The organism is Maribacter sp. HTCC2170, assembly GCF_000153165.2.
GTDB lineage: Bacteria > Bacteroidota > Bacteroidia > Flavobacteriales > Flavobacteriaceae > Maribacter_A.
The window spans coordinates 2,290,001-2,520,686 of the sequence record NC_014472.1 but is presented as its reverse complement, the minus strand read 5'-3'; the positions used below and the strand labels follow the sequence as shown (position 1 = coordinate 2,520,686).

At 36.9% G+C, this 230,686-nt stretch carries 195 protein-coding genes and 1 other RNA gene (2 of these 196 cut by a window edge); 114 read left to right on the top strand and 82 right to left on the bottom strand.

Annotated elements, in window-relative coordinates:
• Together FB2170_RS11065 and FB2170_RS11060 are read left to right on the top strand one after the other, a co-directional pair.
• Positions 1-210, top strand: partial view of an ATP-grasp fold amidoligase family protein gene (locus FB2170_RS11065; RefSeq protein ID WP_013306643.1) — the final stretch only. It extends 753 nt beyond the left edge of the window; 210 of the gene's 963 nt are visible here — the last part of the coding sequence; the start codon falls outside the window, past its left edge; the stop codon is at positions 208-210.
• 3 nt (positions 211-213) lie between these two features.
• Complete coding sequence (locus tag FB2170_RS11060; RefSeq protein ID WP_013306642.1) at positions 214-1,317, top strand: glycosyltransferase family 4 protein; 1,104 nt, start codon at positions 214-216, stop codon at positions 1,315-1,317.
• Here the strand turns inward: FB2170_RS11060 and FB2170_RS11055 are convergent.
• Positions 1,314-2,402 carry a sugar-transfer associated ATP-grasp domain-containing protein gene (locus FB2170_RS11055; RefSeq protein WP_013306641.1) on the bottom strand — a complete coding sequence of 363 codons (1,089 nt, stop codon included), beginning with the start codon at positions 2,400-2,402 and terminating at the stop codon, positions 1,314-1,316. The genes FB2170_RS11060 and FB2170_RS11055 overlap by 4 nt on opposite strands.
• Positions 2,403-2,588: 186 nt before the next feature.
• Here FB2170_RS11055 and FB2170_RS17575 point away from each other — a divergent pair, with 186 nt between their 5' ends.
• The 10 genes from FB2170_RS17575 to FB2170_RS11005 all read left to right on the top strand — a co-directional run bounded on the left by FB2170_RS17575 (position 2,589) and on the right by FB2170_RS11005 (position 12,901).
• Entirely contained in the window at positions 2,589-3,179 is a 591-nt protein-coding gene (locus FB2170_RS17575; protein WP_013306640.1) for an acyltransferase, read from the top strand.
• Positions 3,180-3,703: 524 nt separating this feature from the next.
• On the top strand, positions 3,704-4,633 hold the full coding sequence (locus FB2170_RS11045; RefSeq protein ID WP_013306639.1) for an ATP-grasp fold amidoligase family protein: 930 nt from the start codon (positions 3,704-3,706) through the stop codon (positions 4,631-4,633).
• A gap of 330 nt (positions 4,634-4,963) precedes the next feature.
• Positions 4,964-5,818, top strand: coding sequence for an O-antigen ligase family protein (locus tag FB2170_RS11040; protein ID WP_158306092.1), 855 nt, complete (start codon positions 4,964-4,966; stop codon positions 5,816-5,818).
• A gap of 42 nt (positions 5,819-5,860) precedes the next feature.
• Positions 5,861-6,799, top strand: coding sequence for an ATP-grasp fold amidoligase family protein (locus FB2170_RS11035; RefSeq protein WP_013306637.1), 939 nt, complete (start codon positions 5,861-5,863; stop codon positions 6,797-6,799).
• Positions 6,800-6,801: 2 nt separating this feature from the next.
• Entirely contained in the window at positions 6,802-7,878 is a 1,077-nt protein-coding gene (locus tag FB2170_RS11030; RefSeq protein ID WP_013306636.1) for a glycosyltransferase, read from the top strand.
• A complete protein-coding gene (locus FB2170_RS11025; protein ID WP_013306635.1) occupies positions 7,871-9,040 on the top strand; it encodes a glycosyltransferase in 1,170 nt (389 codons plus the stop codon). Before FB2170_RS11030 ends, FB2170_RS11025 begins: the two co-directional genes overlap by 8 nt.
• A 35-nt stretch (positions 9,041-9,075) precedes the next feature.
• Positions 9,076-9,849, top strand: coding sequence for a formyl transferase (locus FB2170_RS11020; RefSeq protein ID WP_013306634.1), 774 nt, complete (start codon positions 9,076-9,078; stop codon positions 9,847-9,849).
• On the top strand, positions 9,846-10,820 hold the full coding sequence (locus FB2170_RS11015; protein WP_013306633.1) for a polysaccharide deacetylase family protein: 975 nt from the start codon (positions 9,846-9,848) through the stop codon (positions 10,818-10,820). Before FB2170_RS11020 ends, FB2170_RS11015 begins: the two co-directional genes overlap by 4 nt.
• Before the next feature lie 171 nt (positions 10,821-10,991).
• Entirely contained in the window at positions 10,992-12,140 is a 1,149-nt protein-coding gene (locus FB2170_RS11010) for a glycosyltransferase family 4 protein (RefSeq protein ID WP_041633180.1), read from the top strand.
• 155 nt (positions 12,141-12,295) lie between these two features.
• Positions 12,296-12,901, top strand: a complete 606-nt coding sequence (locus tag FB2170_RS11005) for a sugar transferase (RefSeq protein ID WP_013306631.1) — start codon at positions 12,296-12,298, stop codon at positions 12,899-12,901.
• 426 nt (positions 12,902-13,327) lie between these two features.
• On the opposite strand, the gene FB2170_RS11000 is transcribed toward FB2170_RS11005, so the two are convergent.
• The 9 genes from FB2170_RS11000 to FB2170_RS10960 form a co-directional block, all read right to left on the bottom strand.
• Positions 13,328-14,509, bottom strand: a complete 1,182-nt coding sequence (locus FB2170_RS11000; protein WP_013306630.1) for an OmpA family protein — start codon at positions 14,507-14,509, stop codon at positions 13,328-13,330.
• Positions 14,510-14,632: 123 nt separating this feature from the next.
• On the bottom strand, positions 14,633-15,091 hold the full coding sequence (locus FB2170_RS10995; RefSeq protein WP_013306629.1) for a hypothetical protein: 459 nt from the start codon (positions 15,089-15,091) through the stop codon (positions 14,633-14,635).
• A 1-nt stretch (position 15,092) separates the two neighbouring features.
• Complete coding sequence (gene bshA / locus FB2170_RS10990; protein ID WP_013306628.1) at positions 15,093-16,238, bottom strand: N-acetyl-alpha-D-glucosaminyl L-malate synthase BshA; 1,146 nt, start codon at positions 16,236-16,238, stop codon at positions 15,093-15,095.
• A 17-nt stretch (positions 16,239-16,255) separates the two neighbouring features.
• Positions 16,256-19,168 (bottom strand): glycoside hydrolase family 3 N-terminal domain-containing protein, encoded by a 2,913-nt coding sequence (locus tag FB2170_RS10985; RefSeq protein WP_013306627.1) that lies wholly within the window; start codon positions 19,166-19,168, stop codon positions 16,256-16,258.
• Between the two features lie 108 nt (positions 19,169-19,276).
• Positions 19,277-19,759: a hypothetical protein gene (locus tag FB2170_RS10980; protein WP_013306626.1), complete on the bottom strand. Its 483-nt coding sequence runs from the start codon at positions 19,757-19,759 to the stop codon at positions 19,277-19,279.
• A 29-nt stretch (positions 19,760-19,788) separates the two neighbouring features.
• Entirely contained in the window at positions 19,789-20,580 is a 792-nt protein-coding gene (locus FB2170_RS10975) for a (Fe-S)-binding protein (RefSeq protein ID WP_013306625.1), read from the bottom strand.
• A gap of 18 nt (positions 20,581-20,598) precedes the next feature.
• Positions 20,599-21,924, bottom strand: coding sequence for a (Fe-S)-binding protein (locus FB2170_RS10970; RefSeq protein ID WP_013306624.1), 1,326 nt, complete (start codon positions 21,922-21,924; stop codon positions 20,599-20,601).
• Entirely contained in the window at positions 21,925-22,893 is a 969-nt protein-coding gene (locus tag FB2170_RS10965; protein WP_013306623.1) for an MlaD family protein, read from the bottom strand.
• 55 nt (positions 22,894-22,948) lie between these two features.
• On the bottom strand, positions 22,949-24,280 hold the full coding sequence (locus tag FB2170_RS10960; RefSeq protein ID WP_410503859.1) for an N-acetylmuramoyl-L-alanine amidase family protein: 1,332 nt from the start codon (positions 24,278-24,280) through the stop codon (positions 22,949-22,951).
• A gap of 167 nt (positions 24,281-24,447) precedes the next feature.
• Here FB2170_RS10960 and FB2170_RS10955 point away from each other — a divergent pair, with 167 nt between their 5' ends.
• Positions 24,448-27,126, top strand: coding sequence for a putative LPS assembly protein LptD (locus FB2170_RS10955; protein ID WP_013306622.1), 2,679 nt, complete (start codon positions 24,448-24,450; stop codon positions 27,124-27,126).
• Between the two features lie 17 nt (positions 27,127-27,143).
• A complete protein-coding gene (locus FB2170_RS10950; protein ID WP_041632814.1) occupies positions 27,144-27,524 on the top strand; it encodes a RidA family protein in 381 nt (126 codons plus the stop codon).
• 3 nt (positions 27,525-27,527) lie between these two features.
• Here FB2170_RS10950 and FB2170_RS10945 read toward each other — a convergent pair whose 3' ends face one another.
• From FB2170_RS10945 to FB2170_RS10930, 4 genes are all read right to left on the bottom strand, one after another.
• Complete coding sequence (locus FB2170_RS10945; RefSeq protein WP_013306621.1) at positions 27,528-28,379, bottom strand: hypothetical protein; 852 nt, start codon at positions 28,377-28,379, stop codon at positions 27,528-27,530.
• Positions 28,380-28,465: 86 nt separating this feature from the next.
• Complete coding sequence (gene gap, locus FB2170_RS10940) at positions 28,466-29,467, bottom strand: type I glyceraldehyde-3-phosphate dehydrogenase (protein ID WP_013306620.1); 1,002 nt, start codon at positions 29,465-29,467, stop codon at positions 28,466-28,468.
• A 22-nt stretch (positions 29,468-29,489) separates the two neighbouring features.
• Positions 29,490-30,476, bottom strand: coding sequence for a 6-phosphofructokinase (gene pfkA, locus FB2170_RS10935; RefSeq protein WP_013306619.1), 987 nt, complete (start codon positions 30,474-30,476; stop codon positions 29,490-29,492).
• Between the two features lie 161 nt (positions 30,477-30,637).
• Positions 30,638-35,020, bottom strand: coding sequence for a translocation/assembly module TamB domain-containing protein (locus FB2170_RS10930; protein ID WP_013306618.1), 4,383 nt, complete (start codon positions 35,018-35,020; stop codon positions 30,638-30,640).
• Between the two features lie 90 nt (positions 35,021-35,110).
• Between FB2170_RS10930 and tsaD the strand changes: the two genes are divergently transcribed.
• The 7 genes from tsaD (at position 35,111) to FB2170_RS10895 (ending at position 40,542) form a co-directional block, all read left to right on the top strand.
• The gene (gene tsaD, locus FB2170_RS10925) at positions 35,111-36,172 is read left to right on the top strand and encodes a tRNA (adenosine(37)-N6)-threonylcarbamoyltransferase complex transferase subunit TsaD (RefSeq protein ID WP_013306617.1); all 1,062 of its coding nucleotides are present in this window, start codon (positions 35,111-35,113) and stop codon (positions 36,170-36,172) included.
• A gap of 11 nt (positions 36,173-36,183) precedes the next feature.
• Positions 36,184-36,528, top strand: a complete 345-nt coding sequence (locus FB2170_RS10920) for a TfoX/Sxy family protein (protein ID WP_013306616.1) — start codon at positions 36,184-36,186, stop codon at positions 36,526-36,528.
• Between the two features lie 19 nt (positions 36,529-36,547).
• Positions 36,548-37,255 carry a 16S rRNA (uracil(1498)-N(3))-methyltransferase gene (locus FB2170_RS10915; protein ID WP_013306615.1) on the top strand — a complete coding sequence of 236 codons (708 nt, stop codon included), beginning with the start codon at positions 36,548-36,550 and terminating at the stop codon, positions 37,253-37,255.
• 20 nt (positions 37,256-37,275) lie between these two features.
• Positions 37,276-37,923: a DUF4159 domain-containing protein gene (locus FB2170_RS10910; RefSeq protein WP_013306614.1), complete on the top strand. Its 648-nt coding sequence runs from the start codon at positions 37,276-37,278 to the stop codon at positions 37,921-37,923.
• Between the two features lie 3 nt (positions 37,924-37,926).
• Positions 37,927-39,015, top strand: a complete 1,089-nt coding sequence (locus FB2170_RS10905) for an AI-2E family transporter (protein WP_013306613.1) — start codon at positions 37,927-37,929, stop codon at positions 39,013-39,015.
• A 73-nt stretch (positions 39,016-39,088) separates the two neighbouring features.
• Positions 39,089-40,213: a THUMP-like domain-containing protein gene (locus FB2170_RS10900; protein WP_013306612.1), complete on the top strand. Its 1,125-nt coding sequence runs from the start codon at positions 39,089-39,091 to the stop codon at positions 40,211-40,213.
• An 86-nt stretch (positions 40,214-40,299) separates the two neighbouring features.
• Entirely contained in the window at positions 40,300-40,542 is a 243-nt protein-coding gene (locus tag FB2170_RS10895) for a hypothetical protein (RefSeq protein WP_013306611.1), read from the top strand.
• A gap of 31 nt (positions 40,543-40,573) precedes the next feature.
• Here the strand turns inward: FB2170_RS10895 and FB2170_RS10890 are convergent, their stop codons facing one another.
• From FB2170_RS10890 to FB2170_RS10875, 4 genes are all read right to left on the bottom strand, one after another.
• Complete coding sequence (locus tag FB2170_RS10890; RefSeq protein WP_013306610.1) at positions 40,574-42,082, bottom strand: sulfatase; 1,509 nt, start codon at positions 42,080-42,082, stop codon at positions 40,574-40,576.
• A 6-nt stretch (positions 42,083-42,088) separates the two neighbouring features.
• Complete coding sequence (locus FB2170_RS10885; protein ID WP_013306609.1) at positions 42,089-43,819, bottom strand: glycoside hydrolase family 9 protein; 1,731 nt, start codon at positions 43,817-43,819, stop codon at positions 42,089-42,091.
• Positions 43,820-43,924: 105 nt separating this feature from the next.
• On the bottom strand, positions 43,925-44,554 hold the full coding sequence (locus FB2170_RS10880) for a prolyl oligopeptidase family serine peptidase (RefSeq protein WP_237701129.1): 630 nt from the start codon (positions 44,552-44,554) through the stop codon (positions 43,925-43,927).
• A 181-nt stretch (positions 44,555-44,735) separates the two neighbouring features.
• Positions 44,736-53,252 carry a T9SS type B sorting domain-containing protein gene (locus FB2170_RS10875; protein WP_013306607.1) on the bottom strand — a complete coding sequence of 2,839 codons (8,517 nt, stop codon included), beginning with the start codon at positions 53,250-53,252 and terminating at the stop codon, positions 44,736-44,738.
• 139 nt (positions 53,253-53,391) lie between these two features.
• On the opposite strand from FB2170_RS10875, the gene FB2170_RS10870 reads away from it, so the two are divergent.
• Positions 53,392-54,513, top strand: a complete 1,122-nt coding sequence (locus tag FB2170_RS10870; RefSeq protein ID WP_013306606.1) for a PQQ-dependent sugar dehydrogenase — start codon at positions 53,392-53,394, stop codon at positions 54,511-54,513.
• A gap of 10 nt (positions 54,514-54,523) precedes the next feature.
• Positions 54,524-54,925, top strand: coding sequence for a c-type cytochrome (locus tag FB2170_RS10865; protein WP_148232094.1), 402 nt, complete (start codon positions 54,524-54,526; stop codon positions 54,923-54,925).
• Positions 54,926-54,930: 5 nt separating this feature from the next.
• Here the strand turns inward: FB2170_RS10865 and murQ are convergent, their stop codons facing one another.
• Both murQ and FB2170_RS10855 read right to left on the bottom strand, forming a co-directional pair.
• Positions 54,931-55,743 carry an N-acetylmuramic acid 6-phosphate etherase gene (murQ, locus tag FB2170_RS10860; protein WP_013306604.1) on the bottom strand — a complete coding sequence of 271 codons (813 nt, stop codon included), beginning with the start codon at positions 55,741-55,743 and terminating at the stop codon, positions 54,931-54,933.
• A gap of 4 nt (positions 55,744-55,747) precedes the next feature.
• A complete protein-coding gene (locus FB2170_RS10855; RefSeq protein ID WP_013306603.1) occupies positions 55,748-56,497 on the bottom strand; it encodes a DeoR/GlpR family DNA-binding transcription regulator in 750 nt (249 codons plus the stop codon).
• A 202-nt stretch (positions 56,498-56,699) separates the two neighbouring features.
• On the opposite strand from FB2170_RS10855, the gene nagB reads away from it, so the two are divergent.
• The 4 genes from nagB (at position 56,700) to FB2170_RS10835 (ending at position 63,044) form a co-directional block, all read left to right on the top strand.
• Positions 56,700-58,628 (top strand): glucosamine-6-phosphate deaminase, encoded by a 1,929-nt coding sequence (gene nagB, locus FB2170_RS10850; protein WP_013306602.1) that lies wholly within the window; start codon positions 56,700-56,702, stop codon positions 58,626-58,628.
• Positions 58,629-58,689: 61 nt separating this feature from the next.
• Positions 58,690-60,213, top strand: a complete 1,524-nt coding sequence (locus tag FB2170_RS10845; protein WP_013306601.1) for a glycoside hydrolase family 10 protein — start codon at positions 58,690-58,692, stop codon at positions 60,211-60,213.
• Complete coding sequence (locus tag FB2170_RS10840) at positions 60,197-61,471, top strand: MFS transporter (protein WP_041632809.1); 1,275 nt, start codon at positions 60,197-60,199, stop codon at positions 61,469-61,471. Before FB2170_RS10845 ends, FB2170_RS10840 begins: the two co-directional genes overlap by 17 nt.
• Positions 61,464-63,044: a glycoside hydrolase family 3 protein gene (locus tag FB2170_RS10835; protein ID WP_013306600.1), complete on the top strand. Its 1,581-nt coding sequence runs from the start codon at positions 61,464-61,466 to the stop codon at positions 63,042-63,044. Before FB2170_RS10840 ends, FB2170_RS10835 begins: the two co-directional genes overlap by 8 nt.
• Before the next feature lie 70 nt (positions 63,045-63,114).
• Here the strand turns inward: FB2170_RS10835 and FB2170_RS10830 are convergent, their stop codons facing one another.
• Together FB2170_RS10830 and FB2170_RS10825 are read right to left on the bottom strand one after the other, a co-directional pair.
• Positions 63,115-63,915 (bottom strand): DUF1080 domain-containing protein, encoded by an 801-nt coding sequence (locus FB2170_RS10830; protein ID WP_041632808.1) that lies wholly within the window; start codon positions 63,913-63,915, stop codon positions 63,115-63,117.
• A 94-nt stretch (positions 63,916-64,009) separates the two neighbouring features.
• On the bottom strand, positions 64,010-65,521 hold the full coding sequence (locus FB2170_RS10825; protein WP_013306599.1) for a Gfo/Idh/MocA family oxidoreductase: 1,512 nt from the start codon (positions 65,519-65,521) through the stop codon (positions 64,010-64,012).
• Between the two features lie 297 nt (positions 65,522-65,818).
• Between FB2170_RS10825 and FB2170_RS10820 the strand changes: the two genes are divergently transcribed.
• Positions 65,819-66,889, top strand: a complete 1,071-nt coding sequence (locus tag FB2170_RS10820) for an anhydro-N-acetylmuramic acid kinase (protein WP_013306598.1) — start codon at positions 65,819-65,821, stop codon at positions 66,887-66,889.
• 7 nt (positions 66,890-66,896) lie between these two features.
• Here FB2170_RS10820 and FB2170_RS10815 read toward each other — a convergent pair whose 3' ends face one another.
• Together FB2170_RS10815 and FB2170_RS10810 are read right to left on the bottom strand one after the other, a co-directional pair.
• A complete protein-coding gene (locus FB2170_RS10815) occupies positions 66,897-67,565 on the bottom strand; it encodes a PolC-type DNA polymerase III (protein WP_013306597.1) in 669 nt (222 codons plus the stop codon).
• Positions 67,566-69,476, bottom strand: a complete 1,911-nt coding sequence (locus FB2170_RS10810) for a DUF294 nucleotidyltransferase-like domain-containing protein (protein ID WP_013306596.1) — start codon at positions 69,474-69,476, stop codon at positions 67,566-67,568.
• Between the two features lie 201 nt (positions 69,477-69,677).
• On the opposite strand from FB2170_RS10810, the gene FB2170_RS10805 reads away from it, so the two are divergent.
• The 3 genes from FB2170_RS10805 to acs are packed head-to-tail and all read left to right on the top strand — an operon-like array spanning position 69,678 to position 73,641.
• On the top strand, positions 69,678-69,938 hold the full coding sequence (locus FB2170_RS10805; protein WP_013306595.1) for a DUF4212 domain-containing protein: 261 nt from the start codon (positions 69,678-69,680) through the stop codon (positions 69,936-69,938).
• A gap of 23 nt (positions 69,939-69,961) precedes the next feature.
• On the top strand, positions 69,962-71,674 hold the full coding sequence (locus FB2170_RS10800; protein ID WP_013306594.1) for a sodium:solute symporter family protein: 1,713 nt from the start codon (positions 69,962-69,964) through the stop codon (positions 71,672-71,674).
• Positions 71,675-71,733: 59 nt separating this feature from the next.
• Entirely contained in the window at positions 71,734-73,641 is a 1,908-nt protein-coding gene (gene acs, locus FB2170_RS10795; protein WP_013306593.1) for an acetate--CoA ligase, read from the top strand.
• A gap of 54 nt (positions 73,642-73,695) precedes the next feature.
• Here acs and FB2170_RS10790 read toward each other — a convergent pair whose 3' ends face one another.
• The 4 genes from FB2170_RS10790 to FB2170_RS10775 all read right to left on the bottom strand — a co-directional run bounded on the left by FB2170_RS10790 (position 73,696) and on the right by FB2170_RS10775 (position 78,536).
• Positions 73,696-74,937: a multidrug effflux MFS transporter gene (locus tag FB2170_RS10790; protein WP_013306592.1), complete on the bottom strand. Its 1,242-nt coding sequence runs from the start codon at positions 74,935-74,937 to the stop codon at positions 73,696-73,698.
• Positions 74,938-75,055: 118 nt separating this feature from the next.
• The gene (locus FB2170_RS10785) at positions 75,056-76,597 is read right to left on the bottom strand and encodes an acyl-CoA carboxylase subunit beta (protein WP_013306591.1); all 1,542 of its coding nucleotides are present in this window, start codon (positions 76,595-76,597) and stop codon (positions 75,056-75,058) included.
• A 3-nt stretch (positions 76,598-76,600) separates the two neighbouring features.
• Complete coding sequence (accC, locus tag FB2170_RS10780; RefSeq protein WP_013306590.1) at positions 76,601-78,043, bottom strand: acetyl-CoA carboxylase biotin carboxylase subunit; 1,443 nt, start codon at positions 78,041-78,043, stop codon at positions 76,601-76,603.
• 7 nt (positions 78,044-78,050) lie between these two features.
• Positions 78,051-78,536 (bottom strand): acetyl-CoA carboxylase biotin carboxyl carrier protein subunit, encoded by a 486-nt coding sequence (locus tag FB2170_RS10775; protein ID WP_013306589.1) that lies wholly within the window; start codon positions 78,534-78,536, stop codon positions 78,051-78,053.
• Positions 78,537-78,901: 365 nt separating this feature from the next.
• Between FB2170_RS10775 and meaB the strand changes: the two genes are divergently transcribed.
• Positions 78,902-79,906 (top strand): methylmalonyl Co-A mutase-associated GTPase MeaB, encoded by a 1,005-nt coding sequence (gene meaB / locus FB2170_RS10770; protein ID WP_013306587.1) that lies wholly within the window; start codon positions 78,902-78,904, stop codon positions 79,904-79,906.
• A 13-nt stretch (positions 79,907-79,919) separates the two neighbouring features.
• The gene (locus FB2170_RS10765; protein WP_041632806.1) at positions 79,920-81,014 is read left to right on the top strand and encodes a glycoside hydrolase family 76 protein; all 1,095 of its coding nucleotides are present in this window, start codon (positions 79,920-79,922) and stop codon (positions 81,012-81,014) included.
• A 69-nt stretch (positions 81,015-81,083) separates the two neighbouring features.
• Here FB2170_RS10765 and scpA read toward each other — a convergent pair whose 3' ends face one another.
• The 8 genes from scpA to mce all read right to left on the bottom strand — a co-directional run bounded on the left by scpA (position 81,084) and on the right by mce (position 90,647).
• Positions 81,084-83,216, bottom strand: a complete 2,133-nt coding sequence (gene scpA / locus FB2170_RS10760) for a methylmalonyl-CoA mutase (protein ID WP_013306585.1) — start codon at positions 83,214-83,216, stop codon at positions 81,084-81,086.
• Entirely contained in the window at positions 83,213-85,030 is a 1,818-nt protein-coding gene (locus tag FB2170_RS10755; RefSeq protein ID WP_013306584.1) for a methylmalonyl-CoA mutase family protein, read from the bottom strand. The genes scpA and FB2170_RS10755 overlap by 4 nt, the downstream gene beginning before the upstream one ends.
• Positions 85,031-85,088: 58 nt before the next feature.
• Positions 85,089-86,378: an acetyl-CoA hydrolase/transferase family protein gene (locus tag FB2170_RS10750; RefSeq protein WP_013306583.1), complete on the bottom strand. Its 1,290-nt coding sequence runs from the start codon at positions 86,376-86,378 to the stop codon at positions 85,089-85,091.
• Positions 86,379-86,415: 37 nt separating this feature from the next.
• Entirely contained in the window at positions 86,416-87,735 is a 1,320-nt protein-coding gene (locus FB2170_RS10745) for a sodium ion-translocating decarboxylase subunit beta (RefSeq protein ID WP_013306582.1), read from the bottom strand.
• A gap of 68 nt (positions 87,736-87,803) precedes the next feature.
• Positions 87,804-88,223: an acetyl-CoA carboxylase biotin carboxyl carrier protein subunit gene (locus tag FB2170_RS10740; protein ID WP_013306581.1), complete on the bottom strand. Its 420-nt coding sequence runs from the start codon at positions 88,221-88,223 to the stop codon at positions 87,804-87,806.
• Between the two features lie 45 nt (positions 88,224-88,268).
• On the bottom strand, positions 88,269-88,637 hold the full coding sequence (locus tag FB2170_RS10735) for an OadG family protein (RefSeq protein ID WP_013306580.1): 369 nt from the start codon (positions 88,635-88,637) through the stop codon (positions 88,269-88,271).
• On the bottom strand, positions 88,634-90,193 hold the full coding sequence (locus FB2170_RS10730) for an acyl-CoA carboxylase subunit beta (protein ID WP_013306579.1): 1,560 nt from the start codon (positions 90,191-90,193) through the stop codon (positions 88,634-88,636). Before FB2170_RS10730 ends, FB2170_RS10735 begins: the two co-directional genes overlap by 4 nt.
• Positions 90,194-90,239: 46 nt before the next feature.
• Positions 90,240-90,647 carry a methylmalonyl-CoA epimerase gene (gene mce, locus FB2170_RS10725; protein WP_013306578.1) on the bottom strand — a complete coding sequence of 136 codons (408 nt, stop codon included), beginning with the start codon at positions 90,645-90,647 and terminating at the stop codon, positions 90,240-90,242.
• A 421-nt stretch (positions 90,648-91,068) separates the two neighbouring features.
• On the opposite strand from mce, the gene udk reads away from it, so the two are divergent.
• From udk to FB2170_RS17570, 10 genes are all read left to right on the top strand, one after another.
• On the top strand, positions 91,069-91,677 hold the full coding sequence (gene udk / locus FB2170_RS10720; protein ID WP_013306577.1) for a uridine kinase: 609 nt from the start codon (positions 91,069-91,071) through the stop codon (positions 91,675-91,677).
• A gap of 6 nt (positions 91,678-91,683) precedes the next feature.
• The gene (locus tag FB2170_RS10715; RefSeq protein ID WP_013306576.1) at positions 91,684-92,019 is read left to right on the top strand and encodes an FtsB family cell division protein; all 336 of its coding nucleotides are present in this window, start codon (positions 91,684-91,686) and stop codon (positions 92,017-92,019) included.
• A complete protein-coding gene (locus tag FB2170_RS10710; RefSeq protein ID WP_013306575.1) occupies positions 92,009-93,397 on the top strand; it encodes a methylmalonyl-CoA mutase subunit beta in 1,389 nt (462 codons plus the stop codon). Before FB2170_RS10715 ends, FB2170_RS10710 begins: the two co-directional genes overlap by 11 nt.
• A 155-nt stretch (positions 93,398-93,552) precedes the next feature.
• Positions 93,553-94,326, top strand: a complete 774-nt coding sequence (locus FB2170_RS10705) for a ParA family protein (RefSeq protein WP_013306574.1) — start codon at positions 93,553-93,555, stop codon at positions 94,324-94,326.
• On the top strand, positions 94,327-95,229 hold the full coding sequence (locus FB2170_RS10700) for a ParB/RepB/Spo0J family partition protein (RefSeq protein WP_013306573.1): 903 nt from the start codon (positions 94,327-94,329) through the stop codon (positions 95,227-95,229).
• 34 nt (positions 95,230-95,263) lie between these two features.
• On the top strand, positions 95,264-95,869 hold the full coding sequence (locus tag FB2170_RS10695) for a DUF5683 domain-containing protein (RefSeq protein WP_013306572.1): 606 nt from the start codon (positions 95,264-95,266) through the stop codon (positions 95,867-95,869).
• 4 nt (positions 95,870-95,873) lie between these two features.
• Entirely contained in the window at positions 95,874-96,575 is a 702-nt protein-coding gene (dapB, locus tag FB2170_RS10690) for a 4-hydroxy-tetrahydrodipicolinate reductase (RefSeq protein ID WP_013306571.1), read from the top strand.
• A 98-nt stretch (positions 96,576-96,673) separates the two neighbouring features.
• On the top strand, positions 96,674-98,377 hold the full coding sequence (gene lepB / locus FB2170_RS10685; protein WP_013306570.1) for a signal peptidase I: 1,704 nt from the start codon (positions 96,674-96,676) through the stop codon (positions 98,375-98,377).
• 16 nt (positions 98,378-98,393) lie between these two features.
• On the top strand, positions 98,394-99,029 hold the full coding sequence (locus FB2170_RS10680) for a WbqC family protein (RefSeq protein ID WP_041633176.1): 636 nt from the start codon (positions 98,394-98,396) through the stop codon (positions 99,027-99,029).
• Positions 99,022-99,345 (top strand): DUF6122 family protein, encoded by a 324-nt coding sequence (locus tag FB2170_RS17570; protein ID WP_013306568.1) that lies wholly within the window; start codon positions 99,022-99,024, stop codon positions 99,343-99,345. Before FB2170_RS10680 ends, FB2170_RS17570 begins: the two co-directional genes overlap by 8 nt.
• Here the strand turns inward: FB2170_RS17570 and FB2170_RS10670 are convergent.
• The 7 genes from FB2170_RS10670 to FB2170_RS10640 all read right to left on the bottom strand — a co-directional run bounded on the left by FB2170_RS10670 (position 99,325) and on the right by FB2170_RS10640 (position 105,494).
• Positions 99,325-100,347 (bottom strand): endonuclease/exonuclease/phosphatase family protein, encoded by a 1,023-nt coding sequence (locus FB2170_RS10670; RefSeq protein WP_041633175.1) that lies wholly within the window; start codon positions 100,345-100,347, stop codon positions 99,325-99,327. The genes FB2170_RS17570 and FB2170_RS10670 overlap by 21 nt on opposite strands.
• A gap of 4 nt (positions 100,348-100,351) precedes the next feature.
• Entirely contained in the window at positions 100,352-101,227 is an 876-nt protein-coding gene (locus FB2170_RS10665; RefSeq protein ID WP_013306566.1) for a rhomboid family intramembrane serine protease, read from the bottom strand.
• 2 nt (positions 101,228-101,229) lie between these two features.
• The gene (locus FB2170_RS10660; protein WP_013306565.1) at positions 101,230-101,973 is read right to left on the bottom strand and encodes a rhomboid family intramembrane serine protease; all 744 of its coding nucleotides are present in this window, start codon (positions 101,971-101,973) and stop codon (positions 101,230-101,232) included.
• Positions 101,974-103,824, bottom strand: coding sequence for a DNA mismatch repair endonuclease MutL (gene mutL, locus FB2170_RS10655; protein WP_013306564.1), 1,851 nt, complete (start codon positions 103,822-103,824; stop codon positions 101,974-101,976).
• The gene (locus FB2170_RS10650) at positions 103,824-104,123 is read right to left on the bottom strand and encodes a hypothetical protein (RefSeq protein WP_013306563.1); all 300 of its coding nucleotides are present in this window, start codon (positions 104,121-104,123) and stop codon (positions 103,824-103,826) included. Before FB2170_RS10650 ends, mutL begins: the two co-directional genes overlap by 1 nt.
• Before the next feature lie 121 nt (positions 104,124-104,244).
• The gene (gene ribH / locus FB2170_RS10645) at positions 104,245-104,727 is read right to left on the bottom strand and encodes a 6,7-dimethyl-8-ribityllumazine synthase (RefSeq protein ID WP_013306562.1); all 483 of its coding nucleotides are present in this window, start codon (positions 104,725-104,727) and stop codon (positions 104,245-104,247) included.
• Complete coding sequence (locus FB2170_RS10640) at positions 104,727-105,494, bottom strand: tetratricopeptide repeat protein (protein WP_013306561.1); 768 nt, start codon at positions 105,492-105,494, stop codon at positions 104,727-104,729. The genes ribH and FB2170_RS10640 overlap by 1 nt, the downstream gene beginning before the upstream one ends.
• 124 nt (positions 105,495-105,618) lie before the next feature.
• Between FB2170_RS10640 and recF the strand changes: the two genes are divergently transcribed.
• From recF to FB2170_RS10625, 3 genes are read left to right on the top strand one after another with little or no spacing between them, the layout of a single operon-like run.
• On the top strand, positions 105,619-106,698 hold the full coding sequence (gene recF, locus FB2170_RS10635; RefSeq protein WP_013306560.1) for a DNA replication/repair protein RecF: 1,080 nt from the start codon (positions 105,619-105,621) through the stop codon (positions 106,696-106,698).
• A 1-nt stretch (position 106,699) separates the two neighbouring features.
• On the top strand, positions 106,700-107,119 hold the full coding sequence (locus FB2170_RS10630) for a hypothetical protein (protein ID WP_013306559.1): 420 nt from the start codon (positions 106,700-106,702) through the stop codon (positions 107,117-107,119).
• A complete protein-coding gene (locus tag FB2170_RS10625) occupies positions 107,119-107,415 on the top strand; it encodes a DUF721 domain-containing protein (protein ID WP_013306558.1) in 297 nt (98 codons plus the stop codon). Before FB2170_RS10630 ends, FB2170_RS10625 begins: the two co-directional genes overlap by 1 nt.
• Before the next feature lie 48 nt (positions 107,416-107,463).
• Here FB2170_RS10625 and FB2170_RS10620 read toward each other — a convergent pair whose 3' ends face one another.
• Positions 107,464-107,883 (bottom strand): nucleoside-diphosphate kinase, encoded by a 420-nt coding sequence (locus FB2170_RS10620; RefSeq protein WP_041633174.1) that lies wholly within the window; start codon positions 107,881-107,883, stop codon positions 107,464-107,466.
• A 147-nt stretch (positions 107,884-108,030) separates the two neighbouring features.
• Here FB2170_RS10620 and FB2170_RS10615 point away from each other — a divergent pair, with 147 nt between their 5' ends.
• The 3 genes from FB2170_RS10615 to FB2170_RS10605 are packed head-to-tail and all read left to right on the top strand — an operon-like array spanning position 108,031 to position 110,763.
• Positions 108,031-109,047, top strand: a complete 1,017-nt coding sequence (locus FB2170_RS10615; protein ID WP_013306556.1) for a DHH family phosphoesterase — start codon at positions 108,031-108,033, stop codon at positions 109,045-109,047.
• The gene (gldI, locus tag FB2170_RS10610) at positions 109,044-109,592 is read left to right on the top strand and encodes a gliding motility-associated peptidyl-prolyl isomerase GldI (protein WP_013306555.1); all 549 of its coding nucleotides are present in this window, start codon (positions 109,044-109,046) and stop codon (positions 109,590-109,592) included. Before FB2170_RS10615 ends, gldI begins: the two co-directional genes overlap by 4 nt.
• 10 nt (positions 109,593-109,602) lie before the next feature.
• Positions 109,603-110,763, top strand: a complete 1,161-nt coding sequence (locus FB2170_RS10605) for a peptidylprolyl isomerase (RefSeq protein WP_013306554.1) — start codon at positions 109,603-109,605, stop codon at positions 110,761-110,763.
• A 70-nt stretch (positions 110,764-110,833) separates the two neighbouring features.
• On the opposite strand, the gene FB2170_RS10600 is transcribed toward FB2170_RS10605, so the two are convergent.
• Complete coding sequence (locus tag FB2170_RS10600) at positions 110,834-111,301, bottom strand: CBS domain-containing protein (RefSeq protein ID WP_013306553.1); 468 nt, start codon at positions 111,299-111,301, stop codon at positions 110,834-110,836.
• Positions 111,302-111,397: 96 nt separating this feature from the next.
• Positions 111,398-112,858, bottom strand: a complete 1,461-nt coding sequence (locus FB2170_RS10595; RefSeq protein ID WP_013306552.1) for an aminoacyl-histidine dipeptidase — start codon at positions 112,856-112,858, stop codon at positions 111,398-111,400.
• Positions 112,859-112,930: 72 nt separating this feature from the next.
• On the opposite strand from FB2170_RS10595, the gene FB2170_RS10590 reads away from it, so the two are divergent.
• The 5 genes from FB2170_RS10590 to FB2170_RS10570 all read left to right on the top strand — a co-directional run bounded on the left by FB2170_RS10590 (position 112,931) and on the right by FB2170_RS10570 (position 120,762).
• Complete coding sequence (locus tag FB2170_RS10590; RefSeq protein ID WP_013306551.1) at positions 112,931-114,001, top strand: DUF3810 domain-containing protein; 1,071 nt, start codon at positions 112,931-112,933, stop codon at positions 113,999-114,001.
• Positions 114,002-114,168: 167 nt separating this feature from the next.
• Positions 114,169-117,114 carry an amidohydrolase family protein gene (locus FB2170_RS10585; protein ID WP_013306550.1) on the top strand — a complete coding sequence of 982 codons (2,946 nt, stop codon included), beginning with the start codon at positions 114,169-114,171 and terminating at the stop codon, positions 117,112-117,114.
• An 11-nt stretch (positions 117,115-117,125) separates the two neighbouring features.
• A complete protein-coding gene (locus tag FB2170_RS10580; RefSeq protein ID WP_013306549.1) occupies positions 117,126-118,421 on the top strand; it encodes an amidohydrolase family protein in 1,296 nt (431 codons plus the stop codon).
• Positions 118,422-118,672: 251 nt separating this feature from the next.
• On the top strand, positions 118,673-119,800 hold the full coding sequence (locus FB2170_RS10575; protein WP_148232093.1) for an alpha/beta hydrolase-fold protein: 1,128 nt from the start codon (positions 118,673-118,675) through the stop codon (positions 119,798-119,800).
• 95 nt (positions 119,801-119,895) lie between these two features.
• Complete coding sequence (locus FB2170_RS10570) at positions 119,896-120,762, top strand: DUF2911 domain-containing protein (protein ID WP_013306547.1); 867 nt, start codon at positions 119,896-119,898, stop codon at positions 120,760-120,762.
• Between the two features lie 134 nt (positions 120,763-120,896).
• Here FB2170_RS10570 and FB2170_RS17375 read toward each other — a convergent pair whose 3' ends face one another.
• The gene (locus tag FB2170_RS17375; protein ID WP_158306090.1) at positions 120,897-121,067 is read right to left on the bottom strand and encodes a hypothetical protein; all 171 of its coding nucleotides are present in this window, start codon (positions 121,065-121,067) and stop codon (positions 120,897-120,899) included.
• A 93-nt stretch (positions 121,068-121,160) separates the two neighbouring features.
• Here FB2170_RS17375 and FB2170_RS10565 point away from each other — a divergent pair, with 93 nt between their 5' ends.
• From FB2170_RS10565 to FB2170_RS10505, 13 genes are all read left to right on the top strand, one after another.
• The gene (locus tag FB2170_RS10565; protein ID WP_013306546.1) at positions 121,161-121,742 is read left to right on the top strand and encodes a pyridoxal 5'-phosphate synthase; all 582 of its coding nucleotides are present in this window, start codon (positions 121,161-121,163) and stop codon (positions 121,740-121,742) included.
• Between the two features lie 225 nt (positions 121,743-121,967).
• Positions 121,968-122,435: a nuclear transport factor 2 family protein gene (locus FB2170_RS10560; protein ID WP_041632803.1), complete on the top strand. Its 468-nt coding sequence runs from the start codon at positions 121,968-121,970 to the stop codon at positions 122,433-122,435.
• Positions 122,436-122,846: 411 nt separating this feature from the next.
• A complete protein-coding gene (locus FB2170_RS10555) occupies positions 122,847-123,866 on the top strand; it encodes a serine hydrolase domain-containing protein (RefSeq protein ID WP_013306543.1) in 1,020 nt (339 codons plus the stop codon).
• 85 nt (positions 123,867-123,951) lie between these two features.
• On the top strand, positions 123,952-124,926 hold the full coding sequence (locus tag FB2170_RS10550) for a serine/threonine dehydratase (protein ID WP_013306542.1): 975 nt from the start codon (positions 123,952-123,954) through the stop codon (positions 124,924-124,926).
• 59 nt (positions 124,927-124,985) lie between these two features.
• The gene (locus tag FB2170_RS10545; RefSeq protein WP_202795949.1) at positions 124,986-125,285 is read left to right on the top strand and encodes a DUF1905 domain-containing protein; all 300 of its coding nucleotides are present in this window, start codon (positions 124,986-124,988) and stop codon (positions 125,283-125,285) included.
• Between the two features lie 208 nt (positions 125,286-125,493).
• The gene (locus tag FB2170_RS10540) at positions 125,494-126,228 is read left to right on the top strand and encodes a sulfite exporter TauE/SafE family protein (protein WP_202795948.1); all 735 of its coding nucleotides are present in this window, start codon (positions 125,494-125,496) and stop codon (positions 126,226-126,228) included.
• 137 nt (positions 126,229-126,365) lie between these two features.
• The gene (locus tag FB2170_RS10535; RefSeq protein WP_013306539.1) at positions 126,366-127,787 is read left to right on the top strand and encodes a sulfatase; all 1,422 of its coding nucleotides are present in this window, start codon (positions 126,366-126,368) and stop codon (positions 127,785-127,787) included.
• Between the two features lie 85 nt (positions 127,788-127,872).
• Complete coding sequence (rsgA, locus tag FB2170_RS10530) at positions 127,873-128,937, top strand: ribosome small subunit-dependent GTPase A (protein ID WP_013306538.1); 1,065 nt, start codon at positions 127,873-127,875, stop codon at positions 128,935-128,937.
• A 90-nt stretch (positions 128,938-129,027) separates the two neighbouring features.
• On the top strand, positions 129,028-129,708 hold the full coding sequence (locus FB2170_RS10525) for a DUF6624 domain-containing protein (RefSeq protein ID WP_041632801.1): 681 nt from the start codon (positions 129,028-129,030) through the stop codon (positions 129,706-129,708).
• Positions 129,709-129,901: 193 nt separating this feature from the next.
• Positions 129,902-130,600, top strand: coding sequence for a DUF1080 domain-containing protein (locus FB2170_RS10520; protein WP_013306536.1), 699 nt, complete (start codon positions 129,902-129,904; stop codon positions 130,598-130,600).
• Positions 130,601-130,698: 98 nt separating this feature from the next.
• The gene (locus FB2170_RS10515; protein WP_013306535.1) at positions 130,699-131,751 is read left to right on the top strand and encodes an SMP-30/gluconolactonase/LRE family protein; all 1,053 of its coding nucleotides are present in this window, start codon (positions 130,699-130,701) and stop codon (positions 131,749-131,751) included.
• A 76-nt stretch (positions 131,752-131,827) separates the two neighbouring features.
• The gene (locus tag FB2170_RS10510; RefSeq protein ID WP_013306534.1) at positions 131,828-133,555 is read left to right on the top strand and encodes an amidohydrolase; all 1,728 of its coding nucleotides are present in this window, start codon (positions 131,828-131,830) and stop codon (positions 133,553-133,555) included.
• Between the two features lie 106 nt (positions 133,556-133,661).
• The gene (locus FB2170_RS10505) at positions 133,662-134,927 is read left to right on the top strand and encodes an MFS transporter (protein WP_013306533.1); all 1,266 of its coding nucleotides are present in this window, start codon (positions 133,662-133,664) and stop codon (positions 134,925-134,927) included.
• Positions 134,928-134,933: 6 nt separating this feature from the next.
• Here FB2170_RS10505 and FB2170_RS10500 read toward each other — a convergent pair whose 3' ends face one another.
• Together FB2170_RS10500 and FB2170_RS17040 are read right to left on the bottom strand one after the other, a co-directional pair.
• Positions 134,934-135,827 carry an endonuclease/exonuclease/phosphatase family protein gene (locus FB2170_RS10500; protein ID WP_013306532.1) on the bottom strand — a complete coding sequence of 298 codons (894 nt, stop codon included), beginning with the start codon at positions 135,825-135,827 and terminating at the stop codon, positions 134,934-134,936.
• Positions 135,828-135,838: 11 nt separating this feature from the next.
• Positions 135,839-137,476, bottom strand: a complete 1,638-nt coding sequence (locus tag FB2170_RS17040) for an endonuclease/exonuclease/phosphatase family protein (protein ID WP_013306531.1) — start codon at positions 137,474-137,476, stop codon at positions 135,839-135,841.
• A gap of 129 nt (positions 137,477-137,605) precedes the next feature.
• Here FB2170_RS17040 and FB2170_RS10490 point away from each other — a divergent pair, with 129 nt between their 5' ends.
• From FB2170_RS10490 to FB2170_RS10475, 4 genes are read left to right on the top strand one after another with little or no spacing between them, the layout of a single operon-like run.
• Complete coding sequence (locus FB2170_RS10490) at positions 137,606-137,995, top strand: DUF1801 domain-containing protein (RefSeq protein WP_013306530.1); 390 nt, start codon at positions 137,606-137,608, stop codon at positions 137,993-137,995.
• Positions 137,996-138,048: 53 nt separating this feature from the next.
• On the top strand, positions 138,049-138,873 hold the full coding sequence (locus FB2170_RS10485; protein WP_013306529.1) for a class I SAM-dependent methyltransferase: 825 nt from the start codon (positions 138,049-138,051) through the stop codon (positions 138,871-138,873).
• Positions 138,870-139,298, top strand: a complete 429-nt coding sequence (locus FB2170_RS10480; protein WP_013306528.1) for a PH domain-containing protein — start codon at positions 138,870-138,872, stop codon at positions 139,296-139,298. The genes FB2170_RS10485 and FB2170_RS10480 overlap by 4 nt, the downstream gene beginning before the upstream one ends.
• Before the next feature lie 53 nt (positions 139,299-139,351).
• The gene (locus FB2170_RS10475) at positions 139,352-140,224 is read left to right on the top strand and encodes a DUF1080 domain-containing protein (RefSeq protein ID WP_013306527.1); all 873 of its coding nucleotides are present in this window, start codon (positions 139,352-139,354) and stop codon (positions 140,222-140,224) included.
• Here FB2170_RS10475 and FB2170_RS10470 read toward each other — a convergent pair.
• Entirely contained in the window at positions 140,221-141,420 is a 1,200-nt protein-coding gene (locus FB2170_RS10470; protein WP_041632799.1) for a molybdopterin molybdotransferase MoeA, read from the bottom strand. The two genes, FB2170_RS10475 and FB2170_RS10470, sit on opposite strands and share 4 nt — an antisense overlap.
• 152 nt (positions 141,421-141,572) lie before the next feature.
• On the opposite strand from FB2170_RS10470, the gene trpB reads away from it, so the two are divergent.
• Positions 141,573-142,775 carry a tryptophan synthase subunit beta gene (trpB, locus tag FB2170_RS10465; protein ID WP_013306525.1) on the top strand — a complete coding sequence of 401 codons (1,203 nt, stop codon included), beginning with the start codon at positions 141,573-141,575 and terminating at the stop codon, positions 142,773-142,775.
• A 13-nt stretch (positions 142,776-142,788) separates the two neighbouring features.
• Here trpB and FB2170_RS10460 read toward each other — a convergent pair whose 3' ends face one another.
• From FB2170_RS10460 to FB2170_RS10420, 9 genes are read right to left on the bottom strand one after another with little or no spacing between them, the layout of a single operon-like run.
• Positions 142,789-143,562 carry a sulfite exporter TauE/SafE family protein gene (locus tag FB2170_RS10460; RefSeq protein WP_013306524.1) on the bottom strand — a complete coding sequence of 258 codons (774 nt, stop codon included), beginning with the start codon at positions 143,560-143,562 and terminating at the stop codon, positions 142,789-142,791.
• The gene (gene moeB, locus FB2170_RS10455) at positions 143,546-144,619 is read right to left on the bottom strand and encodes a HesA/MoeB/ThiF family protein (protein WP_013306523.1); all 1,074 of its coding nucleotides are present in this window, start codon (positions 144,617-144,619) and stop codon (positions 143,546-143,548) included. The genes FB2170_RS10460 and moeB overlap by 17 nt, the downstream gene beginning before the upstream one ends.
• Positions 144,616-145,212: a molybdenum cofactor guanylyltransferase gene (locus FB2170_RS10450; protein WP_013306522.1), complete on the bottom strand. Its 597-nt coding sequence runs from the start codon at positions 145,210-145,212 to the stop codon at positions 144,616-144,618. The genes moeB and FB2170_RS10450 overlap by 4 nt, the downstream gene beginning before the upstream one ends.
• Complete coding sequence (gene moaC / locus FB2170_RS10445; RefSeq protein ID WP_013306521.1) at positions 145,196-145,669, bottom strand: cyclic pyranopterin monophosphate synthase MoaC; 474 nt, start codon at positions 145,667-145,669, stop codon at positions 145,196-145,198. The genes FB2170_RS10450 and moaC overlap by 17 nt, the downstream gene beginning before the upstream one ends.
• A complete protein-coding gene (gene moaA, locus FB2170_RS10440) occupies positions 145,670-146,653 on the bottom strand; it encodes a GTP 3',8-cyclase MoaA (RefSeq protein ID WP_083802960.1) in 984 nt (327 codons plus the stop codon).
• Positions 146,654-146,656: 3 nt separating this feature from the next.
• Entirely contained in the window at positions 146,657-147,076 is a 420-nt protein-coding gene (locus tag FB2170_RS10435) for a molybdenum cofactor biosynthesis protein MoaE (protein ID WP_013306519.1), read from the bottom strand.
• Positions 147,076-147,318, bottom strand: coding sequence for a MoaD/ThiS family protein (locus FB2170_RS10430; protein ID WP_013306518.1), 243 nt, complete (start codon positions 147,316-147,318; stop codon positions 147,076-147,078). The genes FB2170_RS10435 and FB2170_RS10430 overlap by 1 nt, the downstream gene beginning before the upstream one ends.
• A 4-nt stretch (positions 147,319-147,322) precedes the next feature.
• Complete coding sequence (locus FB2170_RS10425) at positions 147,323-149,599, bottom strand: xanthine dehydrogenase family protein molybdopterin-binding subunit (protein ID WP_013306517.1); 2,277 nt, start codon at positions 149,597-149,599, stop codon at positions 147,323-147,325.
• 20 nt (positions 149,600-149,619) lie between these two features.
• Positions 149,620-150,081: a (2Fe-2S)-binding protein gene (locus tag FB2170_RS10420; protein ID WP_013306516.1), complete on the bottom strand. Its 462-nt coding sequence runs from the start codon at positions 150,079-150,081 to the stop codon at positions 149,620-149,622.
• A 205-nt stretch (positions 150,082-150,286) separates the two neighbouring features.
• Here FB2170_RS10420 and FB2170_RS10415 point away from each other — a divergent pair, with 205 nt between their 5' ends.
• The 11 genes from FB2170_RS10415 to FB2170_RS10365 all read left to right on the top strand — a co-directional run bounded on the left by FB2170_RS10415 (position 150,287) and on the right by FB2170_RS10365 (position 164,121).
• Positions 150,287-151,093, top strand: a complete 807-nt coding sequence (locus FB2170_RS10415; RefSeq protein ID WP_013306515.1) for a TrmH family RNA methyltransferase — start codon at positions 150,287-150,289, stop codon at positions 151,091-151,093.
• 38 nt (positions 151,094-151,131) lie between these two features.
• Positions 151,132-152,364 carry a M48 family metallopeptidase gene (locus FB2170_RS10410; protein ID WP_013306514.1) on the top strand — a complete coding sequence of 411 codons (1,233 nt, stop codon included), beginning with the start codon at positions 151,132-151,134 and terminating at the stop codon, positions 152,362-152,364.
• A gap of 44 nt (positions 152,365-152,408) precedes the next feature.
• Entirely contained in the window at positions 152,409-154,613 is a 2,205-nt protein-coding gene (locus FB2170_RS10405) for a RelA/SpoT family protein (protein ID WP_013306513.1), read from the top strand.
• 54 nt (positions 154,614-154,667) lie between these two features.
• Entirely contained in the window at positions 154,668-155,123 is a 456-nt protein-coding gene (locus FB2170_RS10400; RefSeq protein WP_013306512.1) for a Fur family transcriptional regulator, read from the top strand.
• A gap of 12 nt (positions 155,124-155,135) precedes the next feature.
• The gene (locus FB2170_RS10395; protein ID WP_013306511.1) at positions 155,136-156,407 is read left to right on the top strand and encodes an adenylosuccinate synthase; all 1,272 of its coding nucleotides are present in this window, start codon (positions 155,136-155,138) and stop codon (positions 156,405-156,407) included.
• Between the two features lie 153 nt (positions 156,408-156,560).
• Positions 156,561-157,643, top strand: a complete 1,083-nt coding sequence (locus FB2170_RS10390; RefSeq protein ID WP_013306510.1) for an amidohydrolase family protein — start codon at positions 156,561-156,563, stop codon at positions 157,641-157,643.
• Between the two features lie 141 nt (positions 157,644-157,784).
• Positions 157,785-159,776, top strand: a complete 1,992-nt coding sequence (locus tag FB2170_RS10385) for a glycoside hydrolase family 97 protein (protein ID WP_013306509.1) — start codon at positions 157,785-157,787, stop codon at positions 159,774-159,776.
• A 3-nt stretch (positions 159,777-159,779) separates the two neighbouring features.
• Positions 159,780-161,177: a Gfo/Idh/MocA family protein gene (locus tag FB2170_RS10380; RefSeq protein ID WP_013306508.1), complete on the top strand. Its 1,398-nt coding sequence runs from the start codon at positions 159,780-159,782 to the stop codon at positions 161,175-161,177.
• Positions 161,178-161,192: 15 nt separating this feature from the next.
• Positions 161,193-161,984, top strand: a complete 792-nt coding sequence (locus FB2170_RS10375) for a DUF1080 domain-containing protein (protein WP_013306507.1) — start codon at positions 161,193-161,195, stop codon at positions 161,982-161,984.
• Positions 161,984-162,652 carry a DUF1080 domain-containing protein gene (locus FB2170_RS10370; protein ID WP_041632798.1) on the top strand — a complete coding sequence of 223 codons (669 nt, stop codon included), beginning with the start codon at positions 161,984-161,986 and terminating at the stop codon, positions 162,650-162,652. The genes FB2170_RS10375 and FB2170_RS10370 overlap by 1 nt, the downstream gene beginning before the upstream one ends.
• Positions 162,653-162,681: 29 nt before the next feature.
• Positions 162,682-164,121, top strand: a complete 1,440-nt coding sequence (locus FB2170_RS10365) for a Gfo/Idh/MocA family protein (protein WP_013306506.1) — start codon at positions 162,682-162,684, stop codon at positions 164,119-164,121.
• A gap of 44 nt (positions 164,122-164,165) precedes the next feature.
• Here the strand turns inward: FB2170_RS10365 and FB2170_RS10360 are convergent, their stop codons facing one another.
• Complete coding sequence (locus tag FB2170_RS10360) at positions 164,166-164,618, bottom strand: SRPBCC domain-containing protein (protein WP_013306505.1); 453 nt, start codon at positions 164,616-164,618, stop codon at positions 164,166-164,168.
• A gap of 152 nt (positions 164,619-164,770) precedes the next feature.
• Here FB2170_RS10360 and FB2170_RS10355 point away from each other — a divergent pair, with 152 nt between their 5' ends.
• The 8 genes from FB2170_RS10355 (at position 164,771) to FB2170_RS10320 (ending at position 174,852) form a co-directional block, all read left to right on the top strand.
• A complete protein-coding gene (locus FB2170_RS10355) occupies positions 164,771-165,403 on the top strand; it encodes a MarC family protein (protein WP_041632797.1) in 633 nt (210 codons plus the stop codon).
• Positions 165,404-165,475: 72 nt separating this feature from the next.
• Complete coding sequence (locus FB2170_RS10350; RefSeq protein ID WP_013306504.1) at positions 165,476-167,176, top strand: OstA-like protein; 1,701 nt, start codon at positions 165,476-165,478, stop codon at positions 167,174-167,176.
• 8 nt (positions 167,177-167,184) lie between these two features.
• Positions 167,185-168,363 (top strand): aspartate aminotransferase family protein, encoded by a 1,179-nt coding sequence (locus FB2170_RS10345; RefSeq protein ID WP_013306503.1) that lies wholly within the window; start codon positions 167,185-167,187, stop codon positions 168,361-168,363.
• A gap of 100 nt (positions 168,364-168,463) precedes the next feature.
• A complete protein-coding gene (locus tag FB2170_RS10340; protein WP_013306502.1) occupies positions 168,464-169,864 on the top strand; it encodes a tetratricopeptide repeat protein in 1,401 nt (466 codons plus the stop codon).
• Between the two features lie 25 nt (positions 169,865-169,889).
• On the top strand, positions 169,890-170,804 hold the full coding sequence (locus tag FB2170_RS10335) for a DUF368 domain-containing protein (RefSeq protein ID WP_013306501.1): 915 nt from the start codon (positions 169,890-169,892) through the stop codon (positions 170,802-170,804).
• A 12-nt stretch (positions 170,805-170,816) separates the two neighbouring features.
• On the top strand, positions 170,817-171,830 hold the full coding sequence (locus tag FB2170_RS10330; RefSeq protein WP_013306500.1) for a DUF368 domain-containing protein: 1,014 nt from the start codon (positions 170,817-170,819) through the stop codon (positions 171,828-171,830).
• On the top strand, positions 171,808-172,554 hold the full coding sequence (locus FB2170_RS10325) for a shikimate dehydrogenase family protein (protein WP_013306499.1): 747 nt from the start codon (positions 171,808-171,810) through the stop codon (positions 172,552-172,554). Before FB2170_RS10330 ends, FB2170_RS10325 begins: the two co-directional genes overlap by 23 nt.
• A gap of 96 nt (positions 172,555-172,650) precedes the next feature.
• Entirely contained in the window at positions 172,651-174,852 is a 2,202-nt protein-coding gene (locus tag FB2170_RS10320; protein ID WP_013306498.1) for a DUF349 domain-containing protein, read from the top strand.
• Positions 174,853-174,889: 37 nt separating this feature from the next.
• On the opposite strand, the gene FB2170_RS10315 is transcribed toward FB2170_RS10320, so the two are convergent.
• A complete protein-coding gene (locus FB2170_RS10315; protein WP_013306497.1) occupies positions 174,890-175,315 on the bottom strand; it encodes a CBS domain-containing protein in 426 nt (141 codons plus the stop codon).
• Positions 175,316-175,580: 265 nt separating this feature from the next.
• Between FB2170_RS10315 and FB2170_RS10310 the strand changes: the two genes are divergently transcribed.
• The 8 genes from FB2170_RS10310 (at position 175,581) to FB2170_RS10275 (ending at position 193,647) form a co-directional block, all read left to right on the top strand.
• A complete protein-coding gene (locus FB2170_RS10310; RefSeq protein WP_013306496.1) occupies positions 175,581-178,391 on the top strand; it encodes a triple tyrosine motif-containing protein in 2,811 nt (936 codons plus the stop codon).
• Positions 178,392-178,627: 236 nt separating this feature from the next.
• Positions 178,628-181,609, top strand: a complete 2,982-nt coding sequence (locus FB2170_RS10305) for a SusC/RagA family TonB-linked outer membrane protein (RefSeq protein WP_013306495.1) — start codon at positions 178,628-178,630, stop codon at positions 181,607-181,609.
• Between the two features lie 11 nt (positions 181,610-181,620).
• Positions 181,621-183,237 carry a RagB/SusD family nutrient uptake outer membrane protein gene (locus FB2170_RS10300; protein ID WP_013306494.1) on the top strand — a complete coding sequence of 539 codons (1,617 nt, stop codon included), beginning with the start codon at positions 181,621-181,623 and terminating at the stop codon, positions 183,235-183,237.
• Positions 183,238-183,270: 33 nt separating this feature from the next.
• Entirely contained in the window at positions 183,271-185,805 is a 2,535-nt protein-coding gene (locus FB2170_RS10295) for a carbohydrate binding domain-containing protein (protein ID WP_041632796.1), read from the top strand.
• A 179-nt stretch (positions 185,806-185,984) separates the two neighbouring features.
• On the top strand, positions 185,985-187,094 hold the full coding sequence (locus tag FB2170_RS10290; protein WP_013306493.1) for a family 16 glycosylhydrolase: 1,110 nt from the start codon (positions 185,985-185,987) through the stop codon (positions 187,092-187,094).
• 137 nt (positions 187,095-187,231) lie between these two features.
• A complete protein-coding gene (locus tag FB2170_RS10285; protein WP_013306492.1) occupies positions 187,232-188,773 on the top strand; it encodes a sugar porter family MFS transporter in 1,542 nt (513 codons plus the stop codon).
• A gap of 7 nt (positions 188,774-188,780) precedes the next feature.
• Positions 188,781-190,100, top strand: a complete 1,320-nt coding sequence (locus FB2170_RS10280) for a glycoside hydrolase family 2 TIM barrel-domain containing protein (protein WP_041632794.1) — start codon at positions 188,781-188,783, stop codon at positions 190,098-190,100.
• A gap of 82 nt (positions 190,101-190,182) precedes the next feature.
• Positions 190,183-193,647, top strand: a complete 3,465-nt coding sequence (locus FB2170_RS10275) for a hypothetical protein (protein ID WP_013306491.1) — start codon at positions 190,183-190,185, stop codon at positions 193,645-193,647.
• A gap of 71 nt (positions 193,648-193,718) precedes the next feature.
• Here FB2170_RS10275 and rny read toward each other — a convergent pair whose 3' ends face one another.
• From rny to FB2170_RS10260, 4 genes are all read right to left on the bottom strand, one after another.
• Positions 193,719-195,287 carry a ribonuclease Y gene (gene rny, locus FB2170_RS10270; RefSeq protein ID WP_041633165.1) on the bottom strand — a complete coding sequence of 523 codons (1,569 nt, stop codon included), beginning with the start codon at positions 195,285-195,287 and terminating at the stop codon, positions 193,719-193,721.
• A 49-nt stretch (positions 195,288-195,336) separates the two neighbouring features.
• Positions 195,337-195,445: non-coding RNA, 6S RNA (gene ssrS, locus FB2170_RS17250), on the bottom strand.
• A 53-nt stretch (positions 195,446-195,498) separates the two neighbouring features.
• The gene (locus tag FB2170_RS10265; RefSeq protein ID WP_013306489.1) at positions 195,499-195,795 is read right to left on the bottom strand and encodes a cell division protein ZapA; all 297 of its coding nucleotides are present in this window, start codon (positions 195,793-195,795) and stop codon (positions 195,499-195,501) included.
• Between the two features lie 13 nt (positions 195,796-195,808).
• A complete protein-coding gene (locus tag FB2170_RS10260) occupies positions 195,809-196,099 on the bottom strand; it encodes a hypothetical protein (protein WP_013306488.1) in 291 nt (96 codons plus the stop codon).
• 275 nt (positions 196,100-196,374) lie between these two features.
• Between FB2170_RS10260 and FB2170_RS10255 the strand changes: the two genes are divergently transcribed.
• The 3 genes from FB2170_RS10255 (at position 196,375) to FB2170_RS10245 (ending at position 201,225) form a co-directional block, all read left to right on the top strand.
• Positions 196,375-198,066 (top strand): M23 family metallopeptidase, encoded by a 1,692-nt coding sequence (locus FB2170_RS10255; protein ID WP_013306487.1) that lies wholly within the window; start codon positions 196,375-196,377, stop codon positions 198,064-198,066.
• Positions 198,067-198,129: 63 nt separating this feature from the next.
• Positions 198,130-200,541: a TonB-dependent receptor gene (locus FB2170_RS10250; protein ID WP_013306486.1), complete on the top strand. Its 2,412-nt coding sequence runs from the start codon at positions 198,130-198,132 to the stop codon at positions 200,539-200,541.
• Positions 200,542-200,571: 30 nt separating this feature from the next.
• Positions 200,572-201,225 (top strand): hypothetical protein, encoded by a 654-nt coding sequence (locus FB2170_RS10245; RefSeq protein ID WP_041632792.1) that lies wholly within the window; start codon positions 200,572-200,574, stop codon positions 201,223-201,225.
• A gap of 2 nt (positions 201,226-201,227) precedes the next feature.
• Here FB2170_RS10245 and FB2170_RS10240 read toward each other — a convergent pair whose 3' ends face one another.
• Entirely contained in the window at positions 201,228-202,376 is a 1,149-nt protein-coding gene (locus tag FB2170_RS10240; protein WP_013306484.1) for a cysteine desulfurase family protein, read from the bottom strand.
• Positions 202,377-202,478: 102 nt separating this feature from the next.
• Here FB2170_RS10240 and FB2170_RS10235 point away from each other — a divergent pair, with 102 nt between their 5' ends.
• On the top strand, positions 202,479-202,985 hold the full coding sequence (locus FB2170_RS10235; RefSeq protein ID WP_013306483.1) for a hypothetical protein: 507 nt from the start codon (positions 202,479-202,481) through the stop codon (positions 202,983-202,985).
• On the opposite strand, the gene FB2170_RS10230 is transcribed toward FB2170_RS10235, so the two are convergent.
• Positions 202,982-203,533, bottom strand: coding sequence for a Smr/MutS family protein (locus FB2170_RS10230; RefSeq protein WP_013306482.1), 552 nt, complete (start codon positions 203,531-203,533; stop codon positions 202,982-202,984). The genes FB2170_RS10235 and FB2170_RS10230 overlap by 4 nt on opposite strands.
• Before the next feature lie 63 nt (positions 203,534-203,596).
• Here FB2170_RS10230 and FB2170_RS10225 point away from each other — a divergent pair, with 63 nt between their 5' ends.
• The 3 genes from FB2170_RS10225 to FB2170_RS10215 are packed head-to-tail and all read left to right on the top strand — an operon-like array spanning position 203,597 to position 204,574.
• Positions 203,597-203,896, top strand: coding sequence for a DUF2752 domain-containing protein (locus FB2170_RS10225; protein WP_013306481.1), 300 nt, complete (start codon positions 203,597-203,599; stop codon positions 203,894-203,896).
• 16 nt (positions 203,897-203,912) lie between these two features.
• A complete protein-coding gene (locus FB2170_RS10220) occupies positions 203,913-204,239 on the top strand; it encodes a CCC motif membrane protein (protein WP_013306480.1) in 327 nt (108 codons plus the stop codon).
• A 20-nt stretch (positions 204,240-204,259) separates the two neighbouring features.
• A complete protein-coding gene (locus FB2170_RS10215) occupies positions 204,260-204,574 on the top strand; it encodes a CCC motif membrane protein (RefSeq protein WP_013306479.1) in 315 nt (104 codons plus the stop codon).
• 50 nt (positions 204,575-204,624) lie between these two features.
• Here FB2170_RS10215 and rocD read toward each other — a convergent pair whose 3' ends face one another.
• The 3 genes from rocD to FB2170_RS10200 all read right to left on the bottom strand — a co-directional run bounded on the left by rocD (position 204,625) and on the right by FB2170_RS10200 (position 206,951).
• On the bottom strand, positions 204,625-205,866 hold the full coding sequence (rocD, locus tag FB2170_RS10210; protein ID WP_013306478.1) for an ornithine--oxo-acid transaminase: 1,242 nt from the start codon (positions 205,864-205,866) through the stop codon (positions 204,625-204,627).
• A 162-nt stretch (positions 205,867-206,028) separates the two neighbouring features.
• Positions 206,029-206,415, bottom strand: coding sequence for a DUF6768 family protein (locus FB2170_RS10205; protein ID WP_013306477.1), 387 nt, complete (start codon positions 206,413-206,415; stop codon positions 206,029-206,031).
• On the bottom strand, positions 206,412-206,951 hold the full coding sequence (locus FB2170_RS10200; protein WP_013306476.1) for an RNA polymerase sigma factor: 540 nt from the start codon (positions 206,949-206,951) through the stop codon (positions 206,412-206,414). Before FB2170_RS10200 ends, FB2170_RS10205 begins: the two co-directional genes overlap by 4 nt.
• Positions 206,952-207,076: 125 nt before the next feature.
• Between FB2170_RS10200 and rlmD the strand changes: the two genes are divergently transcribed.
• Genes rlmD through FB2170_RS10185 form a run of 3 tightly spaced genes read left to right on the top strand, consistent with a single transcriptional unit; the run spans position 207,077 to position 209,733 of the window.
• Positions 207,077-208,486 carry a 23S rRNA (uracil(1939)-C(5))-methyltransferase RlmD gene (gene rlmD / locus FB2170_RS10195; protein ID WP_013306475.1) on the top strand — a complete coding sequence of 470 codons (1,410 nt, stop codon included), beginning with the start codon at positions 207,077-207,079 and terminating at the stop codon, positions 208,484-208,486.
• 4 nt (positions 208,487-208,490) lie between these two features.
• Positions 208,491-208,994, top strand: a complete 504-nt coding sequence (locus FB2170_RS10190) for a DUF6452 family protein (protein WP_013306474.1) — start codon at positions 208,491-208,493, stop codon at positions 208,992-208,994.
• A complete protein-coding gene (locus FB2170_RS10185; RefSeq protein WP_013306473.1) occupies positions 208,975-209,733 on the top strand; it encodes a DUF6048 family protein in 759 nt (252 codons plus the stop codon). The genes FB2170_RS10190 and FB2170_RS10185 overlap by 20 nt, the downstream gene beginning before the upstream one ends.
• Here FB2170_RS10185 and FB2170_RS10180 read toward each other — a convergent pair whose 3' ends face one another.
• Both FB2170_RS10180 and FB2170_RS10175 read right to left on the bottom strand, forming a co-directional pair.
• Positions 209,734-209,964, bottom strand: coding sequence for a hypothetical protein (locus FB2170_RS10180; protein WP_013306472.1), 231 nt, complete (start codon positions 209,962-209,964; stop codon positions 209,734-209,736). It abuts the gene before it with no gap.
• Between the two features lie 3 nt (positions 209,965-209,967).
• Complete coding sequence (locus FB2170_RS10175) at positions 209,968-211,131, bottom strand: class I SAM-dependent RNA methyltransferase (RefSeq protein ID WP_013306471.1); 1,164 nt, start codon at positions 211,129-211,131, stop codon at positions 209,968-209,970.
• A gap of 91 nt (positions 211,132-211,222) precedes the next feature.
• On the opposite strand from FB2170_RS10175, the gene FB2170_RS10170 reads away from it, so the two are divergent.
• Positions 211,223-211,894 carry a ZIP family metal transporter gene (locus FB2170_RS10170; protein WP_013306470.1) on the top strand — a complete coding sequence of 224 codons (672 nt, stop codon included), beginning with the start codon at positions 211,223-211,225 and terminating at the stop codon, positions 211,892-211,894.
• Entirely contained in the window at positions 211,895-212,323 is a 429-nt protein-coding gene (locus FB2170_RS10165; protein WP_013306469.1) for a DUF4268 domain-containing protein, read from the top strand.
• Between the two features lie 12 nt (positions 212,324-212,335).
• Here the strand turns inward: FB2170_RS10165 and FB2170_RS10160 are convergent, their stop codons facing one another.
• The 9 genes from FB2170_RS10160 to FB2170_RS10120 form a co-directional block, all read right to left on the bottom strand.
• Positions 212,336-213,646 carry a TRAP transporter large permease gene (locus FB2170_RS10160; protein WP_013306468.1) on the bottom strand — a complete coding sequence of 437 codons (1,311 nt, stop codon included), beginning with the start codon at positions 213,644-213,646 and terminating at the stop codon, positions 212,336-212,338.
• Positions 213,643-214,125 (bottom strand): TRAP transporter small permease, encoded by a 483-nt coding sequence (locus tag FB2170_RS10155; protein ID WP_013306467.1) that lies wholly within the window; start codon positions 214,123-214,125, stop codon positions 213,643-213,645. The genes FB2170_RS10160 and FB2170_RS10155 overlap by 4 nt, the downstream gene beginning before the upstream one ends.
• The gene (locus FB2170_RS10150) at positions 214,125-215,150 is read right to left on the bottom strand and encodes a TRAP transporter substrate-binding protein (RefSeq protein WP_013306466.1); all 1,026 of its coding nucleotides are present in this window, start codon (positions 215,148-215,150) and stop codon (positions 214,125-214,127) included. The genes FB2170_RS10155 and FB2170_RS10150 overlap by 1 nt, the downstream gene beginning before the upstream one ends.
• Positions 215,151-215,179: 29 nt before the next feature.
• A complete protein-coding gene (locus FB2170_RS10145) occupies positions 215,180-215,998 on the bottom strand; it encodes an SDR family oxidoreductase (protein WP_013306465.1) in 819 nt (272 codons plus the stop codon).
• A gap of 8 nt (positions 215,999-216,006) precedes the next feature.
• On the bottom strand, positions 216,007-217,392 hold the full coding sequence (locus FB2170_RS10140; protein ID WP_013306464.1) for a putative oxidoreductase C-terminal domain-containing protein: 1,386 nt from the start codon (positions 217,390-217,392) through the stop codon (positions 216,007-216,009).
• Positions 217,393-217,470: 78 nt separating this feature from the next.
• Complete coding sequence (locus FB2170_RS10135; protein WP_013306463.1) at positions 217,471-218,847, bottom strand: Gfo/Idh/MocA family protein; 1,377 nt, start codon at positions 218,845-218,847, stop codon at positions 217,471-217,473.
• A gap of 21 nt (positions 218,848-218,868) precedes the next feature.
• Positions 218,869-220,083 carry a PmoA family protein gene (locus tag FB2170_RS10130; protein WP_013306462.1) on the bottom strand — a complete coding sequence of 405 codons (1,215 nt, stop codon included), beginning with the start codon at positions 220,081-220,083 and terminating at the stop codon, positions 218,869-218,871.
• 72 nt (positions 220,084-220,155) lie between these two features.
• Positions 220,156-222,009, bottom strand: a complete 1,854-nt coding sequence (locus tag FB2170_RS10125; RefSeq protein WP_013306461.1) for a RagB/SusD family nutrient uptake outer membrane protein — start codon at positions 222,007-222,009, stop codon at positions 220,156-220,158.
• Positions 222,010-222,025: 16 nt separating this feature from the next.
• On the bottom strand, positions 222,026-225,136 hold the full coding sequence (locus FB2170_RS10120) for a SusC/RagA family TonB-linked outer membrane protein (protein ID WP_013306460.1): 3,111 nt from the start codon (positions 225,134-225,136) through the stop codon (positions 222,026-222,028).
• A gap of 412 nt (positions 225,137-225,548) precedes the next feature.
• Between FB2170_RS10120 and FB2170_RS10115 the strand changes: the two genes are divergently transcribed.
• The 3 genes from FB2170_RS10115 (at position 225,549) to FB2170_RS10105 (ending at position 229,822) form a co-directional block, all read left to right on the top strand.
• Positions 225,549-226,562 (top strand): LacI family DNA-binding transcriptional regulator, encoded by a 1,014-nt coding sequence (locus tag FB2170_RS10115; protein WP_013306459.1) that lies wholly within the window; start codon positions 225,549-225,551, stop codon positions 226,560-226,562.
• Positions 226,563-226,578: 16 nt separating this feature from the next.
• Complete coding sequence (locus tag FB2170_RS10110) at positions 226,579-227,505, top strand: ThuA domain-containing protein (RefSeq protein WP_013306458.1); 927 nt, start codon at positions 226,579-226,581, stop codon at positions 227,503-227,505.
• A gap of 109 nt (positions 227,506-227,614) precedes the next feature.
• Entirely contained in the window at positions 227,615-229,822 is a 2,208-nt protein-coding gene (locus FB2170_RS10105) for an Ig-like domain-containing protein (protein ID WP_013306457.1), read from the top strand.
• Positions 229,823-229,996: 174 nt separating this feature from the next.
• Here FB2170_RS10105 and FB2170_RS10100 read toward each other — a convergent pair whose 3' ends face one another.
• Positions 229,997-230,686 carry the end of a c-type cytochrome gene (locus tag FB2170_RS10100; protein ID WP_013306456.1) on the bottom strand. The gene runs 1,533 nt beyond the window's last position, so only the last 690 of its 2,223 coding nucleotides appear in the window; its start codon lies beyond the right edge, outside the window; the stop codon is at positions 229,997-229,999.

Here is a 230,686-nt window from a genome sequence, read left to right as displayed (position 1 = left end):
CCAGAAAATCTTGATAAAATCAAGGAATTGTCTGAATTTCTTTCTTCTGGGTTCCCGTTATTGAGGGTTGATTGGTATATAAATGAAGGAAGATTATATTTTGGAGAACTCACCTTTCACCATAATGGCGGTTTTAGACCTATTGTTCCCACTATTTGGGATAATAATTTGGGCAGCGAACTCAAATTATTTAATATAAAAAATCCTTGATTCTTGGTTAAGTCGAAAATAGCTTTTGTTATACCATCTTTATATTCTGGTGGAGCAGAAAGAGTAGTAAGTACATTAAGTAATGAATTGGTAGGTAAATATGAAATTACAATCATCACCTTTACCGAAATTTTACCGTTTTATGAATTAGATTCACGTATACAAGTAATTCCCTGTTTAAAAACAATTTCCCCTAGTACTAATAGATGGCAAGGACTCAAAAACAATTACCTACTCTATAGAAGAATTATGCAAATTGTTAAAAAAAATAACATAAAGTTATTGATAGGGTTTATGACAAGTACAAATATTTTGACAGTCATAGCTGGTAAAACTTTAGGTATACCCACGATTATAAGTGAACGAATCGACCCAACGAAATCGCAAACTAAAACCATTCGGAAAAAGCTCAGAAAAATTGTTTATCCCAAAGCAAATATTCTAGTAGTACAAACCCAACCTATACTTGAGTTTTTTTTGAGATGGATTCCGAAGCAAAAACTGATTATTCTACCCAATCCACTTTCTGATTCTTTAACGGAGGCAAAAAAAAGATATTCCGAACCAAAAAAGGAAAATATAGTCCTGAATGTTGGCCGTTTAACCAAGCAAAAAGGGCAAGAAATGCTGATCCGCACTTTTGCGAAAATAAACCCTAACAATTGGAAATTACAATTGGTAGGTGAAGGTTCCGAAAAAGCGTTTTATAAGCAGCTTATCATTGACCTTGATATGGAAAATAAAATTGAGCTATTGGGACTTCGTAAAGATGTTGCGGAGTTATATCAAAAGGCCAAAATATTTGCTTTTCCATCCCTTTTTGAAGGTTTTCCCAATGCCTTGACAGAAGCCATGCACCTCGGTCTTGCATGTATATCCACAGACTGCCCTACAGGACCTTCTGAGTTAATTCAGGACGGTATAAATGGTTATTTAGTACCATTAAGCGACCAAAATGCCTTTGAAGAAAAACTGGCTAGTCTAATTAATAATCAAACCCTAATTAAAGAGTTTTCAAATAAAGCACCCACTGCTGTTAGTCACCTAGAATCTCACAATGTTGCAAAAAAATGGGATGAATTAATCAATAAGGTAATTTTACGCTAATCTGATTCTGATAGTCTTAACCATAAAGGCAACAATTTGCCCAATACCGGGCCATTATTAAGTTGATGAAAGTTTATATCCTGACCCCAAACATTAATTTCAATTAAAACTATATCCGATTTATCATCAATGGCTAAATCCCAAGAAATCATTCTAAAAAAAGGAATTTTTTGGTGTAAATTAATAACAGTACTTTTTATTTTATCCATAAAAGGTAATTGTACACTCTCAAATATTAATCCATTATCGGCCTGATGAAATTCCTCCCCAGATAACTGGAATCCAATTGGGTTTAAATTGCCTTCGGAATCTACACCACACGAAATACCCCCTGTTGAGGAATTGTCGGTGAGGGTACCATTACGTCCCATGCGGATAATAGTAGACAACAAATGAACTTCTGAATTATCTAGTATAGTACATACACGAAATGTATTTAAAGAAGTTGTATTAAACTGAGCCATCAGAGGATGTTGAGTTACACGTTCTTGAATTATAAAATCTTTCTTATAACCGTCAAATAGTTGCTGAATCCATATGCCATCATCGATTCCAACATTAGAACCTGTAAAAGCTCGAACGTTTTTGCCCCCACCAGAATCTACAGAAGGTTTAATGATCATTTCATCTACATTGTTACACAACTCCATTGCTTTATGAATACTTATGATTTTATCATCTGACTGAAACAAGCCGTTTATATTCTTAACGACTGTAATAGGCTGCTTTACATCCTCAAACAATAAATCGAGTAGGTTTTTATCGGACAAAGCAGGTATATAAGTCTTATTATTTAGGCAGGGTTCAATTTCTGTATAAAACAGGGACTCTGGAATATAATCTGCCCCAAAATGGTGATTGCAAGAAGTATAAAATCTATGCCATTGAACACTTATCTTTTTTTTACAATATTTTTGGTAAACAGAATTTATCCTCCTAATCTGTTCACTTTCGAGCACCCTAGACCGCCGCTCATTGTTTAACTTTTTAATCTTCTTGTAAAGGATTCTATTATAGAAAAACTTGCTTAATGGAGCAATTATTCTATGTTCTACTTTTCTCTTAAATCTTAACAAATATTTCATCTAGGATTGTAAATTAAAGTGATTTTGTTTTTATAGCCTAAAATACACTATTATCCCACTTTTTATCAATTTCATCCTATATAATTCACTTAGTAAATCAATTCATTTAATTTTACTATATATGAAATTTCATATGAGTTTACCTTTTTCCATTAGTTAGCGGCAATTAGAACAAGACTTGAAAAAATGAAAATAACACCTAAAAAATTATTCTACTTCTTAAAGAGTAAATTACTTCATTATCATTTGAAAAGCGCTAATATAAAATTGAGGGGGAAAGTTGTTTTTGAAAAAAAACCTTTATTAGATATTCATGAAAATGCAACTTTGATAATAGGTGATAACGTATTAATAAACTCTCAAAACAAAGGGTATCATGTAAATATGTTTAATCCTTGTAAATTGATTGCAGATAGACCTAATGCAATTATTGAGATTGGCGACAATACACGTTTTCACGGGAGTTGTATCCATGCTTACAAAAAAATCAGTATTGGAAAAAACTGTTTAATTGCTGCAAATTGTCAGATAATTGATGGGAATGGACACGACATTTCATTTCCAAATACATCGAACAGAATAAATACGAGAGGAAGCAGTAAAGAGGTTATTATTGAAGATAATGTTTGGTTAGCAACAGGTGTAATTGTTTTACCAGGTGTGACTATTGGAAAAGGAAGCATAATTACGGCCAATAGTGTTGTTCATAAGAATATTCCTTCAATGGTAATTGCTGGTGGAAATCCTATAACCGTTATAAAGAAATACGATAAATGACAACAAATTGCAACGTATAAAAACAATAGCCAAAATAGTATTAATTTCGCGGAATGTATTCTGCTTCAACTTTTTAATAAACTAGTAATGCACATTTTATTATAATACTACTTACTGAACTGAGCAATTATACTTGCTCTATTTTACTTTTAATTCTTAACAAGTATTTCATCTGGATAAGTAAATTAAAGTGCTATAGTTTTATCTGACCTAAATTTCACTATTATCCCACTTTTAATCAATTTCATCTTATATAATTTACTTAGTCAATTAATTCAATTAATTTTACCACGATAAATAATCTATGAAAATAACCCAACATTGATTATTAGAGCATTTTTCTTTTACAACACTTTATAAAAAGATTATTATTTCTTAAAAATCTAAATGTTTAAGAATGATTGTTTTTCAATTTAGATTATGAATTGCTTGTTTTTTCCATTAATTATACATCCTATTAAAAAATGTTGGACTCTTGAAGGTATTGTTCAACATATTTATTATTATACTAATCTACCCATACTATGCTTAAATTTATAAATTACATATATCATAAGACTTTGTTTGGGTATATTTTAAGATACGTTTACTATACCTTAAGATATTGGCTAGTTCCTGATAAAACACATCAACAGATTCGTTTTAAAAAGAAACATGGGTATAGACTTAATCTAAAAGACCCAAAAACACTTAATGAAAAAATAGTGTGGTTAAAACTGAACCATAAGACTCCCTTACACACCCAATGCGCGGATAAATACGAAGTAAGAAAATATGTTGCTGAAAAAATAGATGAAGCATATTTGGTTCCTCTTTATTATGATACTTTTAATCCTGAAGATATTGTGCCAGAAAATTTACCCGACACTCCATGCATAATCAAGGCCAATCATGACAGCAGTGGCGGTATTTTTGTTTATGATAAAAATAATGTGCCCTGGGAAAAGGTTCAAAAGAACTTAAAAAAAAGGATGGCCAGAAACTATTATTGGAATTCAAAAGAATGGCAATATAAGAACATTAAACCGCGAATTATTGTCGAAAAATTATTGTTGGATAAAAAGGGTCAAATACCTTTCGATTATAAGTTACATTGTTTTAATGGTAAAGTACGAATGATCCAAGTTGATATGGGAAGGGGAACTGAGGAACATTGTCGAAATTGGTACAATACAAATTGGGAAAGGGAACCCTATAAGTGGTCCGCAAATAAAGGAAATGGTGTCTTTACAGACCCTACTGATCAAGAAATTCGAAAGCCAGAAACTCTACAAAAAATGATAGAACTTTCACAGGTTTTGGCAACTCCATTTCCCTATGTGCGTGTAGATTGGTATGATGTGGATGGGCAATTGTACTTTGGTGAATTAACCTTTCATCATGATGGTGGTATGCAACCCATTTTACCAAAAACTTGGGATGCAAAACTTGGTGCAGAAGTCATCTTAACCTAAGGAGTGTCCAAGGCATTAAATAATTGATTGTAATAATTATTACAGCAAGGGTAAATTAAAATGATTCTAGGTTTATTAAGATATTTAATACTTTTCCTTATAATTGGCAATATGCCGGCTTATATGCTTGTCTACTTTGGCCCTAGTTATGGGTCGGCAGCTAGCTATTTGACATCTTTTTTACTTATAGTCTATTTTGTGTTTGTGAAATCATGGTCTAGACCCTTATTTCCTTTTTTATTATTAGGTATTCTATATTTTACGCTCGGGGGGGTTAACTACGTGAAGTATGATCCAAGCAATTATTTTTTAAAGGAATTTCTTAGATTCATGATTTTAGTTGTTTGTGCCCCTGAGGTATTGAAACGTACCAAACATAGAGATATTTTTTATCTAGCTCTTGTTGGGGCTTTTAGCGTTGTGGTCAATGCTATGGTCTTCCCTGAAAGTAATATGATTCATGGGTTGGTTATAGGTCGATATAGTGGTTTTTATTTAAATCCTAATTCGGCCGGTACAGTATGTCTAATAGGTTTTGCACTTTCATATTCCATAAAATCTATAAAATGGAGGTATATGGGACAATTTGCTTTTACCCTCGCCGGACTTTTAACTTTATCAAGAACCTTTATAGTAGTATGGCTACTCATAAATATCTTTGCCATTTATCGTCAAAAAAGAAATGTTTGGGTCCCCTTTATTGGAGCTGCTGTTTTGGTTCTAGTATTGACTTTTACAGATCGTACAATATTCGCTGCGGATCGTTTTGAAGCACTTAGTAGTTTTTTTGATGAGGGTCCGGTAAAAACCAAAACAATAAAACATGATAGTAGGACAGCAACTTGGGCACAGTATTATCCACTAATTTCAGAAAAACCGCTTTTAGGTCATGGTTTTGGATCCTTTCAAACAAAGGAAAATAATCTACCAGGGGCCCACAATGGTTTTTTATTGGTTATTGGGGAAGCAGGTATAATCCCTTTCTTTCTCTTTTTAGGGGTTTATATCTATTTACTGGTATGCAGCCTCAAAATTTTTAAGCAATACCCAGAAATTCTTTATATGTGTTTGGTACTAATTCTGGCCCTAATGGCAAGCCATACTTATTTTACTAGTTACTTCATTGTATTCATGTCAATGTACTTATACATAAAACTACGTCATTACCGTGTTCCCCATACTTAAAGATATTATTTGACGTTTGAAGATTACGGATTATTAAATACAATGTTTTCAATATCAAAATACTCAAAATTGAACATTACAGACTTTTTGGAAAAACTAAGGGTGCTTAAACCACTAAAACATCTATTTTTTATTACTATTCCCGACAAGCAATTTGTTAAAATAAAGTTCAGATGGCACATGGGTTATTCTTTAAATTTAAAAAACCCCAAATCCTTAAATGAAAAAATCAATTGGTTAAAGCTTTATGACCGCACACCATTACATACGCAATGCACTGATAAATATAAAGTTCGAGAATACATAGCCAGTAAAATTGGTGATAATTATTTGGTTCCACTATATTTTAAGACATTTAACCCAAAAGAAATATTACCTGAAAATCTCTCAAAAACTCCCTTCATCATAAAAACAAATCATGATAGTGGTGGTGGAATATTTGTTAAGAACAAAAATGAAATAAATTGGGAGCAAGTTCAAAACATTTTTGAAAATCGACTGAAAACCAATTATTATCTACGTTCTAAAGAATGGCAATACAAGAACATTCAACCTAGGATTATTGTTGAAAAATTGTTAGAAGATAAAAATGGTAACATACCTTTTGACTACAAAGTGCATTGTTTTAATGGCAAGGTTCGAATGATTAGTGTTGATATGGGGCGTGGCACCAGTGAACATCATAGAAATTGGTATTCGGCCGACTGGAAAAGAGAACCCTATAAATGGTCTTCTCCAAAGGAGAATGGGAAATTTACTGACCCAAGTGAAATAGATGTTGAAAAACCCAGGTCACTTGATGAAATGATTAAGCTTTCTGAAATACTGGCCGAAGACTTCGTTTATGTAAGAGTGGACTGGTATGACGTAGACGATAAGCTCTTCTTTGGAGAATTGACATTCCACCATGATGGTGGGTTTAGGCCTATTTTACCTAAAATTTGGGATGAAAAACTGGGCAATGAATTAAAATTAAAATAGTAATGCCGAAAAAAATCAAAGTTTTATTTATTATACCTAACCTTATGGCCGGTGGTGCGGAAAGAGTCATTAGCTTCCTGGCCAGGAATCTAAACTCTGAATTTTTTGAAAGCAAACTTATTGTAATCGGGTCAAAAAACAATATAGCCTATGATATTTCTGAGATAAACACCACATTCCTTCAAAAGGAACGTGTTTTATACTCTATACCCGCATTAATTAAAACTATAAGAAAAGAAAAACCTCAAATTGTTTTAGGCACGGTATTACACCTTAATGCAATTCTGAGTTATATTTCCTATTTATTTAGAGGTGTTGTATTTGTTGGGAGACAAGCAGGAATTTCCAAAGTAAGTTTTCACCAAAATCATGAATATAAAAAATCATTGTTTTCTGTCCCTTTAGAAAAGGTTTTAAAGAGATTAGATTATGTCATTTGCCAATCGCAAGATATGGCCCATGATTGTATCGAAGAATTTAATGTCGAAAAAAGTCGAATTAAAGTCATTCAGAATCCGATTACAGATAATTTCAAGATAAAGCAAGTACTTAACTCTACTGAAAACAAAGTATATAAATTTGTTACAGTAGGAAGGTTGGCAAGGATTAAAGGGCATCAAAGAATTATCAAAATCTTATCAAAAATCAAGGTGCCGTTTGTTTATACAATTATTGGTGATGGCCCTTTGAAAGATGAGATTTTTAATGAGGCAGAAAGATTGGGACTTACTGATAACATAAAGCATATTCCGTTTACCAATGAAGTAGCCGTTCACCTTAGCGAAAATGATTATTTTCTACAAGGGTCTCTATCTGAAGGTTTTCCCAATTCCTTACTGGAGAGCTGTGCTGTCGGAACGCCAGTATTGGCATTTGACGTTCCTGGGGGCACCAAGGAAATAGTTGAAAATGGAATTAACGGTTATTTGGTAAATAGCGAGGAAGAGTTTTTGGAACGACTAAACAATCTACCTTCTTTTGATCCTACATCAGTTTCAGAATCAGTATTTAAAAAGTTTGCAAAAGAAATAATCCTAAATGAATACGAGTCCTTTTTCCTAAATATAATTGATGAGTGATAAAGCAAAAAAAAATAAATTAGCCATTTTCATATATTCCTTTTCAAACGGTGGTGCGGAACGGGTAATGTCCTACTTGCTCCCTTATTTAAAAAAAAAGGGTCGAGAGGTAGTACTTGTGCTAATGAATGATAAATTGGGCTACGTAATTCCAGAAGATGTTCCTGTTTATTATATAGAGAAATCCAAAGGAGATGAACCAGGAATATTTAAATTTTTAAAACTGCCGTGGTTAGCATGGAAGTATGCTCGTTTATTGAAGCGGCTTCATATCACACACTCTTTTAGTCTCTTAACAAGATCTTGCTATATTAATATTATGGCACGTTGGTTTACTAAGCATTCATTCAAACTAATGGTTAGTGAGCGTAATTACCCTAGTTTACAATATGGCTATGGAGATATGCAAGGTAAAGTCAATACCTTTTTGGTAAAAAAGTTGTATCCAAGAGCAGATCTGGTCATAAGTAATGCTAAAGCTAGTGAAGAAGATTTAGTTCAAAATTTTAATGTTGACCCTACCAAAACAAAAGTCATTTATAACCCAATAGATCTGAAAAAAATAAATGCTATCTCCCCTATTGACAATTTTTTCGATCCTAGTTTTTTTAACACTATTAGTGTAGGTAGATTAGAAAAGGTAAAGAATCAAAAATTGTTAATACATGCCGTAAAATCATTAGATAATGTAAGGCTTTATATTTTAGGAGATGGAGAATTAAGACAAGAACTAGAAAAAGAGATAACCTTAAATGGTTTGGAAGAACGAGTTTTCTTAATGGGATTTGAAACCAATCCTTATAAATACCTAAAAGGTGCCGATCTCTTTATTTTTGGATCTAACCATGAAGGCTTTCCAAATGTCCTATTGGAAGCTATGTCCTGTGGCCTCCCTATTTTAACAACTAATTGCAAATCTGGTCCTGATGAAATAATGGAACTTAATGATCAACAAGACAATGAAATTATGGTTACGCCATATGGCATTCTTGCACCGGTGGAAAATTCACATCTTCTACAAAAAGGATTACATCATTTTATGCAAAATCACGATTATTTACGTTCTTGTAAAGAAAATGTATTAAACCGTGTAAAGGTTTTTGACAAGGAAACTATTCTAAATGCCTATGAAATGACTCTGCTAGTTGAGAATACAAAATGATAAGCATAGTTTAATTATTAATGTAAAATTCAAGTATGAAAGACACCAAAATAGTGCTTTTAACTTCAAATGGTGAATGGGGAAATATCATGTATACTTATTTACAAAAAAATTATACCTTGATAGGAGTTGTTTTGGATTCCGCTCCTCGTGGTTGGGCAATGAAAATGATAAAGAGAAGAATTAAGAAACTAGGAATTCTCAAAGTTTTTTTACAAATCATCTTCCAAAAGGGGTTTGTTCCTCTTCTAAATTTGGAAGCTAAAACAAGAAAAAATGAAATTTTGTCTGAATTGAAGATAAAATCTCTATCAAACTACAATGATCTATACCTTCCAAGCTCCATAAACGATTCTTTGGTTATTGATCACGTCAATAACTTACAGCCCGATGTTATAATGGTTTGCGGCACTGGAATAATAAAGAAGCATATAATTGATGGCTTAAAAGCACCAATGATAAACATCCATGCGGGAATTACCCCTAAATATCGTGGTGTACATGGTGGTTATTGGGCTTTAGCTAACAATGATGCGAAAAATTGTGGAGTAACGGTACATTTAATAGACCCTGGAATAGACACTGGTGGAGTTATAAGTCAGAGGACAATAATACCCAATAAAAATGATAATTTTTGTACTTATCCTTTCCTACAATTACTTGAGGGGTTACATTGTGTCAATGAAGCAATATTAGCAATAGAAACAAATAATCTGAAAATTAAACCGCGCGTTTCAGAAAGCAAATTGTACTATCACCCTACAATAACTACATATTTATACCATCGAATTTTTAATAAAATTAAATGAACGGAAAACTTGTCATATCTCTCGATTTTGAACTCCATTGGGGTGTATTTGATATACTTTCAGTCAACGACTATTATGAGAATCTTAGAAATACCAAGGAGGCTATCTATAAAATGATAAAATTGAGTAATGACCATAATGTCAGGTTAACCTTCTCTGCTGTAGGCTTTTTGTTTGCTAAAGACAAAGAGCACTTACGAGACTATATTCCAGAACTACAACCTAGTTATGATAATAAAAAATTAAATCCATATATTTTTTTGGAAACTATATCCAAAGACCTGGAGACTTATAATTTTTACTTTGCGAGTGATATATTAAACAAAATTTCGTCCGATAAGCGACATGAAATAGGTACACATACCTTTTCGCATTATTACTGCAATGAAAATGGTCAAACAGAAGAACAATTTGATGCAGACTTAGAAGCTGCAAAAAAAATCGCAAAAGCAAAAGGTATTCAAATAAAAAGTATAGTATTTCCTAGAAACCAAGTAAAGCTTTCCTATCTAAATACTTGCATAAAACACGGTATCACTTCATATAGAGGAAGGGAAGTTGGGATGGCATATAATCCAAATAAATTTTTGCCGACAATCATAATAAGAGGCTTACGGTTGTTGGATAGCTACTTGAATATTTTTGGAAGTAGTACATACCCTGTTGAACAGTTGAGGCGAGATCAAGGAAAATGTCTTAATTTACCTTCGTCCAGATTTTTGCGACCTTATAACCCCAGGCTATCTTTCATAGAAACACTTAAAATAAGAAGAATTAAAAACGCTATGACCCATGCTGCGAAAAATGACCATCTTTATCATCTTTGGTGGCACCCACACAATTTTGGAAAGAATTTAGATAAAAATATGAAAATATTGAAAATTATTTTCATGCACTACAAGAAGCTTAATAAAGAGTATAATTTTGAAAGCGAAACAATGACATCGTTAACAAGTAAACTTCCTATCTGATTTTATAAAATGGTCAATTAATTACTGTTCGGCTTATTCAATTAATAAAAGAGAGCCTAAACATCTTGCATCTTGCGGATATAAAGTGTGCAAACGTGCTCAAGATTTCAAACGCGAACATATTCTTGAGATTTCTACGATAGAACTCCAGACATGAAACACAAAACAGTCATGAAAAAAAAACTAATACGCACAGCTGCCATTCCAGAATCATTGATGGGATTACTTACTGGTCAACTAAGGTTTCTTAATCAGTATTATGAAGTAGTAGGTGTGGCATCAAATGGCAAGGCATTACAACATGTAGAGGAAAAAGAGGGCATCCGTACGGTGGCGGTCAATATTGAACGGGATATCAATCCATTTAAAGACATGGTTTCACTTTACAAACTGTATAGACTGTTTAAAAAGGAAAAGCCTTTTATGGTGCATTCAATTACGCCTAAAGCTGGTCTTTTATCTATGGTTGCAGCCTATTATGCTAAGGTGCCTCGGCGCATACATACTTTTACCGGTTTGATATTTCCGACGCGTAGTGGTTTTATGAAGTGGCTGTTGTTGTTGTTTGATAAACTAATTTGTTTTCATTCTACCCATATTTTCCCTGAGGGTAACGGAGTCAAAAATGATCTTTTAAATTTCAAGGTCACAAAAAAACCTTTGAAAGTCATAGGACATGGTAATATTAAAGGTGTGGATTTAAAATATTTTGACCCCAGTATTTTTGACCAAGAAAAGATTCAAGGTATGAGAAGAAACAATCGGGTTTCTACTACTGATTTTGTTTTCGTTTTTATCGGGCGATTGGTCAATGATAAAGGCATCAACGAACTGGTGAATTCCTTCGAAAATTTAGCGGAATCTCAAACCAATGTTAAATTGCTGTTGGTAGGCCCCCTAAAAGGGGAATCAGATGTAATACCCGATAACATATTGCATAAAATAGAAAATCACAAGGACATTATACATGTGGGACCGCAAAAAGATGTAAGGCCATTTTTAGCCATGTCTGATGCTTTAGTCTTTCCTAGTTATCGAGAAGGCTTCCCTAATGTGGTTTTGGAGGCTGGTGCAATGGGATTACCCTCTATTGTAACTGATATCAACGGTTGCAATGAAATAATTACTGAAGGCCAAAACGGTGTAATTATACCTTCAAGGGATGAAGCTGCCTTACATAAAAATATGAAGACTTTTGTAACAGACCGTAACTTAGTCAACACATTGGCTGCAAATGCTAGGCAGATGATTGCATCAAGATTCGAAAGAAACTTTGTTTGGAAAGCAGTTTTAGAAGAATATAAGCTGATTGTATCATAATTGTGCTGGTATAAGTTCAATTAGCTTCTCAATACTTTGATATAATGGGAATTTATTAATGCTATATAGAGTCTTCAACTTTAGTACTACATATTGATTCTTTCACAATTTATCCTGATTATATATGTATTTTTATGAATAAACTATCTTAGTTAATGTACAAATCAATTATTAAAAGATTAATAGATTTTATAGCCTCTTTTCTTGGTTTACTTGTTCTATCGCCAATTATCCTAATTATTACTGTAATTCTTTCTTTTAGTAATAAGGGTAAACCTTTTTTTTACCAAAGACGTCCTGGGAAAAATGAAAAGATTTTTACGATAATCAAGTTTAAAACCATGAACGACAAAACGGATGCCAAAGGAAAACTTTTACCAGATAAGGATAGAATAACGAGAACTGGTGATTTTATTCGAAGAACTTCTCTTGATGAAATACCACAGTTGTTTTCCGTTCTAAAAGGTGATATGAGCCTTATTGGTCCTAGACCTTTGCTTGTTCAATATTTAAAGCATTATAATCATGAACAGAAGCAAAGACATTTAATTCGTCCCGGCATAACCGGTTGGGCCCAAGTAAATGGTCGAAATACCATTACTTGGAAGCAAAAATTTGAATATGACATATGGTATGTTCAAAACATTTCTTTTCTATTGGATTGTAAAATTTTGTGGCTTACATTTTTAAAGGTTATAAAATCTGATGATATTCTCACTCCAGGACAGGCCGGGACAGAGGCGTTTGAAGGAAATGATTAAAAGCTTGATATATAACAGAATTAATGTTCTCCGACCAAGTTAACACTATAGGATTTTGCTCAAATATTGTTTCTTTTTAAAAAGATTTTATACCTCTAAAAAGTTCAAAGAATACTAAGTCACAGATTATTTTAAAATTAAAATAGTTAGGGACTGTATTTCGCTTAATCAACATCGGCGGAATCATTTGTACAATTGGAAGAGAAAACCATTTATACGTTGAAAAAAAGGTCTAATACTCGCATAGTTATAACATCTGATTATATTGTGCAAACAGCCTATCAGAATCCAATTATTAATAAAATACTAATGATTGAATCTCAAAATCAATTGTTAAATGAATCAGCATTTCAAATATAAAAAAACATAAACCCAGAACATTGCTCTGGGTTTATTTAATAATAGTTTATCTATGGGGTTTTTTATCTAATACTCTGTCACTTCAAACTCCGACCTCCTATTTTTCCTATGTTTTTCAGCAGAACACCTTACGCCATCACCACATTCATTCGTCAACTGTTCTTCTCCAAATGCTTCAGCAACAAGTCTATTCTCACTTATTCCGATAGACATCAAATAATTCTTAGTCCTTTCAACCCTTCTTTCAGAAAGCCATTTATTATAATCAGATGCGCCCCTGGAATCGGTATGTGAAGTGATTTTAAGATGTACACTAGGTTTTTCTTTTAATAGATTAGCCAATAAGCCAAGAACCGACTTGGAATTTTTATTCAAGTAGGATGAATTAAATCCAAAGTACACTAATCCCAATTCTTTAATTGAATTTTCTAATTGTTGTTTTCTTTGATTTTCAGCATCAATTCTTGCTTTTTCAATTGCCGCCAAACGGGCTTTTTCTTTTTCCTTAGCTAAGCGTTGCGCTAGGGTAGCTTCTTCCTTTATTCTTAACTCATTTGCTAAAGAATCTTGAACACGTTGTTGCTCCTTTTCCATTTCCTGAATCAAAGCCAACTTTTTCTCTCCTTTTCTTGTTAGCCCCTTTTTAACATTAAAACGATATAACCCACTTACTGCGTGTTGTATATGGTTGGAAGCCTTTTCGGTATTCATAGCCCATTTTCCCGTGGAATTGAAATCCAACCCAAAACGATCTGAAAACCAAGTTTTAACACCAATTATACCATTCATTGTACTTCTACCATGATTATTGGCATCTGTATACCCAATACCTGCACCCATATAAGGATCAAACCACTTGGATCCACCCCAAATCTTATTCAATGCATAAGTTACCCTTGTATCAATCGCATAATAATCAATATCTTCCGATAATACTATATTATCTACGACCTTTCCTGATTTATACTTATTGTAACTAGCTATTGCCTCAACCGACATACCATTCGAAAAGTTCCTACCAATATTTAAGCGAGATGGAAATGGAACAATATTCCACTCATCTGAAACATCCAAAAGTTGATTTAACATATCACCTGAATCATCGACGGCATTGAATCCAATTCCGATTACCCAAGAACTTTTAACGATGCTATCTTTTGAAGTTAATTGTAAATCCTCCTCTTGAGAAAAGATTTTTGGTGTGGCAAGAAATATCATTACCATCACAAATATTGTATGATTTTTCATAAGTAATAGATTTTGGGTCTAAATGAATTGTAAAATTAAAACCAATTGTATGATTCTACAAGAAAGTAGTTCAAAACAACCATTTATTCGGTAGAATGAGTTATTTAACAACTACTTAGAGCTCTACTTAAATGATTTAACTATTATTTTCTTCTTTATAAGAGGCAATTTATATACTCCAAAAGGATTGATAAAAGTATTTGAATCAACGTCTAATTTTTTGATTTCGATTTCTAATACTAATTGGTCTATTGTTTCATCCTTAAAAGTAAGCTCCATTTTCTTATTTGATGTCATCTTACCACTAGAATATACCAAAATCATTTCCTGTGTAAAATCAATTTCAGGTACAGGAAGCCCTGGCTTTCGGGTCCTGTTTATTTTAGAATAAAAACTTTTTAATGACTTGGCATCCTTGATAATGATACTTTCAGGAATATCTGATCCACTGTAATTGTCCTGAACCAATAAGGTAATCCTATCGTCGTTTTCTCCGACCGATTTTTCCTTATTCGTTGTTACTTCCTTCTGTCCTTTACAAGAGTTGAGTATTAACAAGATGAATATGAACAAATACCTCATATCAGCGAATTTTCTTTTCTAATTGACTCTCGTAGGCTTTTAAATATATTGTTTCGTACAGTGGGAGTACATTAAGTATATCAAATGTTAGAGCAACCTTAGCAGCATTCTCCTTAAACTCATTAAGAACTGTGTCATTCTTCAGTATTTTCAAGGCATTATTGGCCATATCTTCAACATCACCTACAGCACTTAAAAAACCAGTTATGCCCTGTTTGTTAACCTCTGGAATACCGCCTGCATTTGTTGAGATAACGGGGACTCTGTTTATCATTGCCTCCAATGCAGCTAAACCAAAACTCTCAGATTTAGACGGTAACAAGAATAAATCGGAAAAACAAAGAATTCTGTCAATTTCATTACTGTTTCCAAGAAAATGTACCTTATCCATGATTCCCAGTTGCTCACACAGAAATTCAGCATTTTCTTTTTCGGGCCCTTCACCCACCATTACCAATTTAGCGGGTATCTCCTGTTGTATTTTATTAAAAATGTGTATCACATCGGGAATATGCTTAACAGCCCTAAAATTACTTATATGAGTGATTATTCTTTCATTGTCCTCTGCCATCAAAGACCTTTGGCAATCTGTGAACGATGTGCTGTATTTCTTTTTATCTATAAAATTAGGTACAACCTCAATTTCTTTCTTAATATCAAAAAACTCTAGCGTACGCTGTTTTAAATTCTCTGAAACAGAAGTTACAACGTCTGATTGATTAATACTGAAGTTTACTGCCGTCTTATAAAATGGGTGTTTCCCTACCAAAGTAATGTCAGTACCGTGAAGTGTCGTAATCATTGGTAAATTAATTCCTTCTTCCTCAAGCATCTTCTTTGCCATATAGCCGGCGTAGGCATGTGGAATAGCATAGTGCACATGAAGTAGGTCTATTCCAAACAATTTAACTGTATCGACCAACTTACTCGACAAAGCCAGTTCATAGGGTTGATAATGGAATAAGGGATATTCAGGAACATGAACTTCGTGAAAATGTACTCTATGGCTCAAAAGGTCTAACCGAACGGGTTGACGATAGGTTACGAAATGGACCTCATGACCTCTGTCTGCCAGTGCAATCCCTAATTCTGTGGCCACTACACCACTACCTCCAAAAGTTGGGTAACAAACTATTGCTATCTTCATTAATACAAAACTACTTTTTAATTTATTATAGCGTCGTAAATAGCCTGTTGAATTCTTGTTCTTAACGCAGATTTAACTAATAAGGTATTTGAAGCGGTTGGGTAAGTTCTGTTGGACAAAAACACATAAACAAGCTCCTCATCTGGATCGGCCCAAGTATAAGTACCGGTAAATCCACTATGTCCAAAACTTTTTCGAGAAACACAACCGCATGTAGGCCCTTTATCCCTTAACTGGGGTTTATCAAAACCAACTCCTCGTCTAACATTCTTATCACAGAAATAACAGGTGTTGAATTTTTTGATAGTTCTTGAGTCTAAAAATTGAGTTCCACCGTAATCCCCCCCTTGAAGATACATTTGCATAATTTTTGCAACATCATTGGCATTGCTAAAAAGACCTGCATGACCCCCTACTCCACCTTGCATGGCTGCGCCCATGTCATGAACATAGCCCTGCACCTTTTGGTATCGGTAATATTTATCTTCTTCCGAAGGTATTATTTTGTTCTTTGGGAATTTTTCCAATGGATTATAGCTTGTTTGAAAAGCACCTATGGGCTTGTACAAAAAATCAGTGGCCAATTTATCGAGTGGTTCATTATAGGTCTTTTCGATATATTTTTTCATTACATAGTAAGCGACATCACTGTACCTATAACGATTTGATTTTAGCTCCTGTCGGCCTATTCTATTGTATATTGAATCTCTATAAGCATCAGTTAAGAAAAGATTGTCTGTAACTTTGATTGAAAAACCATCAATCGGGGCATTTCTATAAAATTCAGAGGATGGTTTCCTTTTTTTATCTAAAGTGCTGACATAAAATGCTATCCATGCTGGTAATCTCCCATAATGAGATAAAGCCTTCAATACAGTAACATTCTTCAATTCTGTATCGGAATATTCCGGTATTAATTCCTCAAAAGTATCATTCAGGGCAATTTGGCCGTTCTCTTCCATTTTCATGATAACTGGAAGCGTAGCCAAAATTTTGGTGATTGACGCTAAATCATAAATATGCTTTGGGGTGACCTTTTCCTCTGATTTATAGGTAGGTTTTCCAAATCCCTTATTGTAAACAACCTTCCCCTTTCGCGCTATCAAAACCTGTGCTCCAGGAAACATCAATGAATCCAACCCATTATTTACCAATTTATCAACCTCTGCCAATTTACCGGAACTGAGTCCAACACGCTCTGGAATGCTATAACCAAGCCGTTTCAAAGAACTTATCTGCATACTTGTTTTTACTGGAAAATCAGGATGTGCAGAAACTGGTAGCACTCCTTTAGCGCCTATTGCCCCAAATATCAATTGAGCCGTTTTTTGTTGGGCGATCTCACTATTTTGGTACGCAACTACTACGCCGTCAATGTTCTTGAAAGAATCAACATCTATCAAAGTATAAGGCTTGGCAAAAACCGATAGGATAACGTTTGACGTTCTTTCCTTAGCAATTTCTTCCAACCAAATAAGTTCTTTTTTTGAAAATTTATATGGTTTCCATGGACTATCATTGCTTTTATGATGGCCAATAATTACAAGGTTAAAGTCTCTTAACTTATCTTTAATAGTGGTAATGTCTTTACCATTGACCTGAGTTACCTTGGCATATTTATTCAATTCATTTATGAAAGGTTGGCTATCATCATCTCCAAACTTAACGTAAGCGATTTTCTTGTTCTCCAACTTTTTTATACCCATAAGGTAAAAGTTGTTCTTTACCACGGTAATTGCATTCTCAATTGCCTCTTCATAGACCAGATCACTCTCCAGAGCATTCAGGTCTTCATATAAATTATTGATATCAATAGGCTTATACTTGTTTAAACCCACCTTGTATTTGGCTAAAAGTATTTTTTTGACTGAATTTGACAACCGCTCTTCCGAAATTCTACCACGCTTAATTGCCTTGAGCAGCTTTTCCTTTGCTTTGGCAACCTCAGTAGGCATCAAAAGAATATCATTACCTGCCATAAATGCTGCAAGTTCCACATCTCCATCCTTTCCATGGTTAGTAACTCCTTTCATGTTCAATGCATCGGTAAAAACCAATCCATCAAAACCCATTCTTTCTTTTAAAATGCCCGAAATTATCTGCTCGGACAAAGATGATGGCAGTTCTTTTTTTATTTCTAAACTTGGAACGTTTAAATGAGCTACCATCACACTACTCAATCCTGCTTTTATCAATTTTTTATAAGGGTATAGCTCAAGGCTATCCAATCGTTTCTTGGAAAAATCTATCAATGGCAGGGCATAATGCGAATCTGTTGCTGTATCCCCATGACCTGGAAAATGTTTTCCACTAGAAAGTACACCTGCGCTTTCCATGCCTTTCATAAACGCAACCCCTTTATCAGCAACATTATCCCTATCTTCTCCAAAAGAACGGTTTCCTATAATTGGATTTAGAGGATTGGTATTGATATCTATATCTGGAGCAAAATTTATATGAACCCCCAATCGTTTTGCATGTACTCCAATTTGATGTCCTACCTTTTCTACTATTGAATTATCTTTTATCGCACCTAAGGTCATATTCCAAGGAAAGGCGTAAGTAGAATCCAATCGCATGGCGAGTCCCCATTCAGCATCCATCCCTACCATTAAAGGTAATTTTGAAGCAGATTGATAGGTGTTTGTAAGCTTCGCTTGTCTTACGGGGCCGCCCGTGGAAAAAATAATACCTCCTATATGATGTTCTTGAATTAAGGCTTTGACTTTATCAGTACTCGATTTATCCTGATTCGAAGCAACACTAACCATAAACAACTGCCCCAACCTTTCATCCAGGCTCATTTCATCATATCTGGCATCGACCCAAGTTTTCTGCGCCAAACTATCACTCGCCACCAATGGATTGCGTTGCGCATTTACACAAAGAGCAAGTAATAAAAACAATGGAATAATGCTATATGAGCGCATATTGGAATAGTCTAAGGAGATAACTTAAAGGCAAAAAAAATATTGCATTTCATAAAATTCCCACAAGTTTAGAACAAAGATTATTCAAATACAATACCAAAAAGGTTTTTACATAAATCTACTATGCCAGCTTTCTGAAGCAGGAACCTCCCAATGCTCCATATATTCACCCTTGTTCGTAACTAAATTATTAAAGACAATTGTTTTTGGGGAAACAGCCTTTTGCTTTGCCATTTTTTTAAAGTCAACCAATGGTTTATAAGCGATGTATTCACCCTGTTTATACGACACGTTCATTTTGTCTAACAACTTTACGTCATATTTCTTTTCCAATTGTTGTATAAAATGTACCGAGGCATCTATTGAACACCCTGAAGCTGAAGTCTCGCTTTGATCAAGTGCCAATATGATAAAACGATTGTATCTAATTTCATAACCAGCTTTTAAATCACTTCCATGCGTTGTCCATTCTTGTATGAATGAACCCAGCTCCTGACCCAATTCTTGAAGTTCTTCAGTTGAAAAACTACGATTAGCTTGATATATCCAAACTCTTGACGATTCTGGTAATGTATTGAATTCTACTAACATATAATTTATTATAGATAATCGTTAAGGAGTTATAGGTCTTCTGCTGTGGCAATTAATTCAGCAATATCCCTAACCAAGATACTCCCTTCTTTCTCTTTATTCTTCACACCGTCAGTCATCATCGTATTACAAAATGGGCATGCAGCCGCGATAATCTCAGGTTGGGTACCCAATGCCTGTTCGGTTCGTTCAATATTAATATCCTTATCACCTTTTTCAGGTTCTTTGAACATTTGAGAACCCCCTGCACCACAACATAAACCACGGGTTTTACAGCTTTTCATTTCAACCAACTCCGCATCCAACTTTTTTATTAAATCCCGTGGGGCCTCAAAAACATTATTGGCCCTGCCTAAATAGCATGGATCATGAAATGTTATTCGCTTGCCCTTGAATGTTCCACCCTCCATTGTAATTCTACCTTCATCCAATAAGCCCTTTAAGAATTGCGTATGATGAACAACTTCATAATTGCCTCCTAACCCTGGATACTCATTTTTAAGGGTATTGAAACAATGTGGACAAGCCGTCACCACTTTCTTTACACCATAGGCGTTCATTACTTCAATATTAGTAACCGCCTGCATCTGAAACAAGAATTCATTTCCCGCCCTTTTAGCTGGGTCTCCTGTGCAACTTTCTTCGGTTCCCAAAACAGCGAAAGACACATTGGCCTTATTTAGAATCTTCACAAATGCCTTAGTGATTTTTTTCGCCCTATCATCAAAACTGCCAGCGCAGCCCACCCAGAATAAAACCTCTGGTTGTTGTCCTGCGGCAAAAAGTTCTGCCATTGTTGGTACTTTCAATTCGCTTCCCATTATAGAGGATTAATATTATTAAGATTCATCTTTCCAGTTCAATCTATCCATTTGATTAAATGGCCAAGGTGCCCCATTATTTTCAATATTCCCCATCATATTGTTCAAATCTGACGGAGCTGCAGATTGTTCCATAACCAAAAACTGCCTCATATCCATAATAATCGATAAAGGATCTATACTAACAGGACATGCTTCTGTACAAGCATTACATGACGTACAGGCCCAAAGCTCTTCGTTGGTAATATAGTCTCCCAACAATTGTTTACCATCATCAATAAAATCACCTTTATTGGCATCAATGTTTTTACCCACTTCTTCCAATCTATCCCGAGTATCCATCATTATTTTACGGGGAGAAAGTTTCTTTCCAGTTAAATTCGCAGGACATTCACTGGTGCATCGTCCACACTCTGTACATGTATAAGCATTTAATAACTGCACCCAATTTAGATCTTTAACATCTGACGCCCCAAACTTTTCAGGTGCTGCCGCATCTTCGGTAGGAGCGGCATATGGATCAGCACTTGGATCCATCATCAACATTACCTCTTTAGTAACAGAATCCAGATTCTTGATTTTTCCTTTGGCACCCAGTTTCCCAAAATAAGTGTTCGGAAACGCCAATAGAATATGCAAGTGCTTAGAATAATATAAATAATTTAGAAAGAAGAGAATACCTACAATATGTAACCACCACGTACTTCTTTCAATTATAATAAGAGTTTCAATTGACAAACCGTCAAATAAAGGAATTAAAAACTGACTAATGGGGAACGAACCGGCTTGGGTATAATGTTCGGTGTTGAATTGTTGTAATTGAAAATCGGCCGCATTCATGCTTAGGAACAAACACATTAAGACCAACTCAATATAAAGGATCATGTTACCATCATTCTTTGGCCACCCCTTCATTTCAGGCTTAATAAACCTTTGAAGTCTAATTACATTTCTTCGAATCCAGAAAATAATGACCGATAATATGACCAAAAATGCCAATATCTCAAAAGAGGCGATTAAAAAGTTATATAAGCCACCAAGCCCTGCAAAAACCCTATGTGTTCCCAAAAGGCCGTCTATAACTATCTCAAGTACCTCTAGATTTATTATGATAAAGCCAACATAAACTAAAATATGCAGTATTCCTGGAATAGGCCTAACCACCATTTTGGTCTGACCTAAGGCGATTTTTGTCATGTTCTTCCATCTTTGGGGTTTGTTATCACTAACATCCACATCTTTACCCAATTTTATGTTTCTAATAAGTTTTTTTACATTATTGGCAAAAAAACCAATACCAACTATTAGGACTATGGCAAATAAAATATTAGGAAGATACTCCATTTATGGTTGCTCTATTTTTTCGGCAGGATCATTATCAGGAAGGGTATAGTCTTTCTGTTTTTTACCAAAAACCGAAACATTGACATATCTTTTTGGATTTAGACGGAAATCTTGAAGTAATAAATCCAATTCTTTAGAGGCATTGTTTAGGTTATTATACAATTGCTCATCCTTCATTAATTTACCAAGAGAGCCATCTCCTTTCTCAACCTGACCTAGAATTTTGTCCAAATTCGAAACAGTGGATTCCAAACTGGTCAATGTACGCCCCAAACCAGCATTATTCAGAGAATCCGAAAGTTTTGCGAAATTTGAAGAAAGTTGATTGAAATTGGTTAAGGAACTATCTAATTTATCCTGATTGTTCTTTAGAAGGCTATTCATGACATCTGCACTCCCCTTTAAACTTTTCATTAATTCATTAAGACCAGAAATAGACTCGCGCAATTCGTTTTTGGTTTTAGCGTCCAAAACCTCATTCACATTCATCAACAAGGAATCGGCATTTGTAAAGGCTCCTTCAATCTTCTGCTGTAAAGGAGTCAACTTCTGTTGAACCAACTCTGTTAGTCCAGGTTTTGTCTCCGTTATTAATGTATCGCCCGACTGAGCTGGGGCGGCTCCATCAAATATTGGCTTAATCTGAATTCCTTTCCCCCCAATTATTCCCGTATCGTATAACTCTGCCTTACTGTTCTTTGAGAAAGTAAATTCATTATTTACAGAAAAAGTAACCAACAGATCTCCAGAAGTATCCTTAAAACGAATATCATTTACTTTACCTACGTTATAACCATTTATGGTTACTTGAGTACCAGGTTGAAGCCCTCCCACATGATGGTAAACAGCATAAAGCGTTTTACTATTATCAAATAATGGTGTAGATTTTAAATAGCTAAATCCCAAAATGAAAAGCAGAATCCCACCAATTACAATTATTCCAGTTTTAATTTCTCTAGATAGTTTCAAATGAATTGATTTATCGTTACTAACAAAATTAGAAATAAAATTGACACTGCTATTATTATTCAGAAACGTATTTTAGGGCTTCATTGATCGGGATTCTAACACCCTCTTTGTAAGCTACAATATATGAGCTTGAATATCCTTTTAAGTCAGCATTTGATTTCAAAGTTTCCGCTTCTTTATATGAATTGGTAATACCATACATATAGCGATAAAGATTTTTAAAAGGCTCTTGGGAAATTCTACTCAACCCATTGAAGTTGCGTGGTTTTAATTCCAAATCTTTAGCGCTTGCCATAATTTGTACTTTGAATATGACTTTTGGCCCTTCTACCTTCGGCTTAGATTTTGCAATTGATGAGTTGGTACTTTTTTGCTCTGTACTTTTCTTAAGGGGTGCGTCAAGAACGGGTGCATCCGTTTCTTTCTTTACCTCGGTTTTTACAATATCCAAAGGTTTCTCCACATCTTCTTTTACTTCAATCTTGTTAGAAGCTGAACTATCATCTATTGGTTTATCAACTTCTTTTGTAATTATTTCTTCCTTTATTGGTTCTACCGTTTTCGCCACTTCCTTTGCTATCGGCTGTGTTTCAGTAGCGGATGTGTTTACCTGAACACCTCTTTTATATTCTAAAATTGCCTCTGCAATTGCTTTACCCATTTGAGACTGGCCAGCCTTGGAGTTTAAAAATGCCCCTTCGGATTTGTTTGTAAGAAAACCAGTTTCAATTAAAACACTGGGCATAAAAGTTTGATGCAATACTATAAAACCTGCTTGTTTTACCTTGCGGTTGATACGTTTTAATTTGCCCGAAAAGTTATCCTGAATCATCTTGGCCAAGGCAATACTCTGATCTAAAAACTCTTCCTGCATTATGGTCAGTCCAATTATTGACTCAGGTGAATTAATATCATAATCAGCATATCTGTCTTCATAATTATCCTCTAGATAAATCACCGAGTTCTCCTTTTTTGCAATCTCAAAGTTTTGTTTATTGGCATGTAAACCCAATACAAAGGTACCAGCGCCATGGGCATCGGAGGAATGGGAATCACAATGTACAGAAACAAATAGGTCGGCATTGGCCTTATTTGCGATTTCACCGCGCACAAATAAGTCAATAAAGGTATCATCCTTTCTTGTGTAAATTACTTCTATATCCGGGTTGGCCTCTAGTATTTTTCCAATGTTCAGCACAATATTCAAAGCAATATTCTTTTCTAAATAGCCATTACCTAAATTTCCTGGGTCATGCCCGCCATGACCTGCATCCAACACAACTACGAATTTGCCATCATTTCTTTGTGAAGGATTATTATTTGTAAAAGAAGTCAGCAAAAAGGCCAACAAGAATAAGGTAGAAAGAAAAAAGCGGTTCATATTCATATTAACAAGGTGATTCGAGGTCCCTTAAATGGTTAAAATTATTGTAATACCCTATTAAGGGAACAAAAAATATATGTAAGTTTGACCTCCAAAAGTCAAGCCAAACCTTTACAAAAATAGGATATATAGCCTTGCAATCAAATAAACATTATTTACTTTTCCTATTAATGCTAATAATTGGTGGCATTATGGGGCATGCCCAAGAAGATAAAATCGTACCCTTACCCATTAAGGCAGAACCCGATACAATTGTAGCACCAATTCTTACCGAAACTGAATTTAAACAAGTTATCGTAAAAGACACTGCACAAGTAGATACGGTAAAAACCAAGTCACCCCTTCTATTAGATATAATACAATACAAGGCCAAGGACTATGTTAAAATGAGCCAACGGGATAAAAAAATATACTTGTACAATGAAGCGGAGATCAAGTACCAAGATACTGAGTTAAAAGCTGGCGTCATTGTTATGGACTATGTTAAAAATGAGGTTTATGCTGGTCGAATAAAAGATTCTTTGGGTAATTACTCGCAGCTGCCTTATTTCAAACAAGGTGAAAACGAAGTAATACCGGATTCCATTCGTTTTAATTTTGATACTCAGAAGGCTATTATTTGGAATTCAAGAACCGAACAGCAAGCGGGGCTTGACCAATTGGGTAGTGAAGCCATGAAAGTATACGCCGACATCACTAAAAAAGAAAATGACTCTGTATATTTTTTAAGTGAGGGAAGGTTGACAACCTCTGCCGATACCATAAACCCTGATTATTACATACGAGTTCGTAAGGCCAAATTCGTCCCCTCTAAAAAAGTTATTGCCGGGTACAGTAATTTATACATTGCAGATGTACCAACTCCCATCGCCTTGCCCTTTGCTTACTTTCCTTTGACGGTTGGAAGAGCGGCCGGCGTTATGATGCCTTCCTTTGGGAATGATCCAGATCGAGGTTATTTTCTTCAGGATATGGGCTATTATGTTCCAATTGGAGAATATGCGGATGTGTTGTTATCCGGGGACTTTTACACCAACGGAAGTTGGGGTTTTAAGACCCAGTCAATGTATACAAAACGATACAAATTTAGTGGCAATGTTAATTTCAGGTATGAAAATTTGGTTACCAGTCAAAAAGGATTCAGTGACTATTCCAATTCAAGGAACTGGAATATTCAAATGTCACATTCGCAAGACACAAAAGCCAGTCCCAATTCACGTTTTTCTGCTTCAGTAAACATGGGAAGTAGTGAATATTACCGTAACTCCTTGCAACAACGTAATCTTCCCAGCACGCAGAATAACACACTTTCATCCTCAATTTCATATTCAAAAACGTTCCCCGCATATCCGTCTGTAAATATGAGTCTGACCGCCACTCATAGCCAGAACACAAATACAAAGAAAATTGAGATGAGTCTTCCAAATCTACAGGCTAGTATGGAGCGTATTTTTCCTTTTGCCAAAAGAGATGGGATTAAAAAAGGGATTATTCAGAATATCAATTTTCAATATGATGTAAATGCCCAGAATAGAATTTCGACTACCGACGAGGACTTTTTTAAGAAAGAAATGTTCGATGGCGCCAAATTTGGGGCAAAACACCGCATTCCAATTAGCACCAATTTTAAGGTAGCCAAATTTTTCAGTGTAAGTGTAGGCGGTAATTACGAAGATGTTTGGACATTGGAAACCTACAATAAAAGCTATGATATTGCCGAGGATAAAGTAGTTATCGACACTGTCAGTGGTTTCGACCGTTTTAACAAATACAACTTTAACGCGAGTATTGGTACTACGTTGTATGGAACATTTAGTTTTGGTGAAGACAAAAAAATCCAAGCGATTAGACATGTTATGCGCCCTTCATTAAGCTATGGCTACGCTCCTTCCTTTGAGCATTTTTATGATGAATATGATATTGATGCCAATCCTATTACAGATAACTCGGTTCAATACACCAGGTTTCAAGGCACACTCAATGGAGCTCCTAGTTTAAGCAAATCAAACAGCCTTAGCTTTTCTTTAGCAAATACCTTGGAAGCCAAAGTTCGTGATAAAGACTCAACGGTCACAGAACCTAGAAAAGTGCCAATTCTAAGTAATTTTAATATTTCAACAGGTTATAATTTTGAATCCGACTCTCTTAAATTAAGTCCTTTAAGCATCAATGGAGGAACAAATATCCTGGATAATAAAATGTCCATAAACTTCTCAGCGGGCCTTGACCCATACGCCATTGACAATAATGGAAGAAGGATAAACACCCTTAATGCCAAAAATGGCGGAAGTCTCTTCAGGTTAACCCGTGCCAATGCAAACATAGGGTACTCCTTAAGTAACGAAACATTTAAAAAAGATGAAGACAAAGAAGAGGATGAGGAAGATGTGGATAGATTCGATTATGTTGCACAAAGTGGTGGAAGAACGGATGATCTTTTTGGAAAGGCCGACAGCTTTCAAGATAGGCCTATGGACAGGGAAAAAGCAACTGATGAAGTTGAAAACCCCATATATGGAACAACCATTCCTTGGAATCTTCGTTTAGCTTATTCAGCTTCTTATTCCAATTCGGCAAGGCAAAATGAATTTAGCAGCCATTCCTTGATGTTTTCAGGTGATGTAGAGCTTTCCCCAAGATGGAAGGTAGGAGGGTCTTCTGGTTACGATTTTAAAAACCAAGGCTTTACTTTGACTCAACTACGTTTTGAACGGGATTTAAAAAGTTTTGTAATGCGCTTTAACTGGACACCTTTTGGGCGCTACAAAAGATGGTATTTTTTTATAGGAATAAAGAGCTCTATCCTAAAGGACCTAAAATGGGAAAATAGAAGTCAAAGGTCCAGATAACAACAAATAAAATCAAAATGAAAAAAATAATCGCTACCAAAAATGCTCCTGCACCTATCGGACCATACAATCAGGCAGTTCTTAGTGGAGAAACTTTGTATATTTCAGGTCAAATTCCCATAGATCCGGTTACCGGTAATCTCGTACAAGGGGATATTGCCAAGGAGACCAAGCAATCTATGGAAAATTTAAAGGCCATTCTTACCGAAGCGGAAATGACCTTTGAAAATGTTGTTAAGTCCTCAATTTTTATTAGCGACATGAATCAGTTCTCTAAAATAAATGCTGTGTATGCTACTTATTTTAATACTGAAACTGCGCCTGCTCGAGAAACTGTAGAAGTCGCTAATCTACCTAAATTCGTAAATGTTGAAATTTCGATGATCGCAGTCAAGTGATCTTTAAATGGTGTCTCTATGAAATTCCATTAAGCCTTCAATAGGTCTTTGACGTATAACACCTACTATTAAATCATTTCGCTTAAGCACTTCAACCAACTCATCTTTAAGATAGTGGGCGATACTACCCACAAAATTAATAGGCACCTTGGTTGCAAGTTCAAATTGCATAATGTAGTTATTCACGAATTGCTGAAAACCTTTGTCTATAACACCTTTACAATAAGGGTGATCTTTGTTTTCAATCAGAAATCTGGCAAAAGTTGCTAAATATGTATTTGGATTAGGTTGCTTATAAAGGTTTTCTTTGATTACGTCTGCCTCAAGATCATATTCCTTGGCGAACTTCATACCAAGAGCCTGAGGCATCTTGTGAAAGTAATAATCGCGTATCAACTTTCTTCCAAAAAAGTTCCCACTACCATCGTCCATTGGAATGTAACCAAGAGAAGTAACTTTTTGAAAAAGTTGATTACCATCATAATAACTGCAGTTAGAACCAGTACCCAAAATACATACGATTCCTTGACGACCAATCTTCGTTGTTGAATATATTGCAGCGTAAGTATCCTCTTTTACAATTGTTTTTGCATTAGGGAAAAAATCATTGAATATCTCCTTAAGGAAAATCTTCATGCGGTCAGTTCCGCAACCAGCTCCGTAGAAATATAGATTGGTAACCTTGCCCTGGTTTTTTGAAAGCTCAAAGTTATTGGCTAACCTATCTTCAATGACAGGTCGAGTCAACACTTCCGGGCTTAATCCCAGAGTCTGCGTCATAAACAGTTGCTTTCCTTTGCTATCCAGTGCTATCCAGTCAGATTTTGTAGCACCACTATCAACAATTAATATCATAATCAATATTTAAAAAAACAATCCTGAAAACTAGGTAGCTTTAGACCAATAATTTTCAGGATTGCTTAAAATAATTAAGCTTAGTTTTATAGGCTATTCACATAAAGAGCCAAATCTATCAATTTGTTAGAGTAACCAGCCTCATTGTCATACCAAGATACAACTTTGAAGAATTTAGAATTCAATTCAATACCCGCACCGGCATCAAAAATACTTGTTCTGGCATCACCTATAAAATCCTGTGACACAACAGCCTCATCAGTATAACCCAAAATACCACTTAATTCATTGTCTGCAGCAGATTTAAAGGCTTTCTTGATATCGTCATATGAAGTTTCTTTTTCTAATCGAACCGTAAGGTCAACTACAGACACATCAGCGGTTGGAACCCTAAAGGCCATACCTGTTAGTTTACCTTCTAAAGACGGGATTACTTTAGTCACTGCCTTAGCAGCTCCTGTTGAAGCTGGAATAATATTCAACATAGCACTTCTACCACCTCTCCAATCTTTTCTAGAAGGACCATCAACTGTCATTTGTGTTGCCGTTGTAGCATGGACCGTTGTCATTAAAGCCTCTTCGATTCCGAAATTGTCATTTAAGACTTTGGCCATTGGAGCTAAACAGTTTGTAGTACAAGAAGCGTTTGAAACAATTGTGTCAGATGCTTTAGCTTCTTTATGGTTAACGCCCATAACAAACATAGGTGCATCTTTAGAAGGTGCAGAGATAACCACTTTTTTGGCTCCTCCGTCAATGTGATATTGTGCAGTTTCCAAAGTTGTGAAAATACCTGTACACTCCGCAACGATTTCCGCTCCAACAGCATCCCATTTAATATCTTTTGGATCTCTTTCTGCCGTAATTCTTACAGTATCGCCATTTACCACCAAGTGCCCATCTTTTACTTCAACAGTTCCGTCAAACTTGCCGTGTACTGAATCGTACTCCAACAAATAAGCCAAATGTTCAACATCCAACAAATCGTTGATAGCTACAACCTCAACGTTTTCATTTTTGGCCGCAATACGGAAAACTAATCTACCAATTCGTCCAAATCCGTTAATTCCTATTTTTAATTTTGACATTTTTTCCTTTTTTATGATTAAATTAAATTGTCATTATATCTGAAACTCTAATAAGTTCTTTATCAATTTTTGTATGCCCTTTAATAGCTTTGTTAATAGCTGTCAGTGTAAGCTTATTATCTTGTACACCTACCATTAAATTGGTCTTTCCTTCGAGCAATGCCTCAACCGCCTTTACACCCATTCTGCTTGCCAACACCCTATCATAGCAAGAAGGTGCTCCTCCTCTTTGCATATGTCCAAGAACGGAAACGCGAACATCATATACTGGAAAGTGCTCTTCAACATAATCCTTGAGTTCAAAAATATTTTTACCTGTTTTATCTCCTTCAGCGACTATTACAATACTGGAAGATTTGCCAGATTCTTTACTTCTTTTCAATGATTCAATCAAACGTTCCAGCCCAAGGTTTTCTTCAGGAATCAATATTTCCTCTGCTCCTGCACCAACTCCAGCGTTGAGTGCAATATGACCCACATCACGGCCCATAACCTCAACAAAGAACAATCTATTATGGGAACTTGCTGTGTCCCTGATTTTATCAATAGCTTCAACTACTGTATTCAAGGCGGTATCAAAGCCTAAAGTAAATGTTGTTCCAAAAATATCATTGTCAATTGTACCAGGAATACCAATAACAGGAAAGTTGAATTCTTGATTAAAAATCATTGCCCCGGTAAAACTTCCATCTCCACCAATCACAACAAAAGCATCAATTCCTTCAGCACATAATTGTTCATAAGCCCTTTGCCTGCCCTCTTTCGTTCTAAATTCTTGACATCTTGCAGATTTAAGGATGGTACCGCCCTTATTGATGATATTATTTACACTTCTAGCATCCATTGGCTTAAAATCGCCATCTATCATTCCTTGATACCCTCTATAAATACCAACACAGTCAATATTCAAGTAAGCACATGTTCGTACAACTGAACGAATAGCGGCATTCATTCCTGGAGAGTCGCCCCCCGATGTAAACACACCAATCTTTTTTATCTTGCTATTCATGTAAAAATTTAAGCAAGCAAAATTAACAAACTTATTTCAATAAAAGAACTCCTAAAGTCCTTAATTTCATTGGTCAAAGCCGACTAAAACGTTTTCGTTGATAAATAAATCAGATGTAGTTTTAAATAGCACAATTAGAACATCGAATGTGCTAAAAAAGATTAAAGTCCTTTCGATTTTTGATGAAAGATCAACAAGCTATCTTTTCCCATTACCTCGTTGGAAAATGATTTATCTTTTTTTTGTTTGTTCTTTCGCTTTTTATTGCCAAACATTTTCCGCATCAACTCCCTAAAACTATTGAAATCGACTTCGTAAGACAATCCCGCCCCTTGGGTATACCCCTGTCGGCCTAATAAAAACTCTTGAATCTCACTTTCCCGATTAAAGAATTTAGCGCTTAATGTACCCTCTTCATTGAGCAGTACTTGTAACTCAAAGTCACCCGCAACAACAGTTTCTGTAGCTCCGCCTACAGGAACACCAACCTTGCCGTTCAAAAGAATCCTATCACTTATTTGAGTAGATACCGTTACACCAATCCTATTCTCAGTTTCAATACTTGTATTCCTATCTTGTATCCCTTGTTCATACGAAAGGCCCAAATTAAACTTATCATTGCCACCACTTAGAACTTGATTTAAGAGTCCAGATGCGGATTGAATCAGATTCCCAGTAACCGCTTGAGAATTAATTCCGCTATCATTATTAACAAATGAACCTTGAGCCAATAGAAAAAAGGCATTCTTTTCCTCTACTTGAGGATCTTGCAGACTATATTCCAGTTCTGATTGGATAATGGAGCTTGTCCCAGGGAATTCTATACTGAAATCAATCTCAGGGCTTTGCAATTCATCAGTTAATTGAATAACCACATCAGTAGGAATTCTACGGGTATAGCCAGGATTATCAAGCAAAGGTGCTGGATTTGCATTCAAGGAGTAGACCGCTTCCATATTCAACTCAGCCTCCAAAGGTCCCCCATCCCATACAAGGTTACCTCCGGGTTCAACTTTGAACGTCTTGTTTATTACTCCACCAAATCTGTAATTATACTCCCCGGTAACTACCACAAATTCGCCATACATCTCAAACCTGTCTTTCGTATTAATTCTCATTAACAATGTACCTTCCCCTGTGCCTTTTAAAGAGCTTCCTGTTTTTTGGTCGGTCACGATTTCCACTTCTGCATCTGGAGTAATATCTAAATCAAACTCCATTTCCAAGCCTTCTATATCGTCTAGAACACGTTGTAACCTTTCCTCCTCTGTTTCGTCTTTTTCTATAAATTTAATAAAGGAATAATCTCCAACTGTCGCTACATCGCTAAGCGGAATTTTTAGTGAAGTGCCACGAGCTGTGGAGCCGTCAACTTTAATGGTCAATGCTTTTGTTGGTCCAAAAATCCTTCCAGTTCCATTCAAAAATCCCGTCCCATAATATAAAACCTCTTCCTCGAATGGTGTATCCAAAATCAAAAGACGGTTGTCATTGGTATCAACATTTAAATCAAGAACCCAATCCTTAAAAAAACTGTGGGTGATGGTACCGTCCAAAGTTGCCCTTGTGTTTTCGCTAATATCCGTTATTCCGATTCGCTCAAAATTAAAAGACTGGTCTAACAATCTCACCCTTGAATTTTGTGCAAAACCATAATCCACATTGAGATATGGAATGGCTATACCAGCATTATTCAATCTCAACAAACCGCTAAAATTAGGGTTATTGATATCTCCTTCAAAACGTGCGGTACCACTTAAACCGCCACGAATATTCGTAATCACTCCTTCACCCAAAGGATTAAATGGCTCTAATCTAAACTCATTAAAATTAACAGATAGGTCCGCTTGAGGCAACTCTGTTTTGTTTGTGATATTTCCGAAAATACCCAGTCTATCAACCCCATTGTCAGTGATTTGAGAATTGACGCTGAATTCTGTAAGATCACTATTTCCCCATATACCAATGGCCAAATCACCTAGACGCATTCCGTTAACCGAAAAATCGGTTATTCCCAAGTTTGACGAAGGTAAATACACTTCATCTCTTTGTAATATATTGAGTGTACCGTTAACCTCCCCTTCGAGTTTTAAACTATCAATTGCGGGTGTAATTTTGTCCAATGAAACTATCTTGAACTGAAGCTCAAGGTCTTTATAAGTTGAATCTGCCAATTGTCCACGCAAACGAATCTGCTCATGTTGACTATTGTTCATAACAATCTCCTCAATCAATATACTATCAAGGGTTTTATTGATGATTACTTTGTTCTTTCGGTTACCTTCCCTATTTAAAATCCAAATATTATCCTTAAAACTAATATCAGATTTTTTTAGGCCGATTACCGACTTGTTCTGCTTGTTGAAAGTGTGATAAAAATTGAGGTTGTAACTATCATCATATTCACTTCCTCCCTTAAACTCTGCCCGAAAGAACAATGTATCTTTCAAGGTTGTGTTTATGAGGTTAAAATCCTTTACATCATAATAATTGGTTGAAAGATCCCCAACCGATACGTACGTATTGTAAAGAGGGTTTTTATTGTCAATCTTAACATCAATATTATCCGCCTCGTTACCATAGGCTTCAATACTAGGTGACTTAAAGGTTAATTTAAAATCTCCGCTATCGGCAATAATATTCCCCCTTATAAAGGTATTAGGGTCAAATCTAACTTCGGGAAAAAAGACATCTACAATCTTATTATAAATTTTAAAATTAAATGCAAGTGTCTGCCCACCAGATATCTCAAAAGGTTTATAGTTGGTATAAATACTACCCAAAGAATTCTGAACAAGTTTCCCCAGCTCTTTAACCCTAAAATCACCCTTCATATAACCAGTAATAATATCGGGTGAATTTATCTCTATACTTCTGATAGTATCATTGTCAAAAGACGAGGAAATCTTAAAATCTTCAAAATAATAAGTGTCGTTCTTATTTTGGAAATTGGTTTTGGTAAAGTTTACCTCCCCGATAATGTTGTCCAAAGAATTTCCTGAGATATCAATATTAACGTTACCCTTAAATATAGAAACACTGTCATTAATGAAATTCAATTTCTTTAAATCGGCATAATCTACCTTGGCAATGAAATTGAAGTTATTTTGGTCTTCCCCAAAATCTGCCAATCCCTTGAAATTGAATTTTATATTTTCATCATTACTGAAGATTGAACCATCGAATAATTGTTCCTTGAGAATACCAGAAACCTTTAGGTTTTTGTAATTGTAATTATTGAAGTTTACTGAATATACCTCACCTATTACCTCTGTATTAAGGTTTTCTTTCACAAACCCCTTCCCTTCTACATTAAAATCCAAGGTCGTCTTGCCCAAACTTTTCTCGTCCACAAAACTACCAAGGTCAAAATCTATCAACGAAACGAAACCATTATACTCGGCATCGTCTATATTATTAAAATTTGTAAGCTCCAAATCTGCGTAGCTACTACCAACTGCAGTATTCAAATTCATTTTAGTATTAACTGAACTTTCCGTGACGGTCGATGTGCCCCTGATTGTAAACTGCCCTAATTTTCTAAATGACGATGGCAATGAGTTACCCAAAATATTGGGCATTAAGGACCGCAACTCATAATAGCTACTTGTTACATTCTTCATATTAGCCTCCATCACAAAGGGAGCTCCCTTTGAGAATAGATTCTTAAAATTAAAATCACCTCTTATACCCGTATTATCAGACAATAAAAAGAGGTCCTCAGTGTTTAGGTCATTTAGAACTCCCGTAACTTTTGTCGAAAATTCCACCTTTTTTCCGCTTCCGAATTGATCATAGAGCAGGTTAACCTCATCCAAGGCAACAGATGACTCTGTAAAATCAGCCGTTATTTGAACTTTATCTAAAAACTGTTTAAAATCCTTACGGTCATAATCAAAGACAAGATTTCCTTTCAAATTGGATTGAGGGGTTTTAATACTCAAAGTATCAAAACGCATTTGTTGCTTTGTATATTTAAACTGTGCTATAAGCTCTGTGACCTCAATATTACGCTTATCCTTAAATGACATCGCTTTAATGGCTGTAGAAACCTCAGGCCCCAATATCAGGAAATCCTTAGCACTTATTCTTAAATCCTTAAAATTAAGTGTCTCCACATTTTCTTTATTTTCATCAATCAACTTGAAATCACTTTTAGCGATTTCAACATCAGAAGAAGAAAAAAAGAAAGGTAGTGTTCCTGGTTTTCGGGGTTTGCCATCATCTAGCTTATCTATAAAAACCTCAAGATTTGTAGTTGTTGTGTCTTTATAGGTTTTTAGTTTAAAGTTGAGTTTGTCAATATCTATATGCCCAAACTCAAGCTTGCCTTTGGTCAAATTTCTAACACTTTGTATCGAGGTACTTAACTCATCAATATAGAACAAAGTATCTTTCCGATAATCCTCTACGTATACACCCTTTAGAGCAGTGTCCCACGTAATCAATGAAACTCGTATTCCATCAATATTTATATTGGTTCCAAATTCTTCATTAATCGAATTGGTCGCATATTTTGCAAAGCGTGTTTGCACAAAGGGCATTGAGAGGACAATAGTACCTAGAACGCAAATAAGCAGCACTACCAAAAGTATTCTAACCAGTATTTTTCTTAGTTTTCTGATAGGGCTTTTATGTTTTACCTTTGTACTCCAATTTTTATTCCAAACCTAGTGGAAAAAGAAACAATTTATATTCTTGCGATCGAATCATCATGTGATGATACTTCTGCTGCCGTTTTGCACAATGACAAAGTCATTAGTAATGTGGTTGCAACTCAAAAAATTCATGAGGAATATGGGGGAGTTGTACCCGAACTTGCCTCGAGGGCGCATCAGCAAAATATTGTACCTGTCGTGCACCAAGCTTTATTGAAAGCAAATATCGACAAAAAACAGTTATCAGCCATAGCTTTTACAAGAGGACCTGGACTCATGGGTTCGCTGTTGGTAGGTACCTCGTTCGCCAAATCTTTGGCATTAGGTCTGCACATACCCCTAATTGAGGTTAACCATATGCAAGCCCATATTCTTGCGCACTATATCGATGAGGAAACTAGCAACAAACCGGAGTTCCCTTTTTTAGCAATGACCATTAGTGGAGGTCACACGCAAATTGTTAAAGTCAATGATTATTTTGATATGGAAATCCTTGGTGAAACTTTGGACGATGCAGTTGGTGAGGCTTTTGACAAAAGTGCCAAAATTCTTGGACTTCCATATCCCGGTGGTCCTTTAGTAGATAAACATGCTAAACTTGGGGACCCAAAAAGGTTTCCTTTTCCTAAACCAAAGGTTGGTGAACTGGATTTTAGTTTCAGCGGATTGAAAACCAGTATTCTCTATTTTATCCAAAGAGAGACAAAGAAGAATCCAAAGTTCGTTGAAGAGAACCTTGATGATATTTGCGCATCAATTCAATACACAATCACCAATATTTTGATGGATAAACTTAAAAAAGCAGTGAAAGAAACTGGAATTAATCGCATTGCCATCGGGGGCGGGGTTTCGGCAAATTCAGGAATAAGAAATGTTTTGAAAAACGCAGAAAAGAATTACGGCTGGTCTACTTATATTCCTAAATTTGAGTATTGTACAGACAATGCTGCTATGATTGGCATTGTCGGCTATTATAAATTCAAAAAGAAAATGTTCGCTACCCAGGAGATTACTGCAAAAGCCAGGTACGTAATTTAAAAAAATAGATTATGGCGTATGATGAAGATTTAGAAAAACGTTTGGATGCCGCGTTGAATGTTTTCCAAAAAAGCATTTCTAATTATCTATCCAAAAAGAAAATGTTTGGCGGACTCGCCATTATGTATAAAGGAAAAATGACCGTTGGAATTGTGAAGAACGATTTAATGGTACGTGTAGTTGAAGGTAAGATGAAAGATATTTTGAAAATGGATTCAGTAAGACCAATGGATTTCACTAATCGACCTTTGAAAGAATTTATATACGTTTCTTCAGATGGGTTTAAGACCGAAGAAGAACTTCAAAACTGGATTGAATTAGGAATTGAACACGCCCAAAATAAATTAAAACAGTAAACCACAGTAATACTCGTTTATGCAATTATTCTATAACCCAAGATTGGACAATAGTGCCTCTCAATTTGTTTTTAGTCCAGAGGAGAGCAATCACATTATTAAAGTTTTACGAAAAAAAGAAGATGACATATTATTGATCACCAATGGCAAAGGGTATATGTTTGAAGCTAAAATAATTTTAGCCAACGCTAAGAAATGTAAGGCCCAAATTACATCAACAACAAAGAAACACAGAAAAATGTACTGGTTTCACTTAGTGGTTGCCCCTACTAAAAGCAATGACCGTTTTGAATGGTTTTTGGAAAAAGCAACTGAGATTGGTGTAGACGAGATTACTCCAATAATCTGCGATAATTCTGAACGCAAGATTATAAAGCCAGAGCGCATGGAAAAAGTGTTACAATCAGCCATGAAGCAATCTCTACAGGCTTACCTACCTAAACTAAACCCAGCGGTGAGTTATAAAGAATTCATGGGTAACTCCAGAGAGGGGCTGCTTTTCATTGCACATTGCGATGAAGAAGAAAAGCTAGAACTCAAAAGAAGGGTCGCTCCAGACAAAGATGTGACGGTTTTGATTGGTCCTGAAGGGGATTTTTCAAGAAAAGAAATAGAAAGCGCATATGAGAATGGATATTTGCCAGTTTCTTTAGGACGAAATAGATTACGAACTGAAACAGCAGCAATAGTTGCTTGTACCACAGTAAACCTAATTAACAACGGATAATCGTTTTATTGATCACTCTTATGAGATATTCAAAACTCCTTGTCTTATTGTTTATCGCGTTTTCAAATTCTGTAAATAGTCAGGAAATAGCTATTTTAAAATATAAAGGAGGCGGAGATTGGTATGCGAACCCAACGGCCCTCACTAACCTTATTCGCTTTTGCAATGCAAATATTGGGACAAAGATAAATGAGCAACCTCAAACCGTGGAAGTAGGTGACATCAGCATCTTTCAGTACCCTTTTCTCCATATGACCGGACATGGTAACGTTGTATTTTCCGAGGATGAGGCAGACAATCTCAGGGTTTATTTATTATCAGGAGGTTTTCTTCATATTGATGATAATTATGGCATGGAGCCTTATTTAAGAAAGGAGCTTTCAAAAGTTTTCCCAAATATTGAATTAGAGGAAATTGGCGCGGATCACCCTATCTTTTCCCAGAACTATAAGTTTCCAGAGGGTTTGCCTAAAATTCATGAACATGAAGGTAAACGGCCCCAAGCATTGGGCATAATTCACGAAGGTCGACTATTACTCCTCTTTACCTTCGAATCAGATTTAGGAGACGGTTGGGAAGACCCTTCTGTTCATAATGACCCAGAAGCCATTCGAACAAAAGCTTTACAAATGGGGGCAAATATTATATCTTATGCCTTTAAAAATTGACCAATGAACTCTAAAACAATTTCAGAAGGTATTTTAAGAGCTATCGCCATTCTCGTTGGCATTGCCCTATTACTGCTGTTTTTATATAAAATTCAGTCAGTATTGGCTTATTTGGCGATTGCAGCAGTAGCTTCGCTCTTAGGCAGGCCCATAGTCCTATTTTTACGAAGAAGACTTAAATTCAACAATACCATAGCTGTAATCGCAACAATGATTCTGCTTATTGGTATTATCGCAGGAATAATTGCGCTTTTCATTCCGCTTTTAGTTTCGCAGGGCCAAAACCTATCACTTCTAAATATTGATGCCCTACAGGCGAATGTCGAAAATCTTTATCGCCAGGTTACCGAGTACTTTAGTCTAAGTTCTATGGAGATTGAGCAAGGGATAAAAGGCTCCGAAATCTTTGCAAATTTGGATTTTGGTTTTATTCCTAACTTCCTCAATTCTTTTGTTGGCGTTTTGGGTAGCTTGAGCATAGGTTTGTTTTCAGTACTTTTCATCGCTTTTTTCTTCTTAAAAGACAGCAAACTTTTCGAAGAAGGCCTTTTGGTGTTCATTCCAGACAACAAGGAGAGTCGCCTAAAGAAATCTATAAATACTATAAAAGACCTACTCTCAAGATACTTTCTAGGTTTGGTCTTGCAAATCTTAATTTTGTTCATCATATACTCTACTGTACTTTTTATTTTTGGTATCGAAAATGCGATTGTAATCGCCTTCTTATGCGCCCTTCTAAATTTGATTCCGTACGTGGGACCTATCATTGGAGGAGTACTCATGATGACATTGACAATGACGAGTAATTTAGGGTATGATTTTAGCACGGTAATATTGCCAAAAACCATCTATGTTATGATTGGATTCGTCATAGGTCAATTGGTTGATAATTTCTTTTCCCAACCGTTTATTTTTTCCAATAGTGTTAAATCCCATCCATTGGAAATCTTTCTGGTAATCATCATTGGCGGACTTCTTTTTGGCATCACAGGAATGATTATTGCCGTACCCGGATATACTGCAATAAAGGTAATATTGAAAGAATTTTTGGCCGATAATAAGATTGTAAAATCATTAACCAAGAATTTATAGAAATACTTTGAATAAATACATATTAAATACTGGTGTACAGGATTTTATAACAAAACATTTAAATACTGACATCATGTCAGTATTGTTCAAAAAACCAATATTTGAACATGTTACTCAAAAAGAACTGACCGAGCAGATTGAAGCCAAATTAAAGTCCCAAAAAAAACTACCCACTTGGTTCAATAACAAAAACATTTACTACCCAAACAAGCTAAATATTGAGCAATGCTCTTCGGAGATTACGGCCGAATACAAATCGAGAATTATCAAGGGCAAATCGCTTGTGGATCTTACTGGAGGGTTTGGTGTTGATTCTTATTTTTTCAGTAAAAAAATTGAGCAGGTTTTTCATTGCGAAATCAACAGGAATCTATCTGAAATAGTGACTCACAATTATGCTATTTTAGGTGTAGAAAACATATTAACAAAAACAGCTAACGGGATTGATTTTCTAGAGCAATCAAATGCCTCTTTTGAATGGATTTATCTAGACCCTTCTCGAAGGTCAGAAAGCAAAGGAAAGGTATTTCTTTTGTCCGATTGCACCCCCAATATTATTGAACACCTTCCGCTTTGTTTTGAAAAATCTAAAAACATATTGATCAAAACATCTCCCCTTTTAGACATCTCAAACGGACTAAAACAGCTCAAGAATGTCAAAGAAGTGCACATTGTGGCTTTGAACAATGAGGTTAAAGAACTGCTTTGGGTGCTACAACATGATTATTTAGGCGAGGTTAGAATTCACACAATCAATCTAAAAAAAGAATTGGAAGAAAGGTATGATTTCAATTGGTCAGAAGAAAAGAATACTTCACTGTCTACAGAAAAACCCCTGAATTATCTATACGAGCCAAATGTCGCTATCCTAAAATCAGGAGCGTTCAAGTTGCTTTCAAATGATTTCAAAATAAGCAAACTCCATGAACACTCTCACTTATATACATCAAATAAACTGATCCAGTTCCCAGGAAGAACATTTAAAATTCTAGAGATACTTAAGTACCACAAAAAGAACTTAAGGGGTTTTTCCGGAGCTAAGGCCAATATCACATGTAGAAACTTCCCTGAAAGTGTAGCCCAGATAAGACGAAAATCAAAAATTAAAGATGGGGGAGATTCTTTTTTGTTTTTCACAAAGGATTACAAAGAAAGTAAGATTGTCATTGTATGCAAAAAACAAAAACAAGATTCCTAACAATTTAAAGGGCTTAGCCCCTCACTGGAGTAAGATTTTTCTATAACACTCCGTTTACCCTGTTAGATTTTAACCTATTTGCTATTTTGGATGTAGATGTAGTAGAAAACCTTTATAGTTCAGAGGTTGAAACTCCTCGAAACGATGCTTCTAACGGTCTTTTCTTAAAAGGAAAAGGCGATGGGACCTTTAAGCCTATTCGAGCTTTAGAAAGTGGTTTCTATGCTCCGGGTGATGTAAAGGACATGTCCAAAATTTCAATTAATGGACAAGATCATCTATTGGTCACCAAAAACAGTAATTATCTGCAATTGATACAGGTTAATTAGTAGTAAAGAATTTTACGACATTGATTTGCTATTAATGCTCATTTTTGTGCTTGTAATCTCCAAAACGGTATTTGACCGTTCTTTTTAACGGAATATTCATACCATTAGTTTCCTGCATCCAATCATAGATGGCTGTAGACATTGATTTTGCAATATCTTGCTTGTCTGGATCCGCAATGAGGTTGTACATTTCATCGGGGTCATTTTTAAGATCGTAAAGTTCATTCCGATCCCAAATACCGTGATATTTTATGTATTTGTATTGATCTGTTCGCATGCCAAAAACGGTGGGCGTCATTGGAAAATCATACTCCCAGTAGTATTCATAAAAAACCTCTTTACGAATTTTCATGTTATCCTCGCCTGTTAAAATAGGAGTAAATGAAACACCCGGCATATTCTTTGGCTTTTCAATACCCGCTTCGGCCAAAATAGTTGGTGCAATATCAATGTTTTGAACCATTTGAGCAGGAGTACCTCCACCATCAAACAATTCTGGACATCTCACTAATAAAGGCACTTTTACCGATTCTTCATAAAAATGTCGTTTATCTATCAACCCATGTTCACCCCAACTAAACCCATTGTCACCCATGTAAATTACCATTGTGGACTCATCCAGGCCTTCCTTCTTTAAATAATCCATGATGGCTCCCACACTCTCATCAACTCCTAAAAGTGTTTCGCAATAATCAACAACCATTTCATGAATATCCCTGTTATCATGGTACATATAATCCACTCCATGCCAACTAATGCGCTGGTCAGCAACCCATTGTGGCCATTTTAAATCTCTATATGCCCCCGTTTTCGTTTGGTCATAAGTTGCGGGCAATGCAATACGTTTACCTTTATACTTTCCTTTATGTCTGCGTGCAGGTTTAAAGCCGGCATGAACTGCTTTATGGGATAAGTAAGCAAAAAATGGCTTGTCCTTATCTCTTTTTTTTAACCAATCAATTGTATGCTCCGTAAGTAAATCTGTAATATAAGTGGAATCCTTATAAGAAACCCTTTCCCCATTGATATTCAAAGTTGGATTGTAATAGACCCCTTGACCGGGAAAACTTTCCCAATGGGTAAAACCGGGTTGCGGTTCATCACCATGACTTCCCATATGCCATTTACCAAAAAAACCTGTTTGATAGCCTGATTTTTCCAAATATTCAGGAAAATAGGTCAAATCACCTGGGTCTGGAGCTTGATTATCCACTATGGTATGTGAATGTGAATATTGACCAGTTAAGATAGATGCCCTACTAGGTGAACAAAGTGATGTTGTTACAAATGTATTGGGCAAATAAGCTCCCTCTTGAGCCAATTTATCCATGTTAGGTGTTTCTAACCAAGGAACTTTGCCGGTAAACCCCATATAATCGTACCTATGGTCATCAGTTAGTATAAAAATGACATTCCTAGGTTTCTTTTTTTTAGGATTAACTGGGTCTTCATTATTTTCTGATGAAGCCTTAATTACACCTGAAAAACCAAATATCAGAAATGAAATAAAAAACAACTTAACTCTTACTGAACTTACCATTACTTCTTATTTTGATTCATTTTCCAAAAACCCAAGTATATAGGACAATGGAGAATTCCAATTAATACAAATCTCATTACTCGCATAACTGGGTTCTTGATCAACCCAACTTTTCATTGGCGGTGCATTTTCAGGATAAACAACTCCGTCTGCCACATCTTGCTTACCAAAATTTGGACCACCCGCTATTAACCCTGGTATTGGCTCGTCTATACCGTCTGCTTCACTTTGCCTATGATGAATAAACATGGGCGTTTTATGACCATACCCCGTTACAAAACTAAAACCTGTTGCATTCGCTCCCAAAACATAATCCGCTGCTTGTTGTACGGCAATTAAATAATCTGGTTTGGGGTTCAACCTATATGCATTCGCGATAATTATAGCAGCATTCAAGACATCACTATTTGACCCCCATTGAAAATCATCAAGTGGTTGAAAATACGCCAAAGAATTACTTCGTTCCACGAGTTTATCTGCTTCCAATATAATTCCTTTTTTAAGGCTTTCAAAAATCTGAGATGATAAGGTTTCCTTATTGTCCAATAGCGCGAACATTCCCATAAATCGCATGAATTTAGTCCAGTTATCACCTGGTACAAATTCAAAATTAAAATCGCTTTCAGTTAGCTTTTTTAAATATTCATTCTCTCCTGTTGAAATATAAAGTTCAGCATTTGCCCAAAACCATTCATCGAGAAAATCTTTGTCCCCATATTGCCCTGTGGATACAATTTCAGGGTTTAAATATTCCACATCCGGATTTTCTAAAGCCCATGCATATGCTCTCTTCGAGGCTTCTAAACACTTATGGGCATAATTAGCGTCAATCTCCTTAAAAACCCTATAGGCTTTTGCCGCACAAGCAGAGAAATCAAGGGAAGCTGCGGTGCCTTTCCCAACAACATAACGTTTTGCAGTTGCCTCATGTGGCATCACCATTCCCTGAAAGTTCAATGCGGTTAATTTATGAAAGAGGCCTCCATCATCATCCTGCATGGTCAATAACCAATCCATCTCATATTTGAGTTCATCCAAATAGTCACTTGTACCGTTTCCACTCTCTGGAATATTTAGACTATTATCTTTTAAAGTATTTGGGTATTGTTCATGAAAAGACAAAAATTGCCCCAAAGGAAAGCTACCATTAACTACATATTTGTTATAGTCTCCTGCATCATACCAACCTCCTGGAGAATTTAAAAAACCTTCATTCCTGCCGCTTGAAGGATGATAAGAAACATTATCATCAGGATGTGCCATTGGTCTATGCCATTTACCTGCAAATTCCTCCTCTAAAGGGGTGCTCATTCTTTGATAATACATTGCTTTCACCGAACCTAAAAAAACTTGGTCAAGCACATTATTTCTTATTTCGAAAGGATAGGAATAACCTAAACAATCTATATACAAAATGTATTTACCTGTCTTGGTTAAGTCACTAAAATTTGCTATTTGCACTTTCTCCCCTGAAAGCTCCCATGAAATTTGCTCTGATAATTTTCCTTCAAAAACAGAATACATCGTTTTCCTATCCACTATACTAAAATCAGTTGCTCCTTTTACCTCAACAATAACTGCTTTTTTAACTGCATTAGGGTAATAACCAATTTGGTTTAATCTAATCTGATCTGAGTATTCATTATCATCTGGAGGAAACTGCTTGCCAGCACAACCTATACACAGCCCAATTATCAATAGGGTCAACAACCCAACACCAAGCACTTTATTTCTCATTGCAGCTAATTTTTTAATACCAATAAAATTAAAAATAAAAAGTAGCAGTGATCTACACTAAATTGTCATTAGACTATGAAAAACATACATCTTATAACTCATCTCTTATTGTTGTTTTTGCTTCATAAACCAAGTATACAACTCTTCCGTATCATAGGCATTCTCCCATGAATTATGGCCTACTCCCTCATAAATCGTAAACTCCACCTTGTATCCCATATGTCTTAACTTATCTACCATGTTAGTAGATTCAGAAATGGGAATTACCTTATCCTGATCCCCATGAAAGACCCATATTGGCAATTTTTTATTAATCCAGTTAGCATAAGGTAATGGCGCCATACCGCAAACAACGGCCATAGCGGCAAATTTACTTGGGTACTGTACGGCCATTTCCCAAACTGCGCCCCCTCCCCTGCTCAATCCTGTCAAATAAATTCTTTTAACATCAACACGATTATGGGCCACAACAGAGTCCAATAATTGTATGACTGCTCTTGTATTCCACCACTTCTTCTTATGAGGGTTTTGAGGGGCCAATATTAAAAATGGAAAATCTTTACCGTCTTTAATAAGTTTTGGTGGGCCATTTTTATTCATCATATCCAAGCTTTCACCTGATTCACCTCCCCCATGAAGAAACAATAGCAGTGGAAACTTCTCTTGATTCTTTTTTTCATAATCTTCAGGAAAGTACAGGTAATAATTAAAGGTCTCGGAAACCTTTGTTTCCAATTTGCCCTCTATTAGTATTGGTTCTTTTTGAGCCAAACACTCATTGAGACCAACTAAACAAAATACGAGTAATAAGCTCCGAACCATAAATGATTTAATAATTAAGAATTTGAAATGAAGATAGAATTAAAAAACCGATGAGAACGAATCTACATCGGTTTTTTAAATTGTTAATTCTTAATTATCTATAGAGGGTAAAATGCCCAACATATCTGATTTGACTTTTGTCGTTTGCATTTACAACATACCAATAATCACCCGTTGGAACAGGGCTTCCATCATAATTTCCATCCCAGTTTTTAACCTGGTCCAAAATGGCAACTACCCGCCCATAACGGTCATAGATTTTCACCTCTATATTTGGGAAGAAATCCCTATTCTTTGGAGACCACACGTCGTTTTCGTTGTCACCATCGGGAGTGAAGAAATTAGGTATCTCTAACATACCAGTAAATTCAAATGGAACCCTTACTTCTGCCACACATCCATTTTGATCCACCACACGAACAGTAACAGTTGTACTTTCATTAGTTGTGTAGATAGTTTCACTACCATAGGATTCACCTTGGAAGAAATACTCATATCCGCCATATCCGCCCGCTGCAGAAGCAGTCAATTCGTTAGGTCCAGTTTTCACTGCACTTATGGTTAACGGGTCATAAGGATCAATCGTGAAGTCGACGGAATTATTACATCCATTCTCATGGTAAATATAAATTGTGTGATCTCCTGGCGGTAAATCACCCCATGTTGTTTCTGTATCCGCAAGTGAAATATCATCTACATCCAAAGAAAACAATAACCTAGGGAGTAAACTGGTATCCTGCATTTCAACATTCACAGTACTATTCGGAAATATGCCTTCACAACCATATTGTACAGGAGCTTCGGCTGTTAAATCCACACCGATCATTATTGGAATCAATTCATCGTCCCCACATAAATAAGCATCTTGAACAAACACAATATATGTTTCACCTCCAATAAGATTATCAAAAAACAAGTTGTCATTTCTAACAAATACCTCACTACCGTCAGAGTTGGGACCAATCAACATAGTCTCATAATACGTTGCCGAGGTAATTGGATCTACAAATGGTGTTCCTCCGGTTACAGTTAGTTGTGCCGTCCCATCAGCGAAACCTATACAAGTTTCTGGCGTCGTGGAAACATTTGTAATTGTCACCTCATCTGGTTCACTGACCGTAAGTACATCTTTCTCAAAACAACCATTCTCATCCTGAATCAAAACCTCATAGTCGCCGGCCGCCAAGTCTTCAAATGTATATACGCCAGGCGTTAAAGGATCACTAAAAAATTCGTTGAAATGTGGTTCTATCGCAAACTGAATCAATCCTACGCCACCACTAGTTACTTCTAAAGTTATAGAACCATCTTCCTGTCCGTTACATGTAACCGGTGCCGCATCTGAAGTAAAAAGAATGGGCTCTGGTCGAATTACTGAGAATGGACCATCGATAGCCTCACAAGTCACACCACTGGTAACCCCTACCCAATAATCAGTACCTTCAGGAAGACCCTCGAATGTACCGTGGTCTTGAGATCCTCTAAATACAGTGGCAGTACCAGGGTTAAAACCATCTGTTGGCTGACCTATATAAAGTGTGAAAACATTGTTCCCAACACCACCATTGGTAAATGACTCTATTCTTCCATCCAGTTCAGACGCACAAGAAATGGGATCCACTGGTGAGTTTGGCAATAAAGACAAACCGGAAGCATCAGTCATAGTAATACCATTCGAAGTTACTGCAGGACAGACGTTCAGAGCGTTTTTCTTTCTTACATCAAATTGATAGGTAATTCCTGAATTACCCGGGAACAACTGCGATGTACCAGTCATATCTGTATATGTACCTATTGTAACACCATTCTCCAAAGCAAGATATTCATAGGTAAACAACGGGTCTGGGTTTTCTATTGTCAATCGCATTTCACCAAGACCACCACAACCAGGAACACGGGTCTGTACCAGCTTAGGTTCAACTGGTGGCGGAGGATCAACATAATATGCCTCAGTCACGAACAAACAATCAAAACTTGATGAAACTTCTATGGCATACCAACCTTCACTGATAAACCCACCACTGGCACCAACAAAAGTTGGGGTATTCTGTAAACCACTTGTAGAAGTTATATCAGTATTGTTATTACTGTTCAAATACAATAATCGATAATTATAACCAGCACCTGGATAACCACCAGTGGCACCAGCTATTGCAGTTGAGGCATCTCCTGTTGTTGGATCATAAGCCTCTAAAACCGCATTGTTACCTCCAGGACATTGTAAAGCCAAAGGCTCACGAATTCCAGCATCAATTTGTAGTACAGGGGGTAGATTTATTTCAAAAGTATCCGTACACCCTTCAACATCTCTAATCTCAACCTGATAATCTCCACTTGGCAATGTATCAAATTCATTGGTGTTTGAGAATGCTACTACCTCTGTTGGATAGGTAATACCACCATCCGAACTGACCAATAGTCTATACTCATAGGCTGAACCATCCCAACCACCTTGACCGGTTGCCTCAATTTTTCCTGTATCATCATTACAACCCGTATTTCCTATTTCTATAGCATCTACTTGTAAGGCTCCATTAGGCGTTCGTATTGTAGCAGAATTACTATCTCCTGTACAAAATGGGACAGCATCTGATATTACCTCCACGAAAAAATTACCTCCTGTAAGACCCGTGATTCGAGCGGGGTCACCGTTAATATCTGGGAAATTATTGGTGTCAAAACTACCTGTGGCTAAAATTGTTGTTTTTGTTGGGTCACTGCTACTATAGACATTATAGGTATATACCCCGATATAATCAGTAACTTCAATGAACATTTCGCCATCATCACCAGGCACAAAACAAGACACTGCTTTTGCCTCACTAATTACAACTGTAGGATCTATAGGGTCAATTACCGTATGTACTGGCATAGGATATATACAACCGCCAGAATTGTCGTTTATTTCAAAAATATAATCACCTGTTGCTGGCAAATAAACATCAACATAAGAAACTCCAACAGCATTTGTTACGGGTGCCACAGGAACTGCAGATACAGTGGTGACTGTGAAATCAGAAGTACCAGTTACTTCGATTCTTACGCGCTCATCATCCGTACAGTTTAATAGGTCATTCTCTATAATTGCTGAAGTTACTCCAGTTGGAGGGGTTAGAGCTGGTAAGACAAACGTTGATTGACAGCCATTACCGTCAATAGCATATACTGTAATATTTTGAGTGGCACCATTGTCCACAACTTCAAACGTATTTGAAGTTTGATAATTAGAAAAACCTGTTATACTATATTGATAACCACTGCCAACAGTACCTGGATCAACGATACCAACAGTTATTATTGTTGAACTATATCTATTTGCACCAGATTCACATGCGAATGGAGGGGCACTTGCGTTTATTGAGAATGCCGCTGGCTCCCCTACAACCAATTCACCTGATAAGGCCGAACAATTTCTGGCAGAAAGAACTTCAACTTCATAGCTGCCGGGACTTAAATTAGGGAATGAACCTGAATTGTTATTTGCTATAGGAGCCCTAGAAACAAAATCAACCAATTGATAACTTATAGGACTATCCGCATCAGTTCCTCCTTGTAAAACAATGTCAATACTACCATCACTATCCCCATTACAAGTGACATCTTGAGGAACTGTAGGTAATATTACAGGTACAATAGCAGCATCCAAAGTGATATTACTTACTATAAATGTACAATTACTAACACCATCAGTCACCAAGTTATCAGTCACAAGAACTTGATAAGTACCTGGAAGCATATTGGAAAAAACAGGGTCGTTTGTTTGTGAAATTGTAACAGGATTTCCTAAATGATCGTTACCTGTTAAGTCAAAATCAAAATCACCACTACCTCCGACAGGGTAAATTGTAATTTCACCATCATTGTTGTTACATGTTGTCTCTGTGGTAAAACTTCCAGAAGCTGATAAAAAATCGTAAACGTCAGCCGTACCTTGACTAGTACAGCCATCAGCATCAACTACATCTACTATATAACTACCAGGGCTACTTACTTGGAACGTAGCTGGATTGGTTGTTAATGTAACACCTCCTAAAGTAAACCTAGGGGTATCAACAGTTAATGGCATACTTACAGTAATATCAAATAGAGGAGCGGATACATCACACTGGTTGTCCACTGCTATATCTGGTACAGGTAATGGTGGATCCAATGGGATAATTTCAGCTATTGCAAACGAAGTACAACCGCTATTATCCTGAACATAAACGTCATAATTTCCTGGAGGCCCAAAAAAGGTTGTGACTGTATCATAATCACCTGGCGTTGGTGGGGTTCCGGCATCCATAAACGCAAACGTATATGGTCCTCCAGCTCCTCCATTTCCTTGAACAGTAATTGAACCATTGGCATTACAATTCGCTGGTGTCAAATTCAAAATGTCAATAGATGGCAAGTTTTGATCTATTATTATTCCTGTGGCATCTGTACAAGTATCTGTTAAATTGGTTACAATGATTTGGTAATCACCTGGTAAGGTTAAATAAGTATTTGCATAGGGATCAGCACCCGGAGATATTGTTTCAATCGGAGTGATTGATCCGTCGTCATTGTTTAATAAATCTATTTGTATGTTATCGCCTGGAGCGAATCCTGTTACTGTATATGTTATTTCCCCATTTCTGTTTACATCACAGAAACCTGGTGTTGATACAGCAGTTACGTCCAATCCTGGCCCATCTACCGGGGGAATTTCCACTAAATACACACACCAATTTGCAGGATTAGGATCACCTGCAGTATCAGTAACCTCAACTGTATAAGTAACGCCATACTGAAGACCAGTAAATGTATGTCTTCTCGGTGGCAAATTTGGAGATACAGGTGGCAATGGATCATTTTCAAGACGTATCAAGAAAGGCCCAGTTCCACCGAATATTTCAATGGTGTTACTAAATCCTGCAATATTACATACTGGAACAACGGGATCAGGAACCACCGTCACAGTTGATTGGGTAACAGTTACTGTATCCTCATCTCTACATCCCAGAGCATCGAGGGTAACAACCGTATAAATTCCTGGAATTAAATTTGTAAATGTTTCTGAAATACTGGCTGTTGGACCAATTGTTGAAAGTTCAGTACCAAATTGATCTTGTAGTATATATGTAAAATCGGCAGTTCCACCTACTACTGATGAAACTTGAATTCCACCTTCAACAATACCTGCGCTACAAGTTGCCACTATTTCAGACACTGTAGCGTCTGGCGCGGGGGTTACATCTGTTGGAATAGTCTCTGAATCTATAATTGTTTCACAGCCTCTAGCATCACGAACTTGGTAGGTATAAGTTTGACCAGCGTTTAAGTTAGAATATACTGTTTGAGATGTATAAGGACCACCGTCGAAACTGATAGTATACGGTGCGACCCCACTTAATGCATCTGGTGTAATCACCATTATTCCATTATCCGTTTGACCACAACTAGCTGGCGTCACCATCACAGTAGCTGGATCAATTGCAATTGGTGGATCTAAAGTAACTGGGCTTGAATCAGCCGTACAACCTTCATTATCCACAACTCTGAAAATATAATCACCTGGTGTTGTAGTATCGTGTAAAAAGTTTGTTGAAGTTAGCGGAAATGGTGCTGAAAAAGTTGCACCGTTATCCGAACTTACTTCATATTGTTTTGTACCTGCACCTGCAGTATAACCTCCGGCAACCAAAACTCTTATTTGCCCTGGTGATCCACCACAGGGTATTTCTGTTACTACATTTGTATAAACCCTTAATTGAGGTCTAACAGTAATGCTTACTGTATCACTACAAGAATTTCCATCTTCAACTTCAATAGAATATGTACCTGGTGCCAATCCTGTAAATACTGGACTAGCCTGTAAAGAACCACCATTAATACGATACTGGTGACTTCCTAAAGGAGCAGAACCCGCTGTGGAAGTAACTGCAATTGTAGCTCCTGTCCCTGGTACGAAACAGAAATCTGATGCACCAGCATCTAGACTGACTGTAGGAGCAGTCAATGGTGTTAAATCAAAATTGAATGTTGCCGTACAACCTTCTGCATCTTCTACAGATAATATATATGGATTTCCAGGGCTTGACGCTTCTGTTAAATTACCAAAATTTCTACCTGATTTAGGTCCAACAGTAATACCTGAAGGATATTCCAACGTATATCTATTTGTTCCCCAACCTCCAGCTGCATTAGCTCTAACACGACCTATATTTCCATTGTCACAAGTCATAGGAGTAACAGTCCCTCCCAATGTTAAAACTGCTGCTTCTTGAATATCAAATGAAGCAGTATCTGTACACCCAGTATCTGCGTCTGTAACAGTGATTGTATAAGTACCTGCCCCAGAAGCGGGTAGTACTACCTCACCTGTAGATTGCGGGCCTCCTGAAAAAAGACCACTATTAATATCCCAGGTATAATTGTTTGCAAAGCCATCAATCAAGAATGCTCCTGAACCATCAACAGCTCCATTACAAACCCTTAAATCTCCACCTGATTTAACGCGTGCTCTAATTGAACTTATTTGAGCAGGAATAAAAGATTCGGTATACGTACAATTATTTGTATCCGTAATTTGAAAAACGTAAGTAGTATTTGTACTTAAACCTATAAAAGTATCACTCGCTCCATTATTGATTACAACCGGACTAATTACTGAATAATTCGTAATTGCAAAATTGCCAGTTGGTGTTAATTGAACATCAGATGTACCCGCCGCACAATTGATATTACTTTGGGCAAAATCTAAATTCGTTGGTGGGTCCGTATCTACAATCGTGATCGGGGTCAATTCTAATCTACAACCACCACCATCTTCGATTATTGGTGTATATGTACCTGCCGATAAATTTGTGTATGATGTAGTTCCTGTAAAATTCAACCCATCAATACTAAAAACATATCCACTTCCCGAACCGCCTGTAAATGGCCCTACAAAATCTATCTGTCCTCCAATTTCACCACCGCTGCCATCACAAGTTCTGTCGGCTATTTTAATGGCTGTACCTGAAATCGCACCAACACTGGAAACAGTTACATCCGGCAGTGTCATTGTACACTCAAACCCGCCTTGTTGATACCTCACTTCTATTTCATCATATAAGGTGCCTGTTGGTATTGCAGGTACTGAGATTTGAGGAGTCGTCACCCAAGGGTCCGCAGACCTAACCCTAAATGAAAGGTTATAACCCCTTGCATCATTAATATTGAAATTGATTTTCGCACCACCATTAGAACAGGTACCATCTATTCCATTGACCGTTACGTCAGGTGGAAGTAAGTCTTCTACATTTGATGAGGCAGTAATCGTACAACCATTACTATCTGTTATCAAAAAATCATATGTACCGGCCGTTGTAACGGTATATATCGTTGTTCCTGCATAAGAAGGTTGCGAAGGTCCACCGTTCACGGTAAAAGTATAAGGTGCAGATCCACCTGAAGTATTTACGGTAATATCAACATCGGTAATCGTTGAGCAACCAAAACTACTATTTACCTCAGTGGAGGCATCAAGTGGAGATAATCCGTTTCCTATCACAATCGGATTTCCTCCTGTATCCACGTTCTGACGAGGAGGGTCAATCCCATTCAATGGATCCCCAGTACATTGTTGTGTTTCTACCTGAACAATGTATGTTCCAAACCCTACAGCCGAAAACGTGTATGGGTTGTCAGGAATAAATGCCGTAAATTCTTGAGCGACTCCACTCGAATCCAACAAAGTATACTTATAAGGCCCTGGAACGTTATTAGCCGCAACTGTTATCGTACCCGTATCACCACTACACTGGGCATCAGTGAAAGTAACATCTATATCAATATCAAGTTGATCTATTGTTATTGGTTCGTATGGGTACTCACAAGTATTGGGTGTATTCTGTAAACGGGCTAAAATGTTGTAGGTTCCCGGGCTCAAATTGTCAAAAATCGGACCTTGCCAAGGACCAACACCACCCGTAATATTAAACTCATAAGCACTTGAAAGATTGGTAATTTGAATACGCCCTGGTACTCCGCAGATAAAATCTTCTTTTACATAGGTTTGGGTTATTGTACTTTTTTTAACCTTGAAATAATAATATGCTCCAGAACCGTTGACCCGAACCCTAAATTCGGCCCCAGTTGTTGATGGTATTGTGCTTGCATCAATAGTGAAATTTTGAGCTGTACTTACCTGAGTATAACAAGAATTTAAAGTTTCAGGACAATCCTCATTCACATCTTCTGAACATGAACCTCCTAATATTTCCCAAGAAACGGAACCAAATGGACCACCCGATAATGAAACAACACGGTCATCTGAATCCCCACACAAGTTAAATCGGGCCACAGTACTACCGTCATTTGTACAACCAACTTCTTCATCAGCTCCCTGAATAATGGTCATGAACATTGGCATCGCCAATGCACTATTCCCTTGATTTTGGTTTTTCGAATTACTTACACTTCTTGCAATGTCTGATTCTTTTTTCTCAGAACTGGAAGTTTCTTTAGAAATAGAATTTGAAATGGCTTCAGTAATCCCGGCCAATACGTTGTAATCAGTATTAGCAATAGCCGAAGTACAAACTGCTGAAAATAAGACCAGCAGAAGAGCATACAAAATATGCCGTGGGCTTTTTGGGAGCATAGGTTAAGTCAGTTTTGGCAAGAATATCCTTGAATTGGGGATTAAGTATATTCTTTAGTGTAATTGTTTAAACTTATATTTTCTCTTTATCTTTAGGCCTTAACGCCTTTCATATAATATTTAATTTTAACGACAAATTATGAAAAAAAGTATCGCCTATCTATATTTATTCGTTGTAACGCTTAGTTTTTCTTGCGCTCAAGACGTTGAAAACAAGGTGAATACGCCTGAAAATCTTCCCTTTTCTGCAGAGCTTTTCGTCGATGACCTACAGATTCCATGGGGTATAGCGTTTCTTCCAGATGGCAGCATGTTGATTACTGAAAAGTCCGGGTCACTTATTCATTTCAAAAATGGTGAAAAAACAACAATTTCTAATGTTCCAGCTGTTTATAGCAGAGGCCAGGGCGGACTACTTGATATAGTTTTACACCCTGATTACGAAAAGAATGGTTGGATATATCTCACCTATGCTTCAGAAGATGGAGAGGAAAAAGGGGGGCATACTGCTTTAATGCGTGCAAAACTTAATGGTAATTCACTGACAGACAATGAGTTATTGTACAAAGCAGGTCCAAACACAACAAAGGGACAACATTTTGGCTCTCGAATAGCATTTGATGATGCCGGCTATCTTTATTTCACCATTGGAGAACGAGGAGCACGTGATGTTAACCCACAGGATATAACCAAGGACGGAGGTAAGGTCTACCGCCTAAATGACGATGGCAGTATTCCTTCTGATAATCCTTTTGTGGGGACAGAAAATGCCAAAACAGCAATTTTTAGTTACGGTCATAGAAATCCGCAAGGCTTAATAAAACACCCAGAAACAGGAAAAATTTGGGACCATGAACATGGTCCAAAAGGAGGGGATGAAATAAATATCATTGAAAAAGGCGCAAATTATGGTTGGCCGCTTATTACTTATGGTATCAATTATAGTGGTACTCCCATAACCGATAAAACCGAAATGGAAGGTATGAACCAACCTATTCACTATTGGGTACCATCAATAGCACCCAGTGGAATGGCCTTTCTTACTTCTGATAAATATGGCGATTGGCAGGGTAGCCTTTTAGTAGGTTCTTTGTCTTTTCAGTATTTAGAACGCCTAACAATGGAGGGTACAAAAGTTGTTGGCCGAGATAAACTTTTAGGCGACTTAGGTCGTGTTCGCGATGTACGGCAAGGACCGGATGGTTTGATTTATGTTGCTATCGAAGGAAAAGGAATTTATAAATTAGTCCCAAAAGATTGATCAATTATTAATGAAGTATTTGACTATAGTTTACTTGGGGCTTGTCCTAGGTCTTGTAATGTTATTTTTTCAAGATCCTGAACTGGAAGAAAGTATTGAAAGAGGAAGTGAAATCTATGCCGATTTCTGTGTCACTTGTCACATGCCTAATGGTGAAGGTGTAGCGCATACATTTCCACCATTGGCCAATTCTGATTATTTAAAGCTGAACAGGGAAGCAAGTATAAGAGGTATTAAATATGGCCAAGATGGAGAATTGATCGTAAATGGGGTAACCTATAACAATACAATGGCACCCCTTGGGCTAGAGGATGAAGAAGTTGCCGATGTTATGAATTTTATACTTAACTCTTGGGGCAATTCCTCGGAAACAAAGGTTACATTGGAGGAAGTTGCAATAATCACAGAATAGAAAGACTATTTTCTTGCCGCATCCAATGCTTTTTTAACTGAGCCGTACTCTTTCAAAAGCTCTGAAGCCTCTTCATAAGAAATTCCGAGACCTTCTACCAAATATCTGGTTCCTCTGTCGACCAATTTATCATTGCTCAATTGCATATTCACCATCTTATTTCCTTTTACTCTTCCAATTTTTATCATTAGTGCGGTAGAAATCATATTCAGAACAAGTTTTTGCGAAGTCCCACTTTTCATTCGAGTACTTCCCGTCACAAATTCGGGGCCTACGTTAACCTCTATTGGAATATCAGCGACAAGAGCCAAGGGTGAACCAGGATTATTGGTTATACCCCCCGTCAAAATTCCTTTTTTCTTGGCATCATTCAAACCGCCAATAACATAAGGTGTTGTTCCTGATGCAGCTATGCCCACAACAACATCGTTTACGTTAATATCGTGATTTAGTAAATCTTTCCAAGCTTGTTCAGCATCATCTTCGGCATGTTCTACAGACTTTCTTATCGCCGTATCCCCTCCAGCGATCAACCCCACAACTCGTTCATGTGGCAAGCCATAAGTAGGTGGTATTTCAGAAGCATCCAGTATACCTAACCTTCCACTCGTTCCTGCACCAATATAAAACAATCTTCCTCCGCTTATGAATCTTACAGCAAGGGCATCAACGAGGTTTGTTATTTGAGGAATAACTGCGGCTACGCCATCCGCCACTTTCTTGTCCTCATTGTTCATCTTTAAAAGAATGGACGAAGTATCCATTCGTTCCAAATTATCATAATTAGATGGGGTTTCAGTAATTTTAATATAGCTCATAAAGTTATTTAAGACATACGTCGTGGTTTCTAAAAAGTTTTAATTGATCATCATCTGACTCCAATTCGGTAATCAATGTATCAACGGCATTAATATCGCAGATTTTATATCTGTGCTGGGAGTTTAATTTTTCAGATATTGACAAAAGTACCGCTTTTTTTGAGCTCTTTATAATGGCTTTTTTAACCTGTACAATATCCCAGTCAAAATCGGTCAAACCAAATGAAGCATCAACATAACCAGTACCTATAAAACTATAATCAACTTTGATTTCCGAGAGCATATTTGTGGCATAAGTACCTATACTAATTTGTGCTTCTTTAGAAATTTGACCACCAACGAAAATAACATCAATATTTGGCTTGGTATTCAACTCCATGGCTACAGGAAGACTTAGTGTAAAACAAGTTAGCTGCATATCTCCAGGTATAATACGGGCAAATTCAAGACAAGTAGTGCCTCCATCTATAAAAATTACCCCATCATTCTTTAAAATTTCGGCTGCTTTTTCCGCAATCCTAATTTTCTGCTGTAGCGCATATATATTTTGATTTCTAGTATTGTTAGTAGTGTATCCAAGGGCAATTGCCCCACCATGTACCTTTCGTAATTTGTTTTCTTGATCCAATTCTTTGACATCCCTTCTGGCTGTATCAATAGAAACATCCAATATTTCAGCAATATCGGTCAGTAAAATTCTATTATGCAGTTCAACTTGCGTAAGTATTGTTTGATGTCTTTCTTCTTTTAACATAACTAATTTCAGTTGTATTTTTCAAAGATACTAAAAGAATTTGATTTGCTGTTTTATTCCGTTTTTGTTAATTTTTATTGAGTAAAATAAACTTAATTGCAAAATACGGCAATATTAACAGCAAAAAACAGCAGTTATTAATTATTATACTTACATTTGCAAAAACATATATATATAATCCAATAGCTACGGGAGACTTATTATGAAAACAACAAAGAAAAAATCTAAAATGAACATTGGCTATAAGCCGGCTGGTCAATTCGAAGAAACAAGATTTGAGAAAATCCACAATGTAATTTTCAAAGATTCCAATGAAGGTTCAATTCGGGTGGCTCAAGAAATTGCTGAACTTATCAAAGAAAAACAAGCCAAAAACGAGACTTGTGTTTTAGGTTTGGCAACAGGTTCTTCACCAATCAAAGTATATGAGGAATTGGTTCGAATGCACAAAGAAGATGGTCTTAGCTTTTCAAATGTTGTGACCTTCAACTTGGATGAATACTTGCCAATGGACAAGGATAACTTACAAAGTTATTGGTATTTTATGCATGAACACTTGTTCAACCATGTAGACATTCCTGCGGAGAACATAAACATTCCTGATGGTAAAATCGGTAGCGAGGATGCCATCGAATATTGTTTGGGGTATGACCAAAAAATAAAAAAATTCGGAGGCTTGGATTTTCAATTATTAGGTATTGGTAGAACCGGTCATATAGGATTCAACGAGCCAGGTTCTCATTACAATTCAGGTACCAGAATCATAACTCTTGACCATATTACCAGAGTTGATGCTGCCCCTGCCTTTCTTGGCATTGGTAATGTACCTAGAAAGGCCATAACCATGGGTATAGCTACGGTAAGAAGTGCAAAAAGAATTGTTCTTCTGGGATGGGGTAACAACAAAGCATCAATCATTAAAGAGACCGTGGAAGGTAGAGTTTCTTCAGAAGTGCCTGCAACTTACCTACAAGAGCATGGTAATGTAACTTTTGTTTTAGATAATGGTGCAGGTAGTGAACTAACACGAAATAAGACGCCTTGGCTTGTTGAATCTTGTGAATGGACCAAGCAATTAACGGCCAAAGCTGTGGTATGGCTTTGTGAAAAAACCAATAAATCCATTTTAAGTCTTACCGACAAGGATTACAATAATAATGGGATGTCCGACCTTCTTACTTTAGAGGATTCATATGATTTGAACATAAGAATGTTCAATAAGCTGCAACATACCATAACAGGTTGGCCAGGCGGTAAACCAAATGCTGATGACTCCAATAGACCAGAAAGGGCAGAACCAGCAAAAAAACGTGTGATAATATTCAGTCCGCACCCTGATGATGATGTAATTTCTATGGGAGGAACTTTTGACAGGCTAGTTGAGCAAGGGCATGATGTTCATGTTGCATACCAAACTTCTGGTAATATAGCTGTATCAGATTCTGAAGCCTTGAAGTTCGCTGAAATTTGCAATAATATGAACCCCACCAAAAAATCTGGAAAACTGATTGAGGATATTCTTGACAAAGGTGAGAATGCATTCGATTCTGTTGAAGTAAGGGAGTTAAAAGGAGCCATTCGTAGAGGTGAATCCCATGCAGCGACCAGATACTTGGATTTGCCAGATGAAAATGTTCATTTCCTCGATTTACCTTTCTATGAAACCGGTACTATCAAAAAGAAAAACCTATCGGAAGATGATATCACAATTATGTACGATTTCATCAACGAGATAAAGCCACATCAGATCTATGCAGCAGGGGATCTTGCTGATCCACACGGTACACATAAAGTTTGTCTTGATGCCGTTTTTGAATCCATGAAACGATTAAAACCAGAACCGTTCATGAAAGATTGTTGGTTATGGCTATATAGAGGTGCATGGCATGAGTGGGATATTAATGACATTGAAATGGCAGTTCCAATGAGTCCAGGACAGGTAATGAAAAAGAGAATGGCAATATTCTTCCATCAATCACAAAAAGATGGTGTTATGTTCCAAGGAGATGATGCAAGGGAGTTTTGGATGCGTGTTGAAGAACGTAATAGAGATACTGCCCAACGCTACCACGCCTTAGGTTTGGCAGATTATGCCGCAATGGAAGCCTTTGTAAGATATAAATTCGATTAATTGTTTTGATTAAACCTATAAAGGCCTATTTTTAGTTGAAATAGGCCTTTTTTCAATCAATATGCTAAAAAAAATCAGCCACTATTTATTGCTCTTAATCATCTTTAATTCATGTGATGCAATAAAACCTATACCGCAGCCTAGAACAGAATTCAGAGGCGTTTGGGTTGCAACCGTGGTGAATATTGACTGGCCCAAAAACGGACTTGATGCCATTGAAAAACAAAAAGCTGACTTTTTAAAGATTTTGGAGTTCTATGATCAATTGAATTTCAATACCGTAATCGTTCAGGTTAGGACGGCCGGAGATTCTTTCTATGATTCAAAATACGCCCCTTGGTCACGATTTTTAACAGGAACAGAAGGAAAGTCCACAGAAGGTCATTTTGATATGTTAAATTGGATGATTGATCAGACCCATAATCGTGGATTTGAATTTCATGCATGGTTGAATCCCTATCGTGCTACTTTTGATTTAAAAACCGATGTTCTTAGTGCAACGCATGATTTTAACCTTCATCCTGAGTGGATGCTTAAATACGGCAATAAGTATTATTATAATCCTGGCTTACCTGAAGTACGTGAAAGACTGGCTTCAATAATGGGCGAAGTTGTAACAAAATATGATATTGATGCGATTCACTTTGATGATTACTTCTATCCCTATAGAATAAAAGATGAAATCTTCAATGATTCATTAGCTTATAATTATCATTCATTCTCTGGGCAAACAGTAGAAAATTGGCGGAGGAGCAATATAGATTCGCTGGTAAAGAATATCCATTCTACTGTTAAGAACATTAAACCATGGGTTCAATTTGGAATAAGTCCTTTTGGAGTTTGGAAAAACAAATCAACTGATCCGAGAGGCTCTGATACCAAAGCTGGACAAACAACTTATGAGGATTTGTATGCTGACCCTCTTACTTGGATGAATGAAGGTTGGATTGATTATCTGGTCCCCCAAGTTTATTGGAGTATGGATTTACCTGTGGCTTCCCATAAAAAAATTGTCAACTGGTGGTCAAATAATAGCGTAAACACCAATCTATATATTGGCAACGGTGCATATAAGATAAGAAGCAACAGTGATAAGGCTTGGGATGATAAAAAAGAAATGCCCAATCAGTTGAAATTGGCAAGAAAAGATTCCAAGGTGCAAGGCAATGTCCTCTTTAGTGCAAAAAGTCTAATGAATGATAATCCTGATGTTGTTGAGTACTTAAAAAGGAGGTTTTATAAAAATGCAGCCCTCCCTCCTATTTCTCCTATGGCAAAAGTTGAGTCAGCAAGACAACCGCAATTATTATCAATTGAGACCACTTCGAATGGCATAGAAATTAACCTTTCGCCTCAGGAGGATAACAGATTTGCTATGGTTTATTCTTCTGGCAAAAAAAATAGGACAGAATATCCATTAAAAAGATTATTGGAGAAACTACCTGTCAATGAAAACAAGATCATACTTCCTAAAACCATTTTTAAAGACAAAAAATATATTGCACTTTCAGTGATCAACTATTACGGACAAGAGAGTGAACCAATACTAATCCTATTAAATCAAAGAAATGATTCAAAAGAATAAAGGAGCTTGGACTTGGATTCCTGTGCTCTATTTCACACAAGGATTACCATTTGTAATGGTTGTAACTGTTTCTGTAATTATGTACAAGAAACTGGGCATAAGTAACGCAGATATTGGGTTATATACCAGCTGGTTATACTTGCCATGGGTCATTAAACCACTATGGAGTCCATATGTTGATATGATAAGTACCAAAAGAAATTGGCTTCTGGCAATGCAACTTTTAGCTTCGCTGGGGCTCATTGGAATTGGCCTGGTATTGCCAACAAACATCTTCTTCATTTCAACTTTGGCTTGTTTTTGGGTGGTAGGGTTTGCCTCTGCGACAAATGACGTGGCATCTGATGGGTATTATATGATTGGACTTACCAGAGATAAACAGGCATTTTTTGTAGGGTTCAGAAGTGTCTTTTACAAATTAGCCAATGTTACAGGGCAAGGTCTATTGGTTATACTCGCTGGTTTCTTAGAAAATTACTATGGAGACAACACTAAAGCATGGTCAATTACCATGATTGCTGCAGGTCTATTAATGTTGATGTTAACCATTGCCAATTTCTTCGTCACACCAAAATATGAATCGTCAGAAGCAATTAAAAAAGAGAAACCTGTAGGTTTTATTGAAGTGTTCTCCTCTTTTTTCAAGAAAAAAGGTATGGGTATTGCCTTAGCGTTTGTGCTCTTTTTCAGATTAGGCGAATCACAATTGGTTAAAATGGCTTCTCCGTTTTTCTTGGATTCCCAAGAAGTTGGAGGGTTAGGTTATACAACGGCGGAGGTCGGTACTATTTATGGAACCATAGGTGTGATTATGCTGACCATTGGCGGAATACTTGGTGGGATTTTAATTTCAAGGGATGGGCTTAAAAAATGGATGCTTCCCATGGTTTTAGCAATCAATATACCAAATGCATTCTATGCCTTTCTAGCTATAACAAACACTACAAATATTGTAGCTGTAGTTACCACTGTGGTGTTGGAACAATTTGGATACGGATTCGGAATCGCAGGCTTTATGGTCTATCTAATTTACATCGCTGAAGGCGCTTCAAAAACTTCACATTATGCCCTAGCTACAGGTTTTATGGCCCTGGGAATGATGTTGCCTGGTCTTATTAGTGGATATGTCCAGGAATGGTTAGGGTATGACGGGTTCTTTATCTGGGTCGTTATTGCCGCTTTACCTGCTTTATTAATATTAAAATATTTAAAATATCCGCCAGATTACGGCAAAAAGGGAGCTGACGAAAATGAATAAAATTTTAGATTTAAATAGTGCCAAGTCCACACTATCCAAACAGGAAAAAATAGGGCAACTGTTTATGCCAGCGGCATTCATCAATGACACGGAAGAAGAAATCCAGGCAATTGAAAAGTTAATTACGGAACATCATGTTGGTGGATTGTGCTTCTTTCACAGTAGAGCTAGTGCTGCTACGAACTATGAAGGTAAAAAAATGGTAATCTACAACGAACATAGCTTTACCACTTTACAAAAATTGATAAAGCGTTATCAGAAGGCTTCAAAACATCGATTGTTAATGGCAATTGATGCAGAATGGGGATTAGCGATGCGCATAGAAAACACGCCCCAATACCCATATGCTATTACCCTGGGAGCTATTGATCATGACAAAGATTTGGTTTTTCAGGTTGGAAGGAATATTGCACATGATTGTAAACAAGCAGGAATTCATTATAATCTGTCGCCTGTTTCAGATATTAACAATAATCCCGATAACCCGGTAATTGGATATCGTTCTTTTGGTGAAAACAAATTCAATGTGGCTCTAAAATCCATCCAATACATAAAGGGGATGCAGAGTGAAGGAATTGCAAGTAGTGTAAAGCACTTTCCCGGACATGGAGATACGGCGGTTGATTCGCATTTGGGATTGCCTCAAATTGATAAATCCAAAGAAGATTTATTAGACAATGAACTTTCCCCTTTTATCGAACTAATTAAGGAGAATGTTGATTCAATCATGGTTGGGCACTTATCCGTTCCAGCATTGTCAAATGGGAGGAATGTTTCCTCAAGTATTTCAAAAGAAATGATTTCGGGGCTTTTGCGGAAAGAACTCGGGTTTAAAGGTGTAGTTATTTCAGATGCTTTAAACATGCATGCTGTCTCAAAAAACTACCCAAATAAAGGAGAATTAGAGTGGCTGGCATTTGATGCAGGTAATGATATTTTATGCTTTGCCGAACATATACCAGAAGGTATTAAGGAAATAACACTCAAAGCAACAGAAACACAGATTGAGTCAGCTTTTGAACGTGTTTGGAAGCTTAAAGAAAAAACCATAAACGCTGACGTGTCGAATCCTTCTGAAACTATTAACCCCGATTTCCTAAACCAAAAAATTGCACAAAAGAGTATAACCCTTTTTTCTGGTTCTAAAGAAAATATATCTGAATTTAGAGAAACTGGTTTTCTAAGCCTCTCCTATTCGAAAGGTTCTGAGAATGAATTTGTGCGTGAACTGAAAAACCTTTTCAAGTTTAAGCATTTGACCGTGGACCAGTTAGATAGTTCAAAGGTTAAAAATGAAAAGAATATTCTTCTTTCGATATTTCCGCCACAGGTTAAACCAACCGATAATTTTGGATTTACAAATAAGGAAATTGAACTCGTAAACGAGTTAATAAATACTAAAAATGTTGTTCTTTACCTCTTTGGAAATCCATATGCCTTAGGCGTCTTCGATTACGAAAAAGCTAAAGCATGTGTTTTAGCCTATCAGGATTTTAAAGTGTTTCAGCAGGTTGCTGCCAACCACTTCGCGGGTTCAATAATTGCAGAGGGTAAGATGCCAGTAACACTTTAGACAATAATAGTGTAAAAAGAAAAGCCCTCTATTTAAAAAATAGAGGGCTTTATTAATTTGACTTTTCGTACTATAGTTCTTTTAACTTGACATTTCTAAACCACACATCATCACCATGATCTTGTAGTCCAATATAACCTTTAGATGGTACATCTGCCCATTCAGCATTCAAACCTGGGAATTTACTTCCGGCTACCATTTCATTCCATTCTGGAGTCCATAAATGATACTCCACGACATTTTCACCATTTTGGCTATGGATAACAGTACCTTTGTAAACGGTGACTTCAATTTTGTTCCACTCACCAGCAGGTTTTGCATTCTGTGGTTTCGCAGGTACTAGATCATACAATGAACCCGCTTGTCTGTTACCATCTTTACCCAATTTAGCATCAGGATGTCTTTCATTATCCAAAATCTGCATTTCTGGAGCAGTTTTCCAAATATAATCCAACTTTTCCTCGCCTAAATAGAAAATACCTGAATTACCTCCTTCTGAGATTTTCCATTCTAAACTCAAGGTAAAGTTTTGAAATTGCTTGTCGAATATAATATCACCGCCATCTTTAGCACCAGCTTCTCCTCTACCGGATCCCATCATATGCATGGTACCATCAACAATTTCCCAAGCTGCTGGAAAATGTTCTTTCTTATACCCTCTCCAACCTTCAGAAGTTGTACCATCAAATAACATTACCCAACCATCTGCCTTTTCCGCAGCGGTCAATCCATTCATAACAGCCTCTTCAGCAACCTCTTTAACCACTTCAGTAGCAGCTTCTTCTTTTTGATCCGCCTTTTTTTCCTTGCAACTATTCAGTGCTGGCAACATCAATAAACTAAAAACAAATACTATACTTATTTTTCTCATACCTAACTAATTATTGATTTTATGCAGAACCAGTTTAGAGTTCTGGTTCTGCACTTTTATATTACTCTTTTTAATTACAGTTAATATTATAGATTTACATTGGCATATCTGGTAAAGACCAACCTTCTCTATACGTGTGGTTGATCAATTCCTGTGAATATTCAACGGCGTTCATAGGATCTGTCCAATCCTTATTGAATGTTGGGTGACCATCATGAATTTTAAATCCGTCTCTAATAACAGTTTTAATTTCCTCATTGGCACCAATGTTGGTGAATTCCATTTTTTCACCATCCCACTCAAGAATTTTATTCAAGGCCTGTAACCTAACTGCAAGTACTCCCATTACTACCATTTCATTGAATGGTCCTGCTTCCGCAAAGTCAGACGTACATGGTTTTCTATTATCCGGGTTTTCTTTACAAGCACGTACCCAATCCATCTCATGGGCTCCTCCACTCCATGGTAGACCTATTTCTTTTTCAACTCTACGTTCTGTTTGTGGAGCAGTTATTTTCTTACCAGACATTAATTCTGGTTCAACGCCATAACAACCAACATGAAGCACATCTTTTGTTCCGTAGAAGAAAGTACCTCCACCCGCTTTGTTAGGATTTTTTCCTGCTGGCCAATTATCTGGCAATTCTGGCTTAATACCACCATCATACCAATGAACATCGACCTCTTTTAATCTTATTTTTCCTTTTCTTCCTCTTTCTGGGAACGTAAGTTTGGCAGCTTGTGAAACTGGAGCTGAATCATTCAACAACAATGATGAACTTGCTTGAACTTTAGTAGGGTAACCTAATTTAAGCCCTTCGAAAACTGGATGTAGAATATGGCAAGCCATATCACCTAAGGCACCTGTTCCGTAATCCCACCATCCTCTCCAATTCCATGGATGATAAACCTCATTAAAAGGTTTCATTTTTGCAGGTCCTGTAAACAAGTCCCAATTTAAAGTATCTGGAACCCAATCACCTCTTTCAGGAGTGTTCAATCCTTGTGGCCATATAGGACGGTCTGTGAATGACTCTACCTTGGTCACGTCACCAATTGCACCACTCCACAAAATTTCACATGTTTTGGCAACACCTTCTCCAGAAGCTCCTTGGTTCCCCATTTGGGTTGCGACTTTATGCTTCTTCGCCAATTTTGTCAATAACCTTGATTCGTATACTGAATGCGTTAATGGCTTTTGTAGATATACATGTTTTCCCATGGTCATTGCATGAGCAGATACAATAGCGTGGGAATGATCTGCTGTCGCTACCACTATACCATCTATTTCATCTCCCATTTCATCAAACATCTTGCGCCAATCCCAGTATTTTTTTGCGTTAGGGTATCTCTCAAATGCGCCTTTTGCATATTTCCAATCTACATCACAAAGTCCAACAATATTCTGTGATTCCAAGTTTTTTAAGTTGGCAAGTCCCATACCACCAACACCTATACCGGCTATATTTAATTTATCGCTCGGAGCAACGTGTCCTAAACCACTAACGGCATATGAAGGAACTATTGTAAACGCTGCTGAAGCGGCTAAAGTTCTGCCCACAAAATCTCGGCGGGTCAAAGTGTTCTCCTTTTTAGTCTTACTCATATTGTACTACTTTTTAATTCGGTTAATAAACAGTAAATCAGTTAGGTTAATAATTAAAATTTCAATAATTGATATTATTGGGTTATTAATCTTGAAATAACAGTTTTTAAAAATACACAATTTTACTCATAATAAATAGCCAATACCGCGCTTTATTAAGGGAAAAAATAGGATAAACCAAATTTCAAACGTTGTAGTAAACAAAGCATTCATTTAAAAAAAATGAATCCCAATTTATAGGATTGGAAATGAATCTGTCTATCTTTCAGGTTTGATAAGAATCTTAAGAAAATGAGCATGTATAAAGTCATAGGTTTAATGTCTGGAACATCTTTGGATGGGCTTGATATCGCCTACTGCAGTATTTCAGAATCACAGGGTCAATGGAATTATGAAATAGCCCAGACAAGAAGTGTAAACTACTCGCCTGAAATGAAAGAAAAATTGAAAAATTCAATCTTTCTTCCCGCAGATGAATTGCTTATTTTCAATAATAGTTATGGCTCTTGGCTAGGTAAACAAGTAAAAGAGTTTATAAACGAAAATGAACTGGAAGTTGATTTTATTGCCAGTCACGGGCATACTACTCACCACCAACCTGAAGACGGGCTAACATACCAAATAGGTTCTGGTCAGCATTTAGCCAATGAAATTGGAATTAAGGTTATTTGCGATTTTAGAACAAACGATGTTGCCCTTGGCGGGCAAGGGGCGCCTTTAGTTCCTATTGGGGATCGTTTGTTTTTTGGTAACTATGATTTTTGTCTAAACCTAGGTGGAATCAGCAATATTTCTTTTGAAAAAAATGGAAAACGAATTGCTTATGACATAGGTCTGGCAAATATAATTCTAAACCACATCACGCAAAAAGTCAATATTCAATTTGATGAAGGTGGAAAAATGGCAAATTCTGGAAATATCAATAAGGCCATGCTCAAACGGTTAAACTCTTTGGCGTACTTTGACCTTCCCTTTCCAAAATCAACGGGATATGAATGGTTTACCCAAGAAGTTGTTCCAATTGTTGATTCTACCGAGGATACCATAGAAAACCTACTACATACGTCAATACATCATTTGTGTGAACAGATTGCAATTCAAGTAAAGGCCAATGCCAACAAAAATAAATCGACCCTCTTGGTCACAGGAGGTGGTGCACTTAACAATTTTCTAGTTTTAACTTTACGAGGTAAATTAGGAAGCAAAGTTCAAGTTGAGGTGCCTTCAGTAAAGATAATTGAGAATAAAGAAGCTTTGATTTTTGCACTGATGGGGGTTTTAAGAGTAGAACAAAAAATCAACGTTCTGAAATCTGTAACTGGAGCCAGGAATGATTCATCCAGTGGGGTAATTTTTCTTCCAAATTAATGGCTGACTAAAGTAAACCCCTCCTATCAGAGTTGAAAAAGAGGTCATTCAGTTTTACATCTTGCTTGCCTTTTAGATTTGATAGTATTTTTAATAAAATCATACCTGTTAGAAAAGCATCACCCGAAGAGGTGTGCCGATCATGGTTCCTAAACTTGAAAATACCACTTAAATAATCAAGTGAATAAATCTTGTTTTTATCCTCACATAAAGTCGTTTTCTTAAATAATACTCCCGTATCCAACACCTTGTTCTTTAGTTTCGGCAAGCCCATTCTCCTAAGTCCTGCATTGATCATTGCGATGTCAAATGCCGCATGATGTGCAACCAAAATTCCATTTTCAATGTATTTTAGAAACGAAATTATGGCCTCCTCTTCGGTGTGTTTCTCAATACTGCCTTCTTTTAAAATTCCATGTATTTCGACCGATTCAGCCTTAAATATTTTTTGCTTCAAATAAATTTCAAGAGAATCACCAATATCCAATTTTCCACTAAACACAGAAATCGCCCCAATAGATAGAATACGGTCATTAACAATATCTAAACCAGTGGTTTCAGTATCAAAAACTATAAATCGAACTTCATCTAAGTTTTGGGACAGAGTGTTCTTGAAAAGAGCTTTATAACTCTTCCAAAAATCAGGTTGATTTTTATTGAAAATATTGTTGAACATTTACATCATCTGTGAAAGGTTAAAACGTACTTTTATCAACTCTTGAATATCTTTTATTGGACCAAAACAACCTTTCAATTTTAACCTATCGGATTTACTTAAGGATTTCAAATCTATAAATCTTCCTGAATCTCCAAGATTCAAACCTTGTATTGTCCTGAATCGAAGTAAAATTTTAAACGCATCTATACAAGCATTGAATAGTTCTTTATTCTGAGGTTCAAGCTCTGCAAGCTTTTGAAAGCGAAGTATTGTGTTATTATAATCTTTAATGTTCTTGGAAAGTACCAATAATCTTGCCGCATCTACCAATGGCATGAGTGCTCGCGCTTTAATATCGAACATATCTTTATGCTCCCCATCATGCTCTACCAAAAACTGTCTGAAAAAACTCAATGGTGGCGGATTCTTTAATGCATTCAAAGCAAGAAAATTCAAGAATATCTCATATTGGTCAATAGATTCAAAAATACTATCAGACATGGCGTCAACTAATCTATCATCCCCATAAACACTATCATAGTCAAAGAATATTGTCGATAACATGATCTTATCCTCATCTGGCATGGTAATCCAATTATTGAATTGTTTTTTCCATTCACTGAGCGATAAACACCATTTTGGGTTGTTCGCCATCATTTCAGCCGGACATAGTTCAAAACCGATAATATTGAGTTTAGTGGTGACCATTGATGCCAATTTCAAAAAGTAGGATTTAGTATCATCAAATAATTCCTCAGATACATCGGCAAAAACCAGGGCATTGTCTTGATCTGTAAGAAGCAATTGCTCCCTTCTTCCTTGACTGCCCAATGATAGCCATGAAAAAGTGGTAGGTGCCGTATTCTCCATTTCCGCTAAGGAAAGTTCAATAGCCTTTTGACAGATGGCCTCATTAATGGTAGAAATAATCTTTGAAACCAAGAAAACGGGAATATGTTGGTCAAGGTAACGTTTCATTAACCCCTGAGACTTCTGGCAAATATCTTTGAGCTTTTCTGCATCATTTGCCCTTTTAATCTCTTTTATGAGGAATGATGGGTTATTACTATGAGATACAACAATATCATGTTCGGACAATACTCCAACAAGTTCCGAGTTCATGGTTCCGTCTTTAGTAATACAGAGATGTGTTATTTTGTTTTTTAACATAGTGATCTGAGCCTCGGCAATTGAGGTGTTCTCAGGAATAGTAATTACAGGTGAACTCATAATGGTTACAACACTTTCTGAAATTCCAAATCTTCCGGTCGCAATCTTTGTTCTAAGATCCTTATCTGTAATTATTCCCAAAGGTTTGCCTTCTCGAATGATAACAATTGAGCCCACCCTATTCTCAGTCATAGTACTGGCGGACATTTCGATTGTCGTATTTTCAATGCATGAAACTGGGGCCCTTTTGAACTGCACATTCTGCACATGAGATATACTTTCCACATTTTGCTTGAATTCACCGTCCTGCGAATAAAGTCTATGGTTTTCATTATCGCTATAAGGGTTCAAAGTATTCGTTGCAAAAGTTGCCATTAGAAACTTGTTGGCATCTCCATTGGTGGCAATGAGTTCCTCTAATAATTCTGATGAAATACTATAAATTATACTCTCTTCAATGGCCTTTGCACTTAACCTATACTCGCTTTTACTAATTAACGCCCTTAATCCAAAAATGTCGCCTTCATCACATTCATCGACTAACACATTGTCTTCTCTATAAAGCCCAATTGCACCATCCTTCACGACATAAAAGGAGTCGTGTAATAATCCATTTTTTTCAAAAACAAAAGTGTCCTTTTCATGATAGCCAATCCTAACATTACTACAAATTGTCATTAATTGATTCGTTCTCAAAGAACTGAAAGGAGGTAAATCCTTTAGAAAATCATAAATACGCTCTGCAATAGTATTCTTCATATGTTAAATATACTTCATGAAATCAACTCAAAACCTGAGAGTTATCATAATTGACTTGAAATGACTTTAAAGATAATTTTGTTTACGCGCTTTTTTCAGGAACAATCCAAATTAAAAATCATATTAAATAATGGTTTCAATTACCTATATTAGTGCACATAACAAAACATTTGTTATGCAATTCACTTAAAAATAAAACCTATGTCTGATACTCAAAAGAAGGCCGATGCCTATTGGAAGGAAAATGTACGTTATTTGTTTATTCTTTTGGCTATATGGTTTGTAGTTTCCTATGGGGCAGGTATTATTTTCAAAGATGCTTTGAATTCAGTTCAAATTGGTGGGTTCAAATTGGGTTTCTGGTTCGCTCAGCAAGGTTCAATTTATGTATTTGTGATTTTAATATTCGTATATGTTAGATTGATGAACAAATTAGATAAAAAATACGGCTACAACGAATAGCGGCCAACCAAAACAAGATATTTATGAGTGTTCAAACTTGGACGTATATTTTAGTCGGAATTACATTTGCTATTTACATTGGAATTGCCATTTGGTCAAGAGCTTCATCTACCAAAGATTTTTATGTAGCTGGTGGGGGTGTTTCTCCATTGGCGAATGGAATGGCCACTGCTGCTGATTGGATGTCGGCAGCTTCATTTATATCCATGGCTGGAATAATTTCCTTTGCCGGCTATGACGGATCTGTTTATTTAATGGGTTGGACAGGCGGTTATGTTCTGTTGGCTCTATTGTTGGCTCCGTACCTGAGAAAATTCGGTAAATTCACTGTACCTGATTTTATTGGCGATAGGTACTACTCCAAAACTGCAAGAATTGTTGCTGTTATCTGTGCATTGATTGTATCATTTACCTATGTTGCCGGTCAGATGCGTGGTGTAGGAGTTGTCTTTTCAAGATTTTTGGAAGTCGACATAAATACCGGCGTAATCATAGGAATGGTCATAGTTTTGTTTTATGCAGTGTTGGGTGGCATGAAGGGTATAACCTATACTCAGGTGGCCCAATATTGTGTTTTGATATTTGCTTTTATGGTACCTGCTATTTTCATCTCCATACAAATGACGGGTAATCCCATACCACAATTGGGAATGGGTTCAACTTTGACTGATGGATCTGGCGCTTATTTACTTGACAAATTAAATGGTTTATCTACAGAATTGGGTTTTACCGAATATACGGATGGATCAAAAAAATTGATTGATATCTTTGCCATTACTTTAGCTCTTATGGTAGGTACGGCTGGTCTGCCACATGTTATTGTAAGGTTCTTCACTGTTAAAAGGGTAAAAGATGCAAGAAAGTCGGCTGGTATTGCTCTTTTATTAATAGCCATTTTATACACTACGGCTCCTGCCGTTGCCGTATTTGCTAAAACCAATCTTATAACAACCGTAAGCAACAAACCTTATGCGAATATGCCAGAATGGTTTAAAAATTGGGAAGATACGGGACTTCTTACTTTTACTGACAAAAACAAAGATGGTAATATTCAATATCTAGCAGATAAAAGCAAGAACGAGTTAGTGGTTGATAACGACATAATGGTTCTTGCGAATCCTGAGATTGCAAATCTACCAGCATGGGTAATTGCATTAGTGGCTGCCGGTGGACTTGCTGCTGCACTTTCAACAGCTGCAGGGCTGTTACTTGTTATTTCAGCATCCGTTTCACATGATTTGATAAAGAAAGTATTCAAACCTGAAATTTCCGAAAAAGGAGAGCTTTGGGCAGCCAGAATTTCTGCTACTATTGCTGTGGTAATTGCTGGATACTTCGGAATCAATCCGCCAGGATTCGTAGCCGCAGTAGTTGCTTTGGCTTTTGGGTTGGCGGCAGCTTCTTTTTTCCCTGCCATACTTTTGGGGATTTTCTATAAAAAAATGAATAAGGAAGGAGCGGTTTCAGGTATGATTGTGGGAATCACTTTAATGCTTTTTTATATGCTGAAATTTAAATTTGGAATATTTGATGGAGGCAAAGAAGCAGTTGACGGTCTTAAGGAGTCATGGTGGTTTGGTATTTCTCCTGAAGGATTTGGCACCATAGCAATGATTGTTAATTTCATTGTTGCCATTGTGGTAAATAAGTTTACACCTGTGCCACCTTTGAATGTTCAGGAAATTGTTGAAGATATTAGAATTCCAAGTGGCGTTGGTGAGGCAACACCACATTGAGTTTATTTTAGAAGATATCTTTAGGGCAAGATTATAATTATATAGCAAATAAGAATAAAATGAGTAATTACCACATTAAACATTTAGAAGAATACTATCAGGTATATAGAAAATCAGTCAGAAACCCTGAGGGGTTTTGGGAAGAAATTGCCGAAGAGCATTTTGTTTGGCGAAAAAAATGGGACAAAGTATTGGAATGGGACTTTACCAAACCTGAGGTAAAATGGTTTCAAGGAGCAAAATTGAACATTACCGAAAATTGTATTGATCGGCATTTACCCACCCGTAGAAACAAAACAGCCATTCTTTTTGAGCCCAATGACACAAAAGAAGAAGCACAACATATTACCTATGGGCAATTGCATGAACAGGTTTGTAAAATGTCAAATGTCCTTAAAGACAATGGTGTTAAAAAAGGTGACCGCGTGTGCATTTACCTGCCAATGATTCCGGAATTGACCTACGCAGTATTGGCCTGTGCTAGAATTGGTGCAATACATTCAGTGGTATTTGCGGGCTTTTCATCAAACGCATTATCCACTCGTATCAATGACTCTGACTGTAAAATGGTAATTACTTCTGATGGGTCTTATCGAGGCAGTAAATCTATTGACTTGAAAGGAATTGTGGATAAAGCTCTAGATGATTGCCCAGGAGTTAATACCGTTTTAGTCGCAAAGCGCATCGACAGCGAAATCGAAATGAAAGATGGTCGTGATAAATGGTTAGCTCCTTTAATGGAAGAAGCTTATTCCGATTGTAATGCCGAAATTATGGATGCAGAAGACCCTCTTTTCATACTCTACACATCTGGATCAACCGGAAAACCCAAGGGTATGGTACACACTTGCGGCGGTTATATGGTCTATACAGCCTATACTTTTAAGAATATATTCCAATACAGAGAAGAAGATGTTTATTGGTGTACTGCGGATATTGGGTGGATTACGGGACATTCATATATTGTATATGGACCGTTGGCGAATGGTGCTACATCAGTAATGTTCGAAGGGGTTCCCTCCTATCCAGATTATGGCCGTTTCTGGGAAGTAGTTGAAAAACATAAAGTAAATCAGTTTTATACGGCTCCAACTGCGATAAGGGCGTTGGCAAAAGAAAATCTGGAATTTGTTGAAAAATATGATCTATCTTCTCTAAAGGTACTAGGCTCTGTAGGTGAACCAATCAATGAGGAAGCTTGGCACTGGTACAATAATAATGTGGGGAAAAAGCACAGCCCTATCGTGGATACTTGGTGGCAAACTGAAACTGGTGGAATGATGATAACACCCATTCCGTATGTAACCCCAACAACCCCAACTTTCGCCACACTTCCATTTATTGGTATTCAGCCTGCTTTAATGGATGAAAACGGGCAAGAAATTATAGGCAATCAGGTAGATGGCCGTCTTTGCATCAAATTTCCATGGCCATCTATTGCCAGAACAATTTGGGGCAATCACGAACGTTATAGGGATACCTATTTTTCTGCCTATGACAATAAATATTTCACTGGTGATGGCGCGCATAGAGATGCTGTTGGCTATTACAGGATAACTGGTAGAGTTGATGATGTAATCATTGTTTCAGGGCATAATCTAGGAACTGCACCTATTGAAGATTCTATCAACGAACACCCAGCAGTAGCTGAGTCTGCAATTGTTGGATTCCCTCATGATGTTAAAGGAAATGCACTTTATGGTTATGTGATTCTAAAGGAAACTGGTGAAGGCCGAGATAAAGACAATGTTCGAAAGGAAATAAATCAACAGATAACTGAGCATATTGGTCCAATAGCCAAGTTGGATAAAATTCAATTTGTTCCAGGGTTGCCCAAAACCAGAAGTGGTAAAATCATGCGACGAATATTACGTAAGATTGCAAGTAAAGACACTTCCAATCTAGGAGATACAAGTACATTACTGAATCCTGAAGTAGTGAAGGACATAATGGAAAATGCCCTATGATCTAAAATAGTTTTTCAACTAATTAAAAACCGAAGAAACCGTTTTTTAGCATTGCTAAGAAGCGGTTTTGTTCGTTTGTGAGGTTTTTAGTTGTAACTCTTTTGCAGGTTTTCTTCGCATTATCAAGAAAATCCCGATTGAAAGAAGCCCACAAATCGCAAGCCCCATGAACATTGGTAAAACAGTATCTTGTACAAAACTCCCCACAAATGATGCTATTGGTATAGATAATAGGGTTGAAATAAAACCTGTAATGGCGGCACCAATTCCTGCGATATGGCCAATTGGCTCCATGGCAATAGATCGTAAATTCCCCCAAATAAATCCTAAACAGAAGAACTGTACAGATAAAAATCCTATCAACACGATTAAGTTTGGATTTTCAGAATTCCAAAAGAGAAGTACATAGAGAACGGCTATAAAACTAAAGAACATAAGAGCAGTGAACGCCAACTTTCGCATCCCGAATTTCAGTACCAAAGTACCATTCAAAAATGTTGCCAAGCCAATAGAAATTGCAAGGCCAGCGAATATATAAGGAAACTCATCGGCCAAACCATATTGATCTTCAAAAACATGCTGAGAAGCACTTAGATACACTAAAAACGAACCTGTAATAAAGCCAGATACAATAGTAAATGCAATAGACTCCTTGTATTTTAAAAGCTCCTTTAAACCATCAACAAAAACATGACTTGAAAACGGTATTTTATATTCAGGATGCAATGTTTCTGGTTGTCTTTTCCAAAACCAAACACCAATAATAAATGCAAACAATAGTTGAACATAGAATATTGCCTCCCATCCAAAGGTATCCATTATGCCTTTTCCAATTGCTGGTGCCACTACTGGAACTAAGATGAAGAATGCCGTCACAAAGGACATAACCTTCGCCATATAGTCACCTTTATACGTATCCCTGATTATAGAAATTGATATTGTTCGAGGAGCTGATAGGCCTATCCCTTGCAAAATTCTTCCAATAACCATTATCTCAAGTGATGGCGCCAAAACACAAATAATACTTGCTATAGTAAATACAACAAAACCCGCATATACAATAGGTTTTCTACCGTAACAATCAGACAATGGCCCAAAGAACAACTGCCCTACTCCCAATCCAAGAAAAATCATTGTAATCAACAACTGATTATCTGTAGGATCTAAGCTATTTATAGAAATCCCAATGTTCGCTATTGCAGGCAACAAGGCATCAATTGCCAAAGCTACGATGGACATTAATGCCGCCATTAGCGCCAAAAACTCAAAATTGGGTTTTACATTTTCATTTTGCATTCGGCAAATGTAGTTATAACCACATTACTAATTGAGTACTAAAAAGTCAATTTTAGAATAAAAAAGACCCCAAAACAAAAAAATAGTATTGGGGTCCCAGTTGAGTTAGCTAATTAAGCTATAATGGAATATTACCATGTTTACGATTTGGACGATTTACATCCTTACCCTCAAGCATACTGAAAGATTTGATCAATTTACGCCTCGTATTTTCAGGCCTTATTACCTCATCAATAAATCCTCGACGTGCCGCCCTGTATGGGTGGGCAAACTTTTCAGCATACTCTGCTTCTTTCTCAGACAGCTTAGCTACTGGATCCTTGGCTTCCATAATCTCTCTTCTAAAGATTATCTCACTAGCTCCTTTGGCACCCATCACGGCTATTTCAGCTGAAGGCCAAGCATAATTGAAATCAGCTCCAATATGTTTTGAGTTCATTACATCATAAGCCCCACCATAAGCCTTACGGGTAATTACGGTAATTCGAGGAACAGTTGCTTCACTCAAAGCATATAATAATTTTGCACCATGAACAATTATTCCATTCCATTCTTGATCAGTACCAGGTAAGAAACCGGGAACATCTACCAAGACCAAAAGAGGAATATTAAAGGCATCACAGAATCGAGTAAAACGTGCTGCTTTTATTGAGCTCTTAACTCCAAGTACACCTGCTAGGAACATTGGCTGATTGGCAATAATACCAACACTCCTACCTCCCAGTCTCGCAAAACCTACAATAATGTTCTCAGCATAATCCTTGTGAATCTCAAAGAAAGAATCCTCATCTATCAAACCTTTGATCACATCATGCATATCATAAGGTTTATTGGGATTGTCAGGAATTAATCCTTTGAGCTCATTTCTTATCTCATCTTTAAACTCAAAAGGCAATTTCTTCGTAACCTCCTTATTGCTTTGAGGAAGATAGCTAAGAAGTTTCTTAAGATCTTCCATGCATTCTATATCATTGGCGGAAGTACAGTGAGCAACACCAGATTTTGATGCATGTGTATTCGCTCCACCAAGTTCTTCAGCTGTCACCTCTTCATTGGTGACCGTCTTAACCACATTAGGACCTGTTACGAACATATAACTCGACTGTTCGACCATTAAGGTAAAATCGGTCATAGCAGGTGAGTAAACCGCACCACCAGCACAAGGCCCCATAATGGCTGACAACTGTGGTATTACACCAGAACATTGCACGTTTCTAAAAAAGATATCGGCATACCCTCCCAAAGAACGAACACCTTCTTGAATACGAGCACCACCGGAATCATTCAATCCAATTATTGGTGCTCCCACTTTAGCGGCAAGATCCATGACCTTGCAAATCTTCTCAGCATGAGTCTCGGACAGAGCACCTCCAAAAACCGTAAAATCCTGAGCATATACATAGACTAAACGTCCATTTATTGTGCCATAACCTGTCACCACACCATCACCAAAATACTGGTGTTCCTCCATGCCAAAATCAGTAGACCGGTGTGTAACCAACACACCCATCTCTTCAAAAGAACCTTCATCCAACAAGTAACCAATACGTTCCCTTGCTGTTAGTTTTTGTTTGGAATGTTGCTTATCTATTCGTCTTTTGCCCCCACCTATATGGGCCAAAGCTACTCTTTCCTCTAACTTTTTTAATTTTGAATCCATAGTCTATAGTATTGGTGTTCTTAAGATTTTTTGATCTTCTTGATATCTTTTCAATGCTATGATTGCCGCAATTCTAGCTTCTTCGTTTGTTTTTGCCTTTAACACTTCGGGAGAATAATAATTCTTTACGAAATGAGTGTCAAAATTCCCAGTTCTAAAGGCTTCATGTTCAAAAACGAACTTACCGAAAGGCAAAGTCGTTTGTACACCTTCTATATGATAATCCTCTATTGCTTTAAGCATCATTTGAATAGCCTCATCCCGATCCTTTCCATAAGTGATCAGCTTCGACAACATTGGATCATAGTAGATGGGAACGTCCATACCTTCCTCAAATCCATTATCAACCCTTACGCCATTACCTACTGGCAGTTTGTAAGTTTCCAAAGTACCAACACTCGGTAAGAAATCATTCAAAGGATCTTCAGCATATACCCTTAACTCCAAGGCATGGCCGTTTATCTTCAAATCTTCTTGTTTGATCTTTAATTCTTCACCTCTTGCAACTTGAATTTGAAGTTCAACCAAATCCACACCCGAAATCAATTCACTTACTGGATGTTCAACCTGCAATCTTGTATTCATTTCTAAGAAATAGAATTTGTGGTCTGCATCCAATAAAAATTCAACGGTACCGGCTCCAAGATAATCACATGATTTAGCAACGTTAATGGCTGCTTGCCCCATTTCTTCTCTTAATTCAGGGGTTAAAACAGCAGAAGGTGCTTCTTCTACCACTTTTTGGTGACGACGTTGTACACTACATTCCCGCTCGAAAAAATGTAATACATTTCCATGACTATCCGCCATAACCTGAATCTCAACATGGCGAGGAGAGGTTACATATTTTTCAACAAAAACGGAACCATCACCAAAAGCAGAAGTTGCTTCACTGATGGCGCGTTTCATTTGTTCTTCAACATCTTTTTCCTGTTCAACAACACGCATTCCTTTTCCACCACCACCTGCGGCGGCTTTTATCAGAATTGGGAATCCAATTTGCTTGGCTATTTCCACAGCTTCTTTTGGGTCTGTAACAGCTCTATCTACACCAGGAACCATTGGAATTTCATAATCTTTAACAGCATCTTTAGCTGCTAATTTGTCTCCCATCATTTTAATGGCCTTAGAACGTGGCCCAATAAAAATGATATCATTTTTTTCTGCTTCTTCGGCAAAATCGGCATTTTCACTTAAGAATCCGTAACCAGGGTGAATACCATCAACTCTTAAGCCTTTTGCTACCTCAATGATCTTTGAACCTAAAAGATAGGATTGGTTTGATGGAGCTTCACCTATACATACAGCTTCATCTGCGAATTTTACGTGAGGTGCGTTCCTATCTGCCGTAGAATATACCGCAACTGTCTTAATCCCCATTTTTTGGGCAGTTTTCATAACTCGTATGGCAATCTCACCCCTATTGGCTATCAATATTTTTTTCATTGGTATATTATTCAAATTCTATCAATAATTGTTTTTTCTCAACAGCATCTCCCTTATTTACCGCTATTGATTTAATTATGCCATCACGTGGAGAAAAGATTACATTCTCCATTTTCATGGCCTCCAATATCAATAATGGATCCTCTTCTTTTACTGCTTGGCCAACCCTCACATTGATTTCCAAAATAAGTCCAGGCATTGGAGCATGAATTGAACCAATACTCTTTGATGATCCCAAGGAAAATCCCATTTCCTTTATTAGTAGATCTAATCCATCTGATATATCAACATCGTAAGAACTGTTGTTGACTTTTACAGTGTATTTTTTTTGATTAAAGTTAGAGCCGACGACTTCGGCTAAGAATGGTTTATTGTCTTGTAAGATATGATATGATGTTGCTGAAGTTGGCAACGCATCAATACCTACAATGTCCTCATTGGTAATGTTTAACGCAATGTTATCGTTAACTGTTACCTTAAACTGTTTGTCCATATATGGTGCATTTTTGAATTATTCAATATAGTTATGCAATGCTAATACTCACCTTATATATACTTATTGCCACATTTATTACATTTGGTAAAACCATTGCTTACCAAAAACAATCCCTTCCCATAAAACCTAACAAGGTTAATTATAAAAAAAACCAATAAACATGAAATTTATCATATTTCACCCAGAGTTTATTAGCTATTTCAGTACAGAAATACACCTCTAAAAGCTCGACCGCAATACATCACATTTTTGATATTGGCGCCCATTAAACTACAACATATTTATGCTGATTTTTGTATTATGACTACCTTTGTTTATGAGATTCCCGTTTACAGAATCTTTCATATTATTATGAATACTGAATGAAGAGCTACAAACCTAAGAACAGATTAACAGCCAAAGAATACATAGATGGAATTCTCAATGAAGACAGAGTTATTCTGTCAAGAGGAATTACCATTGTTGAAAGCAATTTAGAGAGTGATAAAATACTCGCCAAAGAAATCATTCAAGCGATACTACCATATTCTGGGAATTCAATTAGAATAGGTATTACAGGGGTGCCAGGAGTTGGTAAAAGTACTTTCATAGAATCGTTTGGGAAGCATCTTATCTCGAAAGGACATAAAGTAGGTATATTATCTATAGATCCGAGTAGTCAGCGCTCTAAGGGGAGCATTCTCGGAGATAAGACACGAATGGAGGAATTGGCAAACTTAGAGAATGCATATATACGACCATCAGCTACGGGAGATACTTTGGGCGGAGTAGCAAATAAGACCGGGGAAACCATGTTACTGTGTGAGGCTGCTGGATACGATGTTATTTTGATTGAAACAGTTGGTGTAGGACAATCTGAAACAGCGGTTCATGGCATGACCGATTTTTTCCTTTTACTAATGCTTTCCGGAGCTGGGGATGAACTACAGGGAATAAAAAAAGGAATAATGGAAATGGCAGATATGGTGGTTATTAACAAAGCCGATGGTGACAATATCAAGAAAAGTGAAATAGCAAGACGACAATACCAAAATGCCTTACATATATTTCCGCTCTCTGAGTCTGGTTGGAGCCCCATTGTAAGTACAGCTTCGGCCATCAAGAATATTGGTATAGACACGGTCTGGAACGAGATTGAAAAATACAAACAATTGGTTGATGAAAATGGGTATTTTGAAACCAATAGGAACAAGCAACAAATTCAATGGATGTATAATAATATCAATGAAGAGTTGAAGCAACTTTTCTACGGGTCCAAGAACATAACCAATCAATTGGCAACACTAGAGAGTGATATAGTATCTTCAAAAATATCTCCGGTAAAAGCCGCTCAGCTAATTATTGAAGAGTTCAAAAAATCCATATGAAAACCCTTCAGAGATGCTAAAATCAACTTTACTGTTTTTCTTAATTATTGGATTAAACTTTCAAATTTCAGCTCAAAACCAAATTGCAAAACGATCAGAAAAATTAACTGTTAAATTAGAGAATTGGTATAATCTTGAAACTGGCCTTTGGGATACAACTTCCTGGTGGAATGCGGCTAATATTTTAACGACTTTAATAAACAATGCGAGATTAAAAGAAGATGCGAGCTACAAAGAAATGGTGGCCTATATTTTTGAAAAAACCAAAGAATTTGAAGTAGAAGCTTCCAACGATAAGGCTGCCTGGGTATGTAAAAATTACATCAATGATTATTATGATGATGAGGGGTGGTGGGCACTTGCATGGCTAGATGCTTGGGAATATACTGGGGACCAGCGATACTTGGACATGGCCAATATTATTTTTGAGGATATCACCACCGGGTGGTCTCAAGATGGAGGAATTTATTGGAAAAAAGGCACGGAACTTAGAGGTTCAATAAGTAGTGGGTTAACCCTGACTCTGGCCACTAGGTTACATTTGACAGGAACAAAGGATGTAAACGGCAAGACTGCTTTAAATTGGGCAACAACAATTTGGGAATGGATGTTACGTTCCAACTTATTGGATTCAAACGGAAATATTTTGGACGGTATTCGCAAAATAAATGGACATGATACAATTTCCGAAAATGTATGGACATATAATCAGGGAGTTGTCTTGACTGGTCTTGTAAACCTTCACAAAATCACAGGTGAGGAATTCTATCTAAAAAGTGCTGAAAACATAGCTGAGGCAACATTAAATCATATGACTAATAAGAATCTGATTTTGGTTGAATCTCTATGTGAGCCTGATAATTGTAATGGAGATGCCAAACAGTTCAAAGGTGTTTTCATGAGGCATTTGATGTATCTAAATCAATATCACCCTAAAAAAGAGTACGAATTCTTCATTCGAAAGAATGTTGAGTCTATTTGGGTACTCAGCATGAAGCTTGGCTCTATTTCTCCAGGAGTTATATGGGATAGACCTTCAGATTCGAACGCAGCCACAGTGTCTTCGGCTCTTGATGCTTTTAATGCAGGTATTTCGTTAAAGAAATAAATTGAAAAGTTAAAAAAGGTTGTATGAAATAAATATCACACAACCTTTTTAAGGACACTTTTTTCAATTCTAAGCTTGTTCTAAATACTTTTCCATAATGGTAATGGCAGATTCAGAAATAACTGTACCAGGGCCAAAAATGGCTGCTACCTTTCTTTCCAACAGATAGTTATAATCCTGTTCTGGAATAACACCACCGGCAAAAACCATAATATCTGGTCTTCCCAGTTTTTCCAATTCACCTATTAATTGAGGAATCAAGGTTTTGTGCCCAGCAGCTAAACTTGAAGCACCTACAAAGTGTACATCATTTTCAATCGCTTGTTTGGCAACTTCCTCCGGTGTCTGGAAAAGGGATCCCATATCAACATCAAAGCCAAGGTCGGCAAAACTGGAAGCAACTACTTTAGCCCCCCTATCATGACCATCTTGACCCATTTTGGCAATCATCACCCTTGGTCGGCGACCTTCAACCTCAGCAAATTTATCTGCCAATTTTTGTGCTTTGGCAAATGTACTATCATTATCAACTTCTTTACTATACACTCCGCTTATCAATTTAGTATCCGCTTTATGTCGTCCAAAATGAACTTCCAATGCATCTGATATTTCACCCAAAGTAGCAAAATTTTCAGCAGCATCAACCGCTAAAGCCAATAAATTACCTTCACCTGTTTCGGCACATTTAGAAAGTAATGCCAGTTTTTGTTCTACATCCGATTGGTCTCTATTTTCACGCAATTTATTCAATCGTTCAATTTGAGAATCTCGAACTACTGTATTATCAACTTCAAGAATCTCGATGTTGGATTTTTCGTCAGTTTTAAACTTGTTGACTCCAACTAAAATATCCTGACCTGAATCTAATCTGGCCTGTTTGCGAGCAGAAGCTTCCTCAATTCTCATTTTAGGAACTCCAGTTTCAATAGCTTTAGCCATACCACCAAGCTCCTCAACTTCTTCGATTAGAGCCCAAGCCTTTTTAGCAATCTCTTGAGTTAAGTACTCCACATAATATGATCCAGCCCAAGGATCAACCGCTTTTGTAATCTGTGTTTCATCCTGAATATAAATCTGAGTATTACGGGCAATCCTAGCGGAGAAATCTGTAGGTAAGGCTATTGCCTCATCCAATGCATTGGTATGTAACGATTGAGTACCTCCTAATGCAGCAGCCATCGCTTCAACACAAGTACGTGCCACATTATTAAAAGGATCTTGCTCACTTAAACTCCACCCAGATGTTTGACTATGTGTACGCAAAGCCATGGATTTTGGGTTCTTAGGATTGAATTGCTTAATGATTTTCGCCCAAAGCATACGCGCAGCGCGCATTTTCGCAATTTCCATAAAATGGTTCATCCCTACCGCCCAGAAAAACGAAAGCCTAGGAGCAAATTCATCAATCTTCAAACCAGATTTTAAACCGGTTCTAATGTACTCCATACCATCGGCAAGGGTATAGGCCAATTCAATATCAGCTGTTGCGCCGGCTTCTTGCATATGGTAACCACTAATCGAGATAGAGTTGAATTTTGGCATGTTCTGCGTCGTATAATCAAAAATATCTCCAATAATCTTCATTGAAGGTGCTGGTGGATAGATGTATGTATTACGCACCATAAATTCTTTAAGAATATCATTTTGAATAGTACCACTCAGTTTATCCAATGAAACACCTTGTTTTTTGGCGGCTGCAATATAAAATGCCATGATGGGCAAAACGGCCCCATTCATGGTCATTGAGACCGACATTTTATCTAAAGGAATCTGATCAAACAAGATTTCCATATCCAAAATAGAATCAATGGCAACCCCAGCTTTACCCACATCTCCTGTTACCCTTGGGTGATCGGAGTCATATCCCCTATGCGTAGCCAAATCAAAAGCAACAGAAAGTCCTTTTTGACCTGCGGCCAAGTTTCTTCTATAAAATGCATTTGATTCCTCGGCAGTTGAAAAACCTGCATACTGGCGAATGGTCCATGGACGCATGGCATACATCGCGCTATATGGCCCTCTTAAAAAAGGAGGCACGCCTGCAGCAAAATTTAAATGCTCTGCATCTTTAATATCTTCCTTGGTAAAATGCTTTTTTACCGGAATACCCTCAGGTGTGTTCCAAACTTCTTCATTCCCTGAAGTAACCGCTTTTTTCGAAGCAGTTTTATTTAACGTTAAATCTGAAAAATCGGGTCTCATACTTCTAAGGGTTTAATTGTTTTCTGAATCTTATTTTGAACGGCAGATATTGTAGTAATTACATCTGATCTTAAATTAACAACACCATCAAGACCTGATGCAGTCAATTCTTGCATTAAGTCAATTGGGTTTCCAGCTAATAACAAGACCTTGTCTTTATTAATTGCCCTAAACGACTTTACATATTCCAAAGCCTTCTCAGCATAGTCTTGGTCAGAACTACAGATAACCACCACATTTGAATCTGATTTGGCGCTTTGTTCAGCAGCTTCCTCCGCAGAGGAATAACTCTTTTCTTGTCTTACGTCAAAACCACTTACGCCAATAAAATCATAAGCAAATGCTGCTCTGGCTTTTCTCATGGTCAAATTACCAAAACTTGCTAATTCAACGATTGGCCTAGCACCTGTATTCTCAACCATTTTTTCTGTAACGGAACGTATGGCTTCAATTTCCAATGAAGCTCTTCTTGGTTTTAAAATCTTAGACCCTTCTTCCTGACCTGTTGACAATAGGTTCGCAGAAACAGTCTCCATCAAATTAGGGTATTTGTTCACCCCAACCATTGGAAGTCTACGCTGACTTATCAACTTTATTTTTTGCTGTCTTATTTCCGCTATTTGTTGCTGAATGATTTCACTTTCAAAAGCTTTATAGAAACCACCTTTAGTTTCAATCCCTTTAAAAAGTTCAAGTGCTTTTGTTGCGATTTGCACACCAGCCTCTTCAATATAGTAAGAACCATCAACTGGATTTGCTACTTTTCCAAGATATGACTCCTCTTTTAAAATGGTTGATATATTCCCAGCAATTCTACTTGAAAAATCAGAAGATTCACTAAACTCTTTATCATATGCATCAATCAGAACAGCGTCAACATTACCTAAAATGGCCGACATTGCCTCTGTGGTAGCCCTAAGCAGGTTTGTATGAGGATCTGTAACTGATTTGCTCCAAATAGAAGTTTTCGCCAGCATTGAATGATTTAGGGTTTTTACATCGTATTTGCCGGCAATCTCATTTAACAAACTATTGAATGCCCTAAACTTACCTATCTCAATAAAATACTCAGAGCCTATTGCCAATTTAAAATTGACAGAATCAAATACCTCTTTCCCAGATATTCCTAACTCCTTTAATTCATTTATTACATAAACCAAAGAACTTAGGGTGTACCCCGCTTCTTGTGCCTGATTAGCACCAGAATCTAGATATTCACTTCCCGAAATTGTCAACCCTTTATAATTTGGGTATGGCTTGGAAAGTTTTATTAGTTGGGCAGCATTTGTTAAATCTTTATCTGTCAATGAACCTGAGGTTACATAACCTGAAATTAGGTTGATATCGATATAACCTGCTAGATCTTTTTTAAGAGTTTCTTGATTTTCCACAAAATCGAAAAACGCAGAAGCAAATCCAATTTCATTTGCTTTTAGATTGAATGAAACTGAAACTTTATCAAGTTGTATGTCCGCTAAAAGGGCACTAACCTCAACTTCACTATCAACATTGAAAAGAAGTCCGTTTATACCTTCCTTTATTGCTTTTAATGCCAAAATATTGGCTTTTTCAACATTTTCGACATTGATTTCTCGATAGTTTGCCAATGTCTGGGAGTTTTCACCAGTGTTAACCACACCTTCAATCTTATCCTGAGCATTATAAAAGGGTGGGACCTTAATTTTGTTCAGGTTTTTCCAAACCAGTTTTTTGTCAAAATCAGCACCTTTTAAATCAATGCCCACTTTTTCCAACCATTCCTTCTTATCAACAGGACTGAATTCTGAAAAAAGTGCTTTACCTGAATCGTTCATAATACGTTTTATTAAATGTGATATTCTTATATACTATATTTCTTATATCAATACAAAATTAATGAACCGCTAAACTACTTCCGAACCTTTCGAATATAGATTTATCAAGTTCTTCTCTATGATCAGGATGGGCAATATCCCGTAATGCACGCGCACGATCTTTCAGGTTTCTTCCAAATAATTCTGCTATACCATATTCAGTGGCCACATAACGTGCATGAGCCCTAGTTGTTACCACGCCAGCACCTTGTTTTAACATTGGCACAATTTTAGAAACACCCTTCGCCGTAGTAGAAGTTATTGCTATTATTGGCTTACCTCCATCAGACAAAGCAGCACCTCGCATAAAGTCCATTTGACCTCCTACACCAGAGAACATTCTGGTACCAATAGAATCAGCGCAAACTTGACCTGTAAAATCAATCTCGATAGCCGAGTTGATAGCGGTAACTTTTGGATTTTGGCGAATAACGGCCGTGTCATTTACATAAGCAATATCCTTCATTTCTATTTCTGGATTGTCATCCATAAAATCATAAAGTCTACGAGACCCCATTGCGAAACCAGATACTATTTTATAAGGATTCAATTTCTTTTGCGAGCCATTTACAATATCTTTTTCAACAAGGTCTACAATACCCTCTGAAAACATTTCAGTATGCACACCAAGGTTTTTATGATTGCCCATGAAACTTAATACTGCGTTAGGGATACCACCAATTCCCATTTGCAATGTAGCACCGTCTTCAATGATTTCGGCAATATTTCTTCCAATAAGCACCTCTTCTTCTGATGGCGCCGCTAACTTCATTTCATGAATTTCCTCAACTACGGGAACACAGGCGTCAAAATTGTTTAAGTGGACCAATGCATCACCAAAAGTTCTTGGCATTCTTGGGTTAATTTGAGCAATTACCTTTTTGCCTTGTTCAATTGCCGAGATGACAATATCAACAGATACACCTAAAGAACAAAAACCATGTTTATCGGGAGGGGAAACATTGACTAATACCACATCAATATCCATATAACCCTGTCTGAACAAGCTAGGGATATCACTTAAAAAAATTGGGATATAATCCGCAGTGTCACCTATCCTTTTTCTGATATTCCCTCCTATGAAGAATGCGTTGGTCTTGAAACTATCCCTAACCTCCGGTGAAGTATAACCACACTCACCTTCAGTGTGCAAATGAACTATCTCGACATCTCGTAATTCTGGAGCGCGCTCCACCATTGCTTTTACCAAAGCTTGCGGAGTTGCCGAACCTCCTTGAATTAGCACCCTATTTCCTGATTCTATAAGTTTGACCGCTTCTTGAGCTGTCTTTAAATTTGGAATTTTCATTGATTTATGATTTTATATCCTATAAATGGCTGTTTAACTATGCTAAAAAACTTAATAATATACCTGCTGCTATCGCCGATCCAATAACCCCCGAAACATTGGGAGCCATCGCGTGCATCAACAAATAATTGTTTGGATCTGATTTTAATGCCTCTGCATGAACCACTCGAGCACTATCGGGCACAGCAGAAACACCGGAAGCACCAATAAGAGGATTTATCTTATCATCCCCTTTTAAGAATAGATTCATAAACTTGGCGAATAATAAACCTCCTATTGTCGCAATTACAAATGAGACTGCTCCCAGCCCAAAAATCATCATCGAGTCTTTGGTTATAAAAATATCCGCTTGGGTAGATGCCCCAACTGTTACACCTAAAAGAATGGTAACAATATCAATAAGCTTTGTTCGTGCAGTTTCAGCCAAACGTTCTGTTCTTCCTGATTCCTTAAGTAAATTACCAAAGAACAACATTCCTAATAGTGGTAATGCACTTGGGGATATAAACGTAGTTAATAATAAGGCAACCACAGGGAAAATCATTTTTTCCTTTTGTGATACTGCCCTTGGTGGCTTCATTTTTATTTTCCTGTCTTCTTTGGACACCAATAGTCGCATCAATGGTGGCTGAATCACTGGTACCAGGGCCATATATGAATATGCTGCAATGGCAATTGGCCCAATAAGATTTTTGACCGTTGTACCATCAGGCAATAAATTTATCCCATTCGCAAGTTTTGAAGAAAGGAATATAGCTGTAGGCCCATCGGCACCACCAATAATTCCTATTGCACCTGCTTCAGGCAGTGCAAACCCCAAATAAAGAGCTCCCAGGAAAGTAGCAAAAACACCGATCTGCGCTGCAGCTCCCAATAACATTAATTTGGGATTGGCGATCAAAGAAGAGAAATCAGTCATTGCACCAATGCCTAAGAAAATCAAAGGAGGATAAACTCCTTTTACAACACCAAAATAAAGGTAATTCAATACAGAACCTGTTTCATAAATCCCTGTTTGGTTACCGGCTACAAATGGTATGTTACCAATAATGACTCCTACACCTATAGGTATTAATAGAAGAGGTTCGTAATCAAATTTTATACCTAGATAAATAAAAATAATACCTATCAAAATCATTAAAATATGACCCCAAGTGGCATTGGCAAATCCTGTATAGTTATAAAACTGCTGTATTCCCTGAAAAGCATCAGTATATATACCTTCTTCTTGGCTGTCAACTTGATTTTCAACCAATGTTATACTTTCTTTTTTATCTGTGTCTTTATTAAAACCAAGAACGGGTCGAATAAAAACCAACAGTGATAGAATACCGAATATTAAAAGTAGTTTCTTCATTTTTAATTTTTTGCAGGTTATTGTGCTACTGGTAATGATAAAACAGTAAGACTATAACATGGCCATTTCTATTCCAATTCTATCATTATCTCGTTTTGCAAAACTTGTTGACCAACGCTGACATTCACCGCGGTAACCGTACCTGCTTTTTCAGAAACTATATTGTTTTCCATTTTCATTGCTTCAAGCACAATTAATCTATCCCCAACTGTTATAGTATCCCCTACCTTAACATCCAGTGATAAAATAACACCGGGAATAGGTGCTACTATTTTGGTTTTGGAAGAACTTGGATTAACCTTCAAAGGCTCTGAAGGTCTTTTCGAAGCTGCCCGCACCAAGGTTGGTGTTTTGGTCTTTTTGATTTCTTTCTTCATTTTCACGGAATATGAAGTACCGTTAACTTCAAGATTTATCACATTTCCTTCGTGGGAAAGGATCTTGACATTATAAAAATTGTTCTGTATGTTGAATTCGAAATTTTTCATTGCCCTTGCTTATTGTTTCTTTTGACCTTGTTATTTTTTTAATTGTCAGAGTCTTCGATGATGCGTCGCATAGATTTTTGAACTCCATGGAGAATACATTTTCCTTGCTTGTTTTATCGTCAATATTGCGTTTTCATCATCATGCTGCTCGTTGAGATAAAGGTGGATCGCAGTAGATATTGCTGCTGCTACCTCACCTGTAAAATTCTTATCAGCATTAATTTTTATATCTTTTATTTTCTTATCCCTTCCTTTGGTAATAACCTTGTAGATATATAACATCACCGGAAGTCCAAACTTAAAGAATAAAGAAAGTGTCAATAGTGCACAGAACACAATCAAAAGACCTGATAATAAAATCACATACCCCTCGCCAATTTGGTCGATTTGCATACTTATATTCAATAACATCATAATGGCATATTTGAATGTTTCTTAGGAGGATTCACCTCTTTTTTATTGGACAGTAACTCAAGTGCCCTAATAATTCTAAAACGCGTATTCCTTGGTTCTATAACATCATCGATAAAGCCATACTTTGCAGCTACATAAGGATTGGCAAACTTGGCTGTATATTCGTCTTCTTTCTTCTCAATATATTTGCTTTTCTCCTCGTTATCCTCGATTTTTCTAATATTACTGCCTTCAAGTACCTCAACGGCACCTTTGGCACCCATCACAGCAATTTCAGCGGTTGGCCATGCATAATTTAAATCACCCCTTAATTGTTTACAGCTCATAACATCATGGGCGCCACCGTAAGATTTACGTAAGGTTATGGTAACTTTTGGAACCGTAGCTTCGCCATAAGCAAATAAGAGTTTCGCACCATGTAGAATAATACCGCCATACTCTTGACCTGTTCCCGGTAAGAAACCAGGTACATCTACCAATGTAACAACTGGAATATTAAATGCATCACAGAACCTCACAAAACGAGCAGCTTTTCGGGATGCTTCAATATCAAGGACACCGGCATAATATTTAGGCTGATTTGCAACAATCCCTACTGACCTGCCATTGAATCTAGCAAATCCTACAGCAATATTTCTGGCATAATTCCTGTGCACCTCGGTAAACTCACCGTGGTCAACTATTGTTGAAATAACATCAACTATATCGTAAGGTTGATTCGGGTTTTCAGGAATGATTTCATTTAAAGAGTCTTCGAGCCTATCAATAGGATCATCACATACAATAGCAGGAGGATCTTCTAGATTGTTTGAAGGAAGATAACTCATTAATTTCCTTATCAACATTATATTTTCCTCATCGGTTTCTGCCAAGAAATGGGAAACACCAGACTTGGTTGAGTGTATTTTTGCCCCTCCCAATTGTTCGGCTGTAACAACCTCACCGGTAACACTTTTTACCACCTTAGGTCCTGTTACGAACATATAGCTGGTTTGATCTGTCATTATGGTAAAATCGGTCAATGCTGGTGAATAAACAGCACCACCCGCACAAGGTCCTAAAATGGACGATATTTGCGGAATTACACCTGAAGCCATTATGTTTCTCTGGAAAATCTCAGCATAACCTGCCAATGATCTTACCCCTTCTTGAATACGGGCACCACCACTATCATTAAGGCCTATTACAGGAACACCAACTTTCATGGCCATATCCATGATCTTACAGATTTTTAGTGCGTAGGTCTCGGATAAAGACCCTCCGAAAACCGTAAAATCTTGGGAGAATACATATACAATTCTACCATCTATAGTTCCATGCCCCGTTATCACACCATCAGATAAAAACCTTTGTTTGTCTAATCCGAATGATTTTGTTCTATGTGTAACGAACATATCAAACTCCTCAAAACTATCCTCATCCAGTAAAAGATCTATCCTCTCTCGTGCGGTTAATTTACCTTTCGCATGTTGCGAATCTATCCGCTTTTCACCACCACCTAATCTTGCCTTGGCCCTTTTCTCAATGAGTTCATTGATTTTTTCTTGATTTGCCATTATTCCCTTGGATTAACTAATTCTTGTTTATGTTGTTTTAAGCTTATTATTCCTTCTTTGAACAAAGTTCGGTCAATACACCATTGGTTGATTTTGGGTGAAGAAACCCAATTTCTAATCCTTCAGCACCTTTTCGCGAGACCTTGTCAATAAGTCTAACCCCTCTTTCCTCAGCAGTTTTCAAAGCTTCATCGGTATCTTTCACAGCAAACGCCATGTGATGCATTCCCGGGCCTTTTTTCTCAATAAACTTACCAATAGGACCATCAGGAGAGGTGCTCTCTAATAATTCTATCTTAGTTGAGCCTACTAAAAAAAAGGCTGTTTTCACTTTCTGATCAACAACCTCTTCAATAGCGTAGCATTTTAATCCAAGTACCCCTTCGTAATACTTGATTGACTCTTCTAGATTTTCTACTGCTATTCCAATATGTTCAATATGAGATATGTTCATGGTTATAAAATTTTCTGATATTTAGTATAAATGCTTCTGAATTTTTTTCTGTTTTCTGTTCAATTGATTTATTGGGCAAAATTACTATGTATTAGACCTGAAATACATGACAGATGTCATATTATGTTATAAAATGAATGAAGGTAAAAGTAGCTAAATGCCCCTTTTTTCTATATGTGACAAACGAAATCGTTATAGTTCATATCTACCCAACAATTGCTTCTAAAAGTTATAGAAAATTTAATCATATAAACGTGAAATCCATAACAATTTGATATCAGTATGTTTTAATTGAAATAATTGGATGCAAAAAATCAATAATCTGACAAGCTAAAATAATGCTTCGGTTTTGGAGCAAGCTTTAGACAAAAACAATAAGGTTTCATACCAAATCATTATTTTTGAATCAAATTAATAAAGTATGTTGATTATAGGGATTGCAGGGGGCACAGGATGTGGAAAAACCACGGTGGTAAATCAAATCATCAACGAGTTGCCTGCAGAGGAAGTAGGAGTCATTTCACAGGACTCGTATTACAACGATTTATCCCATTTATCAATAGTTGAAAGAAAAAAAACCAATTTCGATCATCCGCAATCTATAGATTTTGATTTACTCGAAAAGCATTTAATCACTTTGAAATCAGGCAAATCTATTCAGCAGCCTGTCTACTCTTTTATTGAATGCAATAGAACAGACAAGACCATACCCACACATGCCCGTAAGGTTATGATCGTTGAAGGGATTTTGATTCTGACCCATCCAAAAATAAGGGACATGTTCGATATTAAAATATATGTACATGCCGATTCTGATGAGCGATTGATCAGAAGATTGAAAAGAGATGTAAATGAACGAGGGTGGGAACTTGATGAGACCATAAACAAATATCAATCAACCCTAAAGCCAATGCACGACCAGTTCATAGAGCCAACCAAGGAATATGCGGATATTATAATCCCTAATAATAAATACAATACTGTGGCCGTAGATATTGTACGTACCATAATTGCAGAAAAAATTTCTTAAAGGAATATGAGCTTAAAAAAACTTAAAAAGAAAAAATGGTTTTCCATTCTTACCAATATTTATGTATTGGTGTTAACCGCTTTTGTTGTTTGGATGCTGTTCTTTGACACAAACTCTTTTCTCATTCATAAAGAGTTGAAAAAAGAAATCAAAAATCTTGAAAAAACCCAAGAATTTTTGCACAATGAAATTGAAAAGGATAAAAAGATAATCGAAAAGTTATCTGACACCAGTGAATTGGAAAAATTTGCTAGGGAGCAATATTACCTTAAGAAGAAGAACGAAGAGATTTATTTAATCGAGTACGAGGATAGTCTAAAGAACAAAAAACATGGAGAATAATGATTTGTTCGAAGAGTTTGACCCTACTTCCTCAAAGGCATGGAAACAACGTATTCAGTTTGACCTGAAAGGTGCCGATTACAACAAAACTTTGATTTGGGATTCTCCAGAAAATATTTCAGTAAAACCTTTTTATCACCAAGACGACCTTCAAGGAAAAAATCTTGCCGAAACAAGCTCGATTCCTCAATGTAAGGTAGGACAACATATATATGTCGGCAATGAAAAACCAGCTAATAAAAAGGCACTAAAAGCATTGGGGCGAGGCGCTGACAGTATAGTATTCCTGATTCCATCGGAGAAAATCAAAATTGACATTTTATTACACGGTATTGAGTTGGCCTCAGCCAGTATTCATTTTGAAATGCAATTTTTGTCCCATGATTATATTCAACAAATAAAGAGGTATGTTGGCACTAAAAAGGCGAATATCACTTTAAATATTGACATAATTGGGAACTTGGCCCGCAATGGCAATTGGTTTCATAATTTGAATAGGGACCACGAAATCCTTACCAAAATTTTGAAAGATGATTTGACCGCAGTCGGAATCAAATCTTTGAGTGTTGACGTATCACTCTATCAAAATGCTGGAGCGAACCGGGTACAACAATTGGCTTATGCCTTGGCACATGCTAATGAGTATCTTTTTTTTGCTAAAAAAAACAGCCTAACACCCATTTTTGATATCACTTTTAAGGTTTCAATTGACTCAAACTATTTCTTTGAAATTGCAAAACTAAGAGCGTTACGAGTACTTTGGAAGACACTATCTGCCAAATATGACCTAGATACAGATTGCCATATTGTAGCAACCCCTACCACGAGGAACAAAACACTTTATGATCCATATGTTAATATGCTAAGAACTACGACCGAATATATGTCGGGCGTTCTGGGAGGGGCGAATACGATTCATTCCAAAACTTATGATGCAGTTTTTAGTAAGGACAATGAATTTTCTGAAAGAATAAGTCTCAACCAGTTATTGATCATAAAGGAAGAAGCTTATCTTAAAAAAGTAAGCAACCCATCTGACGGTTCATATTATATTGAAAGCCTGACAGAACAAATGGCTGAAAAGGCTTTGACCATATTTAAAAGTATTGAGGCCGGTGGAGGGTTTCTAAAACAACTGAAAGCACATAATATCCAGAAAAAAATAAAGGATTCTGCAAAAAAAGAACAAATACAGTTCAACAAAAAAGAAAAAATATTAGTAGGAAGCAATAAGTATCTTAACCAAATGGACGGTATGAAAGAAGAGATTCAGATTTATCCCTTCTTAAAGACAAAAGCCCGAAAAACACTCTTGGAACCAATAGTTCCCAAACGATTAGCCGAGGAGTTCGAAAAAAAGCGATTGCAAAAAGAATGAGCAACAAAAATCAAAAGAAATCATGATAGGGAGTTTAGTTATACAACTTTAACTCAATTTAACGCATAGCACCGTAGTTATTCACTTTGTGTTAACAAAATACATTTTCTAACGCCATAAATAATTGTATTTTTAACCCCTAACTTACTACAATTATGGGCAAGATAATTGCTATTGCAAATCAGAAAGGTGGAGTGGGTAAAACCACAACAACCGTTAACCTAGCTGCCTCGTTAGGTGTTCTGGAAAAAAAAGTACTTCTCATTGATGCCGACCCCCAGGCTAATGCGACCTCTGGATTGGGAATTGATGTTGAAGGTGTAGAGAATGGTACTTACCAGTTGTTGGAACATACAAAAACTGCTAAAGAGACTATCATACCAACAGATTCACCAAATTTGGATTTGATACCATCACATATAGACCTTGTTGCTATTGAGATTGAATTGGTTGATAAGGATGAAAGGGAATACATGATGAAAAAGGCCATTTTGGACCTTAAAAACCACTATGATTTTATTCTCATAGATTGTGCACCTTCATTGGGGTTATTGACCTTAAATGCACTAACAGCAGCCGATTCTGTGATTATTCCCATTCAATGTGAGTATTTTGCTTTGGAAGGGCTGGGCAAACTTTTAAACACAATTAAAAGTGTTCAGAAAATACATAATCCGGATTTGGACATAGAGGGACTTTTATTGACTATGTTCGATTCAAGGTTACGTCTTTCAAATCAGGTTGTTGAGGAGGTTCGCAAGCACTTTGCCGATATGGTATTCGAAACCATAATACAGCGCAACGTTCGTTTGAGTGAGGCACCAAGTTATGGGGAAAGCATCATCAAATATGATGCAAGCAGTAAAGGCGCTTCCAACTACCTGAATATGGCAAATGAACTATTGAAAAAAAACAAGGAGACCGTATAAATGGCGAAAGCAACAAAAAAACAGGCACTGGGCAGAGGGTTATCAGCCCTGTTGAAAGATCCTGAAAATGATATTAAGTCTGCATCTGACAAGAATGCGGACAAGGTTGTAGGCAATATAGTGGAATTGGATGTTGATGCAATTGAGGTAAATCCTTTTCAACCCCGCTCCAATTTTAATGATGAAGCGTTGCAAGAACTTGCAACCTCTATTCGGGAACTTGGAGTTATTCAACCTATTACGGTACGTAAGTTAGACTTCAACAAATATCAACTTGTTTCAGGGGAAAGACGTTTTAGGGCTTCCAAGTTGATTGGACTTAAAACCATTCCTGCATATATACGAATCGCCAATGACCAAGAGTCTTTGGAAATGGCCTTGGTAGAAAATATTCAACGTCAAGACCTAGACCCAATTGAAATAGCACTTTCTTATCAAAGACTCATTGATGAAATTCAACTTACCCAAGAAAAATTAAGTGAACGTGTTGGTAAGAAAAGATCTACGATCACCAACTATATGCGTTTATTGCGACTAGATCCAATAATACAAACAGGTATACGCGATGGCTTCGTAAGTATGGGTCATGGGAGAACCTTGGTGAACATTGAGAAGAAAGAAGATCAAATTTCGCTCTATGAGAAAATAATTGGTGAAAGTCTTTCTGTTCGTGAAACCGAGCGTGCCGTTAAGGCATATCATGAAGGCGGTACAAACTCGAAGGAAGTTAGAAAAATTGCGGTTTTACCTGTTTTTGCCAAAAAGGCTTCTAAGGAATTAACCGAACATCTCTCTACAAAGGTTGCTGTAAACGCTTCTGAAAAGGGCAAAGGCAAGATTACGATTCCTTTTAATTCCGAAGAGGAATTCCAACGTATTAAAAAAATGATTGTAGGTGAATAAGACCCTCACAACATTTGTATGTTCCTTTTTGTTTATGTGCATTTCTTTTGCGCAGGACAAAGATTCAACTCCAACCGCGAAGGACTCCTTAAAAATGGTTTTAAATCAAGAGGGTATTGTTATCCAGGATTCCGTATTTACAAAAAGGAAAGTTATGAACCCTTTGGCTCCCAGTAAGGCAGCATTCTATTCAGCTGTTTTACCTGGACTTGGGCAAGTTTACAACAAACGGTACTGGAAAGTGCCAATAGTATATGCTGTAATAGGAACTGGGGTTTATGCCTACACCTATAATGATGATCTTTACGATCGTTTCAGAACAGCTTTTAAAAGAAGACAGGCAGGATTCACGGATGATGAATTTTATGATATTAACGGGGACAATGCGGTCGGCGAAGATCCAGATTTAGATATGGGTGATTTGGAAAAGCAGCAAGAGCGTTATCAAACTGATCGGGACTTGGCATTGGTAATAACGATAGCCATGTACGCACTAAACATTATTGATGCTAATGTTGATGCTCATCTAAAGCAGTTCAATATAGATGAAGATTTAAGTATGGACGTTAAACCATTTTTAGATTTAAATCCAATAACCAATAATCCTGACTACGGGATCGCCTTTACCATTAAATTTTAGTTCTATGAATATAGCCTTGTTCGGATACGGGAAAATGGGTAAGATGATTGAACAAGTTGCTTTGGACAGGGGCCACAATATAGTAGCCAAAATTGATGTTGATTCTTCTGAAATTGACTTTACAACTATGGATGTTGCGATTGATTTCAGCATGCCTTCAGCGGCTTATGATAATATTAAACATTGTATAAAGAACAATGTTCCAATAATCTCAGGTACAACAGGTTGGCTTGACAATTATGACAACGCCGTAGCCTATTGCATTGAGCAAAAAGGGGCATTTATATATGCCTCTAATTACAGCTTAGGAGTTAATATGTTTTTTGAATTAAATGAGTATTTGGCCAAAATGATGAAAAATCTGGAGCAGTATAAAGTAAATATGGAAGAAATCCATCATGCCCAGAAACTGGATGCTCCAAGTGGAACAGCAATTACTTTAGCAGAAGGCGTCATTGCCAATTCAAAATATAAGAAATGGAGCCTTGATGAAGGTGGCGCAAATGAAATTAAAATCGAGTCTAAAAGAATTGATGCGGTTCCAGGTACCCATACTGTTGAATATGAAAGCAAAGTGGATAGTATTGAGATTAAACACGCTGCCCATAATCGCGAAGGTTTTGCCCTTGGCGCCGTAGTTGCTGCAGAATGGATTATTGGAAAAACTGGAGTATTTTCAATGCGCGATGTGTTAAACCTTGGTTAACAAATACAATAAATAAGACATAAAAGCACTTAATTGCATAGCAATTGAGTAAATATTTCAAAAAATAACGGTTAAGCAAACCTTAATATTAATATTACATGAACGGTACCCAGTGGATTATTTTTATTTTGATTATTCAGGTCATTCATTTTTTAGGGACCTGGAAATTATATGTAAAAGCAGGTAGAAAAGCTTGGGAAGCTGCTATTCCTATTTATAATGCGATTGTATTAATGCAAATCATTAATCGTCCAAAATGGTGGGTGATTTTGCTGTTTATTCCCATTATAAATTTGTTGATGTTTCCTGTCATATGGGTAGAGACGATTAGAAGTTTTGGTAGAAACAGCCAATTGGAGTCCTGGCTCGTTGTGCTCACGCTAGGTTTCTACATTTTTTATGTGAATTATGCGTTGGACGTAAAATATGTTGAAGGCCGCAGTTTACATCCTAGAACGGCATTGGGTGAATGGGTAAGCTCCATAGTTTTTGCCGTTGTTGCTGCTACTTTGGTTCACACTTATTTTATACAACCCTACGTAATCCCAACAGGCTCATTGGAAAAAACACTTAGAGTTGGTGATTTTCTTTTCGTGAGTAAATTCCATTATGGTGCTCGAGCACCAATGACCACCGTTGCTGCACCTATGGTACACGATACTATACCTGGTCTTGGGGTTAGGTCATATCTAAATAAACCGCAACTGCCATATTTTAGGCTGCCGGGGTTTAAAAAAATAAAAAGAAATGAAATCGTTGTTTTTAGCTGGCCAGCTGATACTGTTCGTATCTTTTTCAAGAAAGAGAAGGGGGTCAAAAAACCAATCGACAAAAAATCGAATTATGTGAAACGGTGCGTTGGGGTACCGGGCGATTCACTTAAGGTAATAGATGGCTATGTTCATATAAATGGCGAACAAACCGTTTTACCGGATAGGGCCTTGCCCCAATATGATTACAATGCCTATTCCCAAAAAGGAGTTTCATCAAGGTTGCTAAAAGAGACTGGTGTTACTGACTTTAATAGAATTTATGTAACCCAACAATTGAATCAAAATCAATTCGATCAAATAAGTAAATATCTTTTGGGAAGTCGAAGGGGAAGTTCTGGAAATATAGAATTGATTACAAAGCATCTAGGCATCCCAACAAAAGTCATTAGGAATGCAGGTCTATCATTAAAAGAACAGACCGATAGACAAAGAGTATTGACCATAACAGAAGAATTAGCCGAGACTCTGCGCAACAATGCTGCTATTGATTCGGTTGTAAAAATCATTGAGCCAAAAGGCCTAACCGGGTATAATATTTTCCCGCAGGACAACTCCTATGCATGGAACAATGATAATTTTGGTCCAATCTATATTCCTGAAGAAGGAAAGACCGTTCCTATAAATTTAGAGGTTCTACCCGTTTACAAAAAGATTATAAAGGATTATGAGGGTAACACAATTTCGGTAAATGGCAATCAAATCAGTATTAATGGTCAAGTGACCGACACCTATACATTTAAACAAGATTATTATTGGATGATGGGTGATAATCGCGATCATTCTGAAGATAGTAGAACCTGGGGTTTTGTACCTGACAACCATATCGTGGGAACTCCTATTTTCATTTGGATGAGTATAGACAACTTTAGAGACGGGTGGAAAAACTGGAGCATACGTTGGGATCGTGTTTTTACAACAGTTCATGGTAACGGAGAACCTATATCTTACTTCAAGTATTTTCTAATTGTTTTGGCTGGTTGGTTCGTCTTTGACTTTTTTAGAAAGAAAAGAAAGAAGGCTAAAGAATAATTGGAAATCAAATTCATTGAAAACCTTAATACATCCTACCTATTTTCCCAATATAATGATTTTTGCAACCATTGTGCAGAATGATGCAATATGGGAAGCACAGGACAACTACCAAAAGCAAACGTACAGAAACCGTTGTTATGTGAGTACCGATCAAGGAAAGCAGATTTTGAGTATCCCAATTAAACATGTCGGGGGAACCCAAGGGCGACAAAAGTACAAGGATGTTCAAATTGAGAATGATTATAAATGGCAAAGACAGCATTGGCGTACGTTACAAACGGCCTATAGAACATCGCCTTTTTTTGAATATTATGAGGATGAAATTGCTCCAATATTTGAAAATGAATTTAAGTTCCTTTTTGATCTTAATTTAAAAACCATTGAAGTTATCTCAGATTGTCTTCAAATAGAAATGGCCCAAGACCAGACTGAGACTTATAAAGTTGATTTACAGTCAACTATTCTTGACGCAAGATCTTTAGTGAGTTGTAAAAAAGAACACCCATTTAAACAGGAAGCGTATGTTCAAGTGTTCGGAGATCGCCATGGGTTCATACAAAACGTAAGCGTTTTGGACCTTTTGTTCAATGAAGGTACAAATACCTTATCCTACCTAAATAATATAAATTTAGGTTTCACAAATGGTTAGGTTCATTTTACATTACGGTATTCATTTTATAGTACCGATTTTCATCGCATTTTATTTTTTTAAAGGTCAGAGGGTTAAAATCGCGATAATATTGTTATTAGGTATTTTAATTGATGTAGATCACTTATTTGCCAATCCAATTTTTGACCCAAACCGTTGTAGCATCAACTTCCACCCTCTGCATAGTTATTGGGCCATAGGAGTATATCTAACTCTATTATTTTTCAAGAAAACCCGAATCTTCGGCATTGCATTAATAATTCATATTCTGGCAGATGCGGTAGACTGTCTTATGCTATTCTTTCAAACGAAATGAAGCCATAACCGGCTCATGATCCGACAATTGAATATTGAAGTTTTTATGTGATGTGATTTCAATTTCCTTATCCATTAAAATAAAATCAATGCGAAAAGGCAAAAATCTAAAATTGTATGTGTTTCCAAAGCCAGAACCTTTCTCTTGGAAACTATCATTCATTTCTCCTTTAATGGAGTTGTAAACATTAGAAAACTGAGTGTTATTAAAATCACCGCAGATGATTTTTTTATAATCCACATTATTACCATGCTCTTTAACCAATTCAGCTTGTTCAAGTTGTTTCTGTAATGACCCATTTAATCTTTTGAACAAACGTTGTGGCTCTTCCCGTTTTATCATACCGGCCCTAAAACGTAGTGATTGAAGATGTAAATTATAAACCCTAACGGTATCTTTCTTAATTAAAATATCGGCATAAATGGCATTATTTCTACTATCTGGAAAATCTAATGAACCTTTCTCTATGATTGGATATTTAGATAAAATAGACTGGACAACATACTTTTGATTTGGAAAAATATAATTTACGTATTTGTAAGGATATCGCTTAAAGTCTTTGACCTTTTTATAATCAAACTCTTGGATACAAACAATATCACTGTCTTCTTTGGCAATAAATCTAGTTATATCCTCAGCGAAAACAGGTTCTCTTGACCATTTAGTACCCATTGAACCGTGGGTGTTAAAAGTCAATATACCAATATCCAAATCTTCAGTTTCATTATTCGAACTAGATGTTTTAAAAAAAGTGGACTGGGTGAAATATCCTAAAAGAACAATAGAAAAAGACAATAAAAATTGTTTCTTTTTTTTGATTAACCAATAGACTACAAACAATATGTTTATCAGAACCAAGTAAGGTACAATCAAAGTCAAAAACGACAAAAAGGAGAACAACTCCCATGTCATATAAGGTGCCATAAAAGTTAATAGCAGTACGAATGTAAGTACTGCATTCAAAAAGAAAATAAATTTATTGAATATACTAAGATTCTTCACCCGTTTAGTCTTCTTTACCTGCCTTGAACAAAAAATCTTTTTCCGCTTTTGACAAACTTTCATAACCAGATTTACTGATTTTATCAAGAATAATGTCAATCTTACGTTGGTGACTTTCCTTCTTATAATCCACCTTTTGGTTTGAGGAGCTTTTCTTACTACGATACACGGTTTTCAATGGTGCTTTTTTCTCGGACTTTTTAAAAAGATTTGCAATACTATCTACAATTCTTGAAAATCCTTCGCCAATATCTTTTCCTTTCAATAATTGTCTCGCATAAACATATCCCAACAATGCACCACCTAGATGTGCAAACTGGCCGCCTGGATTAATACCCATAGATAACTGAACCAAATCTGTCAAAACAATAAATGCACCAATGTACCATAGCTTAATATTAAAGACAATTAATCGTACTTCTTGATTGGGTATATAGGCACAAATAAAAATTAATATGGCCCTAACACCTGCCGAAGCACCAATCAGAGCAGCATTTACTTTAAAAAAGGCCGGGAACACATTATAGCTGACCATAAAGAACAATCCTCCTAGAATTACACCTAAGAAGTAAACATTCAGAAATCGTTTGCCATTGAATAGATTAAGGAAAATACGCCCTACAAAATACAGGACAAGCATATTCCAAAAAATATGTCCGAGTCCTGCATGAAAAAAAGAATAGGTGATAATTGACCAAGGCTGAGTTAGGAAATCAAAAAAATCTTTGGGTAATTGAAACCACTGAACAACGATATCGCCATCCATACGAAACAAGAGGGTGAACAAGCCATTTATGATGAAGATCAAGATATTCACAGCTATGAGCTTCTCAGCCACAGATAACCTTGCAAATTGATATTTTAAGTTTCCGTTTGCCATCTTTAATCCCAACGTCTATTATTGAACTGGTTTTTCTTCCAGTACCACATCATAATAAATCCAGCAATTGCACCACCTACATGGGCAAAGTGGGCTATTCCTCCCCCAAACAATGAATAACCTGTGACACCAGAAAATAAATCCAATCCAATGAGTACAGGAATAAAATACTTGGCTTTTATTGGAACAGGTAGAAAAATCAAAAATAACTCACTATTTGGGTAAGACATTCCAAAAGCCACTAAAATACCGTAAATAGCTCCAGAAGCTCCTACGGCAGGGGTATTATAAGCCCCCAGAAAATTATCTATTGTATTTTTGGGCACAATATCATACCAACTGGGACTATACTGACCACCAGAAATAATCTCTATGACCTCATTTCTCGCAATTCCCGAATTCACCAGAGCCTCAAGTCCTTCATTAAAATGATAATAATTGACTGCGGTATGAATCAATGCAGCACCTAATCCTGCAGAAAAATAAAAAAACAAGAACTTATTTTTACCCCACATTCTTTCTAATGGCGTACCAAAAGCCCATAAAGCATACATATTAAAGCCAATATGCGCAAAACCTCCGTGCATGAACATATGGGAAACCATTTGCCAAAGTTCAAAGTTTTCATTTTTAGGAAACCATAATGAGAACCATTGGTACATTTGATCACCGTAAAGTGACGTAGCCACAAAAAACAGAATGTTTATAATAAGCAGGTGCTTTATCGCATCAGTCAATCTTGCCATCTAAATAAATTTTTTATCAATATCATTCTCAGTTATGGTGATATAAACAGGCTTGTTAAACGGACTCACCATAGATTCCTTACAAGCAAATAGATCATTCACAAGAGCCAATTGCGATGCATTGTTCAACACCTCACCTGTTCTGACCGCCAAAGTTTTGGCCAGTGTCTTTGCAAGAACATCTGTTTGCGAAAAACTATCTTCCGTTACCTCCATTTGAAAATCCGATATCAACTGATCCAAAACTATACCGACTTCGCTCTCAGAGACCATAAGGGGTACACCAGTGATTTTCACTTCTTCATTTTCAACTTTTGAAAATACAAATCCAATTGTGGTCAAGCTTTCCTTGATTTCCTTTAAAACGGCAATATCTGTTTTAGAGAAGGACAAACTCAACGGGAATAATAGTTGTTGGCTTACGGCCTCATTCACCGTAATATTCTTTAAAAACTGCTCGTATAAAACTCTTTGATGCGCCCTGCTCTGATCAATTACAACCATTCCCGATTTTATGGTGGTCACAATATACTTTCTTCTCAATTGAAAAGTAGTCGCAATAGATTCCAAACTCTCCTGTTGTCCCTCAAAAATGGAGCCTGTAATGGTTTCTGATTCAAATTTTAAACTACTAAAATTATCATCTTTACCAACTTTGGACTCCAGCCCAACATAAAGATTTTCCCAACCTTCGGTATTTTGCTTTTTAAACGTTCTTACACCTTGTGATTTTTGGGCAACTTCCTGAAAAGGATTAAACCCACTATCAACAGTTACATTGGGTTGCGAAGCATCCTTGTTTTTATAATTGTAAGGTGTTGCAAGATTTTGGTCTTGTTCAAAGTCCAATGCAGGTACCACATTGAATTGCCCCAAACTATGTTTGACCGTAGACCTTAGAATGGCATACAATGTATGCTCATCATCGAACTTAACCTCAGTTTTTGTAGGGTGTATGTTAATGTCTATTGAACCTGGATCAACATCTAAATACAAAAAATAACCAGGATACGAGTCCGTTTTAATCAACCCTTCAAAAGCCGATAATACGGCATGATGCAGATACGGACTTTTAATAAAGCGGTTGTTCACAAAGAAGAACTGCTCTCCTCTACTCTTTTTTGCAAATTCAGGCTTGTTGATGAATCCAGAAATTTTGACCACTTGAGTCTCTTCATTTACAGGTACTAATTTCTCATTGGTCCTACTTCCAAAAATATGAACAATTCGTTGTCTTTGGCTCGCCTCAGGAAGAATGAACAACTCACTGCCATTATTATAAAAGTGAAAAGCAATATGAGGATGTGCCAGAGCTACCCTATGAAATTCGTCTGTTATATGCCGAAGTTCTACTTGGTTCGATTTAAGAAAATTTCGTCTTGCAGGTATATTAAAAAACAAGTTCTTAACGGACATTGAGGTACCCTTTGGTGCGACACAAACCTCTTGAAACTTTATCTCGCTTCCTTCAATTCTCAAATGCGTTGCCATTTCTTCCTGTTCTGGTTTCGTCTGCATCTCCACATGTGCAATTGCGGCAATAGAGGCCAATGCCTCACCACGAAAGCCTTTTGTATTCAGATTGAATAAATCTTCGGCCTTTTGGATTTTGGAAGTCGCATGCCGCTCAAAACTCAATCTAGCATCCGTGGCACTCATACCGATTCCATCATCAATGACATGAATAAGTGCTTTCCCACCGTCCTTTATAATAAGTTTTATGGATTTCGCCCCAGCATCAATTGCATTTTCCAACAATTCTTTTACGACCGATGCAGGCCGTTGCACAACTTCACCTGCAGCTATTTGATTGGCAACATGGTCTGGCAAAAGTTTTATAATATCTGCCATTATTTTGTAAAAAATATTGAAAGGTCAAAATCAATGATATAAAGAAAAATAAGAACCAGAATCGCAATAATAACAGCCATTCTTATTTTAAGGTTTCGGTCCCCTTCAGTCTTTAAATCATCAATGGCTGTATTTAATTTCCGCTTTATTCCTCTTGGAGTATCAACGGTACTTCGATATTTATCAAACTTTGATTCCATCTTATAAGGGTTTCCTTTTCCCTTATCATCATAAAATCGAGGTTTATAGTCATATTTTCTATTCTTTCCTCTTCGCGTTATTTTACTCAACATACCCATTGCTCCCAAAGTTACTTAAAATCAAAAAATATGCTCTAAACCTATTGCCAAAATTTGTTAACAGTTAAGCGTAAAGAAAATGTGCGTAAAATGTTTAGAATGGAACTACTTCAAATCAGGATTATTTGCCTAAAGTCACCATTTTTATTGCAGCAATAGCCGCTTCGGTTCCTTTATTGCCATGTTTACCTCCAGAGCGTTCTTTCGCCTGTTGCATGGTATTATCGGTAAGCACACAGAATATCACGGGAGTATCGTGAAGTACATTCAAATCTTTGATTCCTTGTGCTGTGGCACTACATACAAAATCAAAATGTTTGGTTTCCCCTTGGATTACACTACCAATGGCGATTACCGCATCAACCTCTTGCTCAATAATCATTTTTTTTGAGCCATAGGTAAGCTCAAAACTACCTGGTACATTCCAACGAACAATGTTTTCCTTAGTTGCCCCACAGTCTAAAAGGGCATCATAAGCGCCATTATAAAGCCCTTCTGTTATTTCTGTATTCCATTCAGAAACAACAATCCCAAACCGAAATTTCTTCGCGCTTGGGATTGTTGCTTTATCGTAAACCGATAAATTCTTATTTGCCGTTGCCATTATTTTGAGCTTTTGGCCATTCCTATAAAAGCATCAATTGTAGAAGCTTCACTGGAAGATGAAAACTCATCCTTAATCCTTTGGAAATATTTTAAAGCTTTATCATTCTGTTGTAATTCCAAAGCTGTAACTCCAGATTTATATAAGAATTTAGGTGTAGTAAATTCATTCACACTATGCGAAGCAGCACTTTCATAATACCCCAAAGCATCCTTGGGTTGCCCCAATTGCATAAAAGCATCACCCAAGCCACCTTTTGCAAGTGCTCCTAAAATATCATCATCAGATGAAAAACTTTCTAAATGAGTAATGGCATCTTCGTACTTCTGCATATCCAAGTAAGCCATTCCAGCGGAATAGTTGGCCAAATTGGCTGCCTTTGTTCCTTTGTATTCATCTATAATATCCAAGAAACCATATTTTCCTTCTGCACCGTTCAATGCCAAATTATAAAGTGAATCTTTGGCCGTTGTGTTGGTCAAAGCTTGCTCAAAATATTGTTGCGGGTACAAAAGCTCATTTGTCGCCTCGGCATCCTTCGGCTTCTGAATAAATTGACTATATGCCAAATAACCTAAAACTGCTACGGCAATTACACCAATGACCCCAAGGATATAGTTTTGATTTTTAGAAACCCACTCTTCGGTCTTCGAAGCACTCTCGTCCAAGGTACTGAATACCTCAGCAGTTGTACTATCCTGTTCATTGAATTTTTGCTCTTCAGCCTTACTTTTAGGTTTAAAACCTCGCTTTTTATAAGTTGCCATCAGTATTTTTATTAATCGCGCAAAAATAAAGTTTTTATTGAAATCCGAAGCGGTATTTATTCGTTATTTTTGGATATTTTGCAAGTTACTCGTCTAATAATATTAAAATTCAGAGGTTCCCAGAATGTTTCTTAAGAAATTATCCCTCATCAATTATAAGAATTTCGACTCCCAGACCTTTGAGTTCGATAGCAAAACCAATTGTTTTGTAGGGCCCAACGGCGTAGGCAAAACCAATGCTCTTGACGCTATTTATCATTTATCTTTTGGCAAAGGATATTTTAACCCTGTGGCAACACAAAACATAAAGCACGAGGAAGATTTTTTCGTTGTGGATGGTGAATTTGAAAAATTTGACAGGAAAGAAAAAATTGTTTGCAGCCTTAAAAGGGGCATGAAAAAAATCATAAAAAGAAACGGCAAACCTTATGAACGTTTATCTGACCACATAGGATTATTACCACTTGTCATTATTTCACCGGCAGATCGGGACTTGATCACCGAAGGTAGTGATACGAGAAGAAAATTCATAGATGGTGTAATATCACAGTCAGACAAAGAATATCTACAAATATTGATCAAATACAACAAAGTACTGGTACAGCGAAATTCTCTGTTGAAGTATTTTGTTGCAAATCAAACTTTCGACGCCTCAACCCTTTCAGTTTACGATGAACAACTGCATAACTATGGCTCGGAAATATTCAAAAAAAGATTGGACTTTGTGGCTACTTTCATTCCTATTTTCAAGGAGCAATATGCAGCAATTTCTGGAGGCAATGAAGAAGTTACACTTAGTTACGACAGTAAGTTACATGAGAATGACCTACTTACCCTACTAGCTACAAATGTTGAGAAAGACCGTATGTTACAATATACCAGTGTAGGCATACATAAAGATGATCTTAGTTTTCAAATAGCAGGACATCCCATTAAAAAATTCGGAAGTCAGGGGCAACAAAAATCATTTTTGATCGCCCTTAAATTTGCCCAGTTTCATTTTATAAAAAAGCAGGCCAAAGCCACCCCTATTCTACTATTGGATGATATCTTTGATAAGTTGGATGAAAACCGCGTTGCGCAAATCGTAGGTATGGTAGATAATGAGAATTTTGGACAAATATTCATAAGTGATACACACGCCGAACGCACGGAAGAAATTGTAAAAAACATACATCAGTCCTATCAAATATTTAAGTTATAAAATGAAAAAAGTAGTGTCCTTAGTTTTGTTGCTTTTGATAATGGCTTGTAAAAATGAGGTCTCACAGGACAAACTCATTCTTTTAAATGGGTATTGGGAAATTGAAAAAGTTGTTATGGCCAATGGCCAAACCAAGGAATACAATATAAACACAACTATTGATTATATTGAATTAAATGATTTATCGGGATTTCGAAAAAAAGTCTATCCAAAGTTGGATGGCACTTATGACACTACTGATGATGCAGAGCATTTTACAATTGTTGCGCAAAAAGGAGCATTTGAAATACGGTACCAAACCGATTTGAGTAAATGGATCGAGCTGCTAAAGTCCTTGGACAAAAATTCATTCTCGGTAATAAATTCTGAAAATATTACATATCATTATAAGCGATTTGAACCTATTAATATTACCAAATAATGGCAAAGCGTAAAAATGACAACCTACCGTTAAGTGAGGCCTTGAACGATTTTATTCAAAAGAATAAACTGCAACAGGGTATAGATAAGGTAAATACGCGTGAAGCCTGGGTAAAACTAATGGGAAATGGCGTGAACAACTATACAACAGCTATTGAACTTCGTAATGAAACTTTGTACATATCCCTTTCTTCTTCTGTACTCCGGGAGGAGTTGAGTCATGGTAAATCCAAGATTTTGGATATGCTCAATGAGGAGCTTGGTAAGGATTTGGTCAAAAAGATAGTATTGAGATAAAAAAAAGCCACCTAAATAGGTGGCTTTTTAGTATATGATAAATCGTTGTTAATAAATATCTCTACCAGAAAAATGAAAAGCTCCTTCAATAGCAGCATTCTCATCGCTATCTGAACCATGTACAGCGTTCTCACCAATATCCTTTGCAAATAATTTACGAATTGTACCTTCAGCAGCCTCGGCAGGATTCGTAGCACCAATCAATGCCCTAAAATCCTCAACAGCATTATCTTTCTCCAAAATAGCAGAAACAATTGGGCCTCTTGTCATAAATTGAACCAAATCGCCAAAAAATGGACGTTCTTTATGAATTTCATAAAACTTCTCAGCATCCCTTCTGCTCAACTGAGTATATTTCATTGCCACGATCTTAAAACCGGCGGAAGTAATTTTCTCCAAAATGGCTCCAATATGTCCATTTTCAACCGCATCCGGCTTAATCATTGTAAAAGTTCTGTTTGTAATCATTTTAAAAAATTTTGGGCAAAAATACGCTTTATTCACGAATCTACAAGTCATTAAGTAGGTGCCCTTAAAATAATATTCAACCACATATGACATTGTAAAATATTCAATCTTGTAAAAAGTCTGAGGTATATTGTTATCTTTGCGCGCATGAATTTAGAGGATATAAATGCAGTAAAGAAATTACTTTCACAGCCCCAAAAAATTGTGATCGTACCACACAAAAATCCAGATGGTGACGCTATTGGTTCAACTTTGGCATTGTGGCATTACCTTAAAATTATGAGGCAAGATGCGGTTATTATTGCTCCTAACGACTATCCCAAGTTTTTAAAATGGATGCCCGGCAATGATTATATTCTCAATTTTGAAAAAGATAATACAGAGTCTAAGGGAAAAATAGAAGAAGCTACGCTTGTTTTCACCTTGGATTTTAATCATTTAGGCCGTATAGGGCAAATGGAATCTGTTCTTGAGGATTGCGATGCCACATTCATTATGATAGATCATCACCAGGCACCATCTGACTATGCTAAAATCATGTATTCCGATGTTAGTATGAGTTCTACTTGTGAAATGGTGTATAACTTCATAGATTACCTCGGTGATGCCGATTTAATTACATCGGAGATGGCAGATTGTCTTTATACGGGAATAATGACCGATACTGGTTCTTTCAAGTATACATGCACCACTAGCAAAACGCATGAAGTAGCTGCCCATTTAATAGAAAAGGGCGCCAACAATACAAAAATTCATAATCTTGTTTATGACACCAATTCGCCAGATCGTCTCCACCTTCTAGGATGTGCTTTGAAGAACATGGTGATATTGGATGAATTCAAAACAGCTTATATAACATTAAGCCAAGATGAACTTGATGCGAATAATTTTCAAAAAGGAGATACCGAAGGCTTCGTTAATTACGGACTTACACTTCTCGGAATACGATTTGCTGTGATATTTATTGAAAATAAGGAAGAGGGAATCGTAAAAATATCTTTCCGTTCGGAAGGAGACTTCTCGGTGAATGAATTTGCCAGAAAACATTTTAATGGAGGCGGACATACCAATGCCGCAGGTGGCAGAAGTGATGATTCATTGGCCAATACGACAGCACATTTTGCTTTGCTCTTAAAGAACTATAAAGAACAACTGAACCCATGAAACAATTCCTTTTATTTTTATTGGTTTGTGTTTTGGCAAGTTGTGGAGGTCCAGAACCAAGGCGCCCTGTCAAAGTAAAAAGTGGCAGTTTTAATGCTTCTGTAGAAAGAAGTAAAAAACTCTTGGCCTTAGAGGAAAGCATGATAAATTCTATAATTGCCAAAGACACCTTACACCAATACCAGAATAGTGCAGCCGGGGCTTGGTATTATTATGAGAAAAAGAATGAAAATACAACCTATACCCCTCAACCTGATGACCTCGTTACATTTGCATATAACATTATTAGCTTTGCCAACGACACAATCTACTCACAGGAAGAAATTGGAGTTCAAAAATATAAGGTGGATAAACAGGAGCTTTTTCCTGGATTACGTAATAGCATCAAACTATTGAAAGAGAACGAAAGTGCAACTTTTCTTTTTCCTTCATCATTGGCTTATGGCTACCATGGTGATAATGAAAAAGTGGGAATAAATGTTCCGGTAAAATCTACAATAACCCTTTTTAAAATAGAAAAACAACAAGATAGTATTCAAAATTAAAATTATTGAAATGAAAAAAGCTTATCTATTCGTATTGACAATCGCATTGGCGCTAACAAGCTGTAAATCGAGCAAACATGCAGATTTAGGTGATGGCATCTTTGCCAATATACAAACCACCAAAGGTGATATGATGGTCAGGTTGGAGCATGATAAAACCCCGGTGACAGTTGCCAGTTTTATTTCCTTGGCAGAAGGCAACAGTCCGTTTGTAAGTGAAAATTTTAAAGATAAAAAGTATTTTGATGGAGTTATTTTCCACAGGGTCATGAAAGATTTTATGATTCAAGGTGGCGATCCAACTGGTACTGGTACCACTGGTCCAGGTTACAAGTTCAAAGATGAGTTCGTTGATTCGCTGAAACATGATAGGGCCGGACTTTTATCTATGGCAAATCCAGGGCCTCCCAATACTAATGGCAGTCAATTTTTCATCACCCATAAGGCAACTCCGTGGTTAGATGGTAGGCATACCATTTTTGGTGAGCTAATAACCGGAATGGATGTGCTTGACTCCATCGCAAATGTGGCTACTTCCCAAGCACCACAAAAAGACAAGCCTGTTGTAGATGTTGTCATGAACACTGTTGAAATCATAAGAAACGGCAAGGAGGCCAAGAAATTTGATGCGGTACAAATAATGACCGATTATTTTGCAGAGGAAGAAGAACGTGTTGCCAAGCTTAAGAAGGAGGGAGAAGAACTGAAAAAGGTTTATGATAAAATGATTCCTCAATTTATTTCAGAGCTTGCAGAAAGTAAAAAGAAGGCGAAAACATTTCCTTCTGGATTACAAATTTTGGTTCTTGTTGATGGTAAGGGAGAAAAACCAATTATTGGCAAGCAAGTGCTTGTTGATTATGCTGGATTCTTGGAAAATGGAAAACTGTTCGATACTTCCAAATCGGAAGTTGCTAAAAAACATTTAAAATATGAGGATTTAAATAGAATGAAAGCAAACAGTGGTGGATTCTCTCCTGCCCCTATGCCTTATAGCCCCGACGCACCATTGTTCCCTGGCTTTAAAGAAGCTCTCTTAACTATGAAAGTGGGTGACAAAATTCGAGCCTTTATGCCTCCACATCTAGGTTTAGGTGAGCAAGGTGGCGGACCAATTCCTCCAAACTCAAATTTGATTTTTGATATGGAAATCACTGGTATCGTTGAATAAACAGTAGTATTAGTATAAAAAAAAGCCTGACCACTTGGTCAGGCTTTTTTTTATTCGTTGAACGGTTATTTTACTTCTTCCAATTCTGGGATTTTAATTTCATTGTCGCTTTTAAAATATCTTTTTGAGATATCTGACCAACTAATTTACCAGCTTCAACAATTGGGAAACGACGACGTTTTTCGTTCAAGAATTTATTGGCTGCATCAAAAATATTCATGTTGCCATCAATAGTCTCTACATTTTTTACCATTCTATTTTCAATTCTATCATCATCCATAGGCATATTATAATACCTACTATCACTTATATGTTTAATGCAGTCTCCCTCAGAAATAATACCTACCAATTCATTCTTGTCGTTGACCACGGGTCCCCCTGATATCTTATTGTTTATCAACGAATCAATTACCTCTTCAACCGATTGGTCAGGTTTAAAGGTTATTAGTTTAGTGGTCATATAGTCACTGACCTTTAGTGGGATTTCCTCCCCAGCTTGTTGATGCTTGCGTGCACCTTGAAAACTCTTAATACCCATAACAATAGATTTTGCAATTACTTAAAGTTACTGAATTTTAAGCGGTTAACTAAAAACAAGGTGTTAATTCATACTAAAAAGCCAATAGATAACCATCTAACTTTTAGGAATATCCTTCAGAATTTCTAATGTATATTTCCAGAACTTTTGTACTGAGGATATACTAACGCGTTCATCGGGAGAATGTGCTCCAAGAATAGTGGGTCCAAAACTTATCATATCCATATCTGGATAATTCTGTCCCAGAATACCACACTCCAAACCAGCATGGCAAGCCACCACTTTAGGTTTTTCATTAAAAAGGGATTCGTATTTGCTTTCCAACACTTTTAAAATATTGGAATCTGGATTCGGATTCCACCCTGGATAATCCCCATCCATACTTACTTCACAATCTGCCAACTCAAATGCGCATTTTAAGGCATTAGCAAGGTCAATTTTAGCCGAATTCACAGAAGAGCGAGTTAGGCATCCGATTTTTATAGAACCTTCCTTCACCACTACCCTAGCGATATTATTAGATGTTTCCACCAAATCGGGAATTGCAGCACTCATGGCATAAACTCCATTATGTGCTGTATAGATTGCGCGCATCAATTCTTTTTGGACTGCCTTTTGCATTACCTTGTTAGGTGCATCAATCCATTCTAAAGTTATTGACAGCTCTGGTTCTTTAACCGAAAGTTCAGATTTTATTGTCTTGGACCATTGGATAAATTCAGATTCAAAATTATTTTTTCTTCCAGATTTCATAGCAATTTGCGCAAAACTCTCTCTTGGAATGGCGTTTCGCAAACTACCACCATCAATCCCTGCCAATTGTGCACCAAACACTTCGGTTGCATTAAATAACAAACGGTTCATAATCTTATTGGCATTTCCCAGCCCTCTGTGAATATCCATACCACTATGTCCGCCATGCAAACCGTTCACAGTAATCAAACAACCAATAGAGTCGCCAGACACGTTTTCTTCAAGGTACTTTCGTGTTGCGGTTACATCGATTCCACCGGCACAACCTATATCAATTTCATCATCTTCCTCCGTATCTAAGTTCAATAAGATTTCTCCTTGCAATACACCTCCTTCGAGTCCCATTGCTCCGGTCATCCCTGTCTCTTCATCAATTGTGAACAAAGCTTCCAAAAATGGGTGGGGAATATCGGTACTTTCCAATAAGGCCATAATCGTCGCAACCCCCAAACCATTATCCGCTCCAAGTGTTGTTCCGGCGGCTTTTACCCAATCACTATCTATGAACATTTTTATTCCCTCAACATCAAAATCAAAATTGGTATCTGCATTCTTCTGGTGCACCATATCCAAATGTGATTGTAGGGTTACCTTTTTACGGTCTTCCATTCCTACAGTGGCGGGTTTTCTGATTATCACATTTCCCACAGCATCAGAAAAGGTTTCCAATCCGAGTGAATTACCAAAATCGAGCATAAATTGTATTACTCGTTCCTCTTTTTTCGAAGGTCTTGGCACTTCATTCAAATCTGCAAATTTATTCCAAACTGCACTAGGTTGTAATTGACGCACTTCTTGACTCATAACTCAAATTTAGAATATCAAAAATACGCTTTGCCCTGCAACTATGAAGTATTAATTCCTATTTTTGGTTCAATGGAATCTAAAATAAAAAATGGGGTAGCTCTAGCTATAATTCCACAAATAATTCTTGTGAAATGGTTGGGTAAGCATCCAGATATTATTGAAATGTATTACAGTGAGGGTTTATACCCTTGGGTATCGAAATTCTTTAGGGTTTTATACGGTTGGGTTCCTATTTCAGTGGGAGATGTTCTTTACTTTATCCTGTCAATACTGGCGATTAGGTATGTTTACAAACATTGGTTGGAAATAAGAACTTATCCGTTTCGCTTCCTAAAAAATATCGTCTTCATCCTATCAATTGCATATTTTACGTTTCATTTGCTTTGGGGTTTCAATTATTACAGATTGCCTATTTCCCAGAAATTTAATTTAAGTGAAAAACATACAGATGATGAACTATTGGAATTAGCTGAAGCGCTGATCGTAAAATCAAACGAATTACAGTTTGCTATCACCAAAGACACCGCTCAGGCCGTCAAAATCCCATATGCACAACAAGAGATTTTTGATAGAACATTGATTGGTTACGAACATCTAGAGAAAGCGTATCTGTTCATTTCATATGAACAACCAAGTATTAAAACGTCGATTTTCAGTACGGCTTTGTCTTATATGGGCTATGGTGGTTATCTAAACCCATTTACCCATGAGGCACAGGTAAATGGTAGGCTGCCAAATTATAGATTTCCTGTTGTGGCAGGGCATGAAATAGGGCATCAAATTGGTTATTCTGCCGAAAATGAAACCAATTTTATTGGATATTTGGTTACCATACAAAATCCTGATATCTACTTTCAATATTCCGCCTATACTTATGGGTTGGCCTATTGCCTTGGTGATATCCGCAGGTATGATCAAGAAAAATTTAAAGAGCTATATGTTAAATTGAATCCAGGAATTCAAAAGAACTATCAAGAAATGAACGATTTCTGGCAATCGTTCGAAAACCCATTGGAGCCGGTTTTCAAATCAATATTCAATACATTCTTAAAAGCAAATAACCAGGCCCAAGGCATAAAGAGTTATAACGCAGTGGTTTCGCTAATGGTAAACTACCATAAAAAGTATCCAATAGATTAATCATTGGTTCTAGAGGAAGAAAATGATGGAGAAAAACAGAGACCTTTAATCACCTCACTTTGCCATTTACCGCCCTACTTTCTCCAAACGTTAAAAAAAAGTGAATAGACTTTAAATTCCCATCACTTCACATATCTTTAGAAAGACTAATTAACGAAACCATAAATATGAAAATGAGACTTTTAGCACTAGCCCTGCTGTGGTGTGGTGCAACCTTGTTTGCCCAGGATTACTTTCCAGAAAATGACGGGGTAAAATCAAAAAACAATAATTACACTGCTTTTACAAATGCCAAGATCTTTATCACGCCCACTCAAGTAGTGGACAACGGCACCTTACTTATCCAAAATGGAAAAGTCGTGAAAGTAGGAAAATCGGTTACACTTCCTAAAAACACTGTGACAATCGATTTAAGTGGAAAATCCATTTATCCATCTTTTATAGATATCTATTCAGATTTTGGGATAACAAAGCCCAAACGTGCACCGGGTGGCGGACGTTCCCCACAATACAATGCAACAAGAGAAGGATTTTATTGGAACGATCATATTATACCTGAAAATGATGCAATAAGCAAATTCAAGTATGATGATAAAAAAGCAAAGGAATTGCGTAATGCTGGTTTTGGTGTGATTAATTCACACATTCAAGACGGAATAGCACGCGGAACAGGTGTTCTGGTTGCCTTAAATGGAAAAGGTGATGATTCTCAACGGGTATTGGATGATAGATCCGGACAATATTTTTCGTTTTCTAAAAGTGTGGCATCGAGACAAAGTTATCCTACTTCGCTAATGGGCGCTATGGCATTGTTGAGACAAATGTATACCGATGCCGATTGGTACGCCAATGGCAATGTAGATACTAAGGACCGTTCTCTGGAAGCGCTTAATGCGAACAAAGGAATGTCACAAATTATTGCTGCCGGAAACAAAGGCAATGTCTTGAGAGCTGATGGGATTGGTGATAAAAACGGAATTCAATACACGATTTTAGGTGGTGGTGATGAATATGAAACGGTCGCCGATATTAAGAACACCAACGCAAAATTGATTCTTCCACTGAATTTTCCTGATGCATATGATGTGAGCAATCCGTACCAAGCGTTATATGTTTCACTGGAAGATATGCGCCATTGGAACCAGGCCCCGGCAAACCCCAAAATATTGGCAGACAATGGGGTAACCTTTTCATTTACATTAAACGGATTAAAATCTCCTGCCAAACTAAAGGAAAAACTTCAGAAGGCTATTACCTATGGACTATCAGAGACCAAAGCCTTGGAGGCATTGACTACCGTACCTGCGCAGATTTTAGGAAAATCAAACAAAATCGGCTCTTTGCAAGCTGGGCGTTATGCCAATTTTTTGATTACTTCCGGTGCTGTTTTTGATAAGGGTACCACTCTCTATGAAAATTGGGTACAGGGAACCAAAAATGTCGTAAATGATAAAGACCAAAAAGATATTCGTGGTGATTATGACCTAAAGGCCGGAAGCCAATCCTTTACACTTTCAATTTCTGGAGAACCCAGCAAGCCAAAAGTGGAAATCAAAAAAGATACCTTAAAGTTAACATCTAAAATCTCATATGCAGATGATTGGATGAACCTTTCCTTTACCAACGATGAGAAGATTTATCGTTTAACAGGTTTGGTTAAACCTGACAATGATAATATAACTGGAAGATTGATTCTTCCCGATGGGAGCGAATCTTCATTCAATGCTTTACGTACAAAAGCTTTCACTGAAAAAGAAAAGGAGAAAAAAACAGCAGAAAAACCCGAAGTAGTTCCGGTTACCTACCCTAACCTTGGGTATGGTTATTCCTCAATCCCTAAAGCAGAAACAATGCTCTTCAGGAACGCCACGGTATGGACAAGTGAAGATGCCGGGATTCTTGAAAATACCGATGTTCTGGTCAAGGATGGTAAAATCTCTAAAATCGGAAGCAATTTGAATGCAGGAAGAGCCAAGGTCGTTGATGCTACAGGAAAACACTTGACTGCTGGTGTTATAGATGAGCATAGCCACTTAGCAGCTGTTGCAATTAACGAAGCTGGTCATAATTCATCTGCCGAAGTTAAAATGGAGGATGTGGTCGATCCTGAGGATATAGATGTTTACCGCAATTTAGCAGGTGGGGTTACTACGTTACAGCTCTTGCACGGTTCTGCAAACCCCATTGGTGGGCGTTCAGCCATATTAAAATTGAAATGGGGAGAAAGTGCCGAGAATATGATCTATGGTAATTCCCCGAAATTCATCAAGTTCGCTTTGGGAGAAAACGTAAAACAAAGCAACTGGCAGAGTTTTAGTCGTTTTCCACAAACCAGAATGGGAGTTGAGCAAGTGTTTATGAGCTACTTTCAACGTGCCAAAGAATATGAGGTCAAAAAGAAAAGCGGTAAACCTTATCGTCATGATGAGGAAATGGAAACTTTGGTTGAAATACTTAATGGTGAACGTTTTATCAGCTGCCACTCCTATGTACAGAGCGAAATTAACATGCTTATGAAAGTGGCCGATAAATTCGGTTTTACGGTCAATACCTTCACACATATTTTGGAAGGGTATAAAGTTGCAGATAAGATGAAAGAGCATGGTGTAGGCGGTTCAACTTTTAGTGATTGGTGGGCCTATAAATATGAGGTTAAAGATGCCATCCCATACAATGCGGCAATTATGAACAGCGTAGGCATTACGGTGGCAATCAATAGTGATGATGCCGAGATGTCCCGTAGATTAAACCAAGAAGCAGGTAAAACAGTCAAGTACGGTGGTGTTTCTGAGTTGGCTGCCTGGAAAATGGTGACCATTAACCCTGCCAAACTCTTGCATATTGATGAGCGTGTTGGCAGTATAAAAGAAGGTAAGGATGCCGATTTGGTCTTATGGAGCGACCATCCCCTATCTGTTTATGCCAAGGCAGAAAAAACCTTGATTGAGGGTGCTGTTTATTTTGATTTAGAGACAGATAAAAACCAGCGTGTGGCCATCAAAAATGAGCGCAATAAACTCATTAACATGATGCTCAAGGAAAAAGAAGGTGGTGGTAAAACACAATCTCCCAAGAACAAGAAAAAAGAAAAATTTCACTGCGATAGTTTATAAAAAATAGAATCATGAAAAAATCAATATACACATTAGTTTTTGCGGTGGGGGCTTTGTTTATGGGTACTGGCCAACAGACACCAGCTCCGGCTCAAAAAGAAGCCATGTCAATAGACGGTGCCACGGCGCATTTGGGCAATGGTGAGGTCATTGAGAATGCCCTTATTATGTTTGAAGACGGCAAACTCACTTTTGTGGGTAGTGCCATGACGAAAATAGCACGAAGGGGCACAGTCATCAAAGGAAAGGGGAAACATGTTTATCCCGGTATCATTGCTCCCTGCAAAGCTTTGGGACTTACTGAGGTAAATGCGGTGCGCGCCAGTAACGATCAAGACGAAATAGGTGAAATGATTCCGCATGTACGTAGTTTGATTGCCTATAATGCAGAATCACAAGTAGTTGAAAGTATGCGACCCAATGGTGTATTGTTAGGACAGATAACGCCCCAAGGTGGACGGATCTCCGGAACCTCATCAATAGTACAGTTTGATGCCTGGAACTGGGAAGATGCGGCAATTAAGGTTGATGATGGCATTCATTTACGCTGGCCCAATAGTTTTAGAAGAGGTCGCTGGTGGATGGGGGAACCAAGAGGTTTTCAGCCAAATAAAGAATACACCAAACAGCTGGAAGAAGTAAAAAGCTTTTTGACTAATGCCGCTGCCTATGGTAAAATTTCCAATGCTGAACTGAATCCGGGGTTTAAGGCCATGCAAGGTGTTTTTGATGGTTCGCAAAAACTGTATGTATATGCAGATGGTGAAAAAGAGATCATAGATGCGATTACAACCGCCAAAAACAATGGCGCCAAAGAAGTGGTTTTGGTCGGTGGTTACCACGCCCATAAAATCACAGGTTTTCTGAAGGAGAACAACATAGCAGTTTTGGTACAGTTCACACACAACCTGCCCGCCTTGGACGATGAAGATTATGATTTACCGTATAAGCTACCAAAATTATTGGCCGATGCAGGGCTTACGGTTGCCATACAGAATGGTAGTGCCTCAAACTTTCAGACGCGTAACCTACCCTTTTATGCAGGTCAAGTGGTAGGGCAAGGATTGGACAAAGAAGTAGCTTTACAGATGATTACAGGCAACAGTGCCAAAATATTGGGTATTGATGACGCATATGGCACCTTGGAAGTAGGTAAAAGCGCAACTCTTTTTGTTTCTAAAGGCGATGCTTTGGATATGCGAGGCAACCAATTGACACATGCTTTTATTGATGGTCGAACCCTTTCATTGGAAACCCACCAGACCAAACTTTGGAAACGGTATATGGGTAAATACGAGGGTGAATAAAAAGCTTAAGTATAAGGACTTTAATAGTTGTTAAATAACGTATGTAGGTCAATATAAAAATTGTATGTCTTTATTGGTTTTATACCCATATGGTCGTATAAAGATGTATTGTACCTCTATTTAAACAAGTTGGCGTACATTCAGCTAAAGCTGACTCGTGTCGCTATACTTAGCAATGAAAAACAAAGCAACGCCCCGCGGGAAATGTGCGCCATCGCCGGGCTAAACCAAATCATTTTAAATTCAATTTCATGAGGTCATTATTGATTATAGTTATGTGCTGTTTTATTAATACAATTTGTATTGCACAAAAAGACGGTTCCCAAATAACTGTAGGTATTAGTCATACAATTAAGTCTTCCATATTAAATGAAGATAGAACAATTCAAATTTATACACCGGATGGGTATTTAGATTCAAAGAAAGAATATCCTGTGTTTTATGTTTTAGATGGACAATGGTATTTTTTTAGTGGTGTGGCAATTCAAAAAGCCTTACGCACTCCAGGAGCTATTCCTGAAATGATTGTAGTTGGCATTCATGATAATGATTCATCGAGATGGTCTTTATTTGGGGAACAAAGTGAAAAATTCACGAATTTTTTAGTTAACGAAGTTATACACTATGTCGATTCTAACTATAGAACAACTAATGAACGTGTTATTTTTGGCTGGGAAGCAGCTGCTTATTATACCAGTGAATTAATTCTAAAAAAGAGTGAAATATTTAATGGAGCGATAATAACTGACGGTGGCTATGCTTCAGAAGAGGTAGTCACAGAGTTTACTTCAAATAAAGATGTTTATCTTTTTATGGCAAATTCAAGGAAAGACATTTATTATATAGGTTCAACCGACGCATTCCACAAAATATTGAAAAAGAACAACCCAATAAATCTTATTTGGAAATACAATTTATTCAACGATGAAGTACACGAAACTTTGGCACATTTGGCTATGTATAAAGGATTGAAGTACTATTATCATAATTATGACTCACCAGTATTTGAAAGCATACAACAGTATATTGATTTAGGTGGGATTGACTACCTGACTAACTATTTTAAGGAACGAGCAATACGATTTGGTGGTGATGGCCTTATAGATGATGGTACAAAAAATGGATTAATTTGGTTGGCATGGAACAGAGATAATTTTGAATATTTCAATATTTTCATGACTGAATTCAAAGATGTTTTAACTACAAAAAGATATGCTTCGGCCTATTGGCAAAATCGGTTTGGACAGTTTTATTTAAAACACAAAGACTTCCAAAATGCCATTAAATACTTTAATACAGGACTTACAAAATATCCAAATTCGAATTTTGAACAAGAAATGCGCCAGGGGCTTATGGATGCCAAGAACAAAAAAGATTAATCAATTATATAAACGTTCTACAACAATGTGTTTAAAACATAGCTAATAAAGGCTTTCCGAGAGTTTTATGTACAACTATAAAAAATTCCAGAAAAATGAAAAAAAAGCAATTTTTAATAATTCTGATTTTAGCGGGTTTTCAACTTAATGGTCAGGACACAGATTACCCCTATCCTTCATTTAGTCCAAAAGGTAACATATCCCAAATCGTTGGAAATACACTAATAAGTGTTGAATACGAAAGGCCTTCTGCCCGGAAAAGACATATTTATGGTGGACTCGTACCTTGGAACAAAGTTTGGCGCACTGGTGCTGGGAATTGCACCAAAATTGCATTTAATAAAGAAGTAACAATTGGAGGGCAAAAAGTTTCTGCTGGAAATTATTCTGTTTTCACCATACCTAACCCGAATGAATGGGTCGTAATAATCAATAAGGATACTACTCTGTACGGGAGCTACGATTACAAGTATAAAAATGATGTTGCAAGATTTGCGGTCGTGCCAGTAGAAACTAATCGCTATTATGAAACTTTGAATTTCGATATTCAACTAAATCAACATAATGCAACCATTTACATTTCATGGGCAAATACCCAAATCAAGTTTGATATTGAAACATCGACCAACGAAAAAATGGAGAAACTAATTCGGGAAGAATTATTGACTGGCTTAAATCAAGTATCCGATACCTATGCTGGAGCTGCTTCTTATTTAGCCTTTAGGGAAATGGATTATAAAAATGCGCTAAAACTTGCCGAGAAAGCTATTGAACTTGACAAGAATAACGAGTGGGTTTATGTTATAAAAATTGAGATTTACGAGAGACTAAAACTTTATGACAACGCAATTACAGAAATCAATCGAATACTTGAAATTTTAAATAAGAATAAAGAAAACCGAAAGAAAGAAATAAAAAAGATGGAATCGGAATATAAAAGATTAACCAAACTGAGGGAATAACTACCCACAACAAAACCTATAATCTATTGCGCTGGTCTTCCTAAACGGAAATCCTCGCTTATTCACTAACTTTATGCTACGACGGAAAAGTCCGGTGGACATTTTCCGCAACGTATCAGGACGCTAAATGCAATTTAGTTCGTGTCATGTTTATTTGCAAGGGCACTCATATGTTCGCTACGCTCAGAAGGTACGTCTGATTTTATTCCCAATACCGCAAAACCCACAAAGCAACATCCCGCAAATGCGAAACTACTTGATGAACAATGCCATAGGACAAATAGGTAGTCCCATTCCAATGACATTGTTACAGGTTTTTGCTATATTTCCTTAAAATAAGACGGACTGCACATAGCGCGGCGTTACCTACAAGCTGAAAAAATCATAGCAAAATTAAAATGGAGAATATAAATCAACCAATAGAGCTTTTTTCCGAGTGGTATAACGAAGAATTAAAAGTATCAAAAGTCCGTATTCCATCGGCAGTATGCTTTTCAACAGTCGGAACAGATAGTTTTCCAAATGCAAGATTTGTTTCTTTTAAAGAACTGGTTGACAATTCATTTGTTATTACTGGTCCGCTAAATTCGAGAAAAGGTACTGAAGTTGAAAATAATGAAAATGTTGCGTTGACTTTTTGGTGGACAGAAACGGAAAGACAAGTTAGGATTCAGGGGTTAGCAACAAAAATTCCAGACCAACTTGCGAACAGGTATTTTAATGAACGTAGCACGAATTCACAAGCTGTATCTTCAATTTGTCGACAAGGAATGGAAATAGACAATCTTGAATTACTTGAAAAAGAAGTATTGGAAAAGGTTGCGACAAACGGAAACATTCAAAGACCTAAAAACTGGAGCGGGTTTTCAATTAAACCGATACGAATTGAATTTATGGAATTCAAAAAAACAAGATTTCACGATAGAAAACTATTTGGAATTGAAAATGGCGAATGGAATTTAAAACAAATACAACCCTAAAAAGCCAGCAGGTAACAATACCTATATTTAATACGGACTTCTGTCTTTAAGCCAAGGTCTGCGTATATTTATGAAGTCGCAAAATTTTTGGGATTTTGCTTTCGAACAAAAAAGAAAAAACAAAACCAAAAGCTTTTGTTTAGCGTGTAGCTGGAAATCCGATGGATTCCTAAGCTGGGCTGCACATAACGCGGCGTTGTGTGTAATTTGAATAATATTACAAAAATGAAAAAGTTATTTCTCCTATCGCTTATTTTACTAATGGTATCATGTAATGGCAATAAGCCTGAGTCAGTAGAACAAGAACAGGTCATAAATATTGAAAAGGAAAAAGAAAAACTTCGTTATTTAAAAGAAGTTGAATGGCCTAAGGCTTACAGAGAACAAGACACTATATTGCTCGATCGGATTTTAGGATCGGACTTTCAGATGGTAACCAACGATGGCGAATGGTCGGACAAAATAAAACAGATGGAACGAATCAAAGAGTCTCCTATGGACCACGATTCTTTCACGTATGAAATCAAAAGACTGGAAATTCTCGAAAATGGAACTGCAATAATTGCGGGAACTGGTCACATAATAAATGACAATAGAGAATCTATATATCAATCCAGTAATATTCTTATTAAGCGAAATGGAATTTGGAAAGCTGTTCTTTCCCATGTTTCTGGTTATAAAAAATTAGAATAAACTAAACAAAACCTATTATCGAGTGCTACCTCTCCCCTAACCTAAAAATTCTTATTTTTTTACGGCTGGATTTCTGAAACGAAATCATAGCCGAACCGTTGGCTGCAAGCTGAAAAAAAACATACAAAATGAAAAAAAGATTTTACGAGCTATATTCAATAAAAATAACGAGTTTCAACAAAGTGTATGGTTTATAGATTCTCATTTTCATTCTGAAAATTACTCGCCAATCCAAATGTAACATAGCGAGGCTGCGTGACCATTTTGAGCAAGTCTTTCTCTAATGAACAAAATCAACAGCTCATCAGGAATATTCAACAATTCAGATATATAAAATTTCCATTCTTGACAAATAAATGAAATTTTACGAGTGTTATTTATAAACCGCTCTAGTAAAAAGCAAATAATAATATGAAAAAAAAGATACTCAGAATAGTACTACTGGTAGGAACTGTAATTTCTCTGTTCTACGTACCCTGGATTTTAGTATGGGCTTGGATTTTACCCTTGCCAAATACAGTTCAAGAACAAGTTGATGAAGCCATTGGCCATGGGTTTGATGGCCTGATTGTCTATGTTGACGAAGCTGGTAAACCGCCAGCATTTTATACAGGCGGTTGGAAGGATCGAGATAACAAAATACCTACAGACCCGAATTCATTATTCAAAATTGCGAGTATTAGCAAGTTATATACCGCTGTTTCCATCGCAAAATTGGCTAAAGCCAATCGATTATCTTTAGATGAAACGCTTGCCGATTACTTTCCAGAACTCACGGACAGAATTGAAAATGCAGAAACGATTACCCTAAAACTGATGGTGCAACACCGAAGCGGCATTCCGAATTTCACGAATAATCCTGCTTATTGGGAAAATGAACAGGAAAATGGTAAAAATGCTCTCGACTTTGCACTCGATTTACCGGCGAGCTTTAAGCCCGATAAAGGCTATGAATATTCAAACACCAATTATTTGTTGCTTCGCAGGATTATTGATCAAGTGGTAGGCTATAGCCATGAACAGTACATTAAAGAGGAAATCTTGCGCCCACTCGAGCTAAAGAATACGTTTTTTTCTCTTAGTGAAGTAAATATGGATGATGTGATGAGTGGGTATTATGTTGGGGTTGAAAAAGATTTTAAGGCGAATGAATACGGAATGTTAGCTACAGCCCAAGATGTTGGCATCTTCTTGCGAGCCTTAAATGATGGTTCTGTTTTTAATGAAGGTGAAAAGGAAATCTACTCATCCATTTACGAGTACGAACACGGAGGCTTGGTAATTGGCTATCAGAGTCTGGCTGAATATCATGAAGATATAGACGCAGTAGTGGTGCAATTTATAAACACCACCGATTTTAATGGATATGAATGGAATTTATCAGAGATCACCATTAATCGTATTGTAAAGATAGTTAAGAGGAAAAAATAGAATTAAGAAATAAAAAACCTGTGGCCAACAAAAAAACAATGTAACTTGTTTTGCAACAATTATTTGCACTAATAAACATACAGCATTGAAAGAAATACTAAAAGCAAATCAAAGGATACAAAGATTTGTAAATAAAACGCCCATTGTTAGTTCGTCATTATTAAACAAATGGACCGGCCATGAGATTTATTTTAAAGTGGAATGCTTGCAAAAAATCGGGGCCTTTAAAGCAAGAGGTGCCTGTAATACGGTATCCTGGCTAGTAGAAAATAATAAAAAACCTAAGCAAATAGTTGCCAATAGCTCAGGAAATCATGCCCAGGCAGTTGCTTGGGCATCGAGTCAATTCGGAATTCCATCAAAGATTTATATGCCTGATTATTCCTCAAAAGTGAAAATTCAGGCAACTAGGCATTATGGTGCTGAAGTTGAACTGTGTAAAACCAGGGATATAGCGGATAAAAAAGTTAAAGAACACGGAAATGAGGAAGGTGCTTTTTGGATTCCGCCTTTTAATCATCTACATGTTATCGCCGGTCAAGGAACGGTCACCCAAGAAATTTTGAGTGAATTAGATGACGTTAATGCCATATTTGCTCCATGTGGTGGCGGTGGTCTTTTGTCTGGTACAGTAATAGCAGCCCATGGTCTTTCAACAAAAACAAAAGTATACGGAGCAGAACCGTTAAATGCGAATGACGCCGCCCAGTCATTGAAAATGAATGCTATTCAAAGACTACAGTCGGTCCCAGATACACTTGCCGACGGGGCAATGACCATGGCCGTTGGCGATATCACCTTTGAGTATTTGAAAAAATTGGATGGCATGTATGAGATTGAAGAAACCGATATGGTTTATTGGACACAATGGCTCACGCATCTTTTAAAATTGCATATTGAGCCTACAAGTGCTTTGGGAATGGTCGCTGGTTTCCAATGGCTAAAAGCTCAAAAGACAAAAAAACGAATTGTGGTTATATTATCAGGTGGAAATATCGACCAAAAAACACAGTCAAAGATTTGGGAGAAAAGTTATCTTGAAATTGAACCCGGTATCTAAAACAAAATCGAAAGACGATTAAATAAAACTCGCCACCGTATAAGTAACTATCAAATAAATTGAGTCCTCAAATAAAATATGAATTTTCAGCCAAGATGTGGCAACATCAATCACCTGGTGGATGGCATTTTGTTTCACTTCCCATGGATTTGGCAAATGAAATAAGGAAAAATATTGGATGGCAAGAAGAGGGCTGGGGAAGATTGAAAGCAATGGCAAAAATCGGCGATAATAAATGGCAAACGGCCATTTGGTATGACACTAAAAAGAGAACATATTTACTTCCCATAAAAGCTGAAATAAGAAAAAAAGAAGCACTTAAAACTGAGAGTACGATAAATACGGTTATTTGGGTGTAATTTCGAAGGTTTAAGATATTGAATTCATAACTTCTATAATATGCACGAAGGTAACATTACTTCTATCTGGTGGGTTTACAAGTTAAATTTCTAGCTTATTCGCTAACTTTATATTCGGTGAAATAATTTAGATTCTTGAATTACCTTTCTTTTTCAATGTTCTTCCCATGCTTCACCACTGATAAAACTAAATTTTTGAAAAATAATTTTGAATAAACTAAATTATATATTCTTAGTACTTGCGTTGTTCGCAGAAATTATTGGAACAATCGGTGGTTTTGGTTCTTCGGTATTTTTTGTACCTATAGGTAACTTTTATTTTGACTTTCATTCGGTTTTAGGGCTTACGGCAATATTCCATTTATCAAGTAATATGAGTAAGATTGTTTTATTCAAAAAGGGTCTTGACAAAAAACTGATAATGAATATAGGCCTACCCTCTATCTTATTTGTAGTCATCGGTGGATTCTTGTCAAAGATTCTCGACAGCACCATTTTAGAAATTCTGCTTGCGGTATTTTTAATAAGTTTAAGTTTATTATTTCTATACAAAAAAGGCCTCGTGGTTTCGCCAAATAGAAAAAACGCAATAACTGGAGGAGTTATATCAGGATTTTCGGCCGGATTGTTAGGTACTGGGGGAGCTATTAGAGGGTTGACAATGACGGCATTTAATCTTGAGAAAAGCGTTTTTATTGCCACTTCCGCATTTATTGATTTTTTTATAGACTTTACAAGAACCATTGTCTATTACCAAAATGGTTACATTCATAAACACGATTTGATTTATTTACCTTTTCTCATAGTGATTGGACTCGTTGGAACCTATATTGGTAAACGAATACTAAAATTCATCCCGCAAGATAAATTCAAAAAAATATCACTTATCCTTATTTTGTCCATAGGCTTTTTGACGCTATTGAATATTTTGATAAACATATAGGTCTTTCAAATTGAAGGTACGATAAATACAGTTATATTGGGTGTAATCATCCAACAATGAAATAATTTGCTCCTTAGTCCCAAAGCGCAAACGAATTCAATGAAATTGGGGCAAGAAACGATTAATAGGATTGAATTATGAAAAAAGAAATAACAGTTTTCGTTTTGCCTATAATTATTTCACTGGTTTTAAGTGCCTGCAACACTGTACAAGAAGAAGTAGAAGAAAGACCAAATATTTTATTTTTTCTTGTTGATGACCAACGGAACGACCTTCTATCTATCGCAGGGCATCCAATCATTCAAACACCAACAGTAGATAAGCTCGCCGAAAATGGCGTTCGATTTACAAATGCTTTTGTAACAACTTCAATTTGTGCTGCAAGTAGGGCCTCTATCCTAACCGGATTATACGAGAGCAAACATGGTTACACTTTTGGAAAACTTCCTATTAAAACTGAGTTCGTAAAAAATTCATATCCATTCCTGTTAAAATCATCAGGATATAAAACAGGTTTTATTGGGAAATTTGGAATGAAAATCGAAAATCAGGATAGTTTGCTTCCCCAAATGTTCGACTACTATAAACCTTCACCAAAATCTGGTCCACATTTTATAAAACTTAACGATGGCACCAAACGACATTCTGCCGAGATAAAAGGAGATGAAGCTGTAGAGTTTATTGCAAATCAAACAAGCGAAAACCCATTTTGCCTTTCCATTAGCTTTAATGCCGTTCATGCAGTAGATGGTAATAAAACTCCAGGAAATGATGGTCATTATCCCTACCCAAAGGCAGTGGAACACTTGTATGAGGATACCGAAATGCCAACTCCTGAATTATCAGATTCCAATATTTATGAAAATCATCCGGAGTTCTTAAAAAATTCACTCAACAGGGAACGTTATTTCTGGCGGTGGGATACAGAAGAAAAGTATCAAACAAACATGAAAGCATATTTTCGCATGATCAGCGGGTACGACAATGTAATGAAAAGGGTACTAAATACGCTTGAAAAATATGGATTGGATAAGAATACCATAATTATTTTCTCCTCTGATAATGGTTACTATATGGGTAATAGAGGTTTTGCGGGCAAATGGTCGCACTATGAAGAGTCCCTTCGAGTTCCTTTAGTGATTTACGACCCACGAAAGTCTAGAAAGACGGTAAAAGGTACTTCAGATAAGGTTGCCTTAAATATTGATATTCCGTCAACCATACTGGACCTAGCAGGAATTTCATTACCAGAAATATACCAAGGAGAAAGTCTCGTGCCTATTTTGAACAATGAAGATATTGATACTTGGCGAACAGATTTTCTATGTGAACATAGAATGGAACACGATAAAATTCCCAAATACGTGGGTATTCGAGGGCAAAGATATATCTATGCCAACTATTATGAACAAAATCCACCTTATGAATATTTACATGATTTACAAAAAGATCCAAAGCAACTGGAAAACCTAATTGATGATACTACATACAAAGATGTGCTACAGCAAATGAGAAGTAAGCGTGATAGTTTAGAAATAAAAGTTAAAGGGCAACAATAAATGAAGGCTTATCAAAAAAGAGACTTCATTTACATTAATTTTAAAATTCATAAAAGAGGAAACTTATTACCAGCATAAAAAATAAATGACACTAGAGGACTTAGGATACAACAATGAATTAGCTGAATATCGAGAAGCGAACAACCTTGGTTCCTTTGAGATTGGCAGGGTCATTTCGGAGCACAAAGACCGTTATACAGTTAAGACCGGCAAAAATGAATTTGATGCCGAACTTCTGGGGAATCTTAGGTACACAGCTACTGACAGGAGCGATCTTCCTGCGGTTGGTGATTGGGTTGCCATTTCAGAATATGATGAAGACAAAGCGCTAATTCACGCTCTATTACCTAGAAAATCAATTATTGAAAGAAAGGCTGTGGGTAAATTGGGACAAACCCAGATAATCGCCGCGAACATTGATTTTGGACTCATAGTCCAATCGGTAAATAGAGATTTCAATATAAATCGTATAGAACGTTATTTGACTATTTGCAATGCCTCCAAAATTGAACCGCTTATTGTTTTGAGTAAAGTGGATTTAATTGAAGAGCAGAAATTGAAAGAATTGTTGATCCAAATTAACGAACGCATTGAAGATGTTCCCCTATTCGCCATTAGTAATCAAACCCAAATAGGGATTACAGAATTAAAATCAGAATTGAAAACAGGTCGTACTTATTGTCTTCTTGGTTCTTCAGGGGTCGGAAAATCTACCTTGATAAATACCTTGACAGGTAAGGACTTGATGGAAACCGGGGAAATAAGTGAAAGTATTGATCGGGGAAAACATGTAACAAGCCATAGAGAATTGATTGTCCTGGAAAATGGAATTTTGATAGATAACCCGGGCATAAGGGAAGTAGGTATTACCAATAGTTCTAGTGGTCTTGAAATTACTTTTGAGTCTATATTAAACCTTGCCCAGAATTGTAAATTCAGTGATTGCACCCATATCAATGAAAAAGGGTGCGCTGTAATTGACGCTATTGAAAATGGAGATTTAGATGCAGATGCCTACGCCAATTACATTAAAATGGAGAAAGAGAAATCGCATTTTGAGTCAGATGCCCAAGAACGCAAGAAAAAGGATCGGGCTTTCGGAAAAATGATCAAGAATGTAAAAAAACAACGGAAACTGGATAAGTACTAAATTGATGTTTTTCATTCTCCTATTACCTTGATGATAATTACAGCAAATATTTAAAAAGAGGGAATTCAATGGTTCCCGAAATCAATAGTAATGACTAGGCAAAAAATTAACATACTACTCACAATTATATTAATGACAGCTTGTGAGCAAAAAAAGAAATCCAAAACACAGGAAGCGCCTCCAAAAAACTATATCATGGTACTGGACACTATCTGGCATTCTGAGCAAGACCCTATTAGAAAACGAGATTCATTAATGGCAATTTATGGAGCAGATTCTCCTGAGTTTAATGAACAACAGGCCATTTACAAAAGTAATCATGTAATCAATGAAAAAAAGATAAAGGCAATCCTGGATGAGAATGGTTGGCCAGATCAGGTCCAAATTGGTGAACAGGGTAATTTAACTATTTGCAATGTACTCCAACATGCCGATCACGAAATTCGAGTTCATTATTTACCATTAATGAAACAGGCCGTATTGGACAAAAAATTGGAGCCTGGATTTTTAGTACGGGCCCAGGACAGAATTGCCACAGACCTGGGAGATTTACAAATCTATGGGGGTCAAATGAAATACTATCCCGATACCAAAAGTTTTAATGTTTGGCCTGTTTATGACCCGGTGAATATTGATAAACGAAGGGCAGAAATAGGCCTTGATCCAATAGCGGAATTCTTAAAAAACAGATTTGATTTTGAATGGAATTTGGAAGAGCAAATTAAACGAACGGAAGAATTCGAGAAACAAAAACGCGCCAGTAGTCAATAGCGCTGAAATAATATAATCATCAATCAAAATACAACTTTGGTTTATAAATAATTAAGCGTGTCTTGGATTATTTCTCGCCTAACTTTCAGTTAATTATCCTCGTAATCAACTATCTTTAAATTTCATTCACATTTTCTGAACCAAACTATAATTAGTATCAACCAGCCAGTTGTGGCTTTAATTAATCAACTAAATGAATACTCGTAAATTTTACCCACTCTTAATTTTGATTTTGATAGTTGGATGCGGTCCGGCTGATGATGGTTTTACAGATTTATTCAATGGAAAAAGTCTTGATGGTTGGCATTCATATGGAAAGGATGAAATCAATGATGGATGGTACGCTGATAATGGCGAATTGATTTTTGACTTTCAAAGGGATAAAAGTGGAGAAAACTCGAATTTGGTGACCGACAAGCAATACACCAATTACGAATTATCGATAGAATGGAAAATCTATCCTCATGGAAACTCAGGTATTTTCTGGGGTGTAATAGAAAGTGAAGAGTTTGAACAACCTTATATGACTGGGCCTGAAATTCAAATTTTGGACGATGGTTGGGAAGCATATATAGAAGAACGTGGCGATATTAATCGGGCGGGTTCATTGTATGGTTTGATCCCACCGTCCTCAATAGTAAGTAACCCAGCAGAGGAATGGAACCATTACCTCATTCATATTGATCATAAAGAAAATGAAGGTTTTGTTGTCTTCAATGGCACAGAGGTTGTTCGTTTTCCCGTACATGGACCTGAGTGGAAAGCAATGATAGCAAAATCAGGTTTTGCTAAATGGTCAAGTTTTGGAACGGCGAAAACTGGCCATATAAGTCTTCAAGAATGGGGCGGAAAAGTTGCGTTTAGAAATATAAAGATTAAAGAATTGCCATAGTCTTTTTCCCTTGATACAGTTTTATGCAGTTGTAATCTAAGTGGATGTAAACTAAACATGGACAATACCAAAAACTACAAAACGTCAATAAAAAAGATATGCGAATCCTAAAAAAAGTTTTCCTTTTATTCACTTTCTTGGTACTTCTCTTTATAGGTCATGTATTGATTTCCACAGGTTATTTCAGAACTATTGAACCACAGTTTCAAGGAAAAATCCTTAAAAGAATTCCACTTGTAGGAGCCGAGGATATTATGATAAGTCGCATCGATAGCTTTGCATTGATTTCCTCAACCGATCGCGCTGCCTTTCCCCCTGAAACAGTCGACAAAGGAGGGCTTTATTTGATAGATTTAAAAAACGATGATTTTGAGCCTATCCATTTGACAAAAAATTTTAAACAACCGTTTGCGCCACATGGTATTTCGTTCTTCAAAACAGATAGTACGTATAAGGTTATGGCTGTGAACCATACTCAAAAAGGGCATTCCCTAGAAGTTTTTGAATTATATGATAAAAGGATGACGCACATAAAAACCTTGGAACATCCATCCATGATAAGTCCTAATGATGTCGTCATGATAGATGAAGATCGTTTTTACTTTACCAACGACCATAAGTACACACAAGGTCTAGGTTTATTGGCAGAAAATTATCTTGGTTTAGGAATATCGAATGTGATATTCTTTGATGGATCTAGGTACAATGAGGTTGCCAATGGAATTGCATATGCCAATGGAATCAATATCGACAATAATAGAGACCTGATTTTTGTGGCATCGCCCAGACATTTTGAAGTCGAAGTTTTTGCAATGAACAAAGATGGAACACTCACCTTCAATGAGGCGATTGATTGTGGAACTGGAGTGGACAATATAGAGTTTGATCAAGAAGGAAATCTTTGGATAGGGTCACATCCCAATCTTTTACGCTTTAGTTCATATGCAAAGGGCAATAAAGAAACCTCCCCTTCGGAGATTATTAAAATCGATTACAGGAAAAAGGGAGATTATTCAATTGAAAAAATATATGTTGAAGAGGGTAGTGAAATGTCTGGTTCAACGGTTGCCGCAACTTTTGGGGATTTAATATTCATGGGCAACGTCATGGATGAAGAATTCTTAATTCTACAACGCAATACAAAACCCTAAAATAAAGACGCACTTTAACAGGTTTTTCAAATAGCCATTTATATTGTAAATTCAGCTATCTAAAAATCCAACTAATATGCGATTAAATAATTCTGCCATCACCTTACTATTTCTATTTCTTCTAATATTAACTTCATGTAACACCTCTGATAAACAATCTGCAACGCTGCTGATTCATGGCGGACCTATATACACCGTTGATAACATTCAAACCACGGTTGAAGCAGTAGCAACAAAGGACAATAAGATTCTTTTTGCAGGCAGTCTTGTCGAAGCTGAAAAATATAAAACTGATTTAACTGATGTTATTGACCTTAAAGGAAAGACTATGACTCCTGGGCTGATTGAAGGACATGGCCATTTTATGGGATTGGGATATAATGAATTGTCCCTAGATCTAATGAATACCACTAGCTACCAAGAAATTGTGGATGCCGTTGCCGAAAAAGTAAAATCTGCTGAGCCGGGGGAATGGATCACAGGAAGAGGTTGGCATCAAAGCAAATGGGATGAAATGCCAGACGAAACGGTCAATGGATTCCAAACACACCAGTTACTAAGTTCCGTATCTCCCGAGAATCCTGTATACTTAGGTCATGCCAGTGGACATGCAGGTTTTGCCAATGCCAAAGCAATGGAAATTGCAGGAATTCAGGTATTGTCGAAAGATGGTATTGACAAATTTGAAGTGGAAGGTGGCGAAGTAATCCGCGATGAATTAGGAAGACCAACTGGTATTTTCAATGAACGTGCACAGGGTTTAATTAGAAAACATATTCCAGAGAATACTCCTGAAACAAATGCCAAGGCTTTTGAACTGGCTGTGGCTGCTTGCCATAGACATGGGATTACAGGTTTTCACGACGCTGGAATTGGCAGAGAAACCATAGAACTCTATTCTTCGATGAAGACAGCTAACAAAATGAAAATTAGGTTGTATACCATGCTTACGGGTTGGGATGAGGAATTACTGAATGAATGGTATGAAAAAGGACCTCTTGTTGATCCTGAGAACCTATTGACTATTCGTTCTATAAAACTGAACTGTGATGGTGCATTAGGTTCACGTGGAGCTTGGCTATTGGAATCATATACAGATCGTCCAGGACATTTTGGACATGAAACCTTACCCATGGAATTTGTAAAAAAGACATCTCTAAAAGGTTTAGAACATGGTTTTCAAGTTTGTTCACACGCCATTGGCGATAGAGCAAATAGGGAGATTTTGGACCGTTATGAATTGGCCTTTGATGAATTGCCAGATATGACTGCTGATCATAGGTTTCGAATAGAACACGCACAACACCTGCATCCAGATGATATTCCGCGCTTTGCAAGCCTAGGCGTTATCCCTGCTATGCAAGCGGTACATATGTCCTCTGACCGCCCTTGGGCAATTGACCGTCTTGGGGAAAAACGCATCAAAGAGGGTGCTTATATGTGGCAAGACTTACTACAAAGTGGAATCCCAATTGTCAACGGTACCGATGTACCGGTTGAACCGTTGAATCCTATTTCAAGTTTCTATGCAAGTGTTAGTAGAAAAACTTTGAAAGGTACGCCTGTGGGCGGTTATGAACCTGAGCAAAAAATGACTAGGGAACAGGCACTTAGATCTTACACGTTAGATGCAGCCTATGGAGCATTTGAAGAAGATTTAAAAGGTTCCATTACGGTCGGGAAATTGGCAGATTTCACAATCTACAACCAGGACCTCATGCAAGTTCCAGAAGACCAAATTCTAAATACCACAATTGAAATGACCATTTTCGATGGAAATGTGGTATATCAAAAAGGTAAGTAACCAATATTTTGGAACGGGGATTATTCCCATAATCAATTTGTGTTGAAACTCTAATTTTTGTTCGAACGAAAAACCTGTATTTCTTAAGCGCACTCATTCTAATTATATGAATCAGCAAAAGCCACCATGGCATTTTCTACTATTATTGATTTTGGCCGGTGAGTCGGTATTTATTATCCCTTTTGTATTGGCAAGGGTATTTAGACCAACAGTGCTGAATGTATTTAATTTGGACAATGTACAGTTGGGGATATGTTTTTCGGTTTATGGAATTGTTGCCCTCCTATCTTACCTCTTTGGTGGACCACTTGCCGATAAATATCCGCCGAGAAAACTTATAGCAGTAGCCCTATGGATGACCGCCTTAGGTGGTTTGGTATACGCTACTTTCCCTAGTTACTCGATTTTAAAGATTCTATACGGCTATTGGGGCTTTACAACCATATTTCTTTTCTGGGCGCCAATGATCAAGGCAACACGCGTTTGGGGAGGGTCTTCTTCGCAAGGTAAGGCATTTGGCTTTTTGGACGGTGGCCGAGGTCTAGTTGGAGCGCTGTTTGGTGCAATGGGCGTTTTCATATTTTCATTATTCATTGCCTCGGAAGTTTCTGAAGCAACTATTGTTGAGAGTAAAGCCGCTTTTAGATATGTGATTCTTGTTTCTTCGGGAATAGTTTCCATTGTAGGGCTTGTGGTATGGTTTTTCATGAAATTGGATCGTGATTTAGAAAAGGAAATCATTTTAGATAAAATTACCTTAAGCCAAGTGAAAGAAGTTTTAAAACTACCTTCTGTTAGGTTGTTAATGGTTATAATTCTATGTGCATATGTCGGTTATAAAATCACCGATGTCTTTTCCCTCTATGCTCAAGATGTAATGCTTTATAACCAAGTACAATCTGCGCAAGTAGGTACTTTTCTATTGTTTATTCGGCCAGTTGTTGGAGTGATTATAGGTATTCTGGCAGATCGTTCCCAGACGACGCTATGGTTGTTCATTGGTTTTGTTGTGTCTATTATTGGTGCATTGCTTTTCGCAACGGGCATTATTTCTGATTCATCTACTGCATTATTTTTTATCTCAACCCTAATCATCGCCACAGGAGTTTATGCAGCACGTTCTCTTTATTTTGCTGTGATGGAAAGAGGACAGATACCTCTTCTGCTCACCGGGACAGCTGTTGGGTTAATTTCTATTGTAGGATATACTCCGGATATTTTTGCGGGTCCCGCCATGGGTTACCTTTTAGATAAATCACCAGGTGCTCAAGGGCATCAACATGTATTTTTGATGCTAATTTTCTTTTCCTTGATTGGAGCTATTGCCGCATGGATTTATCATCGGTTATACGGTAAGAAAAAAAAGCACTGAGTGTTTCTATTCAAGAATAAAACTGGACTCAACTGGATAATGATCCGATAAAAAATAGGCTTCTGGGCCATTATAAATTTTGGTGTCGATACATTGATTAACCAAATTATAACTCGTTAAGATATAATCTATACGTGTTCCTCTATCAATCAACTTCTTTTTGTCGGTTTCGGTCTTACGAAAAACCTGTGTAGGGAAACTTATACGGTCATTACCAGTACCTACGAATTTAGAAGCATTATCAAAAAGACCCACCCCATAAAACTTGGACATGACTGAATAATCAAAATTGCCCTCTCTTAAATTTTCTGATTGGTCATTTTTCTCATCTCTTTTTCTTGCGTCTTGTAAAAGATCAGCCCTCGAATTGTACCAATCAGCATCAGCTGGAGAAAGCGCATTAAAATCGCCACAAACAAGGACCTTATTGCCTGCTTTTATTTCAAGGTCAATTATACCTGATAAAATTTCGGCTTCTTCGCTTCTCTTTTCCCATTGAGATGGTGACAAATGAACCACAAAAATTTCAAAACCGTTGGTTGAACAATGTAATGCACCATGATGCATTCCCTCGATTATCTTTTCTTTAAGAACAATTGGATACTTGGAAGTCAAACCCACCGAATAACCTGTTGTTTTTAAAAGCACTGAATAATCGTGACCCCAAGCCTTCGCGTCTTGGGTTAATTTATCATCGTTATAATCACAAAGTTCTTGTAGAGCAACTACATCTGGCTTTTTTGAATCCATCCATGACAAAAGCTTCTCTTGGCGAACTGTATCTTTCCCCCATTCGAAACCATTCCAAATATTATAACTGATCAATTTAAAGTTTTCTTGACCAATTCCATTTGTGAGAACAAAAAGGAACAAAAAGGCTACTAGTGGTTTTACTTTCATGAACTTAGAATTTACTTTACGTCGAACACTGTTATGACAGCCGCATGGTCAGACGGAAACATTAATGGATGATAATCAATTACCTTGGATTCAATCGGAATCAAACCACCTTTATAATAGATATAGTCAATACGATCCCTTAATCCATATTCATTGGATGAAGTTGCCGCCCTTGGTGTCCAGGTAAGTCCAGGATCTAATAGCGGGTTTATGTTCAACTCTCTAAAACTATCTTTGAACCCTGCATTTATCATTGCCAAACTAACAGGCCAATCAATCGTATAACCGTTATGTATGCCCTTGGTAGATTCAATCCAATCTAAATGAGACCCACTATTAAAATCCCCAAGCATAATAACTGGATTACTCCCAGATTTAGAATGAAGTGGTTTAATTTCCTTTAAAATACTTTCTACCTCTGATTGGCGTGTCTCTTTTTCAGCATTTATCAAGTCTTCGGCTGAAATTGCACCTTCAATCACATTTTTGCTATAATCAGGTAAGTAATGCAACCAAGTGTTCAAAAACGTAAGTCGCCGCCCACCACCTAAATTAATTTCTGCGCCTCCAAAATTAAATGGGCGAAAAGCTTTAATTGTTTTATTAATGGGAAACCTACTCATTATACTCAAATTAGAGCTTATTAGATAAAAATGATATCCCAACGCATCAGCAATAATCTCTCCTGATCCATAAGTCTCAATCAATGCGACAACATCGGGTTGGGCCTGCTTTATAGTTTGTACAACGCGTTCAACGCCAACATGTTTACCATATCTTCTACCACCATGCCAAATATTCCAAACCATTGTCCTAAGCGGTGAATCCAGTTTATCATCTTCTTCCAAGGTTTTAAAACGATTGAAGTCCTCTTTTATACTCGTACTGTTCTGATATGAACTCTTAACGTTCACTTCATCTAAATAGCCATTAAATGCTGTCCATTGACCTGAAGAACCATATTCCCAATATTCATAGGTTCCTCCAACTACGGTCCTATTGTTACTGTTCAAACTTCCCAAGTTTGGTGTATTGTAAATAGCAACATTTTTTCCATCTTTAAAGAACCAGGCTTCTTCTTTTTCCCTATCTATACTAAAGGCAAGTTGATGCCACTCACCATCGTTGATTGCTTGTCTTCCTGGTGTTGGCAAATATCTGTATTCACTTTTTCCATCAGAGATCCAAACTCCCCACGCGCCATTTTCTTGCGTGAGTATTTTCCAGCCAGGACCCTCTGGGTCTTCATCTTTTGTGTTTCCGATTATTGGTGTACCTTGAACAGCACCTTTAATAGTTTTAACCCATACTTGAACGGAAAAATCATTCATCCCATAGTCTGGTGTCTCGAGACTATCAATAACCAATGGTTTTCGTAATACGGCATTCTCGGAAAGATCCAATGCTCTTCCAGAAATTCCATTGGTCCATTGCGGTAGTTGTAATTGCATTACATATACCGCTTTTTCTTTGGACTTTTGGGGGTAGTATTTATCAATGTTTTCCTCAAAACCAGTATAAAAATTGGTCTGAGAGTAAATGCTATTTACACCTACAATTATTGCGATAAATAAGAGAATGCCTTTGTTCATATTCAATTTTATTTTAATGCGCATTGTAATGCCGTCCATCGAAAATAACTCAATCATTCATCATTATCAATTGCACTACTAAATTAATTCGAAGTGATTGAAATTTAACTAATTATATGCTGTAAATTAGTTGCATCAATCTGGCAATATTGACGCTCTTAGTCCGAATAAAAGGCATAGTTTCATATGTTGACAACGCCTATCGCAATAATGAATGAAAAGCATAATTTCTATCTGAACAAAGACGAACCCAATAAAAGTTGTTTATTGGCCCTAAGGGATATCATATTAAAACAGGACGAAAACATAACAGAAACTACAAAATACGGAATGCCTTGCTTTTGTTATAAGCAGAAGATGTTCTGTTATCTCTGGGAAGATAAAAAGACAAAAGAACCCTATATTTTATTTGTTGAAGGGCAACATCTTCATCATCCCGAACTTGAAAGTGGCAATAGGGCAAGAATGAAAATTTTTAGGGTAAATCCATTATTGGATATTCCTCTAAAAACCATCAACTTTCTTATTAATGAAGCCCTTGAACTTTATAGGAATGGTACAATTCACATTAAATAAAGGGTTTAAATAATTATATTCGGAATTAAATTAAACTAATACTTGAAAACTACATGACGGATAAATTGTCTGCAATTGAAGAGCATTATTATAGACATGATTTGTATGATGATATCATAAATCGTCTGAAAAATTTAAATGTTGACCTCAACCAGGTAAACAGGTCAGATATTGCAGGAGTGGATGAGTTTCATGTAAGGGGTGCTGCAATTTCGAGAGAACTGGCACAATTGGCAAACATAAAGAACTCCAAGGTTCTTGATGTTGGCTGCGGACTCGGTGGGCCTTGTAGAATGCTGGCAGATGAATTCAATTGTACCACTACAGGAATAGATCTTTCAGAAGAATTCATTAATGCGGCTTCCAAACTTTCAGATCTTGTAGGGCTCAGTGATTCCACTCAATTCATATATGGTAACGCAAATGATTTACCTTTCGAAGATAAGACGTTTGATGTAGTCTGGACGCAGCACGTGCAGATGAATGTTGATGACAAGAAAAAATTCTATTCAGAAATAGCTAGGGTCTTGAAAAATGATGGTTTCTTCATCTACTATGACATTTTCAGAAAGGGCAAGGAAAAAGTTAAATACCCAATGCCTTGGGCGCATGAATCGAAAATCAGTTTTCTTGAACCTTCTTCAACCATGCAGTCAATCCTCGAAAAATTGGGAATGAAAAAAGAGCATTCCAACGACCAAACCCAAAATGGTATCGTCTTTTTTGAAAAACTAATATCAAAATTGGTTGCCCAAGGTCCACCAAAGCTAGGATTGAATGTTCTAATGGGAGAAAATACCATAGAAAAAATAACCAATTTGCTAAATGGGCTCAAGGAAAATAAACTAACGTTACAAAGCGGTATCTATAGAAAATGAGATTTAAAAGTAGAAAAGATACGTTGTTCTCAACGATCATCATAGGAGTCTGCCTATTTGTTTTGGCATTGACCATTATGGGTTTTGTCAATGGTGAAATGCAGAAAAGCGAATATTGGGTCTTGCCTATAGTATTGCTTGCGGTTGGATTGCTGTTATGGATTTTTTTTGGAACGAACTATGAATTGCATAAAGATGGATTTATTTACAGAAGTGGACCAATCAACGGCAAAATAAGCATTGATAGAATATATGAAATAGTCAAGGGTAGAACCCTTTGGATGGGTTCTAGACCCGCTACTGCAAAAAAGGGACTTATCATTAAGTATGATGCTTACAATGAGATATACATTAGTCCAAAAACCAATGAAAAGTTCATTGAGAAAATATTAGAGCTTAATCCAGACATATTAATAACAGGGTAAACAACTAAGGCCTTTAGGTATTATCTTTATCGTAGAATAAAACCATATAATCCATGAAAAACTTACGTATCCCAATAGTAGCAATCACCTGTCTCCTCATTTTGTTAGCAAGTTGTGGCCCAAAACAAAATCCGAACGCTGATAAAGAGGAATGGATTTCAATGTTCAACGGCAAGGATTTGGAGGGTTGGACTCCCAAAGTAAAAGGCTATACCTATGGAGAAAATTTTAATAACACTTTTAAAGTTACAAATGGAAACCTTAGAGTATCATATAAAGAATATGATTCTTTTGACAGTAAGTTTGCCCATTTATTCTATAAAACCAAATTCTCCCATTATCGTTTAAAAGCACAATATAGAATGGTTGGGGAACAGGTAAAAGGAGGTCCTGGTTGGGCATTTGCCAATAATGGGTTCATGCTACATTGTCAAGATCCAAAAACCATGTCTTTGGACCAAGATTTCCCAATGTCCATGGAATTTCAATTGTTGGCTGGAAAAGGTGATGGTGAAAGGCCTACAGGTAATCTTTGTACTCCTGGTTGTCATGTTCACATTGATGGAAAACTAGTTGAGACACATTGTATTCCAGATACTAAAGGAGCCACTTACCCACGAGAAAAATGGGTAAATATTGAGGCTGTTGTTTTAGGAGATTCAATTGTGCATCAAATAGTGGAAGGCGATACGGTACGAACTTTTACGAAACCAATCATTGGAGGCCATTTAGCTGGACTTAACAAAGAACTATTCAAAGATGGTACACCAATGACCGAAGGATACATTTCTATTCAAGGTGAAAGCCATGATACGGAATTCAAGAATATCGAGATTCTAGATCTGTGTGGGTGTAAAGATGAAAAGGCGACAAACTACAAGTCCTATTATACAAAGCATAACCAAGAGAACTGTGAATATGATTAAATAATCGTCTTGCTTGCAATAAAAGGCACTAATTCACCTTTTTCATAAGCATTTTCACGAGGTCTTAAACAAATGAATCCGTTTGAATTGGCCAAGCTGGTCAAATCACCGGAACCGTTTTCCCGTATTATTCTCACATGAAAATTACCCTCATCCAAATACGTCTTTACTTGAATAAACCGAGTTAGTGGAGGTTTGATTTCAATGGTATCATCTAAAACCACTTGATATTTTTTATCTTCTTGACCTAAAGAAACATTCAACCATGGTAGAAAATAAATATGATAATTTGCAAAGGTTGAAACTGGGTTACCGGGAAAAGAAAAGACAACCGTATTAAGCTTTGTCTGTGTGCCAAACCAAAAGGGTTTTCCAGGGCGTTGAGCCACACGATGAAATACTTTTCTCACATCAAGAGATTCCATTACTTCTGGAATAAAATCAAATTTTCCTTTCGATACTCCCCCACTCAACATTACTACATCAAATTCTTCAAGGATATGGGAAAGCTCCTTCTTGATACTTTCCTTATCATCCTGCAAATGGATTCTATCGGCCTCGATTCCTTCTTTCTCCAATGCGGTAAAAAGTGATAATATATTCGATTTTCTTATTTGGTGTGGTAAAGGAATTTGCGATACATCTACCAACTCATTACCTGTGGAGATGACACATACTTTCGGTAATTGCCTAACCAAAATTTTTGACTTACCCACAGAGGCTAAAACACCTATTTGAGATGGCCCAATCTTAGTATGCTTTTTTAATAGAACAGTTCCTGTTTTAACGTCGCTTCCCTTTTTATGAATGTCCTGTCCTTTTTTTACATCCCTGCTTATATTCGAATAACCATCCTTAATATCCAAATGCTCATACATAATAACAGTATCAGCATTTTGTGGAACCACGGCTCCGGTCATGATTTCAACACAATTTTTGATATCACCCAATTTTTGCTGAGGCATTCCTGCACTAACAACCGCTTCTATTCTCAACTTTTTTAACCCCTTTTCAATAACTGAAAAATTTATAGCTATTCCATCCTTTGTAGCTCGGTCAAAGGGAGGGAAATCCCTGTCCGCCAAGATATCTTCTGCGAGAACACGACCAGTACTTTGCAACAGATCAACCTCTTCAATGCCTAATTCAATTTTATGGTGCAATACAGCGGAAAAAGCCTCATCAAATGACATCATAAATACATATGGATTTTCTAAAGATTACAATCAAATATAAACATAAGTTGACCATAAATCCTTACCATAATTTAAAATGATTTTATCTATCAATTTGCTTAATTTTAGAATCACTTAATTCAATACAAATAAGCAATAACAATACTTAGACCATGGCAGAAAACTATTTTAAGACTTACCCAAACCAAGAAGGATTTTTCAATGAATACGGTGGAGCCTTCATTCCCCCAATGCTTGAAGATGAGATGAAAAAAATTACTGATGCGTACTATGCCATTAGCAAATCGCACAGCTTTATTTCAGAATTAAGAAGTATACGAAAACACTATCAAGGCCGACCCACTCCGGTTTATTACTGCAACCGTTTGTCCGAAAAATATGGAGGTAGGATCTATCTTAAGAGAGAAGACCTCAACCATACAGGAGCACATAAACTAAACCATTGTATGGGTGAGGCCCTATTGGCAAAGCATTTAGGCAAGAAGAAGTTGATAGCTGAAACCGGTGCGGGTCAGCATGGTGTTGCATTGGCCACAGCGGCGGCCTATTTTGGATTGGAATGTGAAATTCACATGGGTGAGGTTGACATGGAAAAGGAACATCCAAACGTTGTTCGCATGCGCATTCTAGGGGCGACAGTTGTCCCCGTTACTCATGGGCTGAAAACATTGAAAGAAGCAGTGGACTCGGCATTTGAGGCGTACTTAAAAGATCCTGTCACAACAATCTATTGTATTGGCTCAGTGGTAGGACCACACCCTTTCCCCATGATTGTTCGGGATTTTCAGCGAGTTATAGGTATTGAGGCCAAGGAACAGTTTCATGAAATGACTGGAGAATTACCAGACAATGTGGTTGCTTGCGTTGGTGGTGGAAGTAATGCCATTGGTCTCTTCTCTGCATTTTTAGATGATGAGGAATGTAGTATTTATGGCGTTGAACCAGGAGGCCGTTCTTTAGACTATGGTGAACATGCCGCCACCATGACATTGGGAAAACCAGGCGTTATCCATGGATTCAAATGTTATACCCTTCAAGATGAAAACGGAGAACCAAGTGCCGTATATTCTGTTGCCAGTGGATTAGATTACCCTGGGGTTGGACCTGAACATAGTATGCTGAAAGATTTAAAAAAGGTAACCTATGAAGTTGTTTCCGACAAAGAAACTATAGATGCCTTTTTTGAACTAAGTCGTCTGGAAGGTATTATCCCGGCCTTGGAAAGTGCCCATGCCGTTGCCTATGCCCTCAAACTTGCCAAAGAGAATCCAAAAAAATCAATCTTGGTGAATTTAAGTGGAAGAGGTGATAAGGATTTGGATTTTGTTGTTGACAAATATGGGTTACCAGAATAGATTTAGACACTTCTTAAATAAGTCCTAAACCATTCACAAGTAATACACGTACACCAACTACAAAGACCAAAACGGCCGTTATTCTTTTAATACTCTTGGCGGACAGTTTTTTTAGACTAAGTCTAATACCTAATTGTCCGCCAACAAGTACGGTTACCCCTAAAATCAATGTCTCCATCCAAGGCAGTTCAAAGGTATCACTATACAGTAGCCCCCCAATTCCTGAAATTGAGTTTACAAGAATAAAAAAGCTAGCGAGCGCCGCAATCTTTACGGATTTATCCCAGTTGATGTGGTTTAAAATCGGAGCAAGGAAAATTCCGCCTCCAATACCAACCAATCCGGACAAAAATCCAATTGAAGCACCAATAACATAGCTCAAATAACGGGGATATTCCTTTGTAGGTTCACTCCATTTGGCACCAGAAGTTTGCCAAACTAGAAAAAGTGATGATATAATCAATGAAGCCCCAAGAACAATAAAAAACACTTCTTCCTTTAATCTAAAGGATGCTCCCAAAAAAGCCATTGGAATACTTGTGATTATGAACGGGACAAAATCTTTCAGCCGGGCATGACCATGCTTAAAATAAAGGATTGTGCTACCAGAAACCACAATGAGATTACAAACTAAGGCAATAGATCGTATAGCAAAAAAACTCGCAACGAAAAGAGTTAATAGTGCAAGATAACTGGAACCACCACCCATTCCCACAGCAGAATACAACACTGCAATTACAAAAAACCCAGCGCATAAAAGCAATAAACTCTCAATATTTATTAGCATGAATTTTTAAACTATTTAAACCACCAACAACATTTATAAGAATAGCATTAGGTTCATGTTCTTGAAGTATTAACAAGCCCTTTGTACTTCGAACCCCAGATTGGCAAACTAGATAAATTGGCCGATTATAACTTATAGTGTGTTTCCATTGCTCTATTTCATCCAATGGTAGATTTACTGTATTATCTAAATGAAACTGGCTGTACTCCGCCATCGTTCGAACATCGATAGACTGTATGTTTTCCGAATGAAGTAATGTTTTAAATTGATTCGCTTCAACAGAATCTACCTTCACTCCACATGCGAGATTATAATTATCATGCAGTCTGTTGATTTTTACGTTTTCAAGGTTCAAAGTGAACTTTATTTTTTGTATGGACTGATTTAACCCACTATATAACAACAACTTACCGGACAATACCTCCCCGACCCCTGTAAGCACTTTAATTACTTCAAGGGCTTGAAGATTTCCAACAATTCCAGGAATTACACCTAAAACACCATGTTCATTACAATTAGGTATTTCATCGGCATTTGGCATTTTCGGAAAAAGACAACGATATGTAGGCCCATTGTTAAAATTGAAAACGCTTATTTGACCTTCAAAAGCATGCAAAGCCCCATAAACAAATGGCTTATTCAAAATAACACAAGCATCATTTATAAGATATCTGGTAGGAAAATTATCGGAAGCATCAACAACAACATCGTAGCCTTTGATAATTTTCAAAGCATTGTCACGATTCAAAAACTCATTGTACGTTCTAATTTTGGTGCTTGAATTCTGGGCAGACAATTTCCTATGGGCAACATTGGCCTTATGTTTTCCTACTTCATTTTCATCATATAACACTTGACGGTGCAAATTTGTAATCGAAACAGTATCTGCATCAACAATACCCAAGGTACCAACTCCCATAGCATTTAAATACGTGAGTACAGGAACACCTAAACCTCCGGCACCAACTACCAGCACTTTGGACTCAGATAATTTATGCTGTGCATTAGGTCCAAAATCTTTTAAAATGATCTGTCGGGAATACCGTTCGTGGTTCATATGGCAGCCAATTTGTTCAATGCTTTTCTATATTCTTCCTTAGAATTTGCATTCATTAGGACACTGATCTCGGTTGGAAATACCAATTTGGTTTTGTTATTGATTAGGAATTTTCGAGGGCATGACCCTGCTCCTCCTTCTAAATATGAAATAGCTGTTGAGAGTCCTTTTGGTTCCCAAATAGCACACAAGGGTTCAGGAAGAGGATTTTCCTTTAAAGCCATGGCGGTACTGAAACTTTCGACATCACGTTCCGCGATAAGCTCTTCCAAAGCTGACTTATTGATTAATGGTAGGTCACATGCCAAAACCAACCATGCCACTTTTGGGTATTGGTTATGTGCTGAGAGTAATCCATTAAAAGGGCCTTTGAAAACATCTTTGTCAATAATGGTATTAATATCTGAAGAAAACTCTTCAGCTTGTTCATTTCGTATACTCATGAATGTCTTCTCACAAATACCATTCAACATATTATACAAATACTCACGCTGTGGAATACCATGATAGGCTATCAAACCTTTGTCCGTTCCCATTCGGGTACTTTTTCCTCCTGAAAGTACAAGGCCGTAAATTTTAGCGGGTGAAGTCATTTTTACCTCCTGTCTTTTTCTCTAATTGAACATCAGATATTCTTATATCATGAGATAGGGCTTTACACATATCATAAATCGTCAATGCGCTTACCGTCACACCTGTAAGGGCTTCCATCTCAACACCTGTACGTTCATTACAATTTACTGAACAAACGATTTGAAGTCCATTATTTTTAGGCTCTATATTCACCTGTATTTTAGAAATGTTCAGTTGATGGCAGAGTGGGATCAATTCAGATGTTTTTTTTACGGCTTGAATACCTGCGATTATTGCGGTTTGGATAATACTTCCTTTTTTAGACAGGAAGTCTTCTGTCGCAAGCGCCTCGAAAATTACTTCTGGAAACTCTACCCTTCCTGAGGCGATTGCCGTTCGAATGGTTTTTGTTTTGTCCGAAACATCAACCATAACAGCATTTCCTGATTTATCTATATGTGAAAGTTCTTTCTTCATTTACCCACCGATTGATGTCATAGAATTTGTGAAGACTCCAATGTCTTTTTGTTGTGCTTCAAATCCTGTCTTTGCCCTACTGCCAATAGCCTTTAGTATTTGTTCTTTTATTTTATCTTCGGCATTCTTACTCCTCATTATATCACGAATATTCATAGATGCTTTAGCGTACAAACACGTTATAACATCTCCAGTAGCTGTAATCCGTAATCTATTGCAACTGCCACAAAATGTTCGACTAAAAGAAGGAATGATTCCAAAAGTACCTTTAAATCCAGGGATTTTGTAATTCATGGAGGTAGATGTTTTTTCAGAAGATTGCTGAACATAGTCTGGGTAAGCCTCCTTTATATGGGCAAGTATGCGCTTGTAGTCCCAAGTGATCCCTTGAAATTTACGTGAACCACCATTGAACGGCATTTCTTCTAAATAACGCACACAGACATCATAATGCTTCGCCAGTTCCAACATTGGCAAAATATCATCGGTATTTTGACCATCTAAAGCAATAAAATTGATGCGAACATTAAAACCTTCGCTGATCAATCTCAAAACATTGTTATAAACCGTTTCGTATTGATCCCTCCTAGTTATTTTATCAAAAACATCACGGTTAATAGCATCCATACTAACATTGATGTTTGTTATACCCAACTCCTTTAACTCATCAATGAATGGGCCAATAAGCGTAGCATTGGTAGTTATTGAAATATCCTTTAACTCTTCCATTTTTGAAAGATCGCGAAGTAGTACCATCAAATCTTTACGAACAAAGGGTTCCCCTCCTGTGATCCTTATTTTATCAATGCCCTGCGAAACCAAAATACCACTAAGTTTGGACAATTCTTCCAAAGTAAACAAGTTGTCCTTACTTGAAAAATCGATTCCCTCGGCGGGCATGCAATAATTACAGCGCAAATTGCAACGATCTGTTACTGCAAGACGTAGGTAATTAATTTTTCTATTATGATTATCTATCAACATAGTTTATGGATGGGCGGATACCCATACTGTTTTGTTTTTAAAAAATTCTTTTTTCCAAATAGGTACTCTTTCCTTGAGAGTATCAATCAGAAAGCGGCAAGCAGCAAAACAATCCTCTCGATGCGCTGATGAAGCTCCTACAACAACCACAGCTTCTTTCACTTCCTTCTTACCAACTGCATGGCGCATCACAACCTTATTCAGAGTCCATTTTAATAAAGCCTGTTCAACTATTTTTTCCATCTCCTTCAAGGCCATGGATTTATATGCCTCAAATTCCAAAGAAGTTACCGATTCATTATTTGTTGAATCCCTTACTGTACCAAGAAAAACACATATTCCTCCACTAGCAGCATCCGATAATTCGTCGTACACAACTGAAGTATCAATACAATCTACAATTTCTATAATTGGTTTGTTCATTAACCTCCGCTTACAGGTGGAATTATTGCTATCTCATCATGAGCTTGTAAAGATAACCCATTTGTAGCATATTCCCCATTTACAGCAATCGCCAAAGAGGTTAATTTTTTGAATTCCGGAAAATCAGATTTTATCAAATGAATCAACTCTTCAACACTTGCCGGTTTACTTTTGAGTCCAGATAAATCCAAAACAGAACTGCCTACGATATCCTTGGCAATCCCAAAAAGAAGTACTTCCATATAATTATCCTACCAACTCTTTTTTGTTCAACTGATCAACGAAAGGTTGTTTATAAAGTCTCTGACCTGTAGCTTTATTGATTGCAATTGCAATGGCTGCGCCAGCCGGAGGCAAGGTGGGTTCACCTAATCCCGTTGGGGACAAAGTATTCTTCACAAAATGTGTTTCTACTTCAGGCGCTTCACGCATTCTAATCAATCTATATTTGTTATAATTCTCACTCTGTGGGGCACCATCTTTAAAAGTTAAATCCCCATACATGGAGTGTCCAATACCATCAATAACCCCACCTTCAATCTGGTTCAATGCTCCAAGAGGGTTGACCACAATACCACAGTCTATTGCAACGGTCACTTTCTTCACCACTGGTTTATTATTTTCCATGACAACATCAGCTACTTCTGCAACATGGGTGTTATGACAATAATATGCACAGAATCCTTGATAAACCCCTTCTTTAGGGTTTCTAAGTCCGGACTTCTCCACTACAAGATTAATTACGTCCTCCATTCGTTCAGCAGAATACTGAATACGCTTGTCTGTTGTCCCCTTCACTTTCTGCAAAAGATCCAATCTCATTTGTACTGGATCCTTATCCATTAATTCTGCCAACTCGTCAAAGAAACTTTGCTCCGCAAAAGAGAGGAAATTCGTATAAGGTGCACGCCATGCACCTGTGGTGATATTGCTCTGGTAATTGGCTACATCAACCTGATAATTATCAATTGCACCCGCTGGGAAGAAGTTTGGAATAAGCCCGTACATATTTCCGTTTATCGCAGCCTCTTTTAGATGGTAACCTGTTATTTCACCATTCTTTATACTTGCTTTTATGCGGTATTTAATAGCTGGTCTATAAACCCCAGTGGTCATATCATCCTCCCGGGAAGAAACCATTTTAACTGGTTTTTTAATTGCATTAGAAATCTCAGTTACCTCAAGCAAGAAATCGCTATACAACCTTCTACCAAAGCCTCCACCCATTCGGGTCATCTCACATTCAACTTCTTCGAAATCCCGACCAAGCATTGCGGCCGCAGCTTGTGAAGAATTCTCCGGGGTTTGTATGGGGCCAACTAAATGAATTTTTTCATCAGTAACATTTGCATAAAAATTCATCGGCTCCATACAGTTATGCGGCAAGAAAGGTGATTCATAAGTGCGTTCCAGTATTTGGTCCGCTTGGGCAAATGTCTTACTTACATCACCATCCTTTCGTAAAGTATTGAATTTTTTACCATCCAATAATCCCATCAATTTCTTGTCTTGAAACTCGGTACTTTCCAAAGTTGAACTATTCTTCCAAATGGCTTTGACCGCTTTTTTGGCTTTTAAAGCTTGCCATGTAGTATTTGCCAAAACGACTACTTTATCACTATTGCTCAATTTAACCGTCCAATTGGCACCTTCACCGCTAAGTAAATTTCTTGCCTTTTCACCAATAGTTATTACATCAACCACGCCCGGCATGGCCTTTGCCTCTGTTGCATCAAAAGACTCAAGCTCTTGTCCAAATGACGGTGGGCGCAAAACCGAAGCATATAACATGCCTTCTGTTTTAAAATCCATTCCATAAAGTGGTTTACCGCTTATGATTTTATCAATGTCAACATTTTTGGCATCAGTCCCAATAATTCTAAAATCTGCGGGATCCTTCAACGCAATAGTTTCTGCAGGCAATTCTTCACCTTCACTCAACTTCGCTATTAGAGCCGCTCTATGTACCTCACGTTCTTTTTCCAAAATAGCTGCATCATTGACCACATCACCATAACCCAACGTTTCTCCAGACCCATTGGTTATTACACCCTGACTTGTACTACATTCGGAAGCATCAACACCCCATTTTACGGCCGCAGCATTAACGAGTATTTGACGTGCATAAGCTCCCGTTTGCCTCAATGGTTCCCAACCAAAACGAATTGACTGGCTCCCACCAGCAACCTGTCTTGTATAATTCTTTGTATCAAGCTTACCTTGTACAACATTTACATGATTCCAAGGCACATCCAATTCTTCAGCAATTAACATGGGCATCGATGTTTTAACACCTTGACCAATTTCAGGATTGGGTGAAAAAATCGTTACCATTCCGTTATCTGCAATCTTAATGAATGCATTGAAATCATTGTAATTCAGTTTTGAAATATCAATGGGCATTTCCGCTTTGGGCTTGCACGCGTGAAAAAGATTAATGCCTATGAGCATTCCGCCACCTGCCAAAGACGAGGTTTTTAAAAAAGACCTTCTGCTAAAATTTGATGGTATAAGGGTTGACATGATTCTGTTTTTTGAGTTGATTATTTCATTTTTTCAGCGGCAACAGCAACTGCCTTATGAATACGGCTATAAGAAGCACAACGACAAATATTACGTGTCATGGCATTCTTGATTTCCGCTTCAGTTGGGCTGGGGTTCTCATCCAATAAGGCCGAGGCAGTCATGATCTGACCTGCTTGACAATATCCACATTGTGGTACATCTATTTCTTTCCAAGCCTCCTGCACTGGGTGCGACCCATCCTCAGAAAGTCCCTCAATAGTTGTAATGGCTTTTCCATCTACCTGTGCCACTGGCAAAAGACAACTTTGCATCGCAGTACCATCAACATGCACATTGCATGCACCACACTGCCCTATTCCGCAACTATACTTCGTTCCAACCATATCTAAATGGTCTCGCAAAACCCATAACAAAGGAGTATCTGCAGATACATCAACAGTTTGGGCTTTACCATTGATTTCTAAATTGAATGTTGGCATTTTATCAGGTGTTTTGTTAATTGTTCAGCATATTATCATTCTTTTGCCTTTTTTTACAGCATTGTAAAAGAATAAAATACCTCTGTAAGGTAAATAAAATATAATCCTCTTTTTATGGGCTATAAATTTTTAACCTTTATTTATGTTAAAAAGTGAAGTGAATAGCTGAGAAGGAATTCCATGTTATTGCCTTATTTTTGTCGTAATGAGCAATTCCAAATCAATAAGCAGTCTACAGAACCCCTTAATAAAGAATGCTGTTCAGTTAAGGGATAGATCAAGGGAACGTAAAAAAACAGGCCTTTTTATTCTTGAAGGAAAAAGGGAGCTAACTCTAGCCATCAAAGCCAATTATATTATTCAAACTGTTTTCATCTGTAAGGAAATAATATCTGATCAAGAGATTGATTTGGTTTTAAGTAACATTCATGATGGTTTTGAACTGATAGAAGTTACCAAAATAGTGTATCATAAAATGGCCTATAGGGAATCTACTGAAGGTATTTTAGCAATTGTTAAAGGAAAAAACCATTCCTTGGAAAATATTAGACTTAGAAAAAACGCGCTCATCCTGGTAGCTGAAGCTCCTGAAAAACCAGGAAATATTGGAGCTCTTTTACGCACCGCGGATGCAGCCAATTTAGATGCTGTGTTAATCGCTAACCCTAAAGGTGATCTTTATAACCCCAATATTGTTCGTTCAAGTGTGGGATGTGTATTCACGAATCAAATCGGGTTGGGAAGTACTTCTCAAATTATTGATTTTCTTAAGAAGAAACAAATAAACCTCTTTTGTGCGGCCCTCTCTGCATCGCAACCTTACACCCAGGTTAATTTCGAAAAAGCCGCTGCGATAGTTGTAGGCACAGAATCTACTGGTCTGTCTCAAGAATGGTTAAATGCGTCCACAAACAACATAATAATACCGATGGAAGGGGAAATTGATTCTATGAATGTTTCAGTATCGGCGGCAATACTTATATTTGAGGCCAAACGCCAACGATCAGTCTAACCAACTGCCAACTTAACCAGATTATTCCAAAACAGACAATGACCCACACTACCCTATTTTATATAATCATCTCAATTTTGGTGATAGAGTTTATTCTTGAAACTACATTGGACTTTTTGAACTCGAAACGATACGATGATCCAGTTCCTGAAGAATTGCAAGATGTTTTTGATACCAACGAATATCAAAAATCTCAGAATTACAAAAAGACGAACTATAGTTTTGGACTGTTGACTTCAGGATTTTCGTTGCTCTTAACCCTTGGGTTCCTCTTTTTTGGAGGATTCGAATGGCTCGACAATATGGCTCGCAGTGTTTCGGACAATTCGATTGTCATAGCTCTCATATTCTTTGCAACTATTATGATAGGTAGCGACATTATCACAACCCCTTTTGGTTACTATAAAACTTTTGTAATAGAAGAGAAATTCGGTTTTAATAAAACCACTAAAACAACCTTCTTATTGGATAAACTTAAAGGTTATCTAATGATGGCTATAATTGGGGGTGGAATTACCGCATTGATCATATGGTTCTTCGAATGGGCAGGTACCAACTTTTGGATTTATGCCTGGGTGGTTGTAGCTGCTTTCACTTTATTTATGAATTTATTTTACAGCAAGTTGATTGTTCCTTTGTTTAACAAACAAAAACCACTGGAAGAAGGTAGTTTGAAAAGTAAAATTGAGTCCTATGCCCAGAAAGTGGGATTTGAACTTAAGAATGTTTTTGTGATTGATGGCTCCAAAAGATCAACCAAGGCAAATGCGTATTTTTCTGGCTTCGGAAAAGAAAAAAGAGTAACCTTGTACGATACACTTATCAATGATTTGGAAGAAGATGAAATCGTCGCCGTATTGGCGCACGAAGTTGGTCATTATAAGCGTAATCATATCATTTTCAATATTGTAACCTCAATACTACTAACAGGATTCACCTTGTTTCTTCTGTCATTATTCATAAACAATCCTGAGGTTTCGAAAGCCATAGGTGTCTCTAAACCAAGTTTTCATGCGGCGCTGATTGGTTTTGGAATACTTTACAGCCCAATATCTGAATTGACAGGCTTGGTAATGAACTATTTATCTCGAAAATTCGAGTATCAGGCAGATGATTATGCAAAAAACACCTTTTCTCATTTGCCTTTGATTACCTCGCTCAAAAAGCTTTCCAAAAACAGCTTGAGTAACTTAACACCTCATCCTGCTTACGTTTTTATGCATTATTCGCACCCACCATTGATTGACCGAGTAAGGAATTTAAAGGCATAATTTTTGTTGTGTATTGATATGGATTGTGGTAATTTTATTTAGGTATGACGCAAGCAGCGATAGAAAAAGAAAATAAGCAAATTGCCAAACAGTATAAAGAATTACTGCGAATCAGTTATCAAACTTTATCGAATGATGATAAGATATTGATTCGACAAGCTTTTGAAATAGCTGTTGACGCGCATAAAGAACAGCGTAGGAAATCTGGTGAAGCTTATATTTTTCACCCTATTGCGGTGGCTAAAATCGTTGCCTCTGAAATAGGTTTAGATGCCGTTTCAATTGCCTCGGCCTTGCTTCATGATGTTGTTGAGGACACAAGTTATACGCTCGATGATATTGAACGAATGTTCGGGGAAACCGTGGCACGTATTGTTGATGGTCTCACAAAGATAGCCCACCTTAAAAAGGACATGAACATATCGCAACAGGCGGAGAACTTCCGAAAAATGTTGCTAACCCTTCATGACGATGTACGTGTAATTATTATCAAAATTGCTGATAGATATCACAATATGCTCACCTTGGATGCCATGCCAGAGCACAAGCAAGTGAAGATGGCATCGGAAACTCTGTATATCTATGCCCCCTTAGCACATCGTATTGGGCTTTATAATATAAAAACAGAGCTCGAAGATCTTAGTTTAAAATATACTGAACCAGAGGTTTACCAAGACATCAATAGTAAGATTGAAGTGTCAACTGAAGAACAACAAGATTACATTGATGACTTTACCAGTATAATTCGTGATTCTCTAGATAAGGAAGGGTTGAATTACAACATCAAAGGGCGAATGAAATCCATTTTCTCGATTCGAAAGAAAATGAAGGTTCAGAATGTCTCTTTTGATCAGATATATGACAAATTTGCTATTCGCATTATCTATAAATCGGACAAAGCGAATGAGAAATTCTTGGCTTGGAAGATATATTCCATTGTAACCGATCACTTTACCCCTAACCCAGTTCGGCTCAGAGATTGGATATCCTCACCAAAATCTACGGGATACGAAGCATTGCACATAACAGTAATGGGACCTAAAGGCAAATGGGTAGAAGTACAGATTCGAAGTGAGCGAATGCACGAAATAGCAGAAAAAGGATATGCAGCTCATTTTAAATACAAGCATGGCAATCAAAAAGAACAGGGCATTGAGGTTTGGCTAAACAAACTACAAGAAGCATTGGAGAATTCAAATACCAGCGCTGTTGATTTTGTAGAGGAATTCAAACTCAATCTTTATTCCAAAGAAATCTTTGTTTTCACCCCGCTAGGAGAGTTAAAATCAATGCCGAAAGGAGCTACTCCTCTTGATTTTGCCTTCAACATACACACCGAAGTTGGCATGCGTACCCGTGGTGCAAAAGTCAATGGTAAATTAGTGCCATTGAACACATCTTTAAAAAGCGGTGATCAAGTTGAAATAATAACGTCGGAACAGGCCAAACCAAATCAGAACTGGTTGGATTATGCAACAACAGCAAGAGCAAGGGCAAAAATTAAATCTTCCCTACGCGAAGAAAAGAAATCTATTGCTGAAGATGGCAAAGAAATACTCCGAAGAAAACTAAAATCACAAAAGATAAATCTTAATGAAGATACCATTAACAAAATGGTCATCTTCTTTAAACTAAAAACTAGCCTAGATCTTTTCTATCGAGTTGGGAGCGGTGCTATCGACAATCAAAAAATCAAAGACTTTGCCTCATCGTACAACAATGCCTTCATTAGTTTCTTTAAAAGTAAAATAAGAAGAAAAACAATACCCGAAGGTATTGACAAAGAAGAAATTACCGCTAAATACGACATGCTCGTATTTGGTAAGGAAGAAGAAAAACTCGACTATAAGTTATCGCAATGTTGTAACCCTATTCCTGGGGATGATGTTTTTGGGTTTGTAAGTGTCAATGAAGGAATCAAAGTACACAAAAAGAACTGTCCCAATGCCATTTCGCTTCAATCTAACTACGCTTATAGAATTATAAGTGCCAAATGGATCGATTCGTCCCAACAAGAATTCAAATCAGAAATTCAATTAACGGGAATCGATAATCTAGGTTTGATCAGTGAAATTACCGAAGTGATTTCCAATCACATGAGTGTGAATATTAGGAATTTAAATTTTAGCACAGATAGTGGCACCTTTGTTGGTAGAATTACAGTTGTCGTAAAAAACAACCTCATTCTCAAAAAATTAATTGCTAATTTGAAACAAATTAACGGAATCGATAAAGTAACCCGAGTTTAGAAACTTAATTAAAATTTAGCTGTACATTTGCACATTAATGCAGTGATTATTGATATGGCTCCTAACAAGAACCAAGAAATTGTAAAAAACGTATTCACAACCTTTTTAGAAGAAAAAGGGCATAGAAAAACACCCGAACGCTACGCGATACTGCAAGAAATTTATGATAGTGACGATCATTTTGATATAGAGTCGCTTTACATAAATATGAAAAACAAAAATTATAGGGTCAGTCGGGCAACATTATACAATACCATAGAGCTTTTATTGGATTGCAAATTGGTTCGTAAACATCAATTTGGTAAAAACCAGGCGCAATATGAAAAATCATATTTTGACCGCCAACATGACCATGTGATTCTTACTGATACTGGAGAGGTTATGGAGTTCTGTGATCCTCGAATTCAATCTATCAAAAAAACCATAGAAGAGGTCTTTGATATCAAAATCAATACTCATTCATTATACTTTTATGGGACCAAAAACAAAAAAGAGAATACAAACAACTAACCAGACTTATCAATGGCAGTAGATTTATTGTTGGGATTACAGTGGGGAGACGAGGGAAAAGGAAAAATCGTTGACGTACTTACAAAAAACTATGATATAATAGCACGTTTTCAAGGGGGACCAAATGCAGGACATACACTTGAATTTGATGGGATAAAGCACGTTTTACATACCATTCCCTCGGGAATTTTCCATAAAAACGCAATGAACGTTGTTGGAAATGGCGTTGTAATAGATCCAGTGATTTTCAAAAAGGAATTGGATGCTTTGGATAAGTTTGATATTGATATTAAGTCCAAACTCCTCATTTCAAGAAAAGCACATTTAATTCTACCAACGCATCGCTTATTGGACGCAGCTTCTGAAACTTCAAAAGGTAAAGCCAAAATAGGTTCTACCTTAAAAGGAATTGGACCTACTTATATGGACAAGACTGGAAGAAACGGAATGCGTATTGGGGACTTGGAATTATCTGATTGGAAAAAAAAATATAGAGCTTTGGCCAACAAGCATGAAGCCATGATCGGGTTTTATAATGTTGATATACAATATGATCTGGAAGAACTGGAATCTGAGTTTTTCAAGTCAATCGAAGCATTGAAGAATCTTTCTTTTATTGACAGCGAAGAATATTTATATCAAGCCCAAAAAGGTGACAAAAAAATACTTGCCGAAGGTGCTCAAGGCTCGTTATTGGATATTGATTTTGGCACTTACCCCTTTGTAACATCAAGTAATACCACTGCGGCTGGTGCCTGTACCGGACTAGGCGTTGCACCAAATCAAATAGGTGATGTTAAAGGTATTTTCAAAGCTTATGTGACGCGTGTAGGTAGCGGTCCCTTCCCAACAGAACTTTTTGATGAAGATGGCGAAACTATGGGACGTGTAGGCAATGAATTTGGGGCGACAACCGGAAGACCTAGGCGTTGTGGCTGGTTAGATTTAGTAGCTTTGAAATATGCAGTTCAAGTAAATGGTGTTACTGAATTGATGATGATGAAAGGCGATGTCCTAAGTGGATTTAAAAAATTGAAAATTTGTACGGCTTACAAGTATAAAGGAGAAACCATAACCCATCTACCTTATAATATTGAAGCTAAAAACATTACGCCCATTTACACCGAAATGAAAGGGTGGTCGCAAGATTTGACGAAAATGAGGAAAGCGGAAGAAATGCCTAAAGAGTTGAACGACTACATAGACTTTTTGGAGAAAGAATTGGAGGTTCCAGTTAAAATAGTTTCTGTTGGTCCTGATAGAACACAGACTATTCATAGATAATCTATACAAGATTTATTAGAAAGCCCTACGTCCATTAGGATTTAGGGCTTTTTTATATCTGTAGATTATCTAACTTGTCTTTGGAAAACTTGCATATTTCCATACTAATTAATAATACACTATCTTTCATAACCATTTATTATCCAATAAATTATGAGAAATAGTTTGTTATTTATATTCGTTGTATTCACTTTAGTAGCTTGTGGTGAAAAAACCAAAAGCAAACCAACAGAGTTAGTTGCTCAAGACAATTTGAGTATAAATTCAATTAAAAAGATTGATATACATTCTCATTTTAAATATACACGAGATTCCATTCAAACATTCTTTGAAAAATGGAATATGCAAGGCTTACTTGTAGACGTAGCCCATGAAAATACCAGAAGCTGGGATTCATACGTACAAATCACAAAACAACATCCTGAAACTTTTTATTTATGTTCTTCCTTGGTTGGAACTGGAATTGATTCTCCGGATTTTGCCAATGAAAACATTAAACGGTTAGATAAAGAAATTGCCTTAGGTGCAAAAATGGTAAAGGTTTGGAAGAATTTTGGGATGGTTACCAAAGATGATTCAGGTTCTTTTATTCAGATAGATGATGACCGCTTACAACCTATTTGGGATTATCTAGCTAAAAAAGGAATTCCTGTTATTGCACATATAGCTGAGCCTGTTCAGGCCTGGAGGCCACTTGACGACCCAAAGAACCCACATTATGGGTATTATAATGACAATCCGCAATACCATGCTTATAAAATTCCTGAAATACCTGCTTATGAGACCATAATCAAAGCTCGTGACAAATGGATTGAAAATAATCCAAATCTAACTATTTTGTGTGCGCACATGGGAAGTATGTCGCATGACGTAGAAATGATAGCTGAACGTCTAAATAAATTCCCAAATATGTCTGTTGAACCTGCAGCTAGATTTGGCGATTTAGCAGGTCAAGATTCTGAAAAGGTTAAGGATTTCTTCATAACCTTTCAAGACCGAATTTTATTTGGAACCGATTATGGTAATTCACTACCTAAAGATTCATTATCTAATATTGAGCAAAAAGACGAATTTGAAGGACTGCATGCGAATTATTCTCTATTATGGAATTATTTAAGTGGCACTGACTCCTTAATTATCAGAAATCAAAAAACAAAAGGACTTGGACTCTCAACTAATGTCCTAAACAAGGTATATCATCAAAATGCAAGAATCTTGTTGAAACTTGCTGAATAGTGTACTTCAAATTTTTAGCAAGTGTTTTAGCGATTTTGAACAATTGTCTTTTCTAATGTGGCATCTGCCGAAATGATTTTATAATTGAGTGGTTTTATTGTAACTTGTTAAATTCAACCAAAATTGACTTGAATTGCAATTATGAGACCAAACAAAAGATTTCATATATTCCTAGTTACTTTTCTTTTTGTTGTAGGAATAAATACGGCGCAAGACCTTAATGTTAAATCCCCAGACGGAAAAATCACTCTAAATATTGGAATTTCAGAAACCATAAACTGGAGTGCAAGTCTCAATGGTAATATAATAATTGAAAAAGCCATTGTTTCAATGAATATGGGTAATGGAAGAGTTATAGGAGATTCGCCCCAATTGCGAAATAAGCGCTTTAAAAGTGTAAATGAAACATTGCTCGTTCAAGTACCAAATAAAGATGCAATGGTCCAAAACAATTATAATGAATTGAGTTTGAATTTCAGGGGTGAATATCAGCTATTGTTCAGAGCATTCGATGATGGAATTGCTTATCAATTTATTGACAAAAGCTCAAGAACCAAAAAAGTTGTAAACGAACAAATGTCGCTGACTTTTCCTGAAGGAACTTCTTCTTTTTTTCCTCAAGAAGAATCAATGTATTCTCATAATGAAAGGGATTATTTGAAAAAAGACATTTCAGAAATGAAAAATGGTGATTTCTGCAGCCTCCCGGTAATGTTCAATACGAAAAATGCCAAAGTTCTTTTTACCGAATCCTCATTGCACAATTATCCTGGACTATTTCTTGAAAGAGGGTCTAATTCAACTATGAATGCGGTCTTCCCCAAATATGTATTAAATACTGTCCCAAATGAGGCCTCTAGTCCTGATAGAAATCAAATAATTACTGAAGAAGCGGATTACATTGCAAAAATCAGTGGAAAACGCTCTTACCCTTGGCGGGTTTTTATCATCAGCGATGATGACAGAACATTTGTAGAAAGCAATTTAGTTGCACAATTGGCGAAACCATCAAAAATTCCAAATGCATCTTGGATTAAACCTGGTCAAGTAGCTTGGGATTGGTATAATGCAAATAACATCTATGGAGTTGATTTTGAAGCTGGGGTAAATGACGAAACCTATAAGTATTTTATCGATTTCGCTTCAAATAACGGAATTGAATATGTGATTCTAGATGAAGGGTGGACCAAATCCACCACGGAAATTTTGGAAGACAATGAGAATATTGATGTTCCAGGATTAATTAAATATGCCAAATCAAAAAACGTGGAAATAATACTATGGGTCCTTTGGAAACCACTGTATGAGGACCCCGAAAAAATTCTGAGTCTATATGCGAGTTGGGGAGCAGTGGGAATCAAAACCGACTTTATGCAACGAAGCGATCAGTACGTTGTTGAGTCTTATGAGAAAATTGCTGAGATAGCGGCAAAATATAAACTTTTGGTTGATTACCACGGAGCTTTTAAACCTGCAGGAGTTGAACGTATGTGGCCAAATATTATAAATTACGAGGGTGTAAGAGGTAATGAAAACAATAAATGGAGTTCGGCAATAACACCAGAACATAACGTCACCTTGCCCTTTGTAAGAATGGCTGCAGGCCCTTTCGATTATACTCCTGGCGCAATGATCAACATGAATAAAATTGATTATGAAACCGGTGGATCAAATTATGCTCCGCTTTTCACAAGACCAATGGCTTTTGGTACCAGGGCCCATCAAGTTGCCATGTATGTGGTATTCGAAGCTCCCGTTCAAATGTTGTGTGAATCACCAACGATTTATTATAAAGAACAGGAAACTGTAGATTTCATAACGCAAATACCAACTGTGTGGGATGAAACTGTAGTACTCGAGGGTAAGGTTTCTGATTATATTATTGTTGCCCGTCGTAAAGGGAATAATTGGTATCTTGGAGCAATGACCGACTGGACCAGTAGGGAGTTTGAAGTAGACCTTTCATTCTTGGGGAATGGTGAATTTGATATGCAATCATATAAAGATGGAATCAATGCTTCAAGAAATGCCCAGGATTACAAGGTTAGTTCAAGTACAGTAAATGAAAATACCAAACTAAAAATAGATTTATCCAGTGGTGGAGGATACTCGGCCATATTCACTAAAAAGTAGAACATGAAAAACATCAACAGAAGAAATTTTATTAGAAAGACATCCTTGGCAGGTGCAGCCATGGCGATAACCCCTTCAATTGCCAATTCCGCTTCGAAAACCTATGAACGGGCATATGGTGCCAAATATATGGGTGATTTCGCAGCACCAAAACTAGAAACTGTACGAGTAGCTTTTATAGGTATAGGTGCAAGAGGACCGGGACATTTAAAATTCATTGCTCAATTACCAGGCACTGAGGTTGTTGCAATTAGTGATCTTTATCAAGACAATGTTGAAAAATGGGGAGCGAAGGCCAAGGAAATTGGCGGAGGTAAAAGACATAAAAAAATAAAACTCTATCATGGTGGCGAGAACCAATGGAAAGTCATGTTGGATGAAGTTAAGCCGGATGCAGTTTTTATAGCAACAAATTGGGCCACCCATGCGCCAATGGCAATTGAGGCCATGAAAAAAGGTGCTCATGCATTTGTTGAAGTTCCTATTGCAGTCACCCTTGATGAAATGTGGGAAATTGTAGATACATCTGAAAAAACCCAGAAGCATTGTATGATGATGGAAAATGTCAACTATGGCAGGGATGAATTGATGTATTTAAATATGTGTAGACAGGGTTTAATTGGTGAGCCATTACACGCCGAAGCTGCATACATTCATGAATTAAGAGGTCAGATGGAAGAACAAGAACGTGGTACGGGTTCTTGGAGAACTTATCACTATGCCAAAAGAAATGGAAACCTTTATCCAACACATGGATTAGGTCCTGTAGCACAATATATGAATTTGGATCGTACTGATGACAAGTTCAATAGTCTAGTATCATTCTCTACTCCTGCTTTGGGTAGAAAGCTATATGCTGAAAAGAAATATGATGCTGATCATAAATGGAATAAATTAGAATTCAAAGGAGGTGATTTGAATACTTCCATCATCAAAACAACAATGGGACGCACTATTATGGTGCAATGGGATGAAACAAGTCCAAGACCATACTCTCGCCACAATATGATTCAAGGAACTAAGGGTATTCTTGCCGGTTTTCCTACAAGAGTAGCTTTGGAAGGTGGAATTGAAGGAGCTACAAAAAACCATCATTCCTGGGCTCAAGGCGATCAACTGGCAGCATTATATGAAAAATATGATCATCCATTGTACAAAAGATTAAGCCAATCAACTCAGGGAAGTGGACATGGTGGCATGGACGGGATGATGCGGTACCGGATTATAGAATGCCTTCAAAAAGGCCTTCCATTAGATCAAAACCTATATGAAGGATGTTCTTGGAGTGCTGTTGCCCCATTAAGTGAACGCTCAGTTGCAAGTGGCGGTGCACCACAGAATTTCCCTGATTTCACTAGAGGAAATTGGAAAAACACAAATCCATTAGGTATAATTTCTTAATAACTTATAGCAAGAATGAAAAAAACTATTTTAATGCTAGTTGTGATTTTAGCTAGTTATTCTTGTAAGACAGTCAAGAAGGGAGCAAAATCAGAAACGGGGATCGAGGCTCAAGTAAAAGCAAATGACTGGATTACCCTTTTTGATGGCGTAAGCACAGAAGGTTGGCGAGCGTACAATGGAAAAGCATTACCTCCAGGGTGGGTTGCCAAGGATGGAGCCTTGACGTTTGATACCGAACTTGGTCTAGAACAAGATTATAAAGGGGGAAAAGATATCATTTACGGAGCTGAAGAATTCGATAATTTTGAGTTTTATGTGGAATGGAAACTCCCAGAAGGAGGAAACTCGGGTATTTTTTACCACTTAAAAGAGGGATATAACAGTCCGCCTGAAGTATCTCCTGAATACCAATTGATAGATGATGAAAATTATGCCAGAATACATGATTTGACTGAATACAATTTGAGTTTAGGTTATACAGAAAAACCTGAAGAACTCAAACCATTGCAACAAACAGCTTCAGATTATGCAATGCACGCAGCTAACCCTGAAGGGAAAATTTTACACCCTGTTGGTGAGTGGAATTCAAGTAAAATTGTTTTTACTCCTGAAAAAGTTGAACATTGGCTGAATGGAAAAATGGTACTTTCATTTGTACCCTGGTCTGAAGATTGGCATGAGAAAAAGAATTCCGATAAATGGAAAAACAGTGAAGATTATGGCAAATTTAAGACTGGATTCATAGGCTTCCAAGATCACTCAAGTCCCATATGGTTTAGAAATATCAAAATCAAAAAACTTTAATGTATAAAAGTTCAACAGCTAATCATTTTGCTTTTTTATTAATTATTGTTCTTTTTACCTCTTGTGGCGCACAAAAAGGATTAGATGATGATGGATTCGTTAGCCTATTCAATGGTGAAAATCTTGACGGGTGGATTGGCAATAATAATTCCTATGAAGCTATTGATGGAATGATTGTTGTTAATCCTAATGGGGAAGGAAGTGGAGGTAATCTTTATACTGTAGATCAATACAGTGATTTTATTTTCAGATTTGAATTTCAATTAACTCCAGGTGCCAATAATGGATTAGGTATCCATTCTCCTCTAGAGGGTGATGTGGCGTATCTTGGAAAAGAATTACAGATTTTGGACAATACTGCGGATAAATATGCTGACCTAAAACCCTATCAGTACCATGGATCTGTATATGGGATAATTCCTGCCAAACGAGGTTTTTTAAATCCTGTTGGAGAATGGAATACTCAGGAAGTAATTGTCAATGGAACGAAAATTGAAATCAGATTGAATGGTACGACCATTGTAGATGGTGATTTTATTGAAGCGTCAAAAAATGGAACAATGGATAAAAAAGAGCATCCTGGGTTAAAACGTACAGAGGGCCATATAGGGTTTTTGGGTCACGGTGATGTTGTAAGATTCAGAAATATCAAAATCAAAAAAATATAACTAACAAAAACGAGAAAAATCATATTCATATGAGTACACATAATAAAGATCGTAGAGATTTTGTAAAAAAAAGTGGCCTAGGGTTACTAGGGCTAACATTGGTTCCCTCATTTATAGGTAAGATGGGACCACACAATAGATTAAGAACCGCACATATTGGTGTTGGGAATATGGGCGGCGAAGATTTAAAGGCCATCGCCTCTCATTCATTGGTAGACATTACAGCTTTATGTGATGTAGATGCTAATAATCTTGCAGCTGCTAAAAAATTACATCCAAAGGCGAAAACCTATACTGACTATAGGATAATGCTAAAAGAGATGGAAAATGAAATAGATGCGGTTGTGGTTTCTACACCAGATCATACTCATGCCCCGGCCTCACTAATGGCCATGAACATGAACAAACCAGTTTATTGTCAAAAACCATTAACGCATCACGTATCTGAAGCTCGTGCAATGAACAAATTGGCGGCTGAGAAAAATTTGGTTACCCAAATGGGAATTCAAGTACACTCGTTCTACGATTATAAATTGGCAACTCTTTTGATTCAATCAGGAATTATTGGGAAAGTCCATACGGTTAGAGCTTGGTCTCCTAAGAATTGGGGGTATGATGGTAAAGAACCAAAGGGATCGGACCCAATTCCAGAAACTTTAGACTGGAACCTTTGGCTGGGCACATCAGCAAAAAGGGATTATAAAAAAGGGGTGTACCATCCCGGAAATTGGAGAAAACTAATGGACTATGGTTGCGGTACACTTGGTGACATGGGCGTTCATATTTTTGACACTCCCTATAATGCTTTGGCTTTGGACGTTCCCAGAACGATCAAAAATGAATGCAGAAAACCCACAGGTTTTGGATTTCCTGAAAACAATGTAGTAACATATGAGTTTCCAGGAACCAAATACACCGCGGACTCGTTAAAATGGGTATGGTATGATGGCCCTGGTGCTCCAAAAGAACATGAAGATCTTGTATTACCAGGGGCCAAGAAAAAAAGAAAATCCAAGAAGGGTGATGCTTCAGTGGAAGAAAAAATGTCATTAAAAACAGAAGCTGCGGGAGTAGGCGTTTTGCCCGACCAAGGAGCCATGTTCATTGGTGATAAAGGTCGTTTATTACTTCCTCATTTTATGCAATTACCAACAAAAATTGTTGATGGTGAATACGTCGATATCTCCAAAGAAATTGAGGAAATCAGTAAGGCCAATAACATGGGTGACCCAATTAGAAATTATGCCTCGGAAGGTGTTAAACATTATCATGAATTTGTTGAATCTTGTTTGGGAAGAGGTGAATGTACTGCTCCGTTCTCCTATGCATCAAGACTTACTGAAACGATATTGTTAGGTGTAATTGCAGGTCGTTTCCCTAACAAGACCCTGCATTGGGACAATGACACAGCTAAATTTGCTGAAGAGGAGGCGAACGAATTTTTAAGTGCCCCTTATAGAGATTTTTAAATACTCTATATAATTAATAAGGCTGCCCAAATAGGCAGTCTTATTTATTTTTCAGAAGGTTTACCCTTTCCAGTTTCCAAAAAACTTGTTAGGCTGTCCAAAACATAAAAATCCCAACCGTTCGAGCAGACTTCGTAACAAATACCAGTGGATATTAAACCGTCATGTAAAAACTCAATCGTTGTTTTAGATTCAAGTTTAGAGATTTTCCAATATAGCATAGATCCAATCCATTCCTCATCAATACCTTTAAGGTTATGGTCTTGATGGGAGTCAATACATTTCCAAACAATTTCATAAGGTTCATTCAATGATATTACCCTAAATCTCCAATAAGATTCCTCACCAAAAGAGATTTTAAATTCACCTCCTACCCTATCCGAACGGCCATTAATCACACTCCACCAATCACCAATTCGTGTGGCTATTGCTTTAAATGTCTCTTCTTGGGAACAAGAAAGTTCAATTTTCCGAAAATAATTATTTGCATTTTCCATTCCTGTAAATTACCTATTTCTTAAATAATGGTCTCAATTCTAAAAAATGATTTTTTTACATAACCGTTGTCCAACTCTAAAAAAATAAAATACATTTGCCCCTTAATTATTCATTAAGAAAATATTTAGTATTTGAATCTTATTTGTTTATTATGAGCGATTTATTAACGTTTGGTCTTTTGGCATTCACTTCTTTTTTCACCTTGATCAACCCGCTTGGTACGATGCCTATTTTTATGACCATGACGGCAGAACTAGATAATGAACATAGGACCCGTACTGCCAAAAAAGCATCCATTGCGGCATTTATCACGATAGTCATTTTTGCATTCTCTGGTCAAGTGTTGTTCAACTTTTTTGGGATTTCAGTTAATAGCTTTAGAATTGTTGGTGGCGTTATCTTCTTTTTGATGGGAATGGATATGCTTCAAGCACGATTGGGAAAAGTTAAGGTAAAAGAATCGGAGGTACATTCCTATATCAATGATATATCAATAACTCCATTGGCAATTCCGATGATTTGTGGGCCTGGAGCTTTGACAAACGCAATTGTTTTAATGGAAGACGCCGAGTCCCTGGAAAAGAAAATGGTATTGGTTCTTTCAATTTTGATAGTGATGATACTCACTTACTTGATTCTATTCAGTTCAAGCAAAATAATAAAAGTACTTGGTGAAACGGGCAATAATGTCATGATGCGCTTAATGGGACTGATTGTTATGGTAATTGCCGTTGAGTTCTTTTTTAGTGGCCTAAAACCAATTGTAGCAGAGATGATGAATTAACAATTCCTAAAACTATCCCAATCATTATTTACATGCCCCAAAAAGTTCTATTTTTGGTCAAAATATCATAGGTTGAAAAGAGTAATTGGTTATTTATTGGTTTTATTCACTCTTCCGATACTGGCTCAGGAACCAGAGGAAAAAGAAGTAAAACAAATCAATATAGTTTATGGTGCTAATTTCACCAAGGATGAGGCCCAATTTCCAGGTGCTTCAATCTTCAGCAAAGACAATAGACAAATACAGTTCGAGCATGAAGGCGCTGACCTTTTTTGTGACCTCGCCATATACTACCAACAAGAAAACAGATTAAAAGCTATAGGAAATATTCGATTGCAGCAAGGTGATTCTGTTGAAATGACCAGTGGCAAAATTGATTACAACGGAAATGAAAACCTTGCTAAGGCATGGGAAAATGTAGTTTTGACCAGTAAGTCACAAATGACCCTTACCACAGATACATTACGTTTCAATAGAATAGAACAACAGGCATATTATCAAGATTTTGGTACTGTGGTTGATTCTGTGAATACATTAACAAGTGAAATTGGCAAGTATTTTCTAGAAACAAAAAAGCTTCAGTTTTTAGATAGTGTACACCTTACAAATCCAGACTATATACTTGATTCCGAGCAACTTGACTATTACGAAACTTCAAAGAATGCCTATTTATATGGCCCCTCAACAATAACTGGGAATACGTATAAGATCTATTGTGAACGTGGTTTTTATGACACCAAGGTTGAAAGTGGTTATTTTATTAAAAACACGAAAATTGATTACAACAATCGAATTATAAAAGGCGACAGCGTCTATTTTAATAAAGCAAGGGAGTTTGCTTCGGCCACCAACAATATAAAAGTGATCGACACTATAAATAACGGTCTCATTAAAGCACATTATGCTGAGGTTTTTAAAGCAAAAGATTCTGTCTTCGCCACAAAGAGAGCCGTTTCAATTGGCTTAATGGAACAAGACTCACTGTACATTCATGGTGATACATTAATGCTTACAGGTAAACCTGAAAATCGAATTTTACGAGCATTTCGAAATGCCAAAGTTTTTAAGACCGACTTAAGTGGCAAATGCGATTCTATCCATTACAATGAAAAAACAGGATTGACTCAAATGATCACAAACCCCATTCTATGGAATGGTCCAAATCAAATGACCGGCGACAGCATTCACTTAAAATCCAATTTAAAGACTGAGAAAATGGATTCGCTCAAGGTATTGAACAATGCTTTTGTCATTTCGTTGGATAGTGTGAGTATGGAAGGCTACAACCAAGCAAAAGGCATAGACTTGTTCGGTAAATTTGAGGATAATCAACTTAAAGTCATTGATTTAATCAAGAATACTGAGGTCGTTTATTACGTTTACAATGATGACGATGAACTTGTTGGAATAAACAAGACCAAATGCAGTAAGATCCGCATTACAATGGCTAACAATGACATTGAAGACCTTACTTTTTTTACTGACCCAGAAGGCGATATTTTTCCAGAAACAGAATTATCTGTGAATGAAAGAATTCTAAAAGGTTTTATTTGGCGTGGTGATGAGCGAATTATGTCCAAAGATGACATTTTTGATTATGACGATAATAATATTGTACTTCCGATCATACGAGGAATTTCAAATCCCATTGATATTGATGCCGAGGAAGAAGAACGCAATTCCAATGAGGGCGACCCGGTAAACAATATTCCCAAATCAAATGATCAAGCTATTGATCCAAAGAAAAAATCAAAACAGAAGAAGGCTTTATAAGGCAGATTATGAAAGATGATTTTCTTAAATATCAAGCCCAAACAACAAGTCATCCCCTTTCATTGGAAATTGTGGATGCCAAAGGTTCATACATCTATGATAAGAACGGTAATGCGCATCTTGATTTTGTCGCCGGTGTTTCCGCCTGCAGTCTTGGACACTGTCACCCAAAGGTCGTTAAGGCCGTAAAAGACCAGCTGGATAAGTATATGCACGTAATGGTTTATGGTGAGTACATTCAAGAACCTGCAATCGAATATACCAAGCTTTTGGCCTCACTCCTTCCAGCTCCTTTAGAAACTACCTATTTGGTGAATTCAGGCACAGAGGCTATAGAAGGAGCATTAAAATTGGCCCGGCGATTTACGGGCAGAACAGAAATCGTAGCTGCAAATAAGGGGTACCATGGTAACACCATGGGTAGTCTAAGTATTATGGGTTATGAGGAACGAAAAAGTACCTTTAGGCCTTTGATTCCAGACATTTCCTTTATTGATTTTAATTCGGAAGTAGATATTCAAAAGATTACTTCCAGAACGGCTGCTGTCGTACTGGAGACCATACAAGGTGGTGCTGGATTTGTTGAACCAATTGAAGGTTATCTAGAAAAAGTCAGAAAACGATGCACAGAGGTCGGCGCATTATTGGTACTAGATGAAATTCAACCTGGTTTTGGTCGTTCAGGAAGTCTCTTTGCGTTTGAACAGTACAATTGCATTCCAGATATCTTGGTCATTGGTAAGGGAATGGCATCCGGTCTTCCCGTCGGTGCTTTTACGTCATCTTATGAGATAATGTCGACCTTAAAAGATAATCCAAGGCTAGGTCACATCACCACATTTGGTGGCAATCCAGTGATAGCATCTGCCTGTTTGGCAACGTTACAGGAAATTACTGGGAGCAATCTGATAGAAGAAACTTTAGAAAAAGAAAAAACAATCCGTAAACTGTTAAAGCATAAGTATATCAAGGAGATCCGTGGCAAAGGACTTATGTTAGCCTTAATAATGGAAAGCCAAGAACTTGCTGATTTTCTTATTCTATCAGCTACAAAAAAGAACCTAATACTCTTTTGGCTACTATTTGAGCAAAGGGCAGTTAGAATTTCACCGCCTTTGACCATTACCATTGAGGAAATAGAAAAAGGTTGTGAAACCATTCTTCAGATACTCAACGATTACAAATAAAAACTTGTTAACTAATTTGTTAATAATATAGCCCTAATCGGGAATCAAACGTAGATCCAAAAGACTATTTTTAATTCCATAGTTTAACCAAATAGTTCCTATGGCGTTAGAAGCTAACGAAAGGCCGAACCAGCCCATTGCGAAGTTTGAATCAATGCTTAAGACAGATGATGTCTACTTCTTTGATGCTGAAGATTTTGAAGATATTATTCACCATTACCTCAACCACGGTAAAATAGCCTTAGCCAAGAAGGCAATCAAAATCAGTTTAAAGCAACATCCCGATTCTATAGAACTAAAGCTATTGAATGTTGAGGTACTCGTTTTCGAAAATAACCTTGATGCTGCAGAACAATTACTGGATAAACTTCAACTAGTGGATGGGACTAACGAAGAAATCTATATCCAAAGAGCGAACATTTATTCAAAAAAAGATAATCACGAAGCTGCAGTTACTTTGTTACAAAAAGCACTTGGTCTTGCCGATAAAAGCTATGATATACATTCCCTATTAGGCATGGAATATCTTTTTATGGATGATTTTAAACTCGCCAAAGAAAGCTTTATGAAATGTGTGAGTTTTGATGAACAGGACTATTCATCACTCTACAACGTTATTTACTGTTTCGAGTTTTTAGAGGATTTTGAAGGTGCCATCGTATACCTAAATGATTATTTAGACCGAAACCCTTATTGCGAAGTAGCATGGCACCAATTAGGAAAACAATACTTTTCAAAAAGAATGTTCCAAGAAGCCTTAACGGCTTTTGACTTTGCCATTATTTCGGATGATTCATTTATCGGAGCTTATTTTGAAAAGGGTAAGGTTCTTGAAAAATTAGGCAAATATGATGAAGCTATTGAAAGTTACGAGACTACTATTAAGATTGAAGATCCAACTTCACATGCATACTTAAGAATAGGAAAGTGCTATGAGCGTTTGTGTAATGATGAAATGGCCAAGTACTACTACTATCAAACAGTACATGAAGACCCCTTGTTGGACAAAGGTTGGTTAGCCATAACAGATTTCTATTTTAATAATGGTAATTACGAAAAGGCATTGTATTACATAAATAAAGCCTTGAATATTGATGGTGAGAACCCAACCTATTGGAAAAAAGGTGCAAAAATAAATGCTGCCCTTGAAAACTTTGACCAGGCAGATTTTTCATTTAAGCAGTCTGTTGATTTGGGTAATTACGAATTGGACACTTGGTTAAGTTGGGCCAGCGTGGCCAAAGAAAATAGGGATTTTGCCTCTGGCTTACATATACTGGCACAAGGACAGGAATTTTATCCGGAAAGTGCTGATATTCTGTATAAAACAGCGGGATTCCATTTGCTAGCAAATGATAAAATAAATGCACGTATCCGTTTAATAGATGCATTGAAAAAAGATTCAGAAAAGCTACAATTGTTCTCTGAAGAGTTTCCTGAGTTTTATAAAACAGAATGGACGCAGAACATAATATCAAACAACAAAAAAGCTTCAAGATAAATAGACTACTTTTGCCTTTTTGTCTATGGAAAATCGGAATTTACTACAATACGTAATTATCACCCTTAAAGGAATGGCCATGGGAATCGCTGAATTGGTCCCAGGGGTTTCAGGAGGTACAATTGCTTTTGTTGCCGGCATCTACGAGGAATTCATTTCCACCATTAACAATATAAGCTTAAAAACTCTTAAGGTATGGAGGACCGATGGGTTTAAAAGTTTTTGGCGGGCATTAAATGGAAACTTCCTCCTTACATTACTTTTAGGTATGGCCATTAGTATTCTGTCATTTACCAAAATAATACGGTGGCTACTTGAAAATGAACCAATTATGCTCTGGTCTTTCTTCTTTGGTTTGGTTCTCGCCAGTGTTCTCATTGTTGCGAAGGCCATAAAAAAATGGTCAGCAACCATCATAGTCTTGCTCATTTTAGGAGCTGTTGGCGCCTATTTTATAACAACAATACCCCCTTCTCCCAATACAGCAAGTTTGCCTTACATATTTTTCTCTGGAGCAATAGCCATTTGTGCAATGATATTGCCAGGAATCTCCGGTTCTTTTATTCTTGTATTGTTGGGAACTTATAAGACAGTTATTGAAGCCGTTGATGAAAAAGATTTTAAAATATTGATTACAATGGCGCTAGGTATGCTTTTTGGCGTTCTAAGTTTTGCAAAGGTCTTAAAATGGATGTTCGATCATCACAGGAACATAACCCTATCAATTCTAACAGGTTTTATTCTTGGTTCCTTGAATAAGATCTGGCCTTGGAAAAAGATTATTGAAACGAGGACCATTGGCGAAAAGGTTATTGAGATTGACGAATCCGTTACTCCGTTCACCTTCGATGGCGATCCACAGTTAATGTTTGCAATAATCGCCACAATCATAGGTTTTTCCTTTATTTTTATACTTGAGAAAGTAGCTTCGAAAAAATAGTCATTGCTTCGCATGTACGAACCCAGAACATTTTTTGATAAATTATTTTTGGTGCTTAAGGGACTTGCAATGGGCGCTGCCAATAAGGTTCCAGGGGTTTCTGGAGGCATTGTGGCCTTTGTTGGTGGGTTTTATGAGGAATTCATCTATTCGCTCCAAAAAATAAACCTTAAGGCATTCAGGCTTTTGTTCAACGGAAGGTTCAAAAGCTTCTATCAGTATGTAAACGGGCAATTCTTGACTTTGCTGATTTTCGGAATGTTGGTAAGCTATTTCAGCGTTTCAAAGCTACTCGATTATTTTCTTGAACGTAAAGAACTTTTTGTCTGGGCGGCATTCTTCGGAATGATCTTGGGTTCAATTTATTATATCTCCAAAGATTTTAAACATTGGAACAAAAAAACAGTAGTAGCAGGATTTTTGGGCTTAATAGTAGGTATTTCAATAAGTTTTTTGAGTCCTGCAAAAGAAAATGACAACCTTTGGTTTATTTTCATTTGTGGAATGATCAGTGTTTCCGGGATGACATTACCGGGGCTTTCAGGATCATTCATATTAATTCTTTTGGGTAATTATGTGTTACTATTGGTAGATTCGGTCAATGCCCTATATGATACGTTTGCCGAAATGCTGCGTGGCGATTTTAGTTTTGTAAAAAATAGTGAACGGTTGAACACTCTAAAAATCTTAACGGTATTCACGCTAGGTTCCGCTGCAGGTTTAGTTACCCTATCTCATATACTCACTTACGTATTAAAACATTTTAAACATATAAGTACAGCAGTGATTATCGGATTTATCACAGGTTCATTAGGCGTTGTGTGGCCTTGGAAACGAACCATATTTAAGACAGATGAAACTGGAAAGGTATTTTTAGATTCTAATGGCAAGGAGATTATCTTAAATTATGAAAGGTATTTGCCAAATTTTGGCGACCCGGAAACATGGTGGGCCATTTTCTTTGTAATCGTAGGGATATTCATTTTATTAGGACTGGAGTGGTATGGAGAATATAGAAAAAAGTAGATTTGGACTTGTTGGTAAGAATATTTCCTATTCGTTTTCTAAAGGATATTTTACTGAAAAATTCAAAGGATTGGATTTACAGCATCATTCTTATGAAAATTTTGATTTAACTAGCATAGAGGATTTTCAAAATCTTATCAATCAAAACAATTCCCTCAAAGGTTTGAATGTGACCATCCCCTATAAAGAGGCTATTATCCCATATTTAGATAAGCTGAACAAAAAAGCAAAAAAAATAGGTGCGGTAAACACCTTAAAATTTACTAAAAAAGGCCTTAAAGGTTATAATACAGATATTTACGGATTTAAAAAGTCGATAGAACCATTTCTAAAAAAACGACATAAAAAGGCTCTTATCCTAGGTACAGGAGGTGCCTCTAAAGCTGTGGCATTTGTGTTTAACGAACTGGGCATAAAATTTAAATATGTTTCTAGAACCCCAGGAAAAAATCAATTGAGCTACTCAGAGCTCAGTGATAAAGTTTTAAGAAAACATACCATTTTGGTCAATTGTACTCCGCAGGGCACTTTTCCCAATATTGCAGATAAGCCAAATATACCCTATGAATATATCGCTAAAAAGCACTTGCTTTTCGATTTAATTTACAATCCTGAAAAAACAGCTTTCTTGTTAGAAGGTCAGAAACAAGGGGCATCTATCTGTAATGGGCTTAAGATGCTTGAGTTACAGGCGGAAAAATCTTGGAAAATATGGAATTCGTAATTACGCTTTAAAAAAGAACTACCAATACCTTTTGGTATTACTGCGGTTGTTAGTATCTTACAATAGCAATCTTAAGCATAACTAACTCAATTTAACATGCAAGAAGAGAAAGATCAAGAACTGCAAGAAACCGCAGGTGAAGAAATAAATTCAGAAACTACCGAAACCACCCAAGAAGTATCGGAGAAAAGAACTGAAGTTGAATCTCTGGAAGTTAACACCGAAATAGCTACTACATCGGAAGATGTGGAAAACACTGAATTAACTACTGAACAGACTAAAGACCAAGAGGTTGTTGAATCATCTACCGACTTGGAACCGGCTAAGGAAGAAACGAAAGAACCTTCACATCAGGATGCCTCAGAGACCGCTGAAAGGACTGAACCTGTAATTGAAAATCCAGAACCCACCTCAAATAAAGAAGGTGAAGAATCTAAAGAAGCAGTCTTAAATGAGATTGATGAATCCAACGCAGAGGACGCTGAGGACAAAGATAATCATCGTAGACACCACATTCCCATTTTGGATTATCATGCAATGTCAATGGAGAATTTAGTGGGAGAACTTCAAAAATTGGTCAAAAACGAAAAAATTCAGGCTATCAAAAAACATGTTGATGGTATTAAACACGAATTTGACCTGAAATTTCAAGAATTCTTAGAACATAAAAAAGAGGAATTCATAAGTAATGGAGGTAATGAGATTGATTTTAGATATAACTCCGTTGCAAAAAGACAATTCAACGAAGTTTATTCCGAGTATCGAGAAAAACGCAATCAATACTATAAAAATCTTGAAAATAATTTAAAAGATAATTTGGCCAATAGGTTGGCTATAATCGACGAATTAAAAAGTTTGGTGAATGTTGAAGAAGACATCAACACTACATACAAACATTTTAAAGACGTTCAGGAAAGATGGCGTAATGCTGGACCAGTGCCGAGGAACAATTACAATGATGTTTGGCGAACCTACCATCACCATATTGAGATTTTTTATGATTTTCTGCACATAAACAGAGAGCTTCGTGACCTTGATTTTAAACATAATCTTGAGGAAAAACAGAAATTGGTTGAACGGGCAGAGGCTTTGGAAAAAGAGGAAGATCTGAATAAAGCTTTTCGGGAATTACAGACCCTCCATAAAATTTGGAAAGAGGATATTGGTCCCGTTGATAAAGAACATAGAGAGGAGATTTGGGAACGCTTTAGCAATGCCACAAAAGTACTTCATCATAGAAGACAGGATTATTACAAAAACATGGATAAAATCCATGAGGAGAATCTTGTTAAGAAGAATGAGATCATTGCCGCTATCGATGCAATTTCCAACACAGTTGCCGGCAACCACAAAGCTTTGCAGCTACAAATAAAACAAATTGAAGAGTTACGTGATACCTTTTTTAAAGCTGGCAAAGTTCCCCAAAAAGTAAACGAACAAACTTGGGCAAATTTCAAGGAGGCAGTACGTAAATTCAACAGAAATAAAAACGCTTATTACAAAAATTTAAAAAAGGGACAGCAGGAAAATCTTGACAAAAAGCGCGAATTGCTCAATTTGGCCATCTCATTAAAGGATAGTGAAGAATGGAATTCGACCACTTCGGAAATGAAACGAATTCAGAACGAGTGGAAAAAAATTGGCCATGTACCTCGAAAATACTCCGATAAAATATGGAAAGAATTTAAGGATGCATGTAATCATTATTTTGACCGTTTGCACGCCTTGAAAAATGAGGCCCACAAAGATGAAATAGAGAATTTTGAGAAAAAGAATGCATGCCTTGAAAGGCTAAGAACCTTTGAATTGACTGGTGATCGGGACAAAGATCTAGAGGGCATTAAAGCATTCGTTGAAGAATGGAAAACCTATGGACGTGTACCATTCAACAAAAAGAACATCAACCAGAAGTTCAATAAAATATTAGATGCGATTTTTAGAAAATTAGACGTCAGCCGTCAAGAATCTGAACTTCTTAAATATGGCAATAAAATTCAACGCCTGGCCGGTACAGATAATGATAGGGCCATTGCAAATGAACGTTCTTTTATTCGCAAAAAGATTGATGAAAGTAAAAACGAGATACGCCAATTAGAAAATAACCTATTGTTCTTCTCAAATGCATCAGAAGACAATCCAATGGTGAAAGAGGTAGTGAAAAAAGTTGGGAAACATAAAGAGGCTTTAGAAACTTGGCAGGCCAAGTTGAAAAAGTTGAACGTTTTGCAGCATAATATTCTTAAAGAGGCTGAAGAAACTTCTGAAAAGGAAAAGACCGATTCTTCTGAGGAAGAATAACGGTCTTTCTAAATCATTTTAAGACTAAACTCCATGTCTAATCATCATATTGCTGAATAAGGAAGTTTATAAGATCTGTTGTAGTTACAATGCCTTTTAATTTACCGTCATCCACAACAGGTATTGCATGAAATTCTTTTTTGGACAATATCTCTGCAACATCTTTTACAATTGTGTTTGTAGACACACTAATCAAGTTCTTTGCCATAACCTGCTCTATACTGAACATATTGTATACCATTGTATCAACAGTTTCCTCATCCTCATATACGGCATCGGCAAAACTGATTCTAAGCAAATCAGTATAACTCAACATTCCAATAATCTTGTTTCCAGACACTACTGGAATATGCCTAATATGATATTTTTTAAATAGACTTTCAGCCTTTTCCAAATTATCCGAGGTATTCAACGTAATGACATTTTTGGTCATTATTGCCGATATGGGAGTTCCTTTTTTCATGTCTGCCAATTTATATTTCTTTATTAAAAATAGACAGATAAGCGTTTTGAAAGTATGATAAAAATCATATGGACTTCTAAAAGGTCATTGTAACTTTGCCAACTATAAAACCAAAATATTTCAACATCTACTTGAGGCTTACTCTTCCCAAGTGAACAACTTCCTATCAAGATAAATTTAGGCGCTAAAAATAGTATTAAATTCTCCAGGTATTCTTTGTAGGTCACCTTATTATTTTTAACTTAAGAAGTTTGTATATAACGGTATGAAATCAATTTGGCCTTTATTTTATTTCTCACTTGTTTGTTTGAATCTACATGCTCAAGAATTACCTCCTATTACATCTTATAAAGCCAAGGACTATAATGCAGGTAACCAGAACTGGATGGTTTCCCAAGATTACAACAAGCATATTTTTATTGCCAATAATGCCGGCCTATTACGATATGACGGGGCCAAGTGGCAGTTATTTAAGACTCCAAACGGTTCTGTCATAAGATCAGTGAAGGTTATTGATGAACTTGTTTATACTGGATGTTATATGGAGTTTGGATACTGGGAAAAAGATAAATTCGGTGATTTACAATATAATTCATTGGTTCCTAAACTTAAAGACTCCTTAATCGACGATGAACAATTTTGGAACATACTAAAAGTTGATGATTGGGTATTATTTCAATCTTTGGACCGTATATACATTTACAATTCAATTGATGAATCTATTCAAATTATTAATTCTGAAACTAGAAGAGCAAAAATTTTCAATGTTGGTAAAAGTGTATTATTTCAAAAACTAAGTGAAGGAATTTATAAAATTGAAAATGGTGAACCTATTTTAGTGTCAAGCGACCCTGTTTTTAAAGATTATGTATTGGTAGGGGCTTTTCAAATTGAAAACAAAATTCTGTTTCTTAGTGAAAATGGGGAGTTTTACTTTTTGAATGATACTGGTCTTAGCAAGTGGAATATTGAAGCAGATGAAGATTTGTCCTTAATAAATGTTTACAGTAGTGTTCAATTGCATGATGGTAGTTTTATGTTAGGGACCATCTCGAATGGTATTTACCATATTGATCCAAACGGCAATCTAATCAATAAGATTAATAAAGAAAAAGGCCTCAACAATAATACAGTATTATCAATGTTTCAAGACCAAGATGAGAATCTGTGGTTAGGTTTGGACAATGGGATAAGTGTTATAAATTTAGATTCACCTTTTACTGAATATAAAGATCTAAAAGGGGAAGTGGGTAATGTTTATGCTGCGCAAGTCTTCAATGAAAATCTGTATATAGGAACAAATCAAGGGTTATTTTATAAAAAAGCAAATACCCAAAATGAGTTTCAATTAATCGAAAAAACAGAAGGCCAAGTATGGTGTCTTTTGGTTATGGAAAACACCTTATTTTGTGCTCATAATAATGGCACTTACACTATTGATAAAGATAAGGCAAAATTGATATCAGATTATCCTGGCACCTGGAATATTAAAAGGATAAGAGGGTACGAGAATCTGTTGTTGCAAGGAAATTATGAGGGTTTGAGCGTGCTTGAAAAAATAAAGGGTCAGTGGCAATTTAGAAATAGATTGAGGGGGTTTGATTTTTCAAGTAGATTTTTTGAATTCACAGATGACAATCAAATAATCGTTAACAACGAGTATAAAGGTATCTTTAAACTAAAGTTAGATTCAAGTTTCAATAAGGTATTAAACATTGAGAATGAGTCACCCAAGGGATATGGGTCGAGTTTGGTTCGTTATCATGACAATCTATTATATACTTCAAATTCTGATAGAAGAATATTAAAATTCAATGTAGATAAGCAAAATTTCGAAGCTGATTCATTATTGACCAGCTTGTTTTACAATTCAGATGAGGATATTTTAGGAATATTGATTCCGGACCAGAAAACCAATAAGCTATGGGGTTTTTCCAATAAAAATATAATAGCTGTAACCCCAAGTAATTTCAAGAATACTCCTGAATCTTTTAAAATTCCGATCCCAAGCACTTTTAGAAGAAGCTTAGGAATTTCAGGATTTGAATTCTTGACTAATATAGAGGACAATCGTTTTTTGATCGGTGCTTCAGATGGTTACACCATTTTGAATGTGGATAAAATAAAACCCAAGGAACTTTCGGTTAAGATTAATTCGGTTTATAACGAATCTCTACATGCTCCTGAAGATAAAGTTTCTTTAGGGACTAATTCGGAATTCCCATCCCATGAAAATAATTTCAAGTTCTCTTTTAGTGTTTCGGAATTTGATAAATACGCAGAGGTTAATTATCAATACCAATTATATGGGGTAAACGACCAATGGAGCGAATGGTTCGATAGCCCCGACGTATCATTTAAAAATTTGCGATTCGGTGAGTATACATTTAAAGTTAGAGCATTAGTTGGAAATCAATTGTCAAAAAATATAGATTCCTTCGCATTCAAAATTAAAAGGCCCTGGTACTATTCCAATTGGGCAATACTATGTTATATTCTAAGTATTTGTGTATTAGTATTTATAATCCATAAACTATATAAATCATATTATAAAAAGCAACATGCATTGTTGATAAAAGAAAACTTGAAAAAGCTTAAACAAAAGAAACTAAAGGCCCAGCAGGAAATCATACAAATCAAAAACGAAAAATTAAAGATGGACATAGCAAACAAAAATCGAGAGTTGGCCATCTCTACAATGAGTCTTATTAAGAAGAATGAATTCCTGAATAGCATCAAAGATCAATTAAAACAAGTAGAAAATACTCCAAAGATAAAATCGGTAATAAAGACGATAAACAGAAATATCAATAATACTGATGACTGGCAATTTTTTGAAGAAGCATTCAACAATGCCGATAAGGATTTTTTAAAGAATATTAAATCGCATCACCAAAATTTAACACCCAACGACTTAAGATTATGCGCTTATCTTAGATTGAATTTAACTTCAAAGGAAATAGCGCCGTTACTCAATATTTCGGTACGTAGTGTAGAGGTAAAACGCTATCGTCTACGCAAAAAAATGGCACTTCCGCACGAAAACAGCCTTACCGACTACATTTTAAACCTTTAGGGCATACTACAAAAGTCCATTTAACCACAACATTACCTATACAAAAGTGATTCTCTTAATTGATTGTTAAATTTTTTTAGCATTTAAGAATTATAGAAATCCCCGTTTCCCAAGGGATAATCCATCAATTATGCAATTTTATTACTTTTTTATTGCCATGTATGTTTTTTGTAGTGGTAGAATTTAAGGATTCCTTTTTATTATGAAATACATTGTGACTTCAAAATACACAACACATGAAGCGCATTTTTTTATTTCTTACTATTATTTGTTGCATACCAAGTATATGGGGTCAAGACCTAACGATAAGTGGAACTGTTTTGGATGCAAGTTACAATGAACCTTTACCGGGTGTAAGTATAATTGTAAAAAATACAGTAAAAGGAACCACTACAGATTTTGATGGAAATTTTACCATCCAAGACATGACCATTGGAGATATAATATCTTTCTCCTATTTAGGATTTGTAACCCAAGAAGTTACGGTAAGTAACTCCAATCCTATAACAATAAATCTTCAGGAAGATGTAAGTGCTTTGGATGAAGTTGTTGTAGTGGGTTATGGTACACAAAAGAAGAGCAACGTAGTTGGTTCTGTAACTAGCGTTGAAGTTGATGACGCCACTTCCGTACCTACCACAAACGTATCGGAGATGTTACGGGGTCGAGCGGCAGGTGTCCAAGTTAATCTAGGCGATGCAAGACCAGGTGGATCATCTAATATTGTCATTCGGGGTAATGTTTCCGTAGCTCCAAATGGAAACTCTCCGTTAGTAATAGTTGATGGCTTACCATTTGACAGTTTAAATGATGTATCACCAGACGATATAGCCAATATTGAAATCCTAAAAGATGCATCTGCAACCGCAATTTATGGTTCAAGAGCATCAAATGGTGTTATACTGGTTACTACTAAAACGGGGAAGACTGGCAAAGTATCTATTGACTACCACGGCTATACTACAGTACAGTCATTGTCCAAAAATTTTAATCAATATACTGGTCAGCAATACATTGATTTAAAAAGGGAAGCCAACCGAAATAGATTTACTGGGGAATACTTGAGGGATGAAAACATATTTTCTCCTTTTGAGATTGATGCCATAGGAAATAATGATTTTGTAGATTGGGAAGATTTGGTATTACAGGACGCAGTAATACAAAGCCATGCTTTGAGCTTTTCATCGGGTACTGAAAAAACCAGGGTTTTTTCAAGTGTCAATTATTTCTCCCAAGAAGGTATAATCCCAAATTCTAGTTTTGACAGAGGTACTTTAAAACTGAACTTGGAGCAGGAATTAACGGACAAACTTTTATTTAGAGGAATTTTCAACTATCAAAATTCTACACAGAATCAAGAAACAGGCGGCCTAAACTTTACTACCATAACACCCCTGGCCAAACCATTGGACGAAGAGGGCGAATTACTCAAATTTTATTTAGGTCCATCAAATACCGCGGTAAACCCGCTATGGGATCAAAGGGAATCAACCGACGAGACCAAAACAAACCTTACAGATGTTAACCTCAGCTTGGTGTACAACTTTACACCCAATCTGAGCTACACATTAAAGACATTTTTGAGGAACAGAAATACTAATAGGGGAATTTACAGAACATCCTTACATTCAGCAGGAGATGAAGGGGTAGATGGGCTTGCGGTTATTTCTAACCAGTTATTTAAACAGGTCTTGGTGGAAAACATCCTCAATTATACACCACAGATCAATGAAAACCATAGTCTGGACTTTACTGCGGTTCAAGCTTTTGATGAACAACGAAATGAATACACCCAAATTGACAAATCGGGATTTACCAATGATGCCCTTGGTTTTAATGGAAATGCAACTGTACTTCTCAATAGCGTTAGGGGCGTTTCACAACGTAAATTACTCTCTTTTTTGGGCAGGGTACGATATGGATATCTTGATCGCTATTTATTAGAGGCAACGGCACGAGCTGATGGTGCCTCAGTATTTGCCGAGAACAATAAATGGGGATTCTTCCCTGCAGTTTCTCTGGCTTGGAAAATGCAGAACGAGGCATTTTTAGAAAATGTGGATGCCATAAACGAAATGAAATTACGAGTCAGCTACGGGACCACTGGAAATCAAGGCATCAATTCGTTGGAGTCCTTGGGTGTAGCCGATGACATACCTTATGTTTTTGGCGATCAAACCGTGGCAGGAGCAACTGCCTCATCACGTTTGCCCAATCCAGACTTGAGGTGGGAAACCACTACTACCCTGAACACTGGTCTTGATTTTAAGTTGTTCAAAAACCGCTTTGAGGGTACTTTTGAATACTATAAAGCGAACACCACTGATTTATTATTGGATAGGTCAATTGCGGGTACTACCGGGTTCAACGTAATTCGCTTTAACGCAGGTGAAATTGAGAACCGCGGAATTGAAGCATCATTGACATCTCATATTATACGAAATGAGAACTTACGATGGTCGTTAGGAATGGTATTCTCAAGGAACAGGACTGAGGTGCTCGCGCTTACAGGAGAACTTGATGAAAATGGCAATGAAATTGATATCACGGACATTGCTTCAGGAAGACGATTATCTGTAGGTCAACCTATCAACAACATTTGGTTGCCTAAATACGATGGAATCTATCAAGTAGGTGATGACATTGCAGGTTCAGGTAACCCTTTGGCAAACCCTGGGGATGTTAGGGTCATAGATCAAGATGGGAATGGTCAGATTGATAATAGAGATAATGTATTTACGAGTACAGATCCTAATTGGTACGGTTCGATCACCAATTCCATTACGTTCAAGAACTTTGACTTATTTGCCGATATCTACATCGTCGAAGGAGCAACAAAATTAAATCCCGTTCTCGCCAATGGGGAGTTGTGGAAAGGGTCAATCAATGGAATTCGGACAAAGTATTATACTCCAGAATTTCCTTCAACGGACTATCCTAGACCTAAACCTGACACCCATTTGCACCTTTTCCCATTCGCGGTAAGGGACGCATCATATGTACGATTGAGAACATTGTCATTGGGGTATAATATTCCTAAAGAGACGCTTTCAAAAATTGGATTTCAAAATGCAAAAGTATATGTAACGGGAACTAATTTGTTCACTTTAACAGATTTTAGATCATATAGTCCAGAACAAAACCCGCTAAACAATAGTGGTGGAACTGCATTTCCTGAAACCAAAAACATAACACTTGGGGTCAAAGTAGGGTTTTAAAAAAAAATATTATGAAAAATATAAATAATAATATGTTATCAAAAAGCTTTTATACAATACTAGGTTGCCTTTTGCTTTTCACTTCATGCCAAGAGGATTTTTTAGAGGACAAGCTTCTTTCAAACACTTCTGTTGATTTTCTGTATACAACTCCTGAAGGTCTTGAATCTGCTGTCGTAGGATTATATTCCTTGAATAGAAATCTTTACCAAGACCTAAGCTTAAATGGCACATACCCACTTATTCCACAGGCCAAGAGTGATCTTGGAGTAGGAATAACCGGTGAGGCTTCCCTATATAGTAGATTACTTTGGGGCGCCAGTTTGGGAGATTTTGGAACTACCTCTGGGCTTAATGCCTATTGGGTGAACTATTACAAAATAGTTGATAGATCCAATGCCATTATTCAAGGAGCGGAGAAAATACAGGGTATTGATGAAAAGATAAAAAATCAAATCTTGGCCGAAGCTAAATGCATGCGGGCCAATTCTTATTTTATCCTGTATAGGCTTTTTAATAATATTTATATCACCACGGAGCCTACGACTCCTGAAAATGCTTTTGATGTGCCACAAGACAAATCTTCTGAAGGGGAAATTTTTTCACTCTTAAAGGCAGATTTGGATTTTGCCATTGTCAACCTCGAATACAACACAGAACAGTTTGGTAGATGGGGCCAAGGTGCGGCAAGACATCTAAGGGCCAAGGTGGCCATGTGGGAAAATGATTGGACAGAAGCAGCTGCACAGGCAGATGCTGTCGCTAACAGTGGCTACCATAGCCTAACCACTACTACTGCTGAAGTGTTTGCCGGAGAATTAAATCATTCAGAAACTTTATTTGCCCTCAATTTTGAAAAAGAGACCATTGGTGGAGGCAGTCCACATATCATGAACTGGAACCTGGTATCATCCTATGCAGATGCTCCTGGTATGATACAATCGATTGAAAACGGAGGGGCTGGCGTAGGTTTCCTATCATTGAATGATTATGCGATTAATTTGTTGAATGAGGACCCCAATGACGACAGAAAGGACAATACCTATTATATTTTCAAATATGCCTATAACGATGAGCCTTCGCTTCCAGCGGGCAAGCAGTTGGGTGACCCATTGGATCTTTATGAAAATAGTGAAACCGATCAAAATGAGTTTATGCTCTACTATAGGAGACAAAACCCTGGAGTCTTAAAATTCTTTGATGAAAATGTAGAACCCACTGATAGAAACCACTTCAAAAATATTATGATCTATAGATTGGCCGAAACCTATTTAATAGGTGCCGAAGCACATATGATGTTGGCAAATAATACCAAAGCCCTGGAATACATTAATGCTGTTCGAAATAGAGCCAATGCAGCTTCTATAACCACAGTTGATCTGCAGGCAGTTTTGGACGAAAGGGCCCGCGAACTTGGGTTTGAAGGGCAACGTTGGTATACCCTCAAAAGAACCGGTAATTTATATGAGTTTTTACTAGATCATATGAACAACGATAATATGAATGAGTCGTACCCTGAAGGAAATCCTAAGGAAATCCTAAGGGAGTATATGCAAAATTGGCCAATACCTCAGCAACAAATGGATTTATTGGGGCCTAGCTATCCTCAAAACCAGGGATATAACTAATGGCCGATATAATATTAATTAAAAAATTGTGAAATGAATACAAATAGAAACACTAAAATGAAGCTTAGCACAAGATTACCCCTTTTAGCTTTAATTTTTGGGATGGGAATGATATGCGTCATCATTTCCTGCGAAATAGAAGATGACATTCCGCCACCTTCGGCCTATGTTGCACCAGAACCTTTACCAATTATTGAAGGTTGTCCAGAGGATCCTGTAGTAAATGACATTTCTGCCGGAATAGATTTTGAATGTGGAGGGCCTGAAATTGATTTTTTTGGGGAAAAGGACGGCTCCTTAACAATAGAGTTTGTTGAAAACCCAAATGGTTCTGGAATAAACACTTCAGAGAAGGTAGTTGAGTATATACAGACTACAGGTGTAGAACCTTGGGCTGGTTTCTTTTTCGACTTGACCGGTAAGGTAGATTTCTCGGAGAAACAGACTATTAAAGTAAAAGTATATTCTCCAGCTGCCGATCAGACCGTACTTCTAAAATTAGAGGATAGTGCTGATGGTTCAATAAACAAAGAAGTTCAGGGCACTACAACGGTTGCAAACGAATGGGAAGAATTGTCTTTTGCTTTTTCATCAAGTGATTCTGACAAATATGATAGGTTGGTACTCTTTTTTGATTTCAATAGTGATAAGGATGCTGATACCACACATTATTTTGATGATATAACCATGGCCGAGGGAGGGGCAGTTGAGGCTACAGAACCTACAACTTCAGCGCCTGAACCAACATTATCAGAATCAGATGTAATTTCTATATTTAGTGATACTTATACTAATGTTAGTGGCACAGATTTTAATCCTGATTGGGGACAAGCCACAGTAACAACACAAGAGGATATTGATGGAAACAATACTTTGAAATATGGGAATCTAAATTACCAAGGAATCGCATTGGAAAATTCGATAGACGTTTCGGGAATGTCTTTCATGCACGTTGATTATTGGACCGCTGATTCAACAGGATTTAATGGTTTCCTTATAAGCCCTGGTCCTCTAGAAGCACCTCATGCTTTTACGGTAACCACTGGCGAATGGGTAGGTGTTGATATCCCTTTATCAGAATTTTCAAGTGTAGTGGATTTAATGGATGTTGTTCAAATGAAGTTTGATGGCAATGGAACCATTTATTTGGATAATATCTATTTCCATCAAGGACAACCAACAGGGCCAACTACTGCTGCACCAATGCCAACATTAGCGGAATCAGATGTAATCTCTATATTTAGTGATACTTATACCAATGTTACAGGTACAAATTTTAATCCTGATTGGGGACAAGCCACGGTAACAACACAAGAGGATATTGATGGAAACAATACTTTGAAATATGGGAATCTAAATTACCAAGGAATTGCATTGGAAAATTCAATAGACGTTTCAGGAATGTCTTTTATGCACGTTGATTATTGGACAGCGGATTCAGCCGGATTTAATGGTTTCCTTATCAGCTCAGGTCCAGTAGAAACAGCACATGCTTTTGCTTTAACAACTGGAGAATGGGTCAGTGTGGACATTCCACTCACAGAGTTTTCAGGCGTAGTAGATCTAATGGATGTCATTCAAATGAAGTTTGATGGTGATGGGACCATCTATTTGGATAATATATATTTCCACCAAGGACAACCAACAGGACCAACCAGTGCCGCACCCACACCAACTGTTGCAGAAGCCAATGTCATTTCGGTGTTCAGCGACGATTATACTGATGTGACCGGAACAGACTTCAACCCGAATTGGGGCCAAGCCACAGTGGTGACACAGGTAGATATTGCTGGCGATAACACCCTAAAATATGAAAACTTGAACTACCAGGGTACACAATTCGCCGCACCTTTGGATATTTCGGGAATGAGCATGCTGCATATGGACTATTGGACCGCGGATTCCTCGGCTCTTAACGGCTTCCTTATCAGCTCAGGACCAGTAGAAATAGCATATTCATTTGCCATAACAACAGGACAATGGGTCAGTGTGGATATTCCACTTACCGAATTTTCAGGGGTAGTAGATCTAATGGATGTCGTTCAAATGAAGTTTGATGGCAATGGAACTATTTATTTGGATAATATCTATTTCTATAATGCGCCCGCTACGGAGCCAAATAGTGCTGCACCAACACCAACCGCTGCAGAGGCTGATGTAATTTCAGTGTTCAGTGACGCTTATACAGATGTGTCCGGGACTGATTTTAACCCGAATTGGGGCCAAGCCACAGTGGTGACACAGGTAGATGTTGCCGGTGACAACACCCTGAAATATGAAAACTTGAACTACCAAGGAACTCAATTCGCCGTACCTTTGGATGTTTCGGGAATGAGCATGCTGCATATAGACTATTGGACCGCGGATTCCTCGGCCTTTAATGGTTTCCTTATCAGTTCAGGTCCCGTAGAAACATCACATTCATTTGCCATAACAACAGGAGAGTGGGTCAGTGTGGATATCCCACTTACCGAGTTTTCAGGCGTAGTGGATTTAATGGATGTGATCCAAATGAAGTTTGATGGCAACGGTACAGTTTATTTTGATAATATCTATTTCTATCAATAGATCTATAACGGTATAAAAGGAAACTGCATACGGCAGTGTAATTGGATTTAATTTGAGTTAGCCTAGTTAACAGATATGCCCCTAAGAAAAATAGGGGCATATCAATAAATTGCAGTACATGTGTTAAAAAATGTGCCATAAAAACCATGAAGTAAAATATAATTTACCAAATATTTAAAATGAACTATTTAAACAGGGCCTTGATCATCCTAACGCTTGTAATTTCTTGTAGTGAAGGAGATTCTCAGCCCAACAACATACCATCCAAACTAGTGTTGAACGTAACCATTGTTGGCTCGGACGCTACAAACCCAAACGGGGATGGTTCTGGAGTGGTACAGGTTTCTGCATCCGCCGAAAATGCTGTCAGATATGCATTCAGATTTGAAAATGGGGATTTGCAAGAAAGCCCTTCTGGCTCAATAGAGCATGTCTTTACCCAAGATGGTACGCATTCATATTCTGTTACGGCATGGGCTTATTCAGAAACAGGGGAGTTTATCAATGAAACCATAATTGTGGAAGTTTCCAAATCCGATGAAGCCTTTACAACCTTAATTTTCTCAGATGAATTTGAGTACGAAGGAAGTCCTGACCCTGAAAAGTGGCACTATCAAGTCATCCCCCCAAATAATGGGAGCTGGTATAATGATGAGCTGCAGCATTACACGGACAGAGCCACCAATTCATTTGTGAGTGATGGCACCCTAAAAATTGTAGCTTTAAAAGAGCAATACACTACAAACAATTCTACCAAATCATATACTTCAGCAAGGTTAAATTCAAAATTTGTCTTTACCTATGGACGTGTTGAGTTTCGCGCTAAACTTCCTGCTGAAGAAGGTACATGGCCCGCGTTTTGGACTCTTGGAGCGAATATCAATGAAACAGGGAATTATTTTGGCGACCAATATGGCAACGTGGGTTGGCCAGCTTGTGGAGAAATTGATATTATGGAGCAAAATGGATGGAATAAAAATAGTGTTATTGCCCATTTTCATTGGGGAGACATGAACTCCGGTGAATATATGAATTCTGGTGGCACAAATACAATTTCTGATACTTCAAGTGCATTTCACATTTATTCTATGGAATGGAACAGCAATAACATAAAAGTATTTGTAGATAACGAGTTGATCTATGATTTGCCTAATTCTTCAAATAAGCCTTATAACCATCTACATTATTTATTGATGAATCTGGCTATGGGAGGAACTTTAGGAGGTGATGTACCGGAAAATTTCACCGAAGACATTCTTGAAATTGATTATGTGAGAGTATACCAATAAATAATGGGTAGCACATTTTGAAGTAAAAAAGCCTTTTGAATTCTATTGATCTTTTTGTTTTAATACCTATATTTAATTCATACCAAAAACTCTAATAAATAACAGCCAGACTTTAATAATTCAACTAAAACCATATCATGGAACAACCCGAAGAAGTAATTAAAATGAATAAATCTTATACCATACTCATAAGCTTAATAGTCGCATTGGGCGGGTTTTTATTAGGTTTTGATAGTGCCGTAATCTCTGGTGCTGTTAAAGGAATCACGATTTACTTTGAAATGACTGAATGGATGTTAGGCTTTTCTGTGGGTTGTGTTGTTTTTGGGGCCATGGCCGGTAATTTGGTCGCTGGCCCTTTGGCAGATAAATTTGGGAGAAAAAGTGTGCTAATTATTGTAGCTGCCCTGTTTACAATTTCAGCTTCTTGGTCGGCATTCGCAACAGGTTATACCGAGTTTATTATTGCCAGAATTATTGGAGGTATAGGCATAGGTGGAGCCATATTAATTGCTCCAATCTATATTGCCGAAATTGCGCCTCCCAAATTGAGAGGTAGTTTAGTCTCTTTCAATCAATTAAATATCGTTATTGGTATTTCAGTTGCATACTTTTCAAATTATTTCTTGGTAAACATGGATGGCGAAAGTTGGAGGTGGATGTTAGGTGTCGAAGCCATTCCAGCGTTAATTTACTTTTTGGCCCTTTGGACCGTTCCTAAAAGCCCTAGATGGTTAATCTTAAAATTGAATAAAATCAAATTGGCACGGAAAATTCTTCAAAAAATTGGGGGTGAAGAATATGCTGAGTTAACAATAGCTGAAATTCAAAGAGGAATTGCTAAAAAAGAAGAAAAAGGTAAATTCTCAGATATTTTTAAAAGTAAATATGCCACTATAATGATCATTGCCTTAGGCATAGCATTTTTTCAACAGATTACGGGCATCAATGCAGTTTTTTATTATGCCCCAACTATTTTTGAACAAGCAGGAGGAAGTACTGATTCTTCTTTTCTTCAGGCAATAGTTGTTGGTCTCACAAATTTAGTTTTCACCTTAGTTGCCATTTGGTTAATAGACAAATTAGGGAGAAAACCGCTTTTACTTATAGGTACGACCTTTATGACCATAGCTTTACTTATGGCTGCATTTGCCTTTAACAATGCCACCTATGACCTCAACGAAAACACATTAAATAAGATAAGTAATAACGAAATCAAAAATGCTTTAACTGATCTTAGTGGAAAATCTTTTGATGGGCAAGCTGCTCTTTTTGCAGAAGTTGAAACCAAACTAAACGCAGATCAGTTCTTGGAATTTAAAAGAAATGAGATTACAAATACCATAAAAATCAACGCAACTCTAGTTCTTATAGCCATTTTACTCTATGTTGCCTCTTTTGCAATTTCTTTGGGACCAGTAATGTGGACGTTAATTTCAGAAGTGTTTCCAAGTAAAATTAAAGGTATAGCTATTTCGGTGGTTGGTTTTTTTAATTCATTGGTCAGTTTTTCTGTAACACAGGTTTTTCCTTGGGAGCTATCAAATTTAGGACCAACAACAACCTTTGCAATTTATGCCTTACTTTCGTTCTGCGCCATCATCTTTGTCTACAAATTCGTGATTGAAACAAAAGGGAAAACACTAGAAGAAGTCGAAGAGCTATTAATCAGAAAATAAATTTCAAATGAATAGACTGTTAGTAATAATGTCATTTTTGGTTCTCTTTTCCTGTAAAGAAAAGGCCTCAAATAATCCAGTAGATCAAAACTCAGCATCAAAACCAGGGCCCGCGAAAGTTGAACTCAAAAATTCAAACGGCAAATTTCAACTATTAGTTAACAACAAAGAGTTTTATATAGATGGTGCCGGTCTTGAATTTGGCGATATTTCAAAACTTTCCCAACACAATGCAAACTCTTTTAGAACTTGGCGTACCGAAAATGGTGAAAGATCTGCCAAAGAAGTATTGGATGAAGCCCATGAAAATGGCTTAATGGTGACAATGGGCATTGAAGTAGCACGCGAAAGACATGGTTTTGATTACAATGATGAAAAAGCAGTAGCTAAACAATTAAGTGAAATAAAAGAACAGGTTCTAGAATTAAAAGACCACCCGGCTTTACTCATTTGGGGAATTGGCAATGAACTCAACTTACATTATTCCAATCCAAAAGTTTGGGATGCTGTGAACAATATTTCAAAAATGATACATGAAGTAGATCCTAATCATTTGACGACAACTAGTTTGGCGGGTATAGCTCAAAAAGAGGTAACGCTGATAAAAGAAAGATGTTCTGACTTGGATATTCTTGCGGTTCAGATGTATGGTGATCTTCCAAATCTCCCCAAATTGGTTCGGGAATTTGGTTGGGAAGGAGCCTACATGGTTACTGAATGGGGTGCTACTGGTCATTGGGAGGTTCCCACCACCTCATGGGGAGCACCTATTGAGGACAATAGCACAGTCAAAGCCGCAAATTATATGAAACGCTTTAAAGGTGGTATAGAAGCCGATTCACTGCAATGTATCGGTTCCTATGTGTTTTTATGGGGCAACAAACAAGAACGTACGCCGACTTGGTATGGGATTTTCTTGGAAGATGGCAAGGAGACAGAATCGGTTGATGTTATGCATTATATATGGAATGATGAATGGCCAAAAAATAGGACCCCGCAAATAGAATCCTATTCGCTGAATAATAAAACTGCTTACGACAATATTGAACTAAAATCTAACGAAATCGCGAACGCATTAGTGAAAATAAAGGATTTTGAAAATGATGCAATTAATTATACATGGGAAATCTTACCGGAAAGTACTGACCTTAAAGATGGTGGAGATCATGAAGAACGCCCAGAAGCATTGAAAATAAAAATTGTAAGCCAAAAAGATGGCGAGCTATCTTTTAAAACTCCTAAAAGTGGGGCATATAGATTATTTATTTATGCCAATGATGGTGCCGATCATTCTGCCACGGCCAATATTCCTTTTATGGTGAAATAACAAAAACATAAATACAACAAAAGACCTCTTTAAAAATACACCCTTTTTTATTGAGGTTTTTATTTTAAATTATTAGAAACGTATGCGCAAAAGCCCAATATATATAGGTGACAAAACTTCTTCTTTCAAAGAGTTGAAAGTAACTGGGGAACTAATAAACCTGGATGGAGAAAACTATTATAAGATTACTAACAGCGATGCAATGAGGCCCTTTTTTATGAGCATAGTCAGTGATTCCAATCACTGGATGTTCTTATCCAGTAATGGAGGTTTAACGGCAGGCAGAAAGGATAGTGATCACGCTCTTTTCCCATATTATACGGATGACAAGATTACTGAATCAGCTGAAATCACCGGTAGTAAAACAATTTTACAAATTCATAAAGAAAACAAGTCCTATCTATGGGAACCCTTCTCGGATAAATATGCTGGTATTTATAAAATCACCCGAAACCTTTACAAGAACAGTTATGGCAATAAGGTGATTTTTGAGGAATTAAACAAAGATTTAGGACTCACATTTAGATATCAATGGAATTCTAGCAACAAATTCGGATTTGTAAAAAAGTCTTCTTTAATAAATAATTCCAGCGGACAGATAAATGCTACTATTATTGATGGTATCCAGAACATTTTACCTTATGGTGTTACAACCGAAATGCAAAACACAAGAAGCAATTTGGTAGATGCATATAAGAAAAATGAATTGGAAATAGATTCTGGCGTCGGAATTTATGCCCTAAGCGCAATTATTGTAGATAAGGCCGAACCCAGTGAAGCTCTGAAATCTACTATTGCTTGGTCTGCCGGAATTAACGTTCAGGAATTTTTAATCTCCTCTTTACAATTAAATGCTTTTAGAAGAGGTAAGCCCATTGAATCAGAAATTGACATAAAAGCAGAAAAGGGAGCTTATTTTATAAAGACAGAATTACAATTAGGGTCTGGTTCAAATAAAAACTGGCTGATCATAGCCAATGTAAATCAAACAATTTCTGCCATCTCTGAAATTTCAGAGATAATAAAAACCGAAAAGAAGCCCATAGAACTTGTTCAGCGTGATATTGATAGTGGAACAAACCATCTATTGGAATTGACAGATGCAGCTGACGGGCAGCAATTGTCGGCCGATAAACAAAGAAACACAAGGCACTTTTCAAACACGCTTTTCAACATAATGAGGGGTGGAATATTCGATAATAACTATCAAATAGAGAAAGTAGATTTCACCAAATATATCGTCAAGGCCAATAAACAAGTAGCGAAAAGACAATCACAATTAGTAAGTAACCTTCCTAATATATTTACACTGCCTGAATTAAAAGAATTAATCAAACAAAACGAAGATGTCGACTTTAAAAGACTGTGTTTTGAATATATGCCATTGAAGTTCAGTCGACGTCATGGTGACCCAAGTAGACCCTGGAACAAATTTTCAATAAACACCAGAAGTGAAATCGACGGCTCAAAGATTCTTGACTATGAGGGCAATTGGCGTGATATCTTTCAAAACTGGGAAGCTTTGGCCCATTCCTATCCAGAGTTTATTGAAAGTATGATCCATAAATTTTTAAATGCAACCACTTTCGAAGGTTATAATCCCTATCGCGTCACCAAAGATGGGTTTGATTGGGAAGTCATTGAAGAAAACGACCCATGGTCTTATATTGGGTATTGGGGAGATCATCAAATTATATACCTTTTGAAATTCTTGGAGTTTATCGAGAATCATTATCCAAACAAATTGATAAGCTATTTTAACCAAGAATTATTCGTGTATGCAAATGTCCCATATAAAATAAAGAGTTATTCTGACACACTTAATAACCCGAAAGACACTATAGATTTTGACACAAATTTGGATGAGCTATTATCTCATAGAAAAAAGGAAATCGGGGCAGATGGCGCATTGATTACAAGTAAGGACCAGTCAATTTACTACGTAAATTTAATCGAGAAACTATTAGTTACTCTCCTAGCCAAAACATCAAACTTTATTCCTGAAGGCGGGATATGGTTAAACACCCAAAGGCCTGAATGGAATGATGCAAACAATGCATTGGTTGGTAATGGGGTTTCTATGGTAACCTTGTATTATTTAAGAAGATTTATCAATTTTTTAGAAGAGCTTGTCACAAACGACTCTATAGAAGAGACAACTATTTCCGTAGAACTCTCGACCTTCTTTAATGATGTAGTTTCAACCTTCGATCGCTACCAACATGTTCTTAATAGCGAAATAACAAATAAAGATCGAAAAACTATATTGGATGGTTTAGGAAATGCCGCTAGTTCATATAGATCATCTATCTATAAAAAAGGTTTCGAAGATAAAAAGAAGGTAGTACATAAAAATAAGTTAATACACTTTTTTAACATCTCTAAAAAGTTCCTTGACCATACAATCAAGGCCAATAAGAGGGGAGACAAAATGTATCATTCTTATAATTTAATGACCATTGATAACGAAAAGGAAGTTTCTGTATCCCATTTGAATGAAATGTTAGAAGGTCAAGTTGCAATCCTAAGTTCAGGATATTTAAACTCAGAAGAGGCGTTGGAACTTTTGGATGGGTTGAAGAACAGTTCTTTATTTAGAACGGACCAATACAGTTATTTGTTATATCCTAACAAAGAACTGACCAGATTCAAAGAGAAAAACAATATTCCACTTGACGATGTCAAAAACTCGCAATTATTGAAAAAACTCCTTGAAGATGAAAACAAACAGATAATTGAAAAAGATCAATCTGGAGGTTTCCATTTCAATGGGAATTTCAATAACGCAGGAAGCCTTATAAATGCCTTATCACAACTGGATCAAAAAGAATACGGCCTTTTAATAACGAATGAAAGGCAAAAATTGTTAGAGGTGTTTGAAATGGTTTTCGACCATAAATCCTTTACGGGTAGATCAGGAACGTTTTTTGGATATGAGGGGCTTGGTTCAATCTATTGGCATATGGTATCAAAGTTAGTGTTAGCCGTACAGGAAATATGCCTAAAAGCCATGTCTGAGAACGAAGACCCTATAACAATCGGAAAATTACTGGACCATTATTATGAAATAAATGAAGGCATAGGTGTTCATAAATCCCCGGAATTGTACGGTGCATTTCCAACCGACCCGTATTCCCATACACCTTCAGGTAAAGGCGCTCAGCAACCAGGCATGACAGGTCAGGTAAAAGAAGATATTTTGAGTAGATTTGGAGAGTTGGGGGTTTTTGTAAAAAAAGGCAAACTTCAATTTAGACCAGTCCTTTTAAGAAAAGAGGAATTTTTAAGAAAAGGCAAAACTTTTAAATACAATAATGTACTTCAAAAAACTAAAGAAATTGTAGTAGAAAAAGAATCCCTCTGTTTTACCTATTGTCAAGTTCCAGTGGTATATAAACGTTCTGTCAAGAACCAAATAATCCTAGTGAATACTAACAGTTCAACAGAAATTGTTAGCGGTCTAACTTTGACTGAAGACCTTAGTCGACAAATATTTGAAAGAAACAACACTATAGAACAAATACAGGTTGAAGTAGTTTTAGATTAGTCACAAGATAATTCCAACCAAATAAAAAGGGGCCGTTTGGCCCCTTTTTATATACTTCATTATTAAGTGTATTATTTTGCAACATTCACTGAACGAGTCTCTCGAATAACAGTTACTTTAACTTGTCCGGGATAGGTCATATCGGTTTGTATTTTCTGTGAGATCTCAAATGATAATTGTGCGGCCTTATCGTCACTTACCTTTTCACTTTCAACAATGACCCTTAATTCTCTTCCTGCTTGAATAGCGTAAGCCTTTTGAACTCCTCCAAATCCAAAAGCGATTTCTTCCAAATCTTTCAAACGTTGAATATAAGAATCCAGTACCTGTCGTCTTGCGCCAGGTCTGGCACCACTAATTGCATCGCAGACTTGGATAATCGGTGAAATCAATGTCTTCATTTCAACCTCATCGTGGTGAGCTCCTATGGCATTACACACATCTGGTTTTTCTCCATATTTTTCCGCCCATTGCATACCTAAAATAGCGTGTGGAGTTTCAACCTCAGCCTCAGTATTAGGCACTTTACCAATATCATGTAAGAGCCCTGCCCTTTTTGCTAACTTAGGGTTCAATCCTAGCTCAGCTGCCATTACTCCGCAAAGTTTGGCCACCTCTCTTGAGTGTTGCAATAGGTTTTGCCCATAAGAAGAACGATATTTCATTCTACCTACCGCTTTGATCAATTCGGGATGCAATCCATGAATGCCCAAATCAATCACCGTACGTTTTCCTATTTCAACTATCTCCTGTTCAATTTGTTTTTCCGTCTTACGAACAATTTCTTCAATACGCGCTGGATGAATCCTTCCGTCTGTAACCAATTTATGCAATGATAACCTAGCAATTTCCCTACGTACAGAATCAAAGCAGGAAAGTATAATGGCCTCTGGTGTATCGTCAACAATTATCTCAACCCCAGTTGCAGCTTCTATGGCCCGGATATTTCTACCCTCACGACCAATAATCCTTCCTTTAACATCGTCAGATTCCAAATTGAATACAGAAACGCAGTTCTCAACTGCTTCCTCAGTACCTATTCGTTGAATTGTATTTATAACAACTTTTCTAGCTTCCTGCTGTGCTGTTAGCTTTGCCTCTTCCATTGTCGTTTGCAAATAGGCCATAGCATCAGTCTTGGCTGTCTCTTTCAATGATTCCATTAACTGGCTCTTCGCGTCTTCTGCCGATAATCCTGAAATCACTTCTAGCTGCTGTACTTGGTTTTTATGCAGCTTTTCAAGTTCAGTATGTTTTTTGTCATAATAGTCCTCTTTATGGGCAACGTCTTTTAGTTTACCCTCTAACTGATTGTTCAGTTTTTTGTTTTTGGACAGTTCATTACTTATCTGTGATTCTTTATCCCTTGTACGCTTTTCAGCCTCGGACATTTTCTTGTTCTTATTTATTATTACTTTCTCATGTTCGGCCTTGAGCTCCAAAAATTTTTCCTTGGCTTGAAAGATTTTATCTTTCTTGATATTCTCGCCTTCAGTCTTAGCTTCTTTTAAAATAGAATTTGCATCTTTTTTCGCATTTGTAATGGTCTTAGATGCTTTGCCTTTTTCCATAAACTTGGCAATCACAAATCCTATAACAAGGCCCGCGATTCCGACTAATATAAGTGTGGTACTGTCCATAATTTCAAAATTTAGTATAAAAAAAGCCCACATTGGAGAAGTTTTGTACAAACTCCAGAAAACAGGTTTAGGGTTACCAGACTGATCAAGGATCCTTTATCGAGAAGGCCTGCTTTTACAATCTAAACTCACCCTTTTTAAACAAATTAATGTTGAGTTCGTCAAAAGATAATACCAATGTGGGCAGTAACTTATTGTTATTTAAAAGAACTTATTTAATACCAAGCTTTGAATTTACCAACTCGTCCAATGCTCGCAAGCGATCTGTGGCTTCATGGGTTCCTTCTGATTGATCAATGCCTTTTTGTTCTATTTTAGAGGCAAACTGTAGTGCGCACATTGCGAGCACATCCTGTTTATCCCTAACGGCATAATTCTGCTCAAATTTTTTTGCCAATTGCTCTATATTTTTTGCTGCTTTCCTAAGCCCTTCCTCTTGGCTGGGATCAATCGTCAATGGGTATACCCTATCGGCGATAGAAAGCTTTATTTTGAGCTTTTCTGACATATTGTTCTGAACATTATTCGGCGAGTTGCCCAATGCAATGGTCCAACTCCCTAATCAATGTATTTATTTTAAGCTTAGCTTCTGTTTTATTTGTATTACTGCCAAGCATAGAATTTGCAAGCTTAAGCGAATTGTACTTCTGTTCCCATTCAGAAACCGTTTTTGAAGTTAAATCCTTGTCGTTTCTTGTTGAAACCAATTCCTCTTCCAACTTTTGATTAGCCTGTTGCAATAATTCCAACTTATGCAACAACTTGCTAATCTTGTTTTCTAGGGAATCAACAATTTTAACCAATTCACTCATATACAAACTCAATGCGTATTACACAAAGTTAACATACATAAGACGACTGACCAATACTTTTTTGAATTATTCTTTAAGTAATACTTTAAGGTCTGAAAATAGGCGGTCTGTCATTGAAACATTAACATTTATTGGGAGATTTTTAAAGTTAGAAGCGGTTAATTCTTTTCATCTCTTTAAATTTATGTTTTTTTAAAAGGTGTAACGCCTTTTCATTTTTTGTGGAACCCACATCAGGGCATGATAATTGGTCGACACAAATCCTACTTTAGACTATGCGCAAAATTATTTTTATTTGTTTTTTGATATTTTCAACGGGCATTTCTGCCCAAGATATCTACCCTAAAGATGCTTTTAGATCTCCTTTAGATATACCGTTGGTTTTGGCCGGCACTTTCGGAGAGCTCAGATCCAATCACTTTCATAGCGGTATTGACATTAAAACACAGCAAAGGCAAGGCCTTCCCATATACGCTATTGGCGACGGTACGGTCACAAGGATTAAAATCTCACTTTGGGGTTATGGCAAGGTGCTTTACGTTGCTCACCCGAACGGGTACACATCAGTCTATGGGCATTTGCAAAAGTTTTCTCCAGAAATCGAGGCGTATATTAAAAAACTTCAATATGAAAAAAAATCCTATGAAATAGAGGTTTTTCCTGAGTATGGAGAGGTAAAGGTTGAAAAGGATAAAATAATCGCCTATAGTGGAAATACTGGAGGGTCATCTGGTCCTCATTTGCATTTTGAAATAAGAAGTAGCATTTCGGAAAAGCCTACCAATCCCCTACTATATGGCCTTGAGGTTTTGGATGCCACTAATCCAACCCTGGTAGGGCTTTATGGATATCCGCTATCCGAAAATGCCCAATTGAACCAGCGTACGTCTAAGTCGCAGATAAAATTCACAAAACAAAAAGACGGCACATTTCTCGCTGATAAGGTAACCGCCTTAGGAACAATTGGTTTTGGTTTCATAGGATTTGACCGTCAGGATTTAGCAGCCAATAAAAACGGTGTTTATTCGGTAAGGCAGGTTGTAAACGGTAAAGTTTATACCGATTATGATTTCGAGACTTTCTCATTCACTGAAACTCGATATATAAATACGCTCATTGATTATGACCATCTGGGAAAATACAGGCAACGCATACAAAAGATTTTTAAATCTGCCGGGAACCGTTTAAGTATTTATAATAAACTGGTCAATGACGGGAAGGTAGTGGTCAAAGAAGGATTATCATATACTGTTGAACTTCTTATTCATGATTTGGAAGGTAATTTGACCAAGGTGATTATTCCCGTTGAGGGCAAACGACAAACGGTTAAAATGTCAGAAAACAATCGTAAAACTGAAAACTATGTCATAGCTAAAAGACCTAATAATTACGATTTGGGATTGGCAAAAGTATATTTTCCGACCAATACCTTTTATGAAGATTTTCATATTGATTTGAAAAAAGGCAGTGATACTGTATCAATTCATAATAATAGAGTCCCAGCGCATAGGAACTTCACCATCACCTTTGATACCTCAAAATATTCAGAGGCCGAGCGCAAAAAGTTGTTTATTGCCAGATTGGACAAGAAATTAAAACCCCATTACGCATCAACCTATAAAAGAGGAAAAACCTTTACAACAAGAACACGTAATTTGGGAACCTACACCTTAGTCAAGGATACCACGGCCCCTAAAATAAGGTCAAAAAACTTTAAACATAAACAGTGGCTAAACAATTATAGGTATTTGAGTTTGCTTATTTCAGATGACCTGAGTGGTGTTGATACTTACTCGGCTACCTTGAACGGAGAATGGATTTTAATGGAATATGAGCCAAAAACAAAAACTTTGACCTATAATTTTGATGATAAGATATTGGATAAAAAGCAATGTGAACTCAAAGTGATCGTTAAAGACAATGTAGGGAACACCAACACCTATGAAGTTTCCTTTTATAGAAAATAAAAAGCTTTGAAGTGCCTTAAAACTGTTTTCCTACTGTTAATACTGTGCCTTACTTCACAATTAATGGCGCAGACAGCAACGATTACAGGAGTTGTTTTAGGCGAAAACAACACACCGCTCACCCAGGTAAACATTACATCAGGCAATAATGGCACTACTACAGACGAGACTGGGTTTTATATTTTAGAGCTTATTGCCGAACAAGAAAATCGAATCACGTTTTCCTTTGTGGGTCACAAAGATGTTGTTTTGGAAAGTTTAATCCTCAACACTAACGAAACTTACGTTTTTAATCCAGTTCTAAATACCGAAATTATCCAGATTGATGGCGTGACCGTTTCGGCAACGGGCGAAAAAACCGTTCAAGGAATCAATGCTATTTCCACAAAAAAAGTTCGTCAAATACCCGGAGTAAACGCAGGTGTAGAGAACATACTAAAACTTCTTCCTGGTGTTTCATCAAATAATGAACTAAGCACCCAATACTCAGTACGTGGTGGAAACTACGATGAAAACTTGGTATACGTAAATGAAATTGAAGTGTACCGACCATTCTTGATACGTTCAGCGCAACAAGAAGGCCTGAGTTTTATTAACAGTAATCTGATACAAAAAGTAGATTTTTCCCCTGGTGGATTTCAAGCAAAGTACGGGGACAAGCTTTCATCGGTCTTGGATATTACCTATAAAAATCCGAAGGCATTTGGTGCTCAAATGGATTTTAGTCTACTTGGTGCAAGTTTGGCCATAGAAACCTTATCAAAAAATAAAAAACTGTCAAATGTTACCGGTATTCGATACCGGAATAACAGTCTTTTGGTAAACAGTCAGCAAACTAATTCTAATTTCAATCCAGTTTTCGCCGATATCCAAAGCTATTTCACGTATCGCATATCAAATAAAGTTCATCTGAACATTTTAGGTAACCTCTCCTTAAACGATTATCAAAACCAACCTTTGAACCGCCAAACCAATTTTGGGACCTTATCCGAACCAAAAGCACTATTGGTACATTACACGGGGAACGAGAATAACAGATATGCAACGGCCTTGGGTGCCATCAAAACTGATTACCATTTGAATGATGATGTGACATTGAAGTTCATAACATCTATATATCATACCACCGAGGAAGAATACTCCGATGTAATTGCGCAGTACGAATTGGGGGATATTGACACAGATTTAGGTAGCGAAACTCTTGGGAAGGTAATTTCTACAAGAGGCGTTGGCGGCCAATTTACTAGAGCCAGGAACGATTTGGATGCTCTTATATTTAATTTAGAACAAAAAGGGGTTTATTCAAAAGCAAATCATAAGTTGGAGTGGGGTATAAAATATACCCACGAAGATATACGGGATCAATTGAGAGAATCGGAGTTCTTGGATTCCGCAGGATATTCAATAAGACCACCATTACCAGAATTCTCGAACAATCAACCTGAAATGCCATTTGATTCCCCCTTAGTACCGTATCAAGGTATTTCTGCCAAGAATTTTGTGAAGACCAATAGGTTTTCGGCCTATACACAGTTTAGTCAAAACCAAACACTGGAAAATAGCCATATATATTATAATCTAGGAATTAGAACACAGCATTGGCAGGTAAAAGGACAGAATATTGAGAAAAACTCGCATATTGTATTTAGTCCTCGGGGACAATTCGCCATAAAACCAAAATGGAAAAGGGATATGTTGTTCAGAGCTTCTCTTGGCATGTATCACCAACCTCCTTTTTACAGGGAACTAAGGGATGCCACAGGAACAATTCAGCCAAATGTAAAAGCACAAAAATCAATTCATTACGTACTTGGTAGCGAATATAGCTTCCTGTTATGGGAAAGACCCTTCACACTGATTAGTGAGGCATATTACAAAAAGTTGAATAATGTAAACCCATATACTTTACATGATGTCCGTATTCGATATTCGGCCACGAACAACGCAAAGGCTTTTGTTTATGGGGCTGAAGTGCGACTGAATGGTGCATTTGTTCCTGGTACCGATTCATGGGTTAGTTTAGGATATTTAAAGACCGAAGAGAATATTGATAATAGAGGTTATATTTCCCGACCAACAGATCAACGCTTTAAACTAGGAATTTTGTTTCAGGATTATGTTCCAGATATACCCAATTTAAAAATGTACCTAAACCTAGTTTATAATACAGGTTTACCGGGCGGATCGCCTAATTTTTCAGACCCATATGTTTTTCAGAACAGATTAAAAGATTATAAGCGTGCCGATTTGGGAATTTCCCATATTTTTGTAGACGCAGACAAGAGTTACCCTGAAAATCATTGGTTGAATAAATTCAAGGAATTGAGTGTTGGCTTTGAGATTTTTAATTTGTTCAACAACAAGAATTCGATAACAAATACTTGGGTCAGGGATATAGACAGCAAAAACGAATTTGCCGTTCCAAATTTTATGACAGCTCGGGTTTTGAATCTGCAACTAAAAATGCGGTTCTAATTTTGTTATTGGCCGTCAAAATTACTTTTAATGAAAAAAATAGTACTGTACTTACTAATGATCACTAGTCTAACAGTAAGTGCTCAAAAGAATATATACGAGAGCAAGAATTTTGATGATCTAAGTGCCGATCATAAAGTCTTGGCGATAATTCCTTTTTTAACAAACTTGGATTTAAAGGATGGTATTTCGAAAAACGAACTTAAACAGTTAGAGGAAAAAGAAGGTCATGCTGTTCAAAATGCGCTAGAAACATACTTCTCGAAAAGAAAAAGAAAGAAGAAATTTTCAGTTGAATTCCAGAATACCAAAAACACAAATGCCATTCTAGCACAAAAGAACATTACCTATGAAAATATTGATGTTTATACTATTAAACAACTAAGTGAAATTTTACAGGTAGATGGAATAATCAGTGGTAATATGGACCTTAACATTCTTCTTTCAAAAGGAGTGCCAACAGAGTTCAGCTTTTTGGATTATTTTATGGGAGATTCAAACTATGGCAGGATCGGCATAAAAATAAGTGATGGGTTTTCTGGGAAATTACTATGGAAATATGAAAAGAAAATAACCAAGAAATCTGGAAAAAACACCAATGACCTTATTGATAAAATGATGAAATTGGCTACTAGAAAGTTCCCATACGACCGAGAAAAGAAAAAAGACAGAAAAAGGTCTTAGAATCAACTCTCCACAAACTCCTTTAACACACTGATTGTGTAATCCAATTCTTGCTTGTTGTTATATTTTGAGAAAGAAAAACGTAAAGATGGCTTCTTTAGGTTTTCTTCGCTCAACACCTCTTTCAAAACATGGGAACCAGCATCGCTCCCAGACTGGCAAGCACTACCTTTTGAACAAGCAATGCCTTTTATATCCAGATGAAATAAAAGCATCAAGGCCTTTTCCTGACTAATGGGCAAGCATAAGTTCACCAACGTATAGGTGCTCTTTTGCAAATCTCCGGAAAGCCCGTTAAAAGAAACTTCGGGTATATTTTTCTGAATGTTCTCAATAAAGTATTTTTTCAGATTAGCCACATATGTGCTTTCCTCATACAACTCTTCATAGGCCATTGAAAAAGCCTTTTCCAAACCGATAATATTATGCACCGACTCTGTTCCCGCTCGATTACCTCTTTCCTGGGCACCACCCGAGATAAAAGGTTTCAATCCTGAATTCATTCTTATAAATGCAAAACCCACACCCTTTGGACCATGGAATTTATGGGCCGCTGCAGCCATAAAATCAATAGGTGTTTTCGCTACATCCCACTCAAAATGACCAATTGATTGAACTGTATCTGAATGAAACAATGCATCGTTATCCTTGCATAAGATAGCAACCTCATCTATTGGCAATAGATTTCCAATCTCGTTATTAACATGCATTAGACTAACCAGCTTCTTACTATCGTTTTCTTGTAATAATTGTTCTAGATGTGAAAGATCTGGATTACCATCAGCATCCAACTCAACAAACTTTAAGCCAATCCCACATTCTTGAACTAAATCTTCAGATGTATGCAAGACCGCATGATGCTCTATTCTTGAAGTGATAATTGTATTCACTCCCAGGTCCCGAACTGCACATCTAAGAATCATATTGTCGGCCTCAGTACCTCCTGAGGTAAATACTATCTCTGAGGGATGCGCATTTATTTGCTTTGCTATGGTTTTTCTTGCACTTTCCACAGCAGTTTTAGCCGTGCGTCCAAACCCGTGTGTAGAAGAAGGATTTCCATAATAGCTAGACAAGGCTTTACTCATTTTCATGATAACCTCTTCCCTAATTTGGGTCGTCGCAGCATTGTCCAAATATATATTTTCCATGACTCTCTTTTGAAATAAAAGGAGGCCAAAAATAACCGAATTAATTGTAAAATCTATCCCAAAGAGGACAAACTTGTAGTTTATTTCTTTTAAATTTGAAGCATGAAGAACCTTTTTGTTTGCTGCCTATTGGCCATTTTCATTTCTTGTGACGATGGTGATTTACAGATTGAAACCATTGATTTTGATAGTGTTGCCATAAATACTTGTGAATCAACCATAACAACATCGAGTACAGTCTTCTTTAAAATTAATGGAACAGAGGCTTTGATTCTTGAGTTACAATCTGGAGTACTGAAAAATGAAGTGTCATCAGGTTCAATTACAAGTTTGGTTCCAAGCCAATCCAAATTGACGTATCGCATTTTTTCTGATAAAGTTGCCAGTAATTATTTCTGTGATGACATCCCAACCACAGAGCCTTTGGTTATCGAGGAGATTGAAGCTGAGGCTGGCGAAGTATTAATAACCACGGTTCTAGCAGAAGGCACTACTGACACTTATGAGCATACAATAGAATTAAATAAAATCACTTTTATTACCTCACAGGACCAAAGAATCACTGATTTACAAATCAATAATTTTGGTGTTGTAACCACACAACCCTAAGCTTTGCTTAGGTAAATATAGACTTCAGTAGCTCCAAGTCCATATTTCTGGTAATCTGCATCATAATATTTAAGGTGGTCGTACCTACCAAAAAGGTATTTCAATTCCTCCTTTAAAATACCTTCACCCACACCATGAATAAAAACCACCTTTTGAATTCGTTTACGCATAGCAAACTCTAATTGCCTTTTTGCCGTTTCCATTTGCAAGTTCAACATCTCATGCTTACTCATTCCCTTAGGGGATTTCACCAATTGGTTAATATGTAGATCAACCTCCATTTTTGGGGCGTTTCGGTCTTTAAGCTTTACAGCTGTAGTATTCTTTCTTTTAGTTATTTCTTTATCGGCCTTTATCTGGGCAACCTCATAGTTTGTTACTTTGATAACGCTGTCATCGTCAACTTTCAGTAATTCGCTCGGAGTATATTTCATAATAAAACCGTCCTCAGTCTCAATCGTGATTTCAGAATCACCCACCGTAACCACTTCACCGCTTAACATTTCGTCAAGTACCTCTACCCTATCACCTACTTCAAAAAGCCCCATAAAATTGTTTTATACCCCAAAAATAATAGTTATTTTCCCCAAAGAATTAGAATCAAAATAAAAATGCAGTTAGCCGCTTTATTATTTTTAATGGAAGACTATATGCTTCCATGCCTAAATAAGAAGTTCTTTGGGGTTGTATGTCCGGGATGTGGCGCACAGCGTTCTTTTTCTCTTTTGTTACAAGGTGAATTTGTTGAAGCTTTTCAAATGTACCCAGCAACATTTACCATTATCCCTCTTTTAGGCTTCTTACTTGCGGATAACTTTTTCAATATAAAATACGCTAACAAAATAACAATTGCATTAATGGTTTCAAGCGTTGTCTTGATTCTTGGGAATTACATTTTAAAATTTATATAACTAAACACTCTAATTTATGGAACAACAAAAATTGCCAAACGTAACAATTTCAATAGTACTATCAATTGTGTCATTTATCTGCTGCTGTTTCAGTGCCGGTATAGGAGGTATTTTACTTTCCGGGATAGCACTGTTTTTAGTTAAAAAAGACGAAGGGTTATATAAAGAAAATCCAGAAAACTACAGCAACTTCAGCACATTGAAAACTGCTAAAATCGTAGCAATCATTGGTCTGGTTATAGGAGTACTATCGTTAATATGGACTATTTACTCTGTACAACAAATGGGTGGTTGGGATGCCTATATGGAACAAATGCAGGAGGTAATGGAACAATGGCAATAGTTTAATTAGAATTATATTTTATGAACAGAGAAATATTACCAAATTCTGGCAACGCCTTAACTTTTGGGATTTTATCGATAGTGATTACATTATTGTGTTGCGGCCCCTTTGGGGGCATCTTCGGAATCATTGGCTTATCAAAAGCTAAAAATGCCGAGCGCATCTATCATGAAGAACCAGAAAGGTATTCTGGTTATGAAAATGCTAAAACGGGTAAAATTTTGTCCTACATTGGTATTGCATTGGCCGCCATATTATTGGTCTTTACCATAATATACTTTGGAGCCATAGCCGCAATTATAGCGGGAGCTGCCTCAGAAGGGGCTTTTCAATAATTAATGAATGTTTAAAAAAAAAGTCCCCTGAAAATTTCAGGGGACTTTTTTTATTTTTCAAACTGTTTTATGGTTTTCGAGATAATCGAAACACAATCCAAAAGCTCGTCTTTGGTCATCACCAAGGGCGGTGCAAATCGGATTATATTACCGTGGGTAGGTTTGGCCAACAGCCCATTTTCTTTCAATAACATACAAATATCCCATGCTGTTGAACTATCCTCCGCATCGTTTATCACGATTGCATTCAAAAGTCCCTTGCCACGTACCAGTCTAACCAGATCCGTTTGATCCACTAGTTTTTCCATTTCGCTTCTAAAGAGCTTGCCTAAAGATTCGGCATTCTCGGCAAGGTTTTCTTCCTTAACAACTTCCAAGGCTGCAATTGCAACTGCGCACGCCAGGGGATTACCACCAAAAGTTGACCCATGATTACCAGGTCTTATAACTTCCATTACCTCATTATTGGCCAATACGGCAGATACAGGAAACACCCCACCCGAAAGTGCTTTACCCAAAATAAGGATATCAGGTTTTATATTGGCATGATCAATTGCTAAAAGCTTTCCTGTTCGCGCCACTCCTGTTTGTACCTCATCAGCAATGAACAATACATTGTTGGTCTTACATAATTCATAGGCTTCCCTGATGTAATTTTCATCTGGAACATAAACACCAGCCTCACCTTGTATTGGTTCAACCAAAAACGCAGCTACATTTTCATCTTGCAGTACTTCTTGCAATGCATTAATATCATTGTAGCGTATAGAAACCATTCCAGGTGTAAATGGTCCAAAATTCTCGGTGGCCACCGGGTCATTTGATGCAGAAATAATAGTTATAGTTCTTCCATGGAAATTATTCTGACAAACTACAATTTTTGCCTGATTGGTATGAATGCCCTTTTTCTCATACCCCCATTTTCGAGCCAATTTAATGGCCGTTTCAACAGCTTCTGCCCCAGTGTTCATTGGCAATACCTTATCAAAACCAAAGAACTCTGTAACATACTTTTCATACTTACCGAGCATATCATTATAAAATGCCCGGGAGGTCAAGGTTAAATTTTCTGCCTGTGACTTTAGGGCATTAATAATCTTGGGATGGCAATGACCTTGATTAACCGCCGAATAAGCGGAAAGGAAATCATAGTATTTTTTTCCTTCAACATCCCAAACGTATACGCCTTCCCCTTTACTCAACACTACTGGAAGTGGATGATAATTTTGTGCTCCGTACTTTTCTTCCAAAGCAATGGCCTCTTCAGAGCTCATTTTTTCTAAAACCGACATGATAAATAAAAATTTAAAATAAAACTTAGCAATTCCTTCTATACCTTTTTCCTTCCGAAGATTCGAAAATTCAGCGTAGGAGAGAAATCATCCCGTGTAGTGGCGCAAAAATACAAAATGTTATTACATTGCTAAAAACAATCGGTTTATCTTACAAATTAACTAGTCATTCAACTTACTTGAAAGGGTTGTCAGTTGAAGTTCTAACCGCTTCATTTCGCGAAGTATATCATTTTTATCCATTTGCATCCAAACAAAAAGTTTCAACATACCCATTGCTATCATACATAAAAATCCTGCCGAAGCCCATTTGATCAGTTCATTGGTCTCATTGGTCTCAAAAAACTCGACCACACAGTAAATAAGTAACCCAAATATAACCAAATGTGCTACATTCATGATAATTGCAAGCCAACCCAACTTTCCTTTATAAACTTCGCTCAATTTGCCAATCAGATTTTGTTCCTCCAAATCGTCATAAAATTTGGCTTCCTCTTGGTTCAAGGTTTCCTTAATAAGTTCGTCTATTTTTTCTTTGTCCTTGTTCATGATTTATCTTTTAAAATTGTTTTTAATTTTTCCCTTGCATGAAACAACCTGGATTTGACTGTTCCAACAGAAACTTCGAGAATTCCACCTATTTCTTTTAATGAGTATTCTTGTGTATAAAATAATCGTAAGACTATTTGTTGATTATCAGGCAGGCTTTTAATGGCATATTTTAGTTTATCCATTTCTGTCCTCCTTTCCTCATCTTTGTTTTCTTCTTGGTTATTCCGTTCAAATTGCTTTAGTCTTTCTCGCTTATTTTTGTTTTGATTTATAAAATCCAGAGATTTCCTAGTAATTATGCGCATAGCCCAACTAGAAAAACTATTAGGGTCTCTTAGCTTTACCAACTTATTGATAATTATGGCCCAACAATCCTGCACCACATCTTTTGAGGCATCCATATCCCGTAAATACCAATATGCATGACTACAAAATCTTTTATGGTGCCTTTTCACCAACGTTTCCAAGGCTTTCTTATCCCCAGATTGATACTGCAATACAAGCAATGCATCAAAAATTTTATTAGAGGTCATTTAATTGATTGTTCTATGTTAAAGACAGAAAGCTTTTAAAAAGGTTCATTTTTTTGGGAATTATTTAATACTATTCAATCTAAAGATAACCATGATAAATGCAATCCTATTAGTATTTTTGCGCCATGCGTAAAAAGAAAAGAAGACTAATCTTTGAAAAGGTCGAGGTTATTGATGCAGGAGCGAAAGGAAAAACTGTGGGCAAAGCTCCGGACGGAAGAGTCATTTTCATGACCAACACCGTACCTGGTGATGTAGTGGATGTACAGACAACAAAAAAGAGAAAGGCTTACTTTGAGGGCAATGCCATAAAATTCCATTCCTATTCCGACAAGCGCACAAAACCAGTTTGTGAGCATTTTGGCATTTGTGGGGGTTGCAAATGGCAACATATGGACTATGGCCATCAATTATTCTATAAACAGAAAGAAGTTGAAAATAACCTAAGACGAATAGGGCATTTGGATTTGCCTGAATTGGAGCCGATTTTGGGTTCCAAGGAACAATATTTTTATCGCAATAAAATGGAATTCTCTTTTTCCGACAGCAGGTGGTTAACCTTGGATGAAATACAGTCTGATGTTGAGATAAAGGAAAAGAACGCCTTGGGCTTTCATATACCAGGTATGTGGGACAAGATTTTGGATATAAAGAAATGTCATCTACAGGCAGATCCCTCAAACGAAATTCGTCTGGCAGTGAAAGATTTTGCCATTAAAAATGAGATCACTTTTTTTAACCCAAGAAATCAATACGGAATGCTTCGTACCTTAATGATACGTACAGCATCAACTGGAGAAATTATGGTTCTCATCCAATTTTATGAAGATTCCAAGGAGAAAAGAGAGCTTTTATTGAACCATTTGGCTAAAACCTTCTCGCAAATCACCTCCTTGCAGTATGTCATCAATCAAAAACAGAATGATACCATATACGATCAAGAAATAGTTTGTTTTGCCGGGCGTGATCACATCATTGAAGAAATGGAGGGTTTGCAGTTTAAGATAAACGCCAAATCTTTTTATCAAACAAATTCTGAACAGGCATACGAACTGTATAAAGTTGCACGTGATTTTGCCGGAATTACTGGCAATGAACTGGTTTATGACCTATATACGGGTACTGGAACCATTGCCCAATTTGTTTCAAAGAAAGCAAAGAAAGTAATTGGTATAGAATCGGTGCCTGAGGCGATTGAAGATGCAAAGGCAAATGCTGCCAACAACAAAATTGACAATGTTGATTTTTTTGTTGGGGACATGAAGAATGTTTTCAATGAAGATTTTATCAATGCCCATGGCTCTCCAGATATTATTATAACGGACCCACCACGAGATGGTATGCACAAAGACGTTGTACAACAACTATTGAATATTGGCGCAAAAAAGGTTGTTTACGTAAGTTGTAACAGTGCTACCCAAGCTCGTGACTTGGCATTGATGAAGCATATGTACAAGGTGAGCAAGGTACAAGCTGTAGATATGTTTCCCCAGACCCATCACGTAGAAAATGTTGTACTTTTGGAAAAGTTTTAAATAGATGAAAAAAAATAGGATTTTCATAATCATCTTATTCTGTATTATCGCTTTTTCTGCCTGTGAAAAAGATGACATCTGTGTTGATGGCAATACACCTCTGCTGGTAATTCGCTTTTATGATACATTGGACCCAGAAAGCACTAAAAATGTTACAACACTAAGGGTTGTTGGTTCAGGACAAGCATCAACGGTTAATACGTATGCAGATAGAAGCACAGCAGATTCGTTGGCCATTCCCTTAAGACCGGATGTTGCAAGTACTACATATTTGTTAATTGCCAATTCGGCGACCGAGGATGAAGTTGAAACTGGAAATACCGATACTTTGACCATTAATCATGATACAAAAGAAGTCTATATTTCACGAGCCTGTGGTTTTATTGCCAACTATGAAAATTTAGCACCTACTCTAACAACAGATACCGATAACTGGATTAAGGGTATCGAAGTAATATCACCTACCGTTGAAAATTCAAATACAGCCCATGTTAAGATATTCCATTAGTATACTGCTGCTCCTATGCGTATTCAGTGGATGGGCGCAAGACGAAACTATTGACCTTCAACCACAGGACACGGTCATACACAAACAAACATACGGACTTAGGGTTGGTGTTGACCTTAGTCGAATCATTATTTCCCAAACGAGTGATGATTATTCAGGAATTGAACTAGCAGGGGATTATCGCCTTACCAAGAAATTATACATTGCCGCAGAATTGGGCAATGAAAAAAAGACCAAACAAGAAAACCTTTTTAATTTCACTTCTTCCGGTAGCTATTTAAAACTGGGAGTGGATTATAATACCTATGAGAATTGGTATGGTATGAACAATACTATATTCATTGGTGGTAGATATGCTGTTAGCAGCTTTAGTCAAACACTCAATAATTTTCAATATTTTGACACAAATAGATATTGGAGCCCTGATGGTTTTCCGAACGGTTCATCTGAGCCAATTGAATATGATGGCCGAAGTAAATCTTGGATTGAGGCTGTATTGGGTATAAAGGCGGAGTTGTTCGCCAATATATACTTAGGAGGAAGCATTAGATTTGGGTTCATGTTAAGTGACCCCAAAGACGAACCTTTCCCGAACCCATTTGTTCCCGGGTTCAATAAAGTAACAGACGGAAGTAAATTCGGGGTTGGCTACAACTATTCGCTAACCTATATGATTCCGTTGTATAAAAAGGCGAACAAGAAAAAAGAAGTTGAAAGCGAAGCTGAAATTGAGCAATAGTTAGATTTCTCTAAAACCCTTGATAAAAATCCATTTCATCATAACCTTCTTACTATCGGCAATATCTGCAACAGCAAATTTAGGAGCCAATACACTGGCAAATACAGCTGCCATCAGTGCAAGATATAATCTATCTATAGAGAGCAAATAACCAAATGTTACTCTGGCGATAATGAATAAAATCGCAAACCCTAAGAAGTTTAGGAACATTGCTTTGAACTTTGGATTCATATTTTAAGATCTGTTTTGAAATTTGGCTTTTTTACTCCCCTCATACATTACGTACTTGACCAAACGGGATTCTAAATGACTGTTGAACACCTTTATCTTTCTGGATGGCCTTAATCCGACAAATTTAAGTGCCTCCAAATTTGAAGTAATAAACCAGGCATCGGTTCCTGGATATTCCTGTTTTAAAGTATCACCAATTGAGCCATAGAACTCTTCCATATCAAGATTCAAACGCTCGCCATAGGGTGGATTGAATACCATATGCAAATGATTGTCCGTGAACTTTGTGGAATCAAAAAAGCTTTTCCTTTCTACATGAATATATTCAGAAAGATTAGCGTTGGCAATATTATCTATTGATTTTCGAACCGCGGATGGCGCCTTATCATAACCCACAATTTTATGATGAAACTCTCTTGTTTTATTTAAACTACTATCAACAATTTTCTCAAAAAGTTCCTCGTCAAAATCTTCCCATTTTTCAAATGCAAATTCCTTTCTATTTATGTTCGCAGGAATATTGCAGGCAATCATCGCAGCTTCGGTCAAAAAAGTACCACTACCACACATAGGGTCGAGAAAGTCTGATTGACCGTCCCATCCACTTAACAACAACAGTCCAGATGCTAGCACCTCATTTATCGGTGCGATATTCGTCGCCGTTCTATAACCCCTATGGTGCAAAGACCTCCCTGAGCTGTCCAGAGACACATTACAATGCTCTTTATGAATATGTACATTGATACGAATATCAGGAAATTTAACATCTACGTTGGGGCGTTGACCATCCATATCCCGGAACTTATCTACAATGGCATCTTTTATTTTTTGGGAAACGTAAAGTGAATGAGTGAATACATCAGAAAACAAAGTGGTATCTATCGCAAAGGTCGAATCGGCCGATAAATACTCTGACCAATCCATCTGATAAATCTTTTTATAAAGCTCATTTTCATTCCGAACAGGAAATGAGTGTATCGGCTTTATTATTTTTATGGCCGTCCGCAGACATAGATTGGCTTTGTACATAAATCCCGTATCACCATCAAACGAAACGCTTCTTACACCTGTCTTAACATTACCCGCTCCAAGATTGCGTAATTCCTTGGCCAAAAGCTCCTCAAAACCAAATAAGGTCTTGGCGACCATTCTAAAATTATTGTTCATATGCTTTATAAAGATTGCGACAAAAATACAGTATTTTTATGCCATCCACAGTATGTGGATATAATTAGTACGCATACCTAAACCGGCATTAATGACCTATTTATTGCTTATTCTCGGGGTTTTATTAAGTTTTGCATTCGTTTACATTGTAAGGCCAAAAAACAAAGAGAACTTCAAGCTCCTGCTCGCTTTCAGCGGCGCCTTTTTACTAGCGCTGACCATTTTCGAACTTTTTCCATCAGTATATGAACAATCAGATTCTAAGACTATTGGCGTCTTTATTATGCTCGGAATCCTTTTACAGATTTTTCTCGAATTTTTCTCAAAAGGTGCAGAGCATGGCCATGTTCATTTAGATAGTGAAAAGACCAATTTTCCATGGTTGTTATTTTTTAGTTTATCTATTCATTCGTTGTTGGAAGGGTTCCCTATTGAAAATCATGGCACCATTCTTTATGGAATATTAATTCACAAAATACCGATTGCTATTATCTTGAGTATATTCCTGTTGAATTCCAAAGTGAAATTTTCCAATGCGTTGTTCTTCATTCTTTTATTTTCCTTGATGACTCCTGCAGGAAATTTTATGGCCTCAAATTTTGAATTCGCAACTAAATATTATGCGCATATTACTGCATTGGTAATTGGTGTTTTCTTGCACATTTCCACTGTAATATTATTTGAAAGCTCAGAGGGTCATAAATTTAATTTGAGAAAATTGGTGGTGATAATACTTGGTATCATAATAGCCTACGCTTTATAAATGTTCAGTAAAGAAGATTCAAAACGACTGCGCCAATATTTCTGGGTCTCATTCGGTAAATCATATCCTCATAAGTGGATATTGTACGACACCAAAATAAAGGGACTTTCATTAAAATTTCATTTTGAATTAAAAAGAGCCATGGTCTCTATTGATATTGAGCATTCTGACTTGGCTACAAGAATTCATCTTTGGGAAAAGTTGATTTCCCTAAAATCTATCATGACAGATGACTATCTCCCTGATGTCATCTTCAATGACGCTTTAATTTTGGACAACAATAAAGAGATTTCAAGAATCTTTGTTGAAAAGCACAATGTATCAATCCATAACAAAAACTCTTGGCAGGAAACTATGATTTTTCTCAATAAAAATATGGAGCAACTCGAAGCCTTCTTTATCGAGTACCGAGACTTTATAAACGCATAAGCATCCCAGATTTTACTCTATCAATCCGAAAAAACGAGGTAACCAAAGTGAGATTTCAGAGAAATAAGTAATCAAAAACAGAATGGCCACCATGGCGCCCAACAATGGTAATAGTGGCTTGATTACCTTTGTTACCGGTACTTTTGCCACACCGCTTCCAACAAACAACAAGGTTCCTACGGGTGGAGTACAAACCCCTATACATAAATTAAGTACTATGATCATTCCAAATTGAACGGGATGCATACCCATGGCCATTGTCACCGGTAAAAAAATAGGTGTAAAAATGAGAACTGCAGGGGTCATATCCATAAAAGTTCCGACAATAAGCAAAGTAATGTTTATTAGAAGTAATACTATGAAAGGGTTTTTGACCGAATCTACCAACACACTAGTCAACATTTGCGGGATACCTTCAAAAGAGAATAACCACGACATCGCCATTGAGGTAGCTATTAAAAACATAACTATGGCCGTAGTTCTAGCGCTCTTAAGTAAAACAGGCTTAAAATCCGAGAATTTTAATTCCTTGTTCAGAAAGCCAAGTAACATTGCATAAACAACAGCAATGGCTGCGGCTTCAGTCGCAGTAAAAATTCCAGCAACAATTCCTCCTACCACAATGACCAACAGCGTAAGACTCAGAAAGGCATTTTTAAAATCAAGGAACAATTTTTTCAGACGCACACGTTCGGCCCTGGGAAGGTTTTTTTGTTTTGCATATACGTACACAACGGTCATGATTGCTAAGCCTACCAATATACCGGGAATATAGCCTGCAATAAACAAGGCAGCAACCGAAGCGGTGCCGCCACTTGCCAAGGCAAAAATGATAAGCACATTACTTGGTGGAATTAGCAGACCTGTAGTTGAAGAACTAATATTCACCGCAGCACTAAATTCTCTGGGGTAACCCTCTTTTTCCATCTTATCGGTCAAAGTACTTCCAATCGCTGATGCTGCAGCTATGGCAGAACCTGAAATAGCCCCAAAAAGCATGGCCGCAATAATATTAACGTAAGCAAGGCCTCCTGGTAAACTACCAATCAAGGATTTAGCAAATTCAATTAAGCGTTTCGCGATACCGCCCCTATTCATTAATTCCCCAGCAAGTATAAAAAATGGAATTGCCAATAGGGCAAAATTATCTATCCCCGTAGTCATTCGTTGCATAACCGTGGTAGTCGCTGGCATAAAAACCATATTCAACAAAAGGGTCAAGGTGGTAGAAATCCCTATAGAGTAAGCAACGGGCACTCCATAGGCCAACAAACCAATAAAACTTATAAATAAAACGATAATACTAATTGCCTCTATACTCATAATGATTCAGTATTATACGTGTATTTTATATGATATGCTGAAAAGAAAATAATTATCACACCACATATGGGAACAATTGCATAAACATATCCTAAAGGAAGGTGTAGTGCTGGAGATATCTGCCCTAGACTTAAGGTAATATAAACCAAGTTAATTCCTCCAATTACCATAATAATCAATGCAAATAAGGCCATTAAACCCTGTATGACTTTGTGTCGTTTCTTTTGTTTTGTCGGAGGTAGTTTAGATAGCAAAAAATCCATCGACAGATGACCTTCTTTCTGACCATTTATATAGGCCGCACCTAGCACGGTGAGCCATATGAGCGAAAAACGGGCAAATTCTTCGGTAAAAGAACTCGACTGGCCAACTACATATCTTGAAAGCACTTGCCAAACGACATCAATGACTAACAAACCAAAAATTATTACAAGTAAGTTCTCAATAACTTTGTTCAAAAAAGTGTATGCCTTTTTCATTATTCCGCTTTTATTTTTTCTATCAATCTTTTCATTTTCGGATTCGTCATCAATCTTTCCATAACGGGTAAAGATTTAATCGCATAAGGTGCCTTATCAGGATAAAAGAATTCAACATTGGCCTTTTTCAAGACCTCCATATTTTCCTTTACCGTTTCCTGCCAGTACATCTTCTGTCTGGTAACACTTTCAAAAGCAGAATCCTGTAGCCATTCCTTTTCCTCATCATTCAATAAATTCCAAAATTTTGTTCCAACCACAACAACATCTGGTACCATGGTATGCTCATCAAAAGTATAATACTTACATACTTCATAATGGTTTGAGGTAACGAAAGAAGGAATATTATTTTCTGCACCATCAACAACATTTTGTTGTAAGGCCGTATATAGTTCACCATAAGCCATTGGTGTGGCAGAACCTCCCAAAGTATTCACCATATCAACGGACATTTGGTCGTTCATCACTCGAATTTTCATTCCATCCAGGTCATCGGGGGTTTTGACCGGCTTTTTCTTGGAATAAAAACTTCGTGCCCCTGCATCGTAAAAACAAAGGCCACGCAAAAGGTAATCACTTCCCCTGTTCAAAAGTTCTTTACCAACTTCACCCTCCAGTACCTTGAACATATGTTCACGGTCCCTAAACAGATAAGGTATACTTGTGACTTGGTACTCTGGTGCAAAATTAGACATGGATGCCGCGCTGACCTTGGTCATTGCGACACTGCCAATTTGCAATAACTCCAAAACTTCTCGCTCGGTACCCAGTTGACCATCCGGGAAAATTTTTATTTGCAGCTTTCCTCCTGACTTTTCGTTCAGGTATTTTTGCATATCCAGAATACCCTTATGTACCGGATGCGTAATTGGAAGGGAATGTGCAAAAAAAAGTGTTTTCTGGTCTTTAATTTCCGAACAAGAATATAGAAAAACGCAAAGAATTACCCATAGTCCATTCAAAAAGAAGCGCTTCCAATTCTTATTCTTTCCTAAATATTCTTTTTTTAACAAATATGCATTCATATTTCTACCAACTATAAAGTAAATTAGCGTTAAACACCTGAAAACGAACTAAATCCGCCATCAATATCAAATATTTCCCCAGTAACAAAACTTGACGCTTCACTAAGTAAATAATGTACCATTCCGTTTAATTCAGAAGCCTCACCAAAACGACCCATTGGTGTATTTTTTATTATACTCTCACCTCTAGAAGTATATGACCCATCTTCTTTAGTCAACAAATGGCGATTCTGATTGCCAATAAAAAAACCAGGGGCTATTGCATTGACCCTTAGATTATCCCCGAATTTAGAGGACAATTCATTGGCCATCCATTTTGTAAAAATATCTACACCTGCTTTTGCAACAGAATAGCCCAAAACTCTCGAAATGGACTGTTTTGAAGCCATGGAAGAAATATTTATTATTGATCCATAACCCTGATTGGACATCAACTCACTCAAAACAATTGTAGGAATCAGCGTTCCATATAGATTTATGTCAATAACATTTTTGGTGTCCTCTAACTGGATGTCGTAAATGGTCTGACTTTCAGTTAATGTAGCACCGGGAACATTACCACCTGCCAGATTTATCAATCCGTCCAAGCTTTGATGCACAGCGGCTATTTTATTTTTAACAGTGATAAGTTCTTCTTCATTTAATACATTGACAACAAAAGAAGTAGCATACCCGGAATTAATCGCATTTAATTCGGCACATTTTTCTTCCAGTTTTTTCGAAGACCTGCCTAATAAAATAACCTTGGCCCCATTTTCTATCAAGTATTTTGCAATAGATCCACCAAGAGTTCCTGTACCACCGGATAAGACATAGCATTTTTCTTTTATATTAAATAATTGACTCATAAATAGATTTAATTTTTGTTGCTCTTCGCCATTTTATATGCTGCGATAGTAGTATAATATTTAGAAATCATATTAGGTTCTTCCCAAACCGGTAATTGTCTTTTTTCCAAATAATTCAAATAATTCTGTGTTACCTGAGCAAAATGTTCTTCATGCCCAATTTTAAATTCCTCAGGAATATTAATTTTCCACATTGTATTTGATATTTTATCTGAGGTTGTACCTGGGAAAAGCTCTCTAACCTTCCCTAATAAAACATCTTGCAATACATTTTCAAAACCATTCCCATCAAAAACCTCAATATACAATGTTGGTTTAAATTTTTCTTCTTTTCCCTGGCGAATTATCAAATTACATTTAGTGCCGCGCATTATACTGTAGTGGGTATCCCCAGTTCCTTCCGGTGCCTGATAGTTCCAAACTACTGATACTTTAGCGTGCTTACCATTTATTCGATAGTTCATTTCCCCATTAGAATACACGTGCAACGCGTCTTGATTAATATCCTTTTCTAAATACTGAGGGTAAGAATCCAAACTTGTTACTTTGCTAAATTCTTTTTTGGTCAATATGGTAGGCCATCGTTTTGCCCATAACATTTCAATATTCGCAGTATCAATAATTTGTTCAGGAAAAGCTTCCCATTGCACTAAATCAACCAAATGTGTAGTCACATCAACAATACCTTCGCCTTCTTCATTAACATCAAAAAACCACGGTGGGCGCACTAAAGGTTGACCTGAAACATATTTAAAAAAATGATGTACACTTACTTTACTAATCGCTGGTTCTTCAAGCGTTCCATCAACCAATTTTCCGAATACACTTGATGATTGAGAAAACAGTTTTTGCATCATAGTAGTTGATTCAAAACGCTCTGTCATGATGTCATAAATCAAAACATTATTTTTTTCGGCGATTTTAAATGCCAATTTCAACTTTTCATAACCTTTTGGGTCAATGACCAGAGGCTTATCGGCATAAACATTTAATCCTGCTTTAACAGCTTCTAAGACATAATCTATTTTTTTAGAGTTCTTACCTGCCACCACCATAACATTACCTGGCTTTTTTGAAAGCATCTGGTTTAGGTAATCATTTCCTAAATGGGTATTCACATCCCATTTAGTAGGTTGGTCTTCCCTTGAATTATATGCGTCTATTTTTCTTAAAAAATCCTTTACTTCTGGGCCATCTGGGGCAAAAATATGAATGGTTGAGTCAACTTGGGAATACATCGTTTTTTGAACCAAAGCTGCATGAAAATGCCCGGGGTCCAAAGTCATAAATTTCACAAGTTCGGAGTTAGATTCTTCAATCTTTTCAACTTTTTGCTTTTTTTCATTACACCCGATTAAGAGTATTACTGACAAAAAAGAAATCAAATATTTCATGATGAATTTGTTTTAGTAAAATAGTAAACCCCTTCCCCATAAAAGGAGGAAGGAGCTTTCCTTAATAATTATACATACTCAACGCTTAACATAATCCGTTCCATAAGGATACCTTTGTGGCCTCCTTAGTAAGGCGTTTGCGAGATCATTGTTGGTAAAGTTTTCGCTTATTGGGTCCCACTCTAGTTTTTCAGAAACTTGCATGGCTATGTCACTGATCAAACATATGGCACAAGCCTTATGCCCCTTTTCAATGGAGGAAATAGGCTCTTTTCGACTTTTTATACAATCTAGCCAGTTACCATGTTGATCGTTGATTTTTTCAAGATGTATTTCGTTCGCTCCTATTACAGATCCCAGAATTTTTGGGTCTGAAGCATTCAATGCCTTGCTGCTTTTTTCTTTTGACACTGGATCCGATGCAGAGGCCGTATATGAGCCACGAGAAACAAAAATCCATCCGTCTTCGCCTATATATTTAATTCCGTTGGTATATCCACCACTGGTATAAACCGTGATACCATTATCATATTGATGTTTAACTAAAAAATCTCCGTGTACATCCCACAAACCTGATTTTGGAAATTCCGCCAATGCCTCAACAGATGTAGGGCCAGATAGTTCAGTATTCATTCCCCACGCTGCTGAATCATAATGGTGTTGTCCCCAACCTGTAATCATTCCTGCCCCATAATTTCGCTGTCTTAACCATCCTGGGCGACTATAATCGTTTTGAGGGTGCACGCCTATCTCCGTATAAGGAACCTCTGGAGTAGATCCCAGCCACATGTCAAAATTTAAATTAGATGGTATTGGCATTTCTGGTGCTACGGGCCCAGCAGGATCTCCCGGCAACCCAATTTTTACTGTATGTAGCTTCCCTATTCTACCATTTCTTACCAATTCGGCGGCCACCCTAAATTGGGGCATAGCACGTTGTTGGGTACCAACTTGTAAAATAACCCCTTTTTCTTGTACCGCCTTACGTAATTGTTGGCCTTCTTTCACAGTTAGTGATGTCGGCTTTTGAAGATATATGTCCTTACCAGCTAAAGCAGCTTCCATGGCCGGTTGTGAATGCCAATGATCGGGGGTACTTATTACTACCGCATCAATGTCCTTATTCAAAAGCATTTCCCGGTAATCTCCATAGATCTTCGTATCCATATACTTTTTCTTTCCGGTCTTTTCGCTATAGAACTTGTCTACCTGAACCTTTGCGTTCTCTGCCCTTTTTGAGTCTACATCGCAAACTGCAACATACCGAGCTGAATCAAACTGAATTGTATCCCGAATATCATGGTCTTTGGCTATTCTACCACAACCAATCTGCCCAATATTAATTTTATTACTGGGCGCATCTTTTCCTAACACATGGGCAGGAACAATAGAAGGAAATCCTACCATTGCTGCTGTACCTAAGGCTGTTTTATTAATGAATTTTCTTCTTTTCATATCTTGTTTAGATTTAAATCTTTAGTTCAGTATTTCCGATTTTGGATTATTTGCAAATATTTTCCAGTAACCCTCTGCTTCTTCAGCGGTCAAATCCCCTTCAAAAACAACCATTCTATAGGTAAGTTTATAATCTTTATTAGGTTCGATTTTCCATTCTTTATGACGAATAGGGCAAAATTCAAAAAACATATCCCCCCTACCGTTATTGCCATCAATAGGCCAAATTCGCATTGGCTCCGGATGCATTCTATTACCAGGGTGGCTCATGAATAAAATACCATTAGTCCCATTCCCATCAGATGATTCTCCTTTTACAATACACCATTTGGCATTGGTTCCATCCGCTGTCAATCGATCATGACCCTCAGAGGTCAATACCGTGCAATTATCTTTATGCCATCGTTCATCGAATCGCATGCCAATGCCACCGCCATATCTATATGCTTCGAAAATAATACCATCTTTCAAAGGAGAACTGAAAGTAGATGTATAATCAAACATATATCGATCCGATCTTCCTAAATCCCAAAGTTTAACATCAAGTTTTTCATCGAGGGCATTTTGTGGTGAAGATCCAGTGATAAAATCAATATGCTCCTGTGTGGCATTAAATCCTGCAAACACCTCTCCTGTGGTGGTATTATTGAATTCCTCAAAGAGAACTGTTCCTTTACCATCCCCTAGATTCCAAAAATCAACTTGTTCACCCTTTATTTGAGTATGGGTCCACGGACCCCAAATCCCATAATGGTGAAAATGATCCGGAGGTTGTATGCGGGTGAGTGTATCCCCTTTTGGTGATAGCAATGGGTGAATATAGCCTGATTTCTTGAAAATGGTATCTACCCCTTCTGGTGGGTAAGTCATTTGGTAGCGATAGGTAAGCAAAGGGTCATTACCCTTAACTAATTGAAGATTCCCATTTTTTTTGAACGTGCTCAGAACAGATTCATCATTGACACCACTTTCAATTTTCTCGAAGCTGTATGTGCCACCTCGAGGAGTATGTAAAAACCACAGCTTATTTTCATCTACTTGAAAAGGAATGGTAACATTGTTCTGAATAAGCTTGAGTTGACTGTAATCTTCGTTCCCTCTGATTTCGGTATCTAAAAAAATTGGGCTGGACTGTAAAAAACCGTCGCCATCCTGTATTTCAAATCGATATATTTCTTTTTCTGCTTTACATGATAACAAGGTAATAAAAGAACAAAAAAGGAAAATATATCTCATCAATTTTCAATATAAGGATTTGACGACGGAAATTAACAAAAAACTAACTCAAACTCAACTATTCTATATTTCTTACCCCTCGGGTTCAGGTATGGTTGTTAGTGGTGGGATATTATTTTCCGCTCCTGGATAACCTACATTTTGGTTTATGGTTCCCTGAGTGTTGGCATTAATTGCCGATGCCGGTATTGGCCACAAAACATGGTACGGACTCATGGTATATTCATCGCCATGGATAGTTCTAATACCAAGGTTGTAGAAATCGGTTACTTCCATAATCCGATCATACCAGAAATTTTTAGTTGAAAAATTATCTAAACTATAACTTTGTCCATTATATGCAGACCTTCCGGTTTTAGCAAAAATATAAGCAATCCGGGTCAATTCAGTTTTTCTATTTTCCTCGTAATATAACTCCCGCGCACGCTCATCTAAGATATAATCTATATTTACATCCGAAGCAGTAATAGGGTCCGCATTAGCCCTAAGCCTTACTGCATTTATATCATTCGCAGCCAAATCATTATCATCATTCCAAAAATGGGCTTCTGCTCTCATTAAATAAGTCTCGGCGATACGGTACACGTACCAATCACCATGACCGCCTTGAGGTTTTACTCTTTTAGGGTCTGGAACAAAGAATTTATATTGTGGCCAACCATACCAGTTTCTAATAGTGTCTGAACAAAGAGCAGTGCCATCTGGCAGGTACAACTCCAAGTTTTGACCATAGTATGTATTTCCAGATTCTAAAAGGCTAGGTGCATTATATACTAAATCTTCCATATCCAACCAGTTGCCCAACTTGTGTCGTTCATCATTATTGGCATCTTTCCAGATTTCTTTAGTACTATAATGTGTACCACGATTTCTACCAATACCCCTACCTACACTTGTAACTTGATTAATTTCGGCACTTGGACTATCAGTCATACCATTTTGACCATCAGGAGTATTTATAAAACGCCACCATAGGGGCACAGCCTGTCTTTGGATACTTGTACCTCTACTGGTAGCTCCAATACCCTCATAATCTTCACGATCAATGACCATCATTATCCCTTCTGTGTTTCCAGGTACACTTTTATTCTCAACGCGGTGTAAATCCCAAGTCACATCTTTCTCTGCTACTGCAGCGTCTATACCAAATCTACTTGTCATTAATCCATGCAAACCACCATTAATGATTCGCGATGAAGATGTTACAGCTTCATCAAAATCGCCTAGTGCAAGATTTACTTTAGTCAATAAATGCAAGACAGCGTCCTGATTCACATCCCCTCCGTTGGAAACCTCATTTACCATAGGCACTGCAGCATTCAAATCTTCCTGCATTTTTCGCAATATGGTTTCCCTTTCTGTAGTCACAAAATCTAATCTTGGCTCGGTAATCTCACTCAATATTAAAGGAACATCCCCAAATTGTTGTGTCAAACGATAATATCTATAAGCCCTATGAAAAAGGGCTCTTCCCAAAATATCATTTTTCTGGGCTTCACTATCAAACTCAGCATCATCTAATCTATTGATCACGGTATTGGCAAATTTAATCCCCTTATAAAACTCTTGCCAAAACCATCCTATTCTATTTGTATTTGCGCTGTTTAAATTTGCATCTGGCAAGATCAATAAATTTAAATCCTGGGCAGGACCTGATTTATCGGTTGTTCCCTCTACAGAAACTTCAGAAAATACATTTTCTGTTATCATAGGGGCTCCGTCACCATAATATTCATCCCTGAGGTTGACCATTGCCTGGGATAAAACACTATTCAATCCACCGGGTGTATTCAATGCATTCCCAGGAGTAAAAAAAGATTGTGGCTCTGCATCCAAAAATTCTTCCTCACAAGATGTAAATAGTGTGGCGAAAATGCATACCAAACTCAAAAATAATATCGAGTATTTATTTGCTATTGTTTTCATTGCTATATTTTTTTTATTATAAACTTAAATCAATTCCAAATGTAAAAAATTGGGCCGAAGGACGTCTTGAATCAAAGGCTCCAAACTCTTGAGCTTCAGGGTCGTATAAATCCCAATGAGGTGCCCAAACCGCTAAGTTTCTAGCATTTGCATAAACCCGAAGGCTTTGAATAGAGAGCTTTTCCAAAATAGGCTTTGGAAATCTGTAGGCCAATGTCACATTGCTTAGTCGAATAAAAGATGATTCTCGATAAACATTAAAACTAGCACTACCATCACTTGAAAATAACCTAGCGTAATCATTAGTAGGATTATCTGAAGTCCAATAAGGCGTCTGAATAGAGTTTGTACGATCTATAAAGCCATTTCTATTTTTCGCTTCATTGAATACTCTTTTCTGTCCCCAGTGTGAGTATAATTCGAAAGAAAAATCGATATTCTTTTTCAAGGTGAACAAATTGGTAAGCCCCCATCTAAATCTAGGAGAACGATGACCTTGAAATATATTGTCTTCGTCGGTATACACACCGTCATTATTTACATCCCTTAGTTTAAAATCTCCAGGAAAAACACCCCAATCAGCAGCGTCAGCTGCTTCATCTTCTTGCCAAACTCCTAAAATCTCTTTCCCCCAAATGACATCTGTTGCCTCACCTATGAACCGGCGGTTTGTTACATCGTCCAATTCATTACCGTTTTCATCCATATCACCATAGAGTTCATTGATCTTATTTCTATTCAATGAAAAGTTAAAACTGGAATTCCATTTAAAATTTTCAAGATTATAATTTTGGGTGGACAACGTGAATTCAAACCCGCTGTTCTCTATTTCCCCTAAATTCGTAGTTACACTATTAAAGCCAATGATGTTTGGTAATTGTCTGGTCACAATTAAGTCATCCGTGATATTTCGGTATGCCTCAAAAGAACCTTCTACGATACCGTTGGCTAAACTAAAATCCAACCCAAGGTTGACCGCTTTTGTTCGTTCCCATCTTAAATCTACATTCTCTTGAGTCGTATTATCAAAAGTTGGTACGGTAATCACATTTCCACTACTATCTACATTAAGGTATTTCCCAGCGTTCAGACGTGATAAGTAGGCAAATCTTCCAATATCCCTATTCCCATTCTCGCCATAGGACAATCTAAGTTTTAAGAAATCTATAAAGTTTGATTTAAAAAAGTTTTCATTTGAAATGGTCCAGGCTCCAGCTATAGAAGGAAAATAGGCCCTCTTGTTATTTGCACCAAATGCAGAATAGCCATCTCTTCTCATGGTTAGTGTCAACAAATACCTAGAATCATAGTTATAATTCAATCGGGTCATAAATGCATCTCCTGTACTTTTAATATCTTCACTATCTACTGTTTGTACGGCCCCTGCCTCTAAACTTCCAAAACCTAAGGCATCGCTAGGCTCAAAAGTATTAGCCCTAGCTCTTGTGAAACGATCCTGATATTTTTCAGCATATACCAAAAACATAAGGTTGAACGTATGCTTGTCTATCGTCTTATCCCAGCGTAGAATATTGTCTAATTGCCATTCATTGATCTTAAGGGCCTGTCTCGTGGCCGAACCCACAACATTGGCAGGACTTGCAGCCGAAGCATGGTTATAGTATTCACGAAACTCTAATCTATTAGTATACCCTAATTCATAGGAAAACCCTAAGGGTAATTTCACCTTGGCATAAACCCTTGAATTAAATGTATGATCCAAATCTATTCTATCATTAAACATTTGTCCTAAAAAAGCATTGCTAGCTCCAGCACCACTATCGTCTTGAGGACTTAATCTAATATTGCCATCATCATCAAATTCAGAACCCCAGGGAGAAGATCTTTCAATTTGCCCTCTGTTAGCCGGAATAAACCCTTCATCTCGTTTGGCGAATTGAGTATTAATACCCACAGTTAAAAAATCGGTGATTTTGGCATCCAAATTCAAGCGCGAACGCAAAGTTTCAAATTTCTCACCCGAAGTAATACCTTCGTTAGACGTGCGTCCTATGGACCAGTAATAATTTAAACCTTCCTTTCTACCAGAGATACTGGTATTCCAATCTGTTCGTAAACCAGTCTGATTTATTCTGTCATACCAATCAATGCTATTTCCTTCTAGGTAATTCCCAATTTCTACATCCTGAAAACCCAATCTATTTAACCAAGCCCGTGTAGGGTCACCTGCAGAACCATCATAGGCCAACCATTGATCCAACGTAACCCCAGATGGTAGATTATTAGGGTCATCATATCTGCCAGGATTATCTATAGTGTTTTGCGGGTTGATGCTTTTAAAGACATCTGAACGCCAATTAACATAGCCGTCCGCACTATAAGGTCGTTCGTTAGACCCATCAGTAACAACACCCACACTACTATTAATTGTAATGGTCGGCTTTTCACTAGTACCTCGTTTGGTAGTGATTAAAATTACACCACTTGCGCCTCGTGCACCATATACTGCCGCCGAACTGGCATCTTTCATTACATCTAACTTGGCTATATCGGAGGGACTAATATCTGATAAATCACCATTATAAATCATCCCATCAACTACAATCAACGGGCTAGATCCTGCCGATAAACTATTATTTCCCCGAATCTGAATATTACTAACCCCCTTTGGAGAAGTTGAAAACCCAATACTAACACCAGCCATGTTTGACCTTAATACATCAGTGACCGAATTTGTAGATTGGTGTGAAACAGCAGCAGCATCGATTTGAGATATCGCTCCTGTTAAATCTTTCTTTTTCACCGCACCATATCCAACCAACACAATTTCATCTAAGGTTGAAGCGCTGGGTTCCATTGAAGTACTGATTTGTGATTGTCCATTAATGGGAATTTCCTGCTCCGCATAACCAATATAGGTTATAACCAAAGTGGAATTTTGGTTGGCAACCTCGATGGAAAAGTTACCATCAAAATCAGTTGACACGCCGTTGGTCGTTCCTTTCTCAATAATCGAAGCACCTGGTAAAGGGACATTAAATTCGTCCGCTATGTTCCCGGTTACGGTAAAGCCTTCTTGAGCGATCGCCGAAGATGAGATTCCCAGACACAGTAGCAAAAGAAGCATTAGGTCTGGTTTTTTAATTTTTCCTAGTAAATGTTTCATACATGAGTAATTAAAGTTTGAAATTGGTTTTTATTAGTAATTATCGTTAAATGTATTATATAATATTTTATTATGCAACCGATTGCATTAATATTTAACAACAACCATTTAAAGTGTTATACCGAATAACTCAACAAATCAATAAATAATCGTTAAAATGTGTATTAATGATTAATTTTGAATCATATTTTGAAGTTTATTAACTAATTATTGTGTATAATTGTTGCATTAATCAATGCAATAAATATATATTTGGCATAGAAATTCTAATTTTCACTTAATAGATTTGGCTGAATACGTATCTTCACATATTTTAGATTTTGTGATAAATAAAATAGAAGTAAAACCATAGCAAAGTTGCGTGTAAGGCAGTGTAGTTAGCTTTAGAATTATAGTGGAGAAAGATTTACTTATGGGGAAAAAAGTTACAATTTATGATTTGGCAGAAGAACTTCAGGTTTCCCCAGGAACTGTTAGTAGAAGTTTAAATAACCATCCCGCTATTAGTAATAAAACCAAACAAAGAGTCATTTCGAAAGCAAGTGAACTGGGTTACAAGGTCAATAAATTTGCTGTCAACCTCAGTAAACAAAAATCCAATGCTATTGGTGTCATTGTTCCTCGGCTTAATTCATATTTTATGTCTACCGTTCTTGCCGGTATGGAGAAAGTTGCCAATGAGGCAGGTTATAATTTGATTATAAGCCAATCTTTAGAATCAATGGAGAAAGAGAGGCTAAATACAAAAACACTGTATGATAGTGGTGTTGATGGCCTTTTGGTCTCCCTAGCTCGCGACACAACTGGTTATGACCACTTCTCCCCTTTCTCACAAAGCGAATTGCCGCTTATATTCTTTGATAGAGTTCATGAAATGCCCAATAGCTCAACAATAGTTATTGATAATATATCTGCAGGTTTTGAAGCTACCGAACATTTAATCACGCAAGGGTGTAAGCACATATTGCACATTAGTGGTAATTTAAACCGAAGTGTTTACGCAGATCGTTTTGAAGGATTCAGAAATGCACTGCTTGCCCATGGCCTGGGTTTTAAAGAAGAACAGTTATTAGAAATAAACCTGGATTCAAAAAAAGTAGAGGATGTTCTTGCCCATATAAAAAGTACACAAAAACCTATCGACGGGGTATTTGTTGCTAGTGACACATTTGCTGCCCATTGCATTAAAGGGTTACAAAAAGAAAAATATCGGATTCCTGAAGATATAAAGGTCATTGGCTTTAACAATGACCCCATTTCTGAATTGGTCACCCCCACCCTGAGTACCATAGATTATCCAGGATACGAAATGGGAGTTCTAGCAGGGCAAAGTATAATTAGTCACTTAAATGGGAATATTAACTTACAATCTGCAAATTCAATTAGTCTTAGACATCGTTTGATTGTACGGGAATCCACAAAATAAAAGAAATAATTACACCATGAAAAAAATCAGATCAATCGCCCTATCCCTAGCACTGGTTCTTGGGATTTTAACATCAAACTCTCAAAGTTTTAAAGAAGTTGAGATTTCCAAAGAATGGATTCTTAAAATCGAACGTTTGGCGCCAACAGCACTAACAGTAAAAAACGTGTCCAAAAAGAAAATATTGGTTTTCTCAAAGGCTACAGGTTTCGATCACTGGACGATTCCACATAATGCAGAAATGCTAAAAATACTAGGAAAAAAAACAGGAGTGTTTGAAGTACATGTTAAGTATGATATTGAGCAATTCGAAAAAAAGAATCTTAAAAAGTATGATGCAGTAATATTCAACAATTGTAATCCCAGTGGTCCTGACCGAGATCTTTTTGCAGACCTGCTTCGACAAAATTCTTCGCTAACGGCTTTGGAAATCAAGAATAAAGCACCTGAATATGAGGCGAATATGATGAATTATGTTAAAAAGGGTGGCGGTCTCATGATTCTACACGGCGCAATTACTGTACAGAACAATTCTAGTGCTTTTAGTGGAATGACCGGAGGCAGTTTTGATTATCACCCTAAACAACAACAAATACACCTAAAAGAAGTAGATGGCAACCATCCCCTCGTACAAGCCTTTAATGGCAATGGTTTTACTCATTTTGACGAACCATATTTTTTTAAGAACGCTTATTTTGATTACAATTTTCGTCCTTTGTTGTATATGGAAGTTGACCAACTTGATGGTTTGAAGAAAGAAGTTTCCGAAAAAGTTGTTTATGTATCTTGGATCAAAAAGTATGGCAAGGGACGTGTATTTTATTCCTCACCTTCCCATAATGCCCAAAGTATGGACAACCCGGAATTGTTGCAGTTTTTCCTAGACGGAATGCAGTATGTGGTGGGTGATTTAATATGTGACGATTCTGCTATGAAAAAATAGATAAAAGTAGAGATGATTTGGTCTAAATTTAAATAGCTAAACTTTTAAACAGTGTGGGAAAATATATGATTTTTTTTAGCGTTCATTTATTCAATATAATTCCTGAATAATGCCTAAATCATCTTTACTTTTTGTATTCATTTTTCTTATTATTTCTTGTTCCAAAGATTCTGACCAAAAAAAAGAAGAACCTGATGTTATAGCACCTGTTGTTGAATTTTCAATTGCTGGAACTCCAAACAATACTACAGGTGAGCCCATTGTTGTAAGCAATCAAATTGAGGTAAATGTCAATGCCCAGGATCAAGGAGGTATTAGTAAAATAGAAGCCTTTATCAATAATACCCTAGTAGGAGAAGATTCCTCGCCCCCATTTTCAATAATCATAAATGTATCTTCTTATACTTCTAAGGTGACTTCAACCAATAAATATGAAGATTACATACTAAAAGTTACGGCCACGGACTTAGCTGGAAACACATCTTCAGTTGAACAGAATATTAACATTGATAATGAATTACCAACAATATCGGAAGTATCACTGATAGATAATTCCGTTCTAAATGGCGACACGAATAATGTTACTTTTGAGGTTATGGACAACGAAGAGATTACCTCCGTTATGGTCTATCTCAATGAAGAACTACTATCAGATATTACAGAAGATAGTAGCTTTGAATTCAACATTGATACATCTTCGCTTTTAGACGGTGAAAACACCTTAAAGATAGAAGTAAAAGATCCAGCAGAAAATACAGGAATTCACATTGTGAGCTTTATTGTAGACAATACTGGTCCTGAAATCACCATTGAAGCTATAACGAACGGACAAATCATCTATGAACTCACTGATTTAATTCCTTTGGTTTCCGACCTGTATTCTAATGTTGTATCCTTTGAAATCCTAAATGGAGAAACAAATTTGGCCTCTTTTGATAAATTGGCCACCACATATGAATTTACTTTTGACCCAGATATATATCCTACCGGAATCAATACACTTTTGTTTAAAGCGACAGACATTCTGGGCAACGAATCGTCAATCGAAATTCCTATTGAGATTTATAGAAAACTAGTGACCATTAATTTACCAACTGATTTTTATAACCCTCAAATTGCCAGAATTTATGTTTTTGCCTCTTCTACCGATGGTCAAGTTCTGGATACGAAAAGAATATTTCAAAACACCCAGCAAGTTGTCTTAAGCACCCAGTACGATATTAATTTGGAAGAAGAATTTTCAATTACATTTGGAGAGTATGTTACTGGTCAATTTGGGAATTCTAGTGAACTGACCTCAATACAGGATTTGAAATACAAAGCAATTACCGAATTTAATCTAAAAACATATCCTAGGATTCAATATGGTCTTTCTAGATCTTTTTCAAAAACTAATTTTGATCCAGACGACCAAATAAGTTTGATTGCACAAGGTTTTGGATATAACAACTCCTATTCAGAGCCCAATGAGTTGGTATTAGAACAGGCAACTTCAATTACTTCGGGCATTATAAATCCAGAAAAAATGTACATAAGTCTAAACAATATGACTTTGAATCAACATTCTTATTTAATCGTGGATTGGGATATCCCGAATAATTTTGTAGTAAACTATGATAATTTTATTCAGGACGGAATGGAGCAAAAATTCTACCAAACCACATTGAACTCAGGAAATTACGAATCTTCAACCCTAAGTATTTATGGATACTTATCCGAAATGGAATTTCAAAACAACGTTTCTCATCGAATATACGACTATGGATATGGTAGTATGCCTGTGGGTGGAGTCCCTTTCTTTTTTAACACCAATCTATATGAAACCAAGTACTCTCTCAGGGTGAATAACTATTTCACAGAACGTATTGGTGTACCACTGGAAACATTTGTAGATGTGGACTGGGGTTTAGACTACTCCTATTCAAATAAAGAAATTAGCTTAACTAAAAGTGGTATAGGGCATAATGTGGGTAAAATATCAATAGGCACAGATGCGCCTACCGTAATAAATGGACTTAATATTTCTTATAGATGGAGTACCGTATTTGATAGCGAAACATCAGATAGTGTAAGTTTGCCCGAGATTCCAGAAGAAATGCAAAATTGGGGATTCTATCAAATCTTTGAGCAAGATAATTTGGAGGTACAACAAGTCGAAATCAAAAAGTATCAGGGCATTATTTCTTACGAAGATTATATAAATAAAGTAATAAAAAATAATACACATTCATATTTGGTTTCGCCTTCTATGGAATCTAGATTCAAGAATAATCAAGATGGTTATTATGTGCGATACCCTCATTTTCTCCTAGATTAAAATAAAATTCATTTAAACAACTCCTCACTTAGGAATGTAAAAACTAAATGATTTAATGATTCGTTCTAAAAGATGTCAGAGAAATAGCAGTCCACTATCCTCATTCTTATTTAATCTTAGAATAAGGCGCGTTATAGATGATTTAAAAAGTGATGATTCTCCTCGTGGTAAACCCTAATATTCCAGAAGTTCCTTTTCTGTGAATTCTGCTCCGCTCTTTGATTTTATTTTTCTGAGCTCAGCAACCTTCCCTTCTTTAAGCTGCTGAGGGGTGTCAGAAAATGCATTGCTAACATAGGAGATAATATCAGCAATGTCCTTATCACTAATTTTTTCATTGTTTATTAATCCTGGCATAGCTAAATTCAAATTATACTCCTTGCCATTAACATGAACTGGTCCTTCCAAACCATGAAGAATGATTAACCCCATTCGTTCTATAGGTTTGGATGCATATTCTGAATTCATTAAAGGAGGCGCTAATCCTTCAAGTCCCTCACCGTTCATTCCGTGACAAGCAGTACATATCTGTCTGAAAAGTTTAGCCCCTTTTGTCCTGGTGTCCTCAACTAATGATTTTCGGGTAAATATCCAATTGGCAGTATCCTCTTTCTCATGAACTCCGACGACATCTATTTTAGATAAAAGGCTTTCGTTAAAAAGTTGAGGGTCTTCTTCCATTTTATTCACCAAATTTTCTACCCCATCAAACCCACTAAGAATCAACTCATTAAAGATTTTACTGTTGGGATATCTTTTAGCTATTTCTATAACCATTGGCATAAACATTTCGCTGGATACTGTTACCCATTTACCCAAGCTTGACACAACATACAAATCCAATTGCTTATCCTTCTTTTCAAT

Bases quoted from the DNA above. Each gene is read 5' to 3' on its own strand.
- FB2170_RS11055 (WP_013306641.1), bottom strand. From the start codon at position 2,402: ATGAAATATTTGTTAAGATTTAAGAGAAAAGTAGAACATAGAATAATT.
- FB2170_RS17575 (WP_013306640.1), top strand. From the start codon at position 2,589: ATGAAAATAACACCTAAAAAATTATTCTACTTCTTAAAGAGTAAATTA.
- FB2170_RS11045 (WP_013306639.1), top strand. From the start codon at position 3,704: ATGCTTAAATTTATAAATTACATATATCATAAGACTTTGTTTGGGTAT.
- FB2170_RS11040 (WP_158306092.1), top strand. From the start codon at position 4,964: ATGATTTTAGTTGTTTGTGCCCCTGAGGTATTGAAACGTACCAAACAT.
- FB2170_RS11035 (WP_013306637.1), top strand. From the start codon at position 5,861: ATGTTTTCAATATCAAAATACTCAAAATTGAACATTACAGACTTTTTG.
- FB2170_RS11030 (WP_013306636.1), top strand. From the start codon at position 6,802: ATGCCGAAAAAAATCAAAGTTTTATTTATTATACCTAACCTTATGGCC.
- FB2170_RS11025 (WP_013306635.1), top strand. From the start codon at position 7,871: ATGAGTGATAAAGCAAAAAAAAATAAATTAGCCATTTTCATATATTCC.
- FB2170_RS11020 (WP_013306634.1), top strand. From the start codon at position 9,076: ATGAAAGACACCAAAATAGTGCTTTTAACTTCAAATGGTGAATGGGGA.
- FB2170_RS11015 (WP_013306633.1), top strand. From the start codon at position 9,846: ATGAACGGAAAACTTGTCATATCTCTCGATTTTGAACTCCATTGGGGT.
- FB2170_RS11010 (WP_041633180.1), top strand. From the start codon at position 10,992: ATGAAAAAAAAACTAATACGCACAGCTGCCATTCCAGAATCATTGATG.
- FB2170_RS11005 (WP_013306631.1), top strand. From the start codon at position 12,296: ATGTACAAATCAATTATTAAAAGATTAATAGATTTTATAGCCTCTTTT.
- FB2170_RS11000 (WP_013306630.1), bottom strand. From the start codon at position 14,509: ATGAAAAATCATACAATATTTGTGATGGTAATGATATTTCTTGCCACA.
- FB2170_RS10995 (WP_013306629.1), bottom strand. From the start codon at position 15,091: ATGAGGTATTTGTTCATATTCATCTTGTTAATACTCAACTCTTGTAAA.
- bshA (WP_013306628.1), bottom strand. From the start codon at position 16,238: ATGAAGATAGCAATAGTTTGTTACCCAACTTTTGGAGGTAGTGGTGTA.
- FB2170_RS10985 (WP_013306627.1), bottom strand. From the start codon at position 19,168: ATGCGCTCATATAGCATTATTCCATTGTTTTTATTACTTGCTCTTTGT.
- FB2170_RS10980 (WP_013306626.1), bottom strand. From the start codon at position 19,759: ATGTTAGTAGAATTCAATACATTACCAGAATCGTCAAGAGTTTGGATA.
- FB2170_RS10975 (WP_013306625.1), bottom strand. From the start codon at position 20,580: ATGGGAAGCGAATTGAAAGTACCAACAATGGCAGAACTTTTTGCCGCA.
- FB2170_RS10970 (WP_013306624.1), bottom strand. From the start codon at position 21,924: ATGGAGTATCTTCCTAATATTTTATTTGCCATAGTCCTAATAGTTGGT.
- FB2170_RS10960 (WP_410503859.1), bottom strand. From the start codon at position 24,280: ATGAATATGAACCGCTTTTTTCTTTCTACCTTATTCTTGTTGGCCTTT.
- FB2170_RS10955 (WP_013306622.1), top strand. From the start codon at position 24,448: ATGCTAATAATTGGTGGCATTATGGGGCATGCCCAAGAAGATAAAATC.
- FB2170_RS10950 (WP_041632814.1), top strand. From the start codon at position 27,144: ATGAAAAAAATAATCGCTACCAAAAATGCTCCTGCACCTATCGGACCA.
- FB2170_RS10945 (WP_013306621.1), bottom strand. From the start codon at position 28,379: ATGATATTAATTGTTGATAGTGGTGCTACAAAATCTGACTGGATAGCA.
- gap (WP_013306620.1), bottom strand. From the start codon at position 29,467: ATGTCAAAATTAAAAATAGGAATTAACGGATTTGGACGAATTGGTAGA.
- pfkA (WP_013306619.1), bottom strand. From the start codon at position 30,476: ATGAATAGCAAGATAAAAAAGATTGGTGTGTTTACATCGGGGGGCGAC.
- FB2170_RS10930 (WP_013306618.1), bottom strand. From the start codon at position 35,020: ATGCCCTTTGTGCAAACACGCTTTGCAAAATATGCGACCAATTCGATT.
- tsaD (WP_013306617.1), top strand. From the start codon at position 35,111: ATGTTTTACCTTTGTACTCCAATTTTTATTCCAAACCTAGTGGAAAAA.
- FB2170_RS10920 (WP_013306616.1), top strand. From the start codon at position 36,184: ATGGCGTATGATGAAGATTTAGAAAAACGTTTGGATGCCGCGTTGAAT.
- FB2170_RS10915 (WP_013306615.1), top strand. From the start codon at position 36,548: ATGCAATTATTCTATAACCCAAGATTGGACAATAGTGCCTCTCAATTT.
- FB2170_RS10910 (WP_013306614.1), top strand. From the start codon at position 37,276: ATGAGATATTCAAAACTCCTTGTCTTATTGTTTATCGCGTTTTCAAAT.
- FB2170_RS10905 (WP_013306613.1), top strand. From the start codon at position 37,927: ATGAACTCTAAAACAATTTCAGAAGGTATTTTAAGAGCTATCGCCATT.
- FB2170_RS10900 (WP_013306612.1), top strand. From the start codon at position 39,089: ATGTCAGTATTGTTCAAAAAACCAATATTTGAACATGTTACTCAAAAA.
- FB2170_RS10890 (WP_013306610.1), bottom strand. From the start codon at position 42,082: ATGGTAAGTTCAGTAAGAGTTAAGTTGTTTTTTATTTCATTTCTGATA.
- FB2170_RS10885 (WP_013306609.1), bottom strand. From the start codon at position 43,819: ATGAGAAATAAAGTGCTTGGTGTTGGGTTGTTGACCCTATTGATAATT.
- FB2170_RS10875 (WP_013306607.1), bottom strand. From the start codon at position 53,252: ATGCTCCCAAAAAGCCCACGGCATATTTTGTATGCTCTTCTGCTGGTC.
- FB2170_RS10870 (WP_013306606.1), top strand. From the start codon at position 53,392: ATGAAAAAAAGTATCGCCTATCTATATTTATTCGTTGTAACGCTTAGT.
- FB2170_RS10865 (WP_148232094.1), top strand. From the start codon at position 54,524: ATGAAGTATTTGACTATAGTTTACTTGGGGCTTGTCCTAGGTCTTGTA.
- murQ (WP_013306604.1), bottom strand. From the start codon at position 55,743: ATGAGCTATATTAAAATTACTGAAACCCCATCTAATTATGATAATTTG.
- FB2170_RS10855 (WP_013306603.1), bottom strand. From the start codon at position 56,497: ATGTTAAAAGAAGAAAGACATCAAACAATACTTACGCAAGTTGAACTG.
- nagB (WP_013306602.1), top strand. From the start codon at position 56,700: ATGAAAACAACAAAGAAAAAATCTAAAATGAACATTGGCTATAAGCCG.
- FB2170_RS10845 (WP_013306601.1), top strand. From the start codon at position 58,690: ATGCTAAAAAAAATCAGCCACTATTTATTGCTCTTAATCATCTTTAAT.
- FB2170_RS10840 (WP_041632809.1), top strand. From the start codon at position 60,197: ATGATTCAAAAGAATAAAGGAGCTTGGACTTGGATTCCTGTGCTCTAT.
- FB2170_RS10835 (WP_013306600.1), top strand. From the start codon at position 61,464: ATGAATAAAATTTTAGATTTAAATAGTGCCAAGTCCACACTATCCAAA.
- FB2170_RS10830 (WP_041632808.1), bottom strand. From the start codon at position 63,915: ATGAGAAAAATAAGTATAGTATTTGTTTTTAGTTTATTGATGTTGCCA.
- FB2170_RS10825 (WP_013306599.1), bottom strand. From the start codon at position 65,521: ATGAGTAAGACTAAAAAGGAGAACACTTTGACCCGCCGAGATTTTGTG.
- FB2170_RS10820 (WP_013306598.1), top strand. From the start codon at position 65,819: ATGTATAAAGTCATAGGTTTAATGTCTGGAACATCTTTGGATGGGCTT.
- FB2170_RS10815 (WP_013306597.1), bottom strand. From the start codon at position 67,565: ATGTTCAACAATATTTTCAATAAAAATCAACCTGATTTTTGGAAGAGT.
- FB2170_RS10810 (WP_013306596.1), bottom strand. From the start codon at position 69,476: ATGAAGAATACTATTGCAGAGCGTATTTATGATTTTCTAAAGGATTTA.
- FB2170_RS10805 (WP_013306595.1), top strand. From the start codon at position 69,678: ATGTCTGATACTCAAAAGAAGGCCGATGCCTATTGGAAGGAAAATGTA.
- FB2170_RS10800 (WP_013306594.1), top strand. From the start codon at position 69,962: ATGAGTGTTCAAACTTGGACGTATATTTTAGTCGGAATTACATTTGCT.
- acs (WP_013306593.1), top strand. From the start codon at position 71,734: ATGAGTAATTACCACATTAAACATTTAGAAGAATACTATCAGGTATAT.
- FB2170_RS10790 (WP_013306592.1), bottom strand. From the start codon at position 74,937: ATGCAAAATGAAAATGTAAAACCCAATTTTGAGTTTTTGGCGCTAATG.
- FB2170_RS10785 (WP_013306591.1), bottom strand. From the start codon at position 76,597: ATGGATTCAAAATTAAAAAAGTTAGAGGAAAGAGTAGCTTTGGCCCAT.
- accC (WP_013306590.1), bottom strand. From the start codon at position 78,043: ATGAAAAAAATATTGATAGCCAATAGGGGTGAGATTGCCATACGAGTT.
- FB2170_RS10775 (WP_013306589.1), bottom strand. From the start codon at position 78,536: ATGGACAAACAGTTTAAGGTAACAGTTAACGATAACATTGCGTTAAAC.
- meaB (WP_013306587.1), top strand. From the start codon at position 78,902: ATGAAGAGCTACAAACCTAAGAACAGATTAACAGCCAAAGAATACATA.
- FB2170_RS10765 (WP_041632806.1), top strand. From the start codon at position 79,920: ATGCTAAAATCAACTTTACTGTTTTTCTTAATTATTGGATTAAACTTT.
- scpA (WP_013306585.1), bottom strand. From the start codon at position 83,216: ATGAGACCCGATTTTTCAGATTTAACGTTAAATAAAACTGCTTCGAAA.
- FB2170_RS10755 (WP_013306584.1), bottom strand. From the start codon at position 85,030: ATGAACGATTCAGGTAAAGCACTTTTTTCAGAATTCAGTCCTGTTGAT.
- FB2170_RS10750 (WP_013306583.1), bottom strand. From the start codon at position 86,378: ATGAAAATTCCAAATTTAAAGACAGCTCAAGAAGCGGTCAAACTTATA.
- FB2170_RS10745 (WP_013306582.1), bottom strand. From the start codon at position 87,735: ATGAAGAAACTACTTTTAATATTCGGTATTCTATCACTGTTGGTTTTT.
- FB2170_RS10740 (WP_013306581.1), bottom strand. From the start codon at position 88,223: ATGAAAAATTTCGAATTCAACATACAGAACAATTTTTATAATGTCAAG.
- FB2170_RS10735 (WP_013306580.1), bottom strand. From the start codon at position 88,637: ATGATGTTATTGAATATAAGTATGCAAATCGACCAAATTGGCGAGGGG.
- FB2170_RS10730 (WP_013306579.1), bottom strand. From the start codon at position 90,193: ATGGCAAATCAAGAAAAAATCAATGAACTCATTGAGAAAAGGGCCAAG.
- mce (WP_013306578.1), bottom strand. From the start codon at position 90,647: ATGAACATATCTCATATTGAACATATTGGAATAGCAGTAGAAAATCTA.
- udk (WP_013306577.1), top strand. From the start codon at position 91,069: ATGTTGATTATAGGGATTGCAGGGGGCACAGGATGTGGAAAAACCACG.
- FB2170_RS10715 (WP_013306576.1), top strand. From the start codon at position 91,684: ATGAGCTTAAAAAAACTTAAAAAGAAAAAATGGTTTTCCATTCTTACC.
- FB2170_RS10710 (WP_013306575.1), top strand. From the start codon at position 92,009: ATGGAGAATAATGATTTGTTCGAAGAGTTTGACCCTACTTCCTCAAAG.
- FB2170_RS10705 (WP_013306574.1), top strand. From the start codon at position 93,553: ATGGGCAAGATAATTGCTATTGCAAATCAGAAAGGTGGAGTGGGTAAA.
- FB2170_RS10700 (WP_013306573.1), top strand. From the start codon at position 94,327: ATGGCGAAAGCAACAAAAAAACAGGCACTGGGCAGAGGGTTATCAGCC.
- FB2170_RS10695 (WP_013306572.1), top strand. From the start codon at position 95,264: ATGTGCATTTCTTTTGCGCAGGACAAAGATTCAACTCCAACCGCGAAG.
- dapB (WP_013306571.1), top strand. From the start codon at position 95,874: ATGAATATAGCCTTGTTCGGATACGGGAAAATGGGTAAGATGATTGAA.
- lepB (WP_013306570.1), top strand. From the start codon at position 96,674: ATGAACGGTACCCAGTGGATTATTTTTATTTTGATTATTCAGGTCATT.
- FB2170_RS17570 (WP_013306568.1), top strand. From the start codon at position 99,022: ATGGTTAGGTTCATTTTACATTACGGTATTCATTTTATAGTACCGATT.
- FB2170_RS10665 (WP_013306566.1), bottom strand. From the start codon at position 101,227: ATGGCAAACGGAAACTTAAAATATCAATTTGCAAGGTTATCTGTGGCT.
- FB2170_RS10660 (WP_013306565.1), bottom strand. From the start codon at position 101,973: ATGGCAAGATTGACTGATGCGATAAAGCACCTGCTTATTATAAACATT.
- mutL (WP_013306564.1), bottom strand. From the start codon at position 103,824: ATGGCAGATATTATAAAACTTTTGCCAGACCATGTTGCCAATCAAATA.
- FB2170_RS10650 (WP_013306563.1), bottom strand. From the start codon at position 104,123: ATGGGTATGTTGAGTAAAATAACGCGAAGAGGAAAGAATAGAAAATAT.
- ribH (WP_013306562.1), bottom strand. From the start codon at position 104,727: ATGGCAACGGCAAATAAGAATTTATCGGTTTACGATAAAGCAACAATC.
- FB2170_RS10640 (WP_013306561.1), bottom strand. From the start codon at position 105,494: ATGGCAACTTATAAAAAGCGAGGTTTTAAACCTAAAAGTAAGGCTGAA.
- recF (WP_013306560.1), top strand. From the start codon at position 105,619: ATGTTTCTTAAGAAATTATCCCTCATCAATTATAAGAATTTCGACTCC.
- FB2170_RS10630 (WP_013306559.1), top strand. From the start codon at position 106,700: ATGAAAAAAGTAGTGTCCTTAGTTTTGTTGCTTTTGATAATGGCTTGT.
- FB2170_RS10625 (WP_013306558.1), top strand. From the start codon at position 107,119: ATGGCAAAGCGTAAAAATGACAACCTACCGTTAAGTGAGGCCTTGAAC.
- FB2170_RS10620 (WP_041633174.1), bottom strand. From the start codon at position 107,883: ATGATTACAAACAGAACTTTTACAATGATTAAGCCGGATGCGGTTGAA.
- FB2170_RS10615 (WP_013306556.1), top strand. From the start codon at position 108,031: ATGAATTTAGAGGATATAAATGCAGTAAAGAAATTACTTTCACAGCCC.
- gldI (WP_013306555.1), top strand. From the start codon at position 109,044: ATGAAACAATTCCTTTTATTTTTATTGGTTTGTGTTTTGGCAAGTTGT.
- FB2170_RS10605 (WP_013306554.1), top strand. From the start codon at position 109,603: ATGAAAAAAGCTTATCTATTCGTATTGACAATCGCATTGGCGCTAACA.
- FB2170_RS10600 (WP_013306553.1), bottom strand. From the start codon at position 111,301: ATGGGTATTAAGAGTTTTCAAGGTGCACGCAAGCATCAACAAGCTGGG.
- FB2170_RS10595 (WP_013306552.1), bottom strand. From the start codon at position 112,858: ATGAGTCAAGAAGTGCGTCAATTACAACCTAGTGCAGTTTGGAATAAA.
- FB2170_RS10590 (WP_013306551.1), top strand. From the start codon at position 112,931: ATGGAATCTAAAATAAAAAATGGGGTAGCTCTAGCTATAATTCCACAA.
- FB2170_RS10585 (WP_013306550.1), top strand. From the start codon at position 114,169: ATGAAAATGAGACTTTTAGCACTAGCCCTGCTGTGGTGTGGTGCAACC.
- FB2170_RS10580 (WP_013306549.1), top strand. From the start codon at position 117,126: ATGAAAAAATCAATATACACATTAGTTTTTGCGGTGGGGGCTTTGTTT.
- FB2170_RS10575 (WP_148232093.1), top strand. From the start codon at position 118,673: ATGAGGTCATTATTGATTATAGTTATGTGCTGTTTTATTAATACAATT.
- FB2170_RS10570 (WP_013306547.1), top strand. From the start codon at position 119,896: ATGAAAAAAAAGCAATTTTTAATAATTCTGATTTTAGCGGGTTTTCAA.
- FB2170_RS17375 (WP_158306090.1), bottom strand. From the start codon at position 121,067: ATGTCATTGGAATGGGACTACCTATTTGTCCTATGGCATTGTTCATCA.
- FB2170_RS10565 (WP_013306546.1), top strand. From the start codon at position 121,161: ATGGAGAATATAAATCAACCAATAGAGCTTTTTTCCGAGTGGTATAAC.
- FB2170_RS10560 (WP_041632803.1), top strand. From the start codon at position 121,968: ATGAAAAAGTTATTTCTCCTATCGCTTATTTTACTAATGGTATCATGT.
- FB2170_RS10555 (WP_013306543.1), top strand. From the start codon at position 122,847: ATGAAAAAAAAGATACTCAGAATAGTACTACTGGTAGGAACTGTAATT.
- FB2170_RS10535 (WP_013306539.1), top strand. From the start codon at position 126,366: ATGAAAAAAGAAATAACAGTTTTCGTTTTGCCTATAATTATTTCACTG.
- rsgA (WP_013306538.1), top strand. From the start codon at position 127,873: ATGACACTAGAGGACTTAGGATACAACAATGAATTAGCTGAATATCGA.
- FB2170_RS10525 (WP_041632801.1), top strand. From the start codon at position 129,028: ATGACTAGGCAAAAAATTAACATACTACTCACAATTATATTAATGACA.
- FB2170_RS10520 (WP_013306536.1), top strand. From the start codon at position 129,902: ATGAATACTCGTAAATTTTACCCACTCTTAATTTTGATTTTGATAGTT.
- FB2170_RS10515 (WP_013306535.1), top strand. From the start codon at position 130,699: ATGCGAATCCTAAAAAAAGTTTTCCTTTTATTCACTTTCTTGGTACTT.
- FB2170_RS10510 (WP_013306534.1), top strand. From the start codon at position 131,828: ATGCGATTAAATAATTCTGCCATCACCTTACTATTTCTATTTCTTCTA.
- FB2170_RS10505 (WP_013306533.1), top strand. From the start codon at position 133,662: ATGAATCAGCAAAAGCCACCATGGCATTTTCTACTATTATTGATTTTG.
- FB2170_RS10500 (WP_013306532.1), bottom strand. From the start codon at position 135,827: ATGAAAGTAAAACCACTAGTAGCCTTTTTGTTCCTTTTTGTTCTCACA.
- FB2170_RS17040 (WP_013306531.1), bottom strand. From the start codon at position 137,476: ATGATTGAGTTATTTTCGATGGACGGCATTACAATGCGCATTAAAATA.
- FB2170_RS10490 (WP_013306530.1), top strand. From the start codon at position 137,606: ATGTTGACAACGCCTATCGCAATAATGAATGAAAAGCATAATTTCTAT.
- FB2170_RS10485 (WP_013306529.1), top strand. From the start codon at position 138,049: ATGACGGATAAATTGTCTGCAATTGAAGAGCATTATTATAGACATGAT.
- FB2170_RS10480 (WP_013306528.1), top strand. From the start codon at position 138,870: ATGAGATTTAAAAGTAGAAAAGATACGTTGTTCTCAACGATCATCATA.
- FB2170_RS10475 (WP_013306527.1), top strand. From the start codon at position 139,352: ATGAAAAACTTACGTATCCCAATAGTAGCAATCACCTGTCTCCTCATT.
- FB2170_RS10470 (WP_041632799.1), bottom strand. From the start codon at position 141,420: ATGATGTCATTTGATGAGGCTTTTTCCGCTGTATTGCACCATAAAATT.
- trpB (WP_013306525.1), top strand. From the start codon at position 141,573: ATGGCAGAAAACTATTTTAAGACTTACCCAAACCAAGAAGGATTTTTC.
- FB2170_RS10460 (WP_013306524.1), bottom strand. From the start codon at position 143,562: ATGCTAATAAATATTGAGAGTTTATTGCTTTTATGCGCTGGGTTTTTT.
- moeB (WP_013306523.1), bottom strand. From the start codon at position 144,619: ATGAACCACGAACGGTATTCCCGACAGATCATTTTAAAAGATTTTGGA.
- FB2170_RS10450 (WP_013306522.1), bottom strand. From the start codon at position 145,212: ATGACTTCACCCGCTAAAATTTACGGCCTTGTACTTTCAGGAGGAAAA.
- moaC (WP_013306521.1), bottom strand. From the start codon at position 145,669: ATGAAGAAAGAACTTTCACATATAGATAAATCAGGAAATGCTGTTATG.
- moaA (WP_083802960.1), bottom strand. From the start codon at position 146,653: ATGTTGATAGATAATCATAATAGAAAAATTAATTACCTACGTCTTGCA.
- FB2170_RS10435 (WP_013306519.1), bottom strand. From the start codon at position 147,076: ATGAACAAACCAATTATAGAAATTGTAGATTGTATTGATACTTCAGTT.
- FB2170_RS10430 (WP_013306518.1), bottom strand. From the start codon at position 147,318: ATGGAAGTACTTCTTTTTGGGATTGCCAAGGATATCGTAGGCAGTTCT.
- FB2170_RS10425 (WP_013306517.1), bottom strand. From the start codon at position 149,599: ATGTCAACCCTTATACCATCAAATTTTAGCAGAAGGTCTTTTTTAAAA.
- FB2170_RS10420 (WP_013306516.1), bottom strand. From the start codon at position 150,081: ATGCCAACATTCAATTTAGAAATCAATGGTAAAGCCCAAACTGTTGAT.
- FB2170_RS10415 (WP_013306515.1), top strand. From the start codon at position 150,287: ATGAGCAATTCCAAATCAATAAGCAGTCTACAGAACCCCTTAATAAAG.
- FB2170_RS10410 (WP_013306514.1), top strand. From the start codon at position 151,132: ATGACCCACACTACCCTATTTTATATAATCATCTCAATTTTGGTGATA.
- FB2170_RS10405 (WP_013306513.1), top strand. From the start codon at position 152,409: ATGACGCAAGCAGCGATAGAAAAAGAAAATAAGCAAATTGCCAAACAG.
- FB2170_RS10400 (WP_013306512.1), top strand. From the start codon at position 154,668: ATGGCTCCTAACAAGAACCAAGAAATTGTAAAAAACGTATTCACAACC.
- FB2170_RS10395 (WP_013306511.1), top strand. From the start codon at position 155,136: ATGGCAGTAGATTTATTGTTGGGATTACAGTGGGGAGACGAGGGAAAA.
- FB2170_RS10390 (WP_013306510.1), top strand. From the start codon at position 156,561: ATGAGAAATAGTTTGTTATTTATATTCGTTGTATTCACTTTAGTAGCT.
- FB2170_RS10385 (WP_013306509.1), top strand. From the start codon at position 157,785: ATGAGACCAAACAAAAGATTTCATATATTCCTAGTTACTTTTCTTTTT.
- FB2170_RS10380 (WP_013306508.1), top strand. From the start codon at position 159,780: ATGAAAAACATCAACAGAAGAAATTTTATTAGAAAGACATCCTTGGCA.
- FB2170_RS10375 (WP_013306507.1), top strand. From the start codon at position 161,193: ATGAAAAAAACTATTTTAATGCTAGTTGTGATTTTAGCTAGTTATTCT.
- FB2170_RS10370 (WP_041632798.1), top strand. From the start codon at position 161,984: ATGTATAAAAGTTCAACAGCTAATCATTTTGCTTTTTTATTAATTATT.
- FB2170_RS10365 (WP_013306506.1), top strand. From the start codon at position 162,682: ATGAGTACACATAATAAAGATCGTAGAGATTTTGTAAAAAAAAGTGGC.
- FB2170_RS10360 (WP_013306505.1), bottom strand. From the start codon at position 164,618: ATGGAAAATGCAAATAATTATTTTCGGAAAATTGAACTTTCTTGTTCC.
- FB2170_RS10355 (WP_041632797.1), top strand. From the start codon at position 164,771: ATGAGCGATTTATTAACGTTTGGTCTTTTGGCATTCACTTCTTTTTTC.
- FB2170_RS10345 (WP_013306503.1), top strand. From the start codon at position 167,185: ATGAAAGATGATTTTCTTAAATATCAAGCCCAAACAACAAGTCATCCC.
- FB2170_RS10340 (WP_013306502.1), top strand. From the start codon at position 168,464: ATGGCGTTAGAAGCTAACGAAAGGCCGAACCAGCCCATTGCGAAGTTT.
- FB2170_RS10335 (WP_013306501.1), top strand. From the start codon at position 169,890: ATGGAAAATCGGAATTTACTACAATACGTAATTATCACCCTTAAAGGA.
- FB2170_RS10330 (WP_013306500.1), top strand. From the start codon at position 170,817: ATGTACGAACCCAGAACATTTTTTGATAAATTATTTTTGGTGCTTAAG.
- FB2170_RS10325 (WP_013306499.1), top strand. From the start codon at position 171,808: ATGGAGAATATAGAAAAAAGTAGATTTGGACTTGTTGGTAAGAATATT.
- FB2170_RS10320 (WP_013306498.1), top strand. From the start codon at position 172,651: ATGCAAGAAGAGAAAGATCAAGAACTGCAAGAAACCGCAGGTGAAGAA.
- FB2170_RS10315 (WP_013306497.1), bottom strand. From the start codon at position 175,315: ATGAAAAAAGGAACTCCCATATCGGCAATAATGACCAAAAATGTCATT.
- FB2170_RS10310 (WP_013306496.1), top strand. From the start codon at position 175,581: ATGAAATCAATTTGGCCTTTATTTTATTTCTCACTTGTTTGTTTGAAT.
- FB2170_RS10305 (WP_013306495.1), top strand. From the start codon at position 178,628: ATGAAGCGCATTTTTTTATTTCTTACTATTATTTGTTGCATACCAAGT.
- FB2170_RS10300 (WP_013306494.1), top strand. From the start codon at position 181,621: ATGAAAAATATAAATAATAATATGTTATCAAAAAGCTTTTATACAATA.
- FB2170_RS10295 (WP_041632796.1), top strand. From the start codon at position 183,271: ATGAATACAAATAGAAACACTAAAATGAAGCTTAGCACAAGATTACCC.
- FB2170_RS10290 (WP_013306493.1), top strand. From the start codon at position 185,985: ATGAACTATTTAAACAGGGCCTTGATCATCCTAACGCTTGTAATTTCT.
- FB2170_RS10285 (WP_013306492.1), top strand. From the start codon at position 187,232: ATGGAACAACCCGAAGAAGTAATTAAAATGAATAAATCTTATACCATA.
- FB2170_RS10280 (WP_041632794.1), top strand. From the start codon at position 188,781: ATGAATAGACTGTTAGTAATAATGTCATTTTTGGTTCTCTTTTCCTGT.
- FB2170_RS10275 (WP_013306491.1), top strand. From the start codon at position 190,183: ATGCGCAAAAGCCCAATATATATAGGTGACAAAACTTCTTCTTTCAAA.
- rny (WP_041633165.1), bottom strand. From the start codon at position 195,287: ATGGACAGTACCACACTTATATTAGTCGGAATCGCGGGCCTTGTTATA.
- FB2170_RS10265 (WP_013306489.1), bottom strand. From the start codon at position 195,795: ATGTCAGAAAAGCTCAAAATAAAGCTTTCTATCGCCGATAGGGTATAC.
- FB2170_RS10260 (WP_013306488.1), bottom strand. From the start codon at position 196,099: ATGAGTGAATTGGTTAAAATTGTTGATTCCCTAGAAAACAAGATTAGC.
- FB2170_RS10255 (WP_013306487.1), top strand. From the start codon at position 196,375: ATGCGCAAAATTATTTTTATTTGTTTTTTGATATTTTCAACGGGCATT.
- FB2170_RS10250 (WP_013306486.1), top strand. From the start codon at position 198,130: ATGGCGCAGACAGCAACGATTACAGGAGTTGTTTTAGGCGAAAACAAC.
- FB2170_RS10245 (WP_041632792.1), top strand. From the start codon at position 200,572: ATGAAAAAAATAGTACTGTACTTACTAATGATCACTAGTCTAACAGTA.
- FB2170_RS10240 (WP_013306484.1), bottom strand. From the start codon at position 202,376: ATGGAAAATATATATTTGGACAATGCTGCGACGACCCAAATTAGGGAA.
- FB2170_RS10235 (WP_013306483.1), top strand. From the start codon at position 202,479: ATGAAGAACCTTTTTGTTTGCTGCCTATTGGCCATTTTCATTTCTTGT.
- FB2170_RS10230 (WP_013306482.1), bottom strand. From the start codon at position 203,533: ATGGGGCTTTTTGAAGTAGGTGATAGGGTAGAGGTACTTGACGAAATG.
- FB2170_RS10225 (WP_013306481.1), top strand. From the start codon at position 203,597: ATGCAGTTAGCCGCTTTATTATTTTTAATGGAAGACTATATGCTTCCA.
- FB2170_RS10220 (WP_013306480.1), top strand. From the start codon at position 203,913: ATGGAACAACAAAAATTGCCAAACGTAACAATTTCAATAGTACTATCA.
- FB2170_RS10215 (WP_013306479.1), top strand. From the start codon at position 204,260: ATGAACAGAGAAATATTACCAAATTCTGGCAACGCCTTAACTTTTGGG.
- rocD (WP_013306478.1), bottom strand. From the start codon at position 205,866: ATGTCGGTTTTAGAAAAAATGAGCTCTGAAGAGGCCATTGCTTTGGAA.
- FB2170_RS10205 (WP_013306477.1), bottom strand. From the start codon at position 206,415: ATGAACAAGGACAAAGAAAAAATAGACGAACTTATTAAGGAAACCTTG.
- FB2170_RS10200 (WP_013306476.1), bottom strand. From the start codon at position 206,951: ATGACCTCTAATAAAATTTTTGATGCATTGCTTGTATTGCAGTATCAA.
- rlmD (WP_013306475.1), top strand. From the start codon at position 207,077: ATGCGTAAAAAGAAAAGAAGACTAATCTTTGAAAAGGTCGAGGTTATT.
- FB2170_RS10190 (WP_013306474.1), top strand. From the start codon at position 208,491: ATGAAAAAAAATAGGATTTTCATAATCATCTTATTCTGTATTATCGCT.
- FB2170_RS10185 (WP_013306473.1), top strand. From the start codon at position 208,975: ATGTTAAGATATTCCATTAGTATACTGCTGCTCCTATGCGTATTCAGT.
- FB2170_RS10180 (WP_013306472.1), bottom strand. From the start codon at position 209,964: ATGAATCCAAAGTTCAAAGCAATGTTCCTAAACTTCTTAGGGTTTGCG.
- FB2170_RS10175 (WP_013306471.1), bottom strand. From the start codon at position 211,131: ATGAACAATAATTTTAGAATGGTCGCCAAGACCTTATTTGGTTTTGAG.
- FB2170_RS10170 (WP_013306470.1), top strand. From the start codon at position 211,223: ATGACCTATTTATTGCTTATTCTCGGGGTTTTATTAAGTTTTGCATTC.
- FB2170_RS10165 (WP_013306469.1), top strand. From the start codon at position 211,895: ATGTTCAGTAAAGAAGATTCAAAACGACTGCGCCAATATTTCTGGGTC.
- FB2170_RS10160 (WP_013306468.1), bottom strand. From the start codon at position 213,646: ATGAGTATAGAGGCAATTAGTATTATCGTTTTATTTATAAGTTTTATT.
- FB2170_RS10155 (WP_013306467.1), bottom strand. From the start codon at position 214,125: ATGAAAAAGGCATACACTTTTTTGAACAAAGTTATTGAGAACTTACTT.
- FB2170_RS10150 (WP_013306466.1), bottom strand. From the start codon at position 215,150: ATGAATGCATATTTGTTAAAAAAAGAATATTTAGGAAAGAATAAGAAT.
- FB2170_RS10145 (WP_013306465.1), bottom strand. From the start codon at position 215,998: ATGAGTCAATTATTTAATATAAAAGAAAAATGCTATGTCTTATCCGGT.
- FB2170_RS10140 (WP_013306464.1), bottom strand. From the start codon at position 217,392: ATGAAATATTTGATTTCTTTTTTGTCAGTAATACTCTTAATCGGGTGT.
- FB2170_RS10135 (WP_013306463.1), bottom strand. From the start codon at position 218,847: ATGAAAAGAAGAAAATTCATTAATAAAACAGCCTTAGGTACAGCAGCA.
- FB2170_RS10130 (WP_013306462.1), bottom strand. From the start codon at position 220,083: ATGAGATATATTTTCCTTTTTTGTTCTTTTATTACCTTGTTATCATGT.
- FB2170_RS10125 (WP_013306461.1), bottom strand. From the start codon at position 222,009: ATGAAAACAATAGCAAATAAATACTCGATATTATTTTTGAGTTTGGTA.
- FB2170_RS10120 (WP_013306460.1), bottom strand. From the start codon at position 225,136: ATGAAACATTTACTAGGAAAAATTAAAAAACCAGACCTAATGCTTCTT.
- FB2170_RS10115 (WP_013306459.1), top strand. From the start codon at position 225,549: ATGGGGAAAAAAGTTACAATTTATGATTTGGCAGAAGAACTTCAGGTT.
- FB2170_RS10110 (WP_013306458.1), top strand. From the start codon at position 226,579: ATGAAAAAAATCAGATCAATCGCCCTATCCCTAGCACTGGTTCTTGGG.
- FB2170_RS10105 (WP_013306457.1), top strand. From the start codon at position 227,615: ATGCCTAAATCATCTTTACTTTTTGTATTCATTTTTCTTATTATTTCT.